Here is a 226,574-nt window from a genome sequence, read left to right on the forward strand (position 1 = left end):
AGTCGATCTCGAGCGCCACGGGCGCCCACTACTACGACGCCACCGACCCGACGAAGGTCGGCGACGTGCTGGGCGACCTCGTCACGAGCTTCTAGAAACCCGGGCTCCGACCAGCACGACGGCGCCCCCCGCTCTCGCGGGGGGCGCCGTCGTGCTCAGTTCGCCGGTTGTGCCGTCGTCACGGGCCGACTCGAAGGGTGACGGTCTGGGTCGTCGTGTTGCCGCTGTCATCGGTCGCGGTGTACTCCAAGGTGTAGACGGCGCCGTTGCGGGCGAGCACCTCGACCTCGGTGTCGGAGATCACGCGGATCTCTGCCTTGTGGCCCTCGGCCGTCGCACTCACCAGCTCCACCGTCACGTCGGGGTCGACGTTGTCGGTCGCCTCGATGTCGATCTCGACCGTGCGCCACTGGGCGTTCGGCGGGAAGATCGCATCGGGCGATGCCGTGACGCTCAACTCGGGCGCGATGACGTCGAGGTCGAGCCCGACGATCACCGGGTCGTGGTCGCTCGAGCGCCACTCGTCGGGTGCGAAGAGCGCGTCTTGGGCGGGGAGCTTGAACGTCATGTCGTAATCGATGAGGTTCGGCTCGTCGGAGTTGATGTGCCAGGCAGCTGCGCCCGTCACCCGCTCGGTCAGCCCCGCACCGGCGAGCGCGTAGTCGAGGTAGCCGAGCTGCCCGTCGAACACGTACGAGTACGCCTCCTCGCCCTGGTCCTCGAACAACAGGTCGGAGTAGCCGGCCTCGCGAAGCGCGTCGATCGGGTCCTCCTTGTCGTACGCGTTCAGGTCGCCCATGATGACCTCGTTGCCCGCGCCCTGACCGGTCGGGTCGCCCGCCAGCCAGTCGGCGAGGGCCTCAGCGGCGAGCGTGCGGGTGACATTGCAGTTGCCCGCACCGTCTCCGAGGTCGGGATCGCCGGCGCACGCCGATCCCTTCGACTTGAGGTGGTTCACCACGACGGTCACCTCGCCGCCGGCCCGCACGTCCGTGAAGGTCTGCGCCAGGGCGGGGCGGTTGAGGTCGGTGTTGAACCGGGGATCCTCGACTTCCGTGAGGACGGCGTGGTCGCCGGTCGGCGCGACCTCGGCCGGCTTGTAGATGAGCGCCGTCGTGATGACGTCGGTGCCCAGCACGCCCGTCGAGATGAAATCGTACGTGCCGTCTCCCACCTCGTCGTTCAGGGCCTCGACCAGCGTGCCCACCGCTTCATCCCCGTTGTTCTCGATCTCGATGAGCCCGACGATGTCTGCGTCGATCTCGGCGATCGCCGAGACGATCTTCGCCTCCTGCCGCTCGAACTCCTCGGGGGTGTTCGCTCCGCGCGAGTCGAGCGTCGTGAAGTAGTTCAGCACGTTGAAGCTCGCCACCTTGGTCGTGCCGCCGACCTCGGGCACGCCGTTGTCGGCGCGCAGGTTCACGGCCTCGAAGTCGGCGCCCTCAGTGGGCTGCACACGCCAGCGGATCGACGAGTTGTCGGTGCCGTCGCGGCGGTGATCGAGGATGCCCGTGAGGTTCGACACGAGGTCGCCGCCGCGGAACGAGTTGTCGAGCGTGAACACGTCGCCGTTCGGGTGGATCGCCGGGTCGGGGTTCTGGAAGAAGCGACCGTCGTCGATCGTGATGCGCTCGGCGAGGTTCTTCGCCACGAGTTCATCGAACTCGGGTGAGCCCGGCTCGACGACCGCGGTGGGCGTCATCTGCCGGCCGATGCCGACGTCGATCGTGCCGTAGCGCGCGTACTCGAAGGTCTCGAGGATCGCGAGTTCCTGCGACAGCGTCACGCGCATGCCCTCGAGCGACTCATAGTCCCCGGGCGCGGCCGGGATGCTGAACGCCTCCGCCGCCGGAACCGCGAGCCCGGTGGCGCAGACCGCAGCGGCGTCGGCCGTGACTTCGGTCATGCCGAAGAACTCGCTGACCTCACCCACGACGTGCACCTCATCGCCCACAGCGACGTCGAGCCCGCCGGGTGCGTAGACGAAGATGCCGTCGGATGTCGCGGCGTCACCGTCACCCGCGTCTTGCAGGTAGTAGCCGTCGTACTGGCCGGTCGACTGGAAGTCGCCGACGACGACGCCTTCGATCTCGACGGTGTCGCCGACGCTCGGAGAGACGTCGCCCGAACCCTGCACGGCACCGATCGTCACGACCGGCGTCTCGCAGTTCGCCTCGACCGGCGGCTCCTCAGGAGCTTCGGTGGTGTTCTCGGCGCCCGGGGTGTTCAGGGCCTCAGCATCGATGAGGGTTCCCGTGTTGCCGGGGATGCCGGCGAGGTCGAAGTCGTTGCGCACCCAGTCACCGGTGGTGTCGGTGTCGGTGCCGTCGGGGATTCGGGATGCACCGCCCGGGGCGAACGGCAGGCCGTCGTACGAGACGCCCAGCGTCACGCCGCCGTAGGTCAGATCGCCCGAGCCGCCGTCGTTGACGGCGATCGAATCGACGACCTCGACGCCGGCCGGCAGGTCGAGCACGCCGTCGTCGTTCGTGTCGAGGTCGTTGCCGAGCGCACCCGCGAATCCGGTCACGAGCAGGAACGAGATCGAGCCGTTCTCGAGGGAATTCACGGGCAGCGAGACGAGTGAGCGACCGTCGGCGTCGGGGGCGCCGAAACCGATGACCTCATCGACCAGGCCCCGGGCGGTCGGCACTGCTGCCGAGAAGTCGCCTTCGATCTCGAGCAGGCGGTACGCACTGAGGTCGGCGTTCGGCTCGGCCAGCAGTTCGACGTATTCGACGTCGTCGCCGGCGGTGCTGTGCGAGACCTCGTTGATCACCGTTGCCTGCGGGCCGACGTCGCCGCACGTCGCGGTGTGCGATCCGAGCCCGTTGAAGGTGTCGGTCGCGAATCCCTCCCACTCGACCGCTGGGGCGAACGTGTCATTCGTGATCGTGTCGCCGGCGCACACCGAAGCCAGGCGCCGCAGCGTATTGTCGGCGGTCGAGACGAGACCGCTGCCCCACTCGGTGCCGGGGTCGGACCCGACCTGGCCGAGGGAGTCGACGGCCACGCCGCCGCGTGTGAGCACGACGGCGTCATCGCCGTTGAACCAGCCGGCGCCGTTCGTCTGGTCGGCCTGCGCGAGGATGGCGGCTGCGGCGGAGGCCTGGGCGACGACGTAGACGTCACCGGCTGCCACGGTGCCGGTGAGCGCGATGTTCAGCCCGGAGGTGGCCGTGCCATTGAAGTACATCTGCACCCCGTAGCCACCGGCCGCGAGATCGACCGATGCCCCCGTGCCGTTGTAGATCTCGATCGCCTTGTTGTTCGACGACCCCTCGATGTACTCGCTGATGAACAGCTCGGTCGGCACCGCAGCCTGGGCGGCAGTCGCCGGGGCGGCAGCCAGTCCCACGGCGAGCAGTGCGCCCGCCGCCATCGTGACGGTGACTCGTTGGACGACGTGTTTCATCAGCACACTCCCCGGCTTCACTGCGCGGGCGCCGGCCTGGCTCCCGGGCGACAATGCCGCCAGACTACGAGGCGCCCGTCCTCGCGGGAAGACCCGGTGCGCGAACACTCGGTGAACCGCTCGGATGTGCACGATTTCCGAGATCTCTGCGCATCTGCGCACGCACATTTGCGATGATTGATGGATGACCCGGCAGCCACCCGCCCTCATCGGAATCTCGCACGGCACCTCGTCGAGCGAGGGGCGCGCAGCGGTGCGGGCGCTGCACGAGGCCGTCGCGGCGGCCATCGTCGATCGTGCGACCTGGGTCGGCGCCGACGCCGGCGCCGACGACCCGCCGCGCGCACCGAGCGTGCGGCTCGGACACGTCGACGTCGAGCAGCCCGACGTGCCGGCCACCCTGGCCTCGCTGGAGCCGGGCGAACCCGCGGTCGTCGTGCCGCTGCTGCTCTCTGCCGGGTACCACGTGCACGTCGACCTCACCGAGGCCGTCGCCGAGGCGCAGTCATCCGACCGCCCGGTCGCGCTCGCCGGGGCGCTCGGGCCCGACGATCGGCTGGCCACCGTGCTCGCACGTCGTCTCGACGAAGCAGGGGTGCGCGACGACGACGCGGTCGTGCTCTCGGTCGCGGGCTCGAGCGACGGGCGCGCCGTGCGCGACTGCCGCGACATGGCCAAGCGGCTCGCGGCGGCCTGCGGTCGCGACATCCGCCTCGGATTCCTCTCGGCGGCGTCGCCGCTGCTGATCGATGCGATCGCGCAGGCGCGAGAGGATGCCCCGGGCGCGCGCGTCGTCGTCGCGAGCTACCTGCTCGCGCCCGGGTACTTTCAAGACCTGGCCGAGGCCGCCGGCGCCGACGTCGTGAGCGCCCCGCTGCTCACGACCGATGCGCCGGTGCCCGGCGAGCTCGTCGAGATCGTGCTCGATCGCTACGACGCAGCCGCAGGCTGAACCGCGAGGTCGTCGACGTCGGCGAGCGGCCGCAGCACCTCGGGGTCGGCGCCCGCGGCGAGCAGACGCGCCACCATGGCCCGACGCGCGAACACGTACGGCTCGTTCGAGTCGTGCAGCAGCGAGCGGGTGTTCGCGCCGTCGAGCAGCGCGATGAACTCGAACGCGAGCTGTGCGGCATCGGTGCCCGGGGGCAGCTGGCCCTGGTCGATCGCATAGCCGATCGCCACGCGCACGTAGTCGTTCCAGCTCTGGAACGACCGTGCCACGGCGTCGCGCACCGGTCCTGGCTTGGCATCGAGCTCGACCGCGGCCGAGGCGAAGAAGCACCCGCCCGGGAACACCCGGTCGCGCGAGTAGGCGATCCAGCGGTCGAGCAGTACGACGACGCGACGGATGCCCCGGGGCTCGACCCGCGCCGGTTCGAGCACTGCCTCGCGGAACCGATGCGCCGCCGCGTCGACCGTCGCGAGTTGCAGCCGCTCTTTCGTGCCGAACAGGGTGGCGACCCCGCTCTTGCTGACACTCGCCGCCGCGGCGAGGCGGCCGATCGTGAGCCCGTCGAGCCCGTCGATCGAAGCGAGGTCGACGGCGCTCGCGAGCACGAGGCGCCGTGAGGCGTCGCCCCGAGCCTTTCGTCCGTCGATCTCCGTCATGTCTTGTATTTTACGCACGATCGTTCGTATAGTGTAAGTACGACCGTTCGTATTGTTTGATTCGGCCCGCTCGAGCAGTCGGTCGAGCAGCCGGTCGAGCAGCACGGTTCGAGCAACCGATCCCGAGGAGACACCGATGTCCGCAGCATCCGCCATCGCCACCGGCATCCGCACCGCCGGCGCGGTCTCGCCCGCACTCGCGGGCCGCCTCGCCTTTCCGCTGTTCATGCGCGTCGGCAGGCGAACGCCCGTCGCGCCCGCCGACCGGGCCACGCACGCCGCGGCCCGGCGCGGCACCGTGCGCATTCCGGGCCTGCGCCGAGCGGGCGCCGACGTCGTCACCTACGAGTGGGGCACGGGCGCCGACACGGTCGTGCTCGCGCACGGCTGGCAGTCTCGGGCGAGCGTCTTCGCACCGCTCGTGCGCGAGCTGCGCAGCGAAGGCTTTCGGGTCGTCGCCTTCGACGCGCCCGCGAACGGCGACTCGCCGGGCAGGGGAACGTACCTCGTCGACCACCTCGACACCATCACCGAACTTCAGCACCGCCACGGCGCGTTCCACGCGATCGTCGGCCACTCGTTCGGAGCCCTCGCCGCGCTCGTCGCGGTGCACGACGGCATCGCCGCGCGCCGGGTGGTGGGCGTGGCGGGCGCCGGTTCTCCCGACGTGTTCATCGAGGGCTTCGGCGACGTGGTCGGCCTCGACCGGCCGAGCCGCGACGCGCTCGCGCGGCGGTTCGCCGCCCGGCTCTTCCCCGGCGGGCCCGACCCGTTCGAGCGCTTCTCGGCGCTGCGGCATCCGCTGCCCGATGCGACCTCGCTGCTGCTCGTGCACGACCGCGGCGACCGCCGGGTGCCGTTCACGCAGTCCCAACGGCTGGCCGAGGTCAACGGCCCGAGCGCTCGCCTCGTCGCCACCGACGGCCTCGGCCACAACCGCATCCTGCGGGCCGACGTCACGCTCGACGAGGTCACCGCGTTCCTGACGGCGGCTGATGTCGTCGGCGGGCGCACGGCCGGTCGATCGGGCGCGGGTCAGGCGCCTCGCCTCGAGCGCACGACCGCCTCGTAGAACGCCGCGTGCGCCTGGGTGACGGCGGCGTCGTCGAGCAGGCCGTGAGTGGCCGCAGCCGCGATCGCGAGCCGCACGCGCAGGTCTGCATCGGCGTCGAGTCGGCCGAGCGCCGCGGCGAGCGCGTCGATGTCGCGCGGCGGCACGAGCAGGCCGTTGACGCCGTCGGTGATCCACTCGGCGGGACCGCCCTCGTCGGCGGCGATGACCGCGCGGCCCGCCGCGAGGTACTGCAGCACGTTCTGGCCGAGCGGTTCGGGGCGGGTCGACGCCTGCACGGCGACATCCCATCCGGCGAGCAGCGTGTCGACGTCGTCGACGTGGCCGAGGAAGTCGACCTGCCCTGCGACACCGACCTCTGACGCCCGGCGGCGCAGGTCCTCGAGGTGCCGCTCGTGCCCGAAGGGTGCGTCGCCGGCGAGCTGCAGGCGCACGTCGCGGTCACGGAACACGCGCGCGAACGCCTCGAGCAGCACGTGCTGCCCCTTCCACGGGTCGATGCGGGCGAGCATCCCGACCGTCTGGATCGGACCGCGCACCGGGGCGGCAGCGGCGCCGATGCGCAGTCCCGACGCACTGGGGATCACCTCGGCGAGCGCTCCGTGGCGAAGGTGCGGACGTGCCGACTCGAGCGTTGCGCCCGAGTTGGCGATGACGCCGTCGGCTCGCGGCAGCACCACGCGCACCATCAGTTCGCAGCCCGCCCGGCCAAGGGCCTCGACGTCGACGAGATCACGCAGGTGCACGACGAACGGCACGCGCGACGTGCGCGCGGCCAGCGCACCGTAGGCCGCCGCGCGGGCGGTGTTGGCGTCGACGAGGTCGGCGCTGCCGAACGCCCGCGACGAGCGCACGGAGGCGGCCTGCGCGACGACCCGCAGCCCGACCGAGAGCGCCGCGCCCAGGCCGCCGGAGGTCGCCCCGGCCGGCTGTCGGACGCCGGCGATCGCGCGAGGAACACGAGACGGCACCGCGTCGTAGACGCCGAGCGCACGATCGGATGTCGCAGCGAGCAGCAGGTACGGCGCCCACGACGGCTCGGCGCGCAGCATGCGAAGCAGTGCGAACTCGGCACCGCCGCCGACGTTGGTGTGATCGAGATGCAGCACCCGCAGCGTCACACCTGGCGCCGCCCCCGGGGGCGCGCCTGCGTCGAGCCGGCGGGGCCTGCGGAGCCTGCCGTTTCGCTGTTGAACGAGAACTCGGCCGCCTCGGCGGCCGCGTCGTAGGCCGCGACCTCGCCCCGCGGCATCCCGAACAGCACCTGAGCCAGCCGTGCGAGCGGCGGAACCTGCTGCCTGGCCATCTCGCGATAGGCCTCGTCGTCTTTGCCCTCAGGGTCGACGATGTCGTCCCCGCCCGAGCGGTCACCGGGTGTCGCCCGGTTCTCTGCGAGCGACGCGACCCGAAGTCGCAGCTCCTCGACCGAGCTCGGTGCGGGCATCGTCGGCAACGTCGCCGCGATGCGCCCGGCCTCGCGCATCGTGAACGTCGAGCGGACCGAACCCGGCACCAGGTCGAGCACACTGCCCCGCTGACGCGTCGACGAGACGAGCACCAGGTCGGCCGCACGGATCATGCCCTCGGTGATCTGCGAAGCCCGATGACCCGAGCCGTCAGCGCCGAGCGCCTCGGCGATGACGCGCGCTCTGGGCCCCATCGGGGCGCCCACCGGCGCGCCGAGCCCCGCGCTCGTCACCTCGACCTGTGCTCGAAGCGGCGACGGCAGATACCAGTCCACCCACCGCTCGAGCAGGACCGCGCCGAGCGCCGATCGATTGACGTTGCCCTGGCAGACCACGAGCACCGTGAACGACTCCGCACCCACTGTGGCCCCCCTTTTCGGCACGTTTCGCGGACGACCCCGCCCACCGCAGCACGGCTAGGGTTTCCGTTAGGAGTCTAGAGGGGGTGTGGTGCGCGTACTCAGGGTCTCGCACAGCGCCGTCGTCGACGAGTGGCGCGGGCGCGAGCGCGCGCTCACCGATCTCGGCGTCGACGTGTCGCTGCTCAGCGCGCGCCGCTGGAATGCGGGCGGCGTGCCGGTCACGCTCGAGGCCAGGCCTCACGAGCGAGTCGTGGGCCTGCGCACGATCGGCACGCACCCCGCACTGTTCGTCTACGATCCCCGCCCCATCTGGCGGGCGCTCGGCCGCGACTGGGACGTCATCGACCTCCATGAAGAGCCGTTCGCCCTCGCCACCGCCGAGGTGCTGCTGCTGCGGGCACTGCGCCGGCGGTCGCGTCGCACCCCGGTGGTGCTCTACACCGCTCAGAACCTGCGCAAGCGCTACCCGGTGCCGTTCCGGTGGCTCGAGCGATGGGCGCTCCGCTCGGCCTCGGGCGTCTCCGCCTGCAACGCCGAGGCCGCCCGCATCGTCGAGCACAAGGGCTTCGCCGGGCGGGCGCGCGTCATCCCGCTCGGTGTCGACGAGCAACGATTCAGACCGGCGGATGTCCCGGCGTCGCAGTCGCCCGCCGAAGGTCTCGATACACCGGCTTCGCCGGCTCCTCGACCGACGGACGCCGACCTCGCCGCTCGAGGAGGCGCGCCAGCGCCGTATCGAGACCACGCGACCACCGAGATCACCGTCGGCTTCCTCGGACGCCTCGTCCCCGAGAAGGGCGTGCTCGTACTGCTCGACGCCGCTGCACGCGACCCGCGCCTGCGCCTGCGCATCGCGGGTTCGGGCCCCCTTGCACCCGAGCTCGCCCCTCTCGCCACGGCGCGCGGCATCAGCGACCGGGTCGAGTTCATCGGCCCCGTCGACCCCGACGATGTCGTCGGGTTCTACCGAACCCTCGACGTGCTCGCGGTGCCGTCGCTGCCGACGCCGTCGTGGACCGAGCAGTTCGGCCGCGTGGCCGTCGAGGCGATGTCATGCGGCGTGCCGGTCGTGTCGAGCGACGCAGGAGCCCTTCCCGACGTGGTGGGCGGCGCCGGCGTCGTCGTCCCCGCGGGTGACGACGCGGCACTCTCGGCTGCCCTCGTCGATGCCGGAGCCGCCCGGGCCGACGAGCTCCGCACGACCGGCCTCGCCCGCGCCGGGGAATGCACCTGGGATGCCGTCGCCCGCGACTACCTCGACCTCTACCGATCGGTCGTGCACGAGGCATCCGACCGCCCTCGCGAGCTCGAGGTCATCGTCGTCGCCTACGGCGCGCCCACCATGCTGCGGCGAGCGCTCGAACCCGTGGCGCACCTGCCGGTCACCGTCGTCGACAACTCGTCGATGCCCGAGATCGCGGCGCTGTGCGCCGAACTCGGCGTGCGCTACCTCGACCCACGACGCAACGGCGGCTTCGCTGCGGGCGTCAACGTCGCGGTGGCCGACCGGCTCGTGCCCGGCGCCGACGTGCTGCTGCTGAACCCCGACGCCGTGATCTCGGCCGATGACGTCGCCGTGCTGCAGCGGGCCATACGTGCCCGGCCCGACCTCGCGAGCGTCGGACCGGCGCAGGTCGACGAGGAGGGCGCCGCCGCCCGCGTCGAGTGGACGTTCCCGTCGCCGGCCGCGGCCTGGCTCGAGGCGGTCGGGCTCGGGCGGCTGCAAGGCGGCGCTCGCTTCGTCATCGGCTCGGTGCTGCTGCTGCGCGCCGAGTCACTCGATCAGGTGGGCGGGTTCGACGAGCGGTTCTTCCTCTACGCCGAGGAGACCGATTGGGCCTATCGGGCGCATCGCCTCGGCTGGCGCCACGCGGCCGTGCCCGAGGCCCGGGCGCTGCACGTCGGCGCAGCCACGAGCAGCGACTCGTCGCGTCGCGAGGCGCACTTCCGTGCCTCCCAGGAGCGCTACCTGCGCAAGCACCACGGCGCGCTCGGCTGGCAGTCGGCTCGACTGGCGCAATGGCTCGGGTCGATGGTGCGATCGGTCGTGCTGCCCGGCGAGCGCGGGCGAGCGGCGCGCAAGCGGGCGGCGCTGTATCGACTCGGGCCGGTGCGCGTCGAGGCACGGTACCTCGAACCCGAGCTCCCCGATCCCCTCGCCAACGGACGCCTCGCATGACGCGCATCGTGCAGATCGCCAATCGCGTCGGCCCCGGCAGCGGCGTCGCCGGCGTCGCGTGGAACCTCGAGCAGCAGTTCCGCGCGCTCGGCGCGACCGTCGAGCGCTTCACGTACAGCGATGCACGGCGCGGCAAGGCGGAGCGGCCGTGGCCGACGACGCGGTGGCGGGCACGGCTGGCGGGCGGCTGGCGCCAGGTCTGGTTCAGCACGGTCGGCACCAGGCGCGCCCGCGAGTTCATCGCAACGCGCCCCGACGCCGTCGTGATCTGCCACAACAGCGTCATGGCCGGCGACATCTTCATCAACCACGGGGTGCTGCTCGCCCTGATGCGGGCGCGGGGTCGCTCGGCGTGGGAGATCTACCGCAATCCCGTGCACGACTTCATCTACCTCCGCGACCGCATCAGGTACCGCGGGCGCACGCACCGGGCGGTCGTCGCCCTCTCGCAGGCGGCCGCCGCCGAGCTGCGTTCGACGTACGGCCCGGTGCGCCCGAGGATCGAGGTCATCCCGAACGGCGTCGACCTCGACCGTTTCCACCCGCCGACCCCCGTCGAGCGGCGTGCGGCGCGCGAGCTGCTGCACCTCGGCGACGACGAGCGGGTGGCCATGTTCCTCGGCCACGAGTTCACGAACAAGGGCGTCTCGTTCGCCATCCAAGGCCTGCTGCACGCGGAGTCCGTGCTCCTGCTGGTGGTCGGCGGCACCGACGAGATCATCGCGGCGGGCAAGGCCGAAGCCGAAGCGAATGGCGTCGCGGAACGCGTGCTCTTCCTCGGCCCGAGGGGCGACCCGACGCCGTTCCTCAGGGCGGCCGACCTGTTCGTGCTGCCGAGCGCATCCGAAGAGAATGCCCTCGTCGTGCTCGAAGCCCTCGCCTCGGGGCTGCCGGTCATCGCGACACCCGTCGGCTTCGCGCCCGAGGTGATCGTCGACGGCGTGAACGGGTTCCTCGTCGAGCGCACCGGGCAGGCGGTCGGCGAACGCATGCAGCAGCTCGCCGCACTCGACGACGCGGATCTCGCGAAGTGGCGACGTCGGGCTCGAGAGTCGGTCGAGGCCTACGGATGGCGCGGGGTCGCCCAGCGCTACCTCGACCTCGCCGACGAACTGCTCGCCGAGCGCGAGCACGAGCACGGCGGTTCGGGGCATCCGTTCGCGAGGAGCAACGGATGACCCACATCGTGCAGATCGCGCCCGCCATCAGCTCCGGCAGCGGCGTCGCCGGCGTGGCCCACGCGCTCGAGCGCGAATTCATCGCCGCGGGAGCGACCGTCGAGCGATTCACCGCCGCTGAGGCGGGCAGGCCCTCGGGGTTCCGCGGCCGGACTCCGCTCGCCACCCACCTCACCCGCGCGCGCAACGTGGTCTGGTTCAGCACGGTCGGCACTCGGCGAGCACGGCGATTCCTCGCCGAGCGGCCCGACGCCATCGCGATCACGCACAACGACGTCATGGCCGGCGACATCTACGTGAACCATGGCCTGTTGCAGGCCGCCATGCGCGCGCGCGGCGACTACGCCTGGCGCATGGTGCGCAACCCCGTGCACCTGTTCACGGCGGTGCGCGACCGCATCCGGTATCGCGGTCGCACCCACCGCGCGGTCGTCGCCCTCACGACGAACGAGGCCGAGCTGCTGCGCTCGACGTACGGCCGCGTGCGTGCGCCGATCCACGTGATCCCGAACGGCGTCGACATCGAGCGGTTCCGCCCTCCCGATGCCGCCGAGCGCGTGCAGGCCCGGGCCGAGCTCGGCGTCGACGACGACCGCACGATCGCCGTGTTCATCGGCCACGAGTTCGAACGCAAGGGGCTGCCCATTGCGATCCAGTCGCTGGGCACGGCACCCGAGGTGCTGCTGCTCGTGATCGGCGGCTCACCCGACATGATCCGCCGGGCGCAGGCCCAGGCACGAACCGCGGGCGTCAGCGAGCGCGTGCACTTCGTCGGCACGCACCGCGACCCGATCCCCTTCCTCTGGGCCTCTGACGTGCTCGTACTGCCGAGCGCCTACGAGGCGAACGCGCTCGTCGTGCTCGAGGCGCTCGCGTGCGGGTTGCCGGTCGTGTCGACGCGGGTGGGCTTCGCTCCCGACATCCTCATCGACGGCGAGAACGGATTCCTCGTCGAGCGCTCGGCGAAGGCCGTCGGCGCTCGCCTCGACGAGCTGTCGAGCCAGCCGCTCGATGGGTGGCGAGTTCGGGCCCGGCAGACGGCGGAGCAGTACGCGTGGCCGCAGATCGCCCGCCGCTACCTCGAGCTCATCGAGTCGATGCGACGGGGCGGGGTCGGGGCCGCTCTGGGCCAAGGGACTCCAGACGACGCCGGCGACGAGGCCGGCGGATGACGCGGCCGCTCCGCATCCTGCACGCCATCCGTTCCGACGGATTCTCGGGTGTCGAACAGTTCGTGCTGCGGCTCGCACGGGCACAGTCCGGCGACGGGCACGCCGTCGCCGTCATCGGCGGCGACCCCGAGCGCATGCGTGCCGGACTCGACGAGGTCGGCGTAGGGCACACGCCCGCACCCGGCACGGCCGACGTGTACCGGGCCGTGCGGCGACTCAGCCCCGGCGTCGACGTCGTCAACACCCACATGACCGCCGCCGATGTCGGCACGGTGGCCGCCCTCGGGTTCCGGCGACGACCACGACGGCCGGCGATCGTCGCGACGCGGCACTTCGCGAAGCCGCGTGGCAGGCTCGGGCCCGTGCCGATCAGCGCGCTCGTCGGGCGATCCATCGACGCGCAGATCTCGATCTCGACGGCGGTCGCGGGCGCGGTCGACGGCCCCAGCACGGTCGTGCACTCGGGAATCGAGCCCCGACCGCTCGGTGACGTCGCGCTGCGCGAACGCGTCGTGCTCATGGCGCAGCGACTGCAGCCCGAGAAGCGCACCGACATCGGGATTCGCGCGTTCGCGGCATCCGGGCTCGCCGATGACGGCTGGGGTCTCGAAATCGCAGGCATCGGGCCCGAACGCGAATCGCTCGGTGAGCTCGCCGCGTCTCACGGGCTCGAAGGTGCCGTGCGATTCCTCGGGTATCGCACCGATCTCCCGGCGGTCATGGACCGCGCTGCGCTGCTGATCGCTCCCTGCCCGGTCGAGGGCCTCGGGCTCACCCTGCTCGAGGCGATGGCCGGCGGGCTTCCGGTCGTCGCCGCGGGCGCGGCCGGTCACCTCGACCTGCTCGCGGGCCTCGACGCCCGGGCCGCATTCGCGCCGAACGACGTCGACGAGGCCGCCGCTCACCTGCGATCCCTCGCCGACGACGCCGCCGGACGCACAGCCCTCGCGCTCGCGGCTCGAACGCGGCAGCAGCACGACTACTCGCTGCGGGCGCAGGTCGACGGCACCGACGTCGTGTACCGGAGCGTGCTGTGACCGATCTCGTGGTGATGTCGCTCGAAGCGTGGGACGACGTCTGGCGCCGCAACCAGCACCTGGTCGCTGGGCTGCTGCGATCGGATGCCGCGTTGCGGGTGCTCTTCGTCGAGCCGCCCGCCGACCCGACGCACGACCTGCGGTCGGGCCGCCGACCGTCGTTCGCGCGTGGCGTTCGCAAGGTTCCGGATGTCGCGCCCGACCGGCTCTTCGCGATGCGCCCCGTGAAATGGATGCCCCGCCGGTTCGACCGCCGTGCCGACGATCGCCTCGCGCACGCGGTGATGCGCAGTGCCGAATCGCTCGGCATGCGACATCCGCTGCTCTGGATCAACGACCCCGGTGCCGCGCCGCTCGCCGAACGATCGGGCTGGCCGACCGTCTACGACATCACCGACGACTGGCTGTCGGCCGACCGGTCGTCGGCCGAGCTCGAACGAGTTGCCGCCAACGAGGCGCGGCTGTTCGAACTCGCCCGCGAGGTCGTCGTGTGCTCACCCGAGCTGGCTCGCCGCAAGAGCGCGCTGAGGCCAGCGACGCTCATCCCGAACGCGGTGGATGTCGCCGCCTATCGCCGGCCGGTCGCTCGCCCAACCGACCTTCCTGGCGGGCCGATCGCCCTCTACCTCGGCACCGTGCACCCCGACCGCATCGACGTCGACCTGTGCGAAGCGACCGCGCGCGCTCTCGGGCCGGCCGCGACACTCGTGCTCGTCGGTCCGAACCTCTTGGCACCCGACCAGGTGCAGCGCTTACACGATGCGGGCGCCCAAATGCTCGGCCCCCGCCCGCGCGACGCCGTGGTCGGCTACCTGCAGCACGCCGACGTGCTCGTCGTGCCGCACGTCGTGACCGACTTCACCGACAGCCTCGACCCGATCAAGCTCTACGAGTACCAGGCGGTCGGACGCCCGGTGGTGTCGACCCCCGTCGCGGGATTCCGTGATGCGGATGACCCGCGCATCACGGTCGCCTCGGGCGATGCGTTCGCGGCGGCGGTCGCCGCCGCGGTGCCGGCGACGTCGCGCTTTCCCGATGGCGCCGACGGGGCTGTCGCCGACTGGGGCGACCGCGTCGCCGCGATGGGCGCAGTGCTGCGGCGCCTCGAACCCGCGCGAAGGTAGCTGGTGATGCGTGCGGTGGCCGACTGCGCCGTGCGACGAACGTGCCGGCGCTCGGCCTGTCGGATGTGCCCCGGAATGCAGAAACCCGGCGAGCCGAGCGGCCCTCCGGGTTTCTGCCATCGCAGCGGGTACTAGAGTTCGCTGGCGATGCAGTTCTTCTCGGCCGCCGTGAACGAGTCGCAGGATGCGCCCTGGATCGGGGGTGCAGCGTTCGCAGCGGTGGACACCTGCTGTACGGGACCGCCGTCCACCGTGTAGCTGATGATGAGCTGGCCGTTCGCACTGTTCGCCGCATTCTGGGTGATGAGTGCCACGTCGAACGTGCTGTTCGCCGCCACGACGAACGTGTTCGTTCCGAGGTCTCCACAGGGGCTGAGACGGATGACGCCGACATTTCCGAGATCGTCGCCGCCCAGGGTCATGTCGACGATCGTGATGGTGATCTGGGCGTTCGTCGTATTGGAGATGGTGGCCCTGAATGCGTAGCCCTTGAACACGTCCTGCGAGGCGCCGGGCAGCTTGCAGCCTGCGCCGTTGACGGTGATGATGCCGGGCGACGCCGCGAACGCAGGCGCGGGAACGGCGAGGGCCACCGCGGGGACCGACCACGCCATCGCCTTGGCGACCGTGCGGCGGCTGACTCCAGGCTTCTGTTCTTCGAGGTCACTCATTGCAGGCCTTTCTTACGTGGGCGGTCGGGTCAAGAATTCGGGTGACTGAAACACTGGTACTCGCCAACTCTAGAGGTACTTACCTCATTCGTCGAGCGCTCGCATCACCCTCGTTCGGGGGCCTACCGGAGTGGGGCCTCAGGTGCCGACGAAGATCCTCGACTCCACCAGGCTGTGGACAGAATCGGAGATGACCGCGGCGACGTCGACGCCGGCGGGCGGATCAGGGAGCTGTCGCAACGCGATCGCTTGCAACTCCTCTTGGGTGAGACCGTCGGCGGCGAGCCACAGAATCGGGCCGACACCGGTGAGGACCACCACCTGTCCCGATACCAGCAGCACCAGCGAGTCATCGACCATGAGTGCATCGCCATAGGTCACCCGCCAGTACGCACCCGGTCGCTCGACCCGTGAAGGATCCGATGGCGTCTCAACGATGCCCGAGAAGCAATCGCAGTCGCGTTGGGACATCTTCGCGACGTCAGTGAGCACCGGTGAATCGCCGCCGGTCTCCCGGAGCACGTCATCGATCAGCGGGGGCAGCGACGACGCCTCGGAGTAGACGACCCGGCGCACCCCGCCGGTCGAGAGTATCGCCTCGAGGAGCGTTCGGAGCGGCCGATCGAGCGCCGACAGGTGGCTCGTCTGCGGAACGAGTTCGGACAGTGCCTCGATGATCGGCACCGATTCGACGAATGGCTGCTCAACCTCTGGGCGCCGGTCGAGCAGCACGATCGCCGCCAGGTGGAGGCCATCGGCTGGTGCCCCGCGCAGGCCGAGGGCCGAGGCCGGCTCCGTGACCTTCACGCCCGGCCATGACCCGATCGAGAGCGGCTTGGGGTAAGCGACGACCGAACCGTCGACGCGCACCGCCAACGTTTCGTCGGTCACGTAGCCGTAGACGCGGCCGAGTACCTGTGAGGCCGTCGTCTTGCCCCGGCCCGACGGCCCGACGAATCCGATCACCCGCCCGTCATCGAGCGCCACGGCGCTCGCGTGGAGCATGAGGGCCTCGCCGCGGAGCCCGCCGATGGCACCGATCGTGACCTCGGACGTGATGCGCTGGGCGACCGCCTCAGGCGAGTCCGCACGGATCACCTGTGCAGCATCGGATGCCGGGTAGTCACGCAAGCCGGCGCGGATCACCTGGTCGGGCTCGCCGACGCCGTCGTGAGCGAGATCTACCCAATGCGCTCTGATCGACTCCTGGTCGGCGGTGCTCAACGAATCGTCGAGTTCGATACGGAAGCTGCTCGCCAGCGCACGCACGTCGAAGGCTGTTGACATACCACGGAGCCTACCTTCCCGTGCGCTCCCGTCACCCTCGCACGGAAGAACCCGGAGGTGGGACCGCACGCGCGGAACTCCCTGGACTCCTCTACTCTGGGAGTCCGATGGCTGCGCACCCACGACTGACGATCGCGACGATGGCGACCGAGCATCCGATGGGTGCGCAGATGTACCAGGAGCAGGTCGCTCGACGTGCCCTAGATGCCCTGCGGACGGTCGACGAACGCGCCTGGGCGGTTCGCCGACTCGTCGTGCGGTCACTGCGATCCAAGCTTGCCGGCGACCGGCGGCTTCCGGTCGGGCGGGTCGCTTCGGCGTCGACCGCAATGAGGCGCAACCTCGGGCGCCTCCTGTACGGGCGAGACCAGGTCGTGCACCGCATGAACCTCGAGCTCCCTCCGGCGCCGGGCGCAGACGTGATCACCCTGCACGACGTGGTCGCGTGGCGGTTCCCCGATGAATCGGCGCCGGTTCCAGCCGCGATCGAGGAGGCGCGGAGAGCCGCGGCGGTGATCTGCGTGTCGGAGTTCAGCGCCCGCGAGGCGGTGGAACTGCTCGGTATCACCGACCCACATGTCGTGCACAACGGCGTCGAGGAGCGATTCTTCGACGCCGAACCGCTGCCCCGCGACATCCGCCGATCGCTTGGAATCCCAGACGAGTACGTGCTGCATGCCGGCGGCGCGTCCCGTCGGAAGAATCTCGAGGCCCTGGCCGAGGCGTGGCCGCTCGTACTTCGAGAACGACCGGGGCTCGGCCTCGTCCTGGCAGGGCCGCCGCACCGGCATCGCACCGAGCTGTTCGACGGAATGCCGGGTGTCGTGCTCGCAGGGCGCCTGCCCGACGAGTTCATGCCCGGCGTCGTCGCGGGCGCCGCAGTGGTGGTCGTGCCGTCTCTCTACGAGGGGTTCGGTCTGCCCGCCCTCGAGGCGATGGCGGCGAATGTGCCGGTCGTCGCCGCGGCCACGAGCTCGCTGCCCGAGGTCGTCGGTGACACCGGCATCCTCGTCGATCCGACCGGTGCCGGCATCGCGGGCGGCCTGCTCGACGCGACGCGCGGCGACGCGAGCGGTGCGCTCGTGCGCGCGGCGCGCGAACGAGCCACGCGCTTCACCTGGGAACGCTGCGCCGAGGCGCACGCCCGTGTTTGGGCGTCGCTGGCCTGATCGACCTCACACCCGGTCGGCGAGCGCCCGTAGCAGGTCTCGCGGGAATCGGCCCGGAGAGCCGAGCGCCTGGGGCAGCAGTCCCGCCGCGGCCTCGAGCGCGTCGCAGGCGGCTTCGACATTCGCCTGAGGCGCGGCGGTCGCAGATTCGAGCAGCTCGGCGAGCGGCATCCGGGATTCGAATCGCACGAACCGAGACCCACCCGGCGTGACCACCGACTCGTAGTCATGGAACTTGAACGCGCCGCCGGTGAGCGGGGGATCCAGCGTGGTCCACACGGCGGGGATGCCGTACGCGTCGGCCGTGACCAGCCCATGCAGCGATGTGGTGACGACCGCGCCGCTGGCGGCGATCTCGCGCACGACGCGTTGCGCCGACTGGTGCACGTTCACCACGTGCACGCGCTGGCCGGCGGACTCGGCGAGCGCAAGGAACGGCTCGTGCGAACGGTGGTGACCATGCGGCACGAGCGCGACATCCCATCGCTGCTCGGGCCTCGGCCGGTGGCGAGCCACGAGGATCCCCGGATCGCCGAGCGCCACGTCGTCGGGTGCACCGATGAGCTCGCGGGTCAGGTGTCCACGCACGGCGAGCACCCGTGCGTTCGGGAGCGGATGCGGCTCGCCGCGCATGAGGCCGCTTCCCCAGATCACGCCGTCCCAGTCGGCGGGCAGGAACTCGAGGATGCTGCCGACGCCCGCAAGCCGCGCCCGTGAGGCGACTCGGTGGATCGGCAGCACCCCGTAATTCGGCAGCAGCCATGGCGTGAGATCGTCGCCGAAGTTCGGGTGCCCGTCCCACCATTGCGCGGGCACGACGAGGCCACCACGCCACATCGGGCGCCGGGTGGAGGCGACGCCGACGCGCCGGAGTTGGCGGAGTCGTCTGACGAGCGGGCCGGAATAGTTCATGCGGTGACTCCGGCCCGGTCGGATGCCGCGGCGTAGAGCTCTTCGTACGCGTGCGCGACGCGCGCCCACGTGAACTCGCCCACCCGTTCGCGACCCGCTGCGGCGAGCTGCATTCGCAAGGATTCGTCGGCGCTCACGTGCTCGAGGGTGCCGACGAGCGCGGCCATGTCCTCGGGGTCGACCAGGACTCCGTCGACACCGTCGCGCACGAAGCCCGGGGCACCGCCACGGTTCGTCATGACGAGCGGCGCCCCGCTGCGCCATGCCTCGAGCGCGACGATGCCGAACGCCTCCATGCGGCTGGGCACCACCACGGCGAGCGCGGCCGACATCGCCTGGGCGACGGCCGCCGCATCCAGGCGGCCGACCAGTTCGACGCGATCGGTCAGCCCGAGTCCGGTGACCTGTGCGTGCAGGCTTTCGCGCTCGGGTCCGTCACCCGCGATGACCAGACGGATGTCGCGATCGAGCCCTGCTCGCGCGAATGCGTCGATCAGCAGGTCGAAGCCCTTCATTCGGCCGAGGCGGCCGACTCCCAGCAGATAACGTCCACCGAGCCCCGGCCCGGCGGTCATCGGCGGTGGTGGAGTGGGCTCGACCCCGTTCGGGACCACCAACCCGCCAACCAACCCGTAGTTGCGCTGCAGATCATCGATGACGAACCGTGACGGCGCCGTCACGCTCACCGCAGCGACCAGTGCGCGCCTGAGCGCGGTTCGGAGGAGTCGTGAGCGCTCGAACACCGCGTGATCGTCGGCAACGGTCTCGCCGTGCGACGTGACGATGAGCGGGAGGCCGAAGCGCCGATGCATGGCGACCGCATAGGCGCCGTTGGGGCCGAAGCAGTGCACGTGCAGGAGGTCGGGCCGGAACCCGCGTCGCGCGGCCGCCCAGCGACGCCACGCGGCGGGCAGCCGGAGCAGGAATCGGAACGCGGCACCCGGCGACGCGGCCGGGAGGGGAGTCGGCAGGTACCGCACCGTCAGGCCCTCGACCTCGCGCACGCCCAGTGACTCGCCGCGATCGACCGTCCAGACCTCGACCTCGACGCCGTCGTCGCGCAGTCGTCGGGCGACCTGGCGGACGTGCTCCTCGACCCCGCCGACGTACGGGTCGTACGAGGAGCTCACGAGCGCGACGCGGCGTGGGGTGCCCATCGCGGCCGCAGCAGCCGCTCGCCCACTCACTCGTCAGCCGCGACGACCGCCACGGCGCGGTGCAGCGACCGGGGCTTCGTCCACGAGGTCGTCGGTGTCGGCATCGTCGACGCGCGACGTTTCGGGCAGAGCCGAAACCTCGGCGGGCACGACCTCGTCAGGCTCTGCCCTCGACGTGTAGTCGCGGCGATACTCGTACGAGTACGCGGCGGCGTCGGTGCCGCGCAGAGGAGCCCGGTTCAGCACGATGCCGAGTGCGCGCCCGCGCGCCTTCTGCAGCGTGTCGAGGGCCTTGTCGAGCAGGTCGAACGTGGTCTTGCGGAGGGTGACGACGACGAGTGCACCGTCTGCCTGGTGCGCGAGCACGGCGCCATCGGTCACGGGCAGGAGCGGCGGGGCGTCGATGATCACCGTCGCGTGCTTCGTCAGGTCGGCGATCAGCGTGTGCATCCGCTCGGAGCCGAGCACCTCGCTCGGGTTCGGCGGAACGCTGCCGGCGGCGAGGACGAGGAGGTTGTTCGACTTCGGGGTGCGCTGCAGCACGTCGGCGAGCGCCGCCCGCCCCGCGAGCACGTCGCTGAGACCGGCTCCACCGGGCAGTCCCATGGTCGTCGCGACCATCGACCGGCGAAGGTCGCCGTCGACGAGCACCACGGTGGTGCCCGCCGCTGCAAGCGTGAGCGCGAGGTTGCACGCGACGGTCGACTTTCCGTCGCCCGGAAGCGGACTCGTGACCACGATCGTCTTCGGCGGGTGGTCGACGTCCATGAACTGCAGGTTCGTGCGAAGGGCCCGCAACGCCTCGGAGACGGCGAAGGTGCCGTTTTTGCCGGTGGAGCCCGACGTCGACGGGTCGACGAGCCTGGTCGCGTCGTCGAGGCCGGGCACGATCGGGATCGTACCGACCACGGCGACTCCGGTGCGCTGCTCGACGTCCTCCGCAGCGCGGATGCGACGGTCGGAGACGGTGCGGACCATGGCGAACGCGATGCCGAATCCGAGGCCGAGGATTCCGCCCACCATCACGGCCGTCTGCACGTCGGGGAAGCTCGGCGATGAGGGCAACGACGCAACGTCGCCCGGGAGGATCGTGACGGGGGCCGAACCCGCGGTGCCGTCGCCCTCGAGTTCGTCGATCTCGAGCTTCATCGCGTCGATCCACGCCTCCGCCAGCGCCCGGGCGTCTTGCGGGCTCGAGCCTTGGGCGTTGACCTTGATGAAGGTCGTGCTGTCGGGGTTCGTCACCTCGATGCGCTGGACGAGCGCCTCAGGGGTGGTGTCGAGCCCGAGCTCCTCGATCGCATGCTCGGCGACCGTGCGCCAGCCAGCGATCTCGAGGTAGGTGGGAACCTTCGCCCTGGCCAGCGAATCGCCGAGCGTCGATGTGCCGAGATCTTCGACCCCGGTCGACGACAAGTAGCCGCTCGCCCCAGCGACGTAGACGGGGGTCTGGAGCACCGTCCACCCGTACCCTGCACCGGCGCCGACGAGCGTCATCAGGAGGATGGCGATCCAGTGCCTGCGCAGACCGCGCAGGTAATCGCGGAGCTCCATGCAACCTCCGTGCTTTCCAAGGCGTCACCGCGGCGCGGCAGACCCTTCCATGAATAGCCCAATGGTATGTCAACGACCATCGATGTGCGCGCGCGAGCCTATCGGCCCGGACCGGTGCCCGCCTTGGATGCGCCGAGGCGCGCGAGGGGCTCTGGCGTGGCGAGTTCTTCGCGCGCCTCCTTCGCCCTTCGTTCGTGATCCATCGCACCCAGGCAGATGCCCGCGACCACGAACGGCACCGACACCTGCACGGCGACCCAGAACAGGTCGAACTGCGACTGCACGAATCGGCTGAGCAGCACGGCGACCGCGAGGGTGCCGAACCGCGGGTCGACACGCCAGAGCACGACAAGCACCCCGATCCACATCACGAGGAACCCGATGAGCCCGACGACACCCGCCGAAGCGAGCACCTCCAACTCGGCCTGCGGGGGCTGGTACCCCAGCTCGCCGGGGTTGTACCAGTAGCGCAGTCCGTGCCCGAAGATCGGAGACTCCCGCCAGAAGTGATACACCTCGCGGAACCACTCGACTCGCTGGAAGACCGAGTTGTGCCGGTTCTGGGACTCGACCTGTTCGACCACCATCGAGATCACGAGCCACGCCGCGGGGATCAGCAGGAGGAGCACCCATCGAGAACGTCCGGTGGTGCTCCGGCGCAGCACTGCGATGATGATCGCGGCCACCAGCCCGATGAGTGCCTGACGAGACTGTGCGACCACGATGCCCGCCGCCATCAGCACGAACGCGAACCTCGCCCAGCCCTTCGTCCAACCAACCCAGTCGGGGTTGAGGTACGCGATGATCGCGCCGAACGCGAGCACCGTCCCGATGAAGTTCTTGTGCATCGGGAACGGCCAAGTCGGCGTTGCCGGGCCGAAGTCACCGACCGCATACTGGAAACCGGCTGCTACCACGGTGAACGCGGCGAACAAGGTGGCGGTGAAGACGATGAGCGACAGCGCAAGTCTCGCGTACCCAGCGGCGCCGAGTGCCCACCCGACGATGAGCGCGCCCGAGACGAGCAGCCACGCGTGGAACCACTCGATCGTGTTGAGTGCGTACGGGTTGACGACGACGGTGAACAGGGTCGCGAACTGGTACACGAGATTGATGAGCAGCAACTGGCGCAGCGGCTTGCTGTAGGGGCGATGGCCGAGCAGCAGCGCCGTGCCGAACGCGGCGGCGAGCGCGGCGTCGGAAACTGAGAGGTCGCCGCCGCCGAGGCCGATGCGCTGAGCGACCAGCAGGCCCGGCATCGCGAACAGTGCGATCGCGAGGGGCTTCGACGTGGTGAGCGCGGCGGCGACAACCAGTCCGCCGATGACGATGGCGAGCGTCGCACCGCCCACGAATCCCCGCTCGAGGACGAAGTACGTGGCGACGACAGCTCCGAAGGCTGCAAGAACCCAGCGCCACGCGTTCGCCCACAAGTCGGCGATCCGCTCGCGCCAGAGCTCTCGGCGCGTGGTGGTCGAAGTCATGCCCGGTCCTTCGGTGTGATCCGGTCAAGTATCGCACCTCTCCCGTGCGGCTAGTCTGGCCCGATGGGACACACGATCGGCGATGTGGTCGCACAAGGGATGTGTGTCGGCTGCGGCGGATGTTCCATCCGCACCTCGGGGGCGATATCAGTTCGACTCGACGGCTACGGGATGCACCAGGCTGACCTCACTGGCGCGACTCCCGCACAGATCCGGCAGGCAGACAGTGTCTGCCCATTCTCAGACGCATCGAAGGATGAAGATCGCATCGCAGCGGAACGGTACGGCGACCTGCCGTCGGACTCCCGCATCGGGCGGTACGGATCGATCCACGCCGGGCGCCTCACGGACGACGCGCGGGTGATGGGCAGCAGCTCCGGTGGGCTCACCTCGTGGTTCCTGGGCGAGCTGCTCGATCGACGGCTCGTCGATGGGGTCATCCACGTCGGACGCGACGGTGGCCGGGAGCTGTTCGGCTACACGATCTCCCGCAGCGCCGAGGATCTCCTCGCGTCTCGCAAGTCCATGTACTACTCGACCACGCTTGCCGAAGTCGTGCGCGAGGTTCGGGGCGATGGGCTGACCTACGCGATCGTGGGCGTGCCGTGCTTCATCACGGCCATGCGACATCTCGCGGAGGTCGACGCCGATCTGCGCGCCCAGTTCACCTGGCACGTCGGGCTCGTGTGCGGGCACCTCAAGAGCCAGTTCTTCGCGGAGTCGCTCGCGTGGCAGGCGGGCGTGCGCCCGGAGCACCTCGAGGCTATCGACTTCAGGGTCAAGAACCCCTCCCGACGCTCCTACTCGTACGATTACGAGGTCCGCGCGCACGGTCGGCTTCCGCGGCGGCGCCGCACCCTCTCGGCCCTCGACGGCAGCTGGGGCTACGGCGCCTTCCAGCCAGCGGCTTGCAACTTCTGCGACGACGTGTTCGCCGAGACCTCCGACATCGTGTTCGGCGATGCGTGGCTGCCTCGGTACACGGACGACTGGCGGGGCACCAACGTCGTGGTCACGCGCCGTGCGGACGCCGACCTGATCCTCGCCGAAGGCGTCGACGACGGCACTGTCCTCCTCGAGCCGCTGACCCCCGACCTCGCCGCGCAATCGCAGGCGGGGAATTTCCGGCACCGACGCGATGGCCTCAGGGTGCGGCTGGCCGATGACCTCGCCGCGGGGCTGAGCGTGCCGCGCAAGCGGGTCGTCCCCGGATACGAGGGTGTCTCGGCCGATCGGATGGCGCTGATCCGTCAACGCCGTGCGATGTCCGTGCTCTCCTTCGAGGCGTTCGCGCGATCGAAGCAGACTCGCCGGCTGTCGTCGTACACCCGACCGATGCGCGCCGCGATCGCTCGATACCGAAAGGTCGAGTCTGCCGGGCAGAGTCTGTCCACCCGCGCGCGCGCAAAGCTCCGATCCCTGCTCAGGCGCGGGTAGACCCGATGGGCACTTGCAGGGTCGGCATCGTCACGATCAACGACGACACGAACTACGGGAACCGCCTGCAGAACTACGCGCTCCAGGAAGCGGTCCGGTCGCTGGGATGGGAGCCGGAAACAATTCGGAACCGACCGCCCGCTTGGGATCGCGCCCTGCTGGCGCCGCGTCTCCTGCACGACATCCGAAAGGACGTCGTCGGCTTCACTCGCCGAGCGAGCACCCGCGCACGCGAGCGCGTGCAGGGAAGTGCCGTGAGCGCTCCCGCCTACCTCGAGCGCCGTCGCACAGCGATCCGCGAGTTCGCCCGCACGCGGATCGCTTCGTCGGCGCAGGTGTACTCGGAGATGCCTGCAGATCATTGGGCTGATCGGTATGACGCCGCGATCGTCGGATCGGACCAGGTCTGGAATCCGACATACCGTCGGGCTCAGGGCATCGACTTCCTCGACTTCGTCGGCGAGTCGCGACGGATCGCCTACGCTGCGAGCTTCGGCATCGAGCATGTGCCCGGGTTTCTCCGTTCCCGGTATCGCACGTGGCTCAATGGCATCCCGCAGCTGTCGGTCCGCGAGTCGAGCGGGCGCCGCATCGTGGCCGACCTGACGGGTCGAGATGTGCCTGTTGTGGTCGACCCGACCCTGCTCGTGGACCGGAGCGCCTGGGATCGGCTCATCGCGGCAGAACCGCAGATCCTCCCCGTGCCCTACGCGGTTCGCTTCTTCCTCGGCCAGCCGACGCCGGAGCAGGACGCCTGGGTGACGCGACATGCGCTTGACACCGGCCTCGAGGTCGTCGACCTGCACGCTTTGGATCAGGAGCGGTTCGCCGACGTCGGCCCCGCCGGATTCGTCGCCGCGATCGCTCGTGCGGAGGTCGTCTACACCGACTCGTTCCACGCGGGGATCTTCTCACTGTTGTATCGGCGGTCCGTCGTCTTGCGCCACCGCTTCGATCGAGACCCGCGTTGGCAGGAGCTCCTCTCGCAGAATGGCCTGTCGACCCGTGCGACCGAAGTCGGGGGGCTGCAGTCGATCGCGGGGGTGGACTGGGCGGCGGTCGAGACGCAACGGGATCTGCTTCGGAGCACATCGGCGGCGTTCCTCCGCGGTGCGCTCGAGTCCTCAGCGGTCCACGCGGGATAGCGCAGAGGACCGGACCTCGTGCGCCCGGGTCCGCGATCCGAGCGCGATCCAGATGCGCGGCGGATGACGCAGCAGCGTGTGCGCGACGCCGTCGGCCGCCTGCGCCAACCCGGGCAGCAGTCTTCCGTGGGCGATGAGGGCCCGACCCTCGTCGAACTTGCGCCGAGCGGTGCGTGCCTGATGCGCACGCCAGATGCCGCGGATGCGCTGGCGCATGCCATCGGAGTGGTCGGCGTGATACACGGCCGCCCACACCTGGCGGGCGCCTCGGACGTTCCGTGCACGGTTCCCCGATGCATTCGACGTGTGCCGGCGGTATCCGACGAGCACGCGATCGACCGGCACGAACGGCCCGTGCTTCGCCAGTCTCGCCACGAACTCCCAGTCCTCGGCGAGGAACCTGCCGTCGAAGCCGCCTGCGGCGTCGTGCGCGGCACGGCGGATGAGCAGGCAGCTCGGCGGGTAGACGAGGTTGGCGATGAACAGGTGTTCGGCCCGCACGTCTGCGGCGCTGTCCCGCGGCACGAGTCGCCCGTCTCGGAGGTCCTCGCGCCCGCGCATGTGCCGCGGGAAGTCGCCCGGGTTCATGACCTGCCCGTCGCCGTCGATGTACTCCGCGAGTGCGAACGCTCCCGCCGCGTCGGGGCGTTGTTCGAGCGTGCTGACCAAGGTCGCGAGCGCCCCCGGATCCCACACGTCGTCGGCGTCGAGGAAGACCAGGTACGACGAGCGCTCCGACGCCTGCGTGGCCCCCGTGTTGCGAGCTTCTGCGACACCGAGATGCGGGTTCGTCGCGAGGTGCACGCGCGCGTCGGACTGGTGCGTCCTGACGATGCCGGGACCGCCGTCGGTCGACCCGTCGTCCACGACGATCACCTCGAGCCGCCGGAAGGTCTGCGCGAGCACCGACCGAAGTGTCTCCTCGATGAACCGCTCGCCGTTGTAGAGCGGGATCACGATGGTGACGATCGGCGACTCGGCGTTGGACCTCACGTGAGAAGGATGCCACGAGATCCGATCCCGAGGCCGAACGGGAGCGATCGACCGCTACGCTGATCCGGTGCGCGCTCCCCTCTCGACCGTCGTCGTCATCGCGACGTACCAGCGCGCCGAGTACGTCGAGGAATGCCTCGCCCATCTCGAGCGCCAGACTGTGGCACCCCACCGGGTCGTGGTCGTCGACGCCTCCCCGAACGACCTGACGCACGAGGTCGTGGCGCGCCATCCGGGCGTCGAGTACCGGCGCAATCCGCTCGGCGTCGGGCACACGGCGACGTCGCGGGCGATCGGCGTCGAAGGCGCCGAGGAAGATGTCATCGTTTTTGTCGACGATGACGCATACGCCGATGCCGACTGGCTCGAGCGGCTCCTCGAACCGTATGGCGATCCCGATGTCGCAGCCGTAGGCGGTCGCGCGCGCAACGGCCAACCCGATGAGGAACACGACGGGATTGGCCAGATCGGGCTCCTGCTGCCCGACGGGCGACTCACCGGCTACTTCGCGGCCGCGCCCGACCGGGTCGTCGAGGTCGACCACATGCTCGGGGCGAACATGTCGGTTCGCTCCAGCGTCGTGCGCGAACTCGGCGGCATCCGCGACTTCTACCCCGGAACCTGCTTGCGCGAGGAGACCGACATCGCCCTGCGCATGCGTCGCCGCGACCTGAGAATCGTCTACACCCCGTTCGCCGTGGTCGAGCACGTGGGCGGGCGCTATGCACGCGGCCGCCGCTTCGACTCGCGGTACCGGTACTTCGGAGCCAGGAACCACATCGTGCTCCTCGCGACGACCCTCGGATGGCGCGACCCGCACGTCCGTACCTACGGCCGAACCGTACTTCGGCGATCCCGTCATGAGGTGCTCGACGGCCTCCGCGCGTTCCGGCGTCGGAAGGGGGTCCGAGCGAGGCTCAAGGGGCTTGCCGGCGGCGTGCAACGCTCGTCGGTCGACCTGACGGGTACCGTCGCGGGCGCGCTCGCCGCGTTCCGCGCGACGTCCACGCTTCGCAGACGTGGGTCCGAGCGGTGAGGCTCAATGCGTACGTGCTCGCCGGCGATCCCGCGTGGATCGCCCAGAGTATCGGCTCCTACTATCACCTCGTCGATCGCATCGTGGTGTCGTACGACCGTTCGGGTCGCTCATGGGCTGGGCATCCGTTGTCGGTGCAGGAGTCCCTCGACAGGATGGTCGCGGCCGATCCGGAGGGCAAGATCCTGTTGCTGCCCGGGGACTACACAGATCCCGACCGCTTTGTCCTCGACGTCGAGACCGAGCACCGTCAATCCGCACTCGACGCCGCATCGGAAGGTGCGGACTGGGTGATCCAGTTGGACACGGATGAGCTCCTGCCCTCGCCCTCGACATTCACTGCTCAGTTGACGATCGCTGAACAGCGAGGGGCCGACGCGCTCGAGTTCCCTGCGCGGATCATCTACGCACGAACGCCGTCCGGTCGATTCCTCGAGCAGTGTGGACGTCTCTGGACCGCCCAGTCGGCGTATCCCGGGCCTGTGGCTGTACGCGCGGGAACACGACTTTCGCACGCCCGACAGGCGGCGGGCTCACCGATGCATCGTGTCGACGTGGCTCCGTGGAACACCGATCCCGCACATCCGTGGAATGCGCCCGTCCATGCTGTCATCAGCTCAGCGCACGCGATCCTGCATATGAGCTGGGTGCGGACCGAGGCGCAGATGGCCGAGAAGCGACGGGTGTCGGGCTACGCAGGCGCCGTCAAGTGGGAGTCCGAACTGCAGCACTGGCGGTGGCGGGCTCGTCACCCGCGCTTGACGGCCCTCAGGGCTCCAGTGGCGCGGGACCCGCTCAGACGATTTCGCGTCACCTCGCTCCCGGTGCTCGCCCGAGTCCAGCCGTAGACCGACGCGCGGAATCAGCGTCGGCTGCCACGTAGGCTTGTCCTCGTGAAGTCCGCGAGGATCATGGGCGCCCGAGCGAAACGGGCGACCGCGCGACATGTCCGCGGTGCCGCCGATGCGACGCTCGACCTGATGCGACGCGGGGAGCTGACCGTCACCATGACCCCGCAAGTCGGGCTTCGACTCGGCAACTTCCTCTACGTGTGGCTGCACGCACACCGCGCCGGCATGAGTGGAATGCCGACAATGGCTCTTGCATCGCGCGCGATGGAACCGTGGCTCACCGCGTTCCCCGCGCTCGGCGAACTCACGATCCGACGGGAATCCCTACGCTTCCGCGATCGGAGGGAGTGGGACGACGTCTGGCTCTACCAACGATTCGGCGTCGACTTCACGGCCGACGACGTCGACGCTTTCGTTCGCGCAGCGGTGGCGCCGCACATCGCCCCCGACGACTCGGGGACCCTCGTGATCAACGTGCGGCGCGGCGACTACTACACGGATTTCACCGACAAGTACGCGTTCGACCAGGTGGGGTACGTGGGCGCGGCGCTCGACCGCGTCCGCCCTGCAAAGCGGGTCCTCGTCGTGTCCGACGATCCGGAGTGGTGCCGGGTCCATCTGAGCTCGATCATCCAGACGAAGACGCCCGAAGTGACGTACGCGCAGCCCGACCCGCTCGCGAACTTCCTCACCGTCGCCGGGGCCGCTCGCATCATCGGCACCAACTCGACGTTCACGTACTGGGCGGCGTACGTCGCCGGGGTCGTCCACCCGGACGCGGAGGTTGTCATGCCCCGGTTCCACGCGCGGATGGCCCACGGCACCGACGCCCACCAGCTCGACCCCCGTTGGACGGCGATCGACGGCTTCCACTGAGCGGTAGGCCGCCTCAGTTGAGCTCGCCGAGCTGCACCAAGCGGGCGAAGTCGGGGCTGGTCGCGCGAACGTGTTCGAACGTGCCGGTCTCCTCGATGCGGCCGTCCTTCAGATAGACGAGGGTGTCGGCGTTGCGCACGGTCGAGAGCCGGTGCGCAACGATGAGGATCGTCATGCTGCCCTGGAGCGACCGAAGGGTGGTCGCGATCTCGTGCTCGGTCGCGTTGTCGAGCGCCGACGTCGCCTCGTCGAGCACGAGGATCCGCGGCTGCCGGTAGAGCGCGCGCGCCAGCCCGATCCGCTGCCGCTGGCCGCCCGACAGTCGCACTCCCCGCTCGCCGACCTCGGTGCGCAGGCCTTGGGGGAGGTCGGCGACGACACCGTCGAGCTGCGCCGTGGTGATCACCTCGGCGACGCGAGCGAGGTCGATATCGGCCTCGGGCACGCCGAACGCGATGTTCGCCGCGAGCGTGTCGTTGAGCAGGAAGACGTCTTGCGGTACGACGCCGAGGTTGGCGAACCACGACGGGAGATCGTCATGGACCGATCGGCCGCCGCACTCGATGCTGCCCGACGTGGGCTCGAGCAATCCGAGCACGAGGTCGAGCAGCGTGCTCTTGCCTGCGCCGCTCGAGCCGACGAACGCCGTCGTGCGGTTCTCGGCGATATCGAGCGAGATCCCCCCGAGCACGGGCCGATCTGCATCGGGATAGCGGAACTCGACCTCGTGCAGGGTGATGTCACCTGCGTATCGGCTGTCGGGTCGAGGTGTCTCGTCGTGCATGCCCCCTCGGCGCAGCTCGTCAGCGGTGTTCGTCACGATGTCGAGGCCCACCTGACCCGTGCGAATCGTCGCGAGACTCGCCGCAACTCGGTTCATCGTGGGAAGGGCGCGGACCGACGCCGCACCGAACACGGCGAGGATCGTGAGCGTCTCGGCCGGCGACGTCGTGGCGGTCAACACCGCTGAGATGCCGATGATCGCCAGCACGAACCCGATCTCGAGCAGGTAGCGCGGAGCGTCGGAGATGATCGCCAGCTGGCGCCCGGCATGAGCGGTGCGGAGCTTCGCCTTCTGGTACCCGTCTGCGAAGGCGTTCGCACTCGAGGTGAGCCGCGCCTCGCGGAACCCATCGAGCGCCGGGAGGAGGTATTGCCACGACTGGAGCGCGGATGCCGAGACCTCCTCGCCGATGCGCGACTGCCGGTTGCGCAGCATCCGCTGGACGCCGAAGACCAGAACACCGAAGATCACCGCCGTGACGAGCATCACGCTCGGCGACACGACGGCGATGACCACAGCGAGCGCGATGAGCACCAGACTGTCGGTGAACAACGCCGTCACGGCGAGCAGGACGCTCGTCGACTGCGCAGTACTGTCGCTCACGCTGCGATAGATCTCGCTCGTGCGACGCGACCGGTGATCGGCGTACGGGGCAAGGATGTACATGCGCATCAGCTGGGATGACGCGAGCGCAGAGATGCGCGTGGTCCGTCCGAGGATCCACCAGCGAAACAGCAGCGCGAGCACGCTTTTCAAGATGAACAGCCCTGCGACGATGCCGGCGACGATCGGGATGAGGGCCTGCGGCGACGAGGTTCCAAGCAAGGTCGAGATATCCGCGAGGATGCCGGAGTCGGCGGATCCGGTGGTGATGAGCTGCATGAGCGGCGCCATCGCGGCGACGCCGAGCGTGTCGAGCAACGCGAGCGCGATCGAGCCGATGACGACGCCGAGGATCCAGCTGCGAGGGTTCGCCCCCGCGAGCCCGAGCAGCTGTCCGAGCTGCTGTCGCAGTCTCGCATTTCGGGCTTCGCGTGCCATCATCCTCCGTCGGGGCCGAAGTGGTAAGTATCGCAGGCGCGAGCGGGCGTCATCGCCTGAGGACGCCGGCGACGCGCTTGGCGTACCGGCTTGCCCGACCCGCGAACCGGGTCGCAGCCCTCCCGGCTCTGCGACCTTGTGCCTGAGCTCGGAGCCTCAACGGAATACCGACGCGATCGTCGTAGAGCTCGACCACGTGCCGAGCGGTCGGCCCTGGCTGCGTCAACAGATAGACGATCAAGTTCTCGCGCCAGTAGGGGTTCCGAGGCGTTGTGAATACCGCGTGATACCGGTCGAGCACCCCGAGCAGCTCGAGCGTGAGCATCGTGCGCTGGCATTTCCAGCACTCGGAGCAGTTGGTGCCGTCGGTGGACTCCACGCAGACGTCGAGACGCTCGTACGTGTGGGAGATTTCGGCAATCAGAGCGGTCTTCGCCACACGGTCGATGTCAGAGCACGACGATCGCAGGCTCAGGGAGCGCGTGGACAGCAGCGGCAGCAGAACCGGTTCGGCGAAGGCCAGGTCGTAGGTGGCGGCGACGGCCGTGTCGCCCCACGGCACGGAAGACGCATAGAAGTAGTGGCGGATGCCGCCTGAGAGCAGGTGCACCACACCGGCGTTGCGCATCGTGTGCGATTGCTGGAAGCCGAGGCGGACCGCGAGGTAGAACTCGTCGATGTTCGAATCGACATCGGTCAACGGCAGCCCGGTCGTGAGCGCATTCGGTCGGAGCAACTCCAGTCGGTTCCGGTACAGGGCGCGCCCGGCGTCGCCATGGCCGTGCGAGCCGACGTTGTTGTACAGCAGGTGAGTCACCCGCAGTGATTCGGGCACGTCGACGGCGAAGCGGTGGCGGGCGAGCGTCGCGTACGAGTCGACGCCTGCAGAGTATCCGGTCGCGACACCCGCCGCGCCCAGTAGCGCGGGCAACGGATCTCGGACCTCGATGTCGACGCGCGAAAGCTCGGGCCGCAGGCGCCGGAGCACGTCCTGCACCTCACCGTGGAGGCTCCACGCCAGTTCGTCGGTGATCGGCCCCTCGACCACGATGTCGCGGCCAGCGGCCATCGCGGGCATGAGGAGTGCCACCAGGGCGGCATCCGCTCGCGTGTTCACCAGCGAAGCCGCCTCGTCGGGCACCGAGAACCACAAGCTCCGCAATCCCGGGAACCCGTCGACATCGACGCGGTACGTGAGCCGGCCAACGCCCGAGTCGAGGGTGGGCACTCCGAGAACGATCGACATGGCGGTCCCGTGGGTGGAGGCGGTAAGAGGGAGCGGAGCGAGCCTAACCGATCACTGCACCTCGAGCAGCCCCCGCGCCACGAGATCGGCCACGAATGCGTCGACGTGCGCGCGAATCTCGTCGGGCGGGGCGTCCGTCGCCTCCGCCACCCGATCGGCAATGGTGTCGCGATCACCGCCGCACGCCTCGCCCCAGATCAACACGGCAATTCCTTCGAGTACGACGATGGGGCCGTCGGGCAGGGGCGCCACATAGACGGTTCCATCCGACTCGAGCGTGCCGACGCCGGCGGCCGGCCGCAGCCGGGTCATCGGTTCGCTCCAGCGCGACGAAGGCCCTGCCACGCCTCTCGCGCGGCGCGCGCGGGACGTCGGAAGAACTCACCGAGGATCTCGGCGCGCGAGGGCGGCCGGCCGAGGCGATGGGAGAGGTGGTCGACGTTCACGAGCGGCGCGCGCGCCGCGACCCGGAGCGCGGCGCCGAGGCTCGGGGCCGCCCGCACCCGCGCCCACCACTCACTCGTGCGCGAGCCGCCCTGAGAGATGATGCGCCAGAGTGCGTAGTCGCGTTGACCGCGGTAGCGGTCGAGCCCGCCGGTGGCGGCGGCGAAGGCCACAGGGGCATCGAGGTCGGCGACGAGCGCCTCGATCTCGGCCCGGACTTCAGCGGTGGCTTCCCGCCACGCGAGCTGCACATCGGGCCGACTCCCGGCGCGAGACCGGGCGGCGTTGAGCACGAGCAGCACCGCCTGCGCGGGAACGCTCGGCACGGAGCATCCGACGCCCGCGATCTCGACCTCATGGTGGTCGACCCAGAACCGCTCGAAGGCGGATGCGGGATCGACTCGGATGCCGGGGAAGAACCGGTGGATATCGAGGTACCCCCACATGTCATGGAGGTAGGTCTGGGCATGCTCGAACGGCGAGCCGTACTCGAACGTGCTGTAGAGACGCCATCCGTGCCGCCGCAGCACACGGTCGAGGGCGACGACCTGGCTTGGACGGACGAGCACATCGACATCGCTCCCCGCGTAGCCGCCCGGTCTCAGCGAGGGATCGACCGCGACACCCTTGATGTGCAGCAGATCGACACCGATCGTGTTCGCCAGCGTCTGCACGGCGGCATGCCCGAACCTCAGGCGCACCGAAAGCGGCACGTCGACCTCGGATCCGTTCACGCCCGCTGCACCACCTCGTCGATCACTCTAGCGATGTGGGGATCCGTCGGGTGCACGGCGAACGCGAGTCGCGCGGCAAGCGGCCGCCTGCCCTCAGATCTGGGGTAACACGCGCTGGCACGCCTGGCTTAGGTTGGTCGATGTGACCAACGCGGAGAGGCCGACGACACAACGGATTCATTCCGTCGACGGCCTGCGCGCGATCGCGTTCCTCGCGGTATTCGCGTTCCACACCTGGGAGTTCGCGGGGCGACCCGAGATTCCCGTGCTGTCATCGGTCGTCAGTCAGAACATCCGCCCCGACTTCTTCGTCGTCCTGACCGGTTTCGTACTCTTCCTGCCGTTCGCGCGACGCCCGGAACGAATGGATGAGTTCAGAACCCGAGCGTACCTCTGGCGTCGCATGCGCCGCATCGTGATCCCCTACTACGTGGCCCTCGCATACGCCGTGCTCCTGCCGCAACTGCTCGTGGTGATCATGCGTGTGCTCGGCCGCGAGGCGTCGTGGCAGCCGATGCCGGGTCTCGGCGACTGGTTGAGCCACCTGACGTTCTCGCACCTGTTCTTCGCCGAGTACTGGAGCTCGATGAACGGCAGCCTGTGGACCATGTCGCTCGAGATGCAGCTCTACCTGCTGTTCCCGCTCCTGCTCATCGCGGCGAACCGCTGGGGGGTGCGGGCGCTGATCGTCGCGATCGTGCTCTCGGTGATCTTCCGGATCGCCGTCGCCCTCTTCGTGCCCGGCGAGGCCTTCCCCGATCAGTTCCTATGGAGTGCCTCCGGGCTCGGGCGTCTGATGGAGTTCGCTGCGGGCATGCTGGCCGCGATCGTGGCCTTCAAGGTGGTCGACCGGATCCGTCGGCCCCACATCGTCCTGCTCCTGGGATTGATGGTCGCGTCGTATCTCGTCGCGACAGCCCCGGTGTTCGGCGGAACGGTCCTGCCGATACGGGAACTCGGCCTGAGCGCGCTGTTCGGAAGCCTCATCGTGCTCGTGCTGTCCGTCCCGGCGATCGGTCGCGTCTTCGCGTGGAAACCGCTGTCGTACCTCGGATACCGCTCCTACAGCCTGTTCCTCATCCACCAGCCGACCGCGTGGTACGTCTCGGAATTCCTGCAGAAGTTCCTCGACATACCCGAGGGACCGCTCTTGCTACTGTTGCTCTGGACGGTCGGGTTCGGCGTGGTGTTCGCCGTCGGGCAGCTCTTGTTCGTGACGGTCGAACGGCCATGCATCGATTGGGCGAAGCGCGCTCGCCAGCCCGCTTCAGCGCAGGCCTGAGCAGGCGTTCGACGCGGGCCTGAGCCCCACGCCGGCCGTCACGCGCGCTGCACGACCTCGTCCATGACACGCGCGAGGCGGGCGACGTGCGCGTCGCGACCGAAGCCGCGTGCCCACTCGCGGGTCGCGGCGGGGTCGAGATCACGGGCACGCCGAATCGCCGACGCGAGGTCGGCGGCGGTGGCGGATGCCGCGTGGTAGCCGCTCACACCGGGACTCACGGTCTCGAGGTATCCGCCCTCGGCGATCGTCGCGGCGGGCGTTCCCTCGAGCGCGGCTTCGATCACCGTGAGGCCGAAGTCCTCGTGGCCCGCGCCGAGCACGACGGCGGCGTTTCGGTACACCCAGCTCAACTCGGAGTCGGTGACGCAACCGAGCCCGTGGACGCCCGAATGGGGCTCGTCGAACGTCTCGGAGCCGGCACCGACGACGACGATCGGCAGGCCGGCCTCCTTCGCCGCGGTGACCGCGAGCGGCACGTTCTTGTAGCCGCGGGCTCGCGCGACGACGACGACGAAGTCGGGCGGGAGCTCGCGCGACGGCGGGGTCGCCGTCGTGGACACGGGCTCGACAGGCGGGCTCACCACCACGGAATCCAGTCCGTAGGCCGAGCGGATGCGGTCACGCGTCACGATGGAGTTCGCCACGATGGCATCAGCGCTGCACATGGCCGCGAGATCGCCGTTGCGCAGCAGCGGTGTGCTCATCGTGAGACCGGCACGGCGGAGCAGGCCGAGCCGCAGCCGGTAGTCGTCGGCCGCGTACAGCCAGCGCGCGGGACTGTGCACGTAGACGACGTGGGGGATCTCGAACCTGAAGCGATGAGCCCAACCGCTGCTCGAGACGAGGGCGATGTCGCCGCCCGAGACGGTCGTGCGCGACGCGATCGAGGGAAGGGCCGGCAGCATGCGCTCGACCTGGCCCGTGAACGAGCTCGGCAGGCTGGCGCGCACCTCGAGGCGCCGGAAGTCGTCGAAGGTCGACTCGGGCCGGTACGCGAGCGTCACGATGGCTCGCGCGTCGAATCCGGCGGCCCAGTGCGCGACGACGCGCTCGGCGCCGCCGATCTGCACGAGGTAATCGTGGGCGAGGACGATTTCGGGCACGGCTCACCTTCAACGGAATTCGAGTCTGCGAAAGTTTACCTTCCGCCCCGGCCACGTTTCACTTAGTGGCGGACGGGAGGCCCCCCAATTGAGGTGCCATGCCGCCCGGGACATCCGGTCGACTCGAACTCAGCACCGCGCGTCCTCAGCTGCCCGCGGAACCCGCCTCGGTCACGCCGACATCGGTGCGGTGGAAGTTCTGGAACGACCTCGACGCCGTCGGCCCCCGCTGGCCCTGGTAGCGGTTCGCGTACTCGGCCGATCCATAGGGCCGCTCGCTCGGCGACGACAGCCGGAAGAAGCACATCTGCCCGATCTTCATGCCCGGCCACAGCTTGATCGGCAACGTCGCCACGTTGCTCAGTTCGAGGGTGACGTGGCCCGTGAAGCCCGGATCGATGAAGCCGGCGGTCGAGTGCGTGAGCAGTCCGAGGCGCCCGAGTGAACTCTTGCCCTCGAGGCGCGCCGCGACATCGTCGGGCAGGGTGACCGCCTCGAACGTCGACGCGAGCACGAACTCGCCCGGGTGCAGGATGAACGCCTCATCGGGCCGCACCTCGATGAGGTGCGTGAGCTCGGGCTGGTCTTCGGCAGGATCGATGAACGGGTACTTGTGGTTGTCGAACAGCCTGAAGTAGCGGTCGAGACGCACGTCGATGCTGCTGGGCTGCAGCATGGCCGGTTCGTGGGGTTCGAGCCGGATGCGCTCGCGCTCGAGCTCGGCCCGGATGTCGCGATCTGAGAGCAGCACGCGCCCAGCCTACCGATCGTGGTTGGCAGGCTGGGCGCGCGCAGCGGATCGAACCGACCGCCGGTCGGGTAGCGAAGCGTATCGAGACCCTTGCTACGATGGTCACCGCTGCATCTCACGGATGCCGCACGCCGATGTAGTTCAATGGTAGAACTTCTGCTTCCCAAGCAGACAGCGCGGGTTCGATTCCCGTCATCGGCTCTTCGTGGGTGGAGCCTGATCAGAGGCTACCGGCGCCTCCTTGCCGGAGCGGATGACCGTCCGGGGTCGATCTGAACGTTCCGGTAGCGCGAACGTGTCGGAGATCCGAGCTCCGCGACCTCAGTGGGTCGTCGCGGCGTCGAGCACCGTCCGCACCGAAGGCAAAGCGGCGCGTATGCGCTCCGGCAGGGGCGTCGCATCGATCGACGGATCGGCCAACCATGCGTGCAGTTCTCTCCGAAACAGGGCGAAGCCGATCGCCGCGAGCAGGCCGGCATCCGCCGGATCGAACCCCCGCTCGGCGAGCGCGGCCGAGATCGCCTGCTGCCAACGCGCCTGCTTCGCGAGCTCGCGGCCCATCAGCGCGACATCGGAATCGATGATCGCCTGGCGCCGACGCAGTGGCTCATGAGCGGACTGCATGCGCTCGGCCAACGCACCGAGCGCACGCGCCATGAGCGGCTCCGCTGCGACCGGTCCGGTCGGCTCGGCGATCGTGGCGAGCAGCGACGGGAGCAGCAGGTCGTCCTCGGCGAACAGCACCTCCTCCTTGTCCCTGAACTGACGGAAGAAGGTCCGCGCCGTCACGCCGGCACGATCGGCGATGTCGTCGACCGTGACCGCCGAGTACCCGCGCTGCGAGAACAGGTCGAGCGCGGCGTCCGCGAGTCGGGCGCGGGAGTCGGCGGGCCAGCGGGGCATGCGACTCATGCTAGCGAACCCTTGTGTCATGATCTGACATCACGCATAATCCAGTTATGACAGATCCTGACATCAACTCACCCACCATCCTGCTGACCGGTCCGACGCGCGGCATCGGTGCCGCCATGCTCGAGCGCCTGATCTCGCACCCGCGGCAGCCCCGACTGATCCTGCTCGCACGAGATCCGCACGCGCTCGACACGGCGGTGCGCCGTGCCCATTCGGCCGGCCGGGACGCCTTCGGCGTCATGGTCGACCTCGCCGACCTCGGCACGGTCGACGCCGCGCTCGACGAGCTCGGCGCCCGCATCGGCCGAAGCGAGTCCCACCCTCCGGACGCCGCGATGCTCAATGCCGGCGCCCAGTTCGGCGACCGCCGCGGCACCAGCGCGCAGGGCATCGAGCAGACCTTCGCGGTCAACGTCGTCGCCCAGCACGTGCTGGTGCGCGGCATCCTGCCGCTCCTCGCACCGCGTGGCCAACTGGTGATGATGGGGTCCAGCACCCACCGCGGGCGAGCGCAGTCCTTCGGGCTGATCCCGTCGCCACGGTACGCGCCGCCCGACCTCTTGGCCGTACCGGACGGCACGGCCGAGGGAGCCACCCGGCACGCCGGCGGACGCGCCTACGCCGACAGCAAGCTCGCCCTCGTCACCCTCGCCCACGCGTTGGCGCGCCGTGCCGCGGCATCCGGCCATCGCCTCAACACGTACGACCCCGGTCTGGTCCCGGGCACCGGGCTCGGACGCACTATGCCCGGCTACATGCGCTGGACTTGGGAGCACGTCATGCCCGCCATGTCACTCCTGCCCAAGGCGGCCACCCCGCTCACGACCGCGCGGCACGCCATCGACCTGGTGATGGGCGACCGGCACGCCGACCTGCACGACGCGTACATCGAGCTCGGACGGATCACCCGTGCGGCAGATCGTACCTTCGACCGGGATCGACAGGACGAGCTGTTCACCTGGATCGAGGCGCGGCACCCGGAACAACGACAGGCGCGGCCGAGCGCTGCGGCGTGAGACCCGACACCCGCGCCGACGCGACCCGATCTCCGCGACATCATGCCGGAATTCGGCACTCGAGGTGGCCTTCGATGGCTCGCTCACGGTTGACTCATGGCTCAGACCGCCGACTCACCGCTGACGCGAGGTCTTGAGGTGTTCACGATGACTCACTGCGTTTCGCACTCATGTGGCATCGCTCCCGCCGCAGTACGCTGGGATACCCCGATCACGATCGCGAGGAATCCATTGGAAGCGACGCAGCCCGCGATGTCACCGTCCGACCTGCCGGTCGAGGTGGTGCTCGATCACGCCACGGGGCCCCGACGAGCCGAGGCCGACGAACTGCTCGCGCTCTTCGGCGAGATCAGCGGCGAGCAGCCGGCCGTCTGGGCGGGCCGCATCATCGGGTTCGGAGAGGTCGAGTACCGCTACGAGAGCGGGCGTGGCGGCCGTGAACCCCTGCTCGCCTTCGCGCCGGGGCCGAGGCACCACACGATCTACCTGCCCGAGGACTTCGCGGTGCGCTGGCCCGATCTCATGACCGGGCTCGGCACGCACCGCGCGAGCAAGGTCTGCCTCTACCTCACGCGGCTGACCGACGTCGACCGCGGCGTGCTGCGCAAGCTGCTCGAGCGCTCGCTCGCCGAGACGCGGTCGCACGCGCGCTGAGCCTCTCGTGCGACGGCCGGACCCGCCGATCGCGAGTCCAGCCGTCGTCGTTCGTACGTGAGGTCACGCGAACAGCACGTGCCCGATCGCCATCACGCCGCGAGGGTCGTAGGTACGGATCGCCCTGCGCAGCCGGGCACTGGTGAACTCGCCGTAGGCGTCGGCATAGTCCTCGGGGGCGAACGTGAAGTTCGGCAGGCGGTGCCCGCCGACCCACGGTTCGAGGGCCTTCACGATCGCCGAAGCGTGCGACTGCACACCGGGCACGCCGGCGATGCCGACGATGAGCAGCGAGTACGCCGCCCCGCGCGAGTCGAATGCACTCTCGTGCTCGCCGCCATGGGCGATCGCACCACCCATCTGACGCACCTCGACGAGGATCTGGGGTGACGCCGAGCCGGGGCCGTTCAGTGCGAGCAGTGCGGCGGCGGCCTCCGCGGGGAAGTCGGTGAGCACTGCGGCGGCCTCGTACGCCGGCGTCGGGTCGAGCGGGTCGGTGTGCACCGAATCGATGGCCGTGTACGGCTTGAGCGCGACGTCGTCGAGCAGCACGGGCGCGGACTCGCGGATCGCGGCGAACCGCTTCTCCCCCTCCTCGGCCTCCCCGGTCCACACGTACCGCACCGACAGCGTGAGGCGGCCGGCGAGCGCCGGTGGCACTCCGGGGATGTCGGGCAGCTGGAACAGCGCGAACGAGGTGGTGGCGAGCTCTGGCAGGTCGGCCGACCACTGCTGCCACCGTTCGATGACGGCCGCGGCGTCGTCGCCGTCGAACCACAGCGAGCCGCCGTAGAACGTCGGCTGGTGCACGAGGTCGAATTCGATCGCGGTGACGATTCCCAGCATCCCCTTGCCGCCCCGAAGGGCGAAGAAGAGCTCGGGATGCTCCGTGGGGGTCGCTCGGCGCAGCACGCCGTCGCCGGTGACGACCTCGATGGCGCGAACCTTGTCGCTCGCCATGCCGTAGGTGCGGGCCATCGGGCCGAGGCCGCCGCCGGTGGTGTAGCCGACGATGCCGACGTCGGTGATCGACCCCGACAGCGGGGCGAGTCCGAAGGGCGCCGCCGCCTCGACGACACGAATCCACTTCACCCCGGCTCCGACACGCGCCCAGCCCTCGGGGTGCACGACGCACTCGTCGAGATCCTTCGTGACGACGAGCAGCTCGGTGACCAGCTCGGCGATCGCGCCGTGGCCGGTGGCCTGGGGGGCGACGTGCATGCCGTTGTCGGCGGCGAAGCGAACCGCCTCGACGACATCCTGTGCGCTGCGTGCGGCCACGACGGCGGCGGGACGCACCGGGATCGCGAGGTTCCACGGCGAGACGAAGGCGTCGTACGCCTCGTCGCCGGGGACTGCCACGGTGCCGGTGGTGCGGGCATCGAGGTCGGCGAACGACGACTGGGGCAGGATCGGCTCGGTGCGAGCCTCGAGGTTGGACATTGGTTCCTCCGGGTAGTGGTGCGGTGACCGCACGGTGGTGCAGCGACAGCACCAACCCTGTGCCCGGGCTCTTGAGGCGCACTTGGGTACGACTTGAACCGGCTGATCCGGCTGATCCGGCCTCGGCGATCACGCGTGCGGCGTGACGAACATTCCGCGGGGATCGACCTGCGCCCGCAGTGCGGCGAGGCGCTGCCATGATGCAGCCGGCCATCCGCGCCGGGCCTCTGCTTCATCGTCGGCCATGAGCAGGTACACGGATCCGGTCGACCACGGCTCGAGCATGCTCGTCACCCGACCGACCTGGGCGCGCACGGCCTCCCAGCCTGAGCCGGTTTCGGTGCCGACCGCCAGCACGAGTACCGAGCCGTCCATGCGATCCAGGGCGCCGGCGCGTGCGGACGGCCGCGAGAGCGCGCCGCCGAGTTGTCGAAGCTCGACGAAGAGCAGGTCCGACTGCGAACCGGGGCCGGCCGACGCCACGAGCGCCTCCACCGCGCGGTCAGGCAGGTCGGCGAGCATGATGCTGTTGGCGTAGACGGCGGTCGGCGCTTCCGGGTCGAGATGCAGGCGCGCGGCGGCAGCTGCAGCAACATCGGCACAGGTATCGATCTCGGGCCGAAGCGCGCGCAGCGGCGCGAGGATCCGCTCCGCCTCCGCGGAGTCGCCGAGCACGACCGAGTCGATCACGACGAGACGCCGCCCCCTGACGTCGGCGGGCAGCCACGGTTCATCGGGCGCCTGCAGCAGCCGCGCGATGCTCGTGACGGCTTCGGGCGCATCACCGGCGAACTCGGCCCAGGTGCGCAGCACCCGATCGGCGTGCTTCCAGTCCCAGGCGAGCATTCCGGCGTACACGCGTCGCACGGGCAGCAGGTCGAACTCGAGCGCGGTGACGACCCCGAAGCCGCCGCCGCCACCGCGTGCCGCCCACAGCACGTCGCTGTCGTGGGTGTCGGTGGCGCGCACGAAGGTGCCGTCGGCAAGCACGACCTCGACGGCGGTGAGCGCGCTGCACTGCAGGCCGCTCGAGCGCGCGTACCAGCTCAGGCCGCCACCGAGCGAGGAACCCACGACCCCCACGCCCGGGCTGGTCGTGTGCCGGGCCGCGAGGCGCGAACGCCCGGCTCGTTCGACCACGTCTCCCCACCGCAGACCGGCTCCGACGCGCGCGGTTCGACGCTCGGCATCGATCTGCAGCTCGGTCATCGCCGAGGTGCGCAGCAGCACGGCATCGTCGAGCCGTCCGGCAAGCGGCGGCGCCCCGTGGCCTGTGCCCTGCGGGGCGACCTTGAGACCGACCGACGCGGCCGCACGAATCACCTCGGCGACCTCGGAGGGGAACGCGGGGTAGGCGACCGCGGCGGGCGACGCGTCGACCTGCAGGTTCCACGGCACCCTGACCTCGTCGAACGCAGCGTCACCGGGCAGGTGCACCGCACCGCCGCACAATCCCCGCAGCACCTCGGCGCCCGGGGCGGTGAGAGACGTGCGCTCAACGGCCATCGGCTTCCTCACGATCGGGGATCTCGAGTCTGACATCCACGTCTTGAGCCTGACTTGAGCCGGGAGCAGTGCGACTCGCGCCGCTTCCACGCCGCGAGCATGCCGCCGCCGCGCGCTCGGCCACGGATCGGGCGCCGCAGGCGCGGGCGTCGACGAGGGCGGCCTCCAGCATCGGCAGCGCATCGGCGTCGCCGACCTGCGGCGAACTCCCCAACGAGAGCTGTGCGCGCGCCGATTCGAGGACACACGGAGACCCGACGAGCAGTCCGACCGCCTCGTGCAGATCGGGTGCGCCGTCGGATCCCCGGAGTTCGCCGCGCAGTCGCAATGAGGATCCGAGCGACGAGTCCGCGCCCCACCGTCGCAGGATCGCCACCTCGTCGTCCATGAGCGCGACGGCCTCGTCGACCTGCCCGAGCTCCGCGAGCGCTCGGGCCTTCAGCCCACGCCAGGGAGCCCACGCGGGGTTGAAGACCATGGCTGCGCCGACCGGCGCGGAGAGCTCGTCGAGGGCGGCGGCCGGCCGACCCTGTTCGATGAGCAGCCGAGCCGCTCCCTCATGCAGCAGCCGACCGCCCTCGCCGACCCATGGCAGCTCGCGGGCGGCCTCGAGCCCTGCCGACGCCGCCGCGAGGTCGCCTCGATCCAGCTGCACACCCAGCGTGAACGCGGCGGCGTAGGTCGCGGTGACATCGGAGATCCCCCACATCCGCTGTTGTTCGGCGGCGTCGGCGAGCGACTGGAGCGCGTCGTCGAGCCGGCCGTATCGCCATTGCATGAACCCCCGCCACAGATTGACCGACAGGGTCGTGAACAGGCCACCGCTCGCGTGAGCGCGAGCCATGGCGCGATCCCAGAAGTCACCGACGTCCTCGTCGGCCAGCAGCAGCACGGCGGCGGCGACGACCCAGAGCAACCCGTTGTCGACTTCGAGCAACCGGTCGCCCGCCAACGCGAACCGGCACAGTTCGACCGCCCGCTCGCGGTCGACGCCGTCGCGCAGCCGTTCGTAGCCGAGCACGGCGGCCAGCATCCGCGCCCCTTCGCCGTCTCCTGAGATCTCGGGTTCGGGGCCGGCCCGATACCCGATGTCGGGAAGGCCGTGCATGAACGCGGTGATGCGGCGCAGCGCGAGCAGACCCTGGCGTTCGTCGTCGAGTCCGGCGGGCAATGCAGCGGCGGCGGCGGCCGCGAACTCCGTCGCCACCCCCGGAGGTGAAACGAAGACATGGATTCGGGCGATGGCCATGGCGAGCCGCGCGCGCTCCCGATCGTCATCGAGCCGCACGAAGGCTTCGGAGAGGTGCCCCACCCCCGCCGGCCCGTCGACCAGGGTCTCGGCCATCCCCAACTCGACCAGTACCGCAGTGAGCGCGTCGCCCACCGGCGGCTCCTCCAGCGCCCGCCGCAGCAGGAGCACCGCCGACTCCGGGGCGCCACGGCTCGTGGCGGTGCGGGCGGCGGCGCGCAGCAATTCGACGGTATGGGCGTCTCCCCGAAGCGGTGCCGCCATGAGATGCACCGCGACCTGCTCGGCCGCCGCCCCCTGCCGGCGCAGCATTCCGGCCGCCCGCTCGTGCAGCAGCGCCCGCTCAGCTGCGGGCATGTCGTCGTACACCGCGTCGCGGATGAGCGGATGCACGAACCTCGGGTGGTGCCCGTCGGTGAGGATCTCACTCCGACTCAGCCCATCGAGCGCACCGGCGACCTGCTGCTCCGGAAGCTCGACCAGCTCTGCCACCGTCGGCAATCCGGCGTCCGCTCCCAGCACCGCGACGCCACGCGCGGCGGCGGTGACTTCGGTCGGCATCCGGCGAAGCCGCAAGGTCACCAAGGCCGAAACGGCGCGCGAGCCGACCGCCCGTACGGTGTCGACGTGCGAGACATCGGGCGCGACGCCCTGGTCTTCGAGCGCGCGAAGCAACTGGCGCAGGAGCAGCGGGTTGCCCGACGTCATACGGTGGCACGCATCCACGAACGACTCGGCCCCCTCACCGAGCCGTTCGCGCACGAGCACGCCGGTCGCGTGTACCGACAACGGAGCGGGTCGCAGCACAGTGGCCGAGGCATCCGTCGCGACCTCGTCGATCAGTGCGTCATCGGACTCCTGCTCCCCCGTGCGCCGCGTGAGGGCGATCAGCACCGACGATCCCGCGAGCCGCCTGACCAGGTAGGCGAGGAAGCGCAGCGAGGCGGTGTCGCACCATTGCACGTCGTCGATGCAGATCATCAGACGCGCCTGCGACGACAGGTTGATCGTCAGCCGGTAGAGCGCGTGCAGGATCGCGAAGCTGCCCTGCTGCACCGGCGCCTCGGCCGCCGGATCGGCGAACACCGCCGCTGCCCCCGCAGCAGCGCCGTCGAACGCCTCATGGGCCGCGGGCCCGGTCGCGCAACGTTCGAACAACTGGCGGACGACCCCGAACGCGAAGGCCTGTTCCAGTGGACTCCCCCTGGCCGACACCACACGTACGCCGCCGCCTTCGGCGAGGCGCGAAGCCTCGGCGAGCAGCCGCGACTTGCCGATGCCCGCAGGGCCCTCGATGAGCACGCAGCCAGGTGTCCCCTCGATGAGCCCGTCGATGGCGCGCTGCAGGATGGCCGACTCCGCGACGCGGTCGACGAGATCGGCGAAGACGGGATGTCTCGCCGGCGCGAGATCGGGCGAGGGCGACCACGGAGCCGAGGCCGGCGAGGGTGCCGAGGCCGGGGCCGCCGGCAGATCGAGGGCCGGCGACTGTGCCAACACCGCCGACTCGAGCGAGCGCAGCGCCGACCCCGGGTCGACTCCGAGTTCCTCCGCGAGCGTCTCACGTGCCCTGCGCAGGGCGGTGAAGGCGTCGGCCTGACGCTGCGAGCGGTAGAGAGCGAGCACCAGCAGCCGCCATCGCTCCTCGCGGAGCGGGTCGTCGGCGACCAGTGCCTCGAGCTCGCCGACAAGCAGTGCGGGATCGGCCGTGTGCATTCGTGCCGCCAACAGGCGCTCGCGGGCCACCGCACGCAACTCGGTGAGTCGCACGATCTCTGGCTCGACCCACGACTCGGCCGCGTATTCGGAGTACGGCGGCCCCCGCCAGAGCCGCAGCGCGTCGTCCAGGGTGCGGGCCGCGTCGGCCGGCGCCTGCGTGGCAGCGGAGGCGACCGCCGCTTCGAAGGCCCACGCATCGACGCCCTCCGGATCCAGCCGAAGCAGGTACCCGGCACCGCTGCTCGCGATCACGCCGTCGCGCCGACGCGCACCCGCCTCGGGCTGCAGCCGACGCCGGAGATGGCTGACGTAGGCCTGGATCGCCCCGGTGGAGTTCTCGGGCGCGGCTTCGCCCCAGACGCAGTCGGCGAGGCGATCGACCGGGACGACCTGATCGCGCAGCACGATGAGCGCGGCCAGCACGGCACGTTGACGACGCCCGCCGAGGTCGATGACCGCACCCTCTTGGGTGGCTGTCAGCTCGCCGAACACACGCAGACGAAGCCTCGTGTCGCCGTCCACCTCATTCCCGTCTCGCTAGGTCGAGGATAACGACGTCGACACGGCAGCGATAGCTCCCGAGCAGGGGGTCCGCGAGCGAATGACCCGAGGCCGCCCGATCGACCCTCCGCGCACTTGCGGAATACTGGTGGGGGGTATACGGTCTTCCTATTCGATTCAGATACCCCCCAGAGGTATTTGAGGAACTGGAGAGAAGCGATGGCAACGTCGGAGTTCACGGTGACCGGAATGACGTGCGGACACTGCGAGATGTCGGTCCGAGAAGAAGTCGGGCAGCTCGGCGGAGTATCGGCGATCGACGTGTCGGCGGCGAACGGGCGCCTGGTGGTCTCGGCGACCAGTCCGATCGACGACGCTGCGGTGATCGCCGCCGTCGAGGAGGCCGGCTACCGGGCCGAGCGGGTCTGAGATGCGAACCCCCCTTCGGCTCGGGCTCTTCGCCGCGGCACTCCTGGGCGTGTTCGCCGCCGCCGTCGGCGGCGGGCGCCTGCTCGTTCCGTCGTCGGCGGCCGACGGCTGGCGTGACGAGAAGCCCGCGCACGGGACATCCGGCCACGAAGCCGAGGGCACGGATGCCGCGTCTGCGCCTTCGCCCGTCAGCGGAGTGGTCTCCAGCGAACGGGGGTACACGCTGCAGGATGTCTCGGCACCGACGATCGCCGGCGAGGCGGGCGTGCTCGCCTTCACGCTGACGGGGCCCGACGGTGCGGCGGTCACCGAGTACGCGACCGAGCACGAGAAGGACCTGCACCTGATCGTCGTGCGCACCGACGGCGCGGAGTTCCGTCACGTGCATCCCATCCTCGCCGAGGACGGCACGTGGTCGATCCCGTGGACGTGGGGCTCCGCCGGCGGCTATCGGCTCTTCGCGGACTTCGTGCCGCGAGCGCTCGGCGAGGGACTCACCTTGACCACGTCGTTGCAGGTCGAGGGAGACGTCACCTCATCGGGCGCGCCGCCCGTCGCCACGGTCGTCTCGGCTGGACCGTACGAGGTCTCGATCGATGGCGACGTCGTCGCGGGCACCGCTTCCGAGCTGACGTTCTCGATCACCCGCGACGGCGCGCCCGTCGTGCTCGAACCGTACCTCGGCGCGAACGGACACCTCGTGGCCCTGCGCAAGGGCGACCTCGCGTACCTGCATGTGCACCCCGAGCACGGCGAAGAGACGGATGCCTCGACGGTGTCGTTCGCCGCGCAGGTGCCGAGCGTCGGCGAGTACCTGCTGTACCTCGACGTGAAGATCGACCGACAGGTGCACACGGCGGCGTTCACCGTCACGGCGGGCGAGGCGACCTCGTCGGCCGACGACTCAGGACCGCCGCACACCGACACCGGCACCGGCACGCACACCGGCACCGAGCAAGGACACTGAACCCATGCCCGCAGCGACGACGACCCAGCGGGTCGAGCTCGAGATCGGCGGCATGACCTGCGCGTCGTGCGCGATGCGTATCGAGAAGAAGCTGAACCGGCTCGACGGCGTCAGCGCAACGGTGAACTACGCCACCGAGCACGCCCGCGTCGAAGCGCCCGCGGGCTACGACACCGCTGACCTGATCGCCGAGGTCGAGAAGGCCGGGTACACGGCCGTGCTCCCAGCGCCTCCCTCCGAGCCGGCGCACGCCGCTTCGGGCGATCGGCGCGATGACGAACTCCGGTCGCTGCGGAACCGGCTGGTCGGAAGCGTGGTGCTCGCCGTTCCGGTGATCGCCATGTCGATGATCCCCGCCCTGCAGTTCACGTACTGGCAGTGGCTCAGCTTCGCGCTCGCCGCTCCCGTCGTGCTGTGGGCGGCGTGGCCGTTCCACCGGGCGGCCCTGATGAACCTGCGACACGGTGCCGCGACGATGGACACGCTCATCTCGGTCGGCACCATCGCAGCGCTGCTGTGGTCGTCCTGGGCGCTGTTCTTCGGCACCGCCGGCACGCCGGGCATGACGCATCCGTTCGAGTTGACCATCGCTCCCACCGACGGAGCGGCGAACATCTACCTCGAGGTCGCTGCCGGCGTGACGATGTTCGTCCTCGCCGGGCGCTACTTCGAGAAGCGCTCCAAGCGACGGGCCGGCGCGGCCCTGCGAGCACTGCTCGAACTCGGCGCGAAGGATGTCGCCGTGCGCCGCGGCGGCGCCGAGGTGCGGATCCCGGTCGAGCAACTCGCCGTGGGCGACGAGTTCGTCGTGCGGCCCGGGGAGAAGGTCGCGACCGACGGCGTCGTCGTCGACGGTCGCAGCGCCGTCGATGCGTCGCTGCTGACGGGAGAGTCCGTTCCGGTGGAAGTCGCCGCAGGCGACACGGTCAGCGGCGCGACCGTGAACGCGGGCGGGCTGCTCGTGGTGCGAGCCACTCGCGTCGGATCCGACACGCAGCTGGCGCAGATGGCTCGACTGGTCGAAGACGCGCAGTCGGGCAAGGCCGAGGTGCAGCGACTCGCCGACCGGGTCGCGGGGGTGTTCGTGCCGATCGTGATCGCGATCGCCGTCGCCACGCTCGGGGCATGGCTGGGCGCGGGCTTCCCGGCCGAGGCCGCATTCACGGCCGCCGTCGCCGTGCTGATCATCGCGTGCCCGTGCGCGCTCGGCCTCGCCACGCCGACCGCCCTGCTCGTCGGCACGGGTCGCGGCGCGCAGCTCGGCATCCTCATCAAGGGCCCCGAAGTGCTCGAGCAGACGCGTCGGGTCGACACGATCGTGCTCGACAAGACCGGCACGGTCACGACCGGCAGCATGACGCTCACCGACGTGCACACCGCCGACGGCGTCGACGAGGACGACGTGCTCCGCTACGCGGGTGCCGTGGAAGCGGCATCCGAACACCCGATCGCACGAGCGATCAGCGTCGGCGCTGCCGAACGCACCGGCGCGCTCTCCGACGTCGAATCGTTCGCCGCCCTCGAAGGTCGCGGGGTGCAGGGCGTCGTCGACGGCCACCTCGTCGTGGTCGGCCGCGGCCTCCTCCTGCAGGACTGGTCGATCGAACTGCCCGACGAACTCGCCGAGGCCGTGCGCACCGCAGAACGCGCCGGCAGCACCGCCGTGCTCGTCGCCTGGGACGGCGCCGCACGAGGTGTGCTCACCGTCGCCGATCGCATCAAGGCCACGAGCGCCGAGGCGATCGACGAGTTCCGGCGACTCGGCCTGAAGCCCGTGCTCCTGACCGGGGACAACGCCGCCGTCGCACGAGACGTCGCCGCCCAGGTCGGCATCGACGACGTGATCGCCGAGGTGCTGCCGAAGGACAAGGTCGACGTCATCACCCGCCTGCAGGCGGAGGGCAAGGTCGTCGCGATGGTCGGCGACGGCGTAAACGATGCCGCAGCACTCGCCCAGGCAGACCTCGGTCTCGCGATGGGCACGGGAACCGATGTCGCGATCGAGGCCGCCGACCTCACCCTGGTGCGCGGCGACCTGCGTGCCGCGGCCGATGCGATCCGCCTCTCACGGCGCACGCTCGGCACCATCAAGGGCAACCTGTTCTGGGCGTTCGCCTACAACGTCGCCGCCATCCCGCTCGCCGCGCTCGGCCTGCTGAACCCGATGCTCGCGGGTGCCGCGATGGCGTTCTCGAGCGTCTTCGTCGTCACCAACAGCCTTCGGCTGCGGGGCTTCCGCTCCGGCGTCCGCGCCGGTTGATCCCACGCTGCACGTGCGTCACCGTTCGCCGCCGACGTCGTCGCCGTCGTCGTCGTCCCACTTCGTTCCGTCGAGGTCACCGCGAAGGGTGCCGGTGACGTCGTCGACGGCGGCGCCGACGGTGGGCGCGAAGCGTTCGGGAGGGAACCGGTCGCGCAGCCCGTACTCGCGGAGCACGTCGACCACCGGGTCCTTCATCTCGGCGATCACGAGACGGATGCCGCGTGAGGCGAGGTAGTCGTCGAGTTCGACCAGCTCGTCGATGGCCGTCGTGTCGATGTCGGTGATCGGTTCGGCCGCGAGGATCACGGTGCGGATGCCGGGACCCGCGTCCTTCACCCGTGAACGCACGAAGGCGTCGAAGAGGTCACCGTTCGCGAAGAAGAGCGGCGCGTCGAAGCGCACGATGACGACACCGGGGATCCGCTCTCCCTCGGGGTACCGCGAGAGGTCGTGGTAGCCGCGCAACCCCTCGACCCGCCCGAGCTCGGCCCGGTACGGGCGCCAGGAGCGGATCACGAACGCGAGCAGCGACAACCCGATCGCGACGCCGATGCCCTCGAGCACACCGAAGACGAGCACGCCGAGGAATGCGGATGCCGAGAGCAGGGCATCGACCCGGTCCATCCGCACCAGCCGGATGAAGCCCTTCACGTCGATCAGCCGCGATGCCGCGACGATCACGACCGCGGCGAGGGCCGCGGCCGGCAGGTGCGCCGTCAGACCGGGGACGAGGAGCATGAATGCGATGAGGAGCACCGCGCCGACGACACCGGTGAACTGCGTCTTCGCACCGGCCTGCTCGGCGACGGGCGTGCGCGACGACGACCCGCACATCGGGAAGCCGCTGAGGAACCCGGTCGCGATGTTCGAGACACCGAGCGCGGCCATCTCCTTGCTGCCGTCGACGGTCTCGCCGCGGCGTGCGGCGAAGGTGCGTGAGAGCACCGCCGTGTCGGCGAACGCGATGAGGGCGATGCCGAGTGCGGGCAGCGCGAGATCCGCGACATCCGACCACTCGAGCCCGGCGAGCGCCGGTGTCGGGAGCCCTCCGGGCAGGGCGCCGACCACGGGCAGATCCTCGGCCAGTCCGAGGATCCACACGAGGGCCGTCGCCACGACGACCGCCGCGAGCACGCCCGGCACGGGCGACTTCAGCCAGGTGAGTCCGAGGATGACGACGAGGCATCCGACGCCGAACGCGACCGCGAGCGGCTGGATCTCACCGCCCGCGATGCCCGCGAAGATGGCACCCACCTCGTCGAGCAATGAGTCGCCCTCGACCGAGAACCCCAGCAGCTTCGGCACCTGCGAGATGAGCACGATCAACGCGATCGCGTTGAGGTAGCCGACGCGGATCGGCTTCGACAGCAGGTCGGTCACGAAGCCCAGCCGCAGGACGCCCCCGGCCAGGAGCACGACTCCGACCATGATCGCGAGCAGCCCGGCGAGCGCGACGGCCCGCGACTCGTCACCGACCGCGAGCGGGAGGATCGCCGCCGCGATGATCGGTGCGAGTGCCGAGTCGGGACCGATCACGAGGATCTTCGACGGCCCGAACACCGCATAGACGAGCAGGGGCACGATCGTCGCGTAGAGGCCGGTCTCGGGCGGGAGGCCGGCAACCTCGGCGTAGCCCATGCCCGCCGGGATGAGCAGGGCCGTGAGCACGAGTCCGGCCCGCACGTCGGGCCAGAGCCAGGCGCGCTCGTAGGTGAGCGCCGTATCGACTCCGGGCGGCACCAGCCACCGGGGAATGCGCTTCGCGGTCATCTCGGCCCCTCTGTCGACCATCATGGCGGATCCGGCGCGGATCGGCGATGAGGCCGGAGACAGCTCCGAATCACGCGATCCGTGTGATGCGGACGGCAGGTGCAGGGAGGATCGTTCCGAGCATCGAGGAGAGGAACCGAGATGACCGAGCGCACGTTGGACGAGTTGGGGCCGGTGGACTTCCTGGTCATCGAGTTCCCGGCGGGGCAGGCGAATTTCACCGGCGAGATCGCCGATGAGCTCGTCAGACTCGTCGACGCGGGCACGATCAGGCTGATCGACCTCATCATCCTGACGAAGGACGCCGAGGGCGAGATCGATGCCATGGAGCTCGAGGATCTCGGCGAGCTCGGGCCGCTGGTCGCGCTCGAGTCCGAACTCGCCGAGCTGCTCGCCGCAGAAGACGTCGTGAACCTCGCAGTGGCGATGGAGCCGGGCAGCGTCGCCGGCGTGCTCGTCTACGAGAACCTGTGGGCAGCCCCGTTCGCCTCGGCCGCGCGCCGGGCCGGAGGGCAGCTCATCGCCAACGGTCGAATCCCCATCCAGGCGATCATCGCCTCGCTCGAGGCCGACGCATCGCTCGACACGACAGGAGCCTGATCATGCCACTCAGGGCAGCACGAGTCGGACGGGTCGGCGTCGTCGGCGCCCCCGTCGCCAGGGCCGCCGTCGTCGGGGCGGCGGTGACCGGCCCCGGCAGATCGCCGATCGCAACCGCCGCCGTCGTCGGCGCCGCCGTCACGCCCGGACCTGCGCCGATCGCGAAGGCGGCCGTCGTCGGCGCCGCCGTGACACCGGGTCGGCGACGCCGCATCTGATCGGGGCATCCGCCCGACGGTCGTAGACCGCCGCGACGGTCACCCGTCATCGCGACAACGCGCTCACCATGCTCGCCGCAGATCAGCCACCGGCATCCCGCCCGACCACACGCATCCGGTCGGGCGGGGTGAGCCCGCGCTCGTACGGCCTCCGCGTCGAGACCGAGGCGATCGTCGCCGGGCTCGCAGCGGCCGTGCTCTTCGGCCTCGTCGCGGCGGTCCTCTTCGCCGGGCAGGTCACCCCGCTCTGGGGCGGCCTGTCGGTCGGCGCCGTCGCGGCCCTCGGCGCACTGGTCGGGGGCACCGCCGCCGGCTATACCGGTTACTGGCGCTCGAGGTACCGGCCGGGACAGGAGTGGCGACTGCACATCGCGTCGTGGAAGTTCCTCGTCGACTCGACCACGGTCGCGCTCGTGCACGCGATCATCGCGGCGATCCTCGCGACGGCGGTCTTCGTGCTGCTGCAGCGCAGCTTCGAGGGCCTCGTGCTCGATGTCTACAGCAGCGCCATCGCGGTCGCGGTGAGCGCCGGTGCCGCCGCATACCTGATCTACCAGTCGGTCTCGGAGATCTCGACGCGCAAGATGTCGTCGATGCTGGTGGCGTTCATGGCGATCAGCGTGCTGACGAGCATCGCGACGGCGCAGGACCCGGCCTGGTGGGAGTACCACTTCAGCCAACTGGGCACAGCCGGCGACTTCTCGTCGTCGCTGTTCAACCTCGCGCTGATCGTCGCGGGATTCTTCGTGACGACGTTCGCACTGTACCTCGACCGCGATCTGACCGCGCTCGTCGAGCGGGGCGTGCTGGAGCATCCGACCGCCCCTCGCACCATCTCGGTGACATTCGTCGTCATGGGACTCATGCTCGCGGGCGTCGGCGTCTTCCCGCTGCACGTGAGTATGCCGCTGCACAACCTGTGCGCGTCGGGAATGGCCATCGCATTCTCGGTCATGGTGCTCGGGTCGCCGCACATCCTCGCCGGACTCCCCCGCCGGTTCTTCATCTTCTGCATCGGCACCTTCGCAGTGCTGATCGGGGCGTTCCTGCTGTTCGAACCGGTCGGCTACTACAACCTCACCGCGTTCGAGCTGATCGCGTTCAGCATCATCTTCGGGTGGATCTCGGTGTTCATCCGCTTCGTCAACGCGCTGGCGGCCCCCGGCAACCCCGACGTACCGCCCACCGTCTGACATCGGATGCCGCGACCCGCGGCGCCCGTGGGGTCGGTGCCGACCGGTAGCATGCGTGGATGGTCGATCGCGACGCCGCCGAACGTCTCCACGTCGAGTCACGCGCGCAGTGGCGCGCCTGGCTCGCCGACAATCATGCCGCGAGCCCCGGAGTCTGGCTCGTCGTGTGGAAGAACACCACGGGCCGGCCGCGCCCGACCTATGACGAGCAGGTGCTCGAGGCGCTCGCCTTCGGGTGGATCGACGGGCAGGCGAAGTCGGTCGACGACGAGCGCACGATGATGTGGTTCACGCGCCGCACGCCCAAGAGTCCGTGGTCGGCGTCGAACAAGCAACGCGTCGAACGACTCGAGGCCGACGGGCTCATGCACCCCGCGGGCACGGCTGCCATCGATGCCGCGAAGGCCAACGGCATGTGGAACGTGTTCGACGACGCCGAGCGGCTCATCGAGCCCGCCGAGCTCGCGATCCTGCTCGACGTCGACCCGGCCGCGCGCGCGAACTGGAACGCCTACCCGCCGTCGGTACGCCGCTCGGCGCTGTCGTGGGTCGCGCTCGCCGCCCGCGACGACACGAAGTCGCAGCGCATCGCGGCGATCGTGCGCGACGCGTCGGCGGGTCAGCGGCCCGGCCCTCGCTGACTCGAGAGCTCGGCGGGGTCCGGCCCTCGGCGGCTCAGACGGTCGACGCCGCCTCGAGCCGGCCCGAGGCAACCGCATCGGCGAACGCCGCGTAGTCCCGTTCGTTCTGGTCGGCGTAGTCGGACGCGAACTCGGCGATCGCCGTGTCGAACCGGTCGCTGCGACCGAGGTACGCGGCGATCGCCACACGGTCGCCCGCGCGAGCGTGGGCCCTGGCGAGCACGCCGCCGCAGAGTTCCGCATAGAACCTCGCCCCGGTGACGTCGAAGTTGTCCACATCGGCAGCGCCCTTCCAGTCGTGCAGCTGCCGCAGGTAGAAGTCGCGCTCGAGTCCGTCGAACCCGGTGACCCGCTGCCAGCCGAGGAAGATGTCGCTCGCCGCCTGCATGAGCCGTTGACCGTTGACCACGCGCTCACCGTGGTTGTCGAACTCGCTCGCCGGCAGGAATCGTTCGAGCACCGACGCCTCGGCCTGCTTCGCCTGCAGCAGCAGTGGATCGCCGTCGTCGCGGCCGCGCAGCAGCACGATCCACGCGCGGGTGCCCACGCTGCCGACACCGACGACCTTGCGCGCCATGTGCACGTACTCGAACTCCTCCATCGGGTGGCGGGGCAGACGCAGCGTGGACTGGTACGAGCGAAGCAACTGCTTCATCTGGGCGACGTCGTCCTCGCGGGTGCGACCCGCCGGGTGCAGGTCGTCGAGCGGCACGATCAACGGGGGATCGGCCGCGATGCGCATCTCGCCGTCGACCACCTCGACGAGTTTCGCGACGGCGCGCATGCTGTCGCGCGTGCGCGCCTTCTCGATGACGGCAGTCGTGCTCTTCAGCTGCCTGCGCTCGATGCGCTTCGCCTTGCGCTCGGCCTCGACCGAGGCCATGAACCGCTCTGCTTCGATGCGGTCGTACCAGGCGTCGAGCACGTTCGAACCCGCGGCCGTGAGCATGATCTCGCGATAGCCGCGGACGACCGCGAGGTTCACCGCACGCCGGTCGCCGCGGGAAGCGCCGAAGTTGCGCGAGGCGACCTCGAAGCTCGCCGCGAGCCGCTTGACGTCCCATTCCCAGGGGCCGGGCAGGGTCTCGTCGAAGTCGTTGATGTCGAACACCAGCCGGCGCTCGGGGGTGCCGAAGACGCCGAAGTTCGACAGGTGCGCGTCACCGCAGATCTGCGTGGTGATGCCCGACACCGGCGTGCTCGCGAGATCGGCGGCCATGAGCAGCGCGGCACCCCGGTAGAAGGTGAACGGCGAGACCAGCATGCGCGCGTGCCGAATCGGCACGAGCTCGGGCACGCGCGTCGTCGCCTGCTCCTCGAGCAGGGCGACGGGGTCGAAGCGATCGGCCGGCGGGGTCCATCCGGCATGGCTCGATCGCGGCGTGCGCCGCCTGGCCTCCCGGCCGTACTCGGCACGTGCGCTGAAATCGGTCGGCGATGGGAGCGGTTGCGGGTTCATGAGTTCTCCTTCGTCGGCGAAGCGGGAGCATCGGCACGTTCGTCGGGCCCCTCCCCGGGTGCTCGGCCGAACACCGCAGTGGGGATGCCGCGCGAGAAGAACAACGACGCCAGCGCGATCACGATGAGGGCGACGAGCGACACGCGCAACGACTCGATCTGCGATTCGGCGTAGACGCGCTCGAGCTCAGCGGCCTCGGCGTCGTCGAGGCCGGCCTCAGTCGCAAGCTCGGGAACGGATGCCGCGGGCACGATGGACACGCCGCCCTGCGTCGCCTCGGCCACCACCGCCTGCGTCTCTTCGGGGAGCGAGCTCGTGGCCACCCCGCCGGCGAACGACGTCGCGAGCGCCCCGATCAGCACCGACCCGATGAGGGCGGTCCCGAGCGACGAACCGAGGTTCTGGAACACCCCCTGCAGGCCCCCGACCTCGCTCGACTGCTCCTCGCCGACGCTCGACATGTTCACGTTGCCGATCTGCGAGGCCAGCAGCCCGAGCGCGGCGCCGGCGGCGAACATGCCCGCACCGAACGCCAGGCTCTTCAGCTCGAGGTCGACGGCGCCGAGCAGCAGCCCCGACGCGAACACGAGGATCACCTGCCCGACCCGGATGATGCGACGCGGCGACCAGAGCAACGAGAGACGCGTGCCGAGGATCGAGAACAGGATCAGCCCGATCGACAGCGGGAAGATCCGGATCCCGGTCTGCAGCGCATCGAGGCCGAGGGTCATCTGCAGGTAGACGGGCATCATGAAGAACAGGCCCGCGGTCATCGCGTACTGCGCGAGCAGCACCGTGAGCCCGCTGCGCAGTCGCAGGATGTGGAACAGGGTGATGTCGACGAGCGGCGGGCGGCCCGCGGCGGCCAGGTGCCGTTGCCTGGCCACGAAGGCCCAGATGAGCGCCGACCCGGCGAGAATGAACCACGTCGTCGGAGACACGCCGAGCGGGGCGATCTCCATGCCGCCGACGATCGGGGGCTGCAGCGGGATGACCCAGCCCCACGTCTTGCTCTGCAGCATGCCGAACACGACGAAGACGAGCCCGGCCGCCGAGAGCAGCACGCTCAGCACGTCGATCCGCGACGGTCGGGCACCCGTTCGATCCTCGATGCGTCGAGCGAACAGCACGACGCCCGCCATGATGACGACCTCGGCGACGAACACGTACCGCCAGCTCAGGTAGGTCGTCATGAATCCGCCGATGAGCGGTCCTGCCGCGACCGCCGCGCCGGATGCCGCGCCGATGATCGCGTAGGCGCTCACCCGGGCGTGCCCGTCGTAGTTGTCGGCGATGAGCGCAGCGATCGCCGGGATCACGAGCACCGCACCCAAGCCCTCGATGATCGACCAGCCGAGGAAGAGCACGGCGACGTTCGGGCTCAGCGCCGTCGTGAGCGAGCCGACGGCGTAGACGATCGACCCGATCACGAACGCCCGGCGCCGCCCCCAGACATCCCCGAGCTTCGCGCCGAGCAGCATCAGGGCCGCCATCGTCAGCGTGTAGAACGTGATCGCAGCCTGCATCGCGTCGACCGACGTATCGAGGTCCTCGACCACGGTGGAGATCGACACGTTCATGACGGTGCCGTCGAGCACCATCACGAACTGCGCGCTGCCGAGGATCGCGATGACCGGCCAGTTCTTCATCTCGACCCCGTTCCGCCGCATCCCCATGCGGCACCCCCGACGCCGGACGAACGTCTACGGTGATGTTCCCACCGATGGTGCCGCTGCGGGAAGAGGGACGCCGGGCTCCGCTGGGACTCGGGCAGCGGAGCGCGCGTCAGCCCTCGGCGGGCGGCGCGGGCGTCTCGGTCGGCGTCTCCTCCGGAGCATCCGTCACGGTGGGGCACAGGCCGAGTTCCGTCATCTTCGCCGACGCCTGCTCGAACGACCACGGCAGCTCGACGAGCGGCCGCTGGCGTTCGCCCGCCGCGGCGGCCTTCGAGCCGAGCGACGCGAGGGCGAAGGCGGTCTCACGCACGAAGTCGGCGCCCGAGGTGGAATTGTTGAGCGCCACCACGACGGTCAGCCCGGTCTCGGGATCGGTGAACGCCGCCGTCAGCGCTCCGGGCGATTCGCCGAATCCGCCGCGCAGCGGGCCGTACTCGGCGCCGCCGATGCCGAACTTCTGCCATGGGGGCGCGGAACCGCCGAGCGGTATCGTCGTCCACTGCGCGCGCGCGTGGTGCTCGCCGAGCAGCGACCCCGTCGCGAAGGCCTCGCTCAGTTTGCGCACGTCGTCGAGGCTCGACACCGCGCCGGCCGCGACGCCGCCCATCGAACTCGACTGCGCCGAGTCGTCGAGCACGGCTTCGCACACGGGCTTGCCGTCGGCCGCGATGCTCGCGGCGTACGCCCCGAGCACGCCGTCGACGCGGGTGGTGCTCGGACCCGGCAGTGCCGTGTCGTCGAGGCCGAGCGGATCGGCGATGTACTGCGTCACCAGCTCGTTCCAGGTGCGGCCGGTGGCCTCTTCGAGGGCGAGCCCGAGCAGCAGGATGCCGGTGCGCGAGTACGACCACTTCTGACCCGGGGTTCCGGTGCGGTTGTTGGCGAGGCCGGTCGCGAGCAGTTCGTTGGGCGACCAGACGCGCTCGGGGTTGGCGATGAAATGCGGCTCGAGTCCGGGGTAGTAGTCGGCGAGACCCGACGTGTGACGGCAGAGCTGCTCGAGTGTGATGTCATCGAGCCCGGCCACCCGGTCGACGTAGTCGGTCACGGGGTCGTCGAGCGCGACGGTTCCGGCCTCGACGAGACGAAGGAAGACCGTGCAGGTCAGCTCGGCCGTGAGCGGGCCCAGGCGGAAACGGCTGTCGGTCGACACCGGTCGCGCCCCCTCGCCGAGACTGACGGATCCCGAGGCCGCCGACCACGAGCCCGCCCACGGCGCCCAGACCCCGGCGACCCCGCCGCTGGATCCGCTGAGCGCGATCGCCTGGTCGAGCACGCCCTCGAGCGACGTCACGAGCGCTGCGTCGAACGCGCCCTCGACGGGATCGAACTGCTGCGCCGGATCGACGGGACCCCCGGTGCAGCCCGTCAGCGTGAGCGCGGCCGCGGTCGCGAAAGCGGCGATCGCCGCTCGCCATCGCCGCTTGCCCCCATACCGGTCACCCACCAAGCCCCCTTAGCCGTGTGTCCGTTGGAATTGTAACCCGGGCAGGCGAAGCGGCCCCGATCAGTCGCCCGCGGGCCCGATCTCGCGGATGGCGCCCGACATGAACCGCTCGACGTTGCGGTCGACGATGATGTCGTTCGGCCGCAGCGGCCGCGAGAGGTAGAGGCCGTCGAGCGCGGTGAGCCGGCTCAGGGCGACGTAGGTCTGGCCGGGGCTGAACACCCGCGAACCGAGGTCGACGATCGCGGTCTCATAGCTCGCGCCCTGCGACTTGTGGATGGTGACGGCCCACGCGAGCCGCAGCGGGAACTGGGTGAACTCGGCGACGATCTCGCGCTCGAGCTTCTTGCGCACCGGATCCCACGAGTACTTGAACTTCTCCCAGGTGACCGGCTCGACCTCGTGCTCGTCGCCGTCGATGTCGACCTTCACCTCGCGCTCGAGCGATGTGATCGTGCCGATCGTGCCGTTCACCCAGCGCTGGGCGTCGTGCCCGATCGCGGTGTCGTTGCGCAGGAACATCACCTGGGCACCGACCTTGAGCTCGAGTCGCTCGTCGGCCGGGAACGCACGCCCGCCGAAGTCTCCGTTGACCTCGGCCTCGTTCGCCTGCGAGGTGCCGGGCAGCCGGTGCAACTGGGTCGCATTGATGCGATTGACGGTGTCGTTGCGCGTCGCGAGGGTGATGGCCCCCTGCTCGGGCAGCGGTCGCCGCGCCCCCACGCCGTTGAGCACGCCGGCGATCTCGGCTGTCACCCGGCCGTGACGCACGGCGTTCAGCATGAGCTTGAACTCGTCGTCGTGCTGGCGGTGCACCTCGCCGAGCTCGAAGATCTTGAGGTCGGCGTCGCGCCACACCTTCGCGTCGAAGAACCACATCGAGTCGTACGTGTCGGCGAAGTAGGCGCGTTCGTCGCCGTCGCCGGGCACCGGGGCGAGCTGGTACGGATCACCGAACAGCACGACCTGGGCGCCGCCGAACGGCTCGAACGGCCGCTGGCGGGCCTGCCGCAGCGACCGGTCCATCGCGTCCATGAGGTCGGCGTTCACCATCGATACCTCGTCGATCACGAGGGTGTCCATGGCGTTCAGGATCTTGCGCACGGTGTCGTTCTGATCGATGTCGTGGTCGGCGATGACGCCGATCGGCAGGCGGAACAGCGAGTGGATGGTCTGCCCGCCGACGTTGAGGGCCGCGACCCCGGTGGGCGCGCAGATCACGATCTGCTTCTGCGTGTGCCAGTTCAGGTGGTTCAGCAGCGTCGACTTGCCGGTGCCGGCGCGACCCGTGACGAACACATGCTCGCGGGTGCCCTCGATCGCCTGGAACACCGCAGCCTGTTCGCGGGTGAGGGTCACGTTCTGCACGGGGAGTCTTTCGATGAGGCGAGCGGATGTCGCAGCCGGTGCCGCGCGTCGATGCCGGCCGTGGGCACCGCGCCGTCGCCGAGGGTGCGCGCTCCCACTGTAACCGCGTGCGACGGCGCCGTCGGCGAGGGGGCCGAATCTGTGCACCGCCGGCGAACGGGGGCCGTTGTGGATATCCTCAGGTTGTCCTGAACCCCACCCATAGACTTGGCCGGGTGGGGAATTCAGAGGTGCGCCGGGGGCGGGTCTCCGCCATGGCCATCATCGGCTGGGCGGGCCTGGCCATGCTCGTCGTCGGAGCGTTCCTCGCGGCGCTCGGCGGGCTGAACGCCACCATCTACGGCGCCTCGAGCTTCGTCGAGCGCTACCTCGAGGCGATCGCCGACGACGACATCGCGGGTGCCGCGTCGACTCCGGGTGTCGCCCTCGACGAGGCCGAGCTCGAGGCATTGGGCCTGCCGGCCGACCTCTCCACCGCCATGCTGCGCTCGGGCGTCGTCGCCGCCGGCCCGCAAGACGTGCGCATCGTGAGCGACATCGCCAACCCCGACGGAAGCCACTCGGTCACGGCGAGCTACCGGCTCGACGACGAGATCGCCGAGTCGACGTTCCGGGTGCACCCGATCGAGCCGCTCTACGGCGTGCTCCACCGGTGGGAGTTCGACGAAAGCCCCATCGCGGTCATCCACGTGACGGCAGCCCACAATCCGCTCTTCACGGTGGGCGAGCTGACCCTCGACACGCGCGCGACCAAGACCGGCGAAGAGCTCGAAGCGTTCAGCCACACGGCGCCGTACCTCGCGATCGCCCCAGCGTCGTACACCTTCGAGTACGACTCCACCCTGCTCGAGGCGGCGCCCGTGTCGGTGCTGGCGGGCGCGGCCGAGCGGGTGCCGGTCACGGTCGACGCCCAGCCCACCGCCGCATTCGTCGAACGCGTGCAGCTCCAGGTCGACGAATACCTCGCGGCGTGCGCCGAGCAGCAGGTCCTCCAGCCCGCCGGGTGCCCGTTCGGCATCGAGGTCGACGACCGCGTCACGAGCACGCCGCAGTGGTCGATCCTCAGCACCCCGCAGGTCACGCTCACCCCGAGCGACACCTCGTTCGACATGCCGCCGACCGAGGGTGTCGCGCACATCTCGGTCGAGGCGCAAGACCTCTTCGACGGCCGCTTCTACACGCTCGAGGAGGACCGGCCGTTCACCCTCGCCCTCGCGGCGTCGATCAACCCCGACGGCTCCATCGCGATCCAGCTGAAGTAGCGCGCCGGCTCGAGTGGGGTGAAGAGGGAGCGCAGCGCGCGTGGGTCGAGGAGGCGCGCCAGCGCCGTCTCGAGACCACCGCCTCGAAACCCGCGTTCGCTCGGCATCGGGCCGGGCGCTCCTCGACCTACGATCTGCGGTCGTGCTCGGCGATGGCGGCGAGGCGCGCGTTGTACTCCTCGAGGTCGGCGTCGCCCGTGCGGTCGGCGTGACGGTCGAGGCGCTTCGACTCCTTCTCGTCGCTGCGTGCCCACTGCACCGCGACGGTGATGGCGAGCGCCACAGTGGGGATCTCGCCGACCGACCAGGCGATGCCTCCACCGAGCTGCTGGTCGACGAGCGCGTCGGTGCCCCAGCCCATCGCGCCGTACCAGTCGGCGAGGAACAGCCCCGTGCCGCTCATGATCGCGAGCCCGAAGAACGCGTGGAACGCCATGGTGCCGAGCAGCAGCAGCAAACGGAACGGGTACGGCAGGCGGTAGGGCACCGGGTCGATGCCGATGAGCGACTGCACGAACAGGTAGCCGGTGATGAGGAAGTGCGTGACCATCCACTCGTGGCCGATGTGGTCGAGCATCGACCAACGGAACAGCGGCGTGTAGTAGAACACCCAGAGCGAGCCGGCGAACAGCACCGCGGCGACGATCGGGTTCGCGATGAAGCCCGCGAACTTCGAGTGCACGGCGAGCAGGATCCACTCGCGACCGCCCCGGCTGCCGTCTTTGCGCGGTCGGATGGCCCGTGCCGCGAGTGTCACCGGAGCACCGGGTACGAGCAGCACCGGCACCGCCATGGTCAGCGCCATGTGGCCGAGCATGTGCGCCGAGAAGAGGTACTGCTCGTACACGTTGACGCCACCGCTCGTGACGTAGGCGAGCAGCAGCAGGCCGGCCACCCACAGCACGGCGCGGTACACGGGCCAGTGGTCGCCGCGCCTGCGCAACCGCAGCACCCCGGCGATGTAGAAGAAGATGCCGAACCCGCACGCGACGATCCACAGGAGATCGGGCTTCCACTCGGTGAAGAACCGGAAGTAGTCGGGCCACGGCGGCAGCGGCTCACCGGTGAGGATCTCTGCGGGCGTGCGTGCGAGCGATCCGGCCGCTTCGGTGACGGGCGTCGCGGTGCGGGCGAGCGCGGCGGCGACGCCCGATGCCAGACCCATGAAGACGAGCTCGCCGACGACGAGCCACCAGAACGGGCCTGCACCCGCACCACGGGTCATCCGCCCGATCAGGAACCGACGCTGCACCGCGCCGAAGCAACCCAGCGCGATGAGGGCCGCGACCTTGACGAGGACGAGGCCGCCGTATGGAGACGCGAGCTCGTCGAGCGTGCCGATGCGAAGCGCCGCACTCGCGTAGCCCGACAGCGCCACGACGATGAAGCAGACGAGCGCGACCGTCGAGTACCGAGTGAGCACGACCACCAACCGCTCGGTGCCGAGCGCACGCGTCAGCAGCACGATCGTGAGCAGCCCGCCGAGCCAGGCGGCCGCGAACACGAGGTGCAGCCCCAGCGCCGAGATCGCGGCGTTGTGGCCCGCAGCGCCCGCCGCGTGGCCCTGCTGCGCCATGGGCACGAGCGAGGCGACGGCGAGCGCCGTCACGAACACGAGCGCGGTGTGGTTGCGCACGGCGAAGCACAGCACCGTCACGGCGGCGGCGACGAGGGTGGTCGTCAGCCACGCCTGGCCGAGCTCGATCGTCGTGACGAACTGGCCGAGCTTCTGCCCGAAGTCGTCGCTCAGGTCGAACGGCACGGCCGTGACCAGCAGGAAGGTGAAGAACGCGGTCGCCGCACTCGCGACGGTCATCACCGCGGCCGACGCCGCGGCGACATCGAGGGCGAGGTCGAACTCGCGGCGCTTCGGGCTGAGCGCCCACATCGCGAGCACGAGCGCGCCGATCATTCCGGCCGCGGAGAGGTTCGTGAGGAGCTTCGCGATCGGCACCCCGTAGCGGGTGATCGGGCCGGGGTCCTGAATCAGCTGCGCATCAGCGCCGCCGCCGAACGCGAGCGCGGCGAACGTCGCGACGAGCGCGACGATGGTGAGCACGGCGGGGCCGAGCACGCGGACTGAGCGGGGCACTGAACCAGCCTAGACGGCCCGATCTGCGGGGCGCGCCCAGCGCCCTTCACCCCACGTCGAGAGACGACGAAGGGGCGCGCGGCTCACGCCGCACGCCCCCTCTGAAAGGCCCTGCCTACTTGGCTGCGGCCTTGAGCTTCGAACCCGCCGAGACCTTGACCGAGTAGCCGGCCGGGATCTCGATGGTGGCTCCGGTCTGCGGGTTGCGGCCGGTGCGCGCAGCGCGGTGCGTGCGCTCGACGGCGAGCCAGCCGGGGATGGAGACCTTGGTTCCCGAGCCGACGGACTCGGCCAGCGCCTCGAACAGGCCGTTGAGCACGCCGTCGACGGTGGCCTGGCTCTGGCCGGTCGACGAAGCGATCTTCGCGACGAGCTCGGACTTGTTCAGCGTGTCAGCCATTGAATGTCCTCCTCAGGACTTCCGCTGTGAAAAGTACAGCAACTTGAATGGAGTGGGAACGATCATTCGAACGCCCCCGTGGCCGTCAGGCCGCCTCGAATGTAACAGAGATCCCCGGAATCTCGCGGATTTCCGGCCCTTTTCCGTACCTTTGCACGGCGTGTCGCCGGGCGGGCGTCGGCCGGAGCCGATGACCGGATGCCCCGGGACGACGAAAGGGGCGCCCCTGACGGGACGCCCCTTTCGGTGAAGCTACTGCTTACCAGCTCGACTTGGTGATGCCGGGCAGCTCGCCACGGTGGGCCATGTCGCGGAAGCGGACGCGCGAGACGCCGAACTTCGTGAGCATGCCACGGGGGCGGCCGTCGATGGCGTCACGCGAACGCACGCGAACCGGCGATGCGTTGCGGGGAAGCTTCTGCAGGCCGATGCGAGCGGCCTCGCGAGTCTCGTCGGTGCCGTTCGGGTCGACGAGCGCCTTCTTCAGCTCGAGGCGCTTCGCCGCGTAGCGCTCGACGATCACCTTGCGCTGCTCGTTGCGCGCGATCTTGCTCTTCTTCGCCATGTCTTAGCGCTCCTCTCGGAAGTCGACGTGCTTGCGCACTACAGGGTCGTACTTCTTGAGCACGAGACGGTCGGGGTTGTTGCGGCGGTTCTTGCGGGTCACGTAGGTGTACCCGGTGCCTGCCGTCGACCGAAGCTTGATGATCGGCCGGATGTCCTGTGCCTTCGCCATTAGAGCTTCACCCCACGTGCCTGCATGTCCTTGACCACTGCTTCGATGCCGCGGGCGTCGATCACCTTGATGCCCTTGGCGGACACGTTGATGGTGATGCTACGACGCAGCGACGGCACGTAATAGGTCTTCTTCTGCACGTTCGGGTCGAAGCGGCGCTTCGTCCGGCGGTGCGAGTGCGAGATGTTGTGTCCGAAGCCGGGAACGGCTCCGGTCACCTGGCACACTGCTGCCATTGGTCTTTCCTCCAATACCGAGGGGCGGATGCCCCTCCCAAGGTCTCTTGTCTGCTGACGATCCCGCGCGAACGCCCGCGATTGCTCGCGGATTCATGAGGGATTGTCGACGGTCTGGGCAGTGGAAGTACCCAGCCAACGAGCCAGCTTACCAGAGGCCCGGTCACGAGCCGAATCGATCGGATGTTCCGTCGCGGCGTTCCACGCGGCCCCGCCTCACTCCCGAATGCAGGAACTCTTCGGGGGCACGCCGGCGTCTCGTCGACCCTACGCGGCGTGTCGTGCAGTTCTTCCTGTGCTGGCTTCCGAGACGCTCCGGGACATACGCTCGCCCTGTTCACGCCTCCGCGTCGATCGTGCGACGCGACAGCAGCGCCGCGACGAGGAAGCAGATCGCTCCGAGCAGCGTGCCGAGGTTCGCCCAGAACATGCTCAGCAGGGTGTCGGTCTCGGGCACGACATAGGCACCCACGGCCGAGGCGCCGAACGCGATGGAGCCGAGCAGGTTCAGCCAGGTGCCGTGCCATGTTCGCGCGTCGGTGTCCCAGAGGCGCGCGCGATCCTTCGTCGCGACGACCGCGAGCGCGCTCGAGACGAGGAACGCGACCGATCCCCACGCATCGGGTCGCCAGCCGGCGCCGACGCGGGTCGGGTCGGCGATCGCCGCGAGGAGCGCGACGAGCGTGCTCACGTTGAAGCAGAGGGTGCCGAAGAACTGGATCGCCGCAGCCCACCAGTCGGCCCGATCGGCGCGGTTCGTGTCATTACGCGGGGGTCGCCGTCCGCTCAGGCTCAGCTGGATGAACGCGGCGGCGGTGAAGAAGATCGACCCGGCGAAGAACGTGATGTTCGTGCCGACGACCCCGGCCCATTCGGCGTAGAACGGCACCGCGCCCACGAGGAAGCAGAGCGATCCGACGGCGAATCCCCACGCTTCACGGCGCAGCCGCCGCCGTCGCCCGGCGCGCCCCGCGGAGGCACTCGTCGCCGCGGCATCCGTGCTCATGATCGGCTCAGTGGTGGAACCCGGGCCGCTGCCCTTCGGTCGGCATCGGCGAGCTCAGCCCGTCGAGCCACGCCGTCTCGGCGCGGATGTCGTCGAGCAACTCGTCGGCGAGGTCGCGGCTCAGGCCGTTGCGCACCACGATGCGCTGCACCGTGAGATCGCTCATGTCGTCGGGCATCGGATACGCCGGGACGAGCCAGCCCTTCATGCGCAGGCGATCCGAGAGGTGGTAGAGGTTCCACTTGTCGGTGTAGCCCGGCTTCAGCCGCCACGCGAACACGGGGATGTCGGATCCATCGCTCCACAGGTCGAAGGCGCCCATCTCGGAGATCCCCTTCGAGAGGTACATGGCGACGTCCTGGCACTCCTGCTGGATGGCCGTGTAGCCCTCGCGTCCGAGGCGCAGGAACTGGTAGTACTGCAGGAGCACCTGGGAGCCCGGCCGCGAGAAGTTGAGCGCGAGGGTGGGCATGTCGCCGCCGAGGTAGCTGACGCGGAAGATGAGCTCGTCGGGCAGCGCATCGAGCGTGCGCCAGACGACCCACCCGACGCCGGGGTACACGAGCCCGTACTTGTGGCCCGACGTGCTGATCGAGTGCACGCGCGGAAGGCGGAAGTCCCACTCGACCTCGGGCTGCAGGAACGGTGCGATCATCGCCCCCGACGCGCCGTCGACGTGGATCGGCACGTCGAGGCCCGTCTTCTCCTGGAGCGCGTCGAGCGCCGCGGCGATCTCCTGAACGGGCTCGTACCTGCCCGTGTACGTGACACCCATGATCGCGACGACGCCGATCGTGTTCTCGTCGACGTACTGCTCGAGCTGGCTGCCGTCGAGTGAGGGGTGCTCGTCGGTGACCGGCACGTACCGGGGCTCGACCTCGAAGTAGTTGCAGAACTTCTCCCAGCAGACCTGCACCGCCGAGCTCATGATGAGGTTGGGCTTGTCGGTCGGCTTGCCCGCTGCCCGGCGGGCCAGCTGCCAGCGGCGCTTGAACGCGAGGCCGCCCAGCATGCACGCCTCGGACGACCCGATCGTCGAGGTGCCGATCGATGCCTTCACGTCGGGCACGTTCCAGAGCGAGGCGAGGATGCGCCAGCAGTTCTCCTCGATCGCCGCCGTGCGCGGGTACTCGTCCTTGTCGATCATGTTCTTGTCGTACGTCTCGGCGAACAGCCGGTCGGCCTCGTCACCCATCCACGTCGCGACGAAGGTCGCGAGGTTGAGGCGTGCGTTGCCGTCGAGCATGGTCTCGTCGTGCACGATCTGGCGAGCGGTGCCCGGATCCATCTCGGAGTCGGGAATGGTGAAGCGCGGCGCGGGACCGCGCTCCGCGGCTCGAGTGTAGGTCGGGGCGAGAACGTTCGGATCATGGGTCATGGTGCGCTCCTCCGGTCAGGTCGGTCGACCGGACCCGCGCGCGGGTCGCCTGAAGGGCCGCCGACCTGGAGCAGGCACCGGGCCCCCGGCCGGTCACCGTCTACGCGCCAGACACTACGCCACGCCGACATGCCCCCGATACCCCGAATCGGGGGCCATCGGATGCGAACGGCGGATGTCGCGTGCAGCACGCTGCACGCGACATCCGCCGAATCCAACCCGGGTCAGGAGGTCAGCGAGTCGACCCACTCCTGGTTCTCCGAGATCCACTGCTCGACGACGGGACCATAGTCGTCGGCGTCGCTCTCGTTGAACATCGCGTTCTCGAGCGAGAACAACAGGTCGCTGTCCATGCGGAAGTCCTGCAGCCAGCCACTGAGCGTCGGGAAGTCCTCCTCGAAGCTCTTGCCGCCGAACGCGTGGATGCCCTCGGCATCGCCGAGCATGCCCTCGGGGTCCTCCAGGTCCTTCAGCGGGAACGCGTCGTACGCCCAGTGCGGCCGCCACAGTGTCACGGCGATGTTCTCGCCCGCGTCGGTCGCGGCTGTCAGCTCGGCGAGCATCGCGGGGGTCGACGAGGTGAGGTACTCCATGTCGTCGAGGCCGTAGGCGGGGATCACGTCTTCAGTGGTCACCCGGTTGAGGCCCGAGCCGGGCTCGATGCCGACGAGGCGGTTGTCGAACGCGTCGGCGTTCGCGGCGAGCTCGGCGAGCGAGTCGATGGGGGCATCCTCGTTCACGGCGATCGTGAGCTTCGCGTCCTCGTTCCAGGCGCCGAGGTCGACGAGGTCGTCGCCGTACTGCTCGATGTAGTCCTGGTGGGTGGTCGGAAGCCAGGTGTCGAGCGTCACGTCGTAGTCGTCGGTCGTGAGACCTGAGTACACGGGCGCGACGTCGGCGTACTCGAGCTCGACGTCGTACCCCTCCTCGGTGAGGATCGCCTTCCAGAGCTCGCTCGCGGCGATGCCCTCGTCCCAGCCGTTGAACACGGCGATCGTGACGTCCTTGCGGTCGCCATTCTCGAGCGATCCGCTGCCGGCGTCCGCCGAACAGCCGACGAGCAGGAGAGCGGATGTCGCGGCGAGGGCCGCGGCTCCGGTGGTGCGCTTCTTCATGGTGTTTCCTTTCCTCCCGTGTGCTGTGGCACGGGTGTTGGGGAGCGCCGCGCATTCGCGCGCGACGGGTCTTCGGTCGGTTGCGCCGGTCAGGCCGGCACGGACGACGGCGCGGCGACGGGATCGGCCGGCGCGGGGACATCCGTCGATCGCTCGCGGGTGGATCGCGACGTTCGCCGCCGGGCGCCGAGCGCGCCCGTGATGCGGTCGAGGATGATCGCGAGGATCACCACCGAGAGGCCGGCCTCGAACCCCAGGCCGACGTCGATGCGCGTGAGCGACTGCACGACCTCGCCGCCGAGGCCGCCGGCTCCGACCATGCCCGCGATGACGACCATCGACAGCGAGAGCATGATGACCTGGTTGACGCCCGCCATGATCGACGGCATCGCGAGCGGCAGCTGCACCTGGCGCAGGATGCGCCACGGCGAGGATCCGAACGCATGACCCGCCTCGACGACCTCGCGGTCGACGCCGCGGATGCCGAGCTCGGTGAGCCGCACGCCGGGCGCCATCGCGAACACGATCGTGGCGACGATGCCCGGCACGACACCCACCCGGAACAGGATGAGCGCCGGGATCAGGTAGACGAACGCCGGCATCGTCTGCATGAAGTCGAGGATCGGGCGGATGATCTTCGAGGCGACGTCCGAGCGTGCAGCGAGCACGCCGATCGGGATCGCGATCACGATGGCGATGGCGCTCGCGACGAGCACGAGGGCGAGGGAATCCATGGCGTTGTCCCACTGGCCGACCCCCACGATCACGAGCAGGCCGACGACGATGCCGACCGCGAGCCTCCAGCCGCGCGCCGCGTATCCGAGCACCGCGATCACGACGATGATCGCCCAGAACGGCGGGGCTGCGAGCACCAGGTCGACGAGGTCGTAGAGCCCCGCGAAGACGGCCCGCACGACGGCGAAGAATCCGCCGAGCACCTCGGTGATCACGGCGATGACGGCCTCGGCGGCCTCGCCGAGGGGAAGACGGAAGTCGTTCATGCGGGACTCCTCTCAGCGGCATCCGATCGGACGGCGTCGGCGACCTCGGCGGCGACCTGCATCGCGGCGGTGCGATGCAGGGTCTCGGTGATGACATCGACCGGGATCGTGGCCGGCGTCTCGACGGCGGCCGGCTCGCCGGTGTCGGTGCTCACGTTGCCGAGCGCGGCGAGCAGCGTCACGCGGGGCACCGCGCCAAGCAGCCGACCGTCGTCGTCGACGACCGCGAGGGGCAACTGGCTCTCGACGGCGCTCTCGAAGAGCTCCGAGAGGTGCTCCCCCGCTCGGACGACGGGGTGGTCGTCGCTGATGACGCGGTCGAGCGACCGCTCCCCGCGCTGGACGAGTCGCAGCACGTCACGATCGTGCGCGACGCCGAGCAGCCGCCTGCCCGCACCGACGACGAACACCATCGAGGTCTGCAGGTCGCGCATCGTGCGCAACGCGGCGCGAGGACCGGCCGAGGCCACGACGACGGCGCGGGGCGCCTCCATCACGTTGCCGGCCGTCAGGACCCGGGCGCGGTCCACGTCACGCACGAACTGGGCGACGTAGTCGTCCGCGGGTTCGGTCAGGATCTCCTCGGCGGTGCCGAGCTGCACGATGCGGCCGTCGCGCATGACCGCGATGCGATCGCCGAGGTACATCGCCTCGTTGAGGTCGTGGGTGATGAACACGATGGTCTTGCCGAGTTCGTGCTGCAGCTCGACCAGCTGCTCCTGCATCTCGCGTCGGATCAGGGGATCGAGCGCCGAGAACGCCTCGTCCATGAGCAGGATGTCGGTGTCTGCGGCAAGGGCGCGCGCGAGGCCGACCCGCTGTTGCATGCCGCCCGAGAGCTCGGCCGGCATCTTGTCGCCCCAACCGCCGAGACCGACGCGGTCGAGGATGCGTTCGGCACGCTCGCGACGCTCGGCCGACGCGACGCCCTGGATCTCGAGGCCGTAGGCGGCGTTCTCGAGAACGGTGCGATGCGGCAGGAGGGCGAAGTGCTGGAACACCATCGACACGTGGCGTCGTCGGATCTGACGCAACCGCTTGGCCGGGATGCCGGCGATCTGCTCTCCCATCACCGTGACACCGCCGTCGGTCGCCTCGAGCAGGCCGTTCAGCATGCGGATGAGGGTCGACTTGCCCGAGCCCGAAAGGCCCATGACAACGAAGATCTCACCCTGCCTCACCGTGAAGTCTGCGTCGATGACGGCCGCGGTGCCGAGCGGGGCGAGCTCGTCGCGGGTCGCGCCCGAGCGCAGTTGCTCGAGGGCTTCGCGCGGCTTGCGGCCGAAGAACTTGGTGAGGTGGTGCACCTCGAGGGCTGGAGTGTCGATCATCGGATGGGGCTCCCGGAGGCGCGCCGAAGCGCGCGTCGAAGCGCGCGGAATCGGATTCGGGGTCGGCGAACGCCTGGGTCACGGCCGGGTTGACGGTGCATCGGGAGGCACTCTCAAGCCGGCGGCGAGGTGCTGTGCACCGGCGAGAACGGAACTCCATCGGGTCCGGCCATTGGGGCTGGACGCCACACCGCCGAACCATACGTTTCGGAATTCCTGAGTGGGGAATATCGGAGCGCGGACTGGGCGATTCGGTCTTGCAGGACCGCCACCCACCGTATCGAGGTTCTCAGGGAACCCCAAACCGAGGGTCGGAAATTCACCGGTGGCCGGACATTCCTGCGATCTGGCCCGCATGGCGCGCGGCGTGGCGTGGCTTCCACCGAAGAGAACCGTAAGAGTGGGGTCTTGCGCCCTACTTACGTCGGCGATAGCGTGACTTTCATCGCATCCGGCGGCAGAAGGATGAGTCAGCCTCGAATCCGAGGCCACGAGCGCTTCAAGTTTCTGCACCGGTCGCCCCAGTCACCGTCGACGAAGGAGCACCATGAAGCCAGTACCGGCGATCTCCGTGGTCACGGAGTCTGCTCCGTCGGCGTATGCGCTGCATGAGGCGGCCGGCGTTGGGCTGGCGTCGCTGGTGGAGGAGTTCGCGGTGCATGTGCCGGTGGCGACGTCGGCGTTGTGGCAGCGTGTGCGTGCCCGGTGTGCTGATGTCGGGCCGGCGGTGTCGCGGCTGATCGATGATGCCGAGGCGTCGGATGGTGGTAAGCACATGCGTCCGCGGTTGGTCGCGGCGGCGTTCCTGGGTATGGGGGGCGTTGATCGGCGGTTGCTTGCCGAGGTTGCGGGTGCGCAGCAGTTGCTGCATTTGGGGTTGTGCCTGCATGACGACCTGATCGACGGGGATCGGGTGCGGCACGGGGTGCCGAACCTGATCGGGCGTTCGCATGATGCGGCACTCGCGGCGGGTGCGGGTGGGGTTGCGGCTGAGCGTCAGGCGCTTGCCGCGGGTCTGCTCGCGGGCGATCTCACGCTGAACGCGGCGCTGCTCGCGCTGCTCGATGTGCCGGCGTCGCTGGCGGTGCGGCACCGGCTCGCGGTCGAGGCGACGACCGAGCTCGAGCGCACGATCGCGGGGGAGTTGCTCGATGTGCAGTCCGAGACGATCACGCCCGACCGGGCGGCGCCGTTGCATGTCGCGGAGTTGAAGACCGCGGCGTACAGCGTGGTGCTGCCGTTGCGTCTGGGTGCGGTCGCGGCCGGCTGCGAGTCCGAGGCGATCCTGCGTTGTCTCACCCAGGTGGGGGTGGCGCTGGGTATCGCGTATCAGCTCGCCGATGATGATCTGGGCCTGTTCGGGGTGACCGAGGCGACGGGTAAGTCGGTGCTCTCGGATGTGCGGCAGGGTAAGCGCACCGAGCACATCCGGATCGCGTACCAACGGGCCGGGTTCGCCGATCGGGCGACGCTCGACGGGGTGCTCGGGCGGCCGGACGCGACCGACGCGGATGCCGACCTGGTGCGTGAGATCGTGCGGCGCACCGGTGCACGCGAGTCGGTGACGCGCACGATCGACGAGTACATGAGCCGCGGCATCCGACTGGCCGATACGGCGCTGCCCGACCCGCTGGCCACCTACCTGGCCGACCTGGCCCGCTCGATGCGGGGACGACGGCGATGAACGACACCACTTGGAGGAACGACGTGACCATGCTCGACACACCAACCCAAGCCCAGGCTCCTGGCCGCCCAGCCGATGACCGTGTCGGGATCTGGCTGGTGGGCGGGCGGGGCTCGATCGGCACGACCGTCGCGGTCGGGTTGCACGTGATCGCGAACGAGCTCGCGGCGCCGACCGGGTGCACCACCGCGGGCGACGCGTTCGTCGGGGTGCCGTTGCCGCGGTTCGCGGACCTGGTGCTCGGCGGGCACGACATCAGCGCGACGCCGCTGGTCCGGCGGGCGGGGCAGCTGGCCGATTCGGGCATGATCCCGCCGCGCCTGGTGGCCGCAGCCCAGGCCGGTCTCGAGCAGGCCGACCGTGAGATCCGGCCCGGCTACGACCCGGCCACCCACGAGGGCGCGCAGGCCGACGCGGTGCACCGGCTCGCGGCGGACATCACCGGGTTCCGGGCGCGGCACGGGCTGCGCACGGTCGTGGTCGTGGATGTCGCGTCGACCGAGGCGATTCCCGAGGATCGTCCCGAGTTCCACGACCCCGACCTGCTGACGCAGGTGCTCGCCGACCCCGACGGCGTGCTGCTGCCGGCGAGTGTGATCACGGCGCTCGCGGCGATCGAGTCGGGCAGCGGGTATGCGTGCTTCACCCCGTCGGCCGCGATGACGCTGCCCTCGGTCCGGGCCCTCGCCGATGCGCGTGGGATCGTGTTCGCGGGGCAGGATGGGAAGACCGGGGAGACCCTGCTGCGTACCGCGATCGCGCCGATGTTCGTGGCCCGCGGCATGCACGTGCACTCCTGGGCCGGTGCGAACCTGCTCGGCGGTGGCGACGGGGCGACCCTGGCCGACCCTGAGGCGGTGCGCAGCAAGCTCGCGTCGAAGACGCGTGGGCTGCGCAGCCTGGTCGGTGAGCACGTGGTCGCGCCGCTGCATATCGACAACGTGCCCGACCTGGGCGATATCAAGACCGCGTGGGACCACATCCACGCCGAGGGCTTCCTCGGCTCCCGGATCACGATGCAGACCATCTGGTCCGCGTACGACTCGATGCTCGCGGCACCGCTGATCCTCGACCTCGCCCGCCTGCTTGCGCTGGCCGAGCGTGCCGGCGTGCGCGGTGTGGTGCCCGAGCTCGGGTTCTTCTTCAAGGACCCGTGGGGCAGCGACGTGCACGACTTCTCCCAGCAGACCACCGAACTGCACGCCTGGGCGCACGCCACCGCCGCCCGCGTCGCCGCGACGACGACGACCTCCGGGCAGTCTGAGGCGTTCGGGCGATGACGACCGCCGGCGACGTCCTCGAGCTGGTGCGCGCGCCCGCCGCGCTCACCGTGCTCGGCGACACCATCGCGGGCGGCCACGCCGGCGGCGCCCGGTTCACCGCCCGGCAATGGCTGCTGCCGCTCGCATCCGTGTTCCTGTACAGCGGCGGGATGGCCCTCAACGACTACGCCGACCGCGACCTCGACGCCATCGAACGCCCCGAACGGCCGATCCCCTCCGGGCGGGTGTCGTCACGCCGGGCGCTCGGCATCGCCACGACCCTGATGGCGGTCGGTGTCGGACTCGCCGCCGTCGGCGGCGGACGTCGCTCGCTCCGGGTCGCGGCACCCCTGGTCGGCGCGATCGTGCTGTACAACACGGTCGCGAAGGACACGACGGCCGGGCCCGTGTCGATGGCCGCGTGCCGCGGCCTGGACGTGCTCATGGGCGGCGGCGGCGGCCGGGCCGCGCTGCCGGCCGCCGCGACGGTCGCGCTGCACACCGCCGGCGTCACCGCCACGTCGCGGGGCGAGGTGCACGGCGGCACGGTCGGCACGGCGCGCGCCGGCCTCACGATCACCGGCGCGACCGCTGTGGCCGCACTCATCGGCGGGCCCGCCGCGGGGGCGACGACGAATGACGCAGCGAGCCGTCCGAGCCGTCCGGAGACGCGCACGACCCGGGTGCTCGCCGGGATCGGTGCCGCGGCGGCGGCCGTGGCCTATCTCGCCACGGCCCTCCCCAGCCAGCTGAAGAGCCTCGAGAACCCCTCGGCGAGCAACGCACGCACCGCGACGCGGGCCGGGATCGGGGCGATGGTGCCGTTGCAGGCGACCCTCACCGCCCGCTCCGGGGCGCTGGCCCCCGCGGTGCTGCTGGGCGGGGTCGACGTCGCCCGCCGCGCGCTGTCGGCGCGGCGCGCGCGAGGTGATGTCACATGAGCGACACCCTGGCGTCGGCGATCGACGCGCTCTGGCATCCGCTGCCCGGCGCCGGGTTCACGCTCGGGTACGGCACCAACGGGTTCGCCGACCACCCCCTCGACCGTGCCCTCGAGGTGCTCGAGGTGACCGGCTACGGCGCGATCGCGCTCACGTTGGGGCATCCGCATCTCGACCCGTTCACCGGTGACGCCGACGCGCAGGCCGCCCGCCTGCGCGTGCGGCTCGACGAAATGGGTTGGCGGGTCGTCGTCGAGACCGGCACCCGGTACCTGCTCGATCCGTTCGTCAAGCACCGGCCGACCCTGGTCGACGTGGACGCGGAATCGCGGATGGTGTTCCTGCGCCGCGCGATCGACCTGGCCGTGGTGCTGCGCGCGGACTGCGTCTCGCTGTGGTCGGGCGTCGTGCCCGACCACATGTCACGTGCCGAGGCGTGGCGGCTGCTGGTCGGTCGGATGCGCGAGATCGTCGCGTACGCCGACGCGTCCGGCGTGGTGCTCGGGTTCGAGCCCGAGCCGGGGATGCTCGTCGAGACCGTCGCCGACGCGCTGACCCTGCGCGACGAGCTCGGTTCGCCCGACGCGCTCGGGATCACGGTCGACCTGGGGCACTGCGTCGCGGTCGAGCCCGGCGGGGTCGTCGGCGCGCTACGGGCCGCGGGCGACCTGCTCGTGAACGTGCAGGTCGACGACATGCTGCCCGGCGTGCACGAACACCTCGAACTCGGCTCCGGCCGCCTCGACCTGGCCGCGGCGCTCACCACCCTGCATGAGATCGTATACCACGGTGTCGCGGCGGTCGAACTGCCCCGCCACTCACACGACGCGCCGGGCACCGCGGCACGCAGCATGCGTGCCCTGCGCACAGCTTGGGAGAAACGATGACCCACCCCTGGACGACCACCGCCGTCACCGAGATCACCGCGGAACCGGCACGCATCGCCGTGCTGTTCCCTACCGCCGGACGCACCGTCGGCCGCGACCCGGTCGACCCGGCTGGCGACCCGCTCGGGCTCCGGCACGGCACCGCCGACGACCTCGCCCGCGAGCAACTCGTGGCGGCGCTGCTCGCCGCGGCGCCCGCCGACACCGCCGCGGCCAGCCTCAGTGAGCTCTACCGGTACGGCGACGACGCCGAACGACGCGGCGTGCTGCGCGGCCTGAACGCCGCACCCGACCAGCAGCAGCCCATTGTGAGCATCGGGCTCGAGCTGGTCGCGGACGCGCTGCGCACCAACGACACCAGGCTCGTGGCGGCGGCGCTCGGCGACTTCGCCGGCGCCCACCTCGACGATCATGCCTGGCGGCACGGGGTGCTGAAGGCACTGTTCATGGGCATCCCCGTCGACGTGGTCGCCCGGCTCGACGAGCGGGCCGACGACGAGCTCGCGCGGATGGCCGCCGGGCTGATCGCCGAGCGCCGCGCTGCCGGCCGGGAGATCAACGCCGACATGCGCCGCGTCGCGTCGGGCGCCTCGACGGCCGCCACCGCTTCCTCCACCACCACGACCCCGACGCCGGGAGGCTGACATGCGAATCTTCGACCCCCACATCCACATGACCGCCCGCACGACCGATGATTACCGGGCGATGTACGAGTCGGGTGTGCGCGCGGTGGTGGAGCCGTCATTCTGGCTCGGGCAGCCGCGCACCAACGTGGGCAGCTTCACCGACTACTTCGACGCGCTGATCGGCTGGGAACGGTTCCGTGCGGCGCAGTACGGCATCCGCCACCACGCCACGATCGGGTTGAACCCGAAGGAAGCCAACGACCCCCGCTGCCGCGAGGTGCTCGACATCCTGCCCCGCTACCTCACCAAGGACGGTGTCGTCGCGGTCGGCGAGCTCGGGTACGACTCGATGACCCCCGAAGAAGACGACGTGTTCGCGGCCCAGCTCGCCCTGGCCGTCACGTTCGAGCTGCCCGCGATGGTGCACACCCCGCACCGCGACAAAGCCGCCGGCACGGCACGCACCCTCGACGTGGTCCGCGAGTCCGGCATCGCGCCCGAACGGGTCGTGGTGGATCACCTGAACGAGACCACGGTCGCGGCGGTCGCCGACAGCGGCTGCTGGATGGGCTTCTCGATCTACCCCGACACCAAGATGGACGAACACCGGATGGTCACGATCCTGCGCGAGCACGGCACCGACCGGGTCCTCGTGAACTCGGCCGCGGACTGGGGCAACTCCGACCCGCTGAAGACCCGCAAGACCGCCCGCGCGATGCTCGACGCCGGGTTCACCGAACACGACGTCGACGTCGTGCTCTGGCAGAACCCGGTCGCGTTCTACGGGCAGAGCGGCCGGCTGCACCTGGACCCCGTGCCCGGATTCGCCGAACACGAACCCCCCGCCGCCGGGATCACGTTCGAAGGCAACTCCGTACTCCGCGGGGCCCGGGTCTGATGCACCTCTCCTACTGCACCAACGTGCACCCCGCCGAGGACCTCGACGGGGTGCTCGCCCAGCTCGACGCCTTCGCCGGGCCGGTTCGCCGCGCCGCCGGCCTCGACGAGCTCGGCGTCGGCCTCTGGCTGCCCGCCGACCTCGCCGCCCAACTCGCCGCCCACCCCGCCGACCGGCAGCGCCTCCGGGAACGGCTCCACGCGAACCGGCTCGTGCTGCGCACGATCAACGCGTTCCCCTATCGGGCGTTCCACGCCGACATCGTGAAACACGACGTCTACCGTCCCGACTGGACCGACCCCCGCCGCACCCAGCACACCCTCGACTGCGCGGCGGTGCTCGCCGACCTCCTCCCCGACGGCGCGGCCGGCAGCATCTCGACGCTGCCCCTCGGCTGGCGCGAACCGTGGACCGTCGACCAGGACCGGCAGGCCACCGAAGCCCTCGCGACCGTGTCGCGCGCACTGCGCGCACTGCGCGACACGACCGGCCGCACGATCCGGCTCGCCATCGAACCCGAACCCGGCTGCGTCCTCGACACCGTCGCCGACGTCGTGGCATGGCTCGCGCCGCGCACCCGGGCCGGCGTTGGCGCGGGCGGCATCGACCCCGAATTCGTGATCGACCCCGAGTTCGTCGGCATCTGCCTGGACACCTGCCACCTCGCCGTCTCATTCGCCGACCCCGCCGACGCCGTGCGCCAGATCGCCGACGCCGGGCTGCGGGTCGTGAAGGTGCAGGCCTCGGCGGCGCTGCACGTGGAGCGTCCGTCGGACCCCGCGAGCCGCGCTGCGGTGGCCGCGTTCGTCGAGCAGCGCTACCTGCACCAGACCCGCGCGCTTCGGCCCGACGGTTCGGTGGCCGCGGCCGACGACCTTCCCGAGGCGCTTGAAACCCTGCCGACGGATGGCCCGTGGCGGGTGCACTTCCACGTCCCCCTGCACCTCGCGCCCCAGCCACCGCTCACCGCCACGACCGGCGTCCTCACCGCCGCGCTCGACGCCGTCCGCGACAGCCCGCACGGCAACGACGCCCACCTCGATGTCGAGACCTACACCTGGTCCGTACTGCCCGACCCCGTCGACGACCTCATCGCCGGCATCGCGGGGGAGCTCCGCTGGGCCACCGAACACCTCCTCGGCAATACGCCCCAACCCGTGCCCGCGGCGCCCGCGCCCGAACCGGTGCCCGCGGCATCCGTGCCCGTGGCGGTGGTGTGATGACCTCGACCCTGCTCCTCGACGTCGTCGGCCTCACCCCACGCACCCTCGCCCACATGCCCCGCCTGAGTGAGCTCGCCGCATCCGGCGCGCAGACCCGCCTCGGCACCATACTGCCCGCGGTCACCTGCAGCGTGCAGTCCACGATGCTCACCGGACTCCCGCCCGCCCAGCACGGCATCGTCGGGAACGGCTGGTACTTCCGTGACACCGGTGAGGTGCACCTCTGGCGCCAGCACAACGCGCTCGTCCACGGCGAGAAGGTCTGGGAAACCGCCCGCCGCACCAAACCCGGGTTCACCGCCGCGAACATCGGCTGGTGGTACGCCATGGGCGCCAGCACCGACATCACCGTCACCCCCCGCCCGATCTACCACGCCGACGGCCGCAAATCCCCCGACGCCTACATCCGCCCACCCGCCCTGCACGACGAACTGACGAGCGCGTTGGGTGAGTTCCCGCTGTTCCAGTACTGGGGCCCGACCGCGTCGATCACCTCGACCCGGTGGATCATCGACGCGACCCGCACCATCATGCGCGAACAGGCCTCCGACCTCGTCATGGCCTACCTACCGCACCTCGATTACGACCTGCAACGGTACGGACCCGCGTCCCCGGCTGCCGACCGGGCCGCCGCGGAACTCGACCAGGCTCTCGCGCCGCTGCTCGACGACGCCGCTGCCGCCGGGGTCACCGTGATCGCCGTCGCCGAATACGGCATCGAACCCGCCACCCAGCCCGTCGACATCAACCGCACCCTGCGCCGCGAAGGACTGCTCGAGGTCTACACCCAACACGGCCGGGAACAACTCGACCCCTGGACCTCACGCGCCTTCGCCGTCGCCGACCACCAGGTCGCGCACGTCTACATCACCGACCCCGCCGACCTGCACCGCACCCGGCAGATCCTCGAAACCCTGCCCGGCGTCGACGAAGTCCTCGACCGGAAACAACAGGCCCGGTACGGCATCCACCACGACCGCTCCGGCGAACTCGTCGTCATCGCCCAGCCCGGCGCGTGGTTCACCTATTACTACTGGCTCGACGACGACCGCGCTCCCGAATTCGCCCGCGGCGTCGACATCCACCGCAAGCCCGGCTACGACCCCGCCGAACTCTTCCTCGACCCCGCCGACCGATTCGCCAAAGCGAAAGCCGGACTCGGGCTCCTCAAGAAGAAGGCCGGCCTGCGATACGCGATGAACGTCATCCCCCTCGACCCGACCTGGGTCCGCGGCACCCACGGCCGCCTCCCCGACTCGGTCGCGGACTCCCCGCTGCTGCTGTGCTCCGACCCGAACCTGGCGTTCTGGGAGACCGCCGGCGACGCGGTGCCGGCCGCCCAGGTCCGCGACCTGGTCCTGCAGGCCGCCGGCATCGCGGCCCCAGCGATCGCAGATGCGGCGCACACCCGATGACCGCCACGCTCGCCGACGAACACGTCGTCCTCCTCGACCCCGACGGCACCCCCATCGGCACCATGGACAAAACCCGCGTACACACCGCCGACACGCCCCTGCACCTCGCGTTCTCCTGCTACGGCTTCGATTCCGACGGCCGGATCCTCCTCACCCGACGCGCCCTCGACAAACGCACCTGGCCCGGAGTCTGGACCAACACCTGCTGCGGACACCCCGCCCCCGGCGAACCCATCGAAGACGCCATCAGGCGGCGCCTCCGCCACGAGCTCGGCGTCCAGGCCGAGTCGCTGCGGCTGGTGCTGCCCGACTTCCGCTACCGCGCCACCGCCCCCGACGGCATCGTCGAGAACGAGATCTGCCCCGTCTACTTCGTACAACTCCGAACCGACCCACACCCTGCACCCGACGAAGTCATGCAATGGTCCTGGACCAGCGTCACCGACTTCCTGAGCGCCGCCGACACCGCACCATTCCTCCTCAGCCCCTGGAGCGTGCTCCAAGCCCACGAACTGCGCGCCACGGGAGCACTGCGCGCAACCGGAGACCTCGGCTATCCATCATGACAACCGAATTGGGGTCGCCAAAACGACCGAAGCGTGCCCCCTTTGACCAGAAGACATGGAATAATAAGACTATGACCGACATAAGTCGCGAGGGGGGCGACGGGCACGTCACTGCCCTCGGCTCCTCCGTAGCGAGCGACCTCTTCCAGATCCTCCGCGACGGCCGCCCACGCACCCGCACCGAGCTTTCGGCGATGACCGGCCTCGCCCGGTCGACCGTCGCCCTGCGCATCGATGCGCTGATGAAGCTCGGCCTCGTCGGCCCCGTCGGCGACGCGGTCTCGACCGGCGGTCGCCCGTCGAGCCAGTTCGCGATCGCGGCGAGCGGCCGGGTCGTGCTCGGCGTCGACGTCGGCGCATCCCATGTGCGCATCGCAGTCAGCGACCTCACCGGCCGCCTGCAGGCCGAGAGCAGCGAGCCCATCCAGGTCGCCGAAGGCCCAGAGGCCGTGCTCAGCTGGGTGTCGAGCGCCGGCCACGACCTGCTCGCCCAGCTCGGTCGATCACCGAGCGACGTGCTCGCGATCGGCATCGGGCTGCCGGGTCCCGTCGAGTACAGCACGGGCCGCCCCATCAACCCGCCGATCATGCCCGGCTGGGACCGCTTCGACGTGCCCGGCTGGTTCCACGACAGCTGGGACGTGCCGGTGCTCGTCGACAACGACGTCAACATCATGGCCCTCGGCGAGCGCGAGCTCTCATGGCCCGAGGTCGACCACCTCATGTTCGTCAAGGTCGCCACCGGCATCGGCTCGGGCGTCATCTCGGGCGGCATCCTGCAGCGTGGTGCGCAGGGCACCGCGGGCGACATCGGCCACGTCTACGTGGCGCGCGGCGCCGACGTGCCCTGCAAGTGCGGCAACCGGGGCTGCCTCGAGGCACTCGCCTCCGGGCCTGCGCTGGCGCGTGCCTTGAGCGAGATGGGGCTGACCGCCGAGACCGGCCAAGACGTCGTCGAACTCGTCAAGCGCGGCAACATCGACGCCATCCAGGCGGTGCGCCAAGCGGGCCGCGACATCGGCGAGGTGCTCAACACGTGCGTGAGCCTCATCAACCCGTCGGTCATCGTCATCGGCGGCTCGGCCGCTCAGGTGGGCGAGCACCTCATCGCCGGCGTGCGCGAGATCGTCTACACGCGCTCCATGCCGCTGGCCACCGAACACCTGCAGATCACCCAGTCGAAGGCCGGGGCCGACGCCGCCGTGCTCGGCGCCTGCATGCTCGCGATCCACCACGCCCTGTCGCCCGCGAACATCGAGGAGATGGTCATCGGCGCACCCGGCATGGCCAAGGTCTAGAGCCGGCGCGGCCGGGCGACGGATGTCGCCCGGCCGCAGTGGTCACCGCTGTGCGCCGCGCTGCTGCGCGGAGCCACGCAGAATCACGGATGCCGCGGGGGATCACACACCCCGCGGCATCCGTCGTTCTCAGGCGACGCTATTTCGTGCTGAACGCCGCGTCGAAGGCCGCGTCGGGCGCGTCGAACGCGAGCCGCCGCACGAACTCGAGCGCCTCGGGCGCGCCGATGAGCCGATCCATGCCGGCGTCCTCCCACTCGACCGAGATGGGCCCGCGGTAGTCGATCGTGTTGAGCACGCGGAACGCGTCCTCCCAAGGCACGTCGCCGTGACCCGTCGAGATGAAGTCCCACCCGCGTCGCGGGTCGGCCCACGCGAGGTGCGAGCCGAGGCGGCCGTTGCGGCCGTTGCCCATGCGCTTCTTCGTGTCCTTGCAGTCCACGTGGTAGATGCGGTCGCGGAAGTCCCAGAGGAAGCTGACCGGGTCGAGGTCCTGCCAGACCATGTGGCTCGGGTCCCAGTTGAGGCCGAATGCCGGGCGGTGCCCGATCGCCTCGAGCGTACGCACGGTGGTCCAGTAGTCGTACGCGATCTCGGAGGGGTGCACCTCGTGCGCGAAGCGCACGCCGACCTCGTCGAACACGTCGAGGATCGGGTTCCAGCGGTCGGCGAAGTCCTGGTAGCCGGCATCGATCATCTCCTGCGAGACCGGCGGGAACATCGCCACGTACTTCCAGATCGACGAGCCGGTGAAGCCGACGACGGTGTCGACGCCGAGGCGGGCCGCGAGACGCGCGGTGTGCTTCATCTCTTCGGCGGCGCGCTGGCGCACACCCTCGGGGTCACCGTCGCCCCACACCTTCGTCGAGAGGATGTCGCGGTGACGGGCGTCGATCGGGTCGTCGCAGACGGCCTGGCCCTTGAGGTGGTTCGAGATCGCGTAGACCTTGAGGCCGTGCCGCTCGAGCAGCGCGAGCCGGTCGGCGATGTAGTCGTCGTCATCCCACCGCCACGGGTCGAGGTGGTCGCCCCAGCAGGCGATCTCGAGGCCGTCGTAGCCCCAACCGGATGCGAGTCGGGCGACCTCCTCGAGGGGCAGGTCGGCCCACTGGCCGGTGAACAACGTGATGGGTCGAGTCACAGAATCCTCCTTGATGCGGTGCCTAGGTGACGATACGGGGGTCAGGCGATGTCGGTCCAGACGCCGTTGGCGCCGGAGCTCTGCTCGACGGCGCCGAGCACGCGCTGCACCTGGTAGCCATCGGCGAACGACGGCCGAGGCTGCGTTCCGGTGGCGATGGCTTCGATGAAGTCCTTGGCCTGATGCACGAAGCCGTGCTCATAGCCCAGCATGTGGCCTGCCGGCCACCAGGACGCGACATACGGGTGCTCGGCCTCGGTGACGATGATCTTGGCGAACCCCTGCCGATCGACGGGGGCGGTGCCGTCGTAGAAGCCGAGCGCGTTCATGTCTTCCAGGTCGAAGGCGATGGCGCCACGCGAACCCGAGACCTCGATGCGCAGCGCGTTCTTGCGGCCGGTGCTCATACGTGAGGCGACGAACGATCCGAGGGCGCCGTCCTCGAAGCGGCCGTTGAACAGGGCGACGTCGTCGACGGTGACGGTCCCGAAGCCCGTTCCGGCGGTGCCCGACAGGCCGCTGCCCTCGGCGAGCAGCGGGCGCTCCTTGACGACGGTGTCGATGATGCCCGAGACGCCGGTCAGTCGCTGGCCGGTGATGAACTGGGAGAGGTCGATGGCGTGGGCGCCGATGTCGCCCAGTGCGCCCGATCCGGCGTGTTCCTTCTGCAGACGCCACGCGAGCGGGGCGTTCTCGTCGACGAGCCAGTCCTGCAGGTACTCCGCGCGAACCTGGCGTACCTCGCCGATCGCACCACCGGTGACGAGTTCGCGGGCGTAGGTCGCCGCGGGAACGCGACGGTAGGTGAAGCCGACCATCGCGTAGACCCCACGGGCGGCGGCACTCGCGGCCGCGTCGGCCATTGCGGCGGCCTCGTCGACCGTGTTCGCGAGTGGCTTCTCGCACAGCACGTGCTTGCCGGCCTCGAGGGCGGCGATCGCGATCGCCGCGTGCGAGTCGCCGGGCGTGACGATGTCGATGACGTCGATGTCGTCACGGCGGATCGCTTCGCGCCAGTCGGTCGAGGTTTCGGCCCAGCCCCACTTGGCTGCGGCGTCTGCGACGGGTCCACCCCTGCGGCCGACGAGCAGTGACATCTCGGGCTGTGCGGGCAGGTCGAAGAAGCGGGGCGCGACGCGCCATCCCTGCGAGTGCGCGGCACCCATGAATCCGTAGCCGACCATGGCTACCCGCATCGAGGTCATCGTTCTCTCTCTCGTCTGCCGCGCTGGGCGAGTCGGGGGGAACGCCCGCATCGCGACTGCGACGCGGGCGTTCCGGGGTTGGTGTGCGGGGGTGCCGCCGCCGCGGCGGCACCCCGCGCGATCAGGAGGTGAAGGCGGTCGGCAGGTACTCGTCGACGTTGTCGGCCGTCACCACGGGTGCATAGAGCACGATGCGGGTCGGCACGTCCTGCTCGACGAGGTCGCCCAGCGACTTGCCCTGAGCCACGAGACGGGCGAGCGCGACGCCGTCGGCACCCTGCGTCGACGGGTAGATGACTGTCGCCTCGAGCACCGAGTCGCCGGACTTGATGGCGTCCATCGCATTCTTCGAGCCGGCGCCGCCGACCATGAAGAACTCGTCGCGGCCGGCAGAGTCAATCGCCGCGAGCACGCCGACACCCTGGTCGTCATCGTGGTTCCACAGCGCGTCGATCTGCGGGGCGGCCGACAGCAGCTGCGATGCCGCGGCCTCGCCGCCCTGCACCGTGAAGTCGGCCGCGACGCGGTTGCTCACCTCGAGGCCGCAGTCGCCGAGCGCGTCGGAGAAGCCGCGCGAACGGTCCTGCGTGAGCGGCAGCGAGTCGATGCCGGCGATCTCTGCGACCACAGCGTCGGGGTTGTCGCCGAGCTGCTCGCAGATGTAGGTGCCGGCGCTCACGCCCATGCCGTAGTTGTCGCCGAGCACGGTGACGCGGGCGGCGAAGGTGCTCGAGAACTCGCGGTCGACGTTGATGACCGGAATGCCAGCCTCCATCGCCTTGATCGCGACCTCGGTGAGGGCTGCGCCGTCGGTCGGCAGCAGCACGATGGCGTCGAGCTCGTCGTTGATGAACGTCTCGACCTGGCTGATCTGCAGGTTCGCGTCGTTGGTGCCCTCGGCGACGACGAGTTCGACGTCGTCGTACTTCTCAGCCTCGGCGATGGCCGCGGAGTTGATCGCACCGAGCCAGCCGTGGTCGGCGGCGGGGCCCGACCAGCCGATGCGAACGGTCTCGCCGGTCTCGGTGTTGTTGGCATTGTTCGTCGGACCGGAGCTGGTGCTGTCGGTGCCGGCAGTACAACCGGTGACGAGCCCGGCGACCGCCAGCATGGCGCCGGCTGCGGCGAGCATCCGCCCTCGAGTACGCGCTGCGCGCATGGTTCCTCCAAATATGAGTGATTCGCAGAAGTGCCGGCGGGGGCGTGTGCCCGGCACCTGCCCGGGGAGGCTGGCCGTGTGTCGTCCTCGCTGACTTCGTCACCGTAACATAAGTGGATCGTTCGTTGTCAACTTAATTCTGTCAATCGTCATAAGTCGGGATGACGCATCCACAGGTCGACCGCGCCCGCATGGCACGCGCGCGCGTAGCGAAGACGATCGTCCCCGGAGACTGGTAGAGCGGCCGGTGCATCTGTTATGTTCATCGCATGCTCAAAGGTGATAACACGGCGTCATTACTCTCGATGCGCGGAATCACGAAGGAGTTCGCCGGAGTCAAGGCCCTTCGTGGCGTCGATCTCGACGTCGTCGCGGGCGAGGTGCATTGCGTGCTCGGCCAGAACGGCGCGGGCAAGTCGACGCTCATCAAGATCCTCGCCGGCGCACACCAGCCCTCGGGCGGCGAGATCTTCTGGCAGGGCGAACAGCGCGAGATCCCGAATCCGGTTGCGGCGATCGACATGGGCGTTGCCACGATGTACCAGGAACTCGACGTCGTCGACGGCCTGACCATCGCCGAGAACATCTTCCTCGGCCACGAGCTCGCCACGGGCGGCGTGCTGCATCGCGCCCGCGCGGCCCGCACCACCCGCCAGCTGCTCGAGCGGCTCGGCCACGGCAACCTCTCGCCCCACCGCGAGGTCGGCACGCTCTCGGCCGCCAACAAGCAGATCGTCAGCATGGCGCGAGCCCTCTCACACGACGCGAAGCTCATCATCATGGACGAGCCCAGTGCGGTGCTCGACGCCGAAGAGGTGAAGAACCTCTTCCGCGTCGTCAACGAGCTCACCTCGCAGGGCATCGCGATCATCTACATCTCGCACCGGCTCGAAGAGATCCGTCAGATCGGCGACCGCATCACGGTCATCAAAGACGGGGCGAGCATGGCCAGCGGCCTCTCGGTCGCCGACACCCCGACGCCCGAGCTCATCCGCCTGATGACCGGCCGCAACGTCGAGTTCGTCTTCCCCCCGCGGCGCGAGCTGCCTGCCGACGCCCCGGTCGTGCTCGACATCGACGGGCTGAGCCTGCGCGGCATCTTCGCCGACGTCTCGTTCGACGTGCGCGCGGGCGAGGTCGTCGGTCTCGCGGGCCTCGTCGGCTCGGGTCGTTCCGAGATCCTCGAGACGGTCTACGGCGCGCGCCGCGCGTCCTCGGGGCACGTCTCGGTCGACGGCAAGCGGCTCCGCCCCGGGGCCGTCGACCGTGCGGTCACCTCGGGCATCGGCCTCTCCCCCGAAGAGCGCAAGAGCCAGGGCCTGATCCTCGACGAGCCGATCTTCAAGAACGTCACACTCTCGAACTTCGCCCGGTACGCACGCGGTCCGCTGCTCAACGAGCGTCGCGAGCGCGCCGTGACCCGCGAGCAGATCGAGGCGCTCGAGTTGCGGCCCGCCGATCCCGATCGCCCGGCCGGCACCCTCTCGGGCGGCAACCAGCAGAAGATCATGCTCGCCCGCTGGCTCGTGCACGGCACCCGCGTGCTGCTGCTCGACGAGCCCACTCGCGGCGTCGACGTCGGCGCACGCGCCGAGATCTACGCTCTCATCCGTCGGCTCGCCGACGCCGGCACCGCGATCGTCGTGGTGTCGAGCGAGATCCCCGAGGTGCTCGGCCTCGCCGACCGCGTGCTCGTGATCGGCGACGGCCGCGTCCTCCACTCCACCCCCGCAACCGAGATCGACGAGCACGGCGTGCTCGACCTCGTCATGAAAGGAACGGCCGCGTGAGCGAGCAGACCCCCACCACCGTCAGCGAGTCGGCGGCGCCGACTCAGGCGGCCCCGCCCGAGAAGAAGTCGGGCAACGCCATGCAGCGATTGCTGGGCGGCGCCGCCGGGCGCAACCTCGGCCTCGTCATCGCGCTCGCCCTGCTCATCGTCGTCGGGGCCATCACCGCGGGCGACCGCTTCATGAACGTCGAGAACTTCCTCAACATCATCCGCTTCGCCTCGATCATCGGCGTGATCAGCATCGGCATGACCTTCGTCATCACGGCGGGCGGCATCGATCTCTCGGTCGGCTCGGTGATGGGCCTCGCCAGCGTCGTCGCCTCGCTGTCGTGGGTGCAGGCCGCGGCCGACCAGACCAGCTGGCTGCTCATGGTCGCGGTCGCGCTTGCCGTCGGCGGCGCCGCCGGCCTCGTGAACGGCATCGTGATCGCCTACGGCAAGGTCGTGCCGTTCATGGCGACCCTGGCCATGCTCGTGGGCGCGCGCGGCCTCGCCGAGCTCCTGTCGAACAAGCAGACGCAGATCGTGTCGCAGCAGGGGTTCCTCGAATTCTTCCGCGGCGACTTCCTCGGCATCGCGTGGCTCGTCTGGATCTTCGTGATCGCGGCGGTCATCGGGTGGTTCCTACTCGGTCGCACGACGTTCGGCCGCCGAACCGTCGCGATCGGCGGCAACTTCGAGGCGACGCGCCTCGCCGGCATACGCGTGAAGCGGCACCTCGTCGCGCTGTACGTGCTCGTCGGCGTCAGCGCCGGCATCGCCGCGGTCATGATGCTCGGCCGCACCACGGCGGGCACCTCGACCCACGGAACGCTCTACGAGCTCGACGCGATCGCCGCCGTCGTCGTCGGCGGCACGCTGCTCGTCGGCGGACGAGGAACGATCGTCGGAACCGTGCTCGGCGTGCTCATCTTCTCGACGCTCACCAACGTGTTCACGCAGAACAACCTCTCGAACTCGGTCCAGTCGGTCGTCAAGGGCGTGATCATCGTGGTCGCCGTGCTGCTGCAGCAGCGCTTCGCGAGCCGACCCGGCCGCTCGAGTTAGCCCAGCGCCTTCCTGACTGCGCCCCGGCGATCATCCGATCGTCGGGGCGCAGTCGTATTCGCGCCGGTTCCGAACCGGAGCCTGAGTGCTGCCGCGGAACCGGTGACGCGGCACTCGCGCGCCGATTCGACTCTCTGGTGCTACGCGAGCTCGCGGTAGAGGGGCGGATGCCGCCACCCGGGTTCCACCCGTGCGCCGTTCACCCCCGCGCTGGGGGAGGCCGACTCACAACTTCGCGAACTAGAATTCTGTGGCTGGTCCTTCTTGGAAGAGGGGTGCCGCAATGTTCTGGGTCGCTCGTTACGGGTGCGGCCCAGAACGCGGTCACGTCGCACTCCGCGTCCGCAGTTGGGCGCGCTCCCGACCTGGCGCTACTCGCCCGGGACCCACCCATCCCGGCCCTGCGGTAGCGATCGCCGCGCTCGCGCCAGCGGATCGACCCCGCGACATCCGACGCCCCACGCGCGCCAGCGACACCCGCTCGACCCGCGAAGTCCAACGCACGGACATCCGCTCGCCGCTCGCAACGCCGTCGGCCCTCTCGGCCTTGCCGACCACTCCCCCACCGTCGCCGCGCTGCTTCTCGATCGTGCGGCGCCGCGCGGGCTGATGGTCGCATTCCGGACATGCGAAAGCCCCGGTTCGAATCGAACCGGGGCTTCCGCGGTAGGCGTTTCGCGACGCGCTACTTCAGGTCGGCGATCACCGCCTCCGCCGCACGGATGACCAGCGCCGCCGCGTCAGCGTCGGTGCGGATCCGGTTGGGGACCTGCGTGACGATGAACTCGAGCTTGCTGATGGCCGTGGCGGTGTCGCCGCCGGCGAGCGCCGCGTCGATCTCGGTCAGCGTGTCACCGAACGACGCCTCGGCACCGCGCGTGATGCGGTTGTCGGCCTCGAGGGCGTCGAGCAGAGCACGGATGTCGCTCGTCGACGTCGTGAACGCCAACTGGTCGAGCTCGACCCCGCCGGTGCTCGTCACGTAGAGCCGGTCGGTGCCCTCGGGCACGCTCACCAGCGGCGACGAGACCTCCTGCCAGGCGCCGCTCGTGTTCGCGACGTCGATCGTGGCGAACGGCTCGGAGTCGACGCTGCCCCAGCGCAGGGCGAGCGTGCCGGTGCCGATCGCGCGAGCCTCGACGCCCGTGATGCCGACGAGGTTCACCGGGTCGTAGGCCAGCCAGTCACCCGGGTCGAACGACGTGACCTTGCGGAACGCGTGAGCGGTCTCGTCGTCGACGATCGTCGTCTCGCCGCCCTTCGCGTCGGCGTGCTCAGCCTGCAGCTCGCGCGGGTTGATGAGCGTCACGTCGTCGGCAGAAAGGGCAGGAGCCGTCGCGCTGCCGCCGTCGGTGTAGGAGGCGCCGATCTGGGCGTAGATGTTCTCGGTCTCACCGTGGCCGGCCTCCTCCTGCATCTCGATCTCCGCGGTGCAGCCGGTTCCGGTGAACAGCGGGTGGGCGTGCGTGTTGTCGTGACCCAGGGCGTAGCTCCAGTTCACGCGCGAGCAGTCGATCTCGTCGTCCTCGGGGTCGGTGACCTTCACCTCGAAGGCGACCGTGTCACCCCAGTCGGCGAACGACCCGTTCTCAGGAGTCACGATCTCGATGGTCGGCGCGGTGTTGCCGACCGTGATCACGACGGAAGCGAGGCTGACGCGTCCGCTGGAGTCGGTGACCCGCACGCGTGCCGTGTACTGGCCGTCCTCGGTGTACGTCTTGCTCACCTCGGATTCACCCTCGGTGAACGTGCCGCTCCCGTCAAGATCCCACGCGAAGCTGAGCGCGAGGCCGTCGGGGTGGGTGCTCTCGGCAGCCGAGAAGTCGACATCGAGCGGGCCCTGGCCCGACGTCACCGACGCCGAGAGGTTCACGCGCGGACCCTTGGTGCCCTCGACGTAGTCGACCCGGTAGAGGCCGGCGTCGGGGTTCGGCCGGAAGAAGCCGTCTCCGTAGTCGAGCACGTAGAGCGAGCCGTCAGGACCGAACTCGAAGTCGATCACGTTGTCCCACGGCGGCATGCCCGCCGCGTTGAGCGAGGCATTCGGCAGGAAGTTCTCGATCTTGGTGACCTCGCCGTCGGGGTCCTCTTGACTGAAGGCGAAGATGCGGTCACGCGAGAACTCGGCCATGAACGCCTTGCCGTCCCAGTACTCGGGGAACTTCGTCGTCGACTCGTTGTCCTCGTCGTAGCTGTAGGTCGGGCCGCCCATGGGAGCCTGACCGCCGGCGCCGAGCTCGGGCCACGGCTGGTGGGTGGGCTGGTCGCCGTACCAGATCTGCGGAGCCGTCGCCGGGGGCAGCTGGTCGAGACCCGTGTTGTGGCGGGAGGTGTTGAGCGGTCCGGCCTCGCAGTCGAACCACGGTCCCTGCGTGAGGGTCTCGAAGTCCCAGTCGTTGTAGTTCGCGTTCGGGCCGTGGCAGTACGGCCAGCCGCCGTTGATCGGCTTGGTCGTGCTCTGCCACTCGACGTACCCCATCGGACCGCGCAGGTCGTTCGCCGTGCCCGCGTCGGGACCGTATTCGCCCCACGTGAGTGCGCTCGTCTCGGGGTCGTAGTCGATGCGGAACGGGTTGCGCAGGCCCGTGACGTAGATCTCGGGGCGGGTCTTCTCGGTTCCCGGAGCGAACAGGTTGCCCGCGGGAATCGTGTAGGAGCCGTCGTCCTGCACGTCGATCCTCAGGATCTTGCCGCGCAGGTCGTTCGAGTTGCCGGCGCCGCGACGCGCATCGAGACCGGGGTTGAAGCCGGCCCGATCGTTGTTCGGCGCGTAGCCGTTGGCACCCGGCGTGCCCGCGGGCGTGTTGTCGCCCGTGGAGAGCAGCAGGTTGCCGTCGTTGTCCCAGGCGATGTCACCGGCGACGTGGCAGCACTGGCCGCGCTGCACCTCGACCTTGATGATCACCTGTTCGCTCGCGAGATCGAGCGAGCTCGTCTCGGCATCCCAGGTGAAGCGACTGAGCTGGTTGTAGCCCTTCCACTGGTTCCAGTACGACTCGTCCGCACCTGCGGGCAAGGTGTTGGGCGCCGAACCGGTCGGCGTCGTCGCCGGGTACGGGGCCGTCATCGTGCGGGGCGCGTAGTAGAGGTAGACCCAGCCGTTGTCTTCGAACGCGGGGTCGATGGCGATCGTCTGCAGACCGTCCTCGGAGTTCGCGTAGACATCGACGGTGTTCACGACGGTCGTCGTGCCCTGGGCCGGATCGGTGAGGCGCACCTGACCGCCACGGGTCGTGTGCAGCACGCGCGAGTCGGGCAGCACCGCGAGGTCGATCGGCTCGCCGACGTCCCTCGTCAGGGTCACGCGTTCGTAGTTCGCCCACGTGGTCGCGCTGACCTCGTCGCCGTGATCGTGCCCTTCATGGGCAGAGGCGGGGCCGGCGCTCAATGCGAGCGACGTTACCGCCAAGAGTCCGCTGAGCACGAGTGCGCCCAGGCGGAACCGGGGTGTTGACATGAGTGTCTCCTTGGAAGAGGGGTGTCATGAGATGAACGGATACCCCGGGCCGGCGTTACGGGCCGACCCGGGGCAGGGGGACCTAGCCGCGGAGCTGGGCCATGTTGCTGTACGAGACCTGTGCGAACTCGAGCGACTGACCGGGGTTTGCGGATCCGCCGGGCGCGGTGTCCTGCTCCCACATGGCGTTGTGGTAGCCCTTCGCACCGATGCGCTGGAAGAACGTCGTGTAGTCGATGTCTCCCGTGCCGAACGGAGCCATCACATAGCCGTTGGCCACGGTGGTGTCCTTCTTGCCGTCCTTCGTGTGGAAGAGCGGGAACCGAGTGGTCTGCGCCGCGACGACGCCGGCCGGATCGAACAGGCTCGGCACGATGCTGCCGTCGGGCGCGGTGAAGGACGTGTGCTTGTACTGCGCAACGTGTGCCCAGTAGACGTCCATCTCGAGGTACACGTAGCTCGGGTCGGTGTTCGCCAGGAAGTGCTCGAGTCGGCGGATGCCGCTCGAACGTGTCGGGCGGCCCAGTGCGTCGAGCGGGCCGCTGTCGAGCAGGAAGCTGTACGCGATGTCGTGGTTGTGCGTGTACAGCTTGAGGCCGTGGCCGGCGGCGCGCTCACCGAGGATGTTCCAGCGTTCAGCCGCGAGCTCCCAGTCGGCGAGGTAGGCGCTGCCCGTGGGGTCGCCGCCTGTGCCGATGTGGCCGAAGCCGAGGATGTTCGCGATCTCGCACTGCGCGTCGAACGCCGCGAGCGTGGCGTCGGAGATCGTCGACGGGATCGAGCCGTGGTTGCCCTCGGCCTCGAGCCCGTTGTCGTCGAGCCACTTGCGCAGCAGCTGCGCACCGGCGACGTTGTTGACGTTGCCGCCCTCGGCGTTCGCGTTCTGGTTGTAGCCCGCGAACTCGATCTGCTTGTACCCGATGCGGGAAAGCTCCTCGAAGACCTCGCGGAAACCGGAGGCGAACGGCGTGGTATTCGGGTCGCGCGAGATGGCGTCGCGCACGGTGTAGAGGATGATGCCGCGCTTGCCGGGCGGGATCAGCACTCCGTTGGCACCCGGCGCAGTGCGCACCGCGGTCGCCGTGGCGGCATGGGCCGGGCTGCCGGCGCCGAACGCGGCGGCCCCGAGTGCGGCGGCTGCGGCCATGCCCGTCGTCGCTGCGAGCAGCTGGCGCCGGGAGAGACCGAGGCTGCGCCCCAGCTGAGGATCGTCGCTGCGATCGATGAGATCGTCGTTCATGATGCTCCTTTGCACGTGAAGAGGGGTGTTGACAGCTCGCAGTGAAACCACATGCTCGCTTTTCGGAACGCTACGGCATTAATCACAAGCCGGTCAAGCAAAAGCTGGCGGGTCTTCAGATAGCTTTAGTCGAAGCTTCGTCATAAGTCGCCGGAGACGACTCGACCGTGTCCGCGACCGACGCCGGGACCGAGGTGGCGTCGCGCTTCGCGCCCGGTTCTTCGCGGATCTCGGTCTTCAGGATGCGCATCGACTGTCCGAGCGACCGCGCGAGCTGCGGGATCTTGGGTGCACCGAAGAGCAGCAGGATGACGGCGATGATGATGACGGCGTGCCAGCCGTTGAGGTTCGCGAACATGATTCCTCCAGTCGAAGGCCCGTTCGGCACCGGCGGCGCCGCAGGCGAGGACAGACTAATCACAGATTCCGGTGAAAGTCGAACGTTGCACGCTGGAAATGGCCTCCGACCAGAGCGCGAGGCGGCGAAAGGCCGTGCGGGATTCCTACTCCCCCGCTGCGAGCCTCGTGCAGTTCTCGCACAGGCCGAAGACGTCGACCACGTGCGCCGCCTGCGTGAAGCCGTTGCGCGCGGCGACGCGCTTCGCCCAGGACTCGACCTCGTCGGCGGCGATCTCGACGGTCAGCCCGCAGTTGCGGCAGATGAGGTGGTGGTGGTGTCCGGTTGTCGTGCAGGCGCGGTAGAGCGACTCGCCGTCGGGCGACTGCAGCGAGTCGGCCTCACCGCTCGTCGCGAGATCGCCGAGCGCCCGGTACACCGTGGCGAGGCCGATCGGCGATCCGCTCGCGTGCAGCGTGGAGTGCAGCGCCTGCGCGCTGATGAAGCCCTCGGTCGCGTCGAGCGCCTCGCGCACGGCCTCGCGCTGCCACGTATTGCGTTTCATGCGATTCGTGCGTCCTCTGCAGTCTCGACGGGGATGTCGGCTCGCCTCAACGGTAGCCCGCGCACCTTGGAGATCCCCAAGGCGAGCAGGAAGAAGGCGGTGGCGGCGAGCGCGATCGCAGGGCCCGCCGCGACCGCGAGAGCCCGTGAGGCGAGGACGCCGAGCACTCCCGAGGCGGCGCCGATGACCGGCGCCGCGAGCAGCACCCCGCGGAACGATGCGACGACGAGTCGCGCCGCAGCTGCCGGCGCGGCGATGAGTGCGATGGCGAGGATCGCGCCGACCGCAGGCAGTGAGCTCACGACCGACGCGGCGGTCAGCGCGAGGACGAGCAGCTCGATCGGCCACTCGCGGTAGCCCGCGGCGCGGAAGCCTGCGGGGTCGAATGTCGAGAACGCGATCTCCTTGCCGACGAACGCGACCGCGGCGATGGCGATGAGCGCGACGCAGGCGGCCAGTGCGATGTCGGCCTCGCTCACGGTGAGGATCGACCCGACGAGCAGCGATTCCGCCTGCACGGGAAGTCCAGGAATCAACGCCTGCAGCAGCGCACCCGCGGCGAATCCGCCGGTGAGCACGATGCCGGCGGCCACCTGCGCGCCCTGCCTGCGGATGCGTGCGATGCCTGCCATCATCGCGACGAGCGCGACGGATGCCAGTGCCGCACCCGCGGGCACGCTCACGCCGAGCGCCGCGGCCGCCACTGCGCCGGGGTAGGTGCCGTGGGTGAGCGCCTGGGCGAAGAAGGTGCGCCGGCGCAGCACGACCAGGGCGCCCACGAATCCGGCACCGGCGCCGATCACCACCGCGGCGAGGAGTGCACGCTCGAAGTACCCCATCAGCGCCCCTCCCCCGCGGCGCCGACCGCCGGTCGCGTGCCGGGCTGGTCGAGGAGCGACGAAGGAGCGTCTCGAGACCCTTCCCCCGTGCGTACGCGCCCCGCCACGAGCCAGGCCAGCAGCAGCACGGCATACCCGAGCACGAACACGCCGACGATGGTCGCGCCCGCCGGCAGGTCGACACCCGCCCCGACCGAGATCGCGAAGCCGGCCGCGAGGCCGAGCCACGAGCCGACGGCGGCGAAGAGCGCCGCGATCGGGAACAGCCACCACAACCGCCGGGTGACCAGTCGCGCCACGGCACCGGGCACGATGAGCAGAGCGAGCACGAGCAGCGTACCGATCGTGCTCGCGGCGGCGACCACCACGAGCGCGATCGCGGAGTTCAGCACGAGGTCGAGCGCGAGCGCCGAGTTGCCGGCCGCACGGCTGCCGGGTGCGTCGAACGCGCGGAAGAGCTGCTGCTTGAGCGTCAGCCCGGTCGCTGCGAGCGCGACGAGGCTCACCAGCATGAGCGGCAGCACTTCGTCGGGCGGGATCGTGAGCACCCGCCCGAACAGCAGTGCCTCGAGCGCCCCCGCATAGTCGTCGCTCCTCGACACCACGATGACGCCGATGCTGAACGTCGCGGTCAGCACGATGGCGATCGCGGCGTCGGCGGTGATGCCGGCCCGGTCGAGCCAGGTCAGCGCGATCGCGCCCGCGAGGGCCGCGATCGTCGCCCCGGGCACGAGCCCTGCCGTTCCGCCGAGCACGAGGCCGACGGCGAGGCCAGGGAAGACGGCATGCGTGAGGCCGTCGCTGATGAACTCGAGGCCGCGCAGGTTCACGAGCACGCCGACGACTCCTGCGACGATCGCGAGGACGAGCATCACGAGCAGAGCCCGCCCCATGAAGGGGATCGAGAACGCGGCGAACAGCGCGTCGGTCAGGGACATCCGATGCCACTCCCCCACGCGATGCGAGCGTATGCCGACGACGGTATCAATGGCCCTCGTGCCCGGGCACGACGAGTGTGTGCTCGTCGATCTCGACCTCGACGCCCTCGAAGCACTCCTGGATGTTGCCGAGGGTGAGCACCTCGTCGACCGGTCCGCACGAGACCTGGGTACGGTTCACGAGCACGACCGAGTCGCACACCAGGCGAGCGAGCTCGAGGTCGTGGGTCGAGACGAGCACCGCGACCCCGTCGCGCTTGAGCGAGCGTATGGTGTCGACCAAGGCTTCGCGGTTCGGCTGGTCGAGCCCGTTGAACGGCTCGTCGAGCAGCAGCAGCCGCGGCTCGGACGCGAGTGCCCGCGCGAGCAGCCCCCGCTGGCGCTGGCCGCCGGAGAGTTCGCCGAATGGACGAGCGCCGAGCGACTCGAGGCCGACCGACTCGAGCACGTGCCTCACGGCGGCACGGTCGGCGCGACCCGGCCACCGGAACAGCCCGAGCCCGCGATAGCGCCCCTGCATGACGACCTGCTCGAGACTGATCGGGAAGTCGGGGTCGAGGTCGGCCGACTGGGGCAGGAACGAGACTATGCCATGTCGGGCATGTGCTTGGGCGTCGCCGGGAACTCCGCCGATCTCGATCGTGCCCGCGGTGCGCGGAACGAGGCCGAGGATCCCCTTCAGCAGCGTCGACTTGCCCGCGCCGTTCGGCCCGATCAGCGCCACGGCCTCGCCCGGCGCGATGTCGAGGCGCAGCCCTTCGACCCCGGCACCACCGGGATGGGTGAACGCGGTGTCGACCAGGCGCAGCACGGGCGAGTCGGTCATGGCGTCATCCTTGCAGGGCTGCGGGGAGCGCGGAAGGCTCGACGCCCCACGAATCGAGGATCAGCCGGGCGTTGTGCACCTGGCTGCCGAGGTAGGTGTCCCCTTCGGTGCCGGGCTGGCCGAGCGAGTCGCCGTAGAGCGCGTCGTCGCCCGAGTACACGGTGACGCCCGACTCGGCCGCGATCGTCTCGGCGGCCTTCGGCGAGATCGACGCCTCTGAGAACACCGCCCGCACGCCCGTGTCGCCGATCTGCGCGACGAGGTCGTCGATCTCGGCGGCGCTCGGCTCGGCGTTGTCGTCGAAGCTCGGGATGATGCTGCCGACGAAGGTGACGTCGTATGCGTCGACGAAGTAGGTGAACGCGTCGTGGTTGGTCACGAGCAGCCGCTGCTCGACCGGAACCGTGGCAACGTTCTCGCTGATCCACGCATCGAGCGCGTCGAGTTGTGCTGCATAGTCGGTCTCGTTGGCCTCGACCTCGGCGTCGTCGACACCCGGCACCTCGGCGAGACCGTGGGCGATGTTCTCGACCATGCGCTCGGCGAGCGCCGGGTCGGTCCAGATATGCGGGTTGCCGTCGCCGTGATCGTGGCCTGCCTGGTCGTCGGCGGCCGCGCCTGCGTCGTCAGCGTGGACGTCGCCGGCGTCGCCGTCGCTCGCGTGGTCGTCGTGACCGTCAGCGGCCGCAGCCGCCGGTTCGTCACCGTGGTCGCCGGTGCCGTACAGCTCGATGCCCTCACTCGCGTCGATGAGGACTCCACTGAACCCCGATGCCGCGATAGCGTCGTCGAGCCAGCTTTCGAGCCCGCCGCCGTTCACGACGAGGGCGTCGGCGTTCGACAGCGCGAGCAGCTGCCCGGCCGACGGGTCGAAGCCGTGGGCACTCTGCCCGGGCGAAAGCAGTTGGGCGACCTCGGCCGATGAACCCACGAGCTCGCGCGTGAAGTCACCGACCTGGGTCGTCGTCGCCACGATCGACGGCCCTTCGCGCGAGTCGGATGCCCCGGGGCTCGCGCAGCCCGCGAGTACCAGCGCCGCCGTGGCGAGGACCCCGCCTGCCACGAGAACGCGGGTCGATCGGTCAGCGGTGCGTCGGGCTCGGCGGTTCATGTGACGAACCTACGCTTATTGATAATGATTGTCAAAACCAGTAACGCTCCCGCTGGTCGGGGAGCGCGCGACGAAGGAGCACCCGTCTCGAGACCCGTCGAACAGGAACGCATGGCCGTTCGTGACATTCCCCGTCATCCTGTGGAGAACTCTGGCGAGTGTCGGACCGACGTGCAAGAGTGAAGTACGTGGATACGACGACGACCCCCCTCACGTTGCATCCGTTCACCCTCGACGACGCCGAGCGCATGCTGGCCGGCGAGGTCGACCCCCACGACGGGTGGGAGGGGGCCTACGCCTTCACCGACGAACCCGAACTGCTCTCGGAGTACGTGCGTGCGGTGCGAGAGAACGGCGACCCGGCCCCGTTCGGCCCCTACCTCGTGCGCCGCGGACGCGACGGCTCGGCCATCGGGGGAGTGAACCTGTTCGGCCCGCCCGACGCCGACGGCGTCGTCGAGTTCGTGTTCGGGCTCGTGCCCGCGGTGCGGGGCGAGGGCCTCTCGCAGCACACGGTCGCCGCGACGGTCGAACTCGCACGGTCGGCGGGCGCTCGCGTCGCTCGAGCCGAAGCCGAGATCTCGAACCTCCCCGCCCGTCGCGTGCTCGAGGGCGAGGGCTTCGCCGAGGCCTCCCGCACGCCCGACTCGATCGTCTACGAGCTCCGGCTCTGACCGGCGATCGCGGGTCGAGTAGCGAGCGACGAAGGAGCGCGCGCTTGCACACCTACTCGACCGACGGCGAGTTCAACAGCCAGCCTTACCGTCGGTGAAGCACGGCTCCAGGTTGCCGAATGAGGTACCGCCCTCGGGTGCCTCGTCGACGACGGTCGTAGTCACCGCCGTCCATCCGAACGCGGTACCGGCCGGCATTCCGCCCGACTCGCGCAGCAGGACCTGTCGCTCTCCGATCAGCTCGCCCGTCTCTGGATCGATGATGATCTCCTGGCGAAATCCGTTGGCGCCTTCGTCACGCCCGATCGCGACCCCGGTGCGTCCGTTCAGGTTCGCCTCGTCGTCGAGGACCTCGACGCCGGGGATGCGGGCCGCCGCCTCCAGCAGCGCCGCGCGCAGTTCGGCCGGTACAACACCGCTCCGCAGGCGGTCGGCAATGAAAACGAGAGCCTCGCCGTCGGGCGACGGGCCGGCTCCGAGCGTCACCCGGTAGATGTGATTCAGCAGCCGATGCGGGTCGTGGGGGAGTGCCGCGATCGCGGATTCCGAGACCATCGACTCACTGCCGTAGAACGATCCTCCGGGAGCCCGAACCAGCTCCTGCTCACCGCGGACCTGCGGGACGATGTCATGGGCGAGCTCCTCGGACTTCGGTCCGAACGTCTGCACGACCTGGCCGGGCTCACGCACCCACACCCAGTCCTCGCTCCGGTCGGCCGGCACGTACAGCGTGCCGTCCTGGGACTCGAGCCAGCTGACCTCGGTCCCTTCAGCATCCGAGGTGGTGCCGCTGTAGACGGCATCGGTTTCGACTTTGAGGTACTGGTCCGGCCCGACGAAGGGATCGCTCGTCTCGACCGCGAACGTTGCCGCCTGTTCGAGCACCGCCGCAGCGGCCGGTGAGGCTCCGCCTCGCCAGCCTGCGAGTCCCACGAGATCGGCCATCACGAGCGTCGCGACGGCTCCCGCAGCCACCGCGCCGCCGAACGTTCCGATCCCCCAGCCGCGCACGCGGCGGTGCCGGCGCGCTGCTCGAGCGGTCGCCGCGGCATCGGCCGAGGCATCCGGATTCACCGCACCCTCGATCGCCGCGAACAGCGCCGCCCGTCCCTTCGTGAGCGCCTCGCCGCTCGGCACCTCGACGCCGTCAGACGCTCCGCGCAGCAGTTGCAGCTCGTCCATGTTCAACCTCCGATTCGCGGGGCTCGCCCGCTCCAAGTTCGATGCGCAGCTTGCGCCGCGCGCGAGTAAGTCGTGAGCGGACCGTGCCGATCGGTACTCCGAGCGCGTCGGCGACGCCCGCGTAGTCGAGCTCGCCCCACGCGTCGAGAAGGAGCGCGTCGCGGTCGCGACGCGGCATCCGCGCGAGAATCCTGCCGAGTCGACCCATTGCGGCCTCCGCGTCGATCCGATCGCCTGCGGCGTCGGTCTCATCGAGGTGGGGCTCTGTTGCGGCGTGTGCCGCGGCCAGGCCGCGCCACGCGCGTGCCTCGAGTCGGGCGTGCTTCTTCAGCAGGGTGGTCGCGATGCCGTAGAGCCACGGCATCGCGTCGTCTCGCGACAGCTCGAAGTTCCGGCGACGCTCGAAGGCGACGAGGAACGTCTCGCTCATCACGTCATCGGCCACGTGCGCGCCGGCGCGTCTCGCGACGAATCGGTGCACACGACGGGCGTGGCGATCGTAGAGCTCGCTGAACGCCGCCGGGGTCTCCAGCGACCGGGCGATGATGTCGCGGTCTGTGCTCACACCGGGTATTGCACGTTCCGCGAGATCAAGTTCACGATCGGATGCTACAGGGCAGGTGCCGTCTCCGGCTCCACCAGTCGGACACGCCGCCGAGGCGCTCGCGACTGCGCCACTTTCGCGCCGTCCGCGCCACTTCGACTGGCGCGGACCAGGCCGAAGTGGCGCAGCGGGCGACCGGCCGTCGCGCGGAGTGCGAGAACGACCGACGGCGGAGGGTCGGACGCTACTCGAGCAGCAGTGCGGGCTCCTCGATGATCGACGCGACGTCGGCGACGAACCTCGACACCACGTCGCCGTCGACCACCCGGTGGTCGAACGACCCGCCGATCGTCGTCACGTAGCGCGGCCGCACCTCGCCGTCGACCACCCACGGCTTCTGCTTGATCGTGCCGAGCGCGACGATGCCGACCTCGCCGGGATTCAGGATGGGCGTGCCGGTGTCCATGCCGAACACGCCGATGTTCGTGATCGTGATCGTGCCGCCCTGCATCTCGGCGGGCTGCGTCTTGCCCTCGCGGGCGGTGAGCGTCAACTGCTCGAGCGCGGTCGCGAGCTCGACCATCGACATCGCCTGCGCGTCCTTCACGTTCGGCACGATGAGGCCGCGGGGCGTCGCCGCGGCGATGCCGAGGTTCACGTAGTGCTTGACGATGATCTCGTCATCGGTCCACTGCGCGTTCACTGTGGGATTGCGGCGCACGGCCCAGATCATGGCCTTCGCCATGATCAGCAACGGTGAGATCCTGATGCCGGCGTAGTCGGGCGACGCCTTGAGCCGCTTCAGGTACTCCATGGTGCGCGTCGCGTCGACGTCGACGAAGACCGATACATGCGGCGCCTGGAATGCACTCTTCACCATGGCGCTCGCGATCGCCTTGCGCACGCCCTTGACGGGAATTCGGCTCTCGCGGTCGGCGGGCGCCTCGGGCGTCTGGATATTGCGGAACACGCTGGCCTGGCTCGCCTCGCGAATCACGTCGTCGCGGGTGACGTCGCCGATCGGGCCGGTCGCGGCGACCCGCGACAGGTCGACGCCGAGGTCTTTCGCGAGCTTGCGGATGGGCGGCTTCGCGATCACGGGCACATGTGGCTCGGACGTCGGCTCGGTACGAGGCGCGGATGTCGCAGCCGGCGTTGCTCCGGCCGTCGCAGCCGGCGCAACCGAGGCCGAGGGCGCTGCGGGTGGCGCGGGCGCTGCGGGAGCGGGTGCGGGCGGCGCGGCCAAGGTCGTGTGCGCACCGGCGGGGGAGGGGTGACGGCGTCGACGTGTGCTGGCCGGGCCCGATGCGCCGTGCCCGACGAGAACGGCGCCGCCCTCGTCGGCTCCGCCCGTCGGTCGAGTAGGCGGCGAAGGCGGTGTATCGAAACCACCTTCGGCCACGGGCGCCGCCGGCGACGAGTCGGCCGCGGCCGGGACGTCCGTCTGGATCACGAGGATCGGCGTGCCGACGTCGACCGTCTTGCCCTCGTCGACGAGGAGTTCCGAGACGATGCCCTCGTAGGCGCTCGGCAACTCGACGAGCGACTTCGCCGTCTCGATCTCGACGAAGACCTGGTCGAGGGAGATGCGGTCGCCGGGTGCGACGCGCCATTGCACGATCTCGGCCTCGGTGAGGCCCTCACCGACGTCTGGGAGGGGGAATCGGATCTCGCTCATATCTGTCTTCTACCCTCGCAGTCGAGTTATGCCGTGATCGGCATGTCAATAGGCCAGCGCGCGGTCGACGGCCTCGAGCACCCGGTCGGGGCTCGGCAGGAATTCGGTCTCGAGGGCGGCCGGCGGGAACGGCGTGTCGAAGCCCGACACCCGCAGCACGGGCGCCTCGAGCGAGTAGAACGCCCGTTCGGCGACCGTCGCCGCGATCTCGGATCCGATCGAGACGTTGCCGTAGGCCTCTTGGGCCACGATGAGTCGGCCCGTGCGGTTGACCGAATCGAGCAGCGGGCCGTAGTCGATGGGGGAGAGCGAGCGCAGGTCGACGACCTCGACGCTGCGACCCTCTTCGGCCGCGATGTCGGCGGCCTGCAGCAGCGTCGCGACCATCGCGCCGTGGCCGACGAGCGTGACATCGGTGCCGTGCCGCACGACGCGGCTCGCGTGCAACGGCAGTCCCGAGTGGTCGAGGTCGACCGGGCCCTTGGGCCAGTAGCGGCTCTTCGGCTCGAAGAACAGCACCGGGTCGTTCGAGGCGATCGCCTCCTGGATCATCCAGTACGCGTCGTGCGGGTTCGACGGGCTGACCACCCGCAGCCCGGGGGTGTGCGCGAAGTACGCCTCGGGGCTCTCTTGGTGGTGCTCGATCGAGCCGATGTGCCCGCCGTAGGGCACGCGGATGACGATCGGCATCGAAAGCGTGCCGTCGTGACGCACGGTCTGGCGCGACAGTTGCGTCGTGATCTGGTCGAACGCGGGGAAGATGAACCCGTCGAACTGGATCTCGATGACGGGCCGGTACCCGCGCATGGCGAGGCCGATCGCCGTGCCGACGATGCCGGACTCGGCCAGCGGGGTGTCGAGCACGCGCTTTTCGCCGAACTCGGCCGAGAGCCCTTCGGTGACGCGGAACACGCCGCCGAGCGGTCCGATGTCCTCACCCATGAGCAGCACCTTCTCGTCGCCGAGCAGCGCCTCGCGAAGGCCCGCGTTGATGGCCTTGGCCATCGACAGCGTGTGCACGCCGCGCACCTCGGGCGCGGGGGAGTCGACCGGGGGAGTGGCCGCCGACGGCGCCGCCTCCGTCGGTCGAGTGTCCGAAGGCGTATCGAGACCCGAAGCCCCGTTCGCAACATCCGTCACGCGGACCTCCTCATCGATTCCCGCGCTCATTCCGCGCCTCCGTCGAACGAGTTCTCGAATGCGTCGAGCCATGCCGCCTGTTCGACCATGAGCGGGTGCGCCTCGCTGTAGACGTGGGCGAAGATCTTCTCACGCGTCGGAACGGTGATCTCGAGCGCTCGACGGCGCACATCGGCCGCGATGTCGGATGCCTCTTCATCGACCTCGGCGAAGAACGCTGCCGAGGCGCCCCGGCTCTCGAGCCAGGTGCGGTAGCGGGCGATCGGGTCGCGCTGCTGCCAGTACTCGACCTCGGCGTCGGTGCGGTACTTCGTGGGATCGTCGGCGGTGGTGTGCGCGCCCATGCGGTAGGTGAGCGCCTCGATGAGGGTCGGCCCCTCACCGGCCCGGGCCTCTTCGAGCGCCTGGCGGGTGACGGCGTAGCTGATGAGCACGTCATTGCCGTCGATGCGGATGCCGGGCATGCCGAAGCCGCCGCCGCGAAGCGAGAGCGGACTGCGCGACTGCCGTGAGACCGGCACCGAGATGGCCCATTGGTTGTTCTGGATGAAGAAGACCTGCGGAGTCTGGTAGCTCGATGCGAAGACGAGCGCCTCGTTGGCGTCGCCCTGCGAGGTCGAGCCGTCGCCGTAGTAGACGAGCACGGCCGCGTCGGCGTCGGGGTCGCCGGTCGCCGTCGCGCCATCGAACTGCAGCCCCATCGCGTAGCCCGTGGAGTGCAGGGTCTGCGACGCGAGCACGAGCGTGTAGAGGTGGAAGTTGCCGGTCTCCTCGGGGTTCCACCCGCCGAGGGTCGTGCCACGCAGCAGCGCCATGATGCGCACCGGGTCGAGCCCGCGGATCATGCCGACGATGTGTTCGCGGTACGACGGGAAGATGTGGTCCTGGGGTCGGGCGGCGTGCGCCGACCCGACCTGCGCGGCCTCCTGGCCGAGGCTCGGCACCCAGAGCGCGAGCTGGCCCTGGCGCTGCAGGTTGGCGCCGGCGACGTCGAGTCGCCGCGACACGGTCATGTCGCGGTGGAACCGTTGCAGGGTGGCGTCGTCGAGCGCCTCGATGAGGGGGAGATACGCTTCGGCCTCGGGTGTCGCACGCAGCTCGCCCTCAGGGGTCAGCAGCTGGACCGTGGGCGCGGTGAAGTCTCTCTCGCTGGCTGGCACCGTTCCACGCTACCCGCTAGACGGCAGCCCCTTCTTGTGAAGCCGGTACAAGCTCACCGAGAATCCTGAGGAGGATGTCGACAGACGTCTCCTCGCCGATCGACACCCGGATGCCTTCGGGCGCGAACGCCCGGGTCACGAGACCAGCGTCGAACAGGCGGTCGGCGACGGCCGTCGTGGCGTCGCCGGTGGGCAGCCAGACGAAGTTGCCCTGCGCCTGCGGAATCTTCCAGCCTTGCGCGATGAGCGCTGCACGCACGCGGTCGCGGCGTTCGACGATGACGTCGACCCGCGCGAGCAGTTCGGACTCGACCTCGAGCGAGGCGATGGCGCCCGCCGACGACGCGGCGGTGACGCCGAGGGGAATCGCCGTCGAGCGCGCGGCGTCGAGGATCGCCACCGGTCCGATCGCGTAGCCGACGCGCAGCCCCGCGAGCCCGTAGGCCTTCGAGAAGGTGCGCAGCACGACGAGGTTGGGGTAGCGCCCGATGAGGGTGCGCCCGTCGACGGATGCCTCGTCGCGGACGAACTCGATGTACGCCTCGTCGAGCAGCACGAGCAGGTCGCTCGGCACCGCGGACATGAACCGCTCGAACTCGTCGGCGGTGACGACCGTGCCCGTGGGGTTGTTCGGCGAGCAGACGATGACGACCCGAGTGCGATCGGTGACGGCGGCCGCCATGGCTTCGAGGTCGTGGCGGTGATCGGGGCGGTTGGGCACCCGAACGCTCGTCGCACCCGCGACGGTGACGAGCCCGGGGTAGGCCTCGAACGAACGCCACGAGTAGACGACCTCGTCGCCGGGCGCCGCCGCCGCCGTGATGAACTGGGCGATGAGCGACACCGAGCCGGCGCCGACGATCACCTCGTCGGCGGTGACGCCGAACCGCTCGGCGATGCGCTCGCGTACGGCGAGCGCCGTGGCGTCGGGATAGCGGTTGATCGCGTGGGCGCTCGCGGCGACCGCGGCCTCGACGCCGGGCAACGGCTCGTGCGGATTCTCGTTGCTCGAGAGCTTGAAGCCGTCGGCGGGTGCGGGGCGCCCCTGGCGGTAGGCGGGAAGGGCTGCGATCTCGGGGCGGAGTCGAACGCTCACGCCTGGCTGCTCCGGTGCGGTCACGATTTCCACCGTACCCCTTCGCCCCACCGCGCCTCTCTGCCAGAGTTGAAGCCATGCGGTTCATCGTCAAGGTCATCGTCGTCGCGTTCGCCCTCTGGCTCACGACGTTCATCGTCGCGGGCGTGCGCGTAGTGCCATACGAGAACACGCAACTCGCCACGGTGCTCACGTACCTGCTCGTCGCCCTCATCTTCGGCCTCGTGAACGCGATCGTCGGCACGTTCATCAGAATCGTCGCGTTCCCCATCTATGTGCTGACCCTGGGGCTCATCTCGTTCATCGTGAACGGCTTGCTTTTGCTGCTCGTCGACTGGATCAGCGACCTGCTGGGCTTCGGGCTCGTGGTCGAGAGCTTCTGGTGGGGCGTGCTCGGGGCGCTCGTGCTCGGCCTGATCAGCTGGCTCATCGGGCTCATCGTGCGCCCGTCGAAGAGCTGACGTCGCGCGTCGCGGTCCATTCGCTCAGTTCGCCGGGCCCACCGCCCGTGAACCCCACGAGTTCGCGGAACGCGATGAGGCGCGCCTCCTCGGACTCGTCGACCAGGGCGGCCGTCTCGCGATAGCGCCACAGCTCGTGAGCGGGCAGGGCGGAGTCGTACTCGCGTCCCTCGTCGAGCACGCTGCGCGAGACGGTGAGACGTTCGGCCGACGGATGTCCGAACCCACCGACCGCCGGAACGAGGTCCTCTTCGTGCTCGATCGAGAGCACGGGCACGCCCTCGCTCGTCGGTGCCGACGCGCCGGGGCCACCGAGGTTGACGGCGCCGACGACATTGAGTTCGGGGTCGGCAGCGAGCTTCGCCGCGATGATGCCGCCGCCCGAATGACCGACGGGCATCACGGGGTCGCCGGGTGCGATGCCGGCCGCCTCCATCGCCTGCCTTACGGCCCGCTCGCCAGCGCCCGACTCGGCGCCCGCGGCGCGCAGCTCGTCGATCCACGAGTCGTCGGCGATGCCGAGGACATTCGACGTGTGGTCGAACGGTTCGTCGCCCGCCACGAGCGACGACTCGACCGTGCCGCTGACGTAGACGACCCACCGCGGGTCGTCGGGCTGCCCGTACCGTTCGATGCGGATCTGCGGGCCCTCGCCCGACGGCACGCGGTCGGCGAGGTCGGCGAGCCCGGTCGGCGCGGCCACGACTCGAACGGGCGCGGCCGCGGGGTGTCCTGGAGGCGCGCCCAGTCCGGGATTCGACCTGGTGACCGACACCGGGCCGTCGACGAGCACCTTCGTGCCGAGCAATGCGGCCAGGGCGAGGAGCACCGAAGCGCTCTCGGGCGCGCCGACGAGCTGGCCGAATGGCGCGTATCCCGGCATGCCACGAGCGCCTGCCACGAGCTCGTCGGCCGAGTCGGCGACCGCCCGCACCGCGCGAACGAACGTCGGATCGGAGAGCAGCCCCCTGTGGGAGGCGATCCACCGGTCGAGCGGCGTCGGCCCGCCCAATCCCCGCGCGATGGAATTCACCGCAAGACCGATCCCGAGACCGAGGCCATGTGCCGAGAAGACCTTCGCGCCGAGTACCACTCCGAGGACCCCCGCGATGAGCCCGCCCCCGACCTTCCAGAACCCGTCGATCGTGCGCTCGGCCCAGCCGTAGCGCTCGGCGCTGGCGATGAGGGCGGAACGCAGCGCTTCTGCCGTGTCGCCGCAGCGGCCCAGTGCCTGCTCGACGCGTCGCATCGCATCGGCCGGGGCCGGCTCGGCCCACCCACCGCTGCCGCGGTCGAGGCCGGCGGCGTCGAGCTCGGTGCAGAGCGTCGCGGCGCTCGACTTCCACCCGTCGATCACCCCCGCCGCGGCTCCCAGCCGGGCGGCATCGATGAACAGCTCGTCGGTCGCGACCGTCGTCTCGCCACCGCCCGAGATCGTCAGCCCGTCGCCCATCCGGGCCTCCTCTCGTCGAGCGCGGCGAGTTGCGGGTCGAGCTGCGCGCTCAGGTGCCTGATGCGCTCGTCGAGGTGCAGGTCGGCCGCGCCGAGGGCGGCGCGCACCTCGACGAACTGCCCCTGCAACTCGACGAGGCGTTCGGCGTACCGGTCGGCCGCGGCGGATCGCCATGCGCCGGTGGCGTCGGGTGCGAGCCCGGGCAGTGTCTGCTCCACCTCGTCGCGAAGTGCGCGCAGTCGCCCGCGCAGCCGCACCGCCTCGGCCACCTGATCGGGCGTCACGGCGCGGCCCGTGATCAGCGCGATGAATCGGTCGGCTTCATCCATGCCGCGAGTCTGCTGTCACGCCGACGGTCGAGCTTGCGATCGCCGAGCGCTCGTGGAGAGCACGGCGCAGCCGTCGCCTGTCGAGGATGAGTCGACGGTCAGTCGGCGACGAGCTGATCGAGCACGTACGCGGCGACCTGCCCGAGCGGACCCGTCGTTCCGGTCGCCTCGACCACGGCGCTCGCGATCACGAGGGCCCAGCCCCGCGCCCGCTCCCAGGTCGCGTCGTCGACATCCATACGCGCCTCCACCTCGGCGCGGAACACGCGGCGGCCCTCGGGTCCGAACGTCAGCCACGCCGTCGCAAGATCGGTCGCCGGGTCGCCGGCGGTGAGGTCGCCGAAGTCGATGACCGCAGACAGTCGACCGGATGTCCCGAGCAGCAGGTTCGCCGGATGCAGGTCGCCGTGCACCCACAGCTTCGGCCCTGGCCACTCGGGCGCCGCGAGCGCCCGCTCCCAGAGAGGCGCCAGCCGCGAGGCATCCGTCAATCGCCCGCCGGCGAACCGGGCGCGCATCGTGTCGTCACGGTGTGCGAGCGGCACACCGCGATACGCGTTGTGCGGAGCGTCAGGCGGCGCGGGACGCGCGAGGGCCGCCACGAACCCGGCGAGCGCGGAGGCCGCGACGTCGCGCTTGTCGACCGCGAACCCGGTCGCGCTTCGACCGGTCAGCCACGGCACGATGCTCCAGGGCACGTCGTACCCGAGCTCGGGTGCGGGCCGGCCGATGCGCACCGGCGTCGGCACCGCGATCGGCAGGCGACCGGCGAGTTCGGGCAGCCAGCGCTGCTCGTGCTCGATGAGGCGCACCGCGAGCTCCCGACGGGGAAGCCGTACCGCGAGCCCGTCGCCGAGCCGGAAGATCGCGTTGTCCCAGCCGTTCGCGACCAGCGTCAGCGGCCCGGCGAGCTCGGGATGCTGCGCTGACACGAGCCGCGCCGCGAGCTCGGCATCGACGTGGAAGTCGGGCGGCGGGGCATCCATCATCGAAATGCGACCTCCCTCGACGTCCGTCCGCCGCGCTCGAAATCGGGGCTGTGCGAACCGTCGATCTCGTCCAGAATGGAACCCATGACGCGAGCGGTGCCCAGGGGTCACGCCGCGCAACAATTCAGTGTCTCATTCGTGTGCACAGGCAACATCTGCCGCTCACCGATGGCCGAGGTGGTGTTGCGCACGCTCGCCGACGACGCCGGGCTCGGTGCATGCATCGCCATCGAGTCGGCCGCGACCGGCGACTGGCACGTCGGCGAGCCCGCCGACCAGCGCACCATCGACGCGCTTGCGCGCGCCGGGTACGACGGCACCCACCACCGTGCGCGGCAGTTCGACGCCACCGACTTTCCGAAGCTCGACCTCGTCGTCGCGTTCGACCGCGGCCAGGCCCGCATCCTGCGCAACTGGGCGGGCTCGGCGACCGAGCAGCAGAAGGTGCGACTGCTGCTCGAGTTCGCCGGCGATCCGAGCGGGCCGCACGACGTGCCCGACCCCTATTACTCCGACGCGGCGATGTTCGATCGAGTTCTTGGCATGATTGAACGGTCGACTCAGGCGCTCTTCCGCCAGCTCGCCCCCGCTCTCAGACAAGGAATCCGATGACTTCGCTGCCTCCCCAGCCGCTCAGCCCCCTTGACGGCCGGTACCGGTCGGCGGTCGGTGAGCTCGGCGAGCACCTCTCCGAGGCGGGCCTCAACCGGGCGCGGGTGCACGTCGAGGTCGAATGGCTCATCGCCCAGACCGACCGCGGGTTCTTCGGCTCGTCGCCGCTGTCGACCGACCAGAAGGCCTCGCTGCGCAAGGTCGTCGCCGACTTCGGCCAGGCCGACATCGACGAGCTCGCCACGCTCGAGGCCACCACTCGCCACGACGTGAAGGCCGTCGAGTACTACGTGCGCCGCCGCCTCAGCGACCTGGGTCTCGATGCGATCGCCGAGCTCACCCACTTCGCGTGCACGAGCGAAGACATCAACAACCTCTCCTACGCCATCACCGTGCGCGACGCGGTGCGCGACGTGTGGCTGCCGAAGTACCGCCTGGTCATCGACACGCTCGCGGCCCTCGCCGTCGAGCACCGCGACGCGGCGATGCTCTCGCGCACGCATGGCCAGCCCGCGACCCCGTCGACCATGGGCAAGGAGCTCGCGGTCTTCGTCTACCGCCTCTCGCGCATCGCCGCACAGGTCGAGGCGAGCGAGTACCTCGGCAAGTTCTCGGGGGCCACGGGCACGTTCTCGGCGCACGTCGTCGCCGCACCGGATGTCGCATGGCCCGAGGTCTCTCGCGAGTTCGTCGAGTCGCTCGGGCTCACGTGGAACCCGCTGACCACCCAGATCGAGTCGCACGACTGGCAGGCCGAGCTCTACGGCCGCATCTCTCACGCCAACCGGGTGCTGCACAACCTCGCGACCGACATCTGGACCTACATCTCGCTCGGCGCATTCCGCCAGATCCCTGCGGCCGGTGCGACGGGCTCGTCGACGATGCCGCACAAGGTCAACCCCATCCGCTTCGAGAACGCCGAGGCGAACCTCGAGCTCTCCTCGGCTGTGCTCGACTCGCTCGCCGCGACGCTCGTCACCTCCCGCCTGCAGCGCGACCTCACCGACTCTTCGGCGCAGCGAAACATCGGCGTCGGCTTCGGGCACTCGCTGCTCGCGCTCGACAACATCCAGCGCGGCCTCGGCGAGATCGACCTCGACCTCTCGGTGCTCGCGGCCGACCTCGATGCGAACTGGGAGGTGCTCGGCGAGGCCATCCAGACGGTCATCCGCGCCGAGGTCGTCGCCGGTCGCTCGACGATCGCCGACCCGTACGCCCTGCTCAAAGAGCTCACGCGCGGCAAGCGCGTCGGCGCGGCAGAGCTGGCGGCGTTCGTCGACGGCCTCGAGATCGGCGACGAGGCGAAGCAGCGCCTGCTCGCGCTCACGCCGACGACGTACACCGGCATCGCTTCAGCGCTCGTCGACCGGCTCTGACAGCGGCGGACCCTTCCCGGTGGCCCTGATCTGCGGGATCATGGCAGGCAGGGGGACCGCCGATGCCGCTGCGCACGCGAAGGACCGCACCGCCCATCCGCGCGGTTGTCGATGCCACCGACGGTGGGCGCGTCGACGTCGACCGTCTCCAGGCTGGGGCCATGCGCCGACGATTGCGTGCACCCGCACTCGCACCCGCACTCGCACCCGCACTCGCGCTCGCGCTCGCGCTCGCGACGGTGGCGCTCGTCGCGGGATGCGCGTCCGATCCCGTCGGCGAGTCGCAACCCCCGGTCGCTCAACCCAGTGCCGCTCCGAGTCCCACGCCGGTGGCCACCCCTGGCGGATCGCAGCCGATCGAGTTGGTCGGCCTCTGGCGGGTTTCGGGCGCAGAAGGTGAGAGCGACCAGACCTGGCTTCGGCTCGAGGCTGGGCAGTTCCAGTTGTGGCGCGATTGCGGCATGATCCAGGGCTCATGGAACGCCGGCCGACGCGTGTTCCTCGCCGTGGTCATCGGAGCATCGGGAGGGTGCGCCGTCGGCGCACCGCCCGAGATTCCGTGGCTGGACTCGGTCAGCGCGTACGAACCGACAGAGGCGGGCTGGCGGCTCACCGATGCGGCGGGCGGGGTCATGGCGTCACTCGCGATCGACGGGGCGCCCGAGCCGATCGACACTGCGGCCGGGTTCTACGCGGAGCCGCCGGTGATCGACGACTCGATCCGGGCGGCATTCCAGCCGGTCCCCGCGCTGCCCGATCCCCTCGAGCCGGTGTCCACTGCCGAGCTGCTTGGTCGGTGGACGCCGATCGACGCCCCCGAGGGAACCGATGCCCAGGTCGAGTTCCGTGATTCCGGGTCGTGGGGTGGGTCCGACGGCTGCAACTTCAACGGAGGGCGCTGGGCGATCGAGGGCGAGGGCGAGATGCTCACGACGTCCGGGTTCTCCACGCTGATCGGGTGCGGCAACGTTCCCGTGCCGAGCTGGGTAGCCTCTGCCCGCCTCGCGGGCTTCGACCGTGACCAGCTCGTGCTGCTCGACGTCAGCGGTACCGAGCTCGGTCGTCTGCAACGGGCCGACTGACGCGGACCCGAAGCGCCATCGGGGGCCGGCGCGTCGATACGTCCAGGAGTTCGACTCAGTGCGCCGAGCCCGGGCCGCCGGGGGCTTCGGGATCGGCCGGGCCCGGGTCATCCGTGCCGTCGATCTCGGCCGTCTCGTCGGCGTTGGGCTTCATCGCCATCGCGAGCAGCGCGAGCACGACGAGCACGGCGATGAACGCGATGCCGGCGATGATGAGCGTCAGGGTGAGGTCGCGGGTGGTGAAGAGCACGACGACGCCCGTGAACACCGCGGCGATGGCCGCGCCGCCGACGTACTCGACGGGGCGCAGCACGTCGCGCCGGCTCGGCCTGAACTCACCGGGGGACTGGGTCACGAGTGCTGCTCCGTTCCGGCCGCCGGGCCGGGCTCGACCGGGGCGGCGGCCCATTTCAACGAGAGACCGCCGATGATGAGGTAGACGCCGACGATCACGAGGTATCCGCCGAGCAGGCCGACCGCGGTGACGGCGTCGGGGGGAAGCAGCAGGAAGACGATCGCGAGGATCGCGGTGAGCGCGCCGACCGCGATCCAGTCGCGCGCCGCCGCCTCGCGGCCACGGGCGCTCAGGCCCGCGAAGAGTTCGACGAAACCGGTGACCGCCGCCCAGACGCTCACGAGGTAGAGCAGGAACGGAAGCCCGCCGCCCGGCACGGTCAGCGCGAGCAGGCCGGCGACGACGGTCACGACCGCATTGATCGCGAAGAGCGAGCGGATGCCCCGTGCCGTGACGAACCGCAGCGACAGCGCCCCGACGATGAGGCCCGAGACGACGGCCCACACGCCGAAGACGAGCGTGCCGAACTCAGGGGAGTGGTTCTGCGAGAACGTGATGACGACTGCGGCGACCGCGGCGAGGAGGCCGCGGACGACCGGGACGACCCAGTACTGGGCGCGCTCGGGGGCAGCATCGCGGGCGGTGGCCACGGCGACCTCTTTCACATCGGGGGTTACCGATCCATCCTACGTTCCCCGGAGAGGTGGGTTGAGGAGGGAGCGGAGCGACCGTCTCGAAAGCCTGAGCGGGGACCGGGTTTCGAGGCACCTTGCTCCTCATCCCACCGAGCGCCTCAGATCGCCCGCAGGATGTCCTCGACGCGCTGCTTCGCGTCGCCGAAGAGCATCTGCGCGTTGTCGCGGTAGAACAGCGGGTTCGCGACTCCGGCGTAGCCGGCCGACATCGAGCGCTTGAAGACGATGACGTTCGAGGCCTCCCAGACGCGCAGCACCGGCATGCCCGCGATGGGGCTTCCGGGGTCTTCGGCGGCGGCCGGATTCACCGTGTCGTTCGCGCCGATGACGAGCACGACCGTGGTGTCGGCGAAGTCGTCGTTGATCTCGTCCATCTCCTCGACGATGTCGTACGGCACCTTCGCCTCGGCGAGCAGCACGTTCATGTGCCCGGGCAAGCGGCCGGCGACGGGGTGGATGCCGAATCTCACCTCGACACCGTGCTCGCGAAGCCGGCTCGTGAGCTCGGCCACCGGGTACTGCGCCTGGGCGACGGCCATTCCGTAGCCGGGCGTGATGATCACGGTCGACGCGTCGCGCAGCAGCTCTGCGGCATCTTCGGCGAGGATCTCGCGGACCTCGCCCTCGACCTCGCCGCTCGAGGCCGGCGCCGCGATGCCGAAGCCGCCGGCGATCACCGAGATGAACGAGCGGTTCATCGCCTTGCACATGATGTACGACAGGTAGGCACCCGAGGAGCCGACGAGGGCGCCGGTCACGATCAGTAGGTCGTTGTTCAGCAGGAAACCCGCGGCAGCGGCGGCCCAGCCCGAGTAGCTGTTCAGCATCGAGATCACCACGGGCATGTCGCCGCCGCCGATCGAGGCGACGAGATGCCAGCCGAGCAGCAACGCGAGCGTGGTCACGACGACGAGCAGCCACAGCGCCGGATCGATGACGTACCAGACGGTGAGCGCTACGAACGCGACGAGCGCGCCGAGGTTGAGCACGTTCTTTCCGGGAAGCATGAGCGGGGCCGATGACATCCGCGCCGAGAGCTTCAGGAACGCCACGATCGACCCGGTGAAGGTGACGGCGCCGATGAAGACGCCGATGAACACTTCGGCGTGATGGATGTCGAGCAGCGCACCGGTCATGCCGGTTTCCTCGAGCGCACCGTTCCATCCGACGAGCACCGCCGCGAGGCCGACGAAACTGTGCAGCAGTGCGATGAGCTCGGGCATGCCGGTCATCGCGACGAGGCGGGCGCGCCAGAGGCCGATCGCGGCGCCGACGAGCACCGCGACGACGAGCAGGCCGAAGCCGACACTCGCCTGTGGCGAGCCCCAGACGCCGGCGAACGTCGCCCACACGGTCGCGACGAGCGCGATCGCCATGCCGGCGATGCCGTAGTTGACACCGGCTTTGGCGGTGTCATGCCGGCTCAGCCCGGCGAGGCTCATGATGAACAGCAGCGCCGCGACGATGTAGGCGGCTCCGGCGATCGACACCGGGGTCAGCAGGGCTACGGCTTCAGGCACGCTCGGCTCCAGTCTTGACGTTCGCAGCGGCAGTGCCCGTGGCGGATGCCGGCGTCGATGGCACGCGCGTCGATGCGGCACCGGCCGGGGCGGTGCCCCTGGCGAACATCGAGAGCATGCGGCGGGTCACGGCGAAGCCGCCGAAGATGTTGATGCTGGCCAGCAGCACGGCCACGGCGGCGAGCACCTGCACGGCGGGCACCTCACTGGTGATCTGCACCATTGCGCCGACCACGATGATGCCCGAGATGGCGTTGGTGACGCTCATGAGGGGCGTGTGCAGGGCGTGTGCGACCTTGCCGATCACATAGAACCCGACGACGATCGCGAGCACGAGCACCGTGAAGTGCTGCGGCAACGGCGGAGGGGCGATCGCATTCACGGCGAAGAGCGCGGCGATGCCGATTGCGACGAGCACCACCCGCTTCACGGGTGACATCGGCTTCTTGGGCTCGGGCGCGGCCGCCGGAGGGGCGGACGTCGCTGCAGCCGGTGCGGCGGACACCTGCACGGGCGGTGGCGGCCAGGTCACCTGGCCGTCGCGCGTCACGGTGACCGAGCGCTGCACGATGTCGTCGAAGTCGAGGACGAGCTCGCCGTCCTTCGCGGGCGTCAGCAGCTTCACGAGGTTCACCACGTTCGTGCCGTACAACTGCGACGCCTGGGTGGGCAGTCGGGACGCGAGGTCGGTGTAGCCGAGGATGACGACGCCGTTCGGCGTCACGATGCGCTCGCCGGCCACCGAGCCTGCGACGTTGCCTCCCTGACCGGCAGCCATGTCCACGATGACACTGCCCGACTTCATGCTCGCGACATCCGCCGCCGTGATCAGCTTCGGCGCGGGCCGGCCGGGGATGAGCGCGGTGGTGATGATGATGTCGACATCGCGGGCCTGCTCGGAGTAGATGTCGGCGGCCCGTCGGTCGTAGGCCTCGCTCGTGGCCTTGGCGTAGCCGTCGGTGGACTGCTCGACCTCGACCTCGACCTTCAGGTACTCGCCGCCGATCGACTTCACCTGGTCGGCGACCTCGGGCCGCGGGTCGGTCGCCCGGACGATGGCACCGAGGCTCGAGGCCGCGCCGATCGCGGCGAGACCGGCGACGCCGGCACCCGCGACGAGCACCTTCGCCGGCGGCACCTTGCCCGCCGCAGTGACCTGTCCGGTGAAGAACCGGCCGAATTCGTGGGCCGCCTCGACCACCGCGCGGTACCCCGAGATGTTCGCCATCGAGCTCAGCACGTCCATCGACTGGGCGCGCGAGATGCGCGGGACCGCGTCCATCGCGAGGGCCGTCACGCCGCGCGCGGCGAGCGCCTCGAGCAACTCGGGCTTGAAGGCGGGCGCAAGCAGGCCGATGAGGGTCGAGCCGGGCGTGAGCTGTGCGATCTCGGCACCGGTGGGCGCATTGACCTTCAGCACCACATCGCTCGTGAGTGCCTCGGCTGCGGTCGCGACGCGCGCACCAGCATCGCGGTACGCCTCGTCGAGGAACGCCGAACCTGCGCCGGCGCCGGCTTCGACCACGACCTCGTGCCCGAGCGCCGTCAATTGCTTCACGGTCGCCGGCGTGGCCGCGACGCGGGCCTCGGGACTCTGCTCGGTCACGATGCCGATACGGGACATGCGGCTTCTCCTCCTCGATGAGCGGACGCCGACGACGGCGTCACTGCAGCATGTCGATCAGCGTAGGCGGCGCAGCGACCGAGTCCGACGAAATGGCCCGATTTCGACGACGAAGAATCGCAGATCTTTCGAAATCCGGCCGGCATCTCTGAATTCACCCCGGCCTCGAGACGCTCTCCCGTCGCACCCTCGCACGGCGGGAAGAACTCCAGCCTTGACCACGCCGACCATCATCCAGCGTTCACCCGACCCGGATTGGCGGGACTCCGCCCCCTCAGGGTCGACCCTGGGCCCGCGCCGGTCCGGCGTGCGATGCGCGGATGGCGCAGCGTCAGGGCACGAGGCGGTAGAAGCGGAGGTCATCGTCGGTGACCGGGAGGGTCTCGACGGTGCCGAACCCGGCATCGGCCGCATAGTGTCGCAGGATGTCGACCCGCATGACGGCTCCGGTCATCGCCGAGTCGGGATCGCCCATGGCATCGGGAAGGCAGGCGACGACGCTGATGCCGTGCACGTAGCGGTCGCGCTCCGACGCATCGGCCGTGAAGGCGTCGCTCACTCGCTCGTCAGCCACGAGGACCGACCCACCGGGGGCGAGCATCTCACGCGCGGTGCGCAGCACCTCGACCGGACGGGTCATGTCGTGCAGCGCTTCGAGGATCGTCACCAGGTCGTAGGGCGGATCAGCCGGGTGCGAGGCATCGGCCACCGCGAAGGTGACCCGGTCGCCGAGCCCGCGAGCGGCGGCGTTGTCGCGGGCCGTGGCCACCGCGTCGGCATCGAGGTCGCGTCCGTGGACGACGATCGACGGATAGGCCTGCGCCATCGCGATGCTCGACCAGCCGGTGCCGCACGCGAGATCGGCCACCTTGGCCGGAGGCACCGCCTTCAGTCGCCGGTCAATCGGCTCGACGGCAGGAAGCCACTCGCGGCCGAGCTTGGCGAGGTACTTGGCGCGGTTCCACTCGGCTCGACCCTCGGGCTCCCACGTGAGCGGCGGCGGGGCGTTGCCGGTGCGGAAGGACTCGACGACGTCGGGCAGCGATCGGGCGTTCCGAACCATCTCGATCGCCTCGTGCGCGGTGAAGGAAGGGTGGTCGGCGTCGGCGAGCGCGGGCACTTCCTCGTCACGGATGGCGTAGCGGCGTTCGAGCGCCGCCCCGGCCGCGTCGTCGACCGTCAGCAATCCGGTCGCGGCCTGTTGTTCGAGCCACTCGCGGACGAGGCGCTCATTGGTGCCCGTGCGATCCGAGAGCTCCGTCGAGGTCGCGGGACCGTCGGCGGCAAGGGCGCGGTAGAACCCCAGTCGCTCGCCGATGTAGACGGTGTAGAGGTCGAGCGCGGCCAGCGCGCTGCGATCCAGTCTCGTGTTCATGGCATCCATCTGTGCTCCCGAGGCTGAGGTTCACCGAGTCGAGAACTCCACGGTATCGGGCGCGCTGCGCGTGTGCCGAGATAGGTTTGGAGGACGCAGAGAGACGCCCTGTCTGCGGATCGACCCCGGGAGGTCGCGCCATGGCTGAAGCGACATTCGATGTGCATGTCGTCCACGAATTCGATGCGCCGATCGAGCGAGTCTGGGCGGCGTGGACCCAGCCCGAGGACCTGCGCGAGTGGTGGGGTCCTGAGGGATTCACCTGCCCCTCCGCCCAGGCGGACGTGCGGGTCGGCGGGCGGATCTTCGTCACGATGCGCGCACCCGACGAGTGGGGCGGCGTCGAACAGCACAGCACGTGGAACCTCGTGGAAGTCGAAGCGCCGCATCGCCTGCGATACGTCTTCCGCTTCGCCGACGCCGACGGGAACGCCATCACCCCGGCGCAGGCCGGCATTCCGGCCGATGGCGTGCCCGACAGCGGCGAGCACGAGGTCGTCCTGCGCGAGCTGCCCGACGGGCGCACACGGCTGGAGATGACCGAGCACGGATACACGACCGCCGAGTCGCGGGACATGTCGCAGGCGGGGCTCGAGCAGTGCCTCGACAAGATGTCGGCGCTCGTCGAGGGATCTCGCCGCCCGTAGATCAGAACGGGAAGGTTCCGGCCCGGCGGATGAGCGCGTCTCGCTCTGCCAGGGCCGCTTCGGCTGCGGCACGGGCCTCGAGGCGACTCAGCTGGCGGTCACGGTCGGTGCGGCGCGTCGCCCGCCGGAGTCCCCAGCTTGCGACGAGGAGGCCGCCGCGGACAGCCCAGTCGGCGAGGACGCCGGATCCGGGGGAGAGGGTTGCGGAGTTCATCGGTGCTCCTTCGGGATGGTTTCGTCGGTGGGTTCCCCGCGCACGAGAGGGAACGCATTGAGGTGGATCTGCACCGGGCGCGAACCCGGTGACGGGGTGCGCTTGTGTGCGTCGATGTACTTCTTGAAGACCACGTCGAGATCGGCGACGAGTGAGCCCAGCTGCTCGGGCGTGAGGCGCAGGTTGATCGTGTCGCTCGTGGCGATGTCGAGCCACTCGGGACCGAATACCTGCTCGCCCTCGGCCACGAACTCGCGGAAGTTCTGCTCGCGCGAGCGGAACCACTCGTCTTCGACGAGTTTCACTGCGAGGCGCTCAGCACTGCCCGGCGGCAGCGAACGCGCATCGGGGATCGCGATCGAGCCCGGAACCCGCTCCCACCAGCGTTCGCGCCCCTTGCCGCGCGTGGTGTCCTCACGAACGAGCCCGGCACGCTCGAGCTGGCGCAGGTGGTAGCTCGTCGCGCCGCTCGACTCGCTGAGCCGGTCTGCGAGTCCGCTCGCCGTGAGTGGGCCGTAGGCCGAGAGCTCGTCGTAGATGCGCACGCGCAGGGGGTGCGCGAGGGACTTCAGGCTCGCGCTCGTCAGTACATGGTCGATGCCGGGGTGGCGCGAGCTGCTCGGCTGGGCCTGGATGTCTTCTGGTTTCGACTTCGGCATGTTGCAAAGGTACCGCTGCAAAGATATCTTTGCAAGTACTTCTTTGCAATAGTTCCTTTGCACGAGGTACCGAGGCTCGGAGCATCCGAGAAGACGACGATGCCCGCTTCCCATGGGGAAGCGGGCATCCTTCGTCAGGCGGCACGGCCGGTGCCGCGCTCGGACTCAGCTCATCTTGCGACGGTAGATGGAGATCGCGAAGGCGTAGGCGATGACGAGGATGCCGACGAGCCACGCGAGGGCGATCCAGATGTCACTGCCGACGGGCTGCCCGGCGAACAGCGCTCGCATGCTGTTCACGATGGAGGTCACGGGCTGGTTCTCGGCGAACCAGGCGACCGGGGCGGGCATCGACTCGGTGGGCACGAACGCCGAGCTGATGAACGGCAGGAAGATCAGCGGGTACGAGAATGCGCTCGCGCCGTCGACCGTCTTCGCCGACAGGCCGGCGATCACAGCCAGCCAGGTCAGGGCGAGGGTGAACAGGATCAGGATGCCGGCGACCGCGAGCCAGGCGCCGATGGATGCCCCGGTGCGGAAGCCCATGATCAGCGCGACCCCGATGACGATCGCGATCGACACCAGGTTCGCCACCACAGAGGTGAGCACGTGCGCCCAGAGCACGCTCGACCTCGCGATCGGCATGGACTGGAAGCGCTCGAAGATGCCGCCCTGCATGTCGAGGAACAGCCGGTACGCGGTGTACGCGATACCCGACGCGATCGTGATCAGCAGGATGCCGGGGAGCATGTAGTTGATGTACGACTCGTCGGATCCGGTGCTGATCGCGCCGCCGAGCACGTACACGAACAGCAGCATCAAGGCGATCGGGGTGACCGCGGTGGTGATGATGGTGTCGGGGCTGCGCATGATGTGGGTCAGCGATCGGCCGGTGAGGACCCGGGTGTCACTGAGGACGTGGGTGGTCATCGGGATTCCTTTCCTGCGGGGACGCCGTCGGTGCGGTCCCTGGCACTGCCGGTCTCGCCGGTCTCGCCGGTCTCGCCGGTCTCGCCGGTCTCGCCGACGAGTGCGAGGAAGACGTCCTCGAGCGAGGGCTGCTTCTCGACGTACTCGACCGTGGCGGCCGGGAGGAGTTGCTTCAGTTCGGCGAGGGTGCCGTTCTGGATGATCGTGCCCTTGTGCAGGATCGCGATCCGGTCGGCGAGCTGCTCGGCCTCGTCGAGGGTCTGCGTCGTGAGCAGCACGGTGGTGCCGGTCTCGGCGAGCCGCTTGACGGTCTGCCAGACCTCGAGACGGGCCTGCGGGTCGAGCCCGGTCGTGGGCTCGTCGAGGAAGATGATCGGCGGGTTGCCGATCAGGCTCATCGCGATGTCGAGCCGGCGGCGCATGCCGCCCGAGTACGTCGACGCCTTGCGGCCGCCTGCATCGGTGAGCGAGAACCGGGCGAGCAGGTCGTCGGCGATCTCACCCGGATTCTTCAGGTGACGCAGCTTCGCGATCAGCACGAGGTTCTCCCGGCCGCTGAGGACCTCGTCGACCGCGGCGAACTGGCCGGTCAGGCTGATCGACTCGCGCACGCCACCGGGCGTGCCTGCGACGTCGAAGCCGTTGACCGCGGCGGTGCCCGCGTCGGCCTTCAGCAGCGTCGACAGGATGCGCACGAGCGTGGTCTTGCCCGCGCCGTTCGAACCGAGCAGCGCGAAGATGCTCCCCGCCGCCACCTCGAAGTCGACGCCCCGAAGCACGTGCAGGTCCTTGAACGACTTCTCGATGCCCCGGACTCGGATGGCCGGTTCCTTGGTCATCGCCGTGGTGGTCATTTCCGCTCCTCTCGCTCCGCGTCTTCGATCGCCTTGGTGAGGCGGGCGCGCTCCTTGTCGATCCACTGCGTGCCGGTGTAGGCCTGCGCGAAGGTCTCGGCGAACTCGACCGGGTCGTCGCCGACGATCTCGCGCAACGGGGTCCGGTCTGCTGCGGCCCGCTCCCACAGGTCGGCGAGGTCGCCGAACATGGTCATGAGGGTGTCGCCGTCGGTGATGCCGCCGTAGTACATGAAGTACCGGTGCATGGCCTTCGCCGCGGTTGCGTACGGCTCGGGGAGCCCGTCGATGCGGGCCTTGTCCTGCTTGTACTGCTTCTTCTGCTCGAGCGACCCGGTGAGGGTCTCGATCCACTTCGCGACCATTTCAGTTCTCTCCTTCTGCGGGTTCGTTGTGGAGCTGTTCGATACGTTCTGCGAGGAAGCTCCATGTCCTCCAGAACTCTTCGAGGTATTCGCCGCCCACTGCGTTCAGCGAGTAGACCTTGCGCGGTGGCCCCTTCTCTGACGGGACCTTCTCGACGTCGACGAGGCCGCGCTGTTCGATCCTGATCAGCAGGGCGTACACCGTGCCCTCGACGATGTCGGAGAAGCCCTGATCGCGCAGCCGGGCCGTGATCTCGTAGCCGTATGCCGGCTGCACGGCAAGGATCGCGAGGACGATGCCCTCGAGCGTGCCCTTGAGCATCTCGGTCATCTGCTTGCCCATGGAACCCCCTCCCTTCACTACTTGGCGGTGATGAGTACTAGTACTCTGTGTTGCTGACTACCGCTACATAGTAAGCACAGGTACCGGTAGATAGCAACACTGAATAGTGAATCGGTTGCCGGTAGACGATCGACGCCGTCACGACGAAGAGCCCGTCGCAGCATCTGCTGCGACGGGCTCTTCGGTGACGGGCTCGCTCTCGCAGTCAGCGAGGTGGCGTGGGCATGGCGCCGGTACGCGACGACCACATCGTGGCCCGGCCGTGGTGAGCTACTTCACCGGGTCGACTGAGCCGCGAGCCAATCGGCGAACGTCGTCGTCGACAGTCGGGCGTCGTCGCTGAGCGGCACGAGTTCGGTACCGGTGAGCTTCGTGCCGAAGTACTTGGCCTCAGGGTCGCCGATGACGGGGCGCGTGTCACCCTTGGCGGCGAGGCCGGTGCGGACGAACTGGTCTTGAGTCATGCGTTCAGGCCCGCCGATCTCGATGATGCCGTTGACCGGTTCGTCGGCGGCGACGCGAGCGACGGCGGCAGAGACATCCGCTGCCGCGATCGGTTGCATGATGCCGGTGCTGAGGCGTGCGGTGCCGTCGACGGTCGCCTCGTCGGCGATACGCATGGCGAACTCGTAGAACTGGGTCGCCCGCACGATCGAGTACGGCAGCCCCGATTGCTCGATCAACCGCTCCTGGGCGACCTTCGCTCGCAGGTACCCGCTGTTCGGCACGCGTTCGGCTCCGACGATCGAGAGGGCGACGTGGTGGGTGACCCCGGCCTCGCGCTCGGCGGCGAGCTGGTTCGCGGTCGACGTGGTGAAGAACGCGAGCACGTCAGCGTCGGCGAACGACGGCGAGTTCGAGACATCCACGACGACGTTCGCGCCCGCAAGCGCCCCGGCGAGTCCCTCGCCGGTGATCGTGTCGACGCCCGAGTTCGGCGACGCGGCGACCGCCTCGTGGCCGTCAGCGACCAAATGCCCGACGACCTTGGATCCGATGAGGCCGGTGCCTCCGATGACGACGATCTTCATGACTGGTGCCTTCCGTCGGGGCTGCGGTGAATCCGCTGCCGTCACACAGCTCTGACCGGGCAGACGCCGAATCTGTGACGAGTGCGCGTGACACGGCTCACTCGACGTCGGGGCCGAGATTCCGGCGTGGATTCCAGCGAGCCAGCTTCATGGGAGCTGCCGAGAGCCACAGTGCCTCGATCGTCGCGCCGCCATCGACACCGAGCACGGCGACCACTTCGCCGCTCAGGCTACGCAGCGCAAGCCCCGGCCTCCCGTTCACGTGCACAGTCCGCGGCGACGCATCCGGATGCATCGCGAAATGCGCACGGAGCACGCGGATGACGCGGACCCGGCCTCGCGCTTCGCGGCCGGCCTCGTCGCCGGCATCGACGACGAGTCTCACGTCGCGGTGCAGCACGCCTGCCAGCGCGAGCTCATCACCGTGCTCGAGCGCAGCGAGCAGGCGAGCGGCGAGGTCATCAGGCGGCACGGGTTGCCACAGCGCCGAGCTTGCTCGGGTTCATCAACCAGAGCACCTGATCGATGCCCTGCTCGCCGACGACCAGGGTGACCACGGCGAAGATCGAGCCCTCCTTCGAGAGCAGCACCGAGGGCTGACCGTTCGTGTCGGCCTCGGTGATGTCGACCCCGTTCCAGAAGTGGGTGTGGAAGGCGCGCACGTACTTCGCGACGCGCAGACGCCCGACGACAGGAAACTTCGAGGCGCGCACGACGCCGCCGCCATCGGAGTACGAGACGACGTCCTCGGCGAGCAGTTGCTCGAGCTCGTCGAGATCGCCCGTCTTCGCGGCGCTGAGGAATGCGGTCAGCAATCGCCGCTGCTCGGACTGCGGCACCGTGCGCCGGCGTTCGCCGGCGAGGTGCTTGCGCGCACGGCTGACGAGTTGGCGGGCCGCTGCCGCAGAGACCTGCACGATCTCGCAGATCTGGTCGTACGGGTACGCGAAGGCCTCGCGCAGCACGTAGGCGGCCCGCTCGGTCGGAGTGAGCCGCTCGAGCATGACGAGCACCGCGAACCCGAGGGCCTCAGCGCGCTCGGCGCCGAGAGTGGGGTCTGCACTCGTGTCGACCGGCTCGGGCAACCACGGACCGATGTAGGTCTCGCGGCGGGCACGCGCCGATTGCAGCGCGTTGATCGCGAGACGGGTCGTGGTCGTCGCGAGGAACGCCGGCGGATCGTCGACGACGCTGCGGTCAGTGCCCTGCCAGCGCAGCCACGCGTCCTGCACGATGTCCTCTGCCTCGCTCGCACTGCCGAGCATGCGGTAGGCGATGCCGAACAGTCGCCCGCGCACACCTTCGAAGACGGCCAGGGCGTCGTCGAGACTCGTGTTCATTCTTGATCCCGTCGGTCGGCAGCGTGATGCGGGGACGCTCGGATGATACGGCCGGATGCCACGGGCCGCGACACCCCCATCGGGTCTCGCGGGCCCGTGGCCGGGCTGTTTCACGGCCTCGTACGACTGGTCGTCGCGCGGCACGGTGTCAGGCAGCCGCACGGCCTTCGATGACTCCGCGCACCGCATCGAGGATCGTGGCGACGACCGCCTCGGGCTGTGAGACGCTCACTGCGTGTGAGGCACCCGCGAGTTCGATCGTGCCGCGCGAACCCGCGCGCTCGGCGCCCGCTCGCAGTACGGCTGCCGGGATGTTCCGGTCTTCGGCGCCGAACACGTGCCATGACGGCCGGTCCCTCCATCCGGGCGCCGGTGCCTGCACGGCGTCCTTGAGCGCCGCCTCGGTCACCGGGCGCTGGGTCGCACCCATCAGGCCCGCCTGCTGCACGGGCACGTCGGCGGCGAACTGCTCGCGGAACACAGAGCGTCGAATCACGAGCTCGACCCCGCCGGTCGCGATCAAGTGTGACTCGAGCGCCTCGCCGAGCGTTGACCCCGGCTCGCTCGCCGACAGCGAAAAGGCACTGTCGCCCGGCTCGGGCACGAAGGCCGAAACGTACACGAGGGCGGCGACCTGGTCGTTGCCGGCGGATGCCTCGCTGATCACGAGCCCGCCGTAGGAATGTCCGACGAGCACGACAGGCCCGTCGATCGACGCGATGATATCGCGCACGTATGCGGCATCGCCGGCGAGGCTGCGAAGCGGGTTGGCAGCGGCGACCGACGTGATGCCCTCGGCGTAGAGGCCTGAGATGACGCCGTTCCAGCTCGCGGACTCGGCGAATGCGCCGTGCACGAGCACGACGGTCGGCTTCTGATCTGACATGACGATGTTCCCTTCTCGAATCGTGCCCACCGATTGCGGACCCGATAGCAACTCAGACCGGACGGGCGCGCAAGTTGTGACGACATCCGTCGACGAAGTGTTCGCCCGCTGCGGCCGTCACATCGGCGGCGCGTCCCCGGTCAGTGCTTCATGACCGGGCTCAGCAGAGTCACCGGCGAACTGCAGGAGGGCGCCATGAGTACCGCAGCGAGCTTCACCACGATCGAGTACCCCGATTCGGCCGGTTATCCCGACGGGGCCGGCGTTCTCAGCCAGGGCACGAAGGGCCAGCTCGACGAGGCGACCGCCGGCGGCGGGAGAACGCTGTGAGCGAGCTCCGGCGGCTCCGGCCGATCCGACACATCGAAACTCCCCACCTCGACATCGCGTACTTCGAGGCTGGCCCCGAAGGCGGAGTGCCTGTGCTTCTGCTGCACGGATTCCCATACGACATCCACAGCTACGCTGATGTCGCTCCGAGCCTGGCCGACGCGGGTTTCCGCGTCATCGTGCCCTACCTGCGCGGGTACGGCGAGACACGGTTCATCGACACTGCGACCGCTCGCACCGGGCAACAGGCCGCGCTCGGCCAAGACGTCATCGAGTTGATGGACGCGCTCGAGATCCCGCGTGCCATCCTCGCGGGCTATGACTGGGGCGGGCGGGCTGCATGCGTGGCCGCCGCCGTCCGGCCCGACAGGGTCATTGCGCTCGTGTCGGTCAACGGCTACCTCATCCAGGACATCGGCGCCTCGATGCAACCGCTCTCGCCGCACCTCGAAGCGGGGTTCTGGTACTTCTTCTACTTCCTCACCGAACGTGGTCGGCTCGGCCTCACCGAGAACCGTCGCGGCATCGCGGATGTGATCTGGCGCCGCAACTCACCGGACTGGGACTTCGCCGCGGCCGAACTCGACCGAGCAGCACCGGCGTTCGAGAATCCCGACTTCGTAGACGTCGTGCTGCACTCGTACCGGCACCGGCTCAACCGCGTGGCCGGGGCACCCGAATATGCGCGACTCGAGGCGCGGCTGGCGGAACTGCCCGCGATCACCGTGCCCGCCGTCACGCTCGACGGTCTGGCCGACGGCAACTTCCCTGCACGCGACGCTACGACAGCTGGCGTCCATTTCGCCGGCCCGCACGAGCATCGACGTGTTCCGCATGCTGGCCACAACCTACCGCGGGAGGCGCCGCTGCCATTCGTGGACGCGATCCGTCGAGCCGCCGAACTCGCAGGGCTCACGCTCCTTCGACGACCTCTGGCGTGAGTTCGTCGATCGATTCGAGGACGACGTGGGCGAGCGCGAGCGCGTCGGCGGCCGGCGGATACGCGCGATTGGGCACGGCCACCACCCACATCCCCGCGGCGTGCGCCGATCGGAGTCCGTTCGACGAGTCCTCGACTGCCGCGCAATGCTCGGGCGCGACACCGAGACGCGACGCGGCCTCGAGGTAGACGTCGGCCGCCGGCTTGCCCCGATCGACCTCCTCGCTGGAGACGACGGCGCGGAAGGAATCGGCCAGACCAGCCAGATCGAGCGCCAACTCGATCAGTTCCCGGTTCGACGACGAGGCGACCGCGAGCGGATAGCGTGCGGCGAGCGCGCGGATCGCCTCGCCGGCGCCCGAGATCAGGGGCAGGTCGTCGCGGTACGACGACGCGATCTGGGCGACCACCCGGCGGCCGATCTCGGCCGGCGAACCGGGCACGCCCAGTTCCTCGTGCAGGTAGACCTCCCACTCGGGAGCGCTCATGCCCTGCATCATCCGCGTCGCCTCATCGGGATAGGGGCGACCGGAGTCGATGACGAGCCGTCGACGAACCGCCTCCCAGCGCTGCTCGCTGTCGACGATCACGCCGTCCATGTCGAATACGACTGCCTCGACCATGCTGGGAAGCCTAATGGACGTCAACGCGCGGGATCTTGCCGGCCCAGGCTCGTCATCTGCGCGCCGTCATCCAGTCGGTCGAGGAGTTCGCCGGCGCTGAGGCTGGGTGCATTCACCCAGCCTGCGACGTGCGTTCGTTATGAACTGACTTGCGTTCGTTATGAGCAGGGGAACCAGTCGGCGGCCCGATCGGCCGTCTCGCGGTGTCGCACGAACCGCTGCCGTACGTCGGCGATGGCGTCGGCGAGCGGGAAGATCTCGCGCCGAACGAACTGCGACTCATCGGTCGCGGAGACCGGATGCCACCACACGCCCTCCGCGGTGATCGTGACCTCGGGGATGAGGGATTCTACCGTGAGTTCGATACCGTCGTCGGCTGCGCCCTGGTGGGCGACTGCGCGGATCACCTGGTTCTCGGGGCGGATGCCGAGCGTACCGAGGAACGCCTTGAACGGCGCGACCTCATGGGTCTGCTCGGCCGGGAGGGTGGCCGCGACCTTCACGTCGAAGCCCTCGTCGAGCGCCAGCCCGATGCCGGCGACCGCGCGCTCCCACGCGTGAGGTCCGCGGTGCGCGTCGTGCTGTTCGGATGTCGCGGAGTCCAGGCTGATCTGCAGGGTGAGTCGCTCGCGGTCCATCCGGCGGAGTCGCTCGAGGCGAGCTCCGCGGAAGAGCATGCCGTTCGTCAGCAGCGTCGTCGGCAGGTGCGCGGTGCAGGTGGCGACGAGTTCGTCGATATCGGGCAAGAGGAACGGCTCGCCGCCGGTGAGGATCAGCTCACGTACACCGGCCTGCTCCGCCTCTGCGGCAAGTCGCGCGATTCGGTCGGCTCCGAGTGCCCGCCGGTCGGTCTGCGGCGAGGAGCTCACGCAGCAGTAGTCGCAGTGCAGGTTGCAGTCGAAGTTCGTGTACATCCAGAGCCGTGTGCCCGGTACCTGGTCGGGGTCGAGACCGGCGAGCACGTCGGCACTGCGCCCGTGCCGTACGACGACGGCGTCGGACCGCGACTCGACGAGTTCGTTGCCGCTCGCCCGGCACCAGGTGGCGATCATGTCGACGTTGTCGGCGATCTCATCGGCGTCGGAGGCGCCCGATGCGACGTCGAGCGTGATCGTCGAACCGGCCGGGGTGCGACCCAGTTGTTCGATGAGGTCGAGCACGACGCCGTGGTTCACCATCGGTCGTGGATTCCCTGATCTGCGACGGCGGCGAAGAGGCTGCGGTACCCGTCGAGGTTCGGCGGCACCCAGCGGCGCAGTCCCTCCAGCTCGAGGATGGCACGATGATCCGGGTTCTCCCAGTCCATCGCGTACAGGTTCGCGAGCCAGGCCTCGGCCCATTCGCTCGACAGCGCAGGCAGAGCGGTGAAGGTGCAGTGACTGTACTCGGGCGACATCCAGAACGACTCGATCGCGCCGGCCATGATCTCGCCGCGGGTGACGGACCGCCACGTGTTGACGCCGATGGCGGCGGCATCCGCCCGGTCGTCGATCACCGCGCGCAGGGCGTCGAGCTCACTGCGACCGGTGTCGCCGTGCTTGCCGACGTCGCTGTCGATGCGCAGGAACGTGGCGTCGTCGTCGTCGATGCCGGCCTCGTGCAGGTACTGCACGGGAAGGATCGCCGCCTGTGCGGAGTCCCGCGAGCCGAGCGCCAGGCGACGCCCGCGCACCGCCTCGAGCCCGTCGAAGCCGGCGCCGGCGCGCGAAACGAACACGCTCTGGAATGCGACGTCCGTGTCGCGTGAGGCGAGCGCCCGGCAGGCGCCCTCGGTCTGCGCGACCGTGCGCACGTAGGCGAGATTCGTGTTCCACGCGAGGTCGACGGTTGCCGCGATGAGCTCGTCGACGAGCCGGCCGTAGTTCGAGAACAGCACGAAGTCGATCGGGGTGTCGGTGCCGGCGAAGTAGTCGCGCATGCCCTCCCAGACGGTGACGACGTTCGGGGTATACGCGACCGACCCGATGAGGAGCGGGGCGGTCGATGTGCGGATCACGGCGCCGCTCCAGGGCTGGGCGCCGTTGCCGGAACGGGCTCGGTCGGCGCGTCCTCAGCCGGCGGGTCGAAGAGCGGCCGGCCGGTGATCGCCCGACCGTAGAACTCGTAGAGCGCGTCTGCGGTCGGGGCCATCACATGACCGGCACGTGCATCGCGGAAGTACCGGTCGATCTGCAGGTGCTGCGAGAAGGCTGCGCCGCCGCACACCCGCATGGCCGCGTCGGTGATGCGCAGCGCGGTGTCGTTCGCGGTGGCCTTGCTGCCGAGCACGAACAGCGGTGTGTCGTCCGCGGTCTCGGCCACGCGGCTCGCCGCCCGGTCCAGGTACGCCGATGCGGTCGCGAGGTCGATCGACATCTTGGCGAGCTGGGCGCGGATCGTCGGGAGCGCCGACAGGGTCTGGTCGAGATGCTCGAAGCGCGCCCCGGCGGTGTGCCGGATCGCGGCATCCACGGCGGCGCGGCTCAGCCCGAGCGAGACCGCGGAGTTGCCGAGGTTGAACCAGGGCAACACCACGCCGAGCATGAGGTCGGTGCCCGTCCCGGTGTCTCCGAGTCGCAGGTCTTCGGGGAGCGTGACGTCGAAGGTCATCGGGCTGGACGCGTTGCCCCGGAGTCCCATCCCCGAGAACGGTGAGTCGACGGCGACACCCGGATTGCCGGCTGCGATCGCGTAGAGATCGACGCCCGAGGCATCCGGCGTCTTCGTCGAGAGGACGTACAGGTCGGCGTGCCCTGCGGAGGTGACCCAGCTCTTCTTCGCCGTGACGTGCAGTCCGCGGCCGTCGTCAGCGGGTTGCGAGACCGGCGCCCAGAAGTGCGAGCGAGATCCCGCCTCGGAAAGGGCGAGCGATGCGAGGACCCGGCCTGACGCGAGGTCGCCGAGGAGGCCGGGTGTTCCCGATGGTGTGGCGGTCGCGAGGGGCATCGAGGCCGACACGTGCATCAGGTAGATCATCGCGGTCGACCCGCACGCGCCCGCGACGGCGGTCATCACGTCGACGAGGTCCTGCGGACCTCCGCCGAGGCCGCCGTGCTCGGACGGCAGGGTGAGACCCAGCAGGCCGGACTCGCGGAGCGCGGCCACCGCCTCGTCGGGGAACCGGCCGCGCTGGTCGACGTCGTGGGCGTGCTCGGACGCGACCGCGAGCACCGGTTCGAGCCGGTCGTGGAGGTCCATCAGGGGTCGGCCTTCCTGTCGAGGATCGAGGTGGTGCCTGGCGGCGTGGATGCGGCGGAGCGGCGGGCGAGGCCGACGGCGAGCAGACCGATGCCGAACGCGCCGAGGAGCGCCATCATCGACGCGTCGCCGCCGAGCGGCCGCGGTGAGAGCGGCAGCGTGGCGAGCTGTACGAGTGCGGCGATCGTGAGCCCGCCGCCTGCCACGAGGATCAGGCTGCCGCGGTGCAGCGCACCGCCCAGGATGCCGACGAGGCCGAGCGCGGCGAGCACGATCGCGCCACCGAGGCCGACGTGCGCGAAGTCGATCGGAGTGGGCGCATCGGCGCCGAGCACGAAGATCGACGAGACGAGGCTTCCCGCGCCCAGGGCGATCGCCGCGCGGTCATAACGCGCGCGATCGTCGTTCACGAGAGCCGCACCGTTCACGAGAGCCTCACTGTTCACGAGAGCCTCACCATCGCTCGAGCAAGCCGGCCGGAAGACCGCGACCAGGCCGGCCGCAGCACGCCGTCGAGTCCGAACCAACGTCCCGCCGCCGTCGCGAAGATCGCGAGGTGGGCCAGAAACATCAGGTAGTACGACCAGTGCCACTCGTGCGGCGCGTTCAGCACCGAAAGGGTGATCGCGAGCGTCTGCGCGAGCCCCACCACCGCCCAGAAGCGCGTCGCGAGGCCGATGAGCAGGAAGGCCCCCAAGCCGCCCTCGACCAGGAGGATGATCCATCCGACGACCTCGATGCTGGGCAGGAAGAGCACCTCGACGAACGCCGAGTACGGCGGGAACACCGGGAATTCGACGGCCTGGCCCGCCCAGAAGAACAGGCCGTTGTCATCCGCCCGTCCGAAGTCGGGCGGACGCTTCCACGCCACGTTCTGGATCCACATCACCGCAACGCCGATGCGCACGACAGAGAGCAGCCCTCGCGACAATCCCGACGCCAGCGGACCTGCCGGCGGATCGTGCATCGCAGCGGTCATCGACGACCCCTCTCTCCGCCCTCAGTCAACGCAGGGGATCGTGGTGCGGCAATGGCGAATCCTTACGAAGTGCTGACGACGTCGTGCTCTCCCCGCATCACCACCCGGTGAAGAGCAGATGTTGCACGATGAGTGCGAAACCGAGCTGGCCCGCGAACCCGATGCGTCGCCAGCGCTCCGAGAGCAGCGCCGTGCCGAGCAGCATCCACGGCACGAACGGCAGCCAGATGCGCTCGACCTCCGCCTTGCTCATCTGCGACAGGTCGGCGGCGAGCACCGTGAGGGTGCCGGCGAGGGCGAGCAGCGCGATCGCGCGATCGCCCGCAACGAGGATCCCGAGCCCGAAGCCGCGCTGCACGGTCGCCGCGACCGCCGCGCCGACCATCGGTCCCGCACTCACTGCGAGGGCGGCGAGGTTGCCCCAGACCCAGTAGGTGAACTGGCGCCGGCTCGCGACGCCGTCCCAGTAGCGCTCGACGAGCACCGGGTACGCCTCCCACCACACGAAGCCGAGCACCGCGAACGTGAGCACCAACCCAACGGCGGCCACGACCGCCCACGGCAACGGCCGCCAGGTTCGGACGAACACGAGCACGGCGATGGCGAGGATGCCGAGGAGCGGGAGCCCGTACGAGAGCATCACGCAATAGCCGAGCAGCAGCCCCGCAGCGATCCCCCAGCCGGCGGTCCCACGCCACGTCGCAGCGGTGGCCGAGTAGGCGAGCGCGCAGAGCCCCCACGCCGCGACCGCGCCGAACATGCCGTCGGCCGAGACCGCCATCCAGATCGCCGCCGGCCCCATCACCAGGAACGGCGCCGCACGGCGAGCCCACCTCTCCGCGCCGAGTCGGCGGAGCAGCAGCAGGACGGCGACGGGCGTCGTGGCCGCCACCGACAGCACGACGAATCCGGCGGCGAGGCCGCTGCCGAGCCCGAGCTGCACGAGCACGCCGAAGAACAGCAGCGCGCCCGGCGGGTGGCCCGCGAGGTGCACGGGCCAGTTGTCCTCCGAGTCGAGCGGGATGCGTGAGACGTACTCGCGCAGCGTCGCAGGGAAGTCGGTGACGGCCCGCGCCGTGTCGAGGTACTCGTATTGCGTGTCCAGGATGACCCCGATGCCGTCGAGTCCGTCGACGGTCGCGAGGCTCACGAGCCAGGCCACCCCGACGACGTAGCTCCCCGCGAGCAGCGCCCGCCACGGCGCCCGCGCGGCCGCGTCGACGCCTGAGGTGGACGCAAGCACCGCGAGCACGACGGCCGGCAGCGTGCCGGGGCCGAGCCGCGGAATCCACTCCGCGTGCAGCGGCGGGAACGACTTGACGTGCACGCTCTGGCCGAGCAGCACTGGAACGGCCATCGCGAGTCCGATGAGCGCGACGGCGATCCCGAGCCCGATCCACGGTGCGAGGCTCCGCCGCGGCCGCGCGGTCGGCCGCCGGCTCGCCGGCGCGGTCTCGGTGGTCATGACGCGATCGATGAATTCATGCGGGCCGCCCCACCGTGAGCCGCCGGAACTCGCGCGCGAACCGCGAGTCGGGCGCAGTCGCGGCGACGATGGATGCCTCGGCCACGGTATCGATGTCGGTGAGCACGGGAAGCGTCCCCACCGAGAGACCCGCCTCCACGAGCCGGTGGCGCTGCCGCGCACCCGTATCGTCGCGCGACATCGGCACGCCGCGGACGAGGTCGCCGCGCGGCTCTCGCATGCCGAGCGCCCAGAATCCGCCGTCGGCCGCGGGGCCGAACCAGCAGTCGACCCCGCCGACGGTCCCGGGAGCGAACGACACGAGTGCCGCAGCGACGTCGGCGGGGCAGAGCTGCGGGGTGTCCATGCCCACAAGCAGCATCGGCTCGGTGAACACGTCGAAGACGTGCGCGAGCCGCTCGTCGAGCCCGCCGCCGACCTGTGGCAGCAGGTCGAATCCGAGCCGCGACGCCGCCGAAGGCTGGCGGATCCCGTCGAAGAAGAGCACCCGCCGCGAGGCGGGGAGCGACGCGACCGTCGAGAGGGTGTCGTCGAGGCACTCCGCCGCGAGCCGCGCGGCCTCCGCCGGCGAGAACGGCGGGCTCAGGCGAGTCTTCACCTGCCCCGGCAGGCACTCCTTGGCGATCACGACGATCGTGGTCACCGCGACACCTCCGTGAAGATCCGCGACATGTCGGCGACCGCCGTGACCGTGCCCCGCAGGGTACCCGTGACCTTCGACCGGCCCATTCGCGGTGCGTAGGCGACATCGACCTCTCGGATCGACCATCCGGCGGCTGCGGCCCGCAGCACCATCTCGAGTGAGTACCCGCTGCGCCGGTCCCGGAGACCCAGTGCCAGCAGGTCAGCGGTGCGCGCGACCCTGAGCGGGCCGAGATCGTGCAGACGGATGCCGGTGCGCCGCGACATCCGTGCGGCGAGCACGCGGTTGGCGAGCCGGGCGTGAAGCGGCCATGCGGTGCGGATAGTCGGCCGTCGCCGCCCGAGCACGAGATCGGCGCCGCCCTGCTCGAGGAGCTCCACGAGGCGCGGAAGCTCGGCGGGGTCGAGCGATGCGTCGGCGTCGCAGAACGCGACGAGCGGGGCATCCGCCGCTTCGAGTCCCGCATGAGCGGCTGCGCCGAACCCGCGCCGCGGCTCCGTCACGACGAGCAGGCCGAGCTCCCGCGCGATCTCGGCCGAGCGATCGGTGCAGCCGTTGTCGACGACGATGGCCCGCACTCCGGTCGGCAGGCGGCCGAGCACCCACGGCAGCGCCTGCTCCTCATCGAGACACGGGAGCACCAGGTCGACGCGGGATGCCGCCATGGTTTCGACGTTAGGTCAGAGTATCGACGCGGGTCGTCGGGCAAGTCTTACAGAACGCGAACGGTTGGCCGAGGCCACGGGATTCGGCGTGGGAGCGGACGTAGTCTGTGAACGTGTCCGCCGCTGCCCCCTCTTCGATCGGCAACGAGGACCTCGTCGGCCGACGAGTGCTGCTCGTCGATGACGACCCGACGGTCGCCGAGGTCGCGTCGAGCTACCTGCGCGCCAGCGGCTTCGTCGTCGAGGAGGCGGGTGACGGCTTCACGGCCCTGCAGGACGCGGAGCGTCTCGCGCCGGACCTCATCGTGCTCGACCGGATGCTGCCCGGCATCGACGGCCTCGAGGTGTTTCGGCGGCTGCGCGAACGCATGTCGACCCCGGTCATCCTGCTCACCGCCCTCGGCTCCGAAGACGACCGCATCGCGGGACTCGCGGCCGGAGCCGACGACTACCTTGCGAAGCCGTTCTCGCCGCGCGAACTCGTGCTGCGCGTGCAGTCGGTGCTGCGCCGCTCGATCGGAGAGTTCACGCCCGAGTCCGTGCTCGAGTGCGGCGAGTTCCGCCTCGACCCGTCGGCCCGCATCGCGACCCGGGCGGGCGTCGAGCTGTCACTCACGGTCCGCGAGTTCGACCTGTTCGAGTTCCTGCTGAAGCATCCGAACCAGGTCTTCAGCCGTGAGGATCTGCTGCGCACGGTGTGGGGCTGGACCTACGGCGACCTCTCCACGGTCACCGTGCACGTGCGCCGGCTGCGGGAGAAGATCGAACGCGATCCGCGATCGCCGGCCATGCTGACGACCGTCTGGGGCGTCGGCTACCGATTCTCGATGGGTGGTGTTCCGGATGCCGTGGTCTGATCTCGTCGCGGTCGCCTCGATCACGCTCGCCACGACCGCGATCGTGGGCGGGCTCGGTATCGTCGCGCTGTTGTTGCTTCGGCGTGCGTCGCTCGTCGTGCAGGTGTGCGTGCTCGTACTCGCCGCGATCGTGTCGGTCGTGGCGAGCATGGTCGGCGTCGCCAACGCGATGTACCTCTCCGAGCACGACCTCACCGTCGCCGTGGCCGTCGCGGCGAGCTCGGGTGTCGTGTCGCTCGTACTTGTCGCGGTGCTCGGCTGGCTCGTCGCGCGCAACTCGCGAGCACTGTCGGTCGCGGCCCGGCGCATCGGCGCGGGTGAGCGCCTCGAGTCGGCCGGCCGCTACTCGAACAGCGAGCTCAACGCCCTCGCCGACGAACTCGTCGCGACGAGCGCGAAGCTCGCCGAGTCCCGCGAGCGTGAGCAGCGCATCGAGGCCTCCCGCCGCGAGCTCGTCGCGTGGATCTCGCACGACCTGCGCACCCCGCTCGCTGGCATCCGGGCGATGGCCGAGGCCCTCGAGGACGGCATCGCGCCAGACCCGGCCCGGTACCACCGACAGATGCGCATCCAGGTCGACCAGCTCTCGAGCATGGTCGACGACCTCTTCGAGCTGGCGAAGATCGACTCCGACGCCTTGCACCTCTCGCTCAAGGAGGTGTCGCTCTACGACGTCGTGAGCGACACCGTCGCCGACCTGCGGCCCGCGTCGCGCGGGCGCGACATCCGCGTCGAGGCGCCGCTCGCTCAGGATCTCGTCGTGATGGCCGACCCGCGGGAACTCTCGCGCGCGATCGGAAATCTGCTCATGAACTCGATCCAGCACACACCCGAGGGCTCGCCGATCACGATCGCCGTCGACCTCGTCGACAACCGTGCGATGGTATCGGTGATCGACGCGGGCGGCGGCATCGACGAGGACGACCTCGACCGGGTATTCGAGCCGGCCTGGCGCGGATCGATGGCCCGAACGCCGTCGTTGCGCGAGGGCTCCTCGGGCGGCGCCGGCCTCGGCCTCGCGATCGTCAAGGGCATCATGACCGCGCACCGGGGCGAGGTCACGGTGCGCAACGTGCCGGGCGGCTGCCGCTTCGACCTGCTGCTCCCACGCGACGCCTCGCTCACCGCCTGACGCGCCGGCCGGTGCCGCGACGGTCAGCGGTCGATGGCGAACTCGCGGAGCCCGTCCTCCAGAGACACGGCCGCCCGCCAGCCGAGCTCCGCGCGGGCTCGTCCGGGTGATGCGGTGATGTGCCGGACGTCGCCGAGGCGGTACTCACCGGTGACGATAGGGGTTGGCCCGCGCATGACGCGCGCGAGGCCCTCGGCGACTTCTCCGACCGTCGTCACTGTGCCGGAGCCTATGTTGAACGGGCGCACGGTGCCGGACGCCTGCGCGGGCAGCCAGTCGATCGCCGCGAGGTTCGCGCCCGCGACATCCGTGACGTGCACGAAGTCGCGCCGTTGCCGGCCGTCCTCGAAGACGCGCGGCGCCTCGCCCCGCTCGATCGCCGAGCGGAACAGGGCCGCGACCCCGGCATAGGGGGTGTCTCGCGGCATGCCGGGGCCGTAGACGTTGTGGTACCGCAGCATCGCCGCGGTTCCGCCGGTGGCACGGGCCCAGGTCGCCGCCAGGTGCTCCTGCGCGAGTTTCGTGAGCGCGTAGACGTTGCGGGGGTCGAGCCCGTCGTCCTCGTCGATGAGGTCGGGCTCGAGCGCTTCGCCGGTCTCGGGGTCGCGCGGCTCGAATCGGCCCGCGTCGAGATCGCGTGTCTCGCGGGCGGCCGGTCGGCGGCGACGACCGGCCGCGTCGCGATACGCCCCCTCGCCGTAGACGACCATCGAAGACGCGAGCACGAGCCGACCGGCACCGGATCGGCCCATCGCGGCGACGAGTTCCGCGGTACCGGTGACGTTCGTCGAGGCGTAGTCGGGTGCGTCCGAGAGGGCCACGCCGAGGCCGACCTTGGCCGCCTGGTGGCAGACGGCGTCGACGTGGCGAAGCGCACGATCGAGGGTACCGGGATCACGGATGTCGCCGCGCACGAGCTCGACGCCGTCGATCGCCGCAGGCTCCACGCGGTGGACGTCGTCGCGCAGCGAGTCGAGGACCCGCACCTCGAAGCCGCGGGCTGCGGCGAGCCGCGCGATCTTGCCGCCGATGAACCCGGCGCCGCCCGTGACGAGCAGGATCATCGCGCCACCCGCAGCGCCCGGAGCGCCGCGACGGCCTCGTCGTCGATGAGCGGGCGCGGCGTGTACTCGCTCGGCACGGCCACGACGATCCGTTCGATCGCCGCCACGATGCGTGGCTTCGCCTCGGCGAGCCGGCGGAAGACGAGCTCGGCGGTGACCGCGTCGGGATCGTCGGCCGAGGCACCGCTGTCGGTGTCGGTGACGATGCAGATCGTGACGGTCCCGATTCCGATCTCGGCGGCGAGCGCCACCTCGGGGCACAGCGTCATGTTCACGAGGTCGACACCCGCCTCTCGGAGAATGCGCGACTCGGCAGCGGTCGAGAACCTCGGACCCTGGATCACGGCGACGGTCGCCCGCGGCGCAGCATCCGGCAGTGCCTCGATCGCAAGCGACCGCAGCACCGGGCAGAACGGCTCGGCGAACGGCAGATGCCTGACGAGTCCGGCGTCGAAGAACGTGTCGGCCCGCCCGGACGTGCGGTCGACGAGCTGGTCGGCGAGCGCGAACGACTCGGGCGGGAACGCCGGCCTGAGCGAGCCGACGGCGGTCGTCGAGACCACGGCGCGCACACCCAGGCTCGCGAGGGCCCACAGGTTGGCGCGCGCGTTGATGAGGTGGGGCGCGATCGTGTGGCCCGCGCCGTGCCGGGGCAGGAACGCGACGCGCCGTCCGCCGACTTCGCCCACGGTGACGATCGCGGATCCGTACGGCGTCGTGACGTCGAGTGTCTCGCCGCCATCGACGAGCTCGCCGAGGCCGGTGCCGCCGATCACGCCCACGATGTCCACCACCACTCCACCATGCCGCGCTCGGGCCTCGCGTCGGGAGGGAGATCCTTACGATCCGATGACGGGTCGCCCGCTCCGGTTCATGCGGAGGTGCCCGATGTCAGCAATCCGTAATCTCTCGCATCATCCGGCGCTCGGCGCCTTGGTTAGCGTGGGTGTGAGCGGGGCGAATCCCCGCAGATCGGACGATCCACGATGCACGCACGAAGCAAGGCCGCGGCCGCGCTGCTCGCAACCGCGCTCGCCTTCACGGGGTGTGCGACCCAGCCGACGGATGCCGCGCCCTCCGGTTCGGGCGACCGGACGAGCACCCCGAGCGCGACCCCGGAGATGCCGACCCCGACCGCTGACGCGGCGCCCGAGGCATCCGCCGCCCCGGTGGCGCCCGTCGAGGGCGCCTACGTCGACTACACCGACGGCGTGATCGAGTCGACCGCCGGCCCGAAGGTGCTGTTCTTCCACGCGACCTGGTGCCCGAAGTGCCGCCAGCTCGACGAGGAGCTCCGCGCCCAGGGCGCGCCCGATGGCCTCACGGTGTTCAAGGTCGACTACGACAGCCGCAGCGACTTGCGCCAGAAGTACGGCGTGACACTGCAGACCACCGTCGTGTTCGTCGACGACCGTGGAGAGCTGATCTCGAGCACCGTGCTCTACGACGATCCGTCGATCGCCTCGCTCGTCGCGGCGATCCCATGAGCCCTGCGCGCCAGGACGCGACCGCCGACCCCGATCGAAGCGCCACGCACCCATGACCGCCTCCCTCGTACTGAGCCTCGCCGCCGGCGTCCTGACCGTCGCGGCACCGTGCGTGCTCCCGCTCCTGCCCGTCATCGTGGGCGGCGCGATCGTGCGGGGCGGCGACGAGCGCCGGGCGCGCCGGCGGCCGTACGTCATCGCCGCGTCCCTCGCGGTGAGCGTCGTGGCCTTCACGCTGCTGCTCAAGGCCACCACCGCCCTGCTCGGGGTGCCGCCGCAGGTGTGGCAGCTCGTGTCGGGCGGGATCATCATCCTGCTCGGCGTAGACCTGCTCTTCCCCGCGCTGTGGGACCGCCTCTCGACGGCGCTCCGACTGCAGGCGCGCAGCGGCGAGTTCCTCGACCGTTCGGTGTCACGACAGAGCACGACGGGCGACATCCTCACCGGCGCAGCCCTCGGACCCGTGTTCTCGAGCTGCAGCCCCACCTACGCCCTCATCGTCGCTGCCGTGCTGCCCGTCTCATTCGCCGAGGGAGTGCTCTACGTTGTCGCGTACGCGGTCGGGCTCGCCGCGATGCTGTTGCTCATCGCCCTGCTCGGCCGCAGCCTCGTGCGCCGCCTCGGCTGGCTCGCGAACCCCGGCGGCTGGTTCCGCCGCATCGTCGGCGCGATCTTCGTGCTCGTCGGCATCGCAGTGATCACCGGCTTCGACAAGCAGCTCCAGACGTGGATCCTCGACGCCGGGCTCTACGACCCGATCGCCGGCCTCGAGGAGCTGATCGGCGGCGGGTGAAAGCTTCCTGAAGGCGAGCACCACGATAACGGCGGGACGGCGGTGGCGCGCGTCCCCGGCTATGTCCTATCCAAGATCGCCGACGGCATCCGAGTGGTCCTCGCGGGGATCCTGCTCTGCGAAAGACGGCAATCTGGGGTCGAGGCCAGGGCCGTTGACATCCGTTCGGTTCCCGTCGAAGTCCACGCTTCGTGAGAACGCTTCGGCGAGCCCCTGAATCGGACATCAGGCCTCAGGCCCCCGCCGACATCGTCGAACGATCGACGGCCGGCATTACGTCGTGGATGCGCCACCCGCCGCGCGACGGAACCTCGTCGCGAGGCGATCGAACGCCATCGCGAGCGCGTCTCCCTCGATCACCTCGATATCGACGTCGAGCTGCGCCAACCACAGCGAAAGCCGGTCGGGGTCGTCGGCGCCCAGCTCGACACGGCAGGTGGACTCGTCGACCACCTCGATGTGGACCGGGATGAGGATCTTCGCGGTGACTGCGGCGGCGGGAGCATGCACGAGCACGTGGGCCCGATAGGTCCAGGCCGCCGTGATGACGCGTCTGACGACGTACTCGACGACATCGTCCTCCGGGATCACGCGCGGCCGGAACCTCGCCCCTGTCGGTGCATGCGGAACCATGCGATCGACGCGGAAGACCCGCCAGTCGTCGCGGTCGAGATCCCACGCGAGCAGGTACCAGAGCGGCCCCCAGCTCACCAGCCGTTGCGGTTCGGCGTGGCGCGCCTCTTCGCTGCCCTCGGGCTTCGTGTACCCGAATCGGAGCCGTTCGTGGCCGCGGATCGCGGACGCGACCGCGCTGAGCGCCGAGAGATCGAGCGACGGTCCAGCCCCGGGAACGACGCTCGTCGCCTCACGGATCGCGTCGACGCGCCGACGGAGCCGCGAGGGCATCACCTGCTCCAGCTTCGCGAGTGCGGTCAGCGATGTCTCTTCGACACCGAGCTTCCAGGTCGCGACCGCCCCCAGCCCGACCGCGACGGCTACGGCCTCGTCGTCGTCGAGCAGCAGCGGTGGCATCGCCGTTCCGGCGGCCAACCGGTACCCGCCCGCGACGCCGGGGCGCGCGTCCACCGGATAGCCGAGCGACCGAAGCTTGCCGATGTCGGCGCGCACCGTCCTCGTGCTCACATCGAGCCGACCGGCGAGCTCGGAGCTCGTCCAGTCGCGCTTCAGCTGGAGCAACGACAGCAGTTCGAGCAGGCGGGCCGAGGTCACCAACATGTTCTCGATCATCCCAGCAATCGCGGAAGCTACCCTGCCGCATTACCTGGGAACGTGGATGTCATGAACGAGAACACGGCACTCACACCGTTCCGCATCGACATCCCACAGGCCGACGTCGACGACCTGCGCAACCGGCTGGCACACGCACGCTGGCCGATCCCCGTGCCGGGCCGAGACGATCGCAGCGACTTCAGCCGCGGCATCCCGCTGGTGTACTTGCGGGAGCTCGCCGAGTACTGGCGCGACGGGTTCGACTGGCGTGCGCAGGAGGCGAAGCTCAACGAGTACGAACAATTGACGACGGTCGTCGACGGTCAGACGTTCCACCTCGTCCACGCGCGATCGGCGAACTCGGATGCCATCCCGCTGATCCTGAACCACGGTTGGCCGAGCTCGTTCGTCGACTACCAGCGACTCATCCCGCTGCTGAGCGACGATTTCCACGTGATCATCCCATCGCTGCCCGGCTTCGGGTTCTCCACCCCGCTGTCAGGGACCGGCTGGGAGCTGGCGCGGACGACGGCGGCCTATGCCGAGATCATGGCGCGTCTCGGCTACGAGAGGTTCGCGGCCCACGGCACCGACATCGGGGCCGGCACCACCGGGCGCCTCGCGGCGATCTACCCGGAGCGCGTCATCGGCATGCACGTCGGCGCCGACCGCCGCTTGCTCGGCTTGGTCGGCGGCAAGTTCCCCTACCCCGACGGCCTGTCCGAGGCCGAGACCGCACAACTCGAGGCAGTCCGGACCGAGTATGTGGGCGAGCGCGGGTATCTCGAGATGCAGGACCACCGTCCCGACACGATCGGCGCGGCGCTCACCGACTCGCCGGTCGGTCAGCTCGCGTGGATCGCCGAGAAGTTCAAGACCAGGACCGGCGGTGGCTACCGCACGCCCGATGAGACGGTCGACCGGGATCAGCTCCTCACGAACATCAGCCTGTACTGGTTCACCTGCAGCGGCGCGTCGAGCGCGCAGTTCTACTACGAATCCGAGCACTCCGGACTCGACTTGGTCATGGCCGCCGACGTGCCGTCCGGATGGGCCGTGTTCGACACCCATCCGCTCTTACGTCGCGCGATGGACCCGTGGAAGGCGATCGGCCACTGGAGCGAGTTCACGGAAGGCGGTCACTTCCCCGCGATGGAGGAGCCGGAACTGCTCGCGGACGACATCCGCACCTTCTTCCACGGCATCTCCTGACCCGCGTCATGGCCGGCGAGCCGCCGAGGGGCTCCGACAGCGCTTCGCCCCGGGCCGTGCACGCCGATCCTGTAGGTTCCTGCCCGACTTGGCGGACGGACCGGGGATTCTTCGACGGTTGGCGGTGGTTTGGCGCTCTGGATTCCACGCGAAATGGCGGATTCCTACACCGCCACCCCGTCTCCACGCGGCGCATTCCGCTTCGCACGGCGGCGGGTCCCGAACTCCGCCCAGGCGAGCGCGGCGGCCACGACGATCTCGACGCCCACCGTCGCCAGCAGCCCAACGCCCGCTGCATCCGTGATCACCGAGTACACACCGACCGCGGCGTAGGTCAGCCAGGCAGCGATGAAGGCGACGCTGACCGCGAGGCGCCCACGCGACGGAGGCTCGCGGCGCACCAGGAAAAGCGCGATGCCGAAGCCAGCGGTCCCCACCCCTGCGCGGAAACCGAACCAGGCCGCCACCGGCTCGATCTCCAAACCCCAGGACGTCAGCGGGACCGACGGCGCGACGAGCCATGCCACCGGGATCAGCCAGCAGTACACCGCGAGGATGGTCGCGACCCAGAAATACCGGCGGCTCATGCTACTGCTCGCTGGGTCGACCGGGCCGGAACGGGATCGATGCACACAAGAGCCGAAGGCATCGCGCTTCGCTGACAGGGCGCTGTGGATCAGGGGTCATATCGGTTCCTAGTTCCCCAGGACGGCGGGCCTTCGCGTGATGATGCTCACTATGGCAGACCTCGGCCCATGACCACAACGGCTCCACGACGGCGGGCGGGCACGGCGCACGGGCTCTTCGCGACAGGGCGAGAACCCTCGGGAGAGCTTCCGCCTGCCCGGTCAGCCGATCTCGCTCCCCATCGATTCCCACTGGAGTCTTCGGATCCGAAAGACCTCCGAGATGTCGACTGGGAAAACGAAGACTCCGGCGGGAAACTACCGATCCACAGAACTACACCTGCACCATGTCGGCGAACCGCGAGAAGTGCCCGTGGAACGCAACCGTGATCGTGCGAGTCGGGCCGTTTCGGTGCTTCGCGACGATGAGGTCGGCCTCACCAGCGCGCGGGCTGTCGCGCTCGTAGGCGCTCTCGCGGTGCAACAGGATCACCATGTCGGCGTCCTGCTCGATCGAGCCCGACTCACGCAGGTCGCTGAGGGCCGGCATCTTGTCGGCTCGCTGCTCGGGGCCACGGTTCAGCTGCGACAGGGCGACCACCGGAACCTGCAGCTCTTTCGCGAGCAGCTTGAGCGCGCGCGAGAACTCCGACACCTCCTGCTGGCGGCTCTCGACGCGCTTGCCGCTCGTCATGAGCTGCAGGTAGTCGATGACGACCATCTTGAGACCCACGCGCTGCTTGAGCCGGCGGCACTTCGCGCGGATCTCGACGAGCGTCATGTTGGGGGAGTCGTCGATGTAGAGCGGCGCCTCATTGATGCGACCGCGCGTCGAGGCGATCGTGGTCCAGTCGCGCGAGTCGACGGTGCCCTTGCGCATGTTCTGCAGCGGCACGGATGACTCTGCCGAGAGCAGGCGCATCGCGATTTCGCTCTTGCCCATCTCGAGCGAGAAGAACACCGACGGCAGGTCGTTCGTGATCGACGCGGCACGGGCGAAGTCGAGGGCGAGCGTCGACTTTCCCATGGCGGGCCGGGCTGCGACGATGATCATCTGCCCGGGGTGGAACCCGTTGGTCAGGTCGTCGAGGTCGGCGAAGCCCGTCGGCACGCCCGTGAACTTGCCGTCGGTGTGCTTGGCCGCCTCGATCTCGTCGATCGCCACCGTGACCGCATCGGAGAGCGGCACGTAGTCTTCGGTCTCGACCGAGCCGGTGACCGAGTAGATCTCGGCCTGGGCGTTGTTGACGAGGTCGGTGACCTCGCCCTCGCCCGCGTAACCCATCTGGACGATGCGGGTGCCGGCCTCGACGAGGCGTCGCAGCAGCGCCCGCTCGGCGACGATCGAGGCGTAGAAACCGGCGTTCGCAGCCGTCGGCACCAGGCTCGTCAGGTTGTGCAGGTATTCGACGCCGCCGGCACGCTGCAGTTCACCCGCCTTGGTGAGCTCATCGGTGACCGCGATGACGTCGGTGGGTTCGCCGTGTGAGTAGAGCGTCAGGATCGCGTTGAAGACGACCTCGTGCTTCGGCACGTAGAAGTCGACGCCGCGGATGGTCTCGATGACATCGGCCACGGCGTCCTTCGAGAGCATCATGCCGCCGAGTGCACTCTGCTCTGCGAGGAGATCGTGCGGAGGAACTCGCTCGCCCCGTCGGGCTTCACCGTCGTCGACGGGATCTGCGAGCCCGATGTGCGCGATCGACAACTGGATGCCTCCGATTTCGGCTCCGAAGAGCTGGATTCCCCGGCCCGCTCTTCAGTGTGATCGGAGCCACTGACATGGGCTCTCCGACCGGGTGCCAACCGCTGACCGAGGGACGCTGATTCACGATATGGACTGCCCGTCCACAGCACAACCCGACCTGTGGATAACTCTGTGGACAGACTGCGCGAAACGCCGCTGTACATGTGCACTCGGCCTGTGGAAAACTGTGGAATTAGTGTGAATTACACCGTTGCAATTTCAGCTTTACCGGGGGTTTTCAGTTTCCACACCTGTGGGGAAAAAGTTCTTCAGATTCCCACCGCCGAGAACGCCTCACCTGTGTACAACCCTCCGAGTGAATCCACAAGGAACTTGCGCTCGACCCGCCCGCGGGTGTATCCGGACAATGAGATCAGCAAGGTACCGCGCCGAGCTGCGCCGCAGGCGCGAACGCACTGCACGGGAACGACGAACGGCGGCCGGAACCGAGGTTCCGACCGCCGTCTGCGTCGTGCTGGGCGAGTTACTTCGCCGCGACCACCTGAAGGGTGATCGTCGCCGAGAGCTCGTCGTGGAGGCGAACCGTCGCCTCGTGGTCACCGACCGCCTTGATGGGCGTGGTGATCTGGATCTTGCGCTTGTCGAGGTCGCCGAGGCCGGCCGCCGCGACCGCGGCCGCGACATCCGCCACCTTCACCGAACCGAACAGGCGGCCGCCGAGGCCCGCCTTCACGGCCAGCCTGACCTTGCCCGACTCGAGCTTGGCCTTGAGGGCCTGCGCGTCCTCGAGCGAGTGCAGCTCGCGAGCGGCACGCGCCGCCTTGATCTGCTCGACCTGCTTCTCGCCACCGCGGGTCCACGGCGTGGCGAATCCCTGAGGAACCAGGTAGTTGCGCGCGTAGCCGTTCTTGACCTCGACGACGTCGCCGGGCGTGCCGAGGCCGCTGACCTCGTGCGTGAGAATAACCTTTGCCATTGTCGTGCTCCTTAGCGGCCGGAGCCCGAGTAGGGCAGGAGGGCCATCTCGCGCGCGTTCTTCACGGCGCGGGCGATGAGGCGCTGCTCCTGCACGGAGACACCGGTGATGCGACGGGCGCGGATCTTTCCACGCTCCGAGATGAACTTGCGAAGGGTCGCGACGTCTTTGTAGTCGATGACACCGACCTTGATGGACTTCGCCGGGGCGGCGTTCTTCGCGCCCTTCCCGCGGCTCGGCTTGCGGCGATCGCCGCTCGACTTTCCAGCCATTGTCTTTCCTGTCTTGAGGTTCGCGGGTTGAGGAGCGGCGGAGCCGCGTCTCGAACCCACAGTGAGTATTAGAAGGGGGTCTCGTCGCCGTAGTTGGTGCCGGGCGTGTTCCAGACGTCGCCGCCGCCGCCGCCCTGCTGGGCTGCTGCGGGCGCGCTGGGTGCCCATGCGTCGTCGGACTGGCCGCCCCCGAAGGAGCCGCCGCCGCCGCCGACCGCACCGCGGTTCGACTGGGCGCGCGTCACGGACGCGGTGGCGTAGCGCAGGCTCGGACCGATCTCGTCGATCTCGAGCTCCATGGTGGTGCGCTTCTCGCCTTCCTTCGTCTCGTAGGAACGCTGCTTGAGACGCCCGGAAGCGATGACCCGGGAACCCTTGGTGAGAGATCCGGCGACGTGCTCGGCGAATTCACGCCAGACGCTCGCGCGCAGGAACAACGCTTCACCGTCCTTCCACTCGTTCGCCTGACGGTCGAACGTGCGGGGGGTGGACGCAATGGTGAAGTTGGCAACCGCGAGTCCGTTCTGCGTGTAGCGCAGCTCGGGATCTGCAGTGAGGTTGCCCACCACGGTGATGATGGTCTCGCCGGCCATGGGGACTAGGCGTCCTTCTTGGCCGAGGCAGGTGCCGCGGCGACGGCAGCAGCCGGGGCGGCGGCCTTCGCACCGGCCCGGGCGGAAGCGGCGGCCTTCTTCGCGGCCTTCTCCTCCTGCGCCTTGGCGTGGGCGGCGACCTGGGCGATCGCCTCTTCGGCGCGGAGCACCTTGGTGCGCATGACGGCCTCGCTGAGGTTCAGCTGGCGGTCGAGCTCATCGGTGGTCTTGGACTCAGCGGTGAAGTCGACGACGGCGTAGATGCCCTCGGACTTCTTGTTGATCTCGTAGGCCAGACGACGACGTCCCCAGATGTCGACCTTGTCGACGGTGCCGCCATCATTACGGATGACGTTGAGGAACTTGTCAAGGCTGGGAGCAACGGTGCGCTCATCGATCTCGGGATCGAGGATAACCATCAGCTCGTATTGGTGCATGACTAACCCACCTCCTTCGGACTCAAACGGCTACAGGATCTCTGCAGCAGGAGGGTTGTGCATACGTCACGTCGTGGAGGCCGCACAATCGCGGCGCACGGGCAACCGGTACAGCCTAGCGGATGTCCCTCCCCGGCGCCATTCGCCCCCTCGCCAATCGCTTCCCGGGGTGCTTTCGTGCCAGATTCCCCCGAATGAGCCCCGGTTGTGGCACGAAAGCACCCTCGGGATGCTCATGGACGGGCACGACGGGGGAGGCCGAGGTCATCGAGCACCCCGGCCAAGCTCCGCGGACGCATCGCGGTCCTCCAATCCCAATGGGCCGAACGGCGGCGGTGCCGAGTGCCGATCCGCTGATCGCGCTTCTTCTCGTCCAGGATCACCTGCTCGACGGTTCGCCCGCCTCGATACCTCGGATCGAGGTACTTGAGGTCGCCGTCGAACTCACCGAAGGCGCCGAAATCGGGCCAGTCGAAGTCCACGCGATCGATGCCCCCGGCGGCCCGGTCGAAGACGACCTGCAGCTCCGGCGGCGGATACCCGAGCAGATGCATCTGGGCGCGACTCAAGGACTCGCCGGGCGACTCGGCGCGATGGTCGGCGAACTCGATCGCCCGCAGCGCGGCGCTTGCACCCGTACGCCGCCCGAACTCCCGGAGCCTCTGCGTGACCCGCTCGGCGGGAACCCCGCGCGCGACCACGAACGCCCCGGATCGCAGGAACGCTCCGGTCGAGGCATCCAGTGCGACGACCGCCCCGACGAAGTCACGGTCGCAGACAAGGTCGGTAACGGTCTGGAGGAGCCCGGTGACGAGGAAGCCGTTGCGCTCGACGACTTCGGCGGCGTCGAATGGCGTGCGACGCCAGCGAACTCCGTTCATCGAACGCGGGCGCGTCGACCGAGCGTCGACCAATTCGACCGCGTCGGGTGCCGGACCGATGCGGGGGATGCCCCACACGACCGCCGCGGCCTCATGCGAGAGCACGACTCGAGAGCGTCGGGTGCCGACGACCGCCTCAATTCGTGCGAGCTCGCCCCGGCGGGCGTTCGCCGCGGCGAGCTCTTCAGGGACTGCGTATGCTCCGGCTCGCACTCGGACGAGTGTTCCGGCGTTCACGCAGCGATGAGTGGTGCGCCGCGACGTGTCGAGGGAGGCGGGGTTCGCGCGGAATCGAAGCTCGACGGGAAGGTCGTCGTTCTGAACGCTCATCAGCCGATGGTGCCTCGTTCGTCGTGCCGACCATCCCGCTCGAAGCCGAGCTGTGAACGTTCTGGCCCCCGCCATCCCTGTGGAGGACCACTCTCTCCGTCACCACATCGCCTGCCTCCAACCCGCGCACCACGTTCCCGGGGTGCTTTCGCGCCAGAATCCGCCCGGGGTGCCCGCATTCTGGCACGAAAGCACCCTCGGAACGGGGGTGGGGCTCGCGCGAGGGCGGGAGCGAGAGCGGGAGGGCGGGAGCGCGGGAGGGCGGGAGCGCGGGAGCGCGGGAGCGCCGTCAGGCGCCGGCGGGCTCGCGCGACGCCCACCAGGCGCGCAGGCGCTCGGTCGCGGCATCCGTGCCGATCGGTCCCTCGTCGAGCCGTACCTCGAGCAGGAACTTGTAGGCCTCGCCGACGATCGGCCCGGGCGCCAGCCCGAGGATCGCCATGATCTGCTGCCCGTCGAGCTCGGGGCGCACGGCCGCGAGCTCCTCCTCTTCGGCGAGCACGGCGATGCGCTCCTCGAGATCGTCGTACGCGAACCCGAGCTGATCGGCCTTGCGGCGGTTGCGCGTCGTGACGTCGGCCCGCGAGACGATGTGCAGCCGCTCGAGCTGGTCGCCGGCGTCGCGCACGTATCGACGCACGGCCGAGTCGCTCCACGCTCCGTCGGTGTACCCGAAGAACCGCAGGTGCAGTTCGATGATGCGCGACACCGCAGCGATGGTGTCGTTGTCGAAGCGCAGCGCACGCAGGCGTTTGCGGGCGAGCTTCGCACCGACGACGTCGTGATGGTGGAAACTGACCGACCCGCCCGGCTCGTACCGCCTGGTCGCGGGCTTGCCGATGTCGTGCATCAGCGCTGCGAGGCGCACGACGAGGTCGGGGGAGTCGAGCACGCCGCGCGACTTCTCGTAGTCGATCGCCTGCTCGAGCACCATGATCGAGTGCTCGTACACGTCTTTGTGGCGGTGGTGCTCGTCGCGTTCGAGGCGCAGCGCGGGCACTTCGGGGATCACGAGGTCGGCGAGCCCCGATTCGACGAGCAGTCGGATGCCGCGGCGCGGCGCACCCGTCAGGAGCAGTTTCGACAGCTCATCGCGAACCCGCTCGGCGGAGATGCGTTCGATCGCGGGCGCGAGGTCGTCCATGGCCCTGCGCGTGGAGTCTTCGACCTCGAAGCCCAGCTGCGACGCGAAGCGTGCGGCGCGCAGCATGCGCAGCGGGTCGTCGCCGAAGGACTGCTCGGGCGCGGCGGGGGTGCGCAGCACGCCCGCCACGAGGTCTTCGACGCCGCCCGACGGGTCGACGAGCTCGAGCTTCGGCAGCCGCAGTGCGAGCGAATTCACGGTGAAGTCGCGGCGTGTGAGGTCGTCTTCCAGCGACGATCCGAACGCCACCTCGGGTTTGCGCGAGTCTCCGTCGTAGGCGTCGGCCCGGTAGGTGGTGATCTCGACGGTCTCGCCCGCGATCTTCGCGCCGATCGTGCCGAATGCGCGGCCGATGTCCCAGTGCGCCTCGGCGATGGGCTTCACGATCGCGAGGATCTCGTCGGGAGTGGCATCCGTCGTGAAATCGAGGTCGCTGACCGGTCGACCGAGGAAGGCGTCACGCACCGGGCCGCCGACGAGCGCGAGTTCGTGGCCCGATGCCTCGAATGCCGCGGCGAGCTTCGCCACGGTCGGCGAAGCCGCCAGCTCGCCCAGCCGGTCGAGGGCTGCCGCGACACTCTGCATGCCCCCATGTTAAGTGGAGTCGCCCGCGACGACCTGCGCGGCCCCCCTCCGCCTGTGGAGATCGAGCGGATACACGGGGGCCAACCCGTAGAATCGCGTGCATGTCCGACGAGTCGATTCCTGCGCGCGCGCCCGCAGAACGACTCCGGTCGACCGACGACTCGATTGCGGATGCCCCGTCCGCCGGTTCGGGCGCGATCGCAGAGGCCGAGATCGAGTCCGGTCCGCGCCGCCGGCGCGGTGTCGCCCTCGGCATCGCAGCCGCCGCGATCGTCGCGGTCATCGCCGCACCGCTCGGCGCCCTCGCCGTCTCCGACGCGCGCGGTACCGCTGAGACCTCGATCGATGCGGTCGGCGGCCCGGCCGCATCCGCTCGCCTTTCCGAGCCCACCGCCGACGTCGACGGCGTCGAGCTGCACATCGCGCCGACGGTCGACACCATCGTCACGACCGGCGCACCGCTGACCGTCAGCGTCGAGATCGAGAACGCGACGGCCGAGGCGCTCGCACCCGGAACCATGCGCCTGACCCGTGCCGAGGGCCCGATCGACGGCACCAGCGAGCTCGTTGCGTGGCTGGGTGCCCGAGGCGATGCCGCCGATGCGCCGGCCGGCGACGGGGTCGTCGTGCTCGAGGCCGAGTCGCGCGCGGTGGCCGCAGGATCGACCACGGTCGTGTCGTTCACGGTGCCCGCGAACGCGCTCGGCGCCGCCGACGACGGGCCGGTGCTCGGCCTCGGCGCCGAGATCGTGATCGACGGCATACTCGTCGCCTCGGCGGGCGCGGCGTTCGCGACCTCGACGGCGCCGGCTCCGAATCCGACGTCGCTCGCGATCGTCTACCCCCTGACGGTGCCCGCCGAACCGGCCGGGCTCTTCACGGCCGAGCAACTCGAGGAGTGGACCGCCCCCCTCGGCCTGCTCGATCGACAGCTCGACGCGGTCGCCGACAAGCGGGTGGCGATCGGCATCGACCCGCGCATCATCGCCTCGATCCGGGTGCTGGGAACGGCCGCTCCGGACTCCGCCGCGCGGTGGCTGGCACGACTCGGCAGCATCACGAACGAGACCTTCCCGCTTGCCTATGCCGATGCCGACGTGGCGTTGCAGGCGCAGCTCGACCTGCCCGGCCTGCTGGCGCCGACGACGTTCTCCGACGTGCTCGATCCCGATGCCTTCGCCGACGTCGAGCCACCCGTCGACGGTGCCGAGACGCCCACGCCGACGCCGACCGCCCCTGAGACCGGCGCGGCGACACCCGAACCGACCGACCCCGCAGATCCCACCGGCGTCCTGCCGACGACCGAGGAGATCCTCGCCTGGCCGTACACCCGCACCGACATCGCGTGGCCCGCCGATGACACGATCGCGACCGGCGACCTCGGCTACCTCGATGCGGCTGGACTCACCACCGCGATCGTCGCGCCGGGAAACGTCACCCCACTCGATGGCCGCGTCGACGCCGCGTCGGCCGTCGAGGGCTCGACCGCGGTCGTCGCCGATGCACGACTCACGGCGTCGCTGCGCTCGGCTTCGACCGCGTCGACCGAGACCGAGTGGCGTTCCGCTGCGGGCGGGCTGCTCGCAGAACTCGCGATCGACGCCGAGTCCGGCCGCCCGGCGACGATGCTCGCGACGTTCGACCGCGGCGCCTACGCGAACGCCGACCGCGTCGCCGACACGATCGACGAGGCGACCGGCAACGCCTGGGTGCGCCCCGCCGGCCTCTCCGATGCGATCGGCGCGCCGCCTGTCGCGCGCACGCTCGTCGATGAGCCCGAAGACGATCAGCGTCGCATCGCCGCAGAGCGCATGATCGCCGTCGAGGCCGAGGTCGACGCGTTCGCGACCGTGCTCGATGACCCCCGCCTGCTCACCGGACCGGTGCGGCGCGACCTGCTCGCACTGCTCGACGTCGCGTGGCTCGGCGACACCGGCGCGTGGAATGCCGCGATCAACACGTGGCTCACCGAACGACGGGCGACGCTCGATTCGGTGTCGGTGGTGCCGAGCAGCAGCGTGCTGGTCGTCGCCCGCGAGTCTCCGTTGCCGACGACGGTGCTCAACGCGCTGCCATACCCCGCGACGGTCATCGTCTCGGCCGACCCCTCCAACGGCCGGCTCATCGTCGAAGACAGCGTCGAGGTCACCGTCGGCGCCGAGTCGCGAAGCACCGTGCAGGTGCCGATCGCGGCCGGGGTCGGCCGCGGCGAGGTCACGATCGCCGTCTCGCTCGCCTCGCCCACTGGTGTGCCGGTGGGCGGCACGGTGAACGTCGAAGCGAATGTGCAGGCCGACTGGGAGGGCCTCGGCGCTGCGATCCTCGCGACCGCAGTCGCACTGTTCTTCGGCTTCGGCATCTGGCGCAACATCCGCCGTCGCCGCCGGCAGCGTGCCGAGGCGGCCGCCGGGGGCGCCGAGGTGTCCGAGAACGCCGAGACCCGTGAGACGACGGATGACGCGACTTCGGCGGATTCCGAACAACGCGAAGCCGAGGCATCCGATTCGACATCAACCGATCACGCGGATTCCGATTCGGATTCGTCCGGCCCCGCGACATCCGAAGGCGTAACCGATGAAACCCGCACCGATACCCCCGAGCCGCGGAATGACTGACGGCATCGGCCGCGCGAGCGCGTTCCTCGCGTCGGGCACCATCGTCTCGCGCCTCCTCGGGTTCGTGAAGGCGATCATCGTCGCCGCGACGATCGGCGTCGTCGGCTCGGCCGGCGCCGACGCGTTCGCCGTGGCCAATGCCCTGCCCAACACCGTGTACGTCATCGTGGCGGGCGGTGTGCTCAGCGCCGTGCTGGTGCCCCAGATCGTGCGCGCCGGCGCCCACGCCGACGGCGGCAGCGCCTACATCAACAAGCTGCTCACCGTCGCGCTCGTCATCCTCGCGGGCGCGACGATCCTGGCGACCGCGTTGGCGCCTCTGCTCACGCTGCTCTACGGCGCCACCCTGCCGCGGGCGACCCTCAACCTCGCGATCGCGTTCGCCTGGTGGTGCCTGCCGCAGATCTTCTTCTACGGCCTGTACACCCTGCTCGGCGAGGTGCTGAACGCCCGGCGCAGCTTCGGGCCGTTCACCTGGGTGCCGGTGCTCAACAACATCGTCGCGATCGCGGGCCTGCTCGTGTTCGCGTGGGCGTTCGGCGTCGACCCGAGCGGTGCCCGCGCGGCCGACGAGTGGACCCCCGCGATGATCGCGGTGCTGGCCGGATCGGCCACGCTCGGCATCGCCGCGCAGGCACTCGTGCTGTTCTGGTTCTGGCGGCGCATCGGCCTGCGCTACCGCCCCGACTTCGTCTGGCGCGGCGTCGGACTGGGCACCGCGGGGCGCATGGCGGGGTGGACCTTCGGCATGCTGCTGCTCACGACGCTCGCCGGCATCGTGCAGACCCTCGTGCTCGGCACGGCATCGGGCGAGAACGCGTCGATCGCGGCCGTCGACTACGCCTGGCTCATCTTCATGCTGCCGCACTCGGTGATCACGGTGTCGATCGCGACGGCCTACTTCACCCGCATGAGCGAACATGCGGCGGCCGACGACCTCGACCGGGTGCGCGACGACCTGTCGGGCGCGATCCGCGGCATCACGCTCATCATCAACCTCGCGGCTGCGGTACTGCTCGTCATCGCCTACCCGTTCGCCGCGGTGTTCGAGCGGGCGAGCTTCGCCGACACCGCCGCGCTCGGCAACGTGGTCATCGCATTCACGCTCGGGCTCGTGCCGTTCTCGACGCTGTTCGTCGTGCAGCGCACGTTCTACGCGCTCGGCGACACCCGCACGCCGTTCCGCTTCACGCTGTTCCAGGTCGTCGTGTTCATCGCGGGCGCAATCGCCTGCCTCGCCCTGCCGAAAGACGTTCTCGCCGCAGGCATCGCCCTCGTGACGACCATCGCCTGCATCGCCCAGCTCATGCTTGCTTCGTGGCTGCTGCGCCGCCGCCTGCACACGCTCGACGCTGCCCGCATCGCGCGTGGGTTCGGACGATCGTTCCTCGCCCTCGTGCTGCCGCTGGCCGCCGGAATCGGGCTCCTCGTGCTGCTCGGGGGCACCACCGACGGCGGGTTCGCGGTCTCGGGCATCCTCGGATCGATCGTCACGATGGCGATCATCGGCACGGTCATGGCGGCGCTCTACTTCGCCGGGCTCTGGCTGTTGCGCTCGCCCGAGCTGCGCGGGTTCGCCGAGCCGCTCGTCGACCGGCTGCGCCGGGGCTGATCGGCGACCGGGCCATGGCCGCTCGCTGCGGTCAGCACGCGTCAGGCGGCATCCGGCACACTCGCGACGCACGAGCGGGCGCTGGAATAGCCGCCGCCTAGACTGTGTTGACCATGGCGTGACATCCGGATGATTCGGATGCCACACCTACGAGAGCACAGGGAGCAAACCGTTGCGCGACATCATCATCATCGGCTCAGGCCCGGCCGGGTTCACGGCCGCGATCTACGCCGCTCGTGCTGAGCTGAAGCCGCTGCTCATCGCGAGCTCGGTCGAGATCGGCGGCGAGCTGATGAACACGACCGAGGTCGAGAACTTCCCCGGGTTCCCCGAGGGCATCATGGGTCCCGACCTGATGGCGAAACTGCAGGCGCAGGCCGAGCGGTTCGGCACCGAGGTCGTCTACGACGACGTGGTCGAGCTCGAACTCGACGGCCCGGTCAAGCGCGTGAAGCTCGGCAACGGCGAGACGCACGAGGCCGCGGCGCTCATCTACGCGACGGGCTCGGCGTACCGCAAGCTCGGGCTGCCCGAAGAAGAGGTGCTCTCGGGCCACGGCCTCTCGTGGTGCGCCACGTGCGACGGCTTCTTCTTCCGCCAGAAGACCATCGCGGTCGTCGGCGGCGGCGACTCGGCCATGGAGGAGGCGACGTTCCTCACCCGTTTCGCCGACAAGGTCTACGTGATCCACCGCCGCGACACGCTCAAGGCCTCGAAGATCATGCAGCAGCGTGCGTTCGACAACGAGAAGATCGAGTTCATCTGGAATGCCGAGATCGCCGCCATCCACGGCACCACCGCGGTCACCGGCGTCACCCTGCGCGACACGGTCACCGGTGACGAGCGCGGCCTCGACCTCGACGGCCTGTTCGTCGCGATCGGCAACGACCCGCGCACGCACCTGGTGCACGGCAAGCTCGAACTCACCCCCGAAGGCACCATCGCCGTCGAGGGCCGCACGTCGAAGACGAGCCTCCCCGGCGTGTTCGCGGCGGGCGACGTCACCGACCCGCACTACCGCCAGGCGGTCACCGCCGCCGGCTCTGGCACGGTCGCCGCGCTCGACGCCGAACAGTACCTGGCCGCGCTCCCAAAAGCGCCTGAGGCCGAGGTCGCCGCCGCCGCGACATCCGTCGCCGAGGCCGAAGCGGTCGAAGCGGTCGAAGCCGAGTTCGCCGTCGTGAATTGACGCGGCGCGACATCCGACCACCGGCGAAGCCGGTTCCCTGATTTCCACCCAAAGGAGAACGCAATGACTGCACGTGCAGTGACCGAGGCCACCTTCGAGCAGGAGGTACTCAACAACGACAAGGCTGTGCTCGTGGACTTCTGGGCCGAATGGTGCGGCCCGTGTCGCGCCGTCAGCCCGATCCTCGACCAGATCGCGACCGAGCACTCAGAGAAGCTCGACATCGTGAAGCTCAACGTCGACGAGAACCCGGGTCTCGCGATGAAGTACCAGATCACCGCGATTCCCGCGTTCAAGGTGTTCGAGAAGGGCGAGGTCGTGAAGACCGTCATCGGCGCAAAGCCGAAGCCCGCTCTCGAGGCCGACCTCGCCGCCTACATCTCGTAGTCGGCGGTCTCGCTTCACCCAGACCCGTCCGGCGAAAGCCGGGCGGGTCTTTCGCGTCCCCGCTTCGTGTGTCCGCCCTCGCGATCGCCCGCGAATCGGCGTTCGAGCAGCGGATGTCGCGGCGCGACGCCCCCGGACGACCACCCCGAACCCACCAACTACCATTGAAATCCTGAGCAGAACGGAACAGTGCAGTGGCATCTGACGGCGTCCCCCAGCGGACCGGCAACAATCTCGACCCTTGGTACGCGAATTACGCCGAGCGAGCCGCCGGGCTGGCCGCCTCTGAAGTCCGAGCCCTCTTCGCCGTCGCCTCACGGCCCGAGGTCGTGTCACTGGCCGGCGGCATGCCGTACGTCTCCGCGCTTCCGCATGAGCTCATCGTCTCCTCGATGGAGAAGGTCATGCGCGAGCGCGGGGCGGTCGCGCTGCAATATGGCTCTGGCCAGGGAATTCCCGAGCTGCGCGAACAGATCCTCGAGGTCATGGCGATCGAGGGCATTCACGGAACCGTCGACAACGTCGTGACCGCGACCGGCTCGCAGCAGGCCCTCGACCTCGTCGCGAAGCTCTTCATCGATCCCGGCGATGTGATCCTCGCCGAATCGCCGAGCTACGTCGGCGCTCTGGGCATCTTCCGCTCCTACCAGGCGAACGTCGCGCATGTCGCAACCGATGAGCACGGCCTCATCCCCGAGGCGCTTCGGCAGACGATCGCCGCGTTGCGCGGTCAGGGCCGCCGCATCAAGTTCCTCTACACGATCCCGAACTTCCACAACCCTGCCGGCGTCACGCTCTCGGCCGAGCGGCGCCCCGAGATCCTCGAGATCTGTCGGTCGAACGAGATCCTCGTGCTCGAAGACAACCCCTACGGCCTGCTGCACTTCGACGAGCCCGCGCCGAACGCGCTCCGCTCCCTCGACCCCGAAGGCGTCATCTACCTGGGGTCGTTCTCGAAGACGCTCGCGCCCGGATTTCGAGTGGGGTGGGCGCTCGCGCCGCACGCCATCCGCGAGAAGCTCATCCTCGCCGCCGAGTCGGCGATCCTCTCGCCCAGCTCCTTCAGCCAGATGGTGGTGTCGGAGTATCTGGCCACGGCCGACTGGCGCGCGCAGATCGACACGTTCCGCGGGGTGTACCGCGAACGCAAGGACGCGATGATCGAAGCGCTGGGGGAGCATCTGCCCCAGCTCAGCTGGACGAATCCGAACGGCGGGTTCTACGTCTGGGTCACCATGCCCGACGTGCTCGATTCGAAGCAGATGCTGCCGCGTGCCGTGAAGGAGCTCGTCGCCTACACCCCTGGAACCGCGTTCTTCGCCGACGGTCGGGGTCGGCATGCGATGCGTCTCTCGTTCTGCTATCCGACCCCCGAAGCCATCCGCCTCGGCGTACGGCGCCTCGCGACCGTCGTGAACGGCGAACTCGATCTGCTCGACACGTTCGCCGGCACCGGCACGCTGCAGCTTCCGCCGACCTCGGGCTACGAATCCGCGCCGCCATCCGACCTGAAGTAGTGGAGAAACTCCTGATCATGAGCGAATCTAACGCGTTGTCTGTTGTCGTTCTCGCCGGCGGGATCTCGCATGAACGCGACGTGTCACTGCGTTCCGGTCGCAGGGTCGCCGACGCGCTGACCGCAGCCGGGCATCGAGTGGTGCTTCGCGATCCCGATGCCTCACTGCTCCCGTTCCTCGCCTCGGAGCGTCCCGACGTCGTGTTCCCGGCGTTGCATGGATCGAGCGGTGAAGACGGGTCGCTGCTCGACCTGCTGGCGGGGCTCGGCCTCGCGGTCGTCGGTTCGAGTGGCGCCGCGGCCCGCCGGGCCTGGTCCAAGCCGGTTGCGAGCTCGCTCGTCGATACCGCGGGCCTGTCGGTGCCCGAGTCCATCGTGCTTTCACATGAGGCGTTTCGCGAGCTCGGAGCCGCGAGCGTGCTGAAGGTCGTCCTCGAGCGGCTCGAGGGTGATCTGGTCGTGAAACCCGCTTCAGGCGGTTCGGCACAGGGCGTGAGTATCGTCGAGAGCCCCGACGGGCTGCCGCGTGCGATGGTCGAAGCGTTCACCTACGCCGATGTCGCGGTCGTCGAGCGCCGCGTGTTCGGCACCGAGGTCGCCGTGACCGTCGTCGACAGCGGCGACGGTCCTCGTGCCCTCCCCGCGGTCGAGATCGAGCCGACTGCCGGCGTCTACAGCTTCCAGGCTCGTTACAACGCCGGCGAGACCACGTTCTATGCGCCGTCGCGACTTGACGATTCCGTGATCGCCGCCGCATCCGACGCGGCGATCCTCGCCCACCGCACGCTCGGGTTGCGCGACCTGTCGCGCATCGACTTCATCGTCGATCGCGAGGGACGACCGTGGTTCCTCGAGGCGAACGTGATTCCCGGTCTCACCGAGACGTCGCTCGTTCCGCTCGCCATCGAAGCGTCTGGTTCGACGGCGTCCGCACTGTACGGCGAGCTCGTGCGGGGCGCCGTTTCGCGAGCCGCGTAGCCGCACGGAAGACGCGATGCGGGGGCGACATCGTCGCCCCCGCATCGTTCACGTCTTCTCACGCTTCGCCGGGCCGCATCGTCGGCGTTTCAGTTCGTCAGGAACGATCCTGCGAGCGGCTCCGTCTCACACGCCGTCGAGCTCTTCGCCCAGCTCGGTCAGGATCCTTCGCAGATCCTGGACGGTAGCGAAATCTATGCTGATCTGGCCTTTCCGGGAGCCCAGAGCGATCTTCACACGAGTGTTGAGCCGGTCACCCAGGCGGGTGGCCAGATCGTCGAGGAAATCCTGCCGCTTGCCTGCGGCGGGCTTCGCTCGCATCGCCTTCGGTTCCTTTGTGGCGAGCGACTCCGCCGCACGCACCGAGAGCTCCTCGTTCACGATCTTGTCGGCGAACCGCTGCATCTCGTCGGGGTCGCCGACCGACAGGATGGCTCGAGCATGGCCGGCCGAAAGCACGCCCGCCGCGACCCTGAGCTGCACCGGCTCGGGCAGCTTGAGCAGTCGCAACGTGTTCGAGATCTGCGGCCTGGATCGCCCGATACGGCTCGCCAGTTCTTCCTGCGTGATGCCGAAGTCGGCGAGCAGTTGCTGGTATGCCGAGGCCTCTTCAAGGGGGTTGAGCTGCGACCGGTGCAGGTTCTCGAGCAGCGCATCGCGCAGCATGTCTTCATTGGCCGTGTCCTTGACGACGGCGGGAATCGATCCGAGGCCGGCCTCCTTCGTCGCGCGCAGGCGACGTTCACCCATGACGAGCTCGTACTTGCCGGGCAGGTCGGGGTGCGGTCGGACGACGATCGGCTGCAGCACCCCGAACTCGCGGACGCTGTGCACGAGTTCGGCGAGGTCCTCAGGGTCGAACACGCTGCGCGGCTGCTGGGCGTTCGGCAGGATGTCGACGGGGTTGAGTCGGGCGAGGTGCGCGCCCGGGACGGTAACCAGTCCGCCCTCTGCAGCGGCGGCCTGCTCGACGGCCGCGATCGCCGTCGCCGGGGTGGAGTCAGCGTCGGGGAAGAAGACGTCGACGGGTCGCGATGACCGCATGCCGTCGTCGCCGCTCGGGATCAGCGCGCCGATGCCTCGGCCGAGTCCGGTTCGCTTCGTTGCCATCAGTTCGACTCCTGGGGTTGTGCAGCGCCGCGCTGTGCGATCTCAGCGGCTGCCTCACGATAGGACAGTGATCCGCTCGACGCATAGTCGTAGCTGATCACGCTTTGGCCGTAGCTCGGCGCCTCCGACACACGTACCGAGCGCGGAATGATCGTCGACAGCGTCTGGCCCGGAAAATGGTCGCGCACTTCTTGTGCCACCTGTTGCGCGAGGTTCGTTCGCGAGTCGTACATGGTCAGGAGGATCGTCGACAGGCGCAACTCGGGGTTGAGGTGCTTCTCGATGAGCTCGATGTTGCTGAGCAGTTGCGACAACCCTTCGAGCGCGTAGTACTCGCACTGAATGGGGATGAGCACCTCACGTGCGGCGACGAACGCGTTGATCGTGAGTAGGCCGAGCGAAGGCGGGCAATCGATGAAGACGTAGTCGTAGGGGTGTTCCATCGTCGCGAGGTGGGCATCGAGGGCTCGACGAAGGCGCTGTTCGCGCGCCACGAGTGAGACCAATTCGATCTCAGCACCCGCGAGGTGGATGGTGGCCGGCACGCAATCGAGTCGCTCATGCTCGGCAGACAACTGCACGACGTCGGCGAGCGGCAGATCCGCGACGAGCACTTCGTAGACGCTCTGCCGATCGGAGCGGTGGTCCACACCGAGCGCGGTCGACGCGTTTCCCTGCGGATCAAGGTCGATGACGAGGACCTTTGCACCCGAGCGAGCGAGCGCCGCCGCCAGATTGACGGCGGTCGTCGTCTTGCCGACGCCGCCCTTCTGGTTCGAGATGGTGAGCACCCGAGTCGCCGGGGGGAGTGGGAGTTCAGCCTCCTCGAGCGCAATGCGCCGACGTGTCTCATCGGCAAGTTCGTAGGCCAGGGGAGTTCCTCCGTGATCGAGCAATGTTTCACGTGAAACATCGATGGTGGTTGGGGCCGGAGCCTGGTTGGCATCGGCAATTGGGGCTGGGTCTGAGGGGGCTGTCGGTTGAAGCACGGCCCCGCTGAGTCGTGGCACCGGTGCGTGGCCGGCGACAGCTGGCTCGATGGGAGCCGGGGCGGCAGCGGTGTCGGAAGCCTCTGGCGGACCAGCCTCTGCAGGATGGTTCCGCGCCGCATCAGCGAGTGCAACCGCCGAGGGTGCTTGCGATGCGGAACCAGAGCCCTCGCCTTCGCCCTCGACCGACGCCGATGATTCGAGTGACGCTGCAGGCTCGGCTGGGGGAGTAACCGTCGTCTGGGATGCCGCGTCGTGCGGCTTCTCGACACTCCCGGATTCGTCGCCGGGGGACTGGGCGTCGGGAGCGTTGTCGTCGTGGTTCGTCAGGCGAGGTGTGTACAGCGACGACGCCGTGTCGACTGCTGCGTCGCCGACGATCTCACGGATGAGATCTTCGAGCAGCTGGTCGGGTGCGGCGTGTGCATCGAGCGTGCTCGAGCTGCTCGGCCGACGCACGGCGTCGCCGTCACCACTGAGTGCTGCCGCCGTCTCGGCGTCCCAGTCGATACCCGGATTCGCTGTGCTTGCATCGTCGATGTGGTGGCCGGCCGCGGGTGCCGACGAGATCTCGGTGCGGTCACCATCGAGCGTTCCGGCGGACTCCTGATTCGAAGAAGTGAGCGCAGCGGACGAGGGCGGCACCGCGCGAGCGCCGTCGGTCACCTGGGTCTCGGGCGGCATGGGTACGGACTGAGGTTCGAGGGCAGCCGGCCGTTCGCCCTGGAGATGAGCCGGAGTGAGGAGATACCCGGCCGAGGAAGATCCAGTCTGCGTCGGCTGTGCTGCATCGGCGGGTGCTTCCGGCGCGCTCGTATTCTCGGGCACCGGTGGGTCGGCGGGTTGTGAGCGCCTCCGGTGGAACCAGCCACGCCCCCCGCCAGGTGTCATGCCGTTCGCTCCTTTTGCCCGTCTGGCGTCGATCCCCACGAAGATCGGGTCGACCCGAGTGTCAAGCTTAACCGGCTCCTCCGACGGGGGCCTCGGAATCGGTGCATTCGTTGGAAATGCCCTGGTTCTCTGTGGCTGCTCGTCTCGGGAGCCGTGGGAGTGTTTCACGTGAAACGTCGGCGCTTCGTTCCTGAGGCAACGCCGAAGCAGTGTTTCACGTGAAACGTCGGCACTTCGTTCCTGGAGTAAACGCCGAAGCAGTGTTTCACGTGAAACGTCGGCTGGACGACCGATTTGTTGCCGTGCCGACGTGTTGCCGTGCCGACGTGATGCCGTGCCGGGGGAGCGTGGTTGCACGCCTGGGTTCCACCGCGCCTGCGTCGAGGGTTGTCCAATCGTGGCCGGAATCTGGACTGCCTTCCCTGAGTCGCAGAGAGATGACCGCCCACCAGATCGCCGGAGATCATGCGCGTGCGACTGCGTGCGTTGAAGCGATTGTGGTCGCCTGTCGGGTTGGGGGGTTCGTCGCGCTGACTCGCAAGAAGAGCCGCCGGCTACCCGCGTCTCGGGTGCTGCCTCGCGCGGTCTCGCGGCCGGATTGGGCGGTGATGCTGCCGCGCCGTCGAGCGCGACCGAACGACCGCGCTCGGGCACGACAACTCGCGACACTGACTTATGGGATATGGACTCCCTCACCGCGCCTGCAGCGTTCGCGGTGCCAGGTCCCTCACGCGTCGATGCAGCGCCGCAGCACAGAGCCACCGGGACGACTCGCGAGGGGTGGTCACGGGATTCAGCGAGAGCCGGGCGATCGTGATTCTGTCGAAGGTGACGTCGGTGGGTGACCGCCCTTCCGCCGCCAACTATCGGTGTCGGCGGAGCGGCTCCCGGTGGCTCTTCGACGGGGATCGCTGCAAGGTGCAGTATCCACGCACCCCGAGGTTCGTGGGGACGCGATCGAATCCGAGGTCGTTCATTCCCGGCATCTCTGAAGCGAGGTTCAGCCGCGGATGAGGGGTCGGGGATTCGCCCTCCCGTTTGTGCTCGACCCTTTTGGGCGGCCGACCTGGGTCGAACTCACCGAACAGGATTCGATGGTGTCCAAGCCCGTGGGAGCACGAATGGCGACCCAGCGCGAAATCTGGCTCGGCGCGAGACGTTTCACGTGAAACATCTCGCGCCCAACGGACTCCGCCTGGCCGGTGGGCGGCCCTACGGAAGGTGGGCAGTCCTGCGGCAGGTGCGGCGCCACACCAGTGTGCGGATTGCGTAGTTCTCGTTGGCAACGTACCTGTCGCGGTCGCCCACAGTCCGTCGCACCGACCGATGGGCGCAGCGCCGAGACCACGAGGCCACCATCGAGAGTTGAGACGTCCCGATGGGCTCGACTCTCGCGATTACAGGCGCCGATTTCGCCTCGGCGCGCGGCTCCAGTGACGTTGACGTGGCGCCGGGCCCACTCAGTGTCGATGGAGCGCGACGGGTCGGCTCGGCCTCGAGTGGACGCCCGGCCCGCGAGTCGACCTGAATCTCTACTCGACCTGATACGTGACGGCTGACAGAAGGGCATCGCGCATACATGATCCTTTGCGTCTACCTGGCGTCGATCGATCGGTCACCTCGCCTGCGCGTCGGAGCGTGAGCTTCGTGTCAGCCGCGAATGGACTCCCTTGACGGATGCGGCTTGCGCGAGTGAATTCGGGGGTACGCGTCGCGACGACCGACCGGTCCGCGTCGATGGCCGGGGTGGTACCCATTTGGTCGCGACAGGCACCAGCGCGGTTCGACGCGGCTGCGGCGAAGCGCAGTTCGACGACCTGGCGTTGCCGAACCCGCACGAAGTGCACGACGGCCAGATTGCCGGCCGCGCCAACGGGCTGCATTCGGGATCCGTGTGCTCGGAGACCTGGCGGAAGTGGGTGGCGCGAGTCGGGTCGGATCCGGTGGCGGCCCGCCCTCGATCGGGTTGCTCGCCGCCGCCTTCGGTCGAGCCGCTCGCCATGTGCAGGGAGACACGCGCCCACGACTGACGTATGGCTGCACGCCCGACTGCACGGTCGCGTCGCCACCGCCCCTCGCGGTCTCTTACGGACATCACGGGCTGTCGGGCTCGCGCACGTCGGCGGCGAGGTCATCCCTTGCACCGCTGCAACTCGAGGCTGAGGTTGGACTGAGACCAATCTGGAGACCCCACCTCCACAAGGTGCACCTGACGTGACGTCGACCCCCACCGAGGAACTGCGGCACCGAGACGCTCGGAATCTCCGAGCCCAGCGACCCCGGGGCCACAATGTTTCACGTGAAACGTGGTGAAAGCGAGACGGGAGGGACGAGCCTCGATCGCGTCACACCGTTCCTCACACGCATCAACGCGGGAAGTCGCGAGAACGAGCACCACGCGAGCACGACGCGACACGACACGACCAAGCCACAAGCAAGCCACGAGCACGAGCACGAGCACGCCTCGAACCACTCAGAGCCTGCTCTTGCGGCCCAGGCAGCGCCAGTTCAGCCGACAGTCGCCCGGAACACCCGCGTGACCTCGTTCGCCGGCACGACACCCTCGCCGAGGACAAGCACCTCAACGTCACGCAGCTTGTACTTGCGAATCGCCTTTTCAGCCGCGCCGATCTCGCCGTCGACACCGGCACCCTTCATGAGCACCAGTTCACCGCCGGCCCTGAGCAGGGGAGCGGTCACGGGGATCAAGGTGCGCAAGGCACTGACGGCTCGAGCGGTCACCTGGTCGAGCGAATCGAACAGCTTCGATTCCTCGGCGCGAGCCCGCACGACGGTGACGTTCGCCAGCTCGAGCTCGTTCACCTGCCGCTCGAGCCAAGCAACGCGGCGTTCCATCGGCTCGATGAGCGTGAACGACACGTCGGGGCGAGTGATCGCCAGCACGAGACCGGGCAGGCCGGCGCCCGACCCGACGTCACCGACGCGCCCAGGCCGCATGAGCGGTGCCACGAGCGCACTGTTGAGCACATGCCGGGTCCACAGGCGGGGGAGTTCGAGGGGACCGATCAGGCCCAGCTCCTCGCCGTGGCGCGCAAGTGAGGTGGTGAACGCCCGGCCCGCTTCGAGGTGGTCGCCGAAGAGTTCGGCAGCGGCGTCCGGCTCGGGCTCGAGTCCGTCGATCATCGTTTCACGTGAAACGTCAGCCGACGCGGGTGATGACCGTGTGCCGGTCGGCACCCTCGCCGTTCGACTCCGAGTGGAAGCCGCGCTCGGCGACGAGGTCGTGCACGAGCTTGCGCTCGTAGGACGACATCGGCGGGAGTGCGGCAGAAGCAGCACCGCCCTCGATTCGCTCGATGGCCCGGGAAACGAGCATGGCCAACTCATCGCGGCGCGCGTCGCGCGAGCCGCCGATGTCGAGGATCAGCCGCGAGAACACGCCGGTCTTCGTCTGCACCGCCAGTCGGGTGAGCTCCTGCAGCGCGCTGACGGTATCGGGCTTCGAGAGCATGTTCAGGTTGGCGCCCTCGCCTGCGTTCACCGAGATGTACGCCCGGCCGTTGCGCGCATCGATATCGATGTCGCCGTCGAGGTCGGTGATGTCGAGGAGTTCCTCGATGTAGTCGGCGGCGATGTCGCCTTCTTCTTCGAGTTGTGCGGTCGATCGGTGCTCGGCGTCGTGTTGAACGTCAGTCATGTCTACTTCCCCTGCTTCTTCGCGCGCGACTTGCTGATCGGCTGCTGGCGCTGAGTCTTCTTGGGCTCCTCCACGACGATCACGTCACCTGACGCATCGTCGACGACGAGCTTGCCCTTCTTCGCGAGGCGCGCCTCGCGGGCCTTGGCGGCCTCGCTGCCGGGAGTCGGCATGTTGCGGATGACGACGAACTGCTGACCCATGGTCCAGAAGTTCGAGACGAGCCAGTAGAACATCACGCCGATGGGGAAGGCGACACCCGAGAACGCGAACACGAGGGGGAGCAGGTACAAGAGGATGCGCTGCTGTCGGAACATCGGGCTCGCCTTGGTCTCGGGCGACATGTTCTTCGAGACGATCTGCAGCTGCGTGATGAACTGCGAGGCGGTCATCAGCACGATCATGACCGAGGCGACCACCATGACCTGCCACGGCTGGAAATTGTTGTTCCACGCGTTGATGAAGGTGTCGCTCAGCGGTGCTCCGAGGAACTCGGCGTTCGAGAACGACTCCGCCAGTGTCGGGGTCAGCACGCCGACACCGCCGCGTTCGGCATGGATCGACGCGTCGTTGAGCACCGAGAAGAGGCCGAAGAAGATCGGCATCTGCAGCAGCAGCGGCAGGCACGACGAGAGCGGGTTGGTGCCCGTCTTCTTGTAGAGCTCCATGGTCTCGCGCGACATCGCCTCACGCGAGAACTGGTCCTTCTTGCCCTTGTACTTGTCTTGGATCTTCTTCAGCTGCGGTGCGACCTCGAGCATGCGCCGCTGGCTCTTGATCTGGCGCACGAAGATCGGAATCAGCGCGGCTCGCACGACGATGACGAGGCCGACGATCGACAGCACCCAGGTGGCGCCCGCGTTCGGGTCGAGTCCGACGAACGTCCACAGGGAGTGGAACGCGACGAGGATCAGCTCGATGACCCATTTGATGGGCCAGAGGATGATGCTGATGATGTCCATGGAGCTGGATCAGTCCTTTCGGGACACTGCGGCGTTGGAGGTGGCGAAGACCGCATCGCGCCGAAGCGCGACCGGTGCGACGTTCAGGTGATCGGATGCCCCGTGCGCGAGATGTTCGTGCGGGTGGCCGTCACCGTGAAGGTGAGAGATCGGTGCGCCGGCAGGGACATCCGTCATGGAAACGCCGCCGGCCGGTACGACCCAGCCGAAGGGGGTGACGCGGTAGCGGCCGTGCTGAGCGGCGCGGACGTCGTCGATGCCGCCGGCCGACCAGGGGTTGCACCGAACGATGCGCCAGGCGGTGAGCAGTGAACCGATGACGAGCCCTCGTTGCTGAATGGAGCCGAGCCCATAGGCGGAGCACGAGGGGTGGTACCTGCAGACATCCCCGTAAAGCGGCGAGATGACGGCGCGGTACGCGCGGATCAACAGCACCCCGAGGTTTCGGGGGATGAGGAGCACGAACAGGGCAGCGGTGCGCATCGTCACTCGCCTTTCGCGGGAGCAGCGAGGGAGCTCGCAGAAGCGCGCTCCCGGGCGCGACGATTCGCCACTGCGGCGAACACCTCGGACCGCAGGGCGGCCCAATCGGCCGCGGCCGCCGAGGGGAGGGCACGCACCACGATGTCGACGCCCGCCACGTCGTCGCAGAGCGCCTCGGAGCACGCGGCCTTCAGCCGACGACGGACGAGATTGCGGCGCACGGCGCCCCCGACCTTCTTCGAGACGATGAAGCCGAAGCGTGCGTCGGTGCCCGACTCCCGTGCGCGCAGGTAGCTCACGGTGTGGGTACCCGCGACCTTCGCACCTCTGCGCACGATGACCCGATAGTCGTCGGCGCTCGTGATGCGATTGGCTTTGGCGAGCACCGAAAGACTACGCGGAGAGTTCGGTGCGGCCCTTGGAGCGGCGTGCCGAGAGGATGGCACGACCGGCGCGGGTGCGCATGCGAAGGCGGAAGCCGTGCTTCTTGGCACGACGACGGTTGTTCGGCTGGAACGTACGCTTGCTCATTCTTCTTCTCCGGCTGTTGGATCTCCTCGCCGGGAAGCAGCTGCGACAGGTGGTGCAGCGCGATGGCGGGAAAACTGGGTGCCCGAAAGGGCTGGGGTCAACTGATTAAAACTACGGCCTCCGTGGCTCAGGGTCAAACCGAGGAGCCGCGTGTGAGGCGCAGATCGAACCCCACAGTATCCCCCCAACCTCGATGATGCCTGTGGAGCGACACGCGCGGCCGATCGAATCCTCCAATCGGCATTTGTCCACAGGGCCTGTTTTGGATAGCGTTTGACACCAGTTATCCCCAGCCTTGCGCGCGGAATCTCGGGCGACTTCCCGAAACTGCCCACAGGACGTGGATAACGTGTGAACACGCGCCTCGCGCCGCTTTGCTTCGTCGATCGGGGGATCGATCGGGCGGCGTACCAAGGCACCCAGACCGATTGCGGGGAACGATGACAGAGCAGCCCATTTCCGACACATGGGCGACGATCCTCGATCGACTGTCAGACGATGACGCGATCACGCCGATGCTCCAGGGATTCCTGAACCTGGTGGAGCCGAAGGGCATCGCGGCGGGCACGTTCTATCTCGAGGTGCCCAACGACTTCACGGCGAGCATGCTCAACCAGCGCATGCGGGTCTCGCTGCTCTCTGCGATGAGCGAGGTCGACGCCCCGGCGCCCGTGACCTCGTTCTATGTCGTCGTGAACCCCGAACTCGAGGAGCTTCGTGCGCGCGAGCCGCAGGCGGTGTTCGTCGACGACCTGAGCGACCCGGTGGAACTCCCGGCATCACCGCAGTCGGTCTTCGAGAACACCAACCCGGTCTCGGCCCGCGACACGCGGCTCAATCCGAAGTACGCATTCGACAGCTTCGTCATCGGCCAGTCGAACCGTTTCGCGCACGCGGCGGCGGTCGCGGTGGCCGAGGCACCGGCCAAGGCATACAACCCGCTCTTCATCTACGGCGACTCGGGCCTCGGCAAGACGCACCTCCTGCACGCGATCGGGCACTATGCGATGAGCCTGTATCCGGGCATCCGGGTGAGATACGTGTCGTCCGAGGAATTCACCAACGACTTCATCAACTCGATCGCCAACAACCGGGGCTCGCTCTTCCAGCAGCGTTACCGCAATATCGACATCCTGCTGATCGACGACATCCAGTTCCTGCAGGGAAAGGCCGAGACGCAGGAGGCGTTCTTCCACACGTTCAACACGCTGCACGACCACAACAAGCAGGTCGTGATCACGAGCGACGTGCCGCCGAAGCACCTCACGGGCTTCGAAGACCGCATGCGCAGCCGGTTCGAGTGGGGCCTCATCACCGATGTGCAGGCACCCGACCTCGAGACGCGCATCGCGATCCTCCGCAAGAAGGCGCAGTCCGAGCGCCTCCAGGTGCCCGACGAGATCCTCGAGTACATGGCGTCGAAGGTATCGAGCAACATCCGCGAGCTCGAGGGCACGCTCATCCGGGTGACGGCCTTCGCGAGCCTCAACCGCACGCCGGTCGACATGCCGCTCGTGCAGACGGTACTCAAGGACCTGATCACCGATGACTCCGACAATGTCGTGGCGCCGGTCGACATCATCACCGCCACGGCCGAGTACTTCAAGCTCACCGTCGACGATCTCTACGGCTCGAGCCGCTCGCAGGCGGTGGCGACCGCTCGCCAGATCGCGATGTACCTCTGCCGCGAGCTCACGAACCTGTCGCTGCCGAAGATCGGCCAGCTGTTCGGCAACCGCGACCACACCACGGTGATGTATGCGAACAAGAAGATCTCGGAGCTCATGAAGGAGCGCCGGTCGATCTACAACCAGGTCACCGAGCTCACCGCACGCATCAAGCAGACGAGTCGCTACCGCTGAACGAGACGAACGTCGAGCGGGTTGAGGAGCGACGAAGGAGCGTCTCGAAATCCGACCCCTGCGCAACGGTTTCGAGACGCTCGCTTCGCTCCCTCCTCAACCCGCCGAACTGACGAAACAGGGTCTGCAGGGTCCCTGCGGACCTGCCGCGTCGCGAATCCCACAGTTGTGGAGAACCTGTGGATAGTTAACGAGCAACCGCGTCACGCCTGTTCAGTTCGTCGCCTCCCCTGTGTAGAACACCGTGCGGCGATCGCGCGGGGCACGGGACATCCGGTCGTCAATCCACACACTGTGCACAGATCGGATGGCCCGAAATCGGTGTCATTCCGTGGCCGGCGCTTCGTCATCCACAGTTTCCACAGCGGTTAACACTGTTAAGAGATAGAGGGTTAGAGCGGACTTCCCACAACCTCGACGTCCGAACGCGGAACCCGCGTCCACGGCTCGGGTGAATCGCCCGGCACCGGGAACGGCTCTGCGGCTAGCATGGGAGCCACTATTGCGACATCCACGACAGGAGAACCGTGAAGTTCCAGGTCAATCGCGACGTCTTCAGTGAGGCCGTTTCCTTCGCCGTCAAGCTGCTCCCGCAGCGCACGACGCTGCCGATCCTCTCGGGTGTGCTGATCCAGGCGAACGCCGACGGCCTCGTGCTCTCCTCCTTCGACTACGAGGTGTCGTCGCAGACCGAGATCCAGGCCGATGTCGAAGAGCCGGGCACGGTGCTCGTCTCAGGCAGGCTGCTCGCCGAGATCGCCGGCCGCCTGCCCAACGCGCCGGTCCGAGTCGCCACCGAAGAGAGCCGCATCTCGGTGAGTTGCGGCTCGGCGAGCTTCACCCTGCTGTCGATGCCGGTCGAGGAGTATCCGTCGATCCCCGAGATCGGCGAGCAGTCCGGCGTCGTGCCGGCAGAGGAGTTCTCGGCCGCGGTCGCGCAGGTCGCCGTCGCCGCCTCCCGAGACGATGTCACGCCCGTGATCACGGGCGTGCAGCTCGAGGTGCGCGAGAACAGCCTCGGCCTCGTCGCGACCGACCGCTACCGGGTCGCCGTGCGTGAGATCGACTGGGACGGCGGCACGGTCGCGGGCGAATCCGAGGCGGTCACCGCCCTGGTGCCGGCGCGCACGCTGCAAGAGGTCGGCAAGACCTTCGGTCACTCGGGCACGATCTCGGTCGCCATCACGAGTCGCGACGACCGCGAGCTCATCGCGTTCAGCGCCGACAAGAAGACGGTGACGTCACTCCTCATCAAGGGCAACTTCCCACCCGTGCGCCGACTCTTCCCCGAGACCGTCGACAACTACGCGGTCATGAACACGGCCGACCTCATCGAGGCCACCCGACGCGTCGCCCTCGTGCTCGAGCGCGAGGCCGCCCTGCGCTACAGCTTCACCGCCGACGGCCTCACCCTCGAGGCGATCGGTTCCGAGCAGGCTCAGGCGTCCGAGTCGATCGACGCGATCCTCACCGGCGACGACACGGTGGTCTCGCTCAAGCCGCAGTTCCTGCTCGACGGGCTCGGCGCGGTGCACTCCGAGTTCGTCCGCATCTCGTTCACCAAGACCGAGAACCCCAACAAGCCGGGGCCGGTGCTCATCACGAGCCAGTCCTCGCGTGAGCAGGCCGGCGCCGACAGCTACCGGTACCTGCTGCAGCCGAACCTGCTGCTGCGCTGACCACGCGCCCAGGCCGATGTCGGTCGTGGGCGGTAGCGTATTGATTCGCAATCCGGTCGGCCACGGGGCATCCGGATGCTCCGTCGTCGAAGGGAGTCCAGCGTGCATGTCGCTCGACTCTCGCTGACCGACTACCGCAACTACCGGCGTGCCGAACTCGCGCTCGAGCCGGGCGCCACGGTGTTCGTCGGTCGAAACGGGCAGGGCAAGACGAATCTCGTCGAGGCCATCGGCTACCTGTCCACGCTCGGGTCGCATCGCGTTTCCGGGGACCAGGCGCTCATCCGAGCCGGCGCGGATGCGGCGATCGTGCGCGCCCTGCTCGCGCATGGCGACCGCGAACTGCTCGTCGAACTCCAGTTGAATCGCCAGGGTGCGAATCGGGCGCAGCTCAATCGATCGCCGGTGAAGACGCGAGAGCTGCCGCGCTATGCGCACAGCGTGCTGTTCGCACCCGAAGACCTCGCGATCGTTCGCGGTGAGCCCGGCGTGCGGCGGCGACTGCTCGACGAGTTGCTGGTGCAGCGCACCCCGCGACTCGCGGGAGTCACGGCCGACTACGAGCGCGTGCTGAAGCAGCGCAACTCGCTGCTCAAGAGCGCGCGTACCCGTGGGCTCGCCGCCGACCGGTTGCCCACGCTCGACATCTGGGACGAGCGGCTCGTGGCACTCGGCTCCGAGATCATCGACCAGCGCCTCGCGCTCGTCGCCGAGCTCGCCGGGCCGCTCGCCGACGCGTATCGCGCGATCGTCGACGCCGACCACTCGCCGGGCCTTCTGCCGGTGCTCTCGATCGATGGCGCAGACATCGAGGCCGACGCTTCGGGTTTCGAGACGGCTCCTTCGTCGCCTCCTCAACCCGCAGAAGTCACCACGACCGGCGAGCGCTTCGCGGCCACCCTTCGCGCGCTTCGCCCGAAAGAGCTCGAGCGCGGGGTGACCCTCGCCGGCCCGCACCGCGACGACCTGCTGCTGCTGCTCAACGACCTTCCGGCCAAGGGGTACGCGAGTCACGGTGAGTCGTGGTCGTTCGCGCTCGCCCTGCGACTCGCGTCGGCCGAGCTGCTGCGCCGCGATTCGACGACGGGCGACCCGGTGCTCGTGCTCGACGACGTGTTCGCCGAACTCGACCGTCTGCGCCGGCAGCGACTGGCTGAAGCCATCGGCGGATTCGAGCAGGTGCTCGTCACCGCCGCGGTGCTCGAAGACGTTCCCGAGCCGCTGACGGCGCGCATCGTGCGCATCGACGCCGGCCGTATCGTCGAGGAGGGCGCCGATGCCTGATCCGATGAACTCCGAGGCCGCTCGCGTCTACCAGCACTTCCGGGAGATCTTCGGCGGCGAACCACGCGGCCGGGCGGGCCGCTCGGGCAGGGTACGCACCCGCGAGACGCCGGGGAGCCAGCCGTTCACGTCGGGTCGTGACCCGAAGGCGCTCGGCGCAACGCTCGACGGCCTGAGTTCACAGCTCGGGTGGACGGGCCCGCTGTCGCAGCACGAGGTGCTCGCGTCATGGGCCGAGATCGTCGGTGAAGAGACCGCTCGGCACTCCGAGGCGATCGCGATCGAGGGCGGCGTGCTGCAGGTTCGCTGCGAGTCCACGGCGTGGGCGACGCAGCTCCGGCTCATGCGGGCCCAGCTCGTCACCGAGATCGGTTCGAGGTTCCCCGGAGCGGCCGTCGAGACGATCCGCTTCCAAGGGCCCGATGCCCCCACCTGGAAAAGGGGTCCCAGATCGGTTCCAGGGCGCGGTCCGCGCGATACTTACGGCTGACAAGGCCAAAACGGTCATCACGCCCGGTTCATCGCCTGAGATCGGCGCTTCCGGCCTTCCGCGAAGGCTCTGTTTGATAGGGTTAAGGGTCGCCAGAATGACGGTCAGGAGCCCGATTCACACATGACAGCCGAACCCACGAAGGCCCAGCAGACGCCGGCATACGGTGCTGATGACATCCAGGTTCTCGAGGGCCTCGAAGCGGTTCGCAAGCGGCCGGGTATGTACATCGGCTCCACCGGTCCGCGGGGCCTGCACCATCTCGTCTCCGAGATCGTCGACAACTCGGTCGACGAGGCGCTCGCCGGCCACGCCGCGAACATCGACGTGACCATCTTGGCCGACGGGGGAGTGCGCGTCATCGACGACGGCCGCGGCATCCCGGTCGACGTCCACAAGACCGAGGGCCGCTCCACGGTCGAGGTCGTGCTCACGGTGCTTCACGCCGGTGGCAAGTTCGGCGGTGGCGGCTACGCCGTCTCGGGCGGGCTTCACGGCGTCGGGTCATCCGTGGTCAACGCGCTCTCGTCCCGGCTCGACGCCGAAGTCCGCCGCCAGGGCCACGTGTGGCGGCAGTCGTTCACGGTCGGCGTGCCCGATGCGCCCCTCTCGAAAGACGAGGCGACCGACGAGACCGGCACGACCATCACGTTCTGGCCGAGCCCCGACATCTTCGAGACCGTCGAGTTCGACTACGAGACGCTGCGCAGCCGATTCCAGCAGATGGCCTTCCTCAACAAGGGTCTGCGCATCACGCTCACCGATGAGCGCAGCGGCCACGTCGAGATCGATCCCGACGACACGGCAGCGAGCGAAGCCGACGACGCCGCCCCCGGCCAGCGCTCCGACACCTTCCTCTACGAGCGCGGACTCGTCGACTACGTCGAATACCTCAATCGCTCGAAGAAGTCCGACGTCGTGAACGACGAGATCATCTCGTTCGAGACCGAAGACACCGACCGCAAGATCGCGCTCGAGGTCGCGATGCAGTGGACGACGGCGTACACCGAGTCGGTCCACACCTATGCGAACACCATCAACACGCACGAGGGCGGCACGCACGAAGAGGGCTTCCGCGCGGCGCTCACGACCCTCGTCAACCGGTACGCCCGCGAGAAGGGGATCCTCAAGGAGAAGGACGACAACCTCTCTGGCGATGACGTACGTGAAGGCCTCACCGCGGTGATCTCGGTCAAGCTCTCCGAGCCGCAGTTCGAGGGCCAGACGAAGACCAAGCTCGGCAACACCGAGGCGAAGTCGTTCGTGCAGAAGGTCACGGGCGACCAGCTCGGAGACTGGTTCGAGCGCAACCCCACTCAGGCCCGCGACATCATCCGCAAGGCGATCCAGGCCGCCACCGCCCGCATCGCGGCCCGCAAGGCGCGTGAGGCGACCCGTCGCAAGGGCCTGCTCGAGTCGGGCGGCATGCCGGGCAAGCTCAAGGACTGCTCGTCGAAAGACCCGTCCATCTCCGAGATCTTCATCGTGGAGGGTGATTCGGCCGGCGGTTCCGCCGTGCAGGGCCGCAACCCCGAGACTCAGGCCATCCTGCCGCTCCGCGGAAAGATCCTGAACGTCGAGAAGGCACGCCTCGACCGCGCGCTCGCGAACGCCGAGGTGCAGGCGATGATCACGGCGTTCGGCGCGGGCATCGGCGAGGACTTCAACCCAGACAAGGCCAGGTACCACAAGATCGTGCTCATGGCCGACGCTGATGTCGACGGCCAGCACATCACGACCCTGCTGCTCACCCTGCTGTTCCGCTACATGCGGCCGCTCATCGAGCTCGGCTACGTCTACCTCGCGCAGCCGCCGCTCTACCGACTCAAGTGGACCAACGCCGACCACGAGTACGTCTACTCCGACCGCGAGCGCGACGCGCTGCTCACGGCCGGCATCGCAGCCGGCAAGCGGATCCCGAAGGACAACGGCGTGCAGCGTTACAAGGGCCTCGGCGAGATGAACCACCAAGAGCTGTGGGAGACCACGATGAACCCCGAGACCCGCACGCTGCTGCAGGTCACCATGGACGACGCGGCCGCCGCCGACGAGATCTTCTCGACCCTGATGGGCGAAGACGTCGAGAGCCGCCGCAACTTCATCCAGAAGAACGCGAAGGACGTGCGTTTCCTTGACATCTGATGTGATCAACCCCGGCGCCGCAGACGACGAGGGTCCCGGCATCCACGGCAAGATCGACCAGGTCGACCTGCAGCTCGAGATGCAGCGGTCGTACCTCGACTACGCCATGAGCGTGATCGTCGGCCGCGCCCTGCCCGAGGTGCGCGACGGGCTGAAGCCCGTGCACCGGCGCGTGATCTACGCGATGTACGACGGCGGGTACCGGCCCGACAAGGCGTTCTCGAAGTGCGCCCGCGTGGTCGGCGACGTGATGGGGCAGTTCCACCCGCACGGCGACACGGCGATCTACGACGCGCTGGTGCGCCTCGTGCAGCCGTGGAGCATGCGCTACCCGCTCGCGCTCGGCCAGGGCAACTTCGGCTCGCCCGGCAACGACGGCGCCGCGGCGCCGCGGTACACCGAGACGAAGATGGCGCCCCTCGCGCTCGAGATGGTGCGCGACATCGACGAGGAGACCGTCGACTTCCAGGACAACTACGACGGCCGCACGCAGGAGCCGTCGATCCTGCCGGCGCGATTCCCCAACCTGCTCGTCAACGGCTCGGTCGGCATCGCCGTCGGCATGGCGACGAACATCCCGCCGCACAACCTGCGTGAGGTCGCCTCCGGTGCCCAGTGGTACCTCGAGCACCCCGAGGCCACGCGCGAAGAGCTGCAAGAGGCGCTCATGCAGCGCATCAAGGGCCCCGACTTCCCGACCGGGGCGCAGATCCTCGGCGTCAAGGGCATCAACGACGCGTACCGCACCGGCCGCGGCTCGATCACCATGCGCGCCGTCGTCTCGGTCGAAGAACTGCAGGGTCGCACCTGCCTCGTCGTCACCGAGCTGCCCTATCAGGTGAACCCCGACAACCTGGCCGTAAAGATCGCCGACCTCGTGAAAGACGGGCGCATCGGCGGCATCGCCGACATCCGCGACGAGACCTCCGGCCGCACCGGCCAGCGCCTCGTCATCGTGCTCAAGCGCGACGCGGTGGCCAAGGTCGTGCTCAACAACCTCTACAAGCACACCCAACTGCAAGAGAACTTCGGCGCGAACATGCTCGCGATCGTCGACGGCGTGCCCCGCACCCTGTCGATCGACGGATTCATCGCGCACTGGGTCGACCACCAGGTCGAGGTCATCGTGCGGCGCACGCAGTACCGCCTGCGCAAGGCCGAAGAGCGCATGCACATCCTGCGCGGCTACCTCAAGGCGCTCGACGCGCTCGACGAGGTCATCGCCCTGATCCGGGCCTCGGCCACGGTCGACGACGCGCGCGACGGACTCAAGCGACTCCTCGACATCGACGACCTGCAGGCGGATGCGATCCTCGCCATGCAGCTGCGCCGCCTCGCCGCGCTCGAGCGCCAGAAGATCGTCGATGAGGCCGACGCGCTCGAATCCGAGATCACCGACTTCCGCGACATCCTCGCCCGTCCCGAGCGCCAGCGCACGATCATCTCCGGCGAACTCGCAGAGATCGTCGCCAAGTACGGCGACGAGCGCCGCACGCACATCCTCCCGGGCTTCGATGGCGACATGTCGGTCGAAGACCTCATCCCCGAGGAGGAGATGGTGGTCACCGTCACTCGCGGCGGTTACGTCAAGCGCACCCGCAGCGACAACTACCGCTCGCAGCATCGCGGCGGCAAGGGCGTGAAGGGCGCGCAACTGCGCGCCGACGACGTGGTCGACCACTTCTTCGTCACCACGACGCATCACTGGCTGTTGTTCTTCACGAACATGGGCCGTGTGTACCGTGCGAAGGCCTACGAGATACAAGAGGCAGGTCGCGACGCCAAGGGCCAGCACGTCGCGAACCTGCTCGAGATGCAGCCCGATGAAGAGATCGCCGAGATCCTCGACATCCGCGACTACGAGGTCGCGAAGTACCTCGTGCTCGCGACCCGCGACGGCCTCGTCAAGAAGACCGCCCTCGACGAGTACGACACCAACCGCTCGCGAGGGGTCATCGCCATCAAGCTGCGCGACGGCGACGAACTCGTCTCGGCCATGCTCGTCGACGACGGCGACGAGATCCTGCTCGTCTCGAAGAAGGGCATGTCGCTGCGCTTCGAGGCCACCGACGAGGCACTGCGCCCCATGGGCCGCTCGACGTCAGGGGTGAAGGGCATGGGCTTCCGTGACGGAGACGCCCTGCTCGAGGCATCCGTCGTTCGCGCGTCGTCGCCCGGCCTCGAAGCAGCCGACGAGACGGATGTCGCAGACGACGCCCCAGACGCCGGATTCGTGTTCGTCGTCACCGAGGGCGGCTACGCCAAGCGCACCGCCGTCGACCAGTACCGGCTGCAGAACCGAGGCGGCCTGGGCATCAAGGTCGCGAAACTGAGCGACGATCGGGGCGACCTGGCGGGCGCGCTCATCGTCGGCACCGACGATGAGGTGCTTGTGGTTCTTGCCAGCGGCAAGGTGGTACGCTCTGACGTCGCCGAGGTTCCCGCCAAGGGCAGGGACACGATGGGCGTCGTGTTCGCGAAGTTCGCGGACGACGATCGCATCATCGCCATCGCGAAGAATTCCGAACGGAATCTCGTGGAGGAGGAGGCCGCAGAGTCCGAAGCGGCCGAGCCCGCGAGTGAAGGAGTAACCGACAATGAGTAGCGTCGCCGAGAAGCTGGCCCGAAAGTCGAGCAAGCGCGCGCCCGCGAAGCAGGTACGCCTGCGGCTCGTGTACATCGATTTCTGGTCGGCCGTGAAGCTGTCGTTCCTGATCGCGGTGTGCCTTGCCGTCGTGAGCATCGTCGCAACCTTCCTGATCTGGACGGTGCTGAACTCCACCGACATCTTCAACAAGCTCAACGAGCTCGTGCAAGACGTCGCCGGCACGGGCGGCGACCTGTCGTCGGTGCTCTCACTCGGCAACGTCATGGGCTTCGCGGTCGTGGCCGCGCTGCTCAACCTCGTCGTGACGACCGCGCTCGGCGCGATCCTCGCCGTGCTCTACAACCTGAGCGTCAAGATCACCGGCGGAATCCTCGTCGGCTTCACCAACAACTGACGCCGTATCGGCTGGATTTCAAGATTCCTGCGGTGTCGGGTAGTCTTTCCTCTGGCCGAAATTCGGGGATATAGCTCAGGCGGTTAGAGCGCTTCGCTGATAACGAAGAGGTCCGAGGTTCAAGTCCTCGTATCCCCACCGAACAACTCCATACCGCAGGTGCCACGGCATCTGCTCCGGGGCCTTAGCTCAGTTGGTAGAGCGCCTGCTTTGCAAGCAGGATGTCAGGAGTTCGAATCTCCTAGGCTCCACACAGAATTCCTCAGGGTCGTGCGCTCTGCTCCATCTCCCCGCGTGGCTGCGGTGCGACGTGGGCGAGGAGTAGAATCACCCCCGCGTGTGCGCCCTCACGGGGGCGTTCCGCGGTGCCGGTTCGATCCCGAGGAGGTCGCTTGGCCCGCAGGTCGAGTGCCATCGCACTGTGCGCAGCCGTCCTCGCGTTGGCCGGGTGCACCGCTCCGACGAACGACGACGGGGCCGTTCAACCGAGTCCCGACCCCGCACGCCAGCTCGACGTCGACGGGGTGATCGATGTCGGCGACGGCCGCGGCATCTACGCGAAATGCGCGGGGCAGGGACATCCGACGGTGATCCTCATCGCGGGCAAGGGGAACGGTGCCCGAGATTGGCAGGACGTCCTTGCACCCGACGATCCCGCCCACGATGCCCCGCTGGACGGTCTCCCCTGGGGACTCGGCACGCTCGAACCCAGCGACGACGCCGTCTTTCCATCGGTCGCCCGATTCACCCGGGTGTGCACCTATGACCGGCCCGATGTCCGTATCGATGGGGACGACGTGACCACCCCGAGAGCGCAGCCCCATACCGTCGACCTCGATGTCGACGACCTGCACGCGCTGATGACCTCGCTCGAGGAGCCCGGTCCGTACGTCGTGGTCTCGCACTCCTACGGGGGTCTCATCGCGGCACTGTACGCCCGCCAGTATCCCGACGACGTCGGTGGACTCGTCATGGTCGACACCGTCACCCCCCTCATGGCAGACGTGACCAGCGCCGACCGGCTCGGCAACTGGGATGCGTCCAACGCGACCACCTCACCCCAGGTACGCGAGGGGGTGAAGCTCATCGACGCGTTCGAGCAGATCAACGCGGCCTCACCCCTGCCCGAGCTGCCCGCCGTCGTGCTGTCTGCCGACAAGCCGTGGCGAACCGACCTGCTGCCGGCCGAGATCGCCCGAGTCGAGACGGTCACCTTCGACGACTGGTTGGCCTCGTTGGAGCTTCTCGCGGCCGAGCTCGGTGCCGAGAACATCACGCAGACGATGAGCGGACACGACATCTACCTGTACAACCCGGCACTCGTCACCGACGAGATCCGTGGCATCGTCGACACCGTTCGCGCTGACGACTCCGCTGTGGGAGCGGCGCAATGAGCGACACGTATTCGATCTACGGTCGGGTGTCGTCGTCGTTGCGCTCCTCCTCTCCATGGCCGTGACATCCTGCAGCGGGACCGGTGCGGGAGACTCCGCGCGGGTCGCCCCGCCACCATCGAGCGATTCGACGGCGGGAGCGAACCGGTCAGGTGACCTCGCCGGCACCGTCGACCTCCCCGACGGCCGCAGCATGTACGTCGAGTGCCGGGCTTCCGGCTCACCGACCGTCGTGCTCGTCGCGGGACTCGATGCCGCCGGAGACCTGTGGGACAGCACCCACCCCGAACAGGTCGCCGGACTGGTGCTGGTCGACAGTCTCTCGCCCGAACTGCGAGCCGACATGACGCCGCAGCAGTGGGAGATCTGGAACGTCGCGAACGCACGCAGCACCGAGCAGATCGCCGACTATCCCGACCTCGAGCGGATCGACGCCGATCGTGCCCATCGACACGGTCATCGACGCCGTGCGCGAGAACCGGTCGACCGCGACCGGTTAGCGTAGCGGCGCGGGGGTGGCAGGAGTCCGGAACCCGGTCTGCCGTCGGGATATCCGGTTCCGCTAGTGTTGGCCTCATCGGCGCGGGTATCGCCTGCGCGATCCGGCGGAAGGACGCAGCGATGCTCACCGAATACGGCTTCTGGGACATCTTCAGCGGGCTCTTCGGAGTGTTCGTCTTCATCGCCTACCTCGTGGTGATCTTCACGATCATCGCCGACCTCTTCCGCGACACGGAACTCGGCGGGTGGGCGAAGGCCCTCTGGCTGATCTTCATCGTGCTCGTGCCGTTCCTGGCCGGACTCGCCTACGTGATCGCGCGCGGCTCGCAGATGGCGGCCCGCCAGCGCGAGCGCCGCAGCATCGCCAACGAGTACATCGATGATCGCGGTGGGGTGTCTGCGTACAACCCCAACGACGAGATCGCGAAGGCCCAGGGACTGCTGCGCGACGGCACGATCAGCCAGGCCGAATACGATCGCATCCAAGCCGACACCTACAGCCAGTGACGCGAGTGGAGTTCCAGACGCGCCCGCTACAGTGACGTGATGGACATCCGCATCGCTGCGTATGGCGTGATCATCCGCGACGCGGAGATCCTGCTGTCGCACTGGAACGAGCACGGGCGCTCGGGCTGGACGTTGCCGGGGGGTGGCGTCGAAGGCTCGGAGCATCCGCTCGATGCGGCTCGCCGCGAGATCCGCGAAGAGACCGGGTACGAGGCATCCGTCGATCGCCTGCTCGGCATCGATACGATGGTGATTCCCGCAGCCAAGCGGCACCGCGCGACGTCACCGCTCTACGCGATGCGTGTCATCTACCGCGCGAGCGTGGTCGGCGGAGCACTGCACAGCGAGATCGACGGCTCGAGCGACGAGGCGCGCTGGTTTTCGCTCGACGAGGTCTCGCGGCTCAAGCGGGTCAGCCTGCTCGACATCGCGCTTCGGCTGAACGCGGCTGAGCCGGCCGACGGCCGGCCGACGGCGCCGTAGCGACCCCGGTCGCGGCATGCAGGCAGCCGCGCGGCCCCGACGCGGGCGTTTCGACCGGATGCGGCCGAACCACTCGCGACGAGGCCGCGCGGCTGCCGAACTCCCGGGGCGACGCCGTCGCGTGGGCGACGGCGCCGTCCATCGGGAGTTCGGTGCGGGTGGTGTCCATTCGGGTCACCGCAGCGTCGGCGCGATCAGCGCGTTGTGCTGGAAGTTGCCGTCGAGCACCCGGTGTGCGAGCTGCGCGTTCTGACGACGCAGTAGCACCGCCTCGTGGCTGAGGCGTTCGCTCTGGTGACGGCTGTACGCGATGAACGCGAGACCGATGCGCAGGGCGATTCGTTCGTTCAGGCCGCGCGAGTGAGCGCGGGCGGCGATGGCCGATCCGGATTGGGAGCGACCGAGGGAGAGAGAACTGGCGTTCACTTCGATTCCTTCGTTTCTTCACGGGGATGCACCGGATGGTGCGGCCCGCACCGGATGGTGCGGGGTGCGCCACGATCGGCGGGCTGCCGGCGAGGCGTCGTCGAGGGATGCACAGGTGTGCGGGAAGGGTGTGCTGCGAACCAGAGGGCAGCCGCAGCGGGCACCGGGAGTCACGGCCGAGCCGTGGGCCGGGGGTGTGGGCGGGACATCCGATCGCCATACGCGCATCTGCGACGAGAACGTCGACGGATGTCGCAGGCCGGAGCCGCGGATCACACCACGAGGGCGGCCGGCGACGAGGGCAGAGTTCTACCCCGGCCGCCGAAGCGGCGAGTTAGCTGGCCGACTGGTGGAGGAGGATCTCCGTGCGGAGGAGGATCTCCGAGCGGGCCGCAGTGAATGCGGGCGTGTAGATGTGGGTCATCATCGGGATCAACTCCTCTCTGGGTTCTGGCGCGTTTGCACCGGTAGAGACACTAGCGGGGGTTTCACTCCGAACGCAAGGGGAATTCTCAGATGCGTCCGAGATTCAGTGCCAGCACTGAGACGACGGGTCTGCGCATCGCTGTCGGAGGCCCAGCGCACCCCGCGCGCAACGACGAGTGACCCCGCCTGAACAGGCGGGGCCACTCGGAAGATCAGTGCGTCAGGCGCCGGACGTCGTTCCGACGTCGGGCTCATCGTCGGCGACCCACAGCTCGTCGTCGGCGCGGAACGTCTGCCAGACCGCGTAGGCGATACCGACTGCGGCGACGATGCCCGCGCCGATGGCGAGGTAGGTGCCGACGCCGCGGCCCTTCTTCTTGTCGACCACGGCGGCCGCGCGCGGCGAAACCCGCTGCACGGCGCGACGTACGCGTGCGTCGTTGGCGATGTCGCCGATGGCGAGCACCGAACCCAGCGCGTTGCCGAGGCTGCGCTCGACGGTGTCGCCCGCGACGCGGGCGTAGTCCTTCGCCTGGTCGACGCCGGGGCGCACATAGCTCTCGTACCCGGTGCGCACCCGCGGTACGACCTCTTCGCGTGTGAGGTGACCGAGTTGACGACTGGCCTCACGAGCGACGGAATTCGCGTGCTCGAGCACGTGCTGCTGGTTTCCCCAGAGTTCTTCAGCGCTGCTGCGCAGCCGCTTGAGTTCCTTCCGGCGCTTGCGTGACAGGCTCATCTCGACCTCCATCGTTGTGCAGCGAACTCCTCCATCTTGCCACCGAACTGGCTGGAAGCGGGGTGGGAGTCGCAATCCTTCATTCCGATTCGCGAATCCACGCCCGGGTCACCGTGACAGAATGTCAGCATGCCGATTCCCACCGCAGTCGCGACGCTGAACACCAACCACGGCCCCATCAAGGTCGACCTCTACGGCGACCACGCCCCGAAGACCGTCAAGAACTTCGTGGGCCTCGCCACCGGTGAGATCGAGTGGACGCACCCCGCCACCGGCGAGAAGTCCACCAAGCCTCTCTACGACGGCGTCGTCTTCCACCGCATCATCCCCGGATTCATGATCCAGGGCGGCGACCCGCTCGGCCAGGGCGTCGGCGGCCCGGGCTACCAGTTCGACGACGAGATCAACTCCGACCTCGACTTCACCGAGCCCTACGTGCTCGCCATGGCGAACGCCGGCACCCAGGGCGGGCGCGGCACCAACGGCTCCCAGTTCTTCATCACCGTCGGCCCCACCACGTGGCTGCAGGGCAAGCACAGCATCTTCGGCAAGGTGACCGACGCCGACAGCCAGGGTGTGGTCGACAAGCTCGCCTCGGTCGCCACCGACGGCCGCGATCGCCCGCTCGAAGACGTCGTGATCGAGAGCATCACCGTCGAACAGGTCTGATCACGAGGTGAGCGACGCAGCGCCCGATCGCACCGGCTACTGCTACCGGCACCCCGACCGGCCGAGCTTCGTGCTCTGTCAGCGCTGCGGTCGAACCATCTGCGGTGAATGCCAGACACCGGCGCCTGTCGGCGTCATCTGCCCCGAGTGCATGCGCGAACAGCGTGCCTCGGCGCCCCGAACGAAGCCCGCGGTGCTCACACGCGCTCGCGCGGCCGCCGGGCGCGGTGCCCCGGTCGTGACGTATACCCTCATCGGCATCACACTGGCCGTGTTCCTGCTGCAACTCGTGCCCGGACTCGCGCTCACCGATCGACTGCTCTACGCCGGCGTGTACTCGATCCCGGGCAACCTCGAGCCGTGGCGCATGCTCACCTCGGTGTTCGTGCACTCCACCGGCCTGATCTTCCACGTGCTGCTCAACATGTACACGTTGTGGATCTTCGGGCAGCTGCTCGAGGGTCTCCTCGGCCGCTGGCGCTTCCTCGCGCTCTACCTGATCTCGGGGCTTGGCGGTTCAGTCGGGGTGCTCTGGCTCTCCGATCCGCGCGTCGGCGTCGTCGGGGCATCCGGGGCCATCTTCGGCCTCATGGGCGCATTCCTCGTGGTCCAGCGGCGACTCGGTGGGCAGACCACGCAGCTGTTCGTGCTGCTCGGCATCAACCTCGTCATCGGGTTCGTCCCGGGGTTCAACATCGCGTGGCAGGCTCACCTCGGTGGCCTCGTCGTCGGCGCGCTCGTGGGGTTCATCTTCGTCGAGACCCGCCAGCGCTCGCGTCAGGCCCTGCAGGTGTGGCTGCTCGCCGGCGTGGTGGCGGTGCTGCTGATCCTCGGCCTGCGATTCTTCGTGTTCCCCGTGTTCTGATGACCTCCCTCCACAGGTGAGGAGTTATCCACAGGCGTTTCCACAGTTGGGGAGAGTTACACGGCTGTAATTGTGGTCATTTCGGGGGACGCAGGCCTGTGCGACTCATCCACAGCTGTGGATAACTTTCGGCGCGGTGCTCGCCTGCGCATGAAGGCGGGCGGATGCCGCAGCACCCGCCCGTCGCGAGAATTCGCCGGCCGAGGTCGTCAGCGCCAGCGTGTGGTCATGAGGAAGCCGACGAAGGCGATGCCGAAGCCGATCAGGATGTTCCACGAGCCGAGGTCGGGAATCGGGAAGCGCCCCTGGCTCACGTAGAAGACGATGATCCAGGCGAGCCCGATCAGCATGAAGCCGAACATGACGGGCTTGAACCAGATCGGGTTCGGAGCCTCTTCGCCACTCGTCGCTTCAGCGCGCTCGGGCTTCGATGATTTTGCACGTGCCATGCGGGCGATTCTATCCGAGTGAACCGCACGGACACAGCACGGAGGTCGCCGCCGGGGAGGCGCCCGGGTCGGCGCCAGTGGTCTCGGCCGGATTCGAGCACATGGGAGCGGCATAGAATCGCTCATATGTCCGTGTCGCAGCCTGCCGTCGGTGGGTTCGTGGACGGGTCTTCGGGTCACCCGGCACCGACGAGGCGCCGGGTGTGCGCCCAGTGGGCCGGCGCGATGCCCAACACCATCAACGTCGCCGTGGAGGCACCATGACCCGCATCCTCGTCATCGACAATTACGACAGCTTCGTCTACACACTGAACGGCTACCTGCAGGAGCTCGGCGCCGAGACCGAGGTCGTGCGCAACGACGACATCGACGTCGCCGACGTGCCCGCGAAGATCGCCGAGTACGACGGCGTGCTCATCTCACCCGGTCCGGGCAAGCCGGCCGATGCGGGGGTGTCGATCCCCGTGGTCGAGGCGGCGCTCGCGACGGGGCAGCCGATCCTCGGGGTGTGCCTCGGCCACCAGGCGATCGCCGAGGCGTTCGGCGCCGTCGTCACGAACGCCGAAGAGCTCATGCACGGAAAGACCTCGCGCATCGAGCACGACTCCAGCCCGTTCTACGAGGGCGTGCCTCATCCGTTCACCGCGACCCGCTACCACTCGCTCGCGATCGTCGACGGCACCATGCCGTCCGAGCTCGTCGTCACGAGTCGCACCCAGGGTGGCGTCATCATGGGGCTGCGGCACGTGACCGCACCGATCTACGGCGTGCAGTTCCACCCCGAGTCGGTGCTCACCGAGGGCGGCTACCGTATGCTCGGCAACTGGCTCGCGGTCGCCGGGCTGCCAGAGGCGCGTGAGCGCGCGGCAGACCTGAACCCGTTGGTGCGCCCGACGGCGTAGCGCGCGCACCTATCCCGGCACGCACGCACGCATCCACGCACGCATCCACGCACGCTCGTGTGCGCTCGTGTGCGCTCGTGTGGCGCTCAGCCGGCGCAGTAGGTGAGTTGCACGTCGGAGTGCTGCGGCACGTCGCCGGGGGCCAGCGACTGGCGCGTGATCGGCGACCCGGGCGCGGTCGGGCACGCCGCATCGGGCACCGGGACCGGGTTCAGTTGCAGGTTGTCGGCCGTCAGGTAGTCGGATGCCGCAGCGAGCGTCTGCCCGGTGAGGTCGGGAAGCAGCACGAGCCCGTTGGAGAGCACGAACTGCACCGTTGAACCCATCTCGACGGAGGCGCCGCCCTCGGGCGTGGTTGACAGGACGGTGTCGGCGGCCACGGTCGGCGAATACTCACGGGTCTCTTGGCCGGCGACCAGGCCTACGGCCTCGAGCGCGGCCTTCGCGTCGGCCAGGGTCATGTTCGTCAGCTCGGGCACGGCGACCGCCTCCCGCCCGGTCGAGACGCGCACTCGGATGACCGTGCCGGCATCGACGATATCGCCGGCGGCCGGTTCGCTGCCGATGACCTGGTCGGCCGGCACCGTCTCGTTCGTCTCGTCGATCCGTGTCGCGGGCAGTCCGATGGCGGTGAGCCGCTCGACGGCGGCCTCGTAGGTGATGCCGGTCAGTACCGGAACCTTGCGGGCATTCGAGGGCAGGTCGTCGGCGGGCTGCAGGTTGAACGCCCAGTACATGACGGCGATGACGATCACGACGACGCCGATGATGCCCGACCAGATCCAGATCGCCGGGGGGCGTCGCTGCGTGCGCGCCATCGTCTCGTCTTCGGTGAGCTGTCGCAGTGCCAGCTCGGAGCTCGAGAGCGACGCCGTGGGCGCCCCGAACAGCAGTTGCGACTCGCTCGGCTTCTGGTGAACCGGCACGCGACCGGCTGCCGCGGTGTCGACGTCGGTGCGGAACTCGACCGCGGTCTGGTAGCGCTCGTCGCGGTTCTTCGCGAGTGCGTGCAGCACCACGGAGTCGAGCGCGGGCGAGACCTTCGGGTTGATCACGCTGGGCTTGACGGGTCGTTCGCTGACGTGCTGGTACGCGACGGCCACGGGTGTGTCGCCCCGGAACGGCGGGCGCCCGGTGAGCATCTCGAACAGCACGACACCCGTGGAGTACAGGTCGGTGCGCGCGTCCACGGTCTCGCCCTTGGCCTGCTCGGGCGAGAAGTACGATGCGGTGCCGAGGATCGCGGTGGTCTGCGCCACCGTGGTCGCCGAATCGGAGACGGCGCGTGCGATGCCGAAGTCCATGACCTTCACCTGGCCGGTGGTGGTGATCATGATGTTTCCGGGCTTGATGTCTCGGTGCACGACGCCGGCCCGGTGCGAGTACTCGAGGGCGGTGAGCACTCCGTCGATGACGCGCACCGCCGCGGCGGGCTCGAGCGGGCCATCGTGGATGATGTCCTTGAGCAGGCGCCCCTCGACGAACTCCATGATGATGAACGGCAGCTGCACCTCGTGCCCCGAAGGGTCGACGACCGTCTCTTCGCCGGCGTCGAACACGCGCACGATCGTGGGGTGCGCCATGCGTGCAGCCGACTGGGCCTCCTGCCGGAACCGCATGCGGAACGCCGGGTCGGTGGCGAGCTGCGGCTTCAGCAGCTTGATGGCGACCTGACGCCCCAGTCGGGTATCGGTGCCGACGTGCACGTCGGCCATTCCGCCGCGCCCGATGAGCGAGCCCACGCGATATCGTCCAGCGAGGACTCGTCCTTCATCGCTCACGGTGCGCGGCTCCCTTCATGGCTCGTCGTGGTCGTCGTGTGGGTGTCGCGCCGCTGGGCGGCGGCGTTCGACGCGTTCGGTCTACTCGCTGCTGGTGTCGGGTCCGGCGATCACGTTGACGGCAGTGGAAGGCGAGGACGGCGAGCTGAGCTGGCCGCAGAAGTACTGGTAGCTCACGTTGACCGTGCCCTCACCGGTCGTGGTGATCGTGACGTCGGTCGCGCCGGCGCCGAGCGGCGGAGCGGCGTTCGCCGGACCGTCGATGGCGACCTGGTAGCCCGACAGGGTCTGGCCGGCAGGGCAGGTCGCTGCGGGCCACGAGACCCGGAACGATTCGCCGTTGCGAACCTCGGCGGGGTCGACCGTCGGGGCCGCCGACGGAGCCGCAGGCGTCTCAGGGGCCGCGTAGTACGTGATGGTGACTTCGCTGCCGAGGGGCACGGGACCGGTCGGGTTCACCGCGTAGACGAGACCTGCCTGGTCGGGCGACGTGGCCGCGTTGCCCTCGGCGGCGTTCGCGACCATGCCGAGGTCGACGAGCTTCTGGCTCGCCTCGTCGGCCGAGAGTCCGACGAAGTCGCCGGGATTGATCTGTGCGGTCGTGGGAGCCACCTCGGTGGGGGTGGGCGTCGGTGTCGGAGTCGGGGTGTCGGCGGGCGTGGAGGGCGGCGTCGACGGGGGCGTCGTATTGGGGGACTCGTTGCCCGCGTTCAATGCGAAGGCGATGATCGTGCCGATGAGCACGATCGCGAGCAGGGCGATGAGGACGATGAGCGGCCACGTCCACGGGCTGCGCTTCTTCTTCTCGCCCTCGCCCTCTTCTTCGAGCTCGCCGTCGCCGGGAGCGGCTGCGGGCAGCACGGTCGTGGCCGCGGTGGCGGCCCCCTGCTGCGGCATGAGCATGGTCGCAGCGGTGACGCCCGCCGCACCGAGTACGGCGGGCACCGCGGCCGCAGCGGCCTGCACATCGCCGCGCCGCAGCGCCGTGGCGGCGCGGGCGAGGTGGGCCGCCGACTGCGGGCGGTCGGCCGGGTTCTTCGCGATGCACGAGTAGACCAGGTTGCGCACCGGCTCGGAGACCGTGACCGGAAGGTCGGGCGGCGTCTCGTTGATCTGCGCCATGGCGATCGCGACCTGCGACTCGCCGGTGAACGGCCGCCGGCCGGCGAGCGCCTCGTACGCCACGATGCCGAGCGAGTAGATGTCGGTGGTGGGCGACGCGGGATGACCCGAAGCCTGCTCGGGCGACAGGTACTGCACGGTGCCCATGACCTGGCCGGTCGCGGTGAGCGGCACCTGGTCGGCGATGCGGGCGATGCCGAAGTCGGTGATCTTCACCCGACCGTCGGGGGTGATGAGCAGGTTGCCGGGCTTGATGTCGCGATGCACGAGGCCGGCCGCGTGGGCGGCCTGCAGCGCCGACGCGGTCTGCGCCACGATGTCGAGCACCTTGTCGGTCGACAGCACGTGCTCGCGCTCGAGGATCGTCGAGAGCGCCTCACCCGGTACGAGCTCCATGACGAGGTAGGCGCTGCCTTCTTCCTCGCCGTAGTCGAACACGTTCGCGATGCCCTCGTGATTGACGAGCGCGGCGTGGCGCGCCTCGGCGCGGAACCGCTCGAGGAACCCCGGGTCGCCCAGGTACTCGTCTTTCAGGATCTTGATGGCGACCTGTCGACCGATCACGAGGTCGGTGGCTTGCCACACCTCGCCCATGCCGCCGATCGCGATCCGCGACTGGAGTTCGTAGCGCCCCCCGAAGGTGAGCCCTGCGCTCGGTCTCATTTGTTCAGCACCGCCTCTAGTACCTGCTTTGCGATGGGTGCGGCGATGAGATTGCCGAACCCCTCCTGACCCAGTCCTCCGCCGTCCTCCACGAGCACAGTGATTGCATACTGAGGATTGTCTGCGGGGGCAAAACCCGTGAACCAGAGAGTGTACGGGTCACTCTCGCCGTTCTCCGCTGTTCCGGTCTTACCGGCCACACTGACGCCGTCTATTCTTGCATTACTCGCAGCCCCGTTTTCGACGCCGTTGACCATCATCTGCACCATCGTGTTCGCCGTCTGCTCGCTGATGGCGCGGCCGAACTCACTGGGCTCGAACTCCTGCAGCGGGTTGAAGTCGGGCGCCGTGATCTGGTCGACGAGGTTGGGGTTCATCACGATGCCCCCGTTCGCGATCGCGGCCGACACGAGCGCCATCTGCAACGGGGTCGCCCGCACATCGCCCTGGCCGAAGGCGCTGAGTGCGGTCTGCGGGTCGTCGAGGCCGCGCGGGTAGGTGCTCACCTCGGTTGCGGTGGGGATGAGGAACTCGCTGTTGAAACCGAACTTCTCGGCCTGCTCGCGGATGGCGTTGTCGCCGAGGTCCATGCCGAGTTCGGCGAACGGGATGTTGCATGAGAGCCGGAGCGCGTCAGCCAGGGTCACGGTCGAACCGCCGCCGCACGACCCGCCGCTCGAGTTGCGCACGACCGCGTCGGTGCCGGGCAGCGTCAGCTCGGCGGGGTTGGGGAACGTCGACTCGGGGGTGTACCGCCCCGATTCGAGCGCGGCGGCCGTGACGACCAGCTTGAACACCGACCCCGGGGGGTTCATGTCGCCGCCGGTGGCACGGTTGAAGAGCGGATCCATGGGATCGGCGAGCAGGCCGTCATAGGTGGCCTGGACCTGCGCGCTGTCGTGCACCGCCATCGAGTTCGGGTCGAACGTGGGCTTGGTCACCATCGCGAGGATGCGCCCCGTCGACGGCTCGGTGACGACGACCGCGCCGGTGTAGTCGCCGAGCGCGTCCCATGCGGCCTGCTGCGCCACCGCATCGATGGCGACCTCGACGGATGCGCCCATAGGGTCTTGACCCGAGATGAGCCGGTTGAGCGAATCGAAGAACTGGCTCGATGATTGACCGCTCAGATACTCGTTGAGCGATCGCTCGAGCCCGGTGGCCTCGCCGTTCACCGGGATATAGCCCGTGATCGGCACGTACAGCGGTCCGCTGGCGTAGACGCGCTGGAACTTGTAGTCGTCGTCGCTCGGCTGCGAGAACGCGATCGGCGTGCCGTCGACGAGGATCGGCCCGCGCTCGACCGAGTAGCTCTCGTAGAGCGTGCGGGCGTTGCGCGGGTCGGCCGCGAGGGCGCTGGCCTGGACGTACTGGATGATCGTCGACGACACCAGCAGCGTGACGAACATGAGCAGCGCGATGATCGAGACGCGCTTGAGTTCCCGGTTCATCCGTCGATCACCAGCCTCGGATGGTTGCGTACCGTGTCGGAGAGTCGCAGCAGCAGCGCGACGATGATCCAGTTCGCGACGAGCGACGAACCACCGGCCGCGAGGAACGGGGTCGTCAGACCGGTCAGCGGGATGACCCGGGTCACGCCCCCGACGACGATGAAGACCTGCAGGGCCACGACGAAGGCGAGGCCGACGCCGAGCAGCTTGCCGAAGTCGTCTTGACCGGCGAATCCGATGCGGAATCCGCGTGCGACGAACAGCAGGTAGAGCGCGAGGATCGCGAACACGCCGGCGAGGCCGAGCTCTTCGCCGAGGCTCGCGATGATGTAGTCACTCTGCGGCACCGGCGTGAGGTCGGGGCGTCCCTGACCCCAGCCCGTGCCGATGAGGCCGCCGTTGGCGAGGCCGAAGAGTCCCTGCACGAGCTGGTAGCTGCCACCGAACTCCTGCTCGTAGCGCTCGGGATTGAGGGGGTCGAGCCAGTTCGCGAAGCGGTTGCCCACGTAGTCGAGGGTCTGGCTCGCGATGAGGGCGCCGCCGACGAACAGCGTGAGGCCGAGCACGACCCATGAGATGCGGCTCGTGGCGACGTAGAGCATCACGAGGAACAGGCCGAAGTACAGGAGTGCCGTGCCGAGGTCGCGCTGGAACACGATGACCGACATCGACAGAGCCCACACCACCAGCAGCGGCCCGAGGTCGCGGGCGCGCGGGAACTTCATGCCGAGGAACTTCGTGCCGACCATCGACAGCGAGTCGCGGTTGCGCACGAGGTATCCGGCGAAGAACACCGCGAGGGCGATCTTGGCGATCTCACCGGGCTGGAACGTGGCGATGTCGCCGAAGCCGATCCACACCCGCGCGCCGCTCACCTCGCGCCCGAGCCCGGGGACGAGCGGCAGCAGGAGCAGCACGATCGCGACGAGCCCGGCGAGGTAGGTGTACCGGAACAGCACGCGGTGGTTGCGGATGACGAGGATCGTCGCGATCGCGGCGATGATCGCGATCGCGCTCCATGCGATCTGGCGCACGGCCGCCGACTCCCAGCCGGCCTCGCCGTTGGCGATGTCGATGCGGTAGATCATGGCGATGCCGAGGCCGTTGAGCACGGTCGCGATCGGCAGCAGGAACGGGTCGGCGTCGCGTGCGACGAAGCGCATCGCGATGTGCAGGCCGAAGACGAGCACCGAGAGGCCGGCGCCGAGCAGCACGAGCTGCGTGTCGACGCGGCGCATTGCGCCGAGCTGCACGAGCACGATCGCGGCGGCGTTGATGAAGCAGGCCACGAGCAGCAGCCAGAATTCGAGATTGCGCAGCTTCTGGGGCATCCGGATTCTTCGGACGCCGGTCGGCGGCGTGCCGGTGGCGACCGGCGTGCCGGTCACGTCACTCAATGGAGTCCTCCAATCGCTGGACGATGAGCCTCGCCTCGCCGAGCGAGCCGGCGCTGATCGTCTGCTCGACTCGCTGCTGATCGTACGTGCGCAACTCCGAGACGTCGATGGTCGTCTCGGTGTGCAATTCGTGCAGCGACAGCGGGCCGAGGTTCTGCTGGATTCCCTGGAACACGGCGACCCGGCCGTTGGACTCGCCCACGTAGTAGCGCGTCTGCGTCCACTGGTAGCCGAGCACGAATGCGGCGACGATCGCCCCGATGAGCAGCACGATCCAGAAGCCCCACAGCCACCGTCGCCGGCGCCTGCGACGCGCGTCTTCCTCGATGATCTCGTCGAAGAAGTCCTCGGAGTCGGGTTCGAAGTGCGTCTCTTGAACCGGGTGCGGCCGGAACGGAGTGAGACGGATGCCGCGGGGCCGGGCCGGTTCGGGTGCGGCGCCGAAGGCGAGCGGGGCGGCGGCGGATCCGACGATGAGCGGGGGCGTCGCGGGAGCGGCCGGCTCGCCGATGTCGACGACGACGACGGTGACGTTGTCGGGCGCGCCGCCATCGAGCGATGCCTTCACGAGACGATCGGCGACCTGCTTCGCCCCGGCGTCGGCCGACATGATCTCGAGGATCTCGTCGAACGACGCCACCCCCGAAAGGCCGTCGGAGCAGAGCATCCACCGGTCGCCGTCGCGGGTGTCGAGCACCATCTGGTCGATCTCGGGGGAAGCCTCGACGTCGCCGAGCACGCGCATCAGCACCGAACGACGCGGGTGCACCATGGCCTCGTCGGCGGTGATGCGACCGGCGTCGACGAGGCGTTGCACGAAGGTGTGGTCGGTCGAGATCTGGCTCAACTCGTCGGAACGCAGCAGGTAGATGCGGGAGTCGCCGATGTGCGAGATGACGACCTGGTCACCGAGATGCAGCAGCGCGCTCACGGTCGTGCCCATGCCGGTGAGCTCGGCGTGGTCGGCGACGGTCTCGGCGATCTGCCGGTTCGCGGCGATCAGTGCGGCCTCGAGATCGGCCCCCGCATCGACGGAGCTGTCGTAGTCGATGTCGGCCTCGGCGATGCGGCGGGTCGCGATCGCGCTCGCGACGTCACCGCCGGCGTGGCCGCCCATGCCGTCGGCGACGAGGAACAGCCGGCGCCCGGCGTAGCCGGAGTCCTGGTTGTTCGAGCGGACCCGCCCGACGTGCGAGACCGCTGCGCTCGCCTTGACCGTCGCCATGGGCTACCGTCGCAGCTCGAACGTCGTCGCTCCGACCTTGACGGTGGCTCCGAGCGGGATGGGCACGGGCACGGTCACTCGGGAGCCGTTGAGAAAGGTGCCGTTCGTGGAGTCGAGGTCTTGGATCATCCACCGGCCGTTCCACAGCATGATGCGGGCGTGGTGGGTCGACGTGTAGTCGTCGCGGATGATGATGGCCGAGTCGCTCGACCGGCCGATCGTGATCTCGTCGCGACCGAGCGGGAACTCGGCGCCCGCCTTCGTTCCGCTCGTTATCACGAGTCGGGTCGCGTTCTCGCTCGAGGCGAGTTCGCCGTCGGGCCCGGATGTCGCTGCCGACGCCGCGACGGGAGCCCTGAGCGCTGCGGGGACCGGGGTCACCGGGGAGCTGGGGAACGCCGAGGCCGCGGGGGCGGGTGCCGCGCTCGACGCCTCGGGCTGCAGCTTGCGCACGCGCTGCCCGAACAGGTCGCTGCGCAGGGCGTACACGATGGCGAAGATGAACACCCACAGCAGCAGCAGGAAGCCCAGTTGCAGGACGAGGAGGGTGAGTTCGCTCATTCGCCGGGCCCCCAGAACCCGCCCATGTCGTGGCGCTCAGTCGCCGGGTCGGCGCGGCGCGGATCGCTCGGTGCGCCCGACGCCTGGGCGAGCACGCGGAAGACGATGCGCGACCGGCCGATGGTGATGACCGAGTCGGGTTCGAGGATGGCCTCTTTGACCGGACTGCCGTTGAGCTGGGTGCCGTTGGTCGAGCCGAGGTCGCGCACGCGCGCCCGGCTGCCGTCCCACTGCACCTCGGCGTGCCGGCGGGATGCCCCCGAGTCGTCGAGGGTGATGTCGGCCTCGCTGCCGCGACCGATGACGGTGCGGCCCTTGATGATCGGGTAGCGCTTGCCGTCGACATCGAGCACCGGGGTCCAGGCGACCTGGCCCTTGACGTTGAGCGAGTCGACCTGCACCATGCCGACGCTGAGGCCGGAGTCTCGGTCGAGCCCGATCGTGATGCCGCCCGCGAACTGGAAGCGCTGGCTCGCAGCATGCTTCTGCACGAGGTCGACGAGCTCGTCGATGAGCGCCGGGCCGAGGCCCGTCATGCGGTCGTAGTCTGCCGGAGCGAGGCGGACCGTGAAGTTGTTGGGCACGAGCACGCGGTCGCGCGAGACCACGGCCGCCTTCGTGTCGATCTCGCGCTTGAGAGCAGACGTGATCTCGACGGGTTGCAGCCCCGATCGGAAGGTCTTCGCGAACGCGCCGTTGACGGCACGCTCGAGACCCTTCTCGAAGTTGTCCAGTAGGCCCACAGGTCTCCCGCTCCGGTTTCTGACTGTGTGACATGGTAGCCCGAAGGCCTGTGCAGACGTCGATTCAGTCGATCGGAATCACGGTCTCGAAATCGTCGGCGTCGAGCGACAGCGTTGGGATCGACGCCGTGAGCAGGGTACCGTCGGCGCGGCGCGAGCCCGTGACATCCTGCATCGTCGGCGAGCCGTACAGCCGCGGGCCCTGACCGTCGAGCGGCACCGTCACCGGGGAGTGGCGTTCGACGGTCACCTGGGCGCCCCGCACCCTGACCGTCGCCTCGTCGCCGACCTCGACCGTGAACGTGATCGATTCGGGCTTGAGGTCGACGCGCAGGCGAGTGCCCCGCAGCGTGAGGCGGAACGTGAGGCGCTCCCAGGTGTCGGGCAGGCGCGGGTCGAACGTGAAGACGCCGTTGTGATCACGGAATCCGCCGAACCCCGACACGAGGGCCGACCACACGCCGCCGGTCGACGCGACATGCACGCCGTCGGCCGCGTTGTGATGGAGGTCGGCGAGGTCGACGAAGAGGGCAGAACGGAAGTACCGCACCGCGAGTTCGTGGTAGCCGACCTCGGCCGCGATGATCGACTGGACGACGGCCGAGAGGGTGGAGTCGCCGGTGGTCAGCGGGTCGTAGTACTCGAAGTTCGCGCGCTTCTCGGCGGCGGTGAATCGGTCTCCCTGCAGGTACAGGGCGAGCACGACGTCGGCCTGCTTGAGCACCTGGAACCGGTAGATGACGAGCGGGTGGTAGTGCAGCAGCAGGGGACGGCGGTCTTCGGGAGTGTGCTCGAGGTCCCACAGCTCCTTCTGCAGGAACGCGCTGTCTTGAGGGTGGATGCCGAGCTGCTCGTCGAACGGGATATGCATGTGCGCGGCGGCGCGGCGCCAGCTGGCGACCTCGGCCGGCGTGACGCCGAGCCGCTGGACGAGCTGGTGGTACGCGACCGCGTCGTCGACCTGCAGGTTGTCGATGGCGAATGCGGCCGCAGCGAGGTTCGCCCGCGCCATGACGTTCGTGTACAGGTTGTCGTTGACGACGGTCGTGTACTCGTCGGGCCCGGTGACGCCGTGGATGTGGAAGACGTCGTCGGCATTCGACCGCCAGAACCCGAGGTCTTCCCACATGCGGGCGGTCTCGACGAGGATGTCGATCGCGCCGCGCCCGAGGAAGTCGGTGTCGCCGGTCGCCGCGACGTACTGGCAGAGCGCATACGAGATGTCGGCGTCGATGTGGTACTGCGCGGTGCCCGCCGCATAGTAGGCCGACGACTCCTGGCCGTTGATGGTGCGCCACGGGAACAGGGCCCCCATCTGGTTGAGCTCGAGGGCGCGAGCCCGGGCGGCATCGAGCATGCGCTGCCGGAACCTCAGGACATTGCGCGCCACGATCGGCGCGGTGTAGCTGAGGAACGGCAGCACGTAGATCTCGCTGTCCCAGAAGTAGTGACCACCGTATCCTGAGCCGCTCACGCCCTTGGCGGCGACGCCGCCGCCGTCGGTGCGGGCCGTGGCCTGGGCGAGCTGGAAGAGGTTCCACCGCGTCGCCTGCTGCAGGGCCGGTTGCGCGGCGATCTCGACGTCGGATCGTTCCCAATAGTCGTCGAGCCAGGCGCGCTGCTGGGTGAAGAGCTCGCTGACCCCGAGTTCGGCCGCGCGGTCGAGGGTGCGGTCGCACCGGTCGACGAGCTCGCGCGCAGGCACCTTGCGTGCCGTGTGGTAGCTCACGGTCTTGGTGATGCGGATCGGCATGCCCTGCTTGGCGTGCACGCGGTACACGTGCTTGGCGAGATCGTCGCCGATGGTTCCGCTCTCGGAGAAGGCGTTGTCGGTGGCGATCGAATGCTCGACGCCGACGGCGAGGGTCATGCCCGAGTTCGTGCACTGGTAGCCGAGAATGTAGCGGCCGTCGGCGTCGCGCTTGACCCGGGGCTGCAGCACCCGCTCGATGAACTGCTCGGCCTTGCGCGGGTCGAACCCGCCGGGCGCCTCGAGCACGCCGCCGCGGTACTCGTCGCGCCCGTCTTGGCGGTTGAGCACCTGGCTCGAGATCGTGACCGCGGCGTCGGCGTCGAGCAGTTCGACCTCGTAGTCGATGACGGCGAGGTGTCGGTCGGTGAAGCTCGTCATGCGTCGGCTCGTGATCAGCACGCGCTTGCCCGCTGGCGTGCGCCACTCGATCGACCGGCTGAGTGCGCCGAGCCGGAAGTCGAGCCGCCGCTCATAGGAGAGGAGTTCGGCCTCGGTGAGCACGAGCGGCTCGTCGTCGACGTACAGGCGGATGATCTTCGCATCGGGCACGTTCACGATCGTCTGCCCGACCCGCGCGAAGCCGAACGCCTCTTCGGCGTGCCTGATGGGCCAGGTCTCGTGGAACCCGTTCACGAACGTGCCGTGCATGTGGCCGTCGCGGCCCTCTTCGACGTTGCCGCGAAGGCCGACGTAGCCGTTGCCGACCCCGAACAGGGTCTCGGTGCGCCCCATGTCTTCGTTGCCGAACTCGGTCTCGACGAGTGCCCACTCGTCGACGGGGAAGCGGCTGCGCTTCAGCGGATCGTCGTCGGCGAACCTCATGCGTGATCCCCCCTTCGCGTGGGTTGAGGAGCCGTCTCGAAACCGGAGCGGGTGGGTTTCGAGACGTCGCTTCGCTCCTCGTGGACCCGCCGAAGCGCGGGGATGAGTTCGTCGAGCTCGTCGACCACGACGTCGGCACCGAGCTCGACGAGCGTGTCTCGGCCGACTCCGCGGTCGACGCCGATGACGATGCCGAAGTCGCCGGCCGCGCCGGCGCGGACACCGGACTCGGCGTCTTCGACGACCGCGCACGCAGCGGTCGGCAGGCCGAGCAGCACGGCCGCGCGTTCGAACGTGTCGGGCGCCGGTTTGCCCGGCAGCCCCTCGCGCGCGGCGACCGCGCCGTCGACGACGACCTCGAACCGGTCGGCGAGGCCTGCGGCATCGAGCACGGCGGGTGCGTTCTTCGAGCTCGAGACGACGGCCACGAGGCATCCGCTCGCCTGCACCGCATCGAGGAACGCGACACTCGTCGCATACGGGGCGACGCCCTCGTCGGCCAGGGTCTCGTTGAAGGCCTCGTTCTTGCGATTGCCGAGACCGTGCACGGTGTCAGCAGTGGGCGCGTCGGTCACGTCGCCCTCGGGGATGCGGATGCCTCGGCTCTCGAGCAGGCTGCGCACCCCGTCGTAGCGGGGCTTGCCGTCGATGTGGGCGAAGTAGTCGGCCTCGCGATACGGCGCGGCACCGTGCTGCTCGAGGTAGGGCGTGAACAGCCGCGCCCACGCGTGCATGTGCACGATCGCCGTGGGCGTGAGCACGCCGTCGAGGTCGAACAGGTAGCCGCGGATGCCGCTGAGATCGGTGTCGGCGGGAGCCCTCGGTGTCGTGGGGGACGAGGGGGAAGGGGACACGGGGGCGGTCCTTTCGGTCGCGATGGTCGTGGGGCGCCAGAACCCGTACGTTCGATGGTATTGCCGCGTGGCGCGGGAGCGCGAGGTCAGGTGGAGACTCTGAGGGAGTGCCAAGGGTGGTGCTCGAATGGTGTTGCCGCCTCGGAGATGTTAGTCTCTCGTGGTTGGACGCACCACGGTGCGACCACACGTGCGCGAGTGGCGGAATTGGCAGACGCGCTGGCTTCAGGTGCCAGTACTCGCAAGGGTGTGGGGGTTCAAGTCCCCCCTCGCGCACCACGATCACGACAGAGCCACCTCATGGGGGCTTCTTGCTCGGCGCCATCGAATCGCGCGCTCACCGCATAGGGGGCGCCTGATCCGACCGCAACCGGTCGTGCAGCAGCTTCGCCGCGTGGCCGAGCGCCTGCTCGGCGGCCGGCTGCCGCCACGCCGGAACGGATGACTCGCTGAGCACGGCGATCGCGAAGACGCCGCCGTCGACGTGCTCGAGCACGCCCACCTCGTGCCGGAGATGCAGGAAGCTCCCGGTCTTGGAGTGCCACACCGCATCGTCCGACTCGAGGTCGGGCGCGAGCCGCTGACGCATGAGGTTCATGCCGAGCAGGTCGCGGAGCACCGCCCGGTGCGGGCGCAGCGCGGGGTCGCACCAGATCCGGTCGAGGAGGGTCGCAAGCGAGCGTGCGGTTCCGGCGTTCGCGCTCGTGACGTCGAGTTGCGGAATGAGATGACCGCCGCCCTGCGTCGAGGCCTGGACGGCGAGCGTCAGCGCCTGCGGCATCTCTTCGGGTGAGAGCCTGCTCGCGAGGGTTCGGTGGAGCTCGCGGATCGAGTGGCGCACGGTGATGTCGGCGATACCCAGCTCGCGGAGCAGGTCGGTGACCGCGACGGGCGGGCAGAGGCCGAACAAAGCGTCGGCGGCGGTGTCGTCGCTGACGGCGAGGGCCATGTAGATCAGGTCCTCCACGGCAACGGTCGTCGGATGCCGGAAACGGCTGTACCCCGTGAGCCCGGGCGTGCGATCCGCATCGGCGAGTTCCACCATCCGGGCGAGATCGAGCTCGCCGACTGCCGCCCGATCGAGCACCGCGAGGGCGAGCGGGAGCTTGACGACGGAGGCGAGTGGATACGGTTCGTCGGGTTCGATCGAGATCTCGCGGCCGCTGCGGAGGTCGCGGACGACGATGGAGGCAGTGAGCCCCGCGTCGGCGAGCACTGCCGCGGCCTCGCGCACCACTCTGTGGTCACCCAGCATGGGCGAATCTCGCCTTCCTCGCCCGTGTCGTGAGCGGTGGCACGTTCTCGGTCGCCCGGAGCAGTGCTGCGAGGTGCGCGCCGGTCGCTTCGGTGAAGCGCGCCGCGAGGTCGCCGTCTCGGGAGGCGAGAGCGTAGCCGCGAACGAGCCGGAGGTCGCCGAGCGGCCGCCATCCGAGGCCGAACCCGTCGGCCTCCGCGCGGGTGCAGAGCACCCGATCGCCACCGCCGATCGCCTCGGCCATCGCCGTGATGATCGATGGTGCGATGCGCAGCTGCCCCGGTACGAGCCCGGCGCCGTTCCGCACCCGTTCGAGCCGGTCCCGCACGTGCGGCACCTCGTCTTCGGGCTGCAACCAGAGTCGTCGTGTTCGCACCGCGCCACGCTTCTGCCTCAGCTCGGCGAAGAAGAACGGTGCGTCGGTGTGGCCGGCCCGAGCACTGCCGACCCCGAGTGGACTCGACCACCGGGCGCGGTCGGGTTCGACGTGTTCGAGCACCAGCCGGATGCGACCGGCGCTGAACGCCTCCGCACGCTCGGCCGGACGCCCCGGCGCGAGCTCCACCGTCATCGATCGGGCCGCGGCCGCAGCGCAGAGCCGCGCCGCGGCGGACTCGTCGATGTGGTGCGGCACGCCGAACCCGACCGGGAGAAGGAGGGCACGGCCAGCGTCATCCGAGAGTTGGTGCGCGGCCGTGACGAGCTTGATCGCCGTCGGCAGCACGCCATGCCCGAACTCGGTGAGTTCGACGCGACGCGAGGATCGGTCGAAGAGCCGCGCGCCGAGGTGCTCCTCCAAGGCGGCGATGCGTCGGCTCGCGACCGATTGCGTCACACCCGCGCCTGCGGCGCCTGCAGTGAAACTCTCGCGTTCCGCCACTGCGACGAACACCTCGCAAGCGGCCTTGAGATCGAGCTGTCTCGACATGCATGCGATTCTTGCATTGATAGCCGCCTTCAGTGCTTTGCCTGCATCGACGGCGGGCGGCAAGACTGCCGCCATGACCTCACGACCGAACTCCACTCCGATCACCCGCCGCTCGTTGCTCGCGTTCAGCGGCCTCTCCACCGCCGGTGTCGCCGCCGCCGTCATGGCCGGTCCGCCTGCGTTCGCGGCTCCTGTCGGCAACCCCGAGCGGATGACCCGCGCGCTGCGCGAACTCGAGCTCGCGGCATCCGTCACCATCGGCGTCACGGCCGTCGCGCACGGCTCGCACCGGGCGTTCCGGTACCGCGGCGGCGAGCGGTTCCCGATGTGCTCGCTCTTCAAGACGATGGCCGTAGGCGCGCTGGTGCAGTCGCGCGGCTACGACGACGTGTACTGGAACACGCCCATTCCGTTCACACGCGACGATCTCGTCGAGAACTCGCGCGTGCTCGACAAGACGACGACGTGGCAGGCGACACCCGGGGAACTCGCCGACGCAGCCCTGCGCTTCAGCGACAACACCGCGGGCAACCTCATCCTGCGCGAGCTCGGCGGGCCCGCGGCGATCACCGCGTTCGCAGTCTCGCTGGGCGCGACGCACACCCGGCTCGACCGGTGGGAGCCCGAGCTGAACGATGCGATCCCCGGCGACGAACGAGACACGTCGACGCCTGACGACATCGCGCGGATCTACGAAGCGCTCCTGCTCGACGACGCCGCCGGCGTACTCGCCTCGTCCCGTCTGAGGGAGTGGATGCTGCGCAATAGGACGTCGGACAACCGCATGCGTGCCGGGCTGACGCCGCCGTACGAGCTCGCGGACAAGACCGGCGGAGGCGACTACGGGGTCGTCAACGACGCGGGCGTGCTCTGGCGCCCGAGTGAGACCCCGCTCACCATCGCCATCATGACCCGCACCGATCGCGCGGACGCCGCGTACGACAACGAGGCCATCGCCGAGGCGACCCGCATCGTCGTCGGCGGCTGAGTGCAGGCCGATCAGCCGCGCGATGGATCATCTGCCGGTGTCGGGCGACGGGGCGGCCGGCAGCCGGACCGCGACACGGAGCCCGCCGTCGGGACGGGGCGCGACGGTCAGCGTTCCATCGTGTGCGTGCACGATGCTCGTGACGATCGCCAGGCCGAGGCCGACACCTGGGTGGTCGCTGCGGATGCGCTCGGTACCGCGCTGGAACGGTTCGGTGAGCGTCGAGACCAACTGCGGGCTGAGCTGCTTGCCGGTGTTCTCGACACATCAGCTCATGTGTCCGGGACGCGGTCGACATCGGCGACGTCGATGCAGCGGTGAGAACTCGTCATCAAGCGACCCACGTGTCCGGATGCTCGTCATACTCGTATGTGGCCCCTGCCGGCGATAGGACGACACCCCCATGATCCGCACCATGCTCAAGTCCAAGATCCACCGTGCGACGGTGACGCATGCCGACCTGCACTACGTGGGGTCGCTGACGGTTGACCGGGACCTGTTGGACGCCGCCGACCTCGTGCCCGGCGAGCAGGTGGCCGTCGTCGACGTGACCAACGGTGCGCGGCTCGAGACGTACGTGATCGAGGGGGAACGCGGGTCGGGCGTGATCGGGATCAACGGGGCGGCGGCGCACCTGATCGGCGTCGGCGACCTCGTGATCGTCATCTCCTACGCTCAGGTCGAGGCGCACGAGCTGCAGGAGTGGGAACCCGCCGTCGTGCACGTGGACGCCGCCAACCGGGTGGTCGAGATCGGCGGGGACGTGGCTGCGCCGACCGACTCGACATCGACACCGCCGCACGCGATTCGGCGCTGACGTCAGACGAGATCGCCGGCGCTGAGCATGCGTCGCGGTGCTGGTAACCCCCGAGAACGGTTATGATCCGGTCGGCACCAGCCTGAACGTTGTCTCGACCACCTGATCGCCCACGACCGTCCCCACGATGCGCGGCCCATGGCGGTCGTACTTCGCGTGGTACGCGGCGTCGATCGCGGTGTGGGCATCGGGTGCGGCATCCGCGAACTCGACATCGCGCTCGACGCCGCCGGCGCGGATCCGCCCGCGACCGCTCGCCTTCGCCCGGCGGAACCAGCCGTTGTCGGGACCGTAGGCCGACCGGATGACGAGGTCGTCACCGGCGCGGACGACCCAGATGATCACGTACGGCCGCAGCGTGCCGTCGCGGCGGTACGACGCGACCCTCAACTCCTCGGCATCGCCGATATGGCGCAGGTCATCCTCGGTCCAGCTGCTCACGTCGTCTCCTTCTCATAGGTACGGTTCCAGTCTGCGTCGCGTTGGGCACGTCGGGGGCGGACGTCCCGGCTCGGCGAAGACCGCGAGGTGCGACATCCGATCGCCTCACGGCTCGGCGACCACCTCGAGCACCACGCGCGTCCATACCTCCGCAACCCTTGATTCGAGGTGTCAGGTTCGGAAGGATGGCAACTGTCGCAGTCCGACGTCGCTTTGCTCGTTCCGGACACACGCCGGAGCGTGCTCTACTCGCCGAGGAGTTGCCGTGACCGACCTCGACCAAGACGGGCAGTCGCCCGCCGATCCGCTGCTGCACGCGTTCACGCCCGGAATGCACGGGAATCCGCCCGAACTCGCCGAACTCACTCGCGACGACGAGGTCGTGCCGCAGGTCGTCATCCCGGTCGCCGACGTGAAGACCCGCGAGTTCGTCGAGGAGTGGCGCAACGCCTCGTACAACTGCTATTCGTCGGGCCACAAGTTCTGCCGCGAGGTCTGCCCGGTCATGACCGAGACCCGCAACGAGTCGTGGACCCCGACGGCGTTCCACGCGAACGTCGTGGCGATGGAGCGCGGAGAGCTGACCATCGACGACGTCGCCGCCGACTACGTGAACTGCACGCAGTGCGGCGCCTGCGAGTTGCGCTGCCCGAACACGCTGTACACGGGCGACTTCTACCGGTTCCGCACGCGAACGGTCGATGTCGTCAAGGCGGCGCGGGCGCTCGCCGTCGATTCGGGCATCCATCAGGAGGGATACCGGTCGTGGAACGCCCGCACGGCCGAGCGCAGCCACGAGCCCGTGCTCGGCGACGTGCCCGTCGGTCAGGACACCGTGCGCGACTGGGCCGACGGTCTCGGCATCCCCGTCGGCGGCGAGTCGATCCTCTTCGTGGACTGCGAGGCGGCCTTCTACCGCACGTCGGTGCCGCGTGCCGTCGCACAGGTGCTCCAGAAGGCGGGCTACGAGTTCGGGCTCATGGGCGAGCAGTGGTGCTGCGGCGGGCCGGCCGCCGAGATGGGCTACGTCGACCAGGCCCGCGTGTTCGCCGAACACAACATGGCGTCGTGGCGCGCCACGGGTACGAAGCGGATCCTCGTGCTCGACCCGCACGACTACATCAGCTTCACCGAGGACTACCCGAAGTACTTCGGAGCGGACTTCGACCTCGAGGTGGTGCTCGTCGTCGAACTGTTCGCCGAGATGATCCGCGACGGCCGGCTCGTGCCCGACGTCGCCGTCGACCGTGCGATCACGTACCACGACCCCTGTCGACTCAACAAGCGCAAGGGCATATGGAAGGAGCCGCGCGAGGTGCTCCGTGCGATCCCCGGGCTGCGGTTCGAGGACGTCGACCGGGTCACCCAGTGGTCGTACTGCTCGGGCGCCGGCGGGGGACTCGCGGTCGAGAAGCCCGAGCTCACGGCCGCGATCAGCGCGCGTCGCCTCGACCACGCCGGCCGGCTCGACGTCGACACGCTCGTGAGCGCGTGCCCGTGGTCGGAGCGCCCGCTGACCGAGGCGGGCGACGACGTCGACATCGACGTGCTCGACATCCACGAGCTGCTCGCAACGTCGCTCGGCATCGAGGTCGGCGGCACGCGCGGCGAGACCGGCGACCGGCGGCTCGCACAGGCGCGCACGGGTGCCATGGGCCGCGTGCGCCGCACCAAGAGCGCTCGCGGTTCAGGCGGCGTCGGTTCGGATGCCGCGGGCTCGGGCTCGGGCCACGGCTGAGGGGGAGCTCACCGATGACGATCATGCTCGAGGACGTCGACGAGGTCGTCCGCGCCCTGCGCACCGCGCTCGCCGACGAACAGATCCTCACGGGACGTGGTGACCGCTACAACCGGGCGCGGGTGCCGGCGCCGTTCCCGGTGCACCGCTGGTCGGAGCGGGTCCCCGACGTCGTGGTGCTGCCGACGTCGACCGAGCAGGTGGCCGCGGTCGTGAAGATCGCCAACGACCTGCGGGTACCGGTCGTCCCCCGCGACGGGGGCACGGGACTCACCGACGGTGCGGTGCCGCTGCGCGGCGGGATCCTGATCGACGTCAAGCGCATGAACCAGGTGCACGAGCTCGACCTGGTGAACCGCACCGTCACGGTCGGCACGGGTATCAACATGCTGAAGCTCAACGAGTACCTTGCGCCGCACGGCCTCTTCTATCCCGACGATCCCGCGTCGTACCCGTGCTCGCTCGTCGGCGGGCGCATCGGCACGAGCGGCTGGTCGCTCATCGGCGCCCGCTACGGCCACACCCGCGACCTCGTGATGAGCTTCGACCACGTGCTGCCGACAGGCGAAATCTTGCATGTCGGCGACGGCATCGGTCGCAAGGTGTCGAAGTCGTCGAGCGGCTACCAGCTCAAGCATCTCTTCATGGGCCACCAGGGCACGCTCGGCATCGCGACGCGTGCGACGCTCAAGCTGTTCCCGAAGCCCGAGGCCGAGCTCTCGCCGTTCTGGGCGTTCGACAACTACGACGACGCGTACGCGTGCACCGGCGCCCTCGCGCGGGCCGGTGTCGCGACGTTCGCGGGGGCCGTGCTCTTCGACGAGCACAAGGTGGCCTACCTGCGGCGCGACGACGAGGCGTACATTCCGCAGCCCACCGACGTGCGCGCGCTCGTCTGCGCGGTCATGTACGGCTGGGACGACGAGGTTCGGGCCGGCGGGAAACGCCTCTTCCGCATCGCGAAGGAGCACGGTGCGCGTTACCTCGGCGACGAGATCTCGGAGGGCGACTGGGCGGCGCGGCACGACCGCTACGCGACTCCGTTGCACGGCCGAACGAAAGACGGCCAGGTCATCCCGATGAGCTGGCACTGCGAGGACGCGGCCATCAACTACTCCCACGTGCCCTCGGTCACCAGGGCGTGGCACGAGATCGTCGCCGACCTGCGGCGCCGGACCGACGTCTTCGACGACTGGGGCATGTTCGCGTACACCTCGGGGAGCACGGGTGTCGACTATCTCACCGAGATCGACGTCGGCATCTGGGAGCAGCAGCTCGATGATCGCGCCTGGGGCATGTGGGTCGACGCGAAACGCGCCATCGCCCGCGTCGCGCTCGACCACGGCGGCTCGATCAGCGCGTGCCACGGTTCGTGCCGCGAGGGCGAGGTCGACCTGGTGCCCGAGGAGCTCGGCCGCGGCTTCGACGTCATGCTCGACATCAAGCGCACCCTCGACCCGAACAACATCATGAACCCGGGCAAGTACCTGCTCGACCGCGCCTACCCCGAGGAGGGCTGAGATGGCATTCCGCTACGAGGAGCAGATGCAGCCGCCCGAGCCCCAGCGGGTGACGGATGTCGCGATCACGACCCACGAGCACGTCTACGAGGTCGACCCGCGGCTCATGGAGCGCTGGGTGCTGCAGCAGGCGTTCCCGAACTGGGACTCGCTGCGCATCATGAACGCGCGCGGCGATCACCTGGCCTGGATGCACGCGCACTTCGCGAACAGCGTCGTGACGGGTTCCGAACTGCTCGCCGAGGTCGACGCCGACGATGCGGCTCGGGGCGCCGAAGCGGCATCCGGCACCGAATCGTCGACGGTGACCGCACCACCCGATCGGTAACGCAACCCGAAGGAGATCGCCATGAAGTTCAGCTATGTCACGCTTCCCGTCTATCCGTTGGAACAGTCTCTGCGCTCGATCGAGCTCGCCGACGAACTCGGCTTCTACGGCGTGTACGCCGCGGACGAGACCTGGCACAAGGATCTCTGGCTCCTCTTCGCTGCGGCCGCCGACAGGACGAAGAACGTGCGGTTCGGGCCGAGTGCCTCCGGTGTCATGCTGCGCGAGCCGACCCTGATCGCCCAGGCGGCCGCGACCCTCGACGAACTCACGAACGGCCGCGCCGAGGTCGTACTGTCGAGTGGAAACTTCGGCCTGCTCGCCGAGTACAAGATCGACTGGAAGGGCACGAAACCGCTCTCGCGGGCGCTCGAAGGCGTGAAGGTCGTGCGCACGTTCCTCGACGACGGCGCCATCACGATGGACGGGGAATTCTTCTCGTACTCGGGGCTGACCACGTTCGCGCGACCCGTGCAGGAGCACCTCCCGGTCAAGATGGGCGCGATGCGCGGGCCCAAGTCGTTCGAGGCCAGCGCCGAGTTCTCCGACGGCTGCCACCACGCACTGAGCTACACGCGCGAGGCCTACGAGTACATGATCGAGCACTGCACGATCGGAGCCGAGCGGGCGGGCAAGAACGTGCAGGATCTCGATCTGGGCGCCTGGGTCGTGTTCTCGGTCGGCGAGGAGTCCGGCCCCGCGAAGGATGCGGCGCGCGCCATGGTCGGGCTCTACGCCTCGTCGATGCCCGACGAGCAGTTGCGTCGCAACGGCGTCGAGCCCGAGGAGTTCGGCCCGATCCTCGAGGCCCTCGGTGCGGGTGACCTCGCGGGGGCCATCGACCTGACATCGCCCGAGCTCGCCGAGAGGCTCTCGATCGCCGGCACCCCCGAGGAGTGCCTCGAGAAGATCCAGCGCGAGATCGCGCCCACGGGCATCAACCACATGATCCTCGCGATCACCGACGCCGCGCTCGTCAAGTCGTTCATGGGCCGTGAGGTCGAGGGCGTCGCCGACGTCGACACGCAGCTGCGGCTGGTGCACGACCGGATCATGCCCGCGTTCGCGTAGGCGTCCGGTGACGATCGAAGCGACGGATGTCGCGACCGGCGTGAAGACGAAACTGATCGTCTTCGTCCCGGGCATCGGCAGGGATCGGAGCGATGCGTTCCTCGAGCTGGTGCGCGAGCGCGCGGGGTCCGGCACCACGGTGGTCGCCCGCCCACAGCGGGTGAAGCCCTGGAGTGTCAGGAGAACGCCCGACCTCGAGGCCGCGAACCTCGACGCATACCTCGAACGGAATACGCACGACGTCGACGAGATCGTGCTCATCGGGCACAGCCTCGGCGGGCTCATCGTGCGGTCGGCCTGGCTCAAGGGCACCGGCTCCGAACGCAGGGAACCGTCTGCCTGGCCCGTGAAACTGAGTCGCATCGTGCTGCTCGGCGTTCCGAACGGAGGGTTCAAGTTCCGCAGGGGAGTCACCTTTCTGAAGCTGCTCTACGCCCTGGCATCGCCGTTCTTCGACTTCGCCATCGAACACGCGAAGTCGGGTGGGTACTGGGTGACGAATCTCCGGATCCTCTGGCTCGTCGCGTTCCGCATCCTCCCCGACCCGATGCGCCCGTACGTCGCCGAGGTCATCGGCGTCGACGATGTGCTCGTCACCGGCGACGACCTGACCGACAGCGATCAACTCTCCGACGCGGTGACGTTCCGGATCGACGCGACCGATCACCGCGGCCTCGTCGATCTGCGGACCGACGATGAGGTGAAGCTGCGCTGGCCCACCCTTGAGCGGGCGATCTTCGGTGCCCCCGAGCCGACTCGCAGGCTCGCCCCCCTCAGCCACAAGCGGGTGTACTTCATCTACCACGGCATCCGAGCGTCGGCCCACGACGACTGGGTCGCGGCCATGCGGGCCGAGCTGGCGACCGGGCGCGCGAAGGTCGTCGCGCCCGACACCGGTTACTTCTCGGCATTCGAGTTCGCGCTCCCGTTCGTGCGCAACCGCAAGGCGCATCAATTCCTCGAGAAGTACGGCGATGTCGCCGTCACCCACGACCCCGACAACTTCGCGTTCCTCGGCCATTCGAACGGCACCTACATGCTGGGGCGGTCGATGCTTCGCGTTCCGGCGGTGCGCTTTCGCAACATCCTGCTCGCGGGCACGGTGCTCAACCCGAACTTCGACTGGGAGTTGCTTCGCAGACGTCGACAGATCGGCTCCTACGGCCCGAACAAGAATGGACTCCGCGAGTGGAAGGACGGCGCGGTGCACAACGAGCGCGTTCGCATCGACGTGCCCGTCGGCGTGCTCTCGGCGTTCCTCGGCGGCCTGAAGCCGTTCAACGCCACCGTCGGTACGGGTGGCACCGCCGGCTTCGTGAACGCCGATGGGGTCGTCAGTCAAGACGACGGGTTCTATCGCGGCGGGCATGCGGGCGCGCTCAGCACCTCCGAGATGGCGCGCCGGGAGGAGATCGCCGCGTTCCTCAGGATCGGCAAGCCCGCCGATCATCCGACCGAGAAGCCGTCGGACTTCTTCGGCTGGGTCGGCCGGGTCGTCCCGATGCTGAGCTGGATCATCATCGGGTTGCTCGTCGCCCTGCTGGGGTTGCTGGTCGTTGTGCTGTGGACGGGCGGCCTCGAGTGGTGGTCGCTGCTCGTCGTCGGGGGGCCGCTGCTCGTCGCCTACGTGCTGCTGCGCACGGTGTGAGGCGCAACCGCGGGTTCGTCCGTTGCGCGTCGGCCGGCCCTCTCTAGGCTGAGGGGATGCGGCGGCTGGTGGACTGGTGGGACCATCACCAGGTCGCGCTCTACCTGGCCGCGATCGCCTCCGGAGGCGTGTTCGGGATCCTCGTTCCTGCCGCCGGGCCGGCGCTCGCGGTCGCGACCAACCCCGTGCTCGGGCTGCTGCTCTTCGCCACCTTCCTCGGCGTGCCCCTCATCGAGGTGGGGCGTTCGTTCAGGGACATCCGATTCCTCACGACGGTGCTCGCGGTCAACTTCGTCGTCGTCCCCATCGTCGCCTTCGGACTCTCGCGCTTCGTCGCCGACGATCAGGGCCTGCTCCTCGGGGTGCTGCTCGTGCTGCTGACCCCGTGCGTGGACTACGTGATCGTCTTCACGGGAATCGCGGGCGGCGCGCGACCGCAGCTGCTCGCGGCGACACCGCTGCTGATGCTGCTGCAGATCGTGCTGCTCCCCGCCTACCTGTGGCTCTTCGCGAGCGGCGACGGGGTCGAGGGCATCGACACCGGGCCGTTCGTCGAGGCGTTCGTCCTCCTCATCGCGTTGCCGCTCGTCGCGGCCGGCATCGTGCAGGCTGTTGCCCGCAGGCAGCGGTGGGGGCGAACGATCGAGAGCGTGATGGCCGGTGCGATGGTGCCGCTGCTGATGCTCACCCTGGCCGTCGTGGTCGGCTCGCAGATCGCCGACGTCGGCGGTGCCGCGCTCACCCTGGTTCGGGTCGTCCCGATCTACGTCGTGTTCCTGGCCGTCATGCTCTTCGTGGGGCTCGCTGCCGGGCGGATCGCCCGCCTCGACGTACCCCGAACCCGAGCCGTGATCTTCAGCGGTGCGACCCGCAATTCCCTGGTCATCCTGCCGCTCGCGCTCGCCCTCCCCGCCGACCTCGCCCTCGCTCCGCTCGCGGTCGTGACGCAGACCCTCATCGAACTGATCGGCATGGTCGTCTTCGTGCGCATCGTGCCGGTGCTCGCACGAGGGAGCCGGTTCCCGGCTTCGCCGGACCGCCCCACCTAGAGGTCTCGTGCCCAGTTCTGCCCCACGAGGTCGAATCCGAAACTGTGGTGCCGTTCCTCCTCGACCAGCTCGAAGCCGGTAGCTTCATAGATCCGGCGGGCGGAGACCAGCACGTCGTTCGTCCACAGCGTGATCCGCCGGTAGCCGGCAGTCCGCGCGAAGTCCAGGCAGGTGTCCACCAGGCGACGGCCCAAGCCGTGGCCCCGACCGGCCGGGTCGACCAGCAGGATCCGCAACTTCGCAGTGGTGTGGTCGACGGCTACGCAGAACACGCACCCGACCCGTCGCCCGTCGACCTCGGCGATCCAGGCCGCCTCCCTGGCTGGATCGTGATCAGCGGCGTAGTCCGCGACGATCCGGGCCACAAGCGCCTCGAAGCGGGTGTCCCAGCCGAACTCGGCGTTGTAGAGCTCGCCGTGGGCCATCACCACCCAGCCGAGGTCTCCTGGCCGGCCCAAACGGCGAATCACCGCGCGCTCTCGCGTTGTGTCGTCCTCCATCACGCCTCAGAACGTTGCAGACCCCACCTGGCTGGTGGCCGAGGATCACCGGGCGCTGTGTCGACCCTATGGGTGGAAGGCTACGCCCGGTCATGGTCGAACCCCGTCGGCCCGTGGCAACCGCAGCGCGGGGCAGAGGTGATTACACGGAAGCGAGCTCGGCGAGCAGTGAGCGCACGCGGCGCTCGATGTCATCGCGGATGCGCTGTACCTCAGCGTGCGGCTTGCCGACCGGGTCGTCGAGCTCCCAGTCGAGGTACCGGCGTCCGGGGTAGACCGGGCACGCATCGCCGCAGCCCATCGTGATGACGACATCGGCGGCGCGCACGACCTCGTCGGTCAACGGCTTCGGGTACTCGCCGGCGACCGGCACGCCGATCTCATCGAGGGCGGTGACGATCGAGCCGCGGAGCTGACCTGCGGGCTCGGATCCGGCGGTGCGGACGTGGACGCGGTCACCGCCGAGGTGACGGAGGATCGCCGACGCCATCTGAGATCGCCCGGCGTTCTGCACGCACACGAACAGCACCTCGGGAACCCCGGATGCCGGATGCGCGGCGTCGCGGGCGAGGGCGTCGAGGCGATCCGCGGCGAACTGGGCGGCAAGAGAGGGCAGGTAGCGGTCGGTTCCGGGCCTCGCGGCGAGCAGGTCGTAGCTCTCGCGCACGTAGCGTTCGACCGTCTCTCTGCCGAACGTGCCCCGATAGCGCTCGCTGAGGTCGGCCGCGACACGGTCGATGACGTGGTCGACATTCGCATCGTCAGCCATCGGGCGCGCCTGCTGCCCGAGCATCTCGCTGATGCGCTCGGCGTGCTCGGGTGCGAGTGAATACCAGGCTTTGCGCCCTTCGGGGAGGCGCTCGACGAGCCCCTCGTCGAGCAGGGTCTTCATGTGGTGACTCACGGTGGGCTGCCGCAGGCCGAGCCGCTCGGCCGTCGACCCCACCTGCACCCGCCCGTCGGGACTCTCGAGCATCTGCTGCAGGATCTTGGCGCGCGTCGGATCGGCGAGCACCCGGAGCCGGGTGGCATCGGTCGCGACATCCATAGATCGAAGTCTATGCGCTACGGTGCCACCCGTCGCCGGTCAGCAGCAGCCCGAGCCCGAGGCGCCCGAGGCGTCGGTCGAGCACACGCCGGTGGCTGGAAGGACGAGCGCGACCCGGCTGGCCGCGGCGACGTCGCCCGCGAGCCATGCCGTGATCGAGCGGACCTGCTCGTAGCCGGTGGCGAGCAGGAAGGTCGGCGCGCGACCGTAGCTCTTCATGCCGGCGAGGAAGAATCCGGGTTCGGGATGCTGCAGCTCGGCGAATCCGTGCGGCTCGACGGTGCCGCAGGTGTGCACGTTCGGGTCGATCAGCGGTGCGAGGCGCCTGGGGGCCTCGACGATCTCGTCGAGTTCGAGGCGGATCTCGCGGAGCATGTCGAGATTCGGGTGGAACCCGGTGGCGTTGACGACGACGTCGGTGTCGTGGTCGACGAGCTCGCCGTTGCGGGCACCGATGAGGCGAACGCCGTCGCCGTCGCGCGCGAGGCGCACGATCTCGAACCGGTCGACGACCGTGATGCGCCCGGCGGCGACGAGTGCGTCGACGCGGCGACCGATGTTCGCCCGCGCCGCGAGCTCGTCGTCGTCGGAGGTCGTGACGCGAACAGCGCTGGCATTGCGGATGAGCCAGGTGACGCGGGTGCCGGCCTCCTGTTCGGCGAGCTCGACGAGGGCCAGCAGCGTGTTGGCCGCCGAGTGGCCGGCACCGACGACCGTGGTGTGCCGGCCGGCGAACGTCGACCGGTCGCGGCCGAGCGCGTCGGGCAGCGCGTGGCTGACGCGATCGGCGACGTCGGCGAGACCGAGTGGCTCGAGCCCGCTCGACGCGAGGCTGTTCGGCCGCTCGTAGGTGCCCGAGGCGTCGATGACTGCGCGGGCGGTGACGTCCTCGACGCCGTCGTCGGTGCGCGCGCGGAGCAGGAACGGCGTCTGCGAGCGGCGAGCGGTGCGGGTGCGGTCCATGCCCTGGCGGGTGACGGCCTCGATCGTGACGCGGGTGCGGATGCGCGAGGCGATCGGATCGAGTTGCGCGAGCGGTTCGAGGTACTGCTCGACGAGGTCGGTGCCGGTCGGGAGCCGGTCGGGGGAGGGTAGCCGCCACCCGGTCGCCTCGAGCAGGCGTCGCGAGGCCGGGTCGACGACATGCTTCCACGGGGAGAACAGGCGCGTGTGGCCCCACTGCCTGATGCTCGAGCCGACCTCGTCGCCGGATTCGTAGATCACGAAGTCGATGCCTCGCTCGACGAGGTTCGCGGCAGCGGCGAGGCCGACCGGGCCCGCTCCGATGATCGCAACGGGCAGGGTGTCGAGGCTGCGCTGCTGCAGGCTCGTGACGGTGAGGTCGATCAGGGTCATGGCAGGTGTGCCTCCAGTGCATCGAAGTTCTTCGATATTGAGTGTGGCGACTATATCGAAGGTTGTCAATATTCGGCTAGCATGGGTCGCATGAGTTCGACGATGCTGCAGATCACCGACGTCACGCTGGTCGGCGATGTCACGGATGTCGCAGCCGACGCTGCTGCCTGCTGCATCCCGCTCACGCGCGAGACGATCGACGCCGACCGTGCCGAAGACCTCGCCCGCAAGCTCAAGGCCCTCGCCGATCCGACGCGGCTGCGGCTCGTCTCGATCGTCGCCGCGTCACAGGGCGAAGAGGCCTGTGTGTGCGACCTGATCGAACCGGTCGGGCTCAGCCAGCCCACGGTGTCGCATCACCTGCGCATCCTCATGGAGGCCGGCTTCCTGAGTCGCAGCAAGCGCGGCACGTGGGCGTACTACAAACTCGTGCCCGGCGCGCTCGGCCAGCTGTCGCAGCTGCTCGACGTCACCGCGTCGCGCTGACCGCACGCCGCCGCGGTGCCATGATGACCGCATGACGTTCGGCCTGCGACGCGACGTGCTGCGGACCCACGAGACTCCGCGCGACGACCGGGTCACCTACGTCGAGCTGTTCTTCGACCTCGTGTTCGTGTTCGCGCTCACCCAGCTCGGTGCCTACCTGTACGAGCACCAGACGCCGCTCGGTGCGCTCGAGGGCGTCACGCTCCTGTGCGCGCTGTGGTGGGCGTGGGTGTCGACGACGTGGGTGACGAACTGGCTCGATCCGGTGCGCCTGCCGGTGCGAGTCGCCGTGATCGCGCTGGCGGTCGTGGCATTCGTCATGAGCGTGTCGATCGCCGAGGCGTTCGGCGACCGGGCGTGGGCGTTCGCGATCGCCTACGTCGTGCTGCAGGTCGGTCGCTCGGGGTTCCTCGTGTGGGCGACGGCACGCCACGACGGGCCAGCGGCCCGCGACTTCGCGCACGTGCTCGCCTGGACGACGGCGGGCGCGGTGCTCTGGGTCGTCGGTGCGTTGCTGCCGCTGCCGCTGCAACTGCCGCTCTGGGTCGCGGCGGTCGCGCTCGAACTCCTCGGCAACGCGCTCGGGTATCCGGTGCCAGGCCGCGGACGCGTCGAGATCAGTGCCTGGGATGTCTCGGGGCCGCACATCGCCGAACGCACGGCGCTGTTCGTGCTCATCGCCCTCGGCGAGGGGCTGCTCGTCACCGGGTTCGCCTTCGTCGCAACCGAATCGTCGGTCGAGGCGGTCGTCGCGATGATCACGGCGATCGTGGCTGCAGCCGCGTGCTGGTGGATCTACTTCGACCACGGCGAACGCATCGGGTCCGACGTGATCGAGGCATCGGAGTCGCCGGGCCGACTGGCACGCACGGCGTACACCTGGGTGCACCTCGCCGTCGTCGGCGGCATCGTGATGCTCGGCGTCGGAGACAAGGAGGTGCTCGGTCACCCTCACGATCAGAGCTTCGCCGCCGTGGTGACCGTGCTCGGGGGGCCCCTGCTGTTCCTCGTCGGCACGCTGCTGTTCCGACGTGTGCTCGAGCGGCACTGGGCGCGCGCCCAGCTCGGCGGACTGCTCGCGCTGGCCGTGCTGGCCGCGTTCACGCCGTCCATCGACCCGCTCACGACCGGGGTGCTCGCTGCCGCGGTGCTGGTGCTGACCGCAGCGGGAGAGACGGTCGAGCGGGTGCGTCGCGGCCGACCGAGGGGCGGATGACCCATCGTGGTTCCAATTGCATAGATGGTGGTCTATTATTTGATGAACGTGCAGGAAGAAACCGCAGCAAGGGAGTCCCGATGACCGACAAGCCCACCGTATTGTTCGTGTGCGTGCACAACGCCGGCCGCTCGCAGATGGCCGCCGGCTACCTGCGCGAGTTGGCGGGTGACCGCGTCGAGGTGCTTTCGGCCGGCTCCGAGCCGAAGGACCGGATCAATCCCGTGGCCATCGAGGCGATGGCCGAAGAGGGCATCGACATCGCGGGCAGCACGCCCAAGATCCTCACCGTCGAGGCCGTCAAGGAGTCCGACGTCGTGATCACGATGGGCTGCGGCGACGCCTGCCCGATCTTCCCCGGCAAGCGCTACGAGGACTGGGAGCTCGACGACCCGGCCGGGCAGCAGCTCGAGATGGTGCGCCGGGTGCGCGACGACATCAAGGGCCGCGTCGAGGCACTGCTCGCTGAGATCGCACCCGCGGCGGCGTAGTCATGGGCGTCGTGAGGGGCGAGTCCGACGTGACGGTCGAGAAGGTCGAGAACGTCGTCGAGAACGTCGTCGTGATCGGGTCGGGCCCGTCGGGCTACACGGCCGCGCTCTACCTCGCACGGGCGGGCCTCGCACCCGTCGTGCTCGCCAGCTCGGTCGAGGCCGGCGGCGCGCTCGTCACGACGACCGAGGTCGAGAACTTCCCGGGCTTCGCCGACGGCATCTTGGGTCCCGACCTCATGGAGCAGATGCGTTCGCAGGCCGAGCGATTCGGCGCGCGCATCGTCTACGACGACGCGACCGAGGTCGAGCTCACCGGAGCCGTGAAGGTCGTCCGCACGATCAACGGCCTCGAGTATCGCGCCCACACCGTCGTGCTCGCCATGGGCTCGGCGTACCGCAAGCTCGGCGTCGAGGGCGAGGAGCGGCTCACGGGCCGCGGCGTCTCGTGGTGCGCCACGTGCGACGGTTTCTTCTTCAAGGGCAAGGACATCGCCGTGGTCGGCGGCGGCGACTCGGCGCTCGAAGAGGCGATGTTCCTCACTCGTTTCGCCGACTCGGTCACCCTCGTGCACCGTCGCGACTCGCTGCGCGCCTCGCGCATCATGCAGGAGCGCGCGTTCGCCAACCCCAAGATCCGTCCGCAGTGGAACTCCGAGGTCGTCTCCGTCGAGGGCGCCGACGGGCTCGAGCACCTGCAGCTGCGCGACACGCGCACGGGCGAGCGCGAGAGCCTCGCGGCGACCGGACTGTTCATCGCGATCGGCCACGACCCGCGCAGCGAGCTCGTCGCCGGGCAGGTCGATCTCGACCCCGTGGGCTACGTCGTGGTGGAGCATCCGTCGACCAGAACGAATCTCGACGGCGTCTTCGCGTGCGGTGATCTGGTCGACAAGCGGTACCGGCAGGCCATCACCGCAGCCGGAACCGGCTGTGCCGCGGCGCTCGACGCCGAGCACTACCTGGCCGAGAACGGCCTCGCCGATCCGGTCGAGGAGCAGCCGGCGATCGTGTTCGAGACGACCTGAGAACGCCCCAGACGCACGTCGAAAGGACAGGACAGATGAGCGAACTCGACGAAGCGCGCGCGATCGAGAACGTCGTCGCCCGGCTCGAGGCGAGGTTCCCGACCGTTTCGCACGAGGACGTCGCAGCGGTCGTGCGAGAGGAACAACACCGACTCGACGACGGCCGCGTGCGCGACTTCGTGCCGGTGCTCGTCGAGCACGCCGCGCGCGACCGGCTGCGGGCCGAAGCCGGCATCGACGCCGAATCGGCGGGCCCGGCGGCCGACGACGGCACGATGTCGCCCGCTGCGCGCGTCGGCGGGCAGACCGAGCTCGACCCCATGGAGATCGAGCGCAACTCCCGCCGCGGAGGGTTCCTCTTCGGCGACATCGGCGGCGGCCCGGTCTGACGTCACGGCGCAGCCGTCGCGCGCTGGGCATCCGTCGAGCGTCAGGCGATCGCGATCGCGAGGGTCTCGGCGTTCGGCAGCGCGGAAAGCAGCGAGCCGGTCACGAGCAGCTTCGACCCGCGGATGCCGCTGCCGATGATCAGGCGCTCGTGCGCGGCGACCGACTCGTCGATGAGCAGCGGCCAGTCGGCCGGCAGCCCGATCGGCGTGATGCCGCCGTACTCCATGCCGCTGAGCTCGACCGCCTCGTCCATCGGCGCGAACGAGAGCCTGCGCGCACCGAGATGCCGCCGCACCGCACCGTTCACGTCGAGCCGGTCGGACCCGCGCACCATGCACGCCGCGTACCACGTGCGCTCGCCGCGGCGTGCCTGCACGATCACGCAGTTCGCTCCGTCGCCGGGGTCGATCTCGTAGTGCGCGCAGAAGGCGGCGGTGTCGGCGAGCGTCGGGTCGATGGCGGCCACGAGCGCGTCAGCGGATGCCGCTGCCGACGCCGCTCGCAGCGCCGCCGCGGTCGGCGCGGCGAGCAGGCCGGGCGAGTCGATGGCGGTGGTGAAGTCGAGCGTTCCGAAGCGCATGAAGCGAGCGTACGAGGTGGGCGCCGCACCGGTCGCCGATGAATGCGCATCAGTGTCGTCGTCGTCGCTCACGTCGCCGCTCGCTTACGCCGCCGACCAGCCGCCGTCGCTCGCGAGCACGACGCCGTTGATGTTCACGCCGTCGTCGCTCAGCAGGAACGTGATCGATGCGGCGAGGGCCTCTGCCTCGGCGGCGTCGGGGAGGATCGTCATCGCGAGGCGCACCCGTTCGGCGCCGAGCGGCGACGCGAAGCTCGCCTCGATGTTGGTGATCGTCGGGCCGGGAGCCACGGCGTTCACGCGCAGGCCGCTCGGGCCGTACATGAACGCGGTCGACTTCGTGAGTCCGACGACCGCGTGCTTCGACGCCGTGTAGGCGACTCCCGCGGCCGAGCCGCGCAGCGCGGCCTCGCTGGCCGTGTTCACGATCGAGCCCGCGCCCTGCGCGAGCATCGTCGGCACGACGGCGCGCATGAGCTTCATGGTGCCGTCGACGTTCACCGAGAACACGCGCTTCCACACCGCGTCGGTGAGTTCACCGATCGGCGTCATGTCGTCCATGATCCCGGCGATGTTCGCGAGGCCGTCGATGCGGTCGCCCGCGGCCGCGACGATCTCGGCGACCTTGGCGTCGTCGGTGATGTCGGCGACGATGGTGACGATCTCGGCGCCGGAGTGCTCGCCGGCGAATTCGTCGAGGCGCTCCTGCGACACGTCGACGGCGACGACACGGCCGCCCTCACGGGCGATGCGCGATGCCGTCGCGCGGCCGATGCCCGAGCCGGCGCCGGTGACGATGACGGTCTTGCCCGTGAAGCGGCCCTGGTCGAGTCGCTCGACCCACTCGGGGCGCTCGACCTCTGCCGCCGAAGCCGCTGCGGCATCGGCGACATCGGACTCGCCTGCGGCGGAACCGGTCGTGGCAGGGACATCCGACCCGGACGGCACGTCGCCGGCGGCAGCGCGCGCAACCAGGTCGTCGACCATCTGCTGGCTGAACCGGCCCTTGCTCAGCTTGATCAGGCGCTTGATCGCGAGGCGCTGCACGGGCTTCAGCACGTCGGGGTCCTGGCCGGACTGAGCGAGGAGGTCGCGGATGATGGGACCGCCGACGGGGTGCTCGACCCAGGTCTTGATCGAGTCGTCGCCGGTGAGGGTCTTGGGGGTCATGGTGGTGCTTCCTTCGCTCGGATTACCGGACATCACTGTCCGGTAGTACGCTAACACCCGTGGCTGAGAGTGGGAAGAGCGTCTCAGGGACTCGTAAGGTCAACCGTGGGCCGAGCGCAGGGCCCGAGAATCGACGCGCCCTCATCGCGGCGGCCCGCGAGGTGTTCGCCGCCGACGGGCTGAACGCGCCGTTCAATGCCGTGGCGAAGAAGGCCGGCGTCGGCCAGGGGAGCCTCTATCGGCACTTCCCCGACCGGGTCGCGCTCGCGGTGGCGGTGTTCGATGAGAACCTCGACCAGCTCGAGGCCGCAGTCGCCGCGCCCGACGCGACGCTCGGCGACCTGATCGACCACATCATCGAGCAGGCCCTCGTCTCGACGGCGTTCATCGACCTGATCTGGAACAACCAGCACGACGAACGCGTCGCGCACATCGGCGCTCGCCTCGGTGCGCTCGCCGAACGCCTGCTCGTACGCGAACACGCCGCCGGTCGCATCGGCGAGCACGTCGAGGCGGCCGATGTGCTGCTGGCGATCTCGATGCTCGCCGACGTGCTCGCGCGCTCCGCGGCCGACGAGCGGCAGGCGGTCGCCGAGCGAGCCCGCACGATCTTCCGCAACGCGTTCGCCCCGCGCTGACCGAGCGCCGGCCTCGCCGGCCGCTCAGCGCACGAGCGGGTCGGCGAGCAGGTCGGCGAAGGCGATCTCGGCGGCGCCGATGAGCAGGCGGTTCTCGCCGAGCGCGGCGACGCGAATCGAGAGGCCCTCGGATGCCGCGGGCATCGCCTGCGCCGCGACCGCGTGCTCGAGCGCGCCGAGGTCACGCTCCGCGAGCGTCGCGAGGAATCCGCCGAGCACGATGAGCGAGGGGTTGAGCACGTTCACGGCGTTGCAGAGCGCGGTCGCGAGGATGCGCGACTGCCGGCCGACCTCGTCGGCGACTGCAGTGGAGTCGGTTGCGGCGAGGGCGGCGGCCAGCGCGGGTTCGTCACCGTGGTCGAGCCCGACGACCTCGAGCAGGCGAGCGCGACTCACCTCGTCTTCGAGCACGCCCTCGGCGGCGCGTCGATCGTCGATCATCGCGATACCCGGGCGGTTCTGACCGAACTCGCCGGCGTAGCCTGCCGAACCGCCGACGGGGCGCCCATGCACGATGAGCCCGCCGCCGATGCCGCTCGCACCGCCGTTCAGGTAGACCATGTCGTCGACGCCGCGTCCGGCGCCGAACAGGTGCTCGGCGATCGCGCCCAGACTCGCGTCGTTGCCGACGGCGGTCGGCAGACCCGTGGCCGCTTCGACGAGAGCGCGGATCGGGACATCCGACCACAGCAGGTGCGGTGCGAACCGGACGAGCCCATCGCTCGCGCGCACCAGGCCCGGCACGGCCAGGCCGACGCCGACGAATCGCGCGTCGCGCAGGTCGCCGGAGCGCCAGCGATCGAGGGCGGATGCCACGAGCTCGGCGGTCTCGTCGGGGGAGGGCAGGTGGTCGACCTCGATGCGCTCACGTGCGGGGATGCCGCCGTCGATGCCGACCGCGGCGATCGTGACGGCGTCGACCTCGGGGTTCACGGCGATCGCGAGCACGCGGGGATCGGGCGCGACGACGGGGGAGGGGCGGCCGACGCGGTTCGTGGGGTCGGGCGCCTGCTCGATCGTGAGACCGCGCGCGGTGAGCTCGGCGACGAGCGACGCGACCGTCGATCGGTTGAGGCCCGTCATCGCCGTGAGGCGGGCGCGCGAGAGCGGCCCTTCGAGGTGCACGTGGCCGAGCACTTTCGAGAGGTTTCGGCGGTGGACGCCGTCGAATGTTCCTGCCCGGTCTGTCACGCGTCAACTCTAGGCGGGTCACGGGTTGATGACGGTTGGGCGCGCCACTATTTGTTGCGCTTGACCCCAAATCCGAATGGACGTATATTCAACACGTCCAAATCACTTTCGACGCAGAAGTCGAAACTTTCGAGAGGTTCAAAGATGAACAGACGCAGCACCTCCCGGCTCGTCGCGCTCACCGCCGCCGCGGGCCTCGCCGTCGCCGCGCTCAGCGGGTGTGCGACCGGCTCCGGCGGTTCCGAGGGATCCGACGGCGACGTGACGCTCACGTGGTGGCACAACGCCACGTCGGGCCCCATGCCCGCAGTCTGGGAGGAGGTCGCTGCCGAGTTCGAGGCCGACCACCCCGGAGTCACGGTCGAGCAGACCGGCTACCAGAACGAAGAGCTCCAGCGCACCCTGATCCCGAACGCCCTCGCGGCCGGTGACCCGCCCGACCTGTTCCAGGTCTGGCCCGGCGGCGAGCTGCGCGACCAGGTCGCCAACGAGTACCTCATGCCCCTCGACGACGTCATCCCCGACACCGTCTCGAGCGTCGGCGCCACCGTCAACCCGTGGCAGGTCGGCGGCGAGACCTACGGCATCCCGTTCACCTTCGGCATCGAGGGCTTCTGGTACAACGCCGACCTGTTCGAGCAGGCCGGCATCGACGAGACCCCGACCACGCTCGACGAACTCGTCGACGCCGCCGGCAAGCTGCGCGAGGCGGGCATCACCCCGATCTCGGTCGGCGCGGGCGACAAGTGGCCGGCCGCGCACTGGTGGTACCAGTTCGCGCTGCACTCGTGCGCTCCCGAGGTGCTGCAGGCGGCAGAGACCGAGTTCGACTTCAGCGACGACTGCTGGGTCGAGGCGGGCGAGCAGCTGAAGGAGTTCCTCGGCACCGACCCGTTCCAGGAGGGCTTCCTCGGCACCCCCGCCCAGACGGGTGCGGGCAGCTCGGCAGGCCTCGTCGCGAACGGCCAGGCGGCCATGGAGCTCATGGGCCACTGGAACGCCGGCGTCATCGGCGGGCTCACCGCCGACCAGCAGGTGCCCGAGTTCCTCGGATGGTTCCCGTTCCCCGGCATCCCCGGCGCGGCGGGCGACCCGACGGCGGCGCTCGGCGGCGGTGACGGCTTCGGCTGCTCGGCCGACGCTCCGCCGGAGTGCGCCGAGCTGCTCGAGTACATCATGAGCGAAGACGTGCAGAAGCGGTTCGCGGCGAGCGGGTCGGGCATTCCGACCGTGCCCAGCGCGGTGTCGTCGCTCGAAGACCAGAACCTCGCGGCGGTCGCCGAAGGCCTCGCGGCCTCGTCGTTCGTGCAGCTCTGGTTCGACACCGCCCTCGGCACGACCGTCGGCAACGCCATGAACGAGGGCATCGTGAACCTGTTCGGTGACGCGGGCACGCCCGAGGACATCGTGACGAAGATGCAGGACGCGGCGGCGACGCTCTAGCCATGACCAGTGTCATCGAGTCGGCCGGGCCCGCGGTTTCCGCGGGCTCGGCCCCCGCCCCGAAGCCCCGGCGATCCCGCCCGGGCACGGGTCGCAAGTGGGCCGAGATCGTGCTGTTCGTCGGCCCGGCCCTCGTGCTGTTCCTCGGCTTCGTGATCCTGCCGGTCGTGCTCGCGGGTGTCTACAGCTTCTACAACCTGCCGCAGGCATTCCAGTGGGACGACCTCGCCGACCCGGAGCGCTTCGTCGGCTTCGAGAACTACATCCGGGCCCTGACCGACCCGGCGTTCCAGAAGTCGGTCGGCAACAACTTCCTCATCCTCGTGCTGTCGCTGCTCATCCAGGGGCCGCTCGCGATCGGCATCGCGCTGCTGCTCAACCGCAAGCTGCGCGGCCGCGGGGCGCTGCGCCTGCTCATCTTCGTGCCGTACGTGCTCGCCGAGGTCATCGCCGGCCTCTCGTGGAAACTGCTGCTGCAGCCGCAGGGCGGCGTGAACGCGATGCTCGAGGCGGTCGGCCTCGGGGCATGGCAGCAGAACTGGCTCGCCGACCCGAACATCGCGCTTTGGACGATGTTCGCGATCCTGACCTGGAAGTACATCGGGTTCGCGATCCTGCTGATGCTCGCCGGCCTGCAGGGCGTGCCCGAAGAGCTCGCCGAGGCGGCCTCGATCGATGGTGCGAGCTGGTGGCAGATCCAGCGGCACATCACCATCCCGCTGCTCGGCCCGACCATCCGCATCTGGGTGTTCCTGTCGATGATCGGCGCCCTGCAGCTCTTCGACATGGTCTGGGTCACCACGCGCGGCGGCCCGCTGAATGCGACCTCGACGATGGCCACGTACATGGTCGAGAAGGGCCAGTTCGGCGGCCAGCCCGGATTCGGCAGCGCCGTCGCGGTCATCCTGTTCTTCATCTCCCTGGTCGTGGCGCTCGTCTACCAGCGCTTCGCCCTGCGCCGCGATCTCGCCGGCGCCATCACGAGAGGGGTGCGCTGACATGTCGGCCACCATCACTGCCCCCGCGGCCGACGCGGCCCGCACAGAACCCGGGCCCGACCCAGCCGGACGGCGCATCGACTGGGGACAGCCGTTCGTCTACCTCGTCGCGCTCGTCATCGCGGCGGTCGCGATCGGCCCGGTGCTCTACGTGTTCATCGGCGGGTTCCGCACCACGGCCGACCTGAACGCGAACCCTGCCGGCATGCCCGACCCGTGGACCCTGCAGAACTGGGCGGCCGTGCTCGGCTCGACCCGGTTCTGGGGCAACGTGCTGTCGAGCATGATCCTGGCCTTCGGCACGACCGCCGGTGTCGTGGTGGTCGGCGTGATGGCGGCGTTCGTCATCGCCCGCTACACGTTCCGCGGTCGCGAGGGGCTCTACCTGCTGTTCGCCGCGGGGTTGATGTTCCCGCTCACCGTCGCGGCACTGCCGCTGACCCTGCTGCTTCGAACGCTCGGGCTGCACGGCACGTTCCTGGGCGTGATCATCCCGTCGATCGCCTTCGCGCTGCCGACGACGATCATCATCCTCGTGCCGTTCCTGCGCGCGATCCCCGACGAGCTCGAGGAGGCCGCCGCCATCGACGGCACGACTCGCATCGGCTTCTTCTGGCGCATCCTGCTGCCGCTCTCGATGCCGGGCCTCGTCACGGTCGGCGTGCTCGCGTTCGTCGGCAGTTGGAACGGCTACCTCCTGCCGCTGCTCGTCATCAGCACCGGCACCCTGCCGCAGGAGCTGTGGCCGCTGCCGCTCGGTGTCACGCAGTTCTCGACGCAGTACTCGCAGGACACGGGCGCCGTGCTGGCGTACACCTCGCTCGCGATGCTGCCGGCACTCGCGTCCTTCCTGTTCGCCGAGAAGCGCATCGTCGGCGGCCTGACCGGGGCGGTGAAGGGATGACGAATGTCGAGAACGATCAGATGACGGATGTCTCGTGGCGCGACCCATTCCGGAGCCTCGACGATCGCGTCGAAGCGCTCATCGCGCAGATGACGCTCGACGAGAAGCTCGCGCAGCTCTACGGCGTGTGGGTCGGCGCGTCCGACGAGGGCGGCGACGTCGCCCCGCACCAGCACGACCTGAACGACGACGTCGACCTCGACGAGCTGTTGCCGTCGGGGCTCGGCCAGCTGACCCGCCCGTTCGGCACGGCGCCGGTCGACGCCGCGGTCGGCGCACTCTCGCTCGCCCGCACCCAGCAGCGCATCGTCGACGCGAACCGCTTCGGCATCCCGGCGCTCGCGCACGAGGAGTGCCTTGCGGGCTTCGCGGCGTGGGGCGCGACCGCCTACCCGGTTCCGCTCTCGTGGGGCGCGACGTTCGATCCCGAGATCGTCGAGCGGATGTCCCGCCGCATCGGCGACGACCTGCGCTCGGTCGGCGTGCACCAGGGTCTCGCGCCCGTGCTCGACGTCGTGCGCGATGCGCGCTGGGGCCGGGTCGAGGAGACCATCGGCGAGGACCCCTACCTCGTCGCGACGGTCGGCACCGCATACGTGCGGGGACTCGAGTCGTCGGGCGTGGTGGCGACGCTGAAGCACTTCGTCGGCTACTCGGCCTCGCGGGCCGGTCGCAACCTCGCGCCGGTGTCGATCGGCCGTCGCGAGCTCGCCGATGTGTTGCTGCCGCCGTTCGAGATGGCGATCCGCGAGGGCGGCGCGCGAAGTGTGATGAACTCCTACACCGACCTCGACGGGGTGCCGTCGGCGGGCGACCGCGCGCTGCTCACCGAGCTGTTGCGCGACACGTGGGGCTTCGACGGCACCGTCGTGGCCGACTACTTCTCGGTTGCATTCCTGAAGCTGCTGCACGGCACGGCCGGCACGTGGGCCGAGGCGGCCGAGGCCGCGCTCGACGCCGGCATCGACGTCGAACTGCCCACGGTGAAGGCGTTCGGCGAACCCCTGCGCCTCGCGATCGAGGCGGGCGCGGTCGACGCGTCCCTCGTCGACACCGCCCTGCGCCGGGTGCTGCGACAGAAGGCCGAGCTCGGCCTGTTCGACGCCGACTGGTCGCCCGTGCCGCCGGCGCTCGCGGGGGCCGACCTGACGCACGCCGCCGAGCTTCGCGGCACCATCGACCTCGACTCCGAGGGCAACCGGGCGCTCGCACGCGAGCTCGCCGAGCGGGCGGTCGTGCTCGTGCGCAACGACGGAACGCTGCCCCTCGCCGCGCCCGCCGTCATCGCGGTCGTCGGTCCGAACGCCGACGACCCGTACGCCATGCTCGGCTGCTATTCGTTCCCGACCCACGTGGTGTCGCAACACCCGGGTGTCGAACTGGGCATCCGCATCCCGACCCTGCTCGAGGCGCTCCGCGCGGAGTTCCCGACGAGCGAGATCCGTTGGGCACGCGGCACGACCGTCGACGGCGGCGAGACCGACGGCATCGCCGAGGCGGCCGAGGTCGCGGCATCCGCTGACGTGGCGATCATGGCGCTCGGCGACCGTGCCGGCCTGTTCGGCCGCGGCACGAGCGGCGAGGGCTGCGATGCCGAGTCGCTCGACCTGCCCGGTGCGCAGCAGCAGCTCGTCGACGCGGTGCTCGACACGGGAACCCCCACTATGCTGACCCTGCTGGCCGGGCGCCCCTACGCGCTCGGTCGGGCGGTCGACGAGTCGGCCGCGATCGTGCAGGCGTTCTTCGCCGGTGAAGAGGGCGCTCCGGCGATCGCCGGGGTGCTCAGCGGACGGGTGAACCCGAGCGGGCGCCTGCCGGTGTCGATCCCCGCCGGGGCCGGCTCGCAGCCGACGACGTACCTCGCGGCCCCGCTCGCTCGCGCGAGCGACGTGTCGAACGTCGACCCGACCGCGGCATTCCCGTTCGGGCATGGACTCGGCTACGCCGGGTTCGAGTGGAGTTCGTTCGGCGGCGACGAGTCCGTGGCCGACACCGACGGGGTTGTGACGGTGCGCCTGCGCGTGCGCAACGCGGGCAGCCGATCGGGCGCCGACGTCGTGCAGCTCTACCTTCACGATCCGGTCGCCACCGTCGTGCGCCCGGTGCAGCGGTTGATCGGGTACGTTCGCGTCGAGCTCGAGCCGGGCGCGGCGGCCGACGTGTCGTTCACGGTGCCGGCCGACCTCGCGTCGTTCACGGGTCGCGACGGTCGTCGAATCGTCGAGGCGGGTGAGCTCGTGCTGAGCGCAGGCCGGTCGAGCGCCGACCTGCCGTTCTCGCACATCGTGCGGCTCACGGGCGTCGTGCGCCTGCTCGACCACACGAGGCGCCTGACCCCCGACGTGATCGTCGAGGCCACGGTGGAGGCATCCGTCATCGACTGACCCGCCCCTGTAGTCCCGCGTGAGCTCCTCCCACTGAGCAGGCGGTACACCAGCGCCGATCGACGTTTGCCTGGTCGAGACGAGCACTGGTCATCTGCCCGTTCGGCGTCGATCATTGAAGCAACCCTTCCGAGTGAGGTGGCAGCCGGATGAGTGACGTGTCTGTGATGGGAGCCGGAGCGATGGGTGGCGCCCTGGCGGGGGCTTTTGCCGTTTCGGGCGCCGAGGTGACGATCTGGAACCGGACCCGGGAGAAGGCCGAGGCACTGTCCGGCCCGCGGATCCGCGTGGCGGAATCGGTCGCCGAGACACTCTCGTCGAGTCCGCTGACGATCGTGTCGGTGGCGGACCACGAGCTGGCGCGCAACCTCGTCGACGGGGCGGGAGTGGATCTGCGCGGCAAGGTCGTGGCTTCCACCTCCGCCGTGACCCTTGATCAGGCCGAGGCCATCGATGCCGTCGTGAGCACGGCGGGAGGGCAGTACCTGGACTTGGCCATCCTGGGGGGTGCGAGCGAGGTGCGATCCGGGGCCGGGGTCTTCCTCGTGTCAGGAGACCGCGCGGCGTACGCGGCGCATCGTGAGTGGTTCGAGCGGATCGGGACGGCGACGTACGTCGACGACGTACCCGGGGCGGCATACGTGAGCGGGAACGCGGTGATCATCGGCTATCTGCCCATGGTGGTCAGCCTCCTCCAGGGGCTGCGCATCTGCGAGCAGCACGAGTTCTCCTCGGAGTGGTTCAAGGGTGCGGTGCTCGAGTTCTACACCCGCCAGATCCGACTGCTTCTTGATCTGCTCGCCGAGACGCCGGACCCCTCGGCAGCGGAGGTGGAGGGATCCGTCGATGTCATGCGCGATTGGGCGGCGGAGTTGGCCGCACTTCTCCGGGGAATGGGCCTCGACTCCGGAATGTACGACGCACTGCACCGACTGTTCGCGGCTGCGTCCACAGCAGGACACGGGGACGACGCCTGGACGCGCATCGCGGAGCACTCGGCAACCCGGACAGGCGGGTCGTCACCAACCAACAGCGGGCGGGAGTGAATACCTAGCCGACGTCTACCTGCACGACCCGGTTGCCAGCGTTGTGCGGCCAGTGCAGCGCCTCGTCGGGTTCACGGGGTGAGGACGTCGGCGACTGGTCTCGTCAACTGACGTTCGCGGGCGAGGTGTGTCGGTTGAAGTGGGTTCGGATATCCCGCGCGAGCGTGTCGGGTTCCTCAACGGCAGCAAAGTGTCCGCCGCGCGGTGCCACCGTCCACTGCTGGATGTTGTAGAGCCGCGCGTACCACTCGCGGGGCGGCTCGCCTTCGGGGACGAACTCGTGGGCGAACACAGATATTGCCGTTGGCACGGTCACGAAGTCCGTGCTCGTCAGCGGCGTGCTGTGCCACCGCGAATCGTAGTAGTCCCGCATCGACGAGGTGATCGAGTTCGTGGACCAGTAGAGCGTGAGAACCGTGAGCAGGAAGTCGGTCCCGAAGTGCAGGTCAACGTCGCCATCGCTGTCGCTCCAACCACGCCATTTCTCGATCAACCAGGCCGCGAGACCCGTGGGTGAGTCCGCGAGACCGTACCCGAGCGACTGCGGGCGGGTCGATTGGATGCTGCTATAACCACGTTCGGTGGCGTCCCATTGCTCGACGTGCTGAAGGTACGCACGCTCGGCGTCGGTGAGAGGCGGAGCGTCGGGGGCGAGCGCCGGGCTCATTTCCGGTGTTGTGAGCATGATCCCGGTCACGCGTTCAGGAGCCAGCAGGGCCAGGTGGGTCGTGACGGCCGCGCCGAAATCGCCCCCGATCGCGCCGAAGCGTTCGTACCCCAGGCGGTTCATCAGTTCCAGCCACAGGCCCGCGGTGTAGACCGCATCGATTCCCACCTCCGCTGGACGGGAGGAGAAGCCGTAACCCGGCAACGACGGGACGATCACATCGAACTGATCCGACAATCGATCCACGAGAGGAAGGAACTCCACGAAACAACTCGGCCACCCATGCGTCAGCAGCAGCGGAGGTTTTCCGCTTCGTAGGTGGACGAAATGCACACGAGTGCCCGCAATGTCGGCGGTGAACTGAGGGTATGCGTTGAGGCGCTGCTCTTGCCGGCGCCAGTCGAATCTGTCCGCCCAGTAGGTGGTGAGGCCCTTCAAGTACGCCAGATCGGTGCCTTGGCTCCAGGGTGCCCCCGGCGCATCGTCCGGCCAACGGGTAGTGCGCAGTCGGGCGCGCAGATCACCCAACACGTCATCCCCGATAGCGATGGTGAAGGGTTCAGGATCGACGCTCATGCACGAATCCTTCCCGAGCTCGCGCTCCTCGACCATCGTGCCAGTCAAGCATCGCAGCGGTCGGCCGTGCGCGGATGCCCCGGGCCGCGATGGGTCGGGGCATCCGCTCGGTTCTGCTGCGTGGTGCGCTCAGCGTTCGGCCTCGATGATGAGGTTGAACGGAGTCTCGGCGACGACCCGCACCCGGCTGAATCCCGCCCGTCGCAGTGTGTCCCTCAGTCGTGCCTCGCCGGCCTGAGCACCGAGCACGAGTTCGCCGCCGTCCGAGATCGAGTGCGCCGTGCAGATCATGCTGGATGCCGCATAGTACGTCTGCGCCACCACGCTGAGGTTGTCCTCCAGCCGGTCGGCGGCGTTCGGCTCGACGAGCAGCAATGTGCCGTCTGGCGTGAGGGCCTCTGCCGCATGCTCGAGCACTCCGATCGGGTCGCCCATGTCGTGCAACGAGTCGAAGAAGCAGATCAGCCCGAATCCCAGCGGGCGGTAGTCCGCGGCATCCACCTGCTCGAAGCTCACGCGGCCTGCAACCCCCGACTCACGCGCGTTCCGGGTCGCCTCGGCGACCGACGGAGCGTGGCTGTCGAACCCGTGGAAGCGCGAGTTCGGGAAGGCCTCTGCCATGAGCACCGTGGTGTGCCCGTGCCCGGCTCCGACATCGGCGACCGTGATGCCCCGCTCGAGAGCAGCGACGACACCGTCGAGAGCGGGAAGCCACTGCGACACGAGACTCGCGCGATAGCCGTTGCGGTAGAACGCGGCCGTCCCGTGCGCGAGACGCGGGTCGTGGTCGCCCCACGCGATGCCCTCACCGGTCTTGAACGCGTGCAGCGCCTTCGACTCATCGGCCCACATCGCCGCGGGCACGTTCCAGGCCGGCGGCAGGTACACGGGGCTCGTCTCGTCGGCGAGCACCAGGGCGTGCTCGGCCGTGAGCTCGAACGTCGCGCTCGTCGAGTGGTACGTGAGGTAGCCCGCTGCCGCCTGCGAGTGCAGCCAGTCCCGCACGTAGCGCTCGGCGGTGTCGGTGCGCTCGGCGAGCTCGTGCGAGGTGAGGGGACCTGCGCCGGCGAGAGCGCGATAGAACCCGAGTCGGGACCCCAAGCTCACCATCACCCCCAGGTATCCGGCGCCGAGGTCGTCCACCGCGCGCAGCATGAATGCCTGGAGCTCGGTTTCATCGATGGTCTTGGTCATGTGGAACAAGTTCCTTCCGTGTTTGGTTCGGTACGTGATTCCATACTCGGAGGATGCCGATTTCCCCGGCAGTGGCATCCTGACCCTCGTTCGGTTCATTCGTGCCACCATGTGTGCAGGAGGTGTGCCGTGGCCGATCGCCCTCTCACCGTGAGCGTCGTCGCGCTGCCTGACAGTGGCGTGGCAACGATGTTCGGAGTGTTCGACGTGCTGAACTCCCTCGGAGCGTTGGGCATCGCCGGCTCGGCGGCGGCGCCACCGTTTCGCGTCGAGATCGTCGGCGACGCCGCGGGGCCGCTGCTGGGCGTGAGCGGCGTACCCGTGCCCGTCGGGCGCGGCGTCGGCGAAATCGACAGCACTGACATCGTCGTCGTGCCGTCCATCGTGCTCGCACCCGACGGCTGGCAGACCGGTCGCTACCCCCACCTCGTCGACTGGGCTGCTCGCATGCACGACCAGGGAGCGCTCCTGTGCTCGGCATGCTCGGGCATCTTCCTGCTCGCCGAGACCGGACTGTTCGACGAACGAGACGTGACTGTGCACTACGACTACGCGTCGAACCTGCAGGCGACGTTCCCGCAGGTGCGCATCCACCCCGAGCGGGCGCTCATGGTCGACGGTGCGCGCGATGAGCTCGTGACGTCGGGGGCGTCGACGACGTGGCACGACCTCGTGCTCTATCTGATCGGACGATTCGTCGGGGCGACGGTCGCGCAGGAGGCGGCGCGGACGTTCGCGCTGCAGTGGCATCAGGACGGGCTCGCCCCCTACATGCTGTTCGAGGGACGCCGCGACCACGGTGACGCGGTCGTCGCTGACGCGCAGGATTGGCTTCGCGACCACTACTCGGTAGCGAGCCCCGTCGAGCAGCTGGCGGCCCGGTCGGGCCTGGCCGAACGCACGTTCAAGCGCCGATTCACCGTGGCCACGGGTGTGAGCCCGCTGGCATATGTGCAGCGGATCCGCGTCGACGAGGCGAAGCGCCGGCTGGAACGCACCGAAGACTCCGTCGAAGCCGTCGGCTGGCATG

The 226,574-nt window shown here is 69.3% G+C and carries 212 protein-coding genes, 4 tRNA genes and 1 pseudogene (2 of these 217 only partly in view); 94 read left to right on the forward strand and 123 right to left on the reverse strand.

All coding sequences use genetic code 11. From position 1 onward, the window contains the following. On the forward strand, positions 1-95 hold the 3' end of the coding sequence (locus LSF15_RS05765; RefSeq protein WP_232497577.1) for a vWA domain-containing protein. 1,819 nt of this gene lie to the left of the window's left edge; only the last 95 of its 1,914 coding nucleotides appear in the window; the start codon falls outside the window, past its left edge; its stop codon occupies positions 93-95. Positions 96-178: 83 nt separating this feature from the next. On the opposite strand, the gene LSF15_RS05770 is transcribed toward LSF15_RS05765, so the two are convergent. After that, positions 179-3,415, reverse strand: a complete 3,237-nt coding sequence (locus tag LSF15_RS05770) for an ExeM/NucH family extracellular endonuclease (protein WP_232497578.1) — start codon at positions 3,413-3,415, stop codon at positions 179-181. A gap of 184 nt (positions 3,416-3,599) precedes the next feature. Here LSF15_RS05770 and LSF15_RS05775 point away from each other — a divergent pair, with 184 nt between their 5' ends. Further along, complete coding sequence (locus LSF15_RS05775; protein WP_232497579.1) at positions 3,600-4,367, forward strand: sirohydrochlorin chelatase; 768 nt, start codon at positions 3,600-3,602, stop codon at positions 4,365-4,367. On the opposite strand, the gene LSF15_RS05780 is transcribed toward LSF15_RS05775, so the two are convergent. Then, on the reverse strand, positions 4,346-5,023 hold the full coding sequence (locus LSF15_RS05780) for a TetR/AcrR family transcriptional regulator (RefSeq protein WP_232497580.1): 678 nt from the start codon (positions 5,021-5,023) through the stop codon (positions 4,346-4,348). The genes LSF15_RS05775 and LSF15_RS05780 overlap by 22 nt on opposite strands. Positions 5,024-5,159: 136 nt before the next feature. On the opposite strand from LSF15_RS05780, the gene LSF15_RS05785 reads away from it, so the two are divergent. Then, positions 5,160-6,095 (forward strand): alpha/beta hydrolase family protein, encoded by a 936-nt coding sequence (locus tag LSF15_RS05785; RefSeq protein ID WP_232497581.1) that lies wholly within the window; start codon positions 5,160-5,162, stop codon positions 6,093-6,095. On the opposite strand, the gene LSF15_RS05790 is transcribed toward LSF15_RS05785, so the two are convergent. Continuing rightward, positions 6,059-7,216, reverse strand: coding sequence for a glycosyltransferase (locus LSF15_RS05790; RefSeq protein WP_232497582.1), 1,158 nt, complete (start codon positions 7,214-7,216; stop codon positions 6,059-6,061). The genes LSF15_RS05785 and LSF15_RS05790 overlap by 37 nt on opposite strands. Next, complete coding sequence (locus LSF15_RS05795) at positions 7,213-7,923, reverse strand: arsenate reductase/protein-tyrosine-phosphatase family protein (protein ID WP_232497583.1); 711 nt, start codon at positions 7,921-7,923, stop codon at positions 7,213-7,215. Before LSF15_RS05795 ends, LSF15_RS05790 begins: the two co-directional genes overlap by 4 nt. 88 nt (positions 7,924-8,011) lie before the next feature. Between LSF15_RS05795 and LSF15_RS05800 the strand changes: the two genes are divergently transcribed. The 5 genes from LSF15_RS05800 to LSF15_RS05820 are packed head-to-tail and all read left to right on the forward strand — an operon-like array spanning position 8,012 to position 14,613. Then, a complete protein-coding gene (locus LSF15_RS05800) occupies positions 8,012-10,102 on the forward strand; it encodes a glycosyltransferase (RefSeq protein WP_232497584.1) in 2,091 nt (696 codons plus the stop codon). Continuing rightward, positions 10,099-11,280, forward strand: a complete 1,182-nt coding sequence (locus LSF15_RS05805; RefSeq protein ID WP_232497585.1) for a glycosyltransferase family 4 protein — start codon at positions 10,099-10,101, stop codon at positions 11,278-11,280. Before LSF15_RS05800 ends, LSF15_RS05805 begins: the two co-directional genes overlap by 4 nt. Next, complete coding sequence (locus LSF15_RS05810; protein ID WP_232497586.1) at positions 11,277-12,452, forward strand: glycosyltransferase family 4 protein; 1,176 nt, start codon at positions 11,277-11,279, stop codon at positions 12,450-12,452. Before LSF15_RS05805 ends, LSF15_RS05810 begins: the two co-directional genes overlap by 4 nt. Then, positions 12,449-13,489 (forward strand): glycosyltransferase family 4 protein, encoded by a 1,041-nt coding sequence (locus LSF15_RS05815; protein ID WP_232497587.1) that lies wholly within the window; start codon positions 12,449-12,451, stop codon positions 13,487-13,489. Before LSF15_RS05810 ends, LSF15_RS05815 begins: the two co-directional genes overlap by 4 nt. Next, positions 13,486-14,613 carry a glycosyltransferase gene (locus LSF15_RS05820; protein WP_232497588.1) on the forward strand — a complete coding sequence of 376 codons (1,128 nt, stop codon included), beginning with the start codon at positions 13,486-13,488 and terminating at the stop codon, positions 14,611-14,613. Before LSF15_RS05815 ends, LSF15_RS05820 begins: the two co-directional genes overlap by 4 nt. A 131-nt stretch (positions 14,614-14,744) precedes the next feature. On the opposite strand, the gene LSF15_RS05825 is transcribed toward LSF15_RS05820, so the two are convergent. Together LSF15_RS05825 and LSF15_RS05830 are read right to left on the reverse strand one after the other, a co-directional pair. Continuing rightward, positions 14,745-15,284: a hypothetical protein gene (locus LSF15_RS05825; RefSeq protein ID WP_232497589.1), complete on the reverse strand. Its 540-nt coding sequence runs from the start codon at positions 15,282-15,284 to the stop codon at positions 14,745-14,747. A 138-nt stretch (positions 15,285-15,422) separates the two neighbouring features. Beyond that, positions 15,423-16,571, reverse strand: coding sequence for a P-loop NTPase family protein (locus LSF15_RS05830; RefSeq protein ID WP_232497590.1), 1,149 nt, complete (start codon positions 16,569-16,571; stop codon positions 15,423-15,425). A gap of 107 nt (positions 16,572-16,678) precedes the next feature. Here LSF15_RS05830 and LSF15_RS05835 point away from each other — a divergent pair, with 107 nt between their 5' ends. Beyond that, complete coding sequence (locus LSF15_RS05835) at positions 16,679-17,740, forward strand: glycosyltransferase (RefSeq protein WP_232497591.1); 1,062 nt, start codon at positions 16,679-16,681, stop codon at positions 17,738-17,740. 6 nt (positions 17,741-17,746) lie between these two features. On the opposite strand, the gene LSF15_RS05840 is transcribed toward LSF15_RS05835, so the two are convergent. From LSF15_RS05840 to LSF15_RS05855, 4 genes are all read right to left on the reverse strand, one after another. Further along, positions 17,747-18,652 (reverse strand): polysaccharide pyruvyl transferase family protein, encoded by a 906-nt coding sequence (locus tag LSF15_RS05840; RefSeq protein ID WP_232497592.1) that lies wholly within the window; start codon positions 18,650-18,652, stop codon positions 17,747-17,749. After that, positions 18,649-19,809 (reverse strand): glycosyltransferase family 4 protein, encoded by a 1,161-nt coding sequence (locus LSF15_RS05845; protein ID WP_232497593.1) that lies wholly within the window; start codon positions 19,807-19,809, stop codon positions 18,649-18,651. Before LSF15_RS05845 ends, LSF15_RS05840 begins: the two co-directional genes overlap by 4 nt. Positions 19,810-19,842: 33 nt before the next feature. Beyond that, positions 19,843-21,363, reverse strand: coding sequence for a tyrosine-protein kinase domain-containing protein (locus LSF15_RS05850; RefSeq protein ID WP_232497594.1), 1,521 nt, complete (start codon positions 21,361-21,363; stop codon positions 19,843-19,845). 98 nt (positions 21,364-21,461) lie between these two features. After that, on the reverse strand, positions 21,462-22,847 hold the full coding sequence (locus LSF15_RS05855) for an O-antigen ligase family protein (protein ID WP_232497595.1): 1,386 nt from the start codon (positions 22,845-22,847) through the stop codon (positions 21,462-21,464). A 171-nt stretch (positions 22,848-23,018) separates the two neighbouring features. Here LSF15_RS05855 and LSF15_RS05860 point away from each other — a divergent pair, with 171 nt between their 5' ends. Beyond that, entirely contained in the window at positions 23,019-24,284 is a 1,266-nt protein-coding gene (locus tag LSF15_RS05860; protein WP_269756235.1) for a Coenzyme F420 hydrogenase/dehydrogenase, beta subunit C-terminal domain, read from the forward strand. A 5-nt stretch (positions 24,285-24,289) separates the two neighbouring features. Beyond that, on the forward strand, positions 24,290-25,429 hold the full coding sequence (locus tag LSF15_RS05865) for a polysaccharide pyruvyl transferase family protein (protein WP_232497597.1): 1,140 nt from the start codon (positions 24,290-24,292) through the stop codon (positions 25,427-25,429). On the opposite strand, the gene LSF15_RS05870 is transcribed toward LSF15_RS05865, so the two are convergent. After that, a complete protein-coding gene (locus tag LSF15_RS05870) occupies positions 25,409-26,422 on the reverse strand; it encodes a glycosyltransferase family 2 protein (RefSeq protein ID WP_232497598.1) in 1,014 nt (337 codons plus the stop codon). The genes LSF15_RS05865 and LSF15_RS05870 overlap by 21 nt on opposite strands. 67 nt (positions 26,423-26,489) lie before the next feature. On the opposite strand from LSF15_RS05870, the gene LSF15_RS05875 reads away from it, so the two are divergent. Genes LSF15_RS05875 through LSF15_RS05885 form a run of 3 tightly spaced genes read left to right on the forward strand, consistent with a single transcriptional unit; the run spans position 26,490 to position 29,185 of the window. Next, a complete protein-coding gene (locus LSF15_RS05875) occupies positions 26,490-27,458 on the forward strand; it encodes a glycosyltransferase family 2 protein (protein WP_232497599.1) in 969 nt (322 codons plus the stop codon). A 14-nt stretch (positions 27,459-27,472) separates the two neighbouring features. Next, positions 27,473-28,306 (forward strand): hypothetical protein, encoded by an 834-nt coding sequence (locus LSF15_RS05880; protein WP_232497600.1) that lies wholly within the window; start codon positions 27,473-27,475, stop codon positions 28,304-28,306. A 45-nt stretch (positions 28,307-28,351) separates the two neighbouring features. Beyond that, complete coding sequence (locus LSF15_RS05885; protein ID WP_232497601.1) at positions 28,352-29,185, forward strand: alpha-1,2-fucosyltransferase; 834 nt, start codon at positions 28,352-28,354, stop codon at positions 29,183-29,185. 13 nt (positions 29,186-29,198) lie between these two features. Here the strand turns inward: LSF15_RS05885 and LSF15_RS05890 are convergent, their stop codons facing one another. Genes LSF15_RS05890 through LSF15_RS05905 form a run of 4 tightly spaced genes read right to left on the reverse strand, consistent with a single transcriptional unit; the run spans position 29,199 to position 33,434 of the window. Continuing rightward, positions 29,199-31,010 (reverse strand): ABC transporter ATP-binding protein, encoded by a 1,812-nt coding sequence (locus LSF15_RS05890; RefSeq protein ID WP_232497602.1) that lies wholly within the window; start codon positions 31,008-31,010, stop codon positions 29,199-29,201. A 49-nt stretch (positions 31,011-31,059) separates the two neighbouring features. Beyond that, entirely contained in the window at positions 31,060-32,256 is a 1,197-nt protein-coding gene (locus LSF15_RS05895) for a hypothetical protein (protein ID WP_232497603.1), read from the reverse strand. A 51-nt stretch (positions 32,257-32,307) separates the two neighbouring features. Beyond that, positions 32,308-32,568 carry a PqqD family protein gene (locus LSF15_RS05900; protein ID WP_232497604.1) on the reverse strand — a complete coding sequence of 87 codons (261 nt, stop codon included), beginning with the start codon at positions 32,566-32,568 and terminating at the stop codon, positions 32,308-32,310. Further along, positions 32,565-33,434: a nucleotidyltransferase family protein gene (locus tag LSF15_RS05905; protein ID WP_232497605.1), complete on the reverse strand. Its 870-nt coding sequence runs from the start codon at positions 33,432-33,434 to the stop codon at positions 32,565-32,567. The genes LSF15_RS05900 and LSF15_RS05905 overlap by 4 nt, the downstream gene beginning before the upstream one ends. A gap of 142 nt (positions 33,435-33,576) precedes the next feature. On the opposite strand from LSF15_RS05905, the gene LSF15_RS05910 reads away from it, so the two are divergent. Next, positions 33,577-34,716 carry an acyltransferase family protein gene (locus LSF15_RS05910; RefSeq protein ID WP_232497606.1) on the forward strand — a complete coding sequence of 380 codons (1,140 nt, stop codon included), beginning with the start codon at positions 33,577-33,579 and terminating at the stop codon, positions 34,714-34,716. A gap of 38 nt (positions 34,717-34,754) precedes the next feature. On the opposite strand, the gene LSF15_RS19010 is transcribed toward LSF15_RS05910, so the two are convergent. Then, complete coding sequence (locus LSF15_RS19010; RefSeq protein ID WP_232497607.1) at positions 34,755-35,822, reverse strand: glycosyltransferase; 1,068 nt, start codon at positions 35,820-35,822, stop codon at positions 34,755-34,757. A 145-nt stretch (positions 35,823-35,967) separates the two neighbouring features. Further along, on the reverse strand, positions 35,968-36,573 hold the full coding sequence (gene dcd, locus LSF15_RS05920) for a dCTP deaminase (RefSeq protein ID WP_232497608.1): 606 nt from the start codon (positions 36,571-36,573) through the stop codon (positions 35,968-35,970). Positions 36,574-36,703: 130 nt separating this feature from the next. Here dcd and LSF15_RS05925 point away from each other — a divergent pair. Further along, a tRNA-Gly gene (locus LSF15_RS05925) sits at positions 36,704-36,774 on the forward strand. 120 nt (positions 36,775-36,894) lie between these two features. On the opposite strand, the gene LSF15_RS05930 is transcribed toward LSF15_RS05925, so the two are convergent. Then, positions 36,895-37,476, reverse strand: coding sequence for a TetR/AcrR family transcriptional regulator (locus LSF15_RS05930; protein WP_232497609.1), 582 nt, complete (start codon positions 37,474-37,476; stop codon positions 36,895-36,897). 56 nt (positions 37,477-37,532) lie between these two features. On the opposite strand from LSF15_RS05930, the gene LSF15_RS05935 reads away from it, so the two are divergent. Together LSF15_RS05935 and LSF15_RS05940 are read left to right on the forward strand one after the other, a co-directional pair. Beyond that, positions 37,533-38,501 carry an SDR family NAD(P)-dependent oxidoreductase gene (locus LSF15_RS05935; RefSeq protein ID WP_232497610.1) on the forward strand — a complete coding sequence of 323 codons (969 nt, stop codon included), beginning with the start codon at positions 37,533-37,535 and terminating at the stop codon, positions 38,499-38,501. Between the two features lie 252 nt (positions 38,502-38,753). Beyond that, positions 38,754-39,155 carry a DUF1801 domain-containing protein gene (locus LSF15_RS05940; RefSeq protein WP_232497611.1) on the forward strand — a complete coding sequence of 134 codons (402 nt, stop codon included), beginning with the start codon at positions 38,754-38,756 and terminating at the stop codon, positions 39,153-39,155. A gap of 63 nt (positions 39,156-39,218) precedes the next feature. Here the strand turns inward: LSF15_RS05940 and LSF15_RS05945 are convergent, their stop codons facing one another. The 3 genes from LSF15_RS05945 to LSF15_RS05955 form a co-directional block, all read right to left on the reverse strand. Continuing rightward, on the reverse strand, positions 39,219-40,598 hold the full coding sequence (locus LSF15_RS05945; RefSeq protein ID WP_232497612.1) for an FAD-binding oxidoreductase: 1,380 nt from the start codon (positions 40,596-40,598) through the stop codon (positions 39,219-39,221). Positions 40,599-40,727: 129 nt separating this feature from the next. Continuing rightward, positions 40,728-42,104 carry an FAD-binding oxidoreductase gene (locus LSF15_RS05950; protein WP_232497613.1) on the reverse strand — a complete coding sequence of 459 codons (1,377 nt, stop codon included), beginning with the start codon at positions 42,102-42,104 and terminating at the stop codon, positions 40,728-40,730. Further along, entirely contained in the window at positions 42,094-45,594 is a 3,501-nt protein-coding gene (locus LSF15_RS05955; protein WP_232497614.1) for an ATP-binding protein, read from the reverse strand. The genes LSF15_RS05950 and LSF15_RS05955 overlap by 11 nt, the downstream gene beginning before the upstream one ends. Before the next feature lie 198 nt (positions 45,595-45,792). Here LSF15_RS05955 and LSF15_RS05960 point away from each other — a divergent pair, with 198 nt between their 5' ends. Genes LSF15_RS05960 through LSF15_RS05970 form a run of 3 tightly spaced genes read left to right on the forward strand, consistent with a single transcriptional unit; the run spans position 45,793 to position 49,229 of the window. Beyond that, complete coding sequence (locus LSF15_RS05960) at positions 45,793-46,002, forward strand: heavy-metal-associated domain-containing protein (protein WP_232497615.1); 210 nt, start codon at positions 45,793-45,795, stop codon at positions 46,000-46,002. A gap of 1 nt (position 46,003) precedes the next feature. Further along, positions 46,004-46,969 (forward strand): DUF8832 domain-containing protein, encoded by a 966-nt coding sequence (locus LSF15_RS05965; protein WP_232497616.1) that lies wholly within the window; start codon positions 46,004-46,006, stop codon positions 46,967-46,969. Positions 46,970-46,973: 4 nt separating this feature from the next. Continuing rightward, positions 46,974-49,229 carry a heavy metal translocating P-type ATPase gene (locus LSF15_RS05970; protein WP_232497617.1) on the forward strand — a complete coding sequence of 752 codons (2,256 nt, stop codon included), beginning with the start codon at positions 46,974-46,976 and terminating at the stop codon, positions 49,227-49,229. 18 nt (positions 49,230-49,247) lie between these two features. On the opposite strand, the gene LSF15_RS05975 is transcribed toward LSF15_RS05970, so the two are convergent. Next, positions 49,248-51,026, reverse strand: coding sequence for a SulP family inorganic anion transporter (locus tag LSF15_RS05975; RefSeq protein ID WP_232497618.1), 1,779 nt, complete (start codon positions 51,024-51,026; stop codon positions 49,248-49,250). A 117-nt stretch (positions 51,027-51,143) separates the two neighbouring features. Here LSF15_RS05975 and LSF15_RS05980 point away from each other — a divergent pair, with 117 nt between their 5' ends. The 4 genes from LSF15_RS05980 (at position 51,144) to LSF15_RS05995 (ending at position 53,654) form a co-directional block, all read left to right on the forward strand. After that, on the forward strand, positions 51,144-51,602 hold the full coding sequence (locus LSF15_RS05980) for a DUF6325 family protein (protein WP_232497619.1): 459 nt from the start codon (positions 51,144-51,146) through the stop codon (positions 51,600-51,602). Between the two features lie 2 nt (positions 51,603-51,604). Beyond that, positions 51,605-51,820 (forward strand): hypothetical protein, encoded by a 216-nt coding sequence (locus LSF15_RS05985; RefSeq protein WP_232497620.1) that lies wholly within the window; start codon positions 51,605-51,607, stop codon positions 51,818-51,820. A gap of 68 nt (positions 51,821-51,888) precedes the next feature. Further along, positions 51,889-53,013 (forward strand): DUF998 domain-containing protein, encoded by a 1,125-nt coding sequence (locus LSF15_RS05990; RefSeq protein ID WP_232497621.1) that lies wholly within the window; start codon positions 51,889-51,891, stop codon positions 53,011-53,013. Between the two features lie 59 nt (positions 53,014-53,072). Then, complete coding sequence (locus LSF15_RS05995) at positions 53,073-53,654, forward strand: YdeI/OmpD-associated family protein (RefSeq protein ID WP_232497622.1); 582 nt, start codon at positions 53,073-53,075, stop codon at positions 53,652-53,654. Between the two features lie 34 nt (positions 53,655-53,688). Here the strand turns inward: LSF15_RS05995 and LSF15_RS06000 are convergent, their stop codons facing one another. From LSF15_RS06000 to LSF15_RS06015, 4 genes are all read right to left on the reverse strand, one after another. After that, positions 53,689-55,113 carry a DUF2252 domain-containing protein gene (locus LSF15_RS06000; RefSeq protein WP_232497623.1) on the reverse strand — a complete coding sequence of 475 codons (1,425 nt, stop codon included), beginning with the start codon at positions 55,111-55,113 and terminating at the stop codon, positions 53,689-53,691. Beyond that, positions 55,110-56,762, reverse strand: coding sequence for an MFS transporter (locus LSF15_RS06005; protein WP_232497624.1), 1,653 nt, complete (start codon positions 56,760-56,762; stop codon positions 55,110-55,112). The genes LSF15_RS06000 and LSF15_RS06005 overlap by 4 nt, the downstream gene beginning before the upstream one ends. Before the next feature lie 136 nt (positions 56,763-56,898). Further along, positions 56,899-58,236, reverse strand: coding sequence for a serine hydrolase domain-containing protein (locus LSF15_RS06010; RefSeq protein WP_232497625.1), 1,338 nt, complete (start codon positions 58,234-58,236; stop codon positions 56,899-56,901). Positions 58,237-58,296: 60 nt separating this feature from the next. Continuing rightward, positions 58,297-59,604 (reverse strand): ATP-dependent DNA helicase, encoded by a 1,308-nt coding sequence (locus LSF15_RS06015; RefSeq protein ID WP_232497626.1) that lies wholly within the window; start codon positions 59,602-59,604, stop codon positions 58,297-58,299. 215 nt (positions 59,605-59,819) lie between these two features. Here LSF15_RS06015 and LSF15_RS06020 point away from each other — a divergent pair, with 215 nt between their 5' ends. Next, positions 59,820-60,866: a hypothetical protein gene (locus LSF15_RS06020; RefSeq protein ID WP_232497627.1), complete on the forward strand. Its 1,047-nt coding sequence runs from the start codon at positions 59,820-59,822 to the stop codon at positions 60,864-60,866. Between the two features lie 127 nt (positions 60,867-60,993). Here LSF15_RS06020 and LSF15_RS06025 read toward each other — a convergent pair whose 3' ends face one another. The 10 genes from LSF15_RS06025 to LSF15_RS06070 all read right to left on the reverse strand — a co-directional run bounded on the left by LSF15_RS06025 (position 60,994) and on the right by LSF15_RS06070 (position 70,161). Then, a complete protein-coding gene (locus LSF15_RS06025; RefSeq protein ID WP_232497628.1) occupies positions 60,994-62,958 on the reverse strand; it encodes a bifunctional copper resistance protein CopD/cytochrome c oxidase assembly protein in 1,965 nt (654 codons plus the stop codon). 115 nt (positions 62,959-63,073) lie between these two features. After that, positions 63,074-63,358 carry an HU family DNA-binding protein gene (locus LSF15_RS06030; protein WP_231045430.1) on the reverse strand — a complete coding sequence of 95 codons (285 nt, stop codon included), beginning with the start codon at positions 63,356-63,358 and terminating at the stop codon, positions 63,074-63,076. Positions 63,359-63,617: 259 nt separating this feature from the next. Further along, complete coding sequence (gene rpsN, locus LSF15_RS06035) at positions 63,618-63,923, reverse strand: 30S ribosomal protein S14 (RefSeq protein ID WP_232497629.1); 306 nt, start codon at positions 63,921-63,923, stop codon at positions 63,618-63,620. A gap of 3 nt (positions 63,924-63,926) precedes the next feature. After that, entirely contained in the window at positions 63,927-64,094 is a 168-nt protein-coding gene (gene rpmG / locus LSF15_RS06040) for a 50S ribosomal protein L33 (protein ID WP_022892462.1), read from the reverse strand. Beyond that, the gene (rpmB, locus tag LSF15_RS06045) at positions 64,094-64,330 is read right to left on the reverse strand and encodes a 50S ribosomal protein L28 (protein ID WP_232497630.1); all 237 of its coding nucleotides are present in this window, start codon (positions 64,328-64,330) and stop codon (positions 64,094-64,096) included. Before rpmB ends, rpmG begins: the two co-directional genes overlap by 1 nt. Positions 64,331-64,667: 337 nt before the next feature. Continuing rightward, complete coding sequence (locus tag LSF15_RS06050) at positions 64,668-65,336, reverse strand: YrhK family protein (RefSeq protein WP_232497631.1); 669 nt, start codon at positions 65,334-65,336, stop codon at positions 64,668-64,670. A 7-nt stretch (positions 65,337-65,343) separates the two neighbouring features. After that, complete coding sequence (gad, locus tag LSF15_RS06055; RefSeq protein ID WP_232497632.1) at positions 65,344-66,714, reverse strand: glutamate decarboxylase; 1,371 nt, start codon at positions 66,712-66,714, stop codon at positions 65,344-65,346. A 224-nt stretch (positions 66,715-66,938) separates the two neighbouring features. Continuing rightward, complete coding sequence (locus tag LSF15_RS06060; protein WP_232497633.1) at positions 66,939-67,829, reverse strand: glycine betaine ABC transporter substrate-binding protein; 891 nt, start codon at positions 67,827-67,829, stop codon at positions 66,939-66,941. An 89-nt stretch (positions 67,830-67,918) separates the two neighbouring features. After that, positions 67,919-68,830, reverse strand: coding sequence for an ABC transporter permease (locus tag LSF15_RS06065; RefSeq protein ID WP_232497634.1), 912 nt, complete (start codon positions 68,828-68,830; stop codon positions 67,919-67,921). After that, the gene (locus LSF15_RS06070; protein WP_232497635.1) at positions 68,827-70,161 is read right to left on the reverse strand and encodes a quaternary amine ABC transporter ATP-binding protein; all 1,335 of its coding nucleotides are present in this window, start codon (positions 70,159-70,161) and stop codon (positions 68,827-68,829) included. Before LSF15_RS06070 ends, LSF15_RS06065 begins: the two co-directional genes overlap by 4 nt. Before the next feature lie 547 nt (positions 70,162-70,708). Here LSF15_RS06070 and LSF15_RS06075 point away from each other — a divergent pair. From LSF15_RS06075 to LSF15_RS06120, 10 genes are all read left to right on the forward strand, one after another. Beyond that, positions 70,709-71,845 carry a polyprenyl synthetase family protein gene (locus LSF15_RS06075; RefSeq protein WP_232497636.1) on the forward strand — a complete coding sequence of 379 codons (1,137 nt, stop codon included), beginning with the start codon at positions 70,709-70,711 and terminating at the stop codon, positions 71,843-71,845. A 29-nt stretch (positions 71,846-71,874) separates the two neighbouring features. Continuing rightward, entirely contained in the window at positions 71,875-73,125 is a 1,251-nt protein-coding gene (locus LSF15_RS06080; RefSeq protein WP_232497637.1) for an inositol-3-phosphate synthase, read from the forward strand. Continuing rightward, positions 73,122-74,048 carry an SCO3242 family prenyltransferase gene (locus tag LSF15_RS06085; protein ID WP_232497638.1) on the forward strand — a complete coding sequence of 309 codons (927 nt, stop codon included), beginning with the start codon at positions 73,122-73,124 and terminating at the stop codon, positions 74,046-74,048. The genes LSF15_RS06080 and LSF15_RS06085 overlap by 4 nt, the downstream gene beginning before the upstream one ends. Next, positions 74,045-74,935, forward strand: a complete 891-nt coding sequence (locus LSF15_RS06090; RefSeq protein ID WP_232497639.1) for a sugar phosphate isomerase/epimerase family protein — start codon at positions 74,045-74,047, stop codon at positions 74,933-74,935. The genes LSF15_RS06085 and LSF15_RS06090 overlap by 4 nt, the downstream gene beginning before the upstream one ends. Then, positions 74,932-75,579: an EboA domain-containing protein gene (locus LSF15_RS06095; RefSeq protein WP_232497640.1), complete on the forward strand. Its 648-nt coding sequence runs from the start codon at positions 74,932-74,934 to the stop codon at positions 75,577-75,579. The genes LSF15_RS06090 and LSF15_RS06095 overlap by 4 nt, the downstream gene beginning before the upstream one ends. A 1-nt stretch (position 75,580) precedes the next feature. Further along, entirely contained in the window at positions 75,581-76,459 is an 879-nt protein-coding gene (locus LSF15_RS06100; protein WP_232497641.1) for a TatD family hydrolase, read from the forward strand. Continuing rightward, positions 76,459-77,679 (forward strand): metabolite traffic protein EboE, encoded by a 1,221-nt coding sequence (eboE, locus tag LSF15_RS06105; RefSeq protein WP_232497642.1) that lies wholly within the window; start codon positions 76,459-76,461, stop codon positions 77,677-77,679. The genes LSF15_RS06100 and eboE overlap by 1 nt, the downstream gene beginning before the upstream one ends. Further along, a complete protein-coding gene (locus LSF15_RS06110; RefSeq protein WP_232497643.1) occupies positions 77,679-79,097 on the forward strand; it encodes an alkaline phosphatase family protein in 1,419 nt (472 codons plus the stop codon). Before eboE ends, LSF15_RS06110 begins: the two co-directional genes overlap by 1 nt. Continuing rightward, a complete protein-coding gene (idi, locus tag LSF15_RS06115) occupies positions 79,094-79,663 on the forward strand; it encodes an isopentenyl-diphosphate Delta-isomerase (RefSeq protein ID WP_232497644.1) in 570 nt (189 codons plus the stop codon). The genes LSF15_RS06110 and idi overlap by 4 nt, the downstream gene beginning before the upstream one ends. Before the next feature lie 71 nt (positions 79,664-79,734). Then, positions 79,735-80,961 carry an ROK family transcriptional regulator gene (locus LSF15_RS06120; RefSeq protein ID WP_232497645.1) on the forward strand — a complete coding sequence of 409 codons (1,227 nt, stop codon included), beginning with the start codon at positions 79,735-79,737 and terminating at the stop codon, positions 80,959-80,961. A 139-nt stretch (positions 80,962-81,100) separates the two neighbouring features. On the opposite strand, the gene LSF15_RS06125 is transcribed toward LSF15_RS06120, so the two are convergent. The 3 genes from LSF15_RS06125 to LSF15_RS06135 all read right to left on the reverse strand — a co-directional run bounded on the left by LSF15_RS06125 (position 81,101) and on the right by LSF15_RS06135 (position 84,466). Next, positions 81,101-82,102 (reverse strand): sugar phosphate isomerase/epimerase family protein, encoded by a 1,002-nt coding sequence (locus LSF15_RS06125; RefSeq protein WP_232497646.1) that lies wholly within the window; start codon positions 82,100-82,102, stop codon positions 81,101-81,103. A 41-nt stretch (positions 82,103-82,143) separates the two neighbouring features. Next, complete coding sequence (locus LSF15_RS06130; RefSeq protein WP_232497647.1) at positions 82,144-83,307, reverse strand: Gfo/Idh/MocA family protein; 1,164 nt, start codon at positions 83,305-83,307, stop codon at positions 82,144-82,146. 121 nt (positions 83,308-83,428) lie between these two features. Next, on the reverse strand, positions 83,429-84,466 hold the full coding sequence (locus LSF15_RS06135) for a substrate-binding domain-containing protein (RefSeq protein ID WP_232497648.1): 1,038 nt from the start codon (positions 84,464-84,466) through the stop codon (positions 83,429-83,431). 269 nt (positions 84,467-84,735) lie between these two features. Here LSF15_RS06135 and LSF15_RS06140 point away from each other — a divergent pair, with 269 nt between their 5' ends. After that, positions 84,736-86,256, forward strand: a complete 1,521-nt coding sequence (locus tag LSF15_RS06140) for a sugar ABC transporter ATP-binding protein (protein ID WP_232497649.1) — start codon at positions 84,736-84,738, stop codon at positions 86,254-86,256. Next, positions 86,253-87,305, forward strand: coding sequence for an ABC transporter permease (locus LSF15_RS06145; protein WP_372459929.1), 1,053 nt, complete (start codon positions 86,253-86,255; stop codon positions 87,303-87,305). Before LSF15_RS06140 ends, LSF15_RS06145 begins: the two co-directional genes overlap by 4 nt. A gap of 685 nt (positions 87,306-87,990) precedes the next feature. Here the strand turns inward: LSF15_RS06145 and LSF15_RS06150 are convergent. From LSF15_RS06150 to LSF15_RS06185, 8 genes are all read right to left on the reverse strand, one after another. Beyond that, positions 87,991-90,762, reverse strand: a complete 2,772-nt coding sequence (locus LSF15_RS06150; protein WP_232497650.1) for a PQQ-dependent sugar dehydrogenase — start codon at positions 90,760-90,762, stop codon at positions 87,991-87,993. 82 nt (positions 90,763-90,844) lie between these two features. Then, positions 90,845-92,002, reverse strand: coding sequence for a sugar phosphate isomerase/epimerase family protein (locus LSF15_RS06155; protein WP_232497651.1), 1,158 nt, complete (start codon positions 92,000-92,002; stop codon positions 90,845-90,847). 115 nt (positions 92,003-92,117) lie between these two features. After that, the gene (gene tatA / locus LSF15_RS06160) at positions 92,118-92,360 is read right to left on the reverse strand and encodes a twin-arginine translocase TatA/TatE family subunit (protein WP_232497652.1); all 243 of its coding nucleotides are present in this window, start codon (positions 92,358-92,360) and stop codon (positions 92,118-92,120) included. A gap of 145 nt (positions 92,361-92,505) precedes the next feature. Next, on the reverse strand, positions 92,506-92,904 hold the full coding sequence (locus LSF15_RS06165) for a Fur family transcriptional regulator (protein ID WP_232497653.1): 399 nt from the start codon (positions 92,902-92,904) through the stop codon (positions 92,506-92,508). Further along, a complete protein-coding gene (locus LSF15_RS06170) occupies positions 92,901-93,743 on the reverse strand; it encodes a metal ABC transporter permease (RefSeq protein ID WP_232497654.1) in 843 nt (280 codons plus the stop codon). Before LSF15_RS06170 ends, LSF15_RS06165 begins: the two co-directional genes overlap by 4 nt. After that, positions 93,743-94,681, reverse strand: coding sequence for a metal ABC transporter permease (locus LSF15_RS06175; RefSeq protein WP_232497655.1), 939 nt, complete (start codon positions 94,679-94,681; stop codon positions 93,743-93,745). Before LSF15_RS06175 ends, LSF15_RS06170 begins: the two co-directional genes overlap by 1 nt. A gap of 46 nt (positions 94,682-94,727) precedes the next feature. Then, on the reverse strand, positions 94,728-95,507 hold the full coding sequence (locus LSF15_RS06180) for a metal ABC transporter ATP-binding protein (RefSeq protein WP_232497656.1): 780 nt from the start codon (positions 95,505-95,507) through the stop codon (positions 94,728-94,730). 4 nt (positions 95,508-95,511) lie between these two features. Beyond that, complete coding sequence (locus LSF15_RS06185) at positions 95,512-96,618, reverse strand: metal ABC transporter substrate-binding protein (protein ID WP_232497657.1); 1,107 nt, start codon at positions 96,616-96,618, stop codon at positions 95,512-95,514. 188 nt (positions 96,619-96,806) lie between these two features. Here LSF15_RS06185 and LSF15_RS06190 point away from each other — a divergent pair, with 188 nt between their 5' ends. Beyond that, a complete protein-coding gene (locus LSF15_RS06190; protein WP_232497658.1) occupies positions 96,807-97,292 on the forward strand; it encodes a GNAT family N-acetyltransferase in 486 nt (161 codons plus the stop codon). 72 nt (positions 97,293-97,364) lie between these two features. On the opposite strand, the gene LSF15_RS06195 is transcribed toward LSF15_RS06190, so the two are convergent. From LSF15_RS06195 to LSF15_RS06220, 6 genes are all read right to left on the reverse strand, one after another. Further along, positions 97,365-98,474: a CU044_5270 family protein gene (locus LSF15_RS06195; protein ID WP_232497659.1), complete on the reverse strand. Its 1,110-nt coding sequence runs from the start codon at positions 98,472-98,474 to the stop codon at positions 97,365-97,367. Continuing rightward, the gene (locus LSF15_RS06200) at positions 98,440-99,039 is read right to left on the reverse strand and encodes an RNA polymerase sigma factor (RefSeq protein WP_232497660.1); all 600 of its coding nucleotides are present in this window, start codon (positions 99,037-99,039) and stop codon (positions 98,440-98,442) included. The genes LSF15_RS06195 and LSF15_RS06200 overlap by 35 nt, the downstream gene beginning before the upstream one ends. A 223-nt stretch (positions 99,040-99,262) precedes the next feature. Continuing rightward, positions 99,263-100,696 (reverse strand): dihydrolipoamide acetyltransferase family protein, encoded by a 1,434-nt coding sequence (locus LSF15_RS06205; protein WP_232497661.1) that lies wholly within the window; start codon positions 100,694-100,696, stop codon positions 99,263-99,265. 45 nt (positions 100,697-100,741) lie between these two features. Next, on the reverse strand, positions 100,742-101,701 hold the full coding sequence (locus LSF15_RS06210) for an alpha-ketoacid dehydrogenase subunit beta (RefSeq protein ID WP_232497924.1): 960 nt from the start codon (positions 101,699-101,701) through the stop codon (positions 100,742-100,744). A gap of 161 nt (positions 101,702-101,862) precedes the next feature. After that, positions 101,863-102,996 carry a thiamine pyrophosphate-dependent dehydrogenase E1 component subunit alpha gene (locus LSF15_RS06215; RefSeq protein ID WP_232497662.1) on the reverse strand — a complete coding sequence of 378 codons (1,134 nt, stop codon included), beginning with the start codon at positions 102,994-102,996 and terminating at the stop codon, positions 101,863-101,865. 16 nt (positions 102,997-103,012) lie between these two features. Beyond that, the gene (locus LSF15_RS06220; protein ID WP_372459930.1) at positions 103,013-104,116 is read right to left on the reverse strand and encodes a histidinol-phosphate transaminase; all 1,104 of its coding nucleotides are present in this window, start codon (positions 104,114-104,116) and stop codon (positions 103,013-103,015) included. A 53-nt stretch (positions 104,117-104,169) separates the two neighbouring features. Here LSF15_RS06220 and LSF15_RS06225 point away from each other — a divergent pair, with 53 nt between their 5' ends. Further along, positions 104,170-104,553, forward strand: a complete 384-nt coding sequence (locus LSF15_RS06225) for a phage holin family protein (RefSeq protein ID WP_232497663.1) — start codon at positions 104,170-104,172, stop codon at positions 104,551-104,553. On the opposite strand, the gene LSF15_RS06230 is transcribed toward LSF15_RS06225, so the two are convergent. The 3 genes from LSF15_RS06230 to LSF15_RS06240 all read right to left on the reverse strand — a co-directional run bounded on the left by LSF15_RS06230 (position 104,528) and on the right by LSF15_RS06240 (position 107,321). After that, positions 104,528-106,006, reverse strand: coding sequence for an alpha/beta fold hydrolase (locus LSF15_RS06230; RefSeq protein ID WP_232497664.1), 1,479 nt, complete (start codon positions 106,004-106,006; stop codon positions 104,528-104,530). The two genes, LSF15_RS06225 and LSF15_RS06230, sit on opposite strands and share 26 nt — an antisense overlap. Next, positions 105,991-106,335 (reverse strand): hypothetical protein, encoded by a 345-nt coding sequence (locus LSF15_RS06235; protein WP_232497665.1) that lies wholly within the window; start codon positions 106,333-106,335, stop codon positions 105,991-105,993. Before LSF15_RS06235 ends, LSF15_RS06230 begins: the two co-directional genes overlap by 16 nt. Positions 106,336-106,433: 98 nt before the next feature. Beyond that, a complete protein-coding gene (locus tag LSF15_RS06240) occupies positions 106,434-107,321 on the reverse strand; it encodes an aminoglycoside phosphotransferase family protein (protein ID WP_232497666.1) in 888 nt (295 codons plus the stop codon). An 87-nt stretch (positions 107,322-107,408) separates the two neighbouring features. Between LSF15_RS06240 and LSF15_RS06245 the strand changes: the two genes are divergently transcribed. The 3 genes from LSF15_RS06245 (at position 107,409) to LSF15_RS06255 (ending at position 110,394) form a co-directional block, all read left to right on the forward strand. After that, complete coding sequence (locus LSF15_RS06245) at positions 107,409-107,936, forward strand: low molecular weight protein-tyrosine-phosphatase (protein WP_269756238.1); 528 nt, start codon at positions 107,409-107,411, stop codon at positions 107,934-107,936. Further along, positions 107,933-109,312 (forward strand): adenylosuccinate lyase, encoded by a 1,380-nt coding sequence (gene purB, locus LSF15_RS06250; RefSeq protein WP_232497668.1) that lies wholly within the window; start codon positions 107,933-107,935, stop codon positions 109,310-109,312. The genes LSF15_RS06245 and purB overlap by 4 nt, the downstream gene beginning before the upstream one ends. 161 nt (positions 109,313-109,473) lie before the next feature. Continuing rightward, positions 109,474-110,394 (forward strand): hypothetical protein, encoded by a 921-nt coding sequence (locus LSF15_RS06255; RefSeq protein ID WP_232497669.1) that lies wholly within the window; start codon positions 109,474-109,476, stop codon positions 110,392-110,394. Between the two features lie 55 nt (positions 110,395-110,449). On the opposite strand, the gene LSF15_RS06260 is transcribed toward LSF15_RS06255, so the two are convergent. The 5 genes from LSF15_RS06260 to LSF15_RS06280 all read right to left on the reverse strand — a co-directional run bounded on the left by LSF15_RS06260 (position 110,450) and on the right by LSF15_RS06280 (position 115,903). Next, the gene (locus LSF15_RS06260; RefSeq protein ID WP_232497670.1) at positions 110,450-110,749 is read right to left on the reverse strand and encodes a hypothetical protein; all 300 of its coding nucleotides are present in this window, start codon (positions 110,747-110,749) and stop codon (positions 110,450-110,452) included. Beyond that, the gene (locus LSF15_RS06265; protein WP_232497671.1) at positions 110,746-111,339 is read right to left on the reverse strand and encodes an HdeD family acid-resistance protein; all 594 of its coding nucleotides are present in this window, start codon (positions 111,337-111,339) and stop codon (positions 110,746-110,748) included. Before LSF15_RS06265 ends, LSF15_RS06260 begins: the two co-directional genes overlap by 4 nt. Positions 111,340-111,482: 143 nt before the next feature. Further along, the gene (pntB, locus tag LSF15_RS06270) at positions 111,483-112,826 is read right to left on the reverse strand and encodes a Re/Si-specific NAD(P)(+) transhydrogenase subunit beta (protein ID WP_372459943.1); all 1,344 of its coding nucleotides are present in this window, start codon (positions 112,824-112,826) and stop codon (positions 111,483-111,485) included. A gap of 70 nt (positions 112,827-112,896) precedes the next feature. Further along, a complete protein-coding gene (locus LSF15_RS06275; protein WP_232497672.1) occupies positions 112,897-114,528 on the reverse strand; it encodes a Re/Si-specific NAD(P)(+) transhydrogenase subunit alpha in 1,632 nt (543 codons plus the stop codon). A 331-nt stretch (positions 114,529-114,859) separates the two neighbouring features. Further along, positions 114,860-115,903 carry a class I SAM-dependent methyltransferase gene (locus LSF15_RS06280; protein ID WP_232497673.1) on the reverse strand — a complete coding sequence of 348 codons (1,044 nt, stop codon included), beginning with the start codon at positions 115,901-115,903 and terminating at the stop codon, positions 114,860-114,862. A gap of 140 nt (positions 115,904-116,043) precedes the next feature. Between LSF15_RS06280 and LSF15_RS06285 the strand changes: the two genes are divergently transcribed. Continuing rightward, positions 116,044-116,550, forward strand: coding sequence for an SRPBCC family protein (locus LSF15_RS06285; RefSeq protein ID WP_232497674.1), 507 nt, complete (start codon positions 116,044-116,046; stop codon positions 116,548-116,550). A gap of 1 nt (position 116,551) precedes the next feature. Here LSF15_RS06285 and LSF15_RS06290 read toward each other — a convergent pair whose 3' ends face one another. The 10 genes from LSF15_RS06290 to LSF15_RS06335 all read right to left on the reverse strand — a co-directional run bounded on the left by LSF15_RS06290 (position 116,552) and on the right by LSF15_RS06335 (position 123,172). Continuing rightward, positions 116,552-116,764, reverse strand: coding sequence for a hypothetical protein (locus LSF15_RS06290; protein ID WP_232497675.1), 213 nt, complete (start codon positions 116,762-116,764; stop codon positions 116,552-116,554). Beyond that, positions 116,761-117,423 carry an ArsR/SmtB family transcription factor gene (locus LSF15_RS06295; protein WP_232497676.1) on the reverse strand — a complete coding sequence of 221 codons (663 nt, stop codon included), beginning with the start codon at positions 117,421-117,423 and terminating at the stop codon, positions 116,761-116,763. Before LSF15_RS06295 ends, LSF15_RS06290 begins: the two co-directional genes overlap by 4 nt. Before the next feature lie 165 nt (positions 117,424-117,588). Beyond that, positions 117,589-118,353, reverse strand: a complete 765-nt coding sequence (locus tag LSF15_RS06300) for an ABC transporter permease (protein ID WP_232497677.1) — start codon at positions 118,351-118,353, stop codon at positions 117,589-117,591. Then, a complete protein-coding gene (locus LSF15_RS06305; RefSeq protein ID WP_232497927.1) occupies positions 118,350-119,192 on the reverse strand; it encodes an ABC transporter ATP-binding protein in 843 nt (280 codons plus the stop codon). Before LSF15_RS06305 ends, LSF15_RS06300 begins: the two co-directional genes overlap by 4 nt. A gap of 11 nt (positions 119,193-119,203) precedes the next feature. After that, a complete protein-coding gene (locus LSF15_RS06310; RefSeq protein WP_232497678.1) occupies positions 119,204-119,572 on the reverse strand; it encodes a DUF1048 domain-containing protein in 369 nt (122 codons plus the stop codon). Position 119,573: 1 nt separating this feature from the next. Beyond that, positions 119,574-119,915: a PadR family transcriptional regulator gene (locus tag LSF15_RS06315; protein ID WP_232497679.1), complete on the reverse strand. Its 342-nt coding sequence runs from the start codon at positions 119,913-119,915 to the stop codon at positions 119,574-119,576. Between the two features lie 275 nt (positions 119,916-120,190). Further along, positions 120,191-120,946: an SDR family oxidoreductase gene (locus tag LSF15_RS06320; RefSeq protein ID WP_232497680.1), complete on the reverse strand. Its 756-nt coding sequence runs from the start codon at positions 120,944-120,946 to the stop codon at positions 120,191-120,193. Positions 120,947-121,043: 97 nt separating this feature from the next. After that, entirely contained in the window at positions 121,044-121,418 is a 375-nt protein-coding gene (locus tag LSF15_RS06325) for a sigma-70 family RNA polymerase sigma factor family protein (protein ID WP_232497681.1), read from the reverse strand. Continuing rightward, positions 121,408-122,286, reverse strand: coding sequence for an RNA polymerase sigma-70 factor (locus LSF15_RS06330; protein WP_232497682.1), 879 nt, complete (start codon positions 122,284-122,286; stop codon positions 121,408-121,410). Before LSF15_RS06330 ends, LSF15_RS06325 begins: the two co-directional genes overlap by 11 nt. Positions 122,287-122,434: 148 nt before the next feature. Continuing rightward, entirely contained in the window at positions 122,435-123,172 is a 738-nt protein-coding gene (locus LSF15_RS06335) for an alpha/beta fold hydrolase (RefSeq protein ID WP_232497683.1), read from the reverse strand. Positions 123,173-123,367: 195 nt separating this feature from the next. Between LSF15_RS06335 and LSF15_RS18760 the strand changes: the two genes are divergently transcribed. Together LSF15_RS18760 and LSF15_RS06340 are read left to right on the forward strand one after the other, a co-directional pair. Beyond that, positions 123,368-123,502: a hypothetical protein gene (locus tag LSF15_RS18760; RefSeq protein ID WP_269756239.1), complete on the forward strand. Its 135-nt coding sequence runs from the start codon at positions 123,368-123,370 to the stop codon at positions 123,500-123,502. An 86-nt stretch (positions 123,503-123,588) separates the two neighbouring features. After that, positions 123,589-124,443: an alpha/beta fold hydrolase gene (locus tag LSF15_RS06340; protein ID WP_232497684.1), complete on the forward strand. Its 855-nt coding sequence runs from the start codon at positions 123,589-123,591 to the stop codon at positions 124,441-124,443. Here LSF15_RS06340 and LSF15_RS06345 read toward each other — a convergent pair. From LSF15_RS06345 to LSF15_RS06385, 9 genes are all read right to left on the reverse strand, one after another. Beyond that, positions 124,415-125,065, reverse strand: coding sequence for an HAD family hydrolase (locus LSF15_RS06345; protein WP_232497685.1), 651 nt, complete (start codon positions 125,063-125,065; stop codon positions 124,415-124,417). The genes LSF15_RS06340 and LSF15_RS06345 overlap by 29 nt on opposite strands. Before the next feature lie 158 nt (positions 125,066-125,223). Continuing rightward, entirely contained in the window at positions 125,224-126,243 is a 1,020-nt protein-coding gene (locus tag LSF15_RS06350; RefSeq protein WP_232497686.1) for an Rv1681 family radical SAM protein, read from the reverse strand. After that, a complete protein-coding gene (locus LSF15_RS06355) occupies positions 126,237-127,061 on the reverse strand; it encodes an Rv1680 family SBP-like protein (RefSeq protein ID WP_232497687.1) in 825 nt (274 codons plus the stop codon). The genes LSF15_RS06350 and LSF15_RS06355 overlap by 7 nt, the downstream gene beginning before the upstream one ends. Then, complete coding sequence (fadE16, locus tag LSF15_RS06360) at positions 127,058-128,242, reverse strand: Rv1679 family acyl-CoA dehydrogenase (protein WP_232497688.1); 1,185 nt, start codon at positions 128,240-128,242, stop codon at positions 127,058-127,060. The genes LSF15_RS06355 and fadE16 overlap by 4 nt, the downstream gene beginning before the upstream one ends. Beyond that, positions 128,242-128,688 (reverse strand): Rv1678 family membrane protein, encoded by a 447-nt coding sequence (locus LSF15_RS06365; protein ID WP_232497689.1) that lies wholly within the window; start codon positions 128,686-128,688, stop codon positions 128,242-128,244. Before LSF15_RS06365 ends, fadE16 begins: the two co-directional genes overlap by 1 nt. After that, complete coding sequence (locus LSF15_RS06370; protein ID WP_232497690.1) at positions 128,685-129,221, reverse strand: TQO small subunit DoxD; 537 nt, start codon at positions 129,219-129,221, stop codon at positions 128,685-128,687. The genes LSF15_RS06365 and LSF15_RS06370 overlap by 4 nt, the downstream gene beginning before the upstream one ends. Before the next feature lie 97 nt (positions 129,222-129,318). Beyond that, on the reverse strand, positions 129,319-130,686 hold the full coding sequence (locus LSF15_RS06375) for a hypothetical protein (protein WP_232497691.1): 1,368 nt from the start codon (positions 130,684-130,686) through the stop codon (positions 129,319-129,321). Positions 130,687-130,702: 16 nt separating this feature from the next. Next, positions 130,703-131,350, reverse strand: a complete 648-nt coding sequence (locus LSF15_RS06380; RefSeq protein ID WP_232497692.1) for a TIGR04282 family arsenosugar biosynthesis glycosyltransferase — start codon at positions 131,348-131,350, stop codon at positions 130,703-130,705. Further along, the gene (locus LSF15_RS06385; protein WP_232497693.1) at positions 131,347-132,015 is read right to left on the reverse strand and encodes a glycosyltransferase family 2 protein; all 669 of its coding nucleotides are present in this window, start codon (positions 132,013-132,015) and stop codon (positions 131,347-131,349) included. Before LSF15_RS06385 ends, LSF15_RS06380 begins: the two co-directional genes overlap by 4 nt. 107 nt (positions 132,016-132,122) lie before the next feature. Here LSF15_RS06385 and LSF15_RS06390 point away from each other — a divergent pair, with 107 nt between their 5' ends. Together LSF15_RS06390 and LSF15_RS06395 are read left to right on the forward strand one after the other, a co-directional pair. Beyond that, entirely contained in the window at positions 132,123-132,872 is a 750-nt protein-coding gene (locus LSF15_RS06390) for a response regulator transcription factor (RefSeq protein ID WP_232497694.1), read from the forward strand. Further along, complete coding sequence (locus LSF15_RS06395; RefSeq protein WP_232497695.1) at positions 132,859-134,004, forward strand: sensor histidine kinase; 1,146 nt, start codon at positions 132,859-132,861, stop codon at positions 134,002-134,004. The genes LSF15_RS06390 and LSF15_RS06395 overlap by 14 nt, the downstream gene beginning before the upstream one ends. Positions 134,005-134,027: 23 nt before the next feature. Here LSF15_RS06395 and LSF15_RS06400 read toward each other — a convergent pair whose 3' ends face one another. Continuing rightward, positions 134,028-135,068 (reverse strand): NAD-dependent epimerase/dehydratase family protein, encoded by a 1,041-nt coding sequence (locus tag LSF15_RS06400; RefSeq protein WP_232497696.1) that lies wholly within the window; start codon positions 135,066-135,068, stop codon positions 134,028-134,030. Next, entirely contained in the window at positions 135,065-135,862 is a 798-nt protein-coding gene (locus LSF15_RS06405; protein WP_232497697.1) for an MTAP family purine nucleoside phosphorylase, read from the reverse strand. Before LSF15_RS06405 ends, LSF15_RS06400 begins: the two co-directional genes overlap by 4 nt. Before the next feature lie 192 nt (positions 135,863-136,054). Here LSF15_RS06405 and LSF15_RS06410 point away from each other — a divergent pair, with 192 nt between their 5' ends. Together LSF15_RS06410 and LSF15_RS06415 are read left to right on the forward strand one after the other, a co-directional pair. After that, complete coding sequence (locus LSF15_RS06410; RefSeq protein WP_232497698.1) at positions 136,055-136,555, forward strand: thioredoxin family protein; 501 nt, start codon at positions 136,055-136,057, stop codon at positions 136,553-136,555. Between the two features lie 52 nt (positions 136,556-136,607). Further along, positions 136,608-137,348, forward strand: coding sequence for a cytochrome c biogenesis CcdA family protein (locus LSF15_RS06415; RefSeq protein WP_232497699.1), 741 nt, complete (start codon positions 136,608-136,610; stop codon positions 137,346-137,348). 273 nt (positions 137,349-137,621) lie between these two features. On the opposite strand, the gene LSF15_RS06420 is transcribed toward LSF15_RS06415, so the two are convergent. After that, positions 137,622-138,584 (reverse strand): helix-turn-helix transcriptional regulator, encoded by a 963-nt coding sequence (locus LSF15_RS06420; protein ID WP_232497700.1) that lies wholly within the window; start codon positions 138,582-138,584, stop codon positions 137,622-137,624. A 63-nt stretch (positions 138,585-138,647) separates the two neighbouring features. Between LSF15_RS06420 and LSF15_RS06425 the strand changes: the two genes are divergently transcribed. Next, positions 138,648-139,790, forward strand: coding sequence for an epoxide hydrolase family protein (locus LSF15_RS06425; protein ID WP_232497701.1), 1,143 nt, complete (start codon positions 138,648-138,650; stop codon positions 139,788-139,790). A gap of 164 nt (positions 139,791-139,954) precedes the next feature. Here LSF15_RS06425 and LSF15_RS06430 read toward each other — a convergent pair whose 3' ends face one another. The 8 genes from LSF15_RS06430 to LSF15_RS06465 form a co-directional block, all read right to left on the reverse strand. Next, entirely contained in the window at positions 139,955-140,377 is a 423-nt protein-coding gene (locus LSF15_RS06430; RefSeq protein ID WP_232497702.1) for a hypothetical protein, read from the reverse strand. 373 nt (positions 140,378-140,750) lie between these two features. Further along, positions 140,751-142,124, reverse strand: a complete 1,374-nt coding sequence (gene dnaB, locus LSF15_RS06435) for a replicative DNA helicase (protein ID WP_232497703.1) — start codon at positions 142,122-142,124, stop codon at positions 140,751-140,753. Between the two features lie 523 nt (positions 142,125-142,647). After that, a complete protein-coding gene (gene rplI / locus LSF15_RS06440) occupies positions 142,648-143,100 on the reverse strand; it encodes a 50S ribosomal protein L9 (protein WP_232497704.1) in 453 nt (150 codons plus the stop codon). An 11-nt stretch (positions 143,101-143,111) separates the two neighbouring features. Then, positions 143,112-143,372, reverse strand: a complete 261-nt coding sequence (gene rpsR / locus LSF15_RS06445; RefSeq protein ID WP_056727560.1) for a 30S ribosomal protein S18 — start codon at positions 143,370-143,372, stop codon at positions 143,112-143,114. Between the two features lie 68 nt (positions 143,373-143,440). Beyond that, positions 143,441-143,965, reverse strand: a complete 525-nt coding sequence (locus tag LSF15_RS06450) for a single-stranded DNA-binding protein (protein ID WP_232497705.1) — start codon at positions 143,963-143,965, stop codon at positions 143,441-143,443. A gap of 5 nt (positions 143,966-143,970) precedes the next feature. Continuing rightward, positions 143,971-144,402: a 30S ribosomal protein S6 gene (gene rpsF, locus LSF15_RS06455; protein ID WP_232497706.1), complete on the reverse strand. Its 432-nt coding sequence runs from the start codon at positions 144,400-144,402 to the stop codon at positions 143,971-143,973. Between the two features lie 233 nt (positions 144,403-144,635). Then, on the reverse strand, positions 144,636-145,613 hold the full coding sequence (locus LSF15_RS06460; RefSeq protein WP_232497707.1) for a hypothetical protein: 978 nt from the start codon (positions 145,611-145,613) through the stop codon (positions 144,636-144,638). Between the two features lie 289 nt (positions 145,614-145,902). Then, a complete protein-coding gene (locus LSF15_RS06465) occupies positions 145,903-147,342 on the reverse strand; it encodes a CCA tRNA nucleotidyltransferase (protein WP_232497708.1) in 1,440 nt (479 codons plus the stop codon). Positions 147,343-147,443: 101 nt separating this feature from the next. Here LSF15_RS06465 and LSF15_RS06470 point away from each other — a divergent pair, with 101 nt between their 5' ends. The 6 genes from LSF15_RS06470 to LSF15_RS06495 all read left to right on the forward strand — a co-directional run bounded on the left by LSF15_RS06470 (position 147,444) and on the right by LSF15_RS06495 (position 155,639). Then, complete coding sequence (locus tag LSF15_RS06470; RefSeq protein ID WP_232497709.1) at positions 147,444-149,957, forward strand: DUF6049 family protein; 2,514 nt, start codon at positions 147,444-147,446, stop codon at positions 149,955-149,957. Then, positions 149,950-151,569 carry a murein biosynthesis integral membrane protein MurJ gene (gene murJ / locus LSF15_RS06475; protein ID WP_232497710.1) on the forward strand — a complete coding sequence of 540 codons (1,620 nt, stop codon included), beginning with the start codon at positions 149,950-149,952 and terminating at the stop codon, positions 151,567-151,569. The genes LSF15_RS06470 and murJ overlap by 8 nt, the downstream gene beginning before the upstream one ends. Positions 151,570-151,741: 172 nt before the next feature. Continuing rightward, entirely contained in the window at positions 151,742-152,758 is a 1,017-nt protein-coding gene (gene trxB, locus LSF15_RS06480; protein WP_232497711.1) for a thioredoxin-disulfide reductase, read from the forward strand. Positions 152,759-152,821: 63 nt separating this feature from the next. Further along, positions 152,822-153,145, forward strand: a complete 324-nt coding sequence (trxA, locus tag LSF15_RS06485; RefSeq protein WP_232497712.1) for a thioredoxin — start codon at positions 152,822-152,824, stop codon at positions 153,143-153,145. A 194-nt stretch (positions 153,146-153,339) separates the two neighbouring features. Beyond that, the gene (locus tag LSF15_RS06490; protein ID WP_232497713.1) at positions 153,340-154,662 is read left to right on the forward strand and encodes an aminotransferase-like domain-containing protein; all 1,323 of its coding nucleotides are present in this window, start codon (positions 153,340-153,342) and stop codon (positions 154,660-154,662) included. Between the two features lie 17 nt (positions 154,663-154,679). Further along, complete coding sequence (locus tag LSF15_RS06495) at positions 154,680-155,639, forward strand: D-alanine--D-alanine ligase family protein (protein ID WP_232497714.1); 960 nt, start codon at positions 154,680-154,682, stop codon at positions 155,637-155,639. Between the two features lie 126 nt (positions 155,640-155,765). On the opposite strand, the gene LSF15_RS06500 is transcribed toward LSF15_RS06495, so the two are convergent. The 8 genes from LSF15_RS06500 to rpmH form a co-directional block, all read right to left on the reverse strand. Beyond that, positions 155,766-156,749 carry a ParB/RepB/Spo0J family partition protein gene (locus tag LSF15_RS06500; RefSeq protein ID WP_232497715.1) on the reverse strand — a complete coding sequence of 328 codons (984 nt, stop codon included), beginning with the start codon at positions 156,747-156,749 and terminating at the stop codon, positions 155,766-155,768. Further along, positions 156,749-157,666 (reverse strand): ParA family protein, encoded by a 918-nt coding sequence (locus LSF15_RS06505; RefSeq protein ID WP_308188443.1) that lies wholly within the window; start codon positions 157,664-157,666, stop codon positions 156,749-156,751. Before LSF15_RS06505 ends, LSF15_RS06500 begins: the two co-directional genes overlap by 1 nt. 3,471 nt (positions 157,667-161,137) lie before the next feature. Further along, positions 161,138-161,773 (reverse strand): 16S rRNA (guanine(527)-N(7))-methyltransferase RsmG, encoded by a 636-nt coding sequence (rsmG, locus tag LSF15_RS06510; RefSeq protein ID WP_232497716.1) that lies wholly within the window; start codon positions 161,771-161,773, stop codon positions 161,138-161,140. Between the two features lie 16 nt (positions 161,774-161,789). Further along, positions 161,790-162,287, reverse strand: a complete 498-nt coding sequence (locus LSF15_RS06515) for a Jag family protein (protein ID WP_232497717.1) — start codon at positions 162,285-162,287, stop codon at positions 161,790-161,792. A 2-nt stretch (positions 162,288-162,289) separates the two neighbouring features. After that, positions 162,290-163,249, reverse strand: a complete 960-nt coding sequence (yidC, locus tag LSF15_RS06520) for a membrane protein insertase YidC (protein ID WP_232497718.1) — start codon at positions 163,247-163,249, stop codon at positions 162,290-162,292. 9 nt (positions 163,250-163,258) lie between these two features. Beyond that, positions 163,259-163,732: a membrane protein insertion efficiency factor YidD gene (yidD, locus tag LSF15_RS19015; RefSeq protein ID WP_308188437.1), complete on the reverse strand. Its 474-nt coding sequence runs from the start codon at positions 163,730-163,732 to the stop codon at positions 163,259-163,261. Positions 163,733-163,734: 2 nt separating this feature from the next. Beyond that, positions 163,735-164,118 carry a ribonuclease P protein component gene (rnpA, locus tag LSF15_RS06530; RefSeq protein ID WP_232497719.1) on the reverse strand — a complete coding sequence of 128 codons (384 nt, stop codon included), beginning with the start codon at positions 164,116-164,118 and terminating at the stop codon, positions 163,735-163,737. Between the two features lie 7 nt (positions 164,119-164,125). Beyond that, positions 164,126-164,263, reverse strand: a complete 138-nt coding sequence (gene rpmH, locus LSF15_RS06535) for a 50S ribosomal protein L34 (RefSeq protein WP_055854070.1) — start codon at positions 164,261-164,263, stop codon at positions 164,126-164,128. A gap of 515 nt (positions 164,264-164,778) precedes the next feature. Between rpmH and dnaA the strand changes: the two genes are divergently transcribed. The 13 genes from dnaA to LSF15_RS06600 all read left to right on the forward strand — a co-directional run bounded on the left by dnaA (position 164,779) and on the right by LSF15_RS06600 (position 177,607). After that, positions 164,779-166,125, forward strand: a complete 1,347-nt coding sequence (gene dnaA / locus LSF15_RS06540; RefSeq protein WP_372459944.1) for a chromosomal replication initiator protein DnaA — start codon at positions 164,779-164,781, stop codon at positions 166,123-166,125. Positions 166,126-166,652: 527 nt separating this feature from the next. After that, complete coding sequence (gene dnaN, locus LSF15_RS06545; RefSeq protein WP_232497721.1) at positions 166,653-167,804, forward strand: DNA polymerase III subunit beta; 1,152 nt, start codon at positions 166,653-166,655, stop codon at positions 167,802-167,804. A 102-nt stretch (positions 167,805-167,906) separates the two neighbouring features. Continuing rightward, complete coding sequence (gene recF / locus LSF15_RS06550; RefSeq protein WP_232497722.1) at positions 167,907-169,088, forward strand: DNA replication/repair protein RecF; 1,182 nt, start codon at positions 167,907-167,909, stop codon at positions 169,086-169,088. After that, positions 169,081-169,578 carry a DciA family protein gene (locus tag LSF15_RS06555; RefSeq protein WP_232497723.1) on the forward strand — a complete coding sequence of 166 codons (498 nt, stop codon included), beginning with the start codon at positions 169,081-169,083 and terminating at the stop codon, positions 169,576-169,578. Before recF ends, LSF15_RS06555 begins: the two co-directional genes overlap by 8 nt. A 123-nt stretch (positions 169,579-169,701) precedes the next feature. Beyond that, on the forward strand, positions 169,702-171,720 hold the full coding sequence (gene gyrB / locus LSF15_RS06560; RefSeq protein ID WP_232497724.1) for a DNA topoisomerase (ATP-hydrolyzing) subunit B: 2,019 nt from the start codon (positions 169,702-169,704) through the stop codon (positions 171,718-171,720). Further along, a complete protein-coding gene (gene gyrA, locus LSF15_RS06565) occupies positions 171,710-174,325 on the forward strand; it encodes a DNA gyrase subunit A (RefSeq protein ID WP_232497725.1) in 2,616 nt (871 codons plus the stop codon). Before gyrB ends, gyrA begins: the two co-directional genes overlap by 11 nt. Further along, entirely contained in the window at positions 174,318-174,722 is a 405-nt protein-coding gene (locus tag LSF15_RS06570; RefSeq protein WP_232497726.1) for a DUF3566 domain-containing protein, read from the forward strand. Before gyrA ends, LSF15_RS06570 begins: the two co-directional genes overlap by 8 nt. A gap of 64 nt (positions 174,723-174,786) precedes the next feature. Beyond that, positions 174,787-174,860 (forward strand) — tRNA-Ile (locus LSF15_RS06575). A 40-nt stretch (positions 174,861-174,900) separates the two neighbouring features. Beyond that, a tRNA-Ala gene (locus tag LSF15_RS06580) sits at positions 174,901-174,973 on the forward strand. A gap of 141 nt (positions 174,974-175,114) precedes the next feature. Further along, positions 175,115-176,116, forward strand: a complete 1,002-nt coding sequence (locus LSF15_RS06585) for an alpha/beta fold hydrolase (protein ID WP_232497727.1) — start codon at positions 175,115-175,117, stop codon at positions 176,114-176,116. A 55-nt stretch (positions 176,117-176,171) separates the two neighbouring features. After that, positions 176,172-176,621, forward strand: a complete 450-nt coding sequence (locus LSF15_RS06590) for a hypothetical protein (protein ID WP_232497728.1) — start codon at positions 176,172-176,174, stop codon at positions 176,619-176,621. Positions 176,622-176,737: 116 nt separating this feature from the next. After that, complete coding sequence (locus LSF15_RS06595; RefSeq protein WP_232497729.1) at positions 176,738-177,124, forward strand: hypothetical protein; 387 nt, start codon at positions 176,738-176,740, stop codon at positions 177,122-177,124. A gap of 39 nt (positions 177,125-177,163) precedes the next feature. Further along, entirely contained in the window at positions 177,164-177,607 is a 444-nt protein-coding gene (locus tag LSF15_RS06600) for an NUDIX hydrolase (RefSeq protein WP_232497730.1), read from the forward strand. 174 nt (positions 177,608-177,781) lie between these two features. On the opposite strand, the gene LSF15_RS06605 is transcribed toward LSF15_RS06600, so the two are convergent. Both LSF15_RS06605 and LSF15_RS06610 read right to left on the reverse strand, forming a co-directional pair. Further along, positions 177,782-178,033, reverse strand: a complete 252-nt coding sequence (locus tag LSF15_RS06605; RefSeq protein ID WP_232497731.1) for a hypothetical protein — start codon at positions 178,031-178,033, stop codon at positions 177,782-177,784. Between the two features lie 646 nt (positions 178,034-178,679). After that, a complete protein-coding gene (locus tag LSF15_RS06610) occupies positions 178,680-179,198 on the reverse strand; it encodes a hypothetical protein (protein ID WP_232497732.1) in 519 nt (172 codons plus the stop codon). A gap of 129 nt (positions 179,199-179,327) precedes the next feature. Between LSF15_RS06610 and LSF15_RS06615 the strand changes: the two genes are divergently transcribed. Continuing rightward, positions 179,328-179,867 carry a peptidylprolyl isomerase gene (locus LSF15_RS06615; protein WP_232497733.1) on the forward strand — a complete coding sequence of 180 codons (540 nt, stop codon included), beginning with the start codon at positions 179,328-179,330 and terminating at the stop codon, positions 179,865-179,867. Between the two features lie 7 nt (positions 179,868-179,874). After that, positions 179,875-180,732 (forward strand): rhomboid family intramembrane serine protease, encoded by an 858-nt coding sequence (locus LSF15_RS06620; protein ID WP_232497734.1) that lies wholly within the window; start codon positions 179,875-179,877, stop codon positions 180,730-180,732. Between the two features lie 209 nt (positions 180,733-180,941). Here LSF15_RS06620 and LSF15_RS06625 read toward each other — a convergent pair whose 3' ends face one another. Further along, positions 180,942-181,181 carry a cell division protein CrgA gene (locus LSF15_RS06625; protein ID WP_232497735.1) on the reverse strand — a complete coding sequence of 80 codons (240 nt, stop codon included), beginning with the start codon at positions 181,179-181,181 and terminating at the stop codon, positions 180,942-180,944. Between the two features lie 260 nt (positions 181,182-181,441). Between LSF15_RS06625 and LSF15_RS06630 the strand changes: the two genes are divergently transcribed. After that, a complete protein-coding gene (locus LSF15_RS06630) occupies positions 181,442-182,083 on the forward strand; it encodes an anthranilate synthase component II (protein WP_232497736.1) in 642 nt (213 codons plus the stop codon). Positions 182,084-182,169: 86 nt separating this feature from the next. On the opposite strand, the gene pknB is transcribed toward LSF15_RS06630, so the two are convergent. The 9 genes from pknB to LSF15_RS06675 all read right to left on the reverse strand — a co-directional run bounded on the left by pknB (position 182,170) and on the right by LSF15_RS06675 (position 194,455). Further along, positions 182,170-183,864, reverse strand: coding sequence for a Stk1 family PASTA domain-containing Ser/Thr kinase (gene pknB, locus LSF15_RS06635; protein WP_308188439.1), 1,695 nt, complete (start codon positions 183,862-183,864; stop codon positions 182,170-182,172). A gap of 81 nt (positions 183,865-183,945) precedes the next feature. Then, on the reverse strand, positions 183,946-185,649 hold the full coding sequence (locus LSF15_RS06640; RefSeq protein WP_232497738.1) for a protein kinase domain-containing protein: 1,704 nt from the start codon (positions 185,647-185,649) through the stop codon (positions 183,946-183,948). Then, a complete protein-coding gene (locus tag LSF15_RS06645; RefSeq protein ID WP_232497739.1) occupies positions 185,646-187,100 on the reverse strand; it encodes a peptidoglycan D,D-transpeptidase FtsI family protein in 1,455 nt (484 codons plus the stop codon). Before LSF15_RS06645 ends, LSF15_RS06640 begins: the two co-directional genes overlap by 4 nt. Beyond that, positions 187,097-188,431, reverse strand: coding sequence for an FtsW/RodA/SpoVE family cell cycle protein (locus LSF15_RS06650; protein WP_232497740.1), 1,335 nt, complete (start codon positions 188,429-188,431; stop codon positions 187,097-187,099). Before LSF15_RS06650 ends, LSF15_RS06645 begins: the two co-directional genes overlap by 4 nt. A gap of 58 nt (positions 188,432-188,489) precedes the next feature. Then, the gene (locus tag LSF15_RS06655; protein WP_232497741.1) at positions 188,490-189,722 is read right to left on the reverse strand and encodes a PP2C family protein-serine/threonine phosphatase; all 1,233 of its coding nucleotides are present in this window, start codon (positions 189,720-189,722) and stop codon (positions 188,490-188,492) included. 3 nt (positions 189,723-189,725) lie between these two features. Further along, complete coding sequence (locus tag LSF15_RS06660) at positions 189,726-190,283, reverse strand: FHA domain-containing protein FhaB/FipA (protein WP_232497742.1); 558 nt, start codon at positions 190,281-190,283, stop codon at positions 189,726-189,728. Next, positions 190,280-191,026: an FHA domain-containing protein gene (locus LSF15_RS06665; protein WP_232497743.1), complete on the reverse strand. Its 747-nt coding sequence runs from the start codon at positions 191,024-191,026 to the stop codon at positions 190,280-190,282. The genes LSF15_RS06660 and LSF15_RS06665 overlap by 4 nt, the downstream gene beginning before the upstream one ends. Before the next feature lie 64 nt (positions 191,027-191,090). Then, the gene (locus LSF15_RS06670; RefSeq protein WP_232497744.1) at positions 191,091-193,601 is read right to left on the reverse strand and encodes a glycoside hydrolase family 65 protein; all 2,511 of its coding nucleotides are present in this window, start codon (positions 193,599-193,601) and stop codon (positions 191,091-191,093) included. Continuing rightward, positions 193,598-194,455: an HAD family hydrolase gene (locus LSF15_RS06675; protein WP_372459932.1), complete on the reverse strand. Its 858-nt coding sequence runs from the start codon at positions 194,453-194,455 to the stop codon at positions 193,598-193,600. The genes LSF15_RS06670 and LSF15_RS06675 overlap by 4 nt, the downstream gene beginning before the upstream one ends. Positions 194,456-194,647: 192 nt before the next feature. On the opposite strand from LSF15_RS06675, the gene LSF15_RS06680 reads away from it, so the two are divergent. Beyond that, positions 194,648-194,734, forward strand: a tRNA-Leu gene (locus tag LSF15_RS06680). A 58-nt stretch (positions 194,735-194,792) separates the two neighbouring features. Here LSF15_RS06680 and LSF15_RS06685 read toward each other — a convergent pair. Together LSF15_RS06685 and LSF15_RS06690 are read right to left on the reverse strand one after the other, a co-directional pair. Further along, complete coding sequence (locus LSF15_RS06685; protein ID WP_232497745.1) at positions 194,793-195,710, reverse strand: serine hydrolase; 918 nt, start codon at positions 195,708-195,710, stop codon at positions 194,793-194,795. Further along, on the reverse strand, positions 195,700-196,638 hold the full coding sequence (locus tag LSF15_RS06690; protein ID WP_232497746.1) for a helix-turn-helix domain-containing protein: 939 nt from the start codon (positions 196,636-196,638) through the stop codon (positions 195,700-195,702). The genes LSF15_RS06685 and LSF15_RS06690 overlap by 11 nt, the downstream gene beginning before the upstream one ends. 73 nt (positions 196,639-196,711) lie before the next feature. Here LSF15_RS06690 and bla point away from each other — a divergent pair, with 73 nt between their 5' ends. Next, entirely contained in the window at positions 196,712-197,626 is a 915-nt protein-coding gene (bla, locus tag LSF15_RS06695) for a class A beta-lactamase (RefSeq protein ID WP_232497747.1), read from the forward strand. Positions 197,627-197,653: 27 nt separating this feature from the next. Here bla and LSF15_RS06700 read toward each other — a convergent pair. After that, positions 197,654-197,878: pseudogene (locus LSF15_RS06700) on the reverse strand (ATP-binding protein); the annotation flags it as partial. 151 nt (positions 197,879-198,029) lie between these two features. Here LSF15_RS06700 and panD point away from each other — a divergent pair. Then, the gene (gene panD, locus LSF15_RS06705) at positions 198,030-198,443 is read left to right on the forward strand and encodes an aspartate 1-decarboxylase (protein ID WP_232497748.1); all 414 of its coding nucleotides are present in this window, start codon (positions 198,030-198,032) and stop codon (positions 198,441-198,443) included. 60 nt (positions 198,444-198,503) lie between these two features. On the opposite strand, the gene LSF15_RS06710 is transcribed toward panD, so the two are convergent. Further along, positions 198,504-198,884, reverse strand: coding sequence for a DUF2255 family protein (locus tag LSF15_RS06710; protein WP_232497749.1), 381 nt, complete (start codon positions 198,882-198,884; stop codon positions 198,504-198,506). A gap of 265 nt (positions 198,885-199,149) precedes the next feature. Here LSF15_RS06710 and LSF15_RS06715 point away from each other — a divergent pair, with 265 nt between their 5' ends. From LSF15_RS06715 to LSF15_RS06740, 6 genes are read left to right on the forward strand one after another with little or no spacing between them, the layout of a single operon-like run. Continuing rightward, entirely contained in the window at positions 199,150-200,622 is a 1,473-nt protein-coding gene (locus tag LSF15_RS06715) for a (Fe-S)-binding protein (protein WP_232497750.1), read from the forward strand. A 14-nt stretch (positions 200,623-200,636) separates the two neighbouring features. After that, positions 200,637-202,142 carry an FAD-binding oxidoreductase gene (locus tag LSF15_RS06720; protein WP_232497751.1) on the forward strand — a complete coding sequence of 502 codons (1,506 nt, stop codon included), beginning with the start codon at positions 200,637-200,639 and terminating at the stop codon, positions 202,140-202,142. 1 nt (position 202,143) lies between these two features. Continuing rightward, on the forward strand, positions 202,144-202,470 hold the full coding sequence (locus LSF15_RS06725) for a hypothetical protein (protein ID WP_232497752.1): 327 nt from the start codon (positions 202,144-202,146) through the stop codon (positions 202,468-202,470). 21 nt (positions 202,471-202,491) lie between these two features. Continuing rightward, the gene (locus LSF15_RS06730; RefSeq protein ID WP_232497753.1) at positions 202,492-203,541 is read left to right on the forward strand and encodes an LLM class flavin-dependent oxidoreductase; all 1,050 of its coding nucleotides are present in this window, start codon (positions 202,492-202,494) and stop codon (positions 203,539-203,541) included. Between the two features lie 7 nt (positions 203,542-203,548). Next, entirely contained in the window at positions 203,549-205,189 is a 1,641-nt protein-coding gene (locus LSF15_RS06735; RefSeq protein ID WP_232497754.1) for an alpha/beta fold hydrolase domain-containing protein, read from the forward strand. Positions 205,190-205,245: 56 nt separating this feature from the next. Then, entirely contained in the window at positions 205,246-206,238 is a 993-nt protein-coding gene (locus tag LSF15_RS06740; protein WP_232497755.1) for an arsenic resistance protein, read from the forward strand. Here the strand turns inward: LSF15_RS06740 and LSF15_RS06745 are convergent. From LSF15_RS06745 to LSF15_RS06755, 3 genes are all read right to left on the reverse strand, one after another. After that, positions 206,235-206,738, reverse strand: coding sequence for a GNAT family N-acetyltransferase (locus LSF15_RS06745; RefSeq protein ID WP_232497930.1), 504 nt, complete (start codon positions 206,736-206,738; stop codon positions 206,235-206,237). The genes LSF15_RS06740 and LSF15_RS06745 overlap by 4 nt on opposite strands. Positions 206,739-206,880: 142 nt before the next feature. Continuing rightward, positions 206,881-207,786, reverse strand: a complete 906-nt coding sequence (locus tag LSF15_RS06750) for a metalloregulator ArsR/SmtB family transcription factor (protein WP_232497756.1) — start codon at positions 207,784-207,786, stop codon at positions 206,881-206,883. Between the two features lie 39 nt (positions 207,787-207,825). Then, complete coding sequence (locus LSF15_RS06755; RefSeq protein ID WP_232497757.1) at positions 207,826-209,142, reverse strand: NAD(P)-binding domain-containing protein; 1,317 nt, start codon at positions 209,140-209,142, stop codon at positions 207,826-207,828. 102 nt (positions 209,143-209,244) lie between these two features. Between LSF15_RS06755 and LSF15_RS06760 the strand changes: the two genes are divergently transcribed. From LSF15_RS06760 to LSF15_RS06780, 5 genes are all read left to right on the forward strand, one after another. Next, complete coding sequence (locus LSF15_RS06760) at positions 209,245-209,628, forward strand: ArsR/SmtB family transcription factor (protein WP_372459945.1); 384 nt, start codon at positions 209,245-209,247, stop codon at positions 209,626-209,628. Positions 209,629-209,659: 31 nt separating this feature from the next. Further along, complete coding sequence (locus tag LSF15_RS06765; RefSeq protein WP_232497759.1) at positions 209,660-210,844, forward strand: low temperature requirement protein A; 1,185 nt, start codon at positions 209,660-209,662, stop codon at positions 210,842-210,844. Positions 210,845-210,924: 80 nt separating this feature from the next. Beyond that, positions 210,925-211,335, forward strand: coding sequence for an arsenate reductase ArsC (locus tag LSF15_RS06770; RefSeq protein ID WP_232497760.1), 411 nt, complete (start codon positions 210,925-210,927; stop codon positions 211,333-211,335). A gap of 2 nt (positions 211,336-211,337) precedes the next feature. Further along, on the forward strand, positions 211,338-212,363 hold the full coding sequence (gene trxB, locus LSF15_RS06775; protein ID WP_232497761.1) for a thioredoxin-disulfide reductase: 1,026 nt from the start codon (positions 211,338-211,340) through the stop codon (positions 212,361-212,363). A 35-nt stretch (positions 212,364-212,398) separates the two neighbouring features. Beyond that, a complete protein-coding gene (locus LSF15_RS06780; protein ID WP_232497762.1) occupies positions 212,399-212,752 on the forward strand; it encodes a three-helix bundle dimerization domain-containing protein in 354 nt (117 codons plus the stop codon). A 41-nt stretch (positions 212,753-212,793) separates the two neighbouring features. Here LSF15_RS06780 and LSF15_RS06785 read toward each other — a convergent pair whose 3' ends face one another. Both LSF15_RS06785 and LSF15_RS06790 read right to left on the reverse strand, forming a co-directional pair. Beyond that, positions 212,794-213,333, reverse strand: coding sequence for a YbaK/EbsC family protein (locus tag LSF15_RS06785; RefSeq protein WP_232497763.1), 540 nt, complete (start codon positions 213,331-213,333; stop codon positions 212,794-212,796). A gap of 84 nt (positions 213,334-213,417) precedes the next feature. Next, positions 213,418-214,503 (reverse strand): SDR family NAD(P)-dependent oxidoreductase, encoded by a 1,086-nt coding sequence (locus LSF15_RS06790; protein WP_232497764.1) that lies wholly within the window; start codon positions 214,501-214,503, stop codon positions 213,418-213,420. Positions 214,504-214,562: 59 nt separating this feature from the next. On the opposite strand from LSF15_RS06790, the gene LSF15_RS06795 reads away from it, so the two are divergent. Continuing rightward, positions 214,563-215,141 carry a TetR/AcrR family transcriptional regulator gene (locus LSF15_RS06795; RefSeq protein WP_232497765.1) on the forward strand — a complete coding sequence of 193 codons (579 nt, stop codon included), beginning with the start codon at positions 214,563-214,565 and terminating at the stop codon, positions 215,139-215,141. A gap of 24 nt (positions 215,142-215,165) precedes the next feature. On the opposite strand, the gene LSF15_RS06800 is transcribed toward LSF15_RS06795, so the two are convergent. After that, positions 215,166-216,332, reverse strand: a complete 1,167-nt coding sequence (locus LSF15_RS06800) for an ROK family transcriptional regulator (RefSeq protein ID WP_232497766.1) — start codon at positions 216,330-216,332, stop codon at positions 215,166-215,168. A 144-nt stretch (positions 216,333-216,476) separates the two neighbouring features. On the opposite strand from LSF15_RS06800, the gene LSF15_RS06805 reads away from it, so the two are divergent. From LSF15_RS06805 to LSF15_RS06825, 5 genes are all read left to right on the forward strand, one after another. After that, on the forward strand, positions 216,477-217,775 hold the full coding sequence (locus LSF15_RS06805) for an ABC transporter substrate-binding protein (protein WP_269756240.1): 1,299 nt from the start codon (positions 216,477-216,479) through the stop codon (positions 217,773-217,775). A 2-nt stretch (positions 217,776-217,777) separates the two neighbouring features. Beyond that, entirely contained in the window at positions 217,778-218,773 is a 996-nt protein-coding gene (locus LSF15_RS06810; RefSeq protein ID WP_232497767.1) for a carbohydrate ABC transporter permease, read from the forward strand. 1 nt (position 218,774) lies between these two features. Beyond that, positions 218,775-219,677, forward strand: a complete 903-nt coding sequence (locus LSF15_RS06815) for a carbohydrate ABC transporter permease (RefSeq protein ID WP_232497768.1) — start codon at positions 218,775-218,777, stop codon at positions 219,675-219,677. Then, the gene (locus LSF15_RS06820) at positions 219,674-222,061 is read left to right on the forward strand and encodes a beta-xylosidase/alpha-l-arabinosidase (protein ID WP_232497769.1); all 2,388 of its coding nucleotides are present in this window, start codon (positions 219,674-219,676) and stop codon (positions 222,059-222,061) included. Before LSF15_RS06815 ends, LSF15_RS06820 begins: the two co-directional genes overlap by 4 nt. 149 nt (positions 222,062-222,210) lie before the next feature. Then, on the forward strand, positions 222,211-223,107 hold the full coding sequence (locus tag LSF15_RS06825; protein WP_232497770.1) for an NAD(P)-binding domain-containing protein: 897 nt from the start codon (positions 222,211-222,213) through the stop codon (positions 223,105-223,107). A 103-nt stretch (positions 223,108-223,210) separates the two neighbouring features. Here the strand turns inward: LSF15_RS06825 and LSF15_RS06830 are convergent, their stop codons facing one another. Beyond that, entirely contained in the window at positions 223,211-224,350 is a 1,140-nt protein-coding gene (locus tag LSF15_RS06830; RefSeq protein WP_232497771.1) for an epoxide hydrolase family protein, read from the reverse strand. 129 nt (positions 224,351-224,479) lie between these two features. Next, entirely contained in the window at positions 224,480-225,544 is a 1,065-nt protein-coding gene (locus LSF15_RS06835; RefSeq protein WP_232497772.1) for a class I SAM-dependent methyltransferase, read from the reverse strand. A 129-nt stretch (positions 225,545-225,673) separates the two neighbouring features. Between LSF15_RS06835 and LSF15_RS06840 the strand changes: the two genes are divergently transcribed. Continuing rightward, positions 225,674-226,574, forward strand: partial view of a GlxA family transcriptional regulator gene (locus tag LSF15_RS06840; protein ID WP_232497773.1) — the 5' portion only. 134 nt of this gene lie beyond the right edge of the window; 901 of the gene's 1,035 nt are visible here — the first part of the coding sequence; its start codon is at positions 225,674-225,676; its stop codon lies beyond the right edge, outside the window.

Origin of the sequence: Agromyces humatus (genome assembly GCF_021228295.1) — a bacterium.
Classification (GTDB): domain Bacteria; phylum Actinomycetota; class Actinomycetes; order Actinomycetales; family Microbacteriaceae; genus Agromyces; species Agromyces humatus.

What these genes read in the sequence shown, in the direction of transcription:
- LSF15_RS06185 (WP_232497657.1), bottom strand. Translation starts at nt 96,618, where the DNA reads ATGAACCGCCGAGCCCGACGCACCGCTGACCGATCGACCCGCGTTCTC.
- LSF15_RS06100 (WP_232497641.1), top strand. Translation starts at nt 75,581, where the DNA reads ATGCGAATCTTCGACCCCCACATCCACATGACCGCCCGCACGACCGAT.
- LSF15_RS06395 (WP_232497695.1), top strand. Translation starts at nt 132,859, where the DNA reads ATGCCGTGGTCTGATCTCGTCGCGGTCGCCTCGATCACGCTCGCCACG.
- murJ (WP_232497710.1), top strand. Translation starts at nt 149,950, where the DNA reads ATGACTGACGGCATCGGCCGCGCGAGCGCGTTCCTCGCGTCGGGCACC.
- LSF15_RS05935 (WP_232497610.1), top strand. Translation starts at nt 37,533, where the DNA reads ATGACAGATCCTGACATCAACTCACCCACCATCCTGCTGACCGGTCCG.
- LSF15_RS06610 (WP_232497732.1), bottom strand. Translation starts at nt 179,198, where the DNA reads ATGAGCCTGTCACGCAAGCGCCGGAAGGAACTCAAGCGGCTGCGCAGC.
- LSF15_RS06500 (WP_232497715.1), bottom strand. Translation starts at nt 156,749, where the DNA reads ATGGCAACGAAGCGAACCGGACTCGGCCGAGGCATCGGCGCGCTGATC.
- rsmG (WP_232497716.1), bottom strand. Translation starts at nt 161,773, where the DNA reads ATGATCGACGGACTCGAGCCCGAGCCGGACGCCGCTGCCGAACTCTTC.
- LSF15_RS05900 (WP_232497604.1), bottom strand. Translation starts at nt 32,568, where the DNA reads ATGACCCGGCTGCGGCCGGCCGCCGGCGTCGGCACGCTCGAGTCGGAT.
- LSF15_RS06410 (WP_232497698.1), top strand. Translation starts at nt 136,055, where the DNA reads ATGCACGCACGAAGCAAGGCCGCGGCCGCGCTGCTCGCAACCGCGCTC.
- LSF15_RS06130 (WP_232497647.1), bottom strand. Translation starts at nt 83,307, where the DNA reads ATGACCTCGATGCGGGTAGCCATGGTCGGCTACGGATTCATGGGTGCC.
- dnaA (WP_372459944.1), top strand. Translation starts at nt 164,779, where the DNA reads ATGCTCCAGGGATTCCTGAACCTGGTGGAGCCGAAGGGCATCGCGGCG.
- yidD (WP_308188437.1), bottom strand. Translation starts at nt 163,732, where the DNA reads ATGCGCACCGCTGCCCTGTTCGTGCTCCTCATCCCCCGAAACCTCGGG.
- LSF15_RS06730 (WP_232497753.1), top strand. Translation starts at nt 202,492, where the DNA reads ATGAAGTTCAGCTATGTCACGCTTCCCGTCTATCCGTTGGAACAGTCT.
- LSF15_RS06080 (WP_232497637.1), top strand. Translation starts at nt 71,875, where the DNA reads ATGCTCGACACACCAACCCAAGCCCAGGCTCCTGGCCGCCCAGCCGAT.
- LSF15_RS05980 (WP_232497619.1), top strand. Translation starts at nt 51,144, where the DNA reads ATGACCGAGCGCACGTTGGACGAGTTGGGGCCGGTGGACTTCCTGGTC.
- LSF15_RS06640 (WP_232497738.1), bottom strand. Translation starts at nt 185,649, where the DNA reads ATGAGACCGAGCGCAGGGCTCACCTTCGGGGGGCGCTACGAACTCCAG.
- pntB (WP_372459943.1), bottom strand. Translation starts at nt 112,826, where the DNA reads ATGAGCCTCGCCGGGCTGAGCCGGCATGACACCGCCAAAGCCGGTGTC.
- LSF15_RS06180 (WP_232497656.1), bottom strand. Translation starts at nt 95,507, where the DNA reads ATGACCGACTCGCCCGTGCTGCGCCTGGTCGACACCGCGTTCACCCAT.
- LSF15_RS06005 (WP_232497624.1), bottom strand. Translation starts at nt 56,762, where the DNA reads ATGAAGAACTGGCCGGTCATCGCGATCCTCGGCAGCGCGCAGTTCGTG.
- LSF15_RS06370 (WP_232497690.1), bottom strand. Translation starts at nt 129,221, where the DNA reads ATGACCGCTGCGATGCACGATCCGCCGGCAGGTCCGCTGGCGTCGGGA.
- LSF15_RS06810 (WP_232497767.1), top strand. Translation starts at nt 217,778, where the DNA reads ATGACCAGTGTCATCGAGTCGGCCGGGCCCGCGGTTTCCGCGGGCTCG.
- LSF15_RS06645 (WP_232497739.1), bottom strand. Translation starts at nt 187,100, where the DNA reads ATGAACCGGGAACTCAAGCGCGTCTCGATCATCGCGCTGCTCATGTTC.
- LSF15_RS06750 (WP_232497756.1), bottom strand. Translation starts at nt 207,786, where the DNA reads ATGGATGTCGCGACCGATGCCACCCGGCTCCGGGTGCTCGCCGATCCG.
- LSF15_RS06110 (WP_232497643.1), top strand. Translation starts at nt 77,679, where the DNA reads ATGACCTCGACCCTGCTCCTCGACGTCGTCGGCCTCACCCCACGCACC.
- LSF15_RS05780 (WP_232497580.1), bottom strand. Translation starts at nt 5,023, where the DNA reads ATGACGGAGATCGACGGACGAAAGGCTCGGGGCGACGCCTCACGGCGC.
- LSF15_RS05990 (WP_232497621.1), top strand. Translation starts at nt 51,889, where the DNA reads ATGCTCGCCGCAGATCAGCCACCGGCATCCCGCCCGACCACACGCATC.
- LSF15_RS05865 (WP_232497597.1), top strand. Translation starts at nt 24,290, where the DNA reads ATGGGCACTTGCAGGGTCGGCATCGTCACGATCAACGACGACACGAAC.
- fadE16 (WP_232497688.1), bottom strand. Translation starts at nt 128,242, where the DNA reads ATGGACCTCCACGACCGGCTCGAACCGGTGCTCGCGGTCGCGTCCGAG.
- LSF15_RS06060 (WP_232497633.1), bottom strand. Translation starts at nt 67,829, where the DNA reads ATGAAGAAGCGCACCACCGGAGCCGCGGCCCTCGCCGCGACATCCGCT.
- LSF15_RS06630 (WP_232497736.1), top strand. Translation starts at nt 181,442, where the DNA reads ATGACCCGCATCCTCGTCATCGACAATTACGACAGCTTCGTCTACACA.
- gyrB (WP_232497724.1), top strand. Translation starts at nt 169,702, where the DNA reads ATGACAGCCGAACCCACGAAGGCCCAGCAGACGCCGGCATACGGTGCT.
- LSF15_RS06805 (WP_269756240.1), top strand. Translation starts at nt 216,477, where the DNA reads ATGAACAGACGCAGCACCTCCCGGCTCGTCGCGCTCACCGCCGCCGCG.
- LSF15_RS06275 (WP_232497672.1), bottom strand. Translation starts at nt 114,528, where the DNA reads ATGTCCCGTATCGGCATCGTGACCGAGCAGAGTCCCGAGGCCCGCGTC.
- LSF15_RS06420 (WP_232497700.1), bottom strand. Translation starts at nt 138,584, where the DNA reads ATGTTGGTGACCTCGGCCCGCCTGCTCGAACTGCTGTCGTTGCTCCAG.
- LSF15_RS06075 (WP_232497636.1), top strand. Translation starts at nt 70,709, where the DNA reads ATGAAGCCAGTACCGGCGATCTCCGTGGTCACGGAGTCTGCTCCGTCG.
- LSF15_RS06300 (WP_232497677.1), bottom strand. Translation starts at nt 118,353, where the DNA reads ATGACCACCCACGTCCTCAGTGACACCCGGGTCCTCACCGGCCGATCG.
- LSF15_RS06470 (WP_232497709.1), top strand. Translation starts at nt 147,444, where the DNA reads ATGTCCGACGAGTCGATTCCTGCGCGCGCGCCCGCAGAACGACTCCGG.
- LSF15_RS06000 (WP_232497623.1), bottom strand. Translation starts at nt 55,113, where the DNA reads ATGAACCCGCAACCGCTCCCATCGCCGACCGATTTCAGCGCACGTGCC.
- eboE (WP_232497642.1), top strand. Translation starts at nt 76,459, where the DNA reads ATGCACCTCTCCTACTGCACCAACGTGCACCCCGCCGAGGACCTCGAC.
- LSF15_RS05850 (WP_232497594.1), bottom strand. Translation starts at nt 21,363, where the DNA reads ATGGAGCTCCGCGATTACCTGCGCGGTCTGCGCAGGCACTGGATCGCC.
- LSF15_RS06590 (WP_232497728.1), top strand. Translation starts at nt 176,172, where the DNA reads ATGGCCGTGACATCCTGCAGCGGGACCGGTGCGGGAGACTCCGCGCGG.
- LSF15_RS05845 (WP_232497593.1), bottom strand. Translation starts at nt 19,809, where the DNA reads ATGGGCACCCCACGCCGCGTCGCGCTCGTGAGCTCCTCGTACGACCCG.
- LSF15_RS05855 (WP_232497595.1), bottom strand. Translation starts at nt 22,847, where the DNA reads ATGACTTCGACCACCACGCGCCGAGAGCTCTGGCGCGAGCGGATCGCC.
- LSF15_RS06460 (WP_232497707.1), bottom strand. Translation starts at nt 145,613, where the DNA reads ATGAGCGTTCAGAACGACGACCTTCCCGTCGAGCTTCGATTCCGCGCG.
- panD (WP_232497748.1), top strand. Translation starts at nt 198,030, where the DNA reads ATGATCCGCACCATGCTCAAGTCCAAGATCCACCGTGCGACGGTGACG.
- LSF15_RS06065 (WP_232497634.1), bottom strand. Translation starts at nt 68,830, where the DNA reads ATGAACGACTTCCGTCTTCCCCTCGGCGAGGCCGCCGAGGCCGTCATC.
- LSF15_RS05810 (WP_232497586.1), top strand. Translation starts at nt 11,277, where the DNA reads ATGACCCACATCGTGCAGATCGCGCCCGCCATCAGCTCCGGCAGCGGC.
- LSF15_RS05830 (WP_232497590.1), bottom strand. Translation starts at nt 16,571, where the DNA reads ATGTCAACAGCCTTCGACGTGCGTGCGCTGGCGAGCAGCTTCCGTATC.
- LSF15_RS05995 (WP_232497622.1), top strand. Translation starts at nt 53,073, where the DNA reads ATGGTCGATCGCGACGCCGCCGAACGTCTCCACGTCGAGTCACGCGCG.
- trxB (WP_232497761.1), top strand. Translation starts at nt 211,338, where the DNA reads ATGGGCGTCGTGAGGGGCGAGTCCGACGTGACGGTCGAGAAGGTCGAG.
- LSF15_RS06375 (WP_232497691.1), bottom strand. Translation starts at nt 130,686, where the DNA reads ATGACCACCGAGACCGCGCCGGCGAGCCGGCGGCCGACCGCGCGGCCG.
- LSF15_RS05815 (WP_232497587.1), top strand. Translation starts at nt 12,449, where the DNA reads ATGACGCGGCCGCTCCGCATCCTGCACGCCATCCGTTCCGACGGATTC.
- gad (WP_232497632.1), bottom strand. Translation starts at nt 66,714, where the DNA reads ATGACCCATGATCCGAACGTTCTCGCCCCGACCTACACTCGAGCCGCG.
- LSF15_RS06305 (WP_232497927.1), bottom strand. Translation starts at nt 119,192, where the DNA reads ATGACCAAGGAACCGGCCATCCGAGTCCGGGGCATCGAGAAGTCGTTC.
- LSF15_RS06155 (WP_232497651.1), bottom strand. Translation starts at nt 92,002, where the DNA reads ATGAACGACGATCTCATCGATCGCAGCGACGATCCTCAGCTGGGGCGC.
- LSF15_RS06290 (WP_232497675.1), bottom strand. Translation starts at nt 116,764, where the DNA reads ATGAACTCCGCAACCCTCTCCCCCGGATCCGGCGTCCTCGCCGACTGG.
- LSF15_RS06310 (WP_232497678.1), bottom strand. Translation starts at nt 119,572, where the DNA reads ATGGTCGCGAAGTGGATCGAGACCCTCACCGGGTCGCTCGAGCAGAAG.
- LSF15_RS06495 (WP_232497714.1), top strand. Translation starts at nt 154,680, where the DNA reads ATGAGCGAATCTAACGCGTTGTCTGTTGTCGTTCTCGCCGGCGGGATC.
- rpsN (WP_232497629.1), bottom strand. Translation starts at nt 63,923, where the DNA reads ATGGCGAAGAAGAGCAAGATCGCGCGCAACGAGCAGCGCAAGGTGATC.
- LSF15_RS06765 (WP_232497759.1), top strand. Translation starts at nt 209,660, where the DNA reads ATGACGTTCGGCCTGCGACGCGACGTGCTGCGGACCCACGAGACTCCG.
- LSF15_RS06225 (WP_232497663.1), top strand. Translation starts at nt 104,170, where the DNA reads ATGCGGTTCATCGTCAAGGTCATCGTCGTCGCGTTCGCCCTCTGGCTC.
- LSF15_RS05930 (WP_232497609.1), bottom strand. Translation starts at nt 37,476, where the DNA reads ATGCCCCGCTGGCCCGCCGACTCCCGCGCCCGACTCGCGGACGCCGCG.
- LSF15_RS05950 (WP_232497613.1), bottom strand. Translation starts at nt 42,104, where the DNA reads ATGGCCGTTGAGCGCACGTCTCTCACCGCCCCGGGCGCCGAGGTGCTG.
- LSF15_RS06570 (WP_232497726.1), top strand. Translation starts at nt 174,318, where the DNA reads ATGAGTAGCGTCGCCGAGAAGCTGGCCCGAAAGTCGAGCAAGCGCGCG.
- LSF15_RS05970 (WP_232497617.1), top strand. Translation starts at nt 46,974, where the DNA reads ATGCCCGCAGCGACGACGACCCAGCGGGTCGAGCTCGAGATCGGCGGC.
- LSF15_RS06655 (WP_232497741.1), bottom strand. Translation starts at nt 189,722, where the DNA reads ATGGCGACGGTCAAGGCGAGCGCAGCGGTCTCGCACGTCGGGCGGGTC.
- LSF15_RS06030 (WP_231045430.1), bottom strand. Translation starts at nt 63,358, where the DNA reads ATGGCTGACACGCTGAACAAGTCCGAGCTCGTCGCGAAGATCGCTTCG.
- trxA (WP_232497712.1), top strand. Translation starts at nt 152,822, where the DNA reads ATGACTGCACGTGCAGTGACCGAGGCCACCTTCGAGCAGGAGGTACTC.
- LSF15_RS06175 (WP_232497655.1), bottom strand. Translation starts at nt 94,681, where the DNA reads ATGTCCCTGACCGACGCGCTGTTCGCCGCGTTCTCGATCCCCTTCATG.
- LSF15_RS06085 (WP_232497638.1), top strand. Translation starts at nt 73,122, where the DNA reads ATGACGACCGCCGGCGACGTCCTCGAGCTGGTGCGCGCGCCCGCCGCG.
- LSF15_RS06170 (WP_232497654.1), bottom strand. Translation starts at nt 93,743, where the DNA reads ATGGGGTACTTCGAGCGTGCACTCCTCGCCGCGGTGGTGATCGGCGCC.
- LSF15_RS06345 (WP_232497685.1), bottom strand. Translation starts at nt 125,065, where the DNA reads ATGGTCGAGGCAGTCGTATTCGACATGGACGGCGTGATCGTCGACAGC.
- LSF15_RS05825 (WP_232497589.1), bottom strand. Translation starts at nt 15,284, where the DNA reads ATGAGTGACCTCGAAGAACAGAAGCCTGGAGTCAGCCGCCGCACGGTC.
- LSF15_RS06195 (WP_232497659.1), bottom strand. Translation starts at nt 98,474, where the DNA reads ATGGACGAGCTGCAACTGCTGCGCGGAGCGTCTGACGGCGTCGAGGTG.
- bla (WP_232497747.1), top strand. Translation starts at nt 196,712, where the DNA reads ATGACCTCACGACCGAACTCCACTCCGATCACCCGCCGCTCGTTGCTC.
- LSF15_RS06425 (WP_232497701.1), top strand. Translation starts at nt 138,648, where the DNA reads ATGAACGAGAACACGGCACTCACACCGTTCCGCATCGACATCCCACAG.
- LSF15_RS06835 (WP_232497772.1), bottom strand. Translation starts at nt 225,544, where the DNA reads ATGACCAAGACCATCGATGAAACCGAGCTCCAGGCATTCATGCTGCGC.
- LSF15_RS06650 (WP_232497740.1), bottom strand. Translation starts at nt 188,431, where the DNA reads ATGCCCCAGAAGCTGCGCAATCTCGAATTCTGGCTGCTGCTCGTGGCC.
- LSF15_RS06205 (WP_232497661.1), bottom strand. Translation starts at nt 100,696, where the DNA reads ATGAGCGAGATCCGATTCCCCCTCCCAGACGTCGGTGAGGGCCTCACC.
- LSF15_RS05770 (WP_232497578.1), bottom strand. Translation starts at nt 3,415, where the DNA reads ATGAAACACGTCGTCCAACGAGTCACCGTCACGATGGCGGCGGGCGCA.
- LSF15_RS06600 (WP_232497730.1), top strand. Translation starts at nt 177,164, where the DNA reads ATGGACATCCGCATCGCTGCGTATGGCGTGATCATCCGCGACGCGGAG.
- LSF15_RS06830 (WP_232497771.1), bottom strand. Translation starts at nt 224,350, where the DNA reads ATGAGCGTCGATCCTGAACCCTTCACCATCGCTATCGGGGATGACGTG.
- LSF15_RS06755 (WP_232497757.1), bottom strand. Translation starts at nt 209,142, where the DNA reads ATGACCCTGATCGACCTCACCGTCACGAGCCTGCAGCAGCGCAGCCTC.
- LSF15_RS05775 (WP_232497579.1), top strand. Translation starts at nt 3,600, where the DNA reads ATGACCCGGCAGCCACCCGCCCTCATCGGAATCTCGCACGGCACCTCG.
- LSF15_RS06415 (WP_232497699.1), top strand. Translation starts at nt 136,608, where the DNA reads ATGACCGCCTCCCTCGTACTGAGCCTCGCCGCCGGCGTCCTGACCGTC.
- LSF15_RS05960 (WP_232497615.1), top strand. Translation starts at nt 45,793, where the DNA reads ATGGCAACGTCGGAGTTCACGGTGACCGGAATGACGTGCGGACACTGC.
- LSF15_RS06295 (WP_232497676.1), bottom strand. Translation starts at nt 117,423, where the DNA reads ATGCCGAAGTCGAAACCAGAAGACATCCAGGCCCAGCCGAGCAGCTCG.
- LSF15_RS06825 (WP_232497770.1), top strand. Translation starts at nt 222,211, where the DNA reads ATGAGTGACGTGTCTGTGATGGGAGCCGGAGCGATGGGTGGCGCCCTG.
- LSF15_RS05840 (WP_232497592.1), bottom strand. Translation starts at nt 18,652, where the DNA reads ATGAACTATTCCGGCCCGCTCGTCAGACGACTCCGCCAACTCCGGCGC.
- LSF15_RS06745 (WP_232497930.1), bottom strand. Translation starts at nt 206,738, where the DNA reads ATGGAGGACGACACAACGCGAGAGCGCGCGGTGATTCGCCGTTTGGGC.
- LSF15_RS06335 (WP_232497683.1), bottom strand. Translation starts at nt 123,172, where the DNA reads ATGTCAGATCAGAAGCCGACCGTCGTGCTCGTGCACGGCGCATTCGCC.
- purB (WP_232497668.1), top strand. Translation starts at nt 107,933, where the DNA reads ATGACTTCGCTGCCTCCCCAGCCGCTCAGCCCCCTTGACGGCCGGTAC.
- LSF15_RS06165 (WP_232497653.1), bottom strand. Translation starts at nt 92,904, where the DNA reads ATGAAACGCAATACGTGGCAGCGCGAGGCCGTGCGCGAGGCGCTCGAC.
- LSF15_RS18760 (WP_269756239.1), top strand. Translation starts at nt 123,368, where the DNA reads ATGAGTACCGCAGCGAGCTTCACCACGATCGAGTACCCCGATTCGGCC.
- idi (WP_232497644.1), top strand. Translation starts at nt 79,094, where the DNA reads ATGACCGCCACGCTCGCCGACGAACACGTCGTCCTCCTCGACCCCGAC.
- LSF15_RS06785 (WP_232497763.1), bottom strand. Translation starts at nt 213,333, where the DNA reads ATGCGCTTCGGAACGCTCGACTTCACCACCGCCATCGACTCGCCCGGC.
- LSF15_RS06430 (WP_232497702.1), bottom strand. Translation starts at nt 140,377, where the DNA reads ATGAGCCGCCGGTATTTCTGGGTCGCGACCATCCTCGCGGTGTACTGC.
- LSF15_RS06095 (WP_232497640.1), top strand. Translation starts at nt 74,932, where the DNA reads ATGACCCACCCCTGGACGACCACCGCCGTCACCGAGATCACCGCGGAA.
- LSF15_RS06660 (WP_232497742.1), bottom strand. Translation starts at nt 190,283, where the DNA reads ATGAGCGAACTCACCCTCCTCGTCCTGCAACTGGGCTTCCTGCTGCTG.
- LSF15_RS06285 (WP_232497674.1), top strand. Translation starts at nt 116,044, where the DNA reads ATGGCTGAAGCGACATTCGATGTGCATGTCGTCCACGAATTCGATGCG.
- rpmB (WP_232497630.1), bottom strand. Translation starts at nt 64,330, where the DNA reads ATGGCAGCAGTGTGCCAGGTGACCGGAGCCGTTCCCGGCTTCGGACAC.
- yidC (WP_232497718.1), bottom strand. Translation starts at nt 163,249, where the DNA reads ATGGACATCATCAGCATCATCCTCTGGCCCATCAAATGGGTCATCGAG.
- LSF15_RS06090 (WP_232497639.1), top strand. Translation starts at nt 74,045, where the DNA reads ATGAGCGACACCCTGGCGTCGGCGATCGACGCGCTCTGGCATCCGCTG.
- LSF15_RS06820 (WP_232497769.1), top strand. Translation starts at nt 219,674, where the DNA reads ATGACGAATGTCGAGAACGATCAGATGACGGATGTCTCGTGGCGCGAC.
- LSF15_RS06450 (WP_232497705.1), bottom strand. Translation starts at nt 143,965, where the DNA reads ATGGCCGGCGAGACCATCATCACCGTGGTGGGCAACCTCACTGCAGAT.
- LSF15_RS06515 (WP_232497717.1), bottom strand. Translation starts at nt 162,287, where the DNA reads ATGACTGACGTTCAACACGACGCCGAGCACCGATCGACCGCACAACTC.
- LSF15_RS05805 (WP_232497585.1), top strand. Translation starts at nt 10,099, where the DNA reads ATGACGCGCATCGTGCAGATCGCCAATCGCGTCGGCCCCGGCAGCGGC.
- LSF15_RS06120 (WP_232497645.1), top strand. Translation starts at nt 79,735, where the DNA reads ATGACCGACATAAGTCGCGAGGGGGGCGACGGGCACGTCACTGCCCTC.
- LSF15_RS06815 (WP_232497768.1), top strand. Translation starts at nt 218,775, where the DNA reads ATGTCGGCCACCATCACTGCCCCCGCGGCCGACGCGGCCCGCACAGAA.
- LSF15_RS06720 (WP_232497751.1), top strand. Translation starts at nt 200,637, where the DNA reads ATGACGATCATGCTCGAGGACGTCGACGAGGTCGTCCGCGCCCTGCGC.
- LSF15_RS06230 (WP_232497664.1), bottom strand. Translation starts at nt 106,006, where the DNA reads ATGGGCGACGGGCTGACGATCTCGGGCGGTGGCGAGACGACGGTCGCG.
- LSF15_RS06050 (WP_232497631.1), bottom strand. Translation starts at nt 65,336, where the DNA reads ATGAGCACGGATGCCGCGGCGACGAGTGCCTCCGCGGGGCGCGCCGGG.
- LSF15_RS06140 (WP_232497649.1), top strand. Translation starts at nt 84,736, where the DNA reads ATGCTCAAAGGTGATAACACGGCGTCATTACTCTCGATGCGCGGAATC.
- LSF15_RS06255 (WP_232497669.1), top strand. Translation starts at nt 109,474, where the DNA reads ATGCGCCGACGATTGCGTGCACCCGCACTCGCACCCGCACTCGCACCC.
- LSF15_RS05975 (WP_232497618.1), bottom strand. Translation starts at nt 51,026, where the DNA reads ATGATGGTCGACAGAGGGGCCGAGATGACCGCGAAGCGCATTCCCCGG.
- LSF15_RS06135 (WP_232497648.1), bottom strand. Translation starts at nt 84,466, where the DNA reads ATGCGCGCAGCGCGTACTCGAGGGCGGATGCTCGCCGCAGCCGGCGCC.
- LSF15_RS06595 (WP_232497729.1), top strand. Translation starts at nt 176,738, where the DNA reads ATGCTCACCGAATACGGCTTCTGGGACATCTTCAGCGGGCTCTTCGGA.
- LSF15_RS06245 (WP_269756238.1), top strand. Translation starts at nt 107,409, where the DNA reads ATGACGCGAGCGGTGCCCAGGGGTCACGCCGCGCAACAATTCAGTGTC.
- LSF15_RS06320 (WP_232497680.1), bottom strand. Translation starts at nt 120,946, where the DNA reads ATGAAGATCGTCGTCATCGGAGGCACCGGCCTCATCGGATCCAAGGTC.
- LSF15_RS05895 (WP_232497603.1), bottom strand. Translation starts at nt 32,256, where the DNA reads ATGTCGATCGTTCTCGGAGTGCCCACCCTCGACTCGGGCGTTGGCCGG.
- LSF15_RS05965 (WP_232497616.1), top strand. Translation starts at nt 46,004, where the DNA reads ATGCGAACCCCCCTTCGGCTCGGGCTCTTCGCCGCGGCACTCCTGGGC.
- LSF15_RS06685 (WP_232497745.1), bottom strand. Translation starts at nt 195,710, where the DNA reads ATGCTGGGTGACCACAGAGTGGTGCGCGAGGCCGCGGCAGTGCTCGCC.
- LSF15_RS05890 (WP_232497602.1), bottom strand. Translation starts at nt 31,010, where the DNA reads ATGGCACGCGAAGCCCGAAATGCGAGACTGCGACAGCAGCTCGGACAG.
- rpsF (WP_232497706.1), bottom strand. Translation starts at nt 144,402, where the DNA reads ATGCACCAATACGAGCTGATGGTTATCCTCGATCCCGAGATCGATGAG.
- rpmH (WP_055854070.1), bottom strand. Translation starts at nt 164,263, where the DNA reads ATGAGCAAGCGTACGTTCCAGCCGAACAACCGTCGTCGTGCCAAGAAG.
- LSF15_RS06790 (WP_232497764.1), bottom strand. Translation starts at nt 214,503, where the DNA reads ATGACCCCCAAGACCCTCACCGGCGACGACTCGATCAAGACCTGGGTC.
- tatA (WP_232497652.1), bottom strand. Translation starts at nt 92,360, where the DNA reads ATGTTCGCGAACCTCAACGGCTGGCACGCCGTCATCATCATCGCCGTC.
- LSF15_RS06400 (WP_232497696.1), bottom strand. Translation starts at nt 135,068, where the DNA reads ATGATCCTGCTCGTCACGGGCGGCGCCGGGTTCATCGGCGGCAAGATC.
- LSF15_RS06235 (WP_232497665.1), bottom strand. Translation starts at nt 106,335, where the DNA reads ATGGATGAAGCCGACCGATTCATCGCGCTGATCACGGGCCGCGCCGTG.
- LSF15_RS06555 (WP_232497723.1), top strand. Translation starts at nt 169,081, where the DNA reads ATGCCTGATCCGATGAACTCCGAGGCCGCTCGCGTCTACCAGCACTTC.
- LSF15_RS06670 (WP_232497744.1), bottom strand. Translation starts at nt 193,601, where the DNA reads ATGAGGTTCGCCGACGACGATCCGCTGAAGCGCAGCCGCTTCCCCGTC.
- LSF15_RS06780 (WP_232497762.1), top strand. Translation starts at nt 212,399, where the DNA reads ATGAGCGAACTCGACGAAGCGCGCGCGATCGAGAACGTCGTCGCCCGG.
- LSF15_RS05860 (WP_269756235.1), top strand. Translation starts at nt 23,019, where the DNA reads ATGCACCAGGCTGACCTCACTGGCGCGACTCCCGCACAGATCCGGCAG.
- LSF15_RS06615 (WP_232497733.1), top strand. Translation starts at nt 179,328, where the DNA reads ATGCCGATTCCCACCGCAGTCGCGACGCTGAACACCAACCACGGCCCC.
- rpsR (WP_056727560.1), bottom strand. Translation starts at nt 143,372, where the DNA reads ATGGCTGGAAAGTCGAGCGGCGATCGCCGCAAGCCGAGCCGCGGGAAG.
- LSF15_RS06725 (WP_232497752.1), top strand. Translation starts at nt 202,144, where the DNA reads ATGGCATTCCGCTACGAGGAGCAGATGCAGCCGCCCGAGCCCCAGCGG.
- LSF15_RS06280 (WP_232497673.1), bottom strand. Translation starts at nt 115,903, where the DNA reads ATGAACACGAGACTGGATCGCAGCGCGCTGGCCGCGCTCGACCTCTAC.
- LSF15_RS06465 (WP_232497708.1), bottom strand. Translation starts at nt 147,342, where the DNA reads ATGCAGAGTGTCGCGGCAGCCCTCGACCGGCTGGGCGAGCTGGCGGCT.
- LSF15_RS06330 (WP_232497682.1), bottom strand. Translation starts at nt 122,286, where the DNA reads ATGAACACGAGTCTCGACGACGCCCTGGCCGTCTTCGAAGGTGTGCGC.
- LSF15_RS06740 (WP_232497755.1), top strand. Translation starts at nt 205,246, where the DNA reads ATGCGGCGGCTGGTGGACTGGTGGGACCATCACCAGGTCGCGCTCTAC.
- LSF15_RS05835 (WP_232497591.1), top strand. Translation starts at nt 16,679, where the DNA reads ATGGCTGCGCACCCACGACTGACGATCGCGACGATGGCGACCGAGCAT.
- LSF15_RS06760 (WP_372459945.1), top strand. Translation starts at nt 209,245, where the DNA reads ATGCTGCAGATCACCGACGTCACGCTGGTCGGCGATGTCACGGATGTC.
- LSF15_RS05940 (WP_232497611.1), top strand. Translation starts at nt 38,754, where the DNA reads ATGTCACCGTCCGACCTGCCGGTCGAGGTGGTGCTCGATCACGCCACG.
- LSF15_RS06315 (WP_232497679.1), bottom strand. Translation starts at nt 119,915, where the DNA reads ATGGGCAAGCAGATGACCGAGATGCTCAAGGGCACGCTCGAGGGCATC.
- LSF15_RS05985 (WP_232497620.1), top strand. Translation starts at nt 51,605, where the DNA reads ATGCCACTCAGGGCAGCACGAGTCGGACGGGTCGGCGTCGTCGGCGCC.
- rplI (WP_232497704.1), bottom strand. Translation starts at nt 143,100, where the DNA reads ATGGCAAAGGTTATTCTCACGCACGAGGTCAGCGGCCTCGGCACGCCC.
- LSF15_RS06350 (WP_232497686.1), bottom strand. Translation starts at nt 126,243, where the DNA reads ATGGTGAACCACGGCGTCGTGCTCGACCTCATCGAACAACTGGGTCGC.
- LSF15_RS06770 (WP_232497760.1), top strand. Translation starts at nt 210,925, where the DNA reads ATGACCGACAAGCCCACCGTATTGTTCGTGTGCGTGCACAACGCCGGC.
- rpmG (WP_022892462.1), bottom strand. Translation starts at nt 64,094, where the DNA reads ATGGCGAAGGCACAGGACATCCGGCCGATCATCAAGCTTCGGTCGACG.
- LSF15_RS06210 (WP_232497924.1), bottom strand. Translation starts at nt 101,701, where the DNA reads ATGGCCAAGGCCATCAACGCGGGCCTTCGCGAGGCGCTGCTCGGCGAC.
- LSF15_RS05945 (WP_232497612.1), bottom strand. Translation starts at nt 40,598, where the DNA reads ATGTCCAACCTCGAGGCTCGCACCGAGCCGATCCTGCCCCAGTCGTCG.
- LSF15_RS06070 (WP_232497635.1), bottom strand. Translation starts at nt 70,161, where the DNA reads ATGATCGACACTCCAGCCCTCGAGGTGCACCACCTCACCAAGTTCTTC.
- LSF15_RS05785 (WP_232497581.1), top strand. Translation starts at nt 5,160, where the DNA reads ATGTCCGCAGCATCCGCCATCGCCACCGGCATCCGCACCGCCGGCGCG.
- LSF15_RS06625 (WP_232497735.1), bottom strand. Translation starts at nt 181,181, where the DNA reads ATGGCACGTGCAAAATCATCGAAGCCCGAGCGCGCTGAAGCGACGAGT.
- LSF15_RS06385 (WP_232497693.1), bottom strand. Translation starts at nt 132,015, where the DNA reads ATGGCGGCATCCCGCGTCGACCTGGTGCTCCCGTGTCTCGATGAGGAG.
- LSF15_RS06150 (WP_232497650.1), bottom strand. Translation starts at nt 90,762, where the DNA reads ATGTCAACACCCCGGTTCCGCCTGGGCGCACTCGTGCTCAGCGGACTC.
- LSF15_RS06240 (WP_232497666.1), bottom strand. Translation starts at nt 107,321, where the DNA reads ATGGATGCCCCGCCGCCCGACTTCCACGTCGATGCCGAGCTCGCGGCG.
- LSF15_RS06690 (WP_232497746.1), bottom strand. Translation starts at nt 196,638, where the DNA reads ATGTCGAGACAGCTCGATCTCAAGGCCGCTTGCGAGGTGTTCGTCGCA.